Raw genomic sequence first — 227,395 nt, forward strand, 5'->3', positions numbered from 1 at the left:
TCACCTGTGTGTCACCCACCAATAACCCAGCCCCCAACTGCAAGGTGTCTGTGTCTTGCCACCACCAATAGTCGAGATCGTTGATCGTGTCTTGCCCATCTCCTTGGTTGAACACATAGGTGTCGTTGCCATACCCTCCATCCAGAGTGTCATTACCTGCACCGCCTATCAACGTGTCGTTGCCACTACCACCGCCTAGCGTGTCATCCCCTTCACCTCCGTCCAACACATCGTCTTGATTGCCTCCGTACAGTGCGTCGTTGCCGCCCAAGCCGTTGATGCGGTTGGCGTAGTCGCTCAAACCCACAAGAAAATCAGCCCCTTCGCTGCCGTTGCGCATCATCTTGCTGGCTATGTCTGTAATGCCCCAGGTCGTGCCATCTGCAAAGCTGATCTTCTCCACCAAGTTATAGGTACTGCTGAAGTAGTTGTGTAGGGTGACTGAATCTGTGCCCCAGCTCAGTTTGAGGTCGTCGCCCACCAGGCTGATCTGTGTGTCACCCGCCAGCAACCCGGCTCCTAGTTGCAAGGTGTCTACATTGCCTGCCGTGTAGTCGTAGTCATAGATCGTGTCCGCGCCATCGCCTTGGTTGAACACATAGGTGTCGTTACCCGCCGCCCCTTCTAAACGGTCATTGCCTGCACCGCCTTCCATCACGTCATCATGGGTACCACCGTACAAAGCATCGTTTCCTGCATAACCTTGCAAAAACGCAGCTGAGTTGAGTGCGCTAAGTCTGAGCACGTCATCGCCACTTGTTCCCAACATATGCACCTTGTCTGCATATGAAAGAAGTTGCGCAAACCCTTCTACTTCGTTGGCAGCAGCGACGTTCAAAGCCAACAGCACCTTGGCACCAAAGTCGCCCTCGGTATCTAGCACGCTTGCAAAGTTGTAAATTGTTGTAGCGGCTGTCGCTGGCGATGTGTCATAGCTTGCACGCAACAGATCGACTGTTTGCTCAACGTCCACATCAAACGAACTGGTGGCATCTACCCATTTCAACCCCAAGCTGCCCATCAACGGATTCAAGTCAGTTTCAATCAGCAGCTGGTTTTTGAAATAGCTTTGCAGTTCATCAAAGGCCGCCAGCAAGATGGGGGCGGCTTGACCGTGCGGGTTGGGGTCACGCTCGCCCCAGCACCATGTGCCCAAATAGCTCTCCCCTAAAAACGCCTCCAGCGTGGCAAGTTTTCTGGCGTCGCCAATCACGTTGCCATAAATTTTGCTGGCCGCCCGGCTGTTGGGGTCTACGTCTTGCACGCCTGCCCAGTGGTAAATCAAGTCTGTCAGCAGCGCCGGTCTATCGGCCTCGCTGGCCCCCACCCATTGCTCCACCAAGGTTTGCAATTCACCCGAGCTGTCTTGCGCCATAGCCTGCCGCAAACTCGCCACATTGCCCATGCCCCGCAGCTCCGGCAAGGCCGCAATTTCATCGCTCACCGCCACCGTGTTGAGGTTGACCGTGCGCGCTGTGTCCACGCTGAACCACACATCGTCCATCTGTTGTGTGCTGCCGTCTGCTTTGGTGTAGCTGCCCAACTGCTGGTGTTGGTTGCCTTGTGCGTCTTTGGTGGCACTTGTGCCTTGGTCGGTGTAGCGCACGTTGAGGCTTTGCACCCCGGCTTGCTCTAGCGTGATCAACTCGCCGTCTTCTGTCACACCATCGCTGTTGAGGTCTTTCCAGACACGCAGGCTGGCATAGGCGCTGTCGTTGGCGTCTACCTTGCCGTCGTTGTTGTCGTCCAGATCTTTGAGTGCTTCAAATCCGTTGGCCGCTTGGCTGCCGCTTTTAAGCACGGTGTGGTTGCCAAACAGTTCACCTCCGTGGGTGATCTTGCCGTCACCATTCAAGTCACGCACCAGCAAGCCATCGTCTTTGCCCACCCACCCCGCTTGCTCTGCAAAGCCGCTCTTGTCTAAATCAAAGTGCACGCCTGTCTTGCTGCTGAGGGTGGTTTCTACCCCGTCACCGTCGAGGTCGAGCACCAAGGGGGACTTCGTGGTTTCAGCATTTTTGAATTTGTCCCCTATGTCGTTCAATATGTCGTCGTAGTTTTGATCGGGCCAGGGCAGACCGGTAAAGGGGTCGCCGCTGTAAGGATCGTCAATTGGTAGCGGCTGATTAGCGATCAAGCGCGCTTTGTCGTAAATTATTTTGTTAACAAAGGCGGCTTTTGCTTCAATGGCTGCATTGAGCTCTCCGTCCGTTAACACCTGATTTCCATGCGGCCACGTGTCTTTCAGTAAATCGTTGATGCTTTGAAGCAAAGCTTCATCAGCTCTGAGGATAGCCAGCGCTTCTTGACCATAATCTGCCTGCGTTTTGTCAGATGCATTCAAAGTTTCTTGAGCACTGCCATAAGCTACGTCATGGACTCTAAAAATCTCATCTAGTGCATCTACCGGGTTAGGCGCGAAGTTCGCTTTTTTCCCGGTTGGAGTGAACTCACCACCGGTCCATCCAGGGCCGCCATAGTTTCCATAAGTCCAAGCAGAATTTTCTGTGTAAGGATTGGTTCGCCAAATCACGGATGTCATAACATTCTCCTTGGTTTAAAAGTTCAGGTGTTGAATAGAAATAGGCTCACATTGCCCCGGCTTGAAACGCATCACCACCACATGACGTGGCTGGTCATAAGCAGGCGCCAATGACATGACCGCAGCACGACCATCTGGCGTGACAGATCGCTCATCAAAATAACCACTCACCCCCTCAACTTGGCAAGTTTGGGGGCCGTTGAAGATCTCAACTGTGTATATGAATTGCCCGAAGTACGGACTGTCGATAGGGTGCTTTCCTGCTACAAAGATACGCAAGCAACGTTGAATCGCACGGTCACACTCCACGCTTTCTCCCCGTCCTAATCGGGTCACTTCAAAGCTAGGGGTATCTCCTCCAGGTAATGCATAAGCCAAGAGTTCTGGCGGCTGCGATTTAGGGGAAAAAGGAATACTTTGAATCCAAAAAAAACCTTTGTCTGTGACGTTGGGCTGGCCAAAAGCTAATAATTTCCCTTTAGGTGTTAATCGGATTAGATCTTTACCCGCTTTCAGCAAAACCCAAAAAACTCCTATACCGCGTCGGCAGCTCTCATGATCGTAGTTACCGCTGGACTCGCACGTTCGCACCAATATTTCCCCAAGCCTAGCCTCTATTGGAAATGCTAAATAAGGTCCCTGGTAGATAGTCTCAGACTCTTTGCTCAAGTCACTCACATCCCAGCGCGTGAGCTGACTCACAGTCAATTCGTTGGGCAAGCTATGCGTCATGAGCAAGCCGTAACCTTTAAGCCCAAACCGTATGCTATCGGTGAACATGGGAACGGGCAGTTCCTGCCAAGGTTCACTCTTATCGATCCACTTAATACGCAAGCGTGGTTTTTCTGTGCCGATGCGATCCAGTGTCGCTACCAACTTGCCATCGCTACTGATCGTTGTGTAAAGCGTAGGGGGCTCATGGGGTGGATATTTAGGTTTTTCACAAGCACTCAGCAACATGAGCCAACCACCAGCAAGGCACATCAGCAAGAGGCGAATGAAGGGGTTGATTGCTTTGCAGTTTTTCATCGGAGCTTTCTTGATCAATCACAACCACTGATTTATCGATTGGCATCTGCTGCGTGCAGCTGCTACTTTGGTGTAGATGTCGTTACCAGCCAAGCCTTCCATCACATCATCATGGGTACCACCGTACAAAGCATCGTTTCCTGCATAACCTTGCAAAAACGCAGTCGCACGCAACAGATCGACTGTTTGCTCAACGTCCACATCAAACGAACTGGTGGCATCTACCCATTTCAACCCCAAGCTGTCCATCAACGGATTCAAGTCAGTTTCAATCAGCAGCTGGTTTTTGAAATAGCTTTGCAGTTCATCAAAGGCCGCCAGCAAGATGGGGGCAGCTTGACCGTGCGGGTTGGGGTCACGCTCGCCCCAGCACCATGTGCCCAAATAGCTCTCCCCTAAAAACGCCTCCAGCGTGGCAAGTTTTCTGGCGTCGCCAATCACGTTGCCATAAATTTTGCTGGCCGCCCGGCTGTTGGGGTCTACGTCTTGCACGCCTGCCCAGTGGTAAATCAAGTCTGTCAGCAGCGCCGGTCTATCGGCCTCGCTGGCCCCCACCCATTGCTCCACCAAGGTTTGCAATTCACCCGAGCTGTCTTGCGCCATAGCCTGCCGCAAACTCGCCACATTGCCCATGCCCCGCAGCTCCGGCAAGGCCGCAATTTCATCGCTCACCGCCACCGTGTTGAGGTTGACCGTGCGCGCTGTGTCCACGCTGAACCACACATCGTCCATCTGTTGTGTGCTGCCGTCTGCTTTGGTGTAGCTGCCCAACTGCTGGTGTTGGTTGCCTTGTGCGTCTTTGGTGGCACCGGTGCCTTGGTCGGTGTAGCGCACGTTGAGGCTTTGCACCCCTGCTTGCTCTAGCGTGATCAACTCGCCGTCTTCGGTCACACCGTCGCTGTTGAGGTCTTTCCAGACACGCAAGCTGGCATAGGCGCTGTCGTTGGCATCTACCTTGCCGTCGTTGTTGTCGTCCAAATCTTTGAGTGCTTCAAATCCGTTGGCTGCTTGGCTGCCGCTTTGAAGCAGGGTGTGGTTGCCAAACAGCTCACCTCCGTGGGTGATCTTGCCGTCACCATTCAAGTCACGCACCAGCAAGCCATCGTCTTTGCCCACCCACCCTGCTTGCTCTGCAAAGCCGCTCTTGTCTAAATCAAAGTGCACGCCTGTCTTGCTGCTGATGGTGGTTTCTACCCCGTCGCCGTCGAGGTCGAGCACCAAAGGGCTGCGGGTGACTTCGGCTAGTTGGAAGCGGGTTTCTAAATTGGTTAAGAGGGTTTCGTAGCTTTGCCCTGCCCAGGGCAGACCTGTGAAGGGGTCGCCGCTGTAGGGGTCGTCGCTAATGCCATCAGGATTTTTTAAATTCTGGAGCGCCGCCAAGTTATTGAAATTCTTTAAAGCAAATGCACGCTCAGCTTGTAGTGCAGCATTGGCCATATTAAAGTCGGGAACATCACTACCAAGCGGTGTATCCCCCCAACCGTTATTCAATTTAAGTTCTTTAATACTCTCACGCATGGCATTGTCGGCTGCCATAGTGCTTTGCCAATACTGGGCAATATCTGCCGAGGTTTTGCCAGAAGTCTCCCACGCTTGTTGTATATCCCAGTAACTTTTATCATGAATTTTAAAAATGTTGTCTAAATCATTTTTCCCAAGAACGTTTTCAAAGTCGGGCCTTTCACCAGGCTTCAAAAACTTGCCACCCGACCAGCCTTGACCACCCCAATTGCCGTAAGTCCAAGTGCCGATCGTATTGTCGATGGCGCCGTCGCTGTAAGGGTTGTTTTGCCATTGCACGGTCACGAATTCGGTATTGCTCATTTGCTGCTCTCCTTGAATTGAATGTGCTGAATCGAGGTAGGCTCACATTGGCCAGGGGTAAAACGCAAAACAACCACATGACGTGGCTCTTCAGATACACGAGAAAGGGACATGACCGCTGCGCGACCATCTGGTGTGACTGAGAAATAGTCTTGGTAGCCTTTGATCTCTGACAACACACATGTATTGGCACCATTCAAAATCTTGAACCCATAAACATATGTCTGACCATTGATGCGTTCGTCAGTCAGGTAATTGATCAGGCAACGGTGTATTTTTTGGTCGCATTTCATACGACCTGTTTTTGAATCAAGCACTGATACATCCAACTGGGGTGCTTCTTTGCCAGGAAAACCGTATGAAATGATTTGTGTGGGATTAGGTTTTGCGGGAGTAGGTGCGCTGAGCACGCGGTCCAGACTCCAAAAAAAACCATCTGCAACCACGTTAGGCGTGCCCAAAGGCAACATGCCTAAAGTTTCTTTGATGGGGCTTGCTTGCTTGTCTTGAATCAATGCCCAAACCAAACCATGACCTCTGTCGCAAGCCTTCTCTCCCGGAGGTTGTGGACACATGCGAACCAGTACCTGTCCAGGTTTGACCTCCACGGGAAACTCAATATGGGTCCCCTCAAACAGAATCTCCGAGGGTTTGGTCGGGTTGCTCGCATCCCAGCGACTAAGTTGTGATGCGCCTTTTGGTCCTGGCCTGGCGTGGGTGAGCAGCAAGTTGTAACCCGTTAAACCAAAACGGATACCGCTAGCGTATTTGGGTGCAGCTACCTCTAACCAAGGCTCTTCGCGATCTAGCCACTTAATACGCAGGCGTGGCGTCTCTTGCCCCGTGCGATCAAGTACTACCAGTAACTTGCCATCGCTGCTGATGGTGGGTTCAACAGGCAACGCAGCATCTCTGCTTGGGTATTGAGGTTTTCCAACATCACATGCCCCCAGCAGCATGCTGATAGAGGCAAATAGAAAATATTTTTTTAAACGCATGCAAATTTCCTCCATCCACTTTCTTGCGCCATGGCCTGCCGCAAACTCGCCACATTGCCCATGCCCCGCAGCTCTGGCAAAGCCGCAATCTCATCGCTCACCGTCACCGTGTTGAGGTTGACCGTGCGCGCCGTGTCCACGCTGAACCACACATCGTCCATCTGTTGTGTGCTGCCGTCTGCTTTGGTATTAGCAATCAGACCTGAAATAACAGATAAGAAGGTCAACATCGCGTCCCCAAAGAAATTAACGGAACAAAAAACACATTCATCTCCCGTTACTTGGCAAAAGAATAATCGCATTGAGCGAGCGTTTTTAAGGCGGCACTTTGAATGTTCTCAACCGAAATAACAAAACCATCGAATACATAAAATCTATTTGGTTTTCTTCATCATCTAGGCCTCCCCTCATGACTCCCTCCCGCCCAGGCACACTCGGCATTGACTTCGGCACTTCCAATTCCGCCATGGCTTGGGCTTCCCCTGACGGCCACGCACGCTTGCTGCCGCTCGAAGGCAGCGCCACCGCCATGCCCACTGCGGTGTTCTACAACGCTGAGTCCGACAGCACACACTTTGGCCGCGAAGCCATCACCCATTACCTGGAAGGCACCGAGGGGCGCTTGATGCGCTCTCTCAAAAGCCTGCTGGGCAGCGCACTGTTGCAAGAGACCACCGTGGTCAACCACCGCGCAGTGAGCTTTCAAGACATCATTGCCACCTTCTTGGCGACGCTGCGCGAACGCGCCATACAGTCGCTGGGCGTCACGCCCCGCCACGTGGTGATGGGGCGCCCCGTGCATTTTGTGGACGACGACCCCGTGCGCGACGCACAAGCCCAAGCCTCGCTGCTGCAAGCGGCGCAGTCGGTGGGGTTTGACGAGGTGTCGTTTCAGTTAGAACCCATTGCAGCAGCCTTGGACTACGAACGTCGCCTGACCCGCGAGTGCGTGGTGCTGGTGGCCGACATTGGCGGGGGCACCTCCGACTTCACCGTGGTGCGTCTGGGGCCTGAGCGCATGACGCGCCCCGAGCGCACCGCCGATGTGTTGGCCACCCGTGGCGTGCACATTGGCGGCACCGACTTTGACCAACAACTCAGCCTCGAACACGTCATGCCCTTGCTGGGCTACCGGCACCTGGGCGCGCAACAGCGTGAGGTGCCCAGCCGCGTGTTCTTTGATTTGTCCACCTGGCACTTGATCCATTGGCTCTACCAACCCCGCGCCCTGGCACAGGCCCAAGCCCTGCGCACCAACTACAGCGACGAGGCCTTGCACCGCCGCTTGATGCGGGTGCTGACCGAACGCCACGGCCACCACCTGGCCCACGAGGTAGAGCAAGCCAAGATTCGTTGTTCACAGCACAACGGCGACACCACCATCGATGTGTCGTGCATCGAAGCTGGCTTGAGCACCTCCCTGCGCGTGAGCGATATGCATGACCACCTGGCCAGTCTGCTGGCACGTGTGGTGGCCTGTGCACGCGAATGTGTGCAAGAAGCCGGGCTGCGTGACGCATCGCTGGACGCTGTTTACCTGACGGGTGGCTCGTCGGCTTTGCGGCCTTTTCAGCAAGCGCTGCAAACCGAATTTGCAGGCGTTGCACTGGTCGAAGGCGACTTGTTTGGCGGCGTTGCCTCAGGCCTGGCCTACAGCCGTGCTTGACGCCGGCACGACCGTGGTCCAATGACCCCCTATCCAAATCCGCGCCTGCAAGCAGACGCGCCTCACCGACAAAGGAAGACCTGACATGGGTGCTCAGTGGAAAGCAAAACACAAAGACGTGGCGGCCAATGCCAAAGGCCGCATGTTTGGCAAATTGGCAAAAGACATCATGATTGCCGCGCGCAACGGTGCCGACCCGGCCGCCAATGCCCGCTTGCGCCTGGTGCTGGAACAAGCGCGCAAAGTCTCGATGCCCAAAGACACGCTGGACCGCGCCATCAAAAAGGGCGCTGGCCTCACAGGTGAAGTGGTGCATTTTGAACACGTCATGTACGAAGGCTTCGCACCCCATCGCGTGGCGGTGATGGTGGAGTGTTTGACCGACAACGTGAACCGGGCCGCGTCTGAAATGCGCGTGCTGTTTCGCAAAGGACAGCTCGGCACCTCAGGCTCAGTGGCCTGGGACTTTGACCACGTGGGCATGATCGAAGCCGAACCTGCCACCCCTGGTGCAGACGCTGAGATGGCTGCCATCGAAGCCGGTGCGCAAGACCTAGAACCCGGCAGCGAAGAAGGCACCACCTTGTTCTTGACCGACCCCACCGACCTTGACCTGGTCAGCCGCGCCCTGCCCGCACAAGGCTTCACCGTGTTGTCGGCCAAGCTGGGCTACAAACCCAAAAACCCAATCGACCCGGCCAGCTTGAGCGCGCAAGACCTGGAAGAAGTGGAAGCGTTTTTGGCCGCCATCGACGACAACGACGATGTGCAAAACGTGTACGTCGGCCTGGCTGGCTGAACGCGCGGTTATTACTCTTTGGGCGCGCCAGAGTCTTTGACGATGGCCTCGTAACGCTTGATCTCCGACAGCGTGAACTTGGCAAAGTCTGCCGACGAGCCGCCCAACACCTCGGCCCCCATCTCGGTCAAACGGTTGCGAATGTCGGGTGTCTTCAGCAACTTGTTGACCTCGGCATTCAGGCGCTCCACCACCTCAGCAGGTGCGTTGGCTGGCAGCATCAAGCCATACCAAGCCGAGGCAATCATGGGTGTGCCCGCTTCGGTGAACGTGGGCACTTGCGGCAAGGCAGGCAAGCGCTTGGCAGAGGCAACGGCCAAGGGCTTGAGCAAACCACCCCGAATGCTGCCCAGCGAGCCGGTGTCAATCATCATGTCGATGTGGCCAGCAATCAGGTCTTGCGCTGCGGGGCCACTGCCTTTGTAGGGCACATGGCGAATGTCAATGCCAGCCGCCGTTTTGAACTGCGCCCCCGCCAGGTGCTGCGAGCCACCGATGCCCGCCGAGCCATAGGTGTAGGCACCGGGCGATTGCTTGGCCGCCGTCACGATGTCTTTGAGCGAATGCCAAGGCGACTTGGTGGGCACCACCATCACGTTGGGAATGGCACACAAGGACAGCACAGGTGTGAAGTCATGCACCGGGTCAAAACCCAGCTTGTTGTAGAGGTGCGGTGCCGCTGCGTTGGTGGAGCTGGTGGCCAACAAAATGCTGTAGCCATCGGCTTTTTCTTTGACAAACGATTGGGTGCCAATCACACCGCCGGCACCGCCTTTGTTGTCCACCACCACGGGCACACCCATGGCTTGCGACAGCGGCTGGGCCAGCATGCGTGCAATTTGGTCGGTCGCACCACCGGCGGCCCAAGGCACCAAAATTTTGATGGGCTTGTCCGGGTAAGCGGCCCACGAAGCACCGACACAGAGGCTAAGTGCGGCAACCGCGATGGCTTGGCGACGGCCCCACACAGCGGCGCAAGTCAATGGGTGTGACGACATCTCAGACTCCTTTTTGTTTCAACGCGATGCCCACCCAAGCCGATGAGTAACGGCCGTGCAGGATGTCTTCGATGGTGGCTTTTTCGTCGGCCACTTTGTCATGGGCTTTCTTGGCCACTGCCAGCGCTTCGGCAGGCGTGATGGCCACCAGCCCATCGCCGTCCCCCACGATGATGTCACCCGGGTTGACCAGCATGCCGCCCACGGTCACCGGCACGTTGATGCTGCCGGGCCCCTCTTTGTAGGGACCACGCAGGTTGATGCCTCGCGCCCAGCACGGGAATTGGTGGGTCTCAAACGCATCCACATCACGCACGGCACCGTCTATCACAAAGGCCAGTGCGCCTTGCATGCGGGCCGAGGTCATCATGATCTCGCCCACCAAGGCGCGCGAGACATCGCCCTCACCGTCCACCACCAACACATCACCCGGCTTGAGCATGTCCAGCGCTTGGTGAATCAACAGGTTGTCACCCGCACGCACACGCACCGTGAAGGCATTGCCACACACCGACACCTGTGAGCGATTGACTGGGTGCAAGCCGGTGGTACCGACCAGGCGGCCCATCACGTCACTGATGACGGAAGACGGCAGCCCCTGCAAGGCTTGGACGCCTTCAGCAAACGCTTCTTGACGTGGGTGGATAAAAATTCCGTTGGCCATATGATTTCCTTTATTCGCTCAATTCTCTCAGTGCGTATTCTCAAACATTCAGAGCAGATTCAGTGCTTGACGCGTCTCACGCAGACCAATAAAGCTGCCGAGCATTAGCACTTAAGACCTGCTCACGGTGCGCTGCGCCCACCCAATCTTCTAAGGATGAAAACAATGTGCTGTATTGGGCCAAGGCCTCGTGGTTGGTGCACGGCCAATCACTGCCCCATAGCAAGGCGGCAACGCCCAACTCCCCCAACCACAGGCGCGCCAGTTGCACCGGGTCCACCCCAACCAAGCGGTAGGCACCACTGAGTTTGATGTAGGTGGGTGTGTGTTGTGCATGTCGCACCAAAGCGGCCACGGTGGGGTCTTGCATGTGTGCCCGCTCGGGCTTGGCCATGTGGTCCACCACCAGTGGCAACTGCGGGGGCAGCTGCGCCAACACACCCGGCAAGCTGCCCTTGTCGGTGTGCACTTCCAAGTGCCAACCCAAGGCCAGCATGGTCTCCCACAGCGCATCGGCGGCGGACCAATCTGTCAGCGCATGCGACACCCCAGCCAGATTGAGCCGCACCCCACGCACACCGGCTGCATGCAGCAGGTTCAAGGCGTCGCGCCCCGTGCTGGGCTCCACCACCGCCACACCGCGCAACACGCCAGGATGAGCCTGCAAGGTGTGAACCAGCCGCGTGTTGTCGGCCCCCAAGAAACTGGGTTGCACCAACACACCATGCGTCACGCCCAGCGGCTGCGCCTGTGCCATCCAGTCTTCCACACGGGCGCTGTAGGCGGGCACATAACGCGCACCCGCGATGGCCTGGCCCGCTGCAAAGACATGGAAATGGGTATCGACGAAAAAATTTGGCGCTGTCAGGTTCATGCGGTATATTTTAGTCATCTAGATGTCTAGCTTTCATCCATGACCGCCACCTTGCTGCCACACACCCCCGGACAAAGCCGCTACGGCACGCTGGCCAGCGCTTTGCGCGAACGCATCTTGCAAGGTGAGTGGGCCCCGGGCGAAGTCATTCCCGCCGAATCTGCACTGGCACAAGCCTATGGGGTGGCGCTTGGCACCATCCGACAAGCGCTGGCACTGCTGGTGGAAGACGGTGTTTTGCAACGCCGCCATGGCAAGGGCACCTTTGTCACCAAAGGGGTCGATGGCGCCTCGATGATGCGGTTTTTTCGGTTTCGCGGCGCAGAGGGCCAAAGCGAGCCACCACAGTCGCGCATTCTGTCGAGCCGCGTGCGCCGTGCCACGACTGCCGAGGCACAGGCTTTCGGGATCGACAAGGCGGCTGCACATGTCTTTCAATTCGAACGCCTGCGCAGTTTGAACAAGCAACCATGCTTGCTAGAGACGATCGTGTTGCCCCTGCCTCTCTTTGGCGCATTGGCTGAATCCGACACAGCACGCTGGGACCACTTGCTCTACCCCATGTACCAAAGCCGCTGCGGCGTGGTGATACAGCACACACAAGACCACCTGAGCTGCTCCCAGCTCAACACCACCCAAGCCAAACGGCTGCGACTCGATGCGGGCCACCCCTGCGTGCTGGTCGAACGCCAGGCCTTTGACATGGCGGGGCGTTGCGTCGAATTGCGCACCACGCGTGGCGACGCCTTTTCATTCAAGTACACCGCGCAACTGCGCTAACGCATTCCACCCTGAGGAGACTCCTATGACACACCACACCACAGCGGCCCAACGACTGGGGCGCAGCACATGGGCTCTGGCCGTGCTCGCGCTTTGCGCCAGCGCCTCCACGGCCATGGCACAAGCCAGCTTTCCCACCAAGCCTGTGACCTTGGTGGTCACCTATCCCCCAGGTGGAGGAGCCGACGCCATGGCCCGCTTGATTGCGCCCAAGATGGGCGAGGCCCTTGGACAAGCCGTCATCATCGAGAACAAGCCCGGTGCGGGCGGTCAGATTGGCGCCTCAGCCGTGGCCAAAGCCGCACCCGATGGCTACACGCTGATGCTGGATGCGTCGTCGTTCGCAGCCAACCCCGCGCTCTACCCCAAGCTGCCCTACGACAGTTTGAAAGCCTTCAAGCCCATCGGCGTGGTGGCGCTGTTTCCCAACGTGGTGTTGGTGAACGCCAATTTCCCGGCCAAGAACGTGTCTGAATTGATCGCCACAGCCCGCAAGGCCAAAGACGCGGTGTCGTATGCCTCGTCGGGCAACGGCTCGGCCCAGCATTTGGCAGGCGCCTTGTTTGAATCGGCCGCCAAAGTCGACATGGTGCATGTGCCCTACAAAGGCGGTGGCCCGGCCCTCAACGATGTGATGGGTGGTCAAGTGCCTTTGTTTTTTGGCAACTTGGCATCCACGCTGCAACATGTGCAATCGGGCAAGTTGAGGGCCTTGGCAGTGACCTCGGCCAAGCGCTCGGCCATCTTGCCCGACGTGCCCACACTGGCAGAGTCAGGGTTGACAGGCGCAGAGATCTACGAGTGGAATGCTGTCTTTGCCCCCGCCAACACCCCTGAGCCCATCGTGGCCAAATTGGTCAGCGCATTTCAAAAGTCACTGGAAGCGCCTGAGGTGCGCGCCCGGGTTGCCCAACTCGGCGGCGACATACAAAAGAGCTCGCCCGATCAAGCCAAGGCCTTCATCCAACAACAGGTCAACCTTTGGAGTCACGTGATCAAAGAACGTGGCATCACCACCGAATAAACCCAAGAAAGAAACCTATGCCATGGCATGACCCCCTCCCTCTGAATCGCCGCCAATGGTTGGCACACGGCACGGCCTCGGCATTGGCGCTGTCGCCCCTGCTGTCGCACGCAGACACCTGGCCCACCAAACCTCTACGCCTGGTGGTGCCCTTTGCGCCGGGCGGCAGCTCTGAAATCGTGGCACGCGCCTTGGCGGGCGAGCTAGCCAAGACCATTGGCCAAAACGTGTTTGTGGAAAACAAACCCGGTGGTGCAGGCAACATTGCCATGCAAGAAGTGGCCAACTCAACCGATGAACACACTCTGGTGTTGGGACACATTGGCACCCTGGCGGTCAACCAATACATCTTTGCCAAACTGCCCTACGACCCCAACAAAGACTTCACGCCCATCACCCTGATCTCCAAGGTGCCCAGCTTGTATGTGGTGCACCCCGACCTGCCGGTGAAAAACCTCAAAGAGTTTGTGGCGTACGCCAAGTCCAAACCCGGCCAGCTCAATTACGGCTCGGCGGGCAACGGCAGCGCGGGACACCTGGCGTTTGAATACCTCAAGATGGCCACCGACACCTTCATGCTGCACGTGCCCTACCGTGGCACGGGGCCCATGCTGACCGACTTGATGGCAGGCCGCCTACAAGCCGCTGCCGTGGGCGCGCCGGCACTGCTGCCATTCATCAAAGCAGGCAAATTGCGCTGCATCGCCACGGGCACCAGCACCCGACTGCCCCAGTTGCCCGATGTCGCCACCGTGGCCGAACAAGGCTACAAAGGCTTTGAGATGACGCAGTGGTACGGCTTGATGGCCCCCAGCAAGATGCACAAAGCCAACATCGACAAATTAGAAAAAGAAGCTGTGGCTGCCGCCCGCAGCAAGCTGGTGCATGACAAGCTCAGCCAAGACACCGCCCTGGCTGTGGGCAACACGGGGGCCGAGTTTGAGGCCTTCATCAAGCAAGAGCAAGCACGCTGGAAGCCGGTGATTGCCCGCGCTCAAATCAAACCCGAGGGGCTGTGAACCTGTGGCGCGTGAGCGCCGCGTTCACTCGGGTTTGAAGCCCGCACCTTTCAACAACTCGGCGTTGTCGGTGATGTAGGTGTTGGTGTATTTGCGAAACTCATCGGTCGATTCGGTGATCGGTTCAATCCCCAGTTGCTCGAAAGCCCCCGACTTGGTGAGTTGTCGCACGGCCTCGTTAGCCGCTTTGTTGAGAATTTGCACCCGATCGTCCGACGTGCCTTTCGGTGCCCAGATGCCGTACCACGACTCGGTGACAAACTTCGGAAAACCACTCTCCACCGCCGTGGGCACATTGGGCATCACCGAGCTGCGCTTGGTGGTGGTCACGATGATGGGTTTGACTTTGCCGCTCTTGGCCATGCCTTGCAGCGAAATGATCGAGTCCATCAAAATTTGTGTGTGCCCACCCGCCACATCGGTCAGCGCGGGAGCAGTTCCTTTGTAAACCACGGTCGCCAAATTCAGGTTGCCTTGCTTGGCAAACATCAAGGTACCCAGATGGCTGGCAGCCCCCAAAGCAGGCAAGCCCGCCGTCCACTTGTCGGGGTTTTGTCGGGCAGCGTCCATCACCTCTTTGAGTTTGGTCTGCGGCAAATTGGGCGAGATCACCATCAGCAACGGGGCTTCGCCCACGCGCGCCACATAGGCGAAGTCGGTCCATGGGTCATAAGGCGGGTTGGCCGTGACCAACTTGGCAAGTGCATGCGTTGAGGCCGAGAACAGCAGCGTCATGCCATCGGGCGCCGAGGTCTGCACAAACTTGCCACCGATGGCCCCGTTGGCACCGGGTCGGTTCTCCACAATGATGGAGACGTTCAAGCCGGTCTGCATCTGCTTGGCAATCAAACGCGCGGCGTTGTCTACCCCGCCACCAGGCGCAAATGGCACGATCATTTTGATCGTGCCATCTGGAAATTTTCCTTGCGCTGAAGCCAACCCGGCTGTTAAAGCAAAAGCCAAACACAGCAGTTTTTTCATTCTGGACATCATCTCTGTCTCCTCAAAAAATTGGTGTGGTGCCGTTCAGTCACGGTACCCCTTGCGCCAGGCGTTCGAGCCCCCCAGCAGCAGCGCCTCGGGCGCTGGCCCGTGGAGCTTGGCATACGACTCGATGGTTTTGGTCATGCGCGGCAGCAGCCATTGCGCCACCGTCTCGCTGGCGGCGTCAGTGCCCAAGCGCTCAAGAATGCCACGCACTGCGCGATCTTGCGCATTGATCGGGCCGGGTGCGAGCAAAAACGCCACCACCTCAGCCTCACCCAGACGCTCACTTTCAGCCCACAAGTAATCGGCAATGTCACGCTCGAAGTCTTCCAGCGTGACACTGATGCCCGTCATCGTGCAAGAGCACCCCAGCGCAATGTGCTGTGCCGACAACCGATGCCAAAGATCGGCCAGATAGGCAGCTTGGGCTTGGGCGGTGCTCACCTCGATCACCTCAGACAAGAACTTGGGCTCGCAGTTGTTCGGTTTGCGCCAGGTCCACTTGGTCCTGCGCATCGAGCACCACACCGTAGAGCTTCTTGGCCGCTTCGCGGCTCACGTAGCCTTCGCGCGTGTCGTGCGCCACTTTCTGCGGGTCACGCTTGAAGGGATGGCCAAAGCCACCACCACCGCCCGACAGCATCTTGTAGGCATCGCCGCGCTCCAAACGCACGTTGAAGATTTTGGCGTTTGGCAAGTCGTTGTTCCATTCGCCTTTGTGGCGAATGGCGATGCCGTTGCCAGCCGCTTCGCCACCGCCCTCCAAGCCCCAGGGCTTGCAGTGCATGCGGTCAATCCGGGTGGTGACCGTGAAGGGTGACAAGGCTTGCACCACCATCTCTGCGCCCAAGCCACCGCGGTGTTCGCCTGCGCCTGCGCTGTCTTCACGAATTTTGTAGCTCTCCACCAGCACGGGGTATTTGGCTTCGAGCTGTTCGGTGGGGCTGTTGTGTGTGTCACCGTCGTTGATACACACCGTCACCGACACACCGTCTTCTGACGACTTGGCACCCCAACCGCCGCCCAAGGGGCCAATGCCCACAATGAACAAGCGACCGTCTTCGGGCGAAATGCCGTGGATGTTGGGGAACACCAAGTCAGCATGGTGGCCCGCAATCGTGCGGTGCGGAATGGCCGGAGCGAGGGCTTTGAAGATGGTGTCGATCACCGTCATCGGGAAGGTCATCCACACACGCATGGGGTATGGCCGCTCGGCACTGATCACGGTGCCCATGGGCATGATCACCTTGAGGGGGCGGAAGCTGCCGTCGTTGACGGGATAGTCGGTGGGCGTGGTCAGGCATTTGTAGGCCACCTGCGCGCAGGCAATGCCGGTGGTGAACCCCGAGTTGTAAAAACCCTTGACCTGCTTGCTCACGTCCGACAAGTCCACCGTCATCTCGTCGCCTTGCACCGTCACCTTCACACGAATGGGAATGCGCTTGCCAATCTCCAGGCCGTCGTCGTCCATGAACGACTCGGCTTCGTACACGCCGTCCGGAATGGACAAGGTGTTTTGACGCGCCACGGCTTCAGACTGGTCCATGATCTGCTGGATCGAAGCCTGCACATCGGCATTGCCATAGCGTTGCACCAACTCCAAGAAACGACGCTCACCGGTGGTCACGGCCGTGATCTGGGCCCGCAAGTCGCCCATGGCCCGCTCAGGCAAGCGCACGTTCATGGCAATGATGTCCACCAAGTCTTGGTTGACCTTGCCTGCGCTTTGGTACTTGACGATCGGAATTTGAATGCCTTCCGAGAAGATGTCCGTGGTGATTTGTCCCAAGCTGCCTCCCACGTCCAACCAGTGTGCCATGCAGCAGGTGAAGCCAATCAACGCGCCTTCATGGAACACGGGCATGGTGAAGGTGAAGTGGTTCAAGTGGCTGCCGGTGGTGTAGGCATCGTTGGTCACCAAGATATCGCCTGGGTGGATGTTGTCGTACCCGAAGTGACGAATCTTTGACTTGACGGTTTCCGACATGCCCCGAATGAACATGGGCAATCCCAGACCAATCGACACGGTGTCACCCTCTTTGGTGAACAAACCCACGGTGAAGTCCAGCGCCTCATAAATGATGAGGTTGTAGGCCGTGCGCATCAAGTTGGTTTTCATTTCTTCCGTCACGGCAAACAAGCCATTGCGGATGATCTCGACGATCACAGGATCGACGGCATGGGTCGATGGAATAGCGTTGCTGGTCATGTGCGGTCACTCCCGATAGAAATTTGCAAATTGCCGTACAGGTCCACCTTCACGGTGTCGCCCGGCTGAACCACGGTGGTGGAGGCATGTTCTTCCACCAGCGCAGGGCCATGAAACACGTTGCCAAACTTGAGCAAGTCGCGCTTGTACACCGGTGTCGACACGTACGCGGCGGCACTGCGGAAATACACCGGCTTATGCGTGCGCAGGGCTTGGGCGTCAGGCTGTTCTTGGCCCGCCTCCACCGTGTTGCGTGGCGGCTTTTTCATGCGACCCATCACCGTGACGCGCAAGCTCACAATGTCGGCGGCCTCTTTGGGTGCCGAGGTGCCGTAGCGGATGGCATGCACTTCGTCGAAATGGTTTTTGATGGCGGCACGGTCTTTCTTTTCAAAGAACGCATGGGCCAGGTCCACCGTCACCGCGTGCTCTTGGCCAAAGTAGCGCATGTCGGCTGCGCGTTCAAACACCACCTCTTCGGGGCGAATCTCGGACGCACCGATGGCGGCGCGACCTTCGTCTTCCATGCCCTGGTAGATGGCTTCGATCTCGTCAAACGACATGCCGTCAAGGCGACGGAACACCGAACGCACATAGTCGTAGCGCAAATCGCTGAACAACATGCCGTAGGCAGAAAAATACCCAGGCGCATACGGAATGAGCACTTTGCGAATGCCAATTTCACGCGCAATGGCCGACGCATGCAAGGGACCGGCACCGCCATACACCACCATGGTGAAGCTGCCCGCATCCAAGCCACGCTCGGTGGTCACGGCCTTGACGGCATGCGACATCTGCGTCACCGCAATGCGCAAAATGCCGTCGGCCGCTTTGGTGGCATCCAGGCCCAAAGGCTTGGCAATTTTTTCTTCCATGGCCTGCTTGGCGCGGTCAAAGTACAAGGGCATTTCACCGCCCAAGAAGTTGTGCTCGTCCAAGCGACCCAAGATCAAGTTGGCATCGGTCACGGTGGGCTCGGTGCCATCACGGCCGTAACACACAGGCCCGGGCATGCTGCCTGCCGAGCGAGGGCCCACGCGCAGTGAGTTGCCCAACTCCACACGGGCAATGCTGCCACCACCTGTGCCCACTTCAAAAATATCCATCATCGGAATTTGAATTGGCAGCGCCTTTTCATAGCCACCAATCAGCGCACTGCCGGTGGTCAGGGGGCGGCCTTCGCTGATCACACCGGCCTTGGCCGTGGTGCCGCCCATGTCAAAGGCAATCGAATCCGGCATGCCCAGTTGGGCGCAAATGGCTTGGGCGCCAATCACCCCAGCAGCTGGGCCTGACTCGAGCATGCGCACGCAATCGCGGCGTGCGTGCTCCACCGGGAACAAACCGCCAGTGGACTGCACGGCATAAAAGTCGCCTTCAAAACCTTTGTCTTGCAGGTGCTGCTCCAACTCGCCCAGGTACGCCGACACACGGGGGCCCACATACGAGTTGGCCACCGCAGTGGAGACACGCTCAAACTCGCGGTACTCCTGCGACAGCTCGTGCGAGGCGGTGACAAATGCGCCGGGAATTTCTTCTTGCAAGATGGCCTTGACGCGGCGCTCGTGGTCTGGGTTGCGGTACGAGTGCAACAACAGCACGGCCACGGCTTCGATATGTTTAGCCTTGAGTTCACGGGCGAGTTCGCGCACAGCGGCCTCGTCCAGCGGTTTGTGCAGCGAGCCATCGGCACGCAAGCGCTCAGAGACTTCGTAGCGCAGCGAGCGCGGCACCAGCGGTTCGTGCTTGGAGAAAAACAGGTTGTAGGCGTCGGGGCGGTTGACGCGGCCAATTTCGTAAATGTCGCGGAAGCCTTCGGTGATCAACAAAGCCGTCTTGGCGCCGTTGCGCTCCAGCAAGGTGTTGATGGCGATGGTTGAGCCGTGCAGAAACAAATAGCCATTCGTCAAATCCACACCCGCGCTGTCGAGCGTGTTTTGAATGCCATCGACCAACTGGCCGTGGGTAGACAAGGCCTTGCCAAATGAAATTTGGCCGGTCGTCTCGTCAAAGCACGCCATGTCGGTGAACGTGCCACCAATGTCCACTGCAATGCGCAGCGAGCCGTTTTTACTGATCTGTGTCATCCGTTACTCCTGTGAGGCCGCTTGGACGATGCGGTTGCGCAAAGTACCCAAGCCTGTGATTTCAATTTCGACCACGTCACCCGCCGTCATGTAGACCGGGGGTTCACGGCGATCGCCAACGCCGCCCGGTGTGCCCGTGGCAATCACATCGCCGGGCGACAGCGGTGTAAAGCCCGAGATGTATTCGATGATCACGGGCAGCGTGAAGATCAAATCAGCCAGCGATGCGTGTTGCATCACTTCGCCGTTGAGTCGCGTCTCCAACATGAGTTGGTTCACATCGGGGATTTCTTGGGTGGTTGCCATGAACGGGCCCAGCGGTCCGGTCAAGGGAAAGTTTTTGCCAGGAATCCACTGGTGCGTGTGACGCTGCCAGTCGCGTGCGGTGCCGTCGTTGAAACAGGCGTAGCCAGCGATGTGCGCCATCGCATGGGCCTGCGTGATGTGGCGACCGCCCTTGCCAATGATCACGGCCAACTCACCTTCAAAGTCAAAGCGTTGGGTTTCGTTGGGGCGAGGCATGGGCGCGTTGTGGGCAGACAGGCTGTCTGCAAATCGCGTGAAGATGGATGGGTAGGCACTGTCTGCGCGCTTGGTCTCGGCCACATGCGACTTGTAATTCAGGCCGACACAAAAAATCTTGCCTGGGTTTGGCACCACGGGCAACAAGGTCGCCTGGCTGGCTTGCACAGACTGCCCCGCTTGACGCGTCAGGGCTGCCAGTTCGTCGAGCTTGTCGGCGGCGATGACCGCTTTGAGGTCGGGGTATTGCGCTTGAAACGCCTGTGGCACCTGCAACCAGGTGTCTTCGCTGACCCACACACCGTAGCTGGCGTGGCCGGCTTGCTCAAAACTCACGAAGCTCATTTTTTTCCTTTTTTCATGGCACCTTCATGGGTGCGATCACACGATGGGTAGGAGTCTAGGCAGCCACGACTCATCTTCATAGAGTCAATTCAAAGATTTCAGAAATGCCATAATTGGCATACCAGAAAGCACGTCATGCAGATCAACGATTTCCGACTTTTCTTAGAGGTGGCCGAGATGGGCAGCTTCACCAAAGTTGCCGCACAGCGGCACACGGTGCAGTCGCACATCAGCCGTCAAATCAGCGAACTCGAAAAGTCCTGTGGCGGCCATTTGTTTCGCCGCACAGGGCGTGGCGTGGTGCTCACCGAATTTGGACAACACGTGGAACAACGGGTGCGGACCTGGATCAAAGACAGCGAAGAGCTGTTTGCCGACATTCAGCAAACTTCCAAGGTGCCCATGGGCGAGGTCAAGATTGGCATGTTGCCCTCTGCGGCGCATCCGCTGATGACCCAGGTGTTTCAGCGCCTGCATGCGCAATACCCCAAGATTCGCTTGAATGTGCGTGAAGGCCAAGGGGGCGAGCTTGATGCCCTGCTAGACACCGGGAGTGTGGACATTGCCATCTTGTTTCGCTACCAAAAGCCCAGTGGGCCCGATGAAACGCTGCTGTCCACCGCCAACACCTACCTCGTCTCCAGTCCGGGCTTGCCTTTGACCCAGGCCGACAGCGTGGACTTCAAACGCCTGGAAGGTGTGCCCCTGGTGCTGCCACGCCCACCATCGCATTGGCGCTCGATCCTCGATGAAACAGCGCGCAGCAAGGGCTTCAATTTGTCAGCGGTGATCGAGGCCGATTCGCTGCGTGTGCAAAAAGAAATCATTGCCAGCAACCCGCATTTGTATGCCTTGCTGGGGCCGTTCTCGGTGGACGAAGAACTGCGCAGCGGCAGTCTGCAAGCCGCCAAAGTGGTCCATCCCGAATTGAAGCGCTATGTGACCTTGGCCCACCCGAAACACGGGCACTTCACGCAGGCCAGTCGCATCGTGTCAAAGCTGATCAAAGAAACCGTGCAGGGCTGGAATGGGCAGTTGAACATTCCCAAGCAGGTTTAAGCGCGGTGCCCCGCCGCCCTCGCCTGCTGCACTTGGTGCAAGGTGATGTGGCGCACCTCGGTCTGGCTCGATTGAATGTGGGCACGCAACAAACGCACGGCCTCGTCTTGGCGGCGGTCCAACACGGCTTGCAAGATCTGGCCATGTTCGGCGTAAGTGATGTCGATGCGGTTTTGGTAGGTGAAGTCGAGTCGGCGCACGATGCGGATGCGCTCGGTCACCTCACGGTGCACGCGCACCATCTCCACATTGCCCGTGGCCGCCACCAACTGGTGGTGAAACGCTTCGTCCCAATCGGCCACCTGATGCTGGTCTGTGCTGCGTGCCTCCTGCGGCACCAGCCAGATGTGCGCCAAGCTGTGCAACACCGTGCGGTCGGTGCGCACGTCGTCATGGCACAGGCGGTTCACCGCCTCGGCTTCGAGCACACGGCGCAGGTCGTAGAGCTGGTCGAACTTGTCAAAGTCAAACGGGCGCACCTGCCAGCCACTGCGAAACAGCACATCCACATAGCCCTCTTGGCGCAGCCTGAACAACGCTTGGCGCACCGGCGTGCGTGACACGCTCAAGCGTTCGCTGATTTCGGTTTCGGTGATGCGGTCGCCCGGCACCAGGCGAAAGTCCGCAATGTCACGCTTGAGCTGCTGATACACCTCATCGGCACGCGACGGGTGTACCACGCTCATGCCAGCAAGCTCACATGTGCAGCCACCACACGCCAGCCCTCAGGCGTGCGCATCCAGGTTTGGCTTTGTCGGCCTGTGCGTGGGTTGCCCTCGCGTGCGAACTCGGTGTTGGCGGTGGCAAAGTCGCGCCCGTAGGTGGTGATCACCGTGTTCATGCAGGTGCGTGCCAAGCCTTGCGAGGGCCGGTTGGCGCGGAAGTCTTGGATGGCTTGGTAGCCATACAGGTTTTCGGTGGCGCCATAGCGCAGGGTGTGCGGGCTGTTCCAAAACAACTCGTCGAGCACCGCCACGTCGTTGCTGACCAGGGCTTGTTCGTAACGTTCAAAGGCGGCTTGCATCTCGGCCAGCACCTCAGGCAAATTGATGTCCATTCACAGCTCCACAGGTTTCACATGGGCCACGCCCGCCGACTCCAGCGCCAGCGCCACCCGAAAGGCCAAGTCTTCGCGCCAGGGCGCGGCAATGATTTGCACGCCCAAGGGCAAACCCTCGGTGCCCGCAGGCCACAGCGGTGCAGCCACCACCGGGCAACCGGCAAACGAGATGGGTTGGGTCAACAGCCCCATGGCCGCGCGTGCAGGCAAGGTCTGGCCCTGAATGTCGAGCCACTCGGTGCCAATGGGTGTGGCACACACAGGCGTGGCGGGTGCCAGCAGCACGTCCCAGTGTTCAAACAAGGCATTCACCTGGTCACGGTAGAGGCGGCGAAAGCGCTGGGCTTTGACGTACCAGTCGGCGGGTTGCAGGGCACCGGCCCAAAAACGGTCCACCGACAAGGGCTCAAAGTCGTCGCTGCGGGTGCGCAACTCGTTCAAATGCAAGCTGCCGCCTTCGCTGGCGGTGATGATGAAAGCCGCCGCACGCGCCAGCGCCGCACTGGGCCAGCTCACCTGCGCCGTGGCCCCCAAGCACTGGGCCGCCAACTGCACCGCCTCGCGTGCCGGGGCACTGGCGTGGTCGTGAAAGTAACCGTCCAGCACACCCACGCGCAGGCCTTGCAGCCCATGGGTCAAGCTGCCCATGACGGGCTCCACGCGGCGGGCGTGGCAGCCGGGGTCGAGCGCATCGGGGGCTTGCAGCGCGTCGTACATCTGGGCCAAGCCGGTGAGCGAATTGGCAAAGCCGCCCAGGTGGTCAATGCTGTGCACAAACGGGTAACTGCCCCGGCGCGACAAGCGGCCAAACGTGGGCTTGATGCCCCACACGCCGCACAGCGATGAAGGCACGCGGATGGAGCCATTGGTGTCCGAGCCCAAGCTCAAGGGCACTTGCCCCGCAGCCACTGCCGCACCTGAACCACCTGACGACCCACCCGCAATGCGCGACAAGTCATGCGGGTTGTGGCACGGGCCGTAGTGGGTGTTCTCGGTGGTGAAGCCATAGGCAAACTCGTCCATGTTGAGCGAGCCCACCAGCACCGCACCGGCGGCGTTCATCTGTTGCACCAGCAGCGCATCGGCTTGCGCCGGGGCATGGCCCTGGTTGACGATGGAGCCCGCCAGCGTGACCTCGCCTTGCACATCGAACAAATTCTTCACGGCATAGGGCACACCGGCCAAGGCGGGCAACACCTCGCCTCGGGCGCGCTGCGCATCCACCGCTTGCGCCTGGGTGCGGGCGCGCGCGTGGCAGATGCCGGTGAACGCATTCACCCGCGTGTCGGTGGCGGCGATGCGACCGAGGTGCGCATCCAACACCTCGCAGGCGCTGAACTGGCCGCTGGCAATGCCACGCGCCAAGTCGGGGGCAGACAAGGTGGTGAGCGTCATGGCGTCACCTGCTTGGGGCAATAAATTTCAGCCAGCTCTAGCTCGGGCGGCATGTCCAGGCCGTCTAGCAGTTGCGCCATGGCGGCTGTGCGCTGCAAATGCGCGGCCACGCGCACCGCGCGGGCCTCGTCCACCGGCAGGCCCAACACGGTGGCGCTCACCTGCACGTACTGCACCATCTGTGCATCGGTCAATGTGGCATGGGTCATTGCGGCCTGAGTCATTTGCGCACCTCGCGTTGAAAAATTTCCAAGCTGAGTTTTTTGGCGCTCACAAAGCTGGGCTCAGTGAGGGTCTCCACCGTGCGGGGACGGGGGTCGTTGTAGTCCAAGATTTCGGCCACTTGGGTGGGGCGCTTGGTGAGCAACAAAATTTGATCGGCCAAGTACACCGCTTCTTCCAGGTCGTGCGAGACCAGCAACATGGTGGTGCCGGTTTTCATGAACACGTCTTGCAGCTTTTCGCGGATGAACAAGGTCATCTCAAAGTCAAGAGCCGAGAACGGTTCATCCAAAAACAGCACCTCGGGGTTGGGGGCCAGCGCCCGCATGATGGAGGCGGTTTGTTGTTGACCGCCCGACAGCTCGTAGGGGTAGCGGTTGAGGTCAAACTTCACATCGAACGAGGCCACCAGCTCTTGCACGCGCTGCTCCACCTCGCCCTTGGACTTGCCTTCGAGCTTCAAGGGGTAGGCAATGTTGTCGATGGTGCGCATCCACGGAAACATGGCTTCGCGGTAGTTTTGAAACACATAGCCAATCTTGGTGTCTTTCAAAGACTTGCCGTCAAACAAGATCTCGCCACTGTCGATGGGAATCAAGCCCGCGATCATGTTGATCAAGGTGCTTTTGCCGCAGCCGTTGGGGCCAAACACCGAGACGATTTTGTTCTTGGGAATGTCGAGGTTGAAGTTTTCGTACAGCGGCCAACCGGCAAAGTATTTGGTGAGGTTGCGAATGGTGATGTGCGTGCCGCTGGGGCCCGGCACAAACGGGGGGGCTGCCGGGTCAGGTGCCACCATGGGGTTGAGAACAACAGTCATGCTTACCTTCCGCTCCAATGGACGATGCGTTTTTCCAGCACCAAAAACACCACGTTCAAGGCATAGCCCAAGGCCCCTGCCGACAAGATGGAGGCGTACATGTCACGCACGTTCATCACCTGCTGCGAGTCGATGATGCGGTGGCCCAGGCCACGCTCAGAGCCAATGAACATTTCAGCCACGATGACGATGACCAGCGACATCGACACCGCGCTGCGCAAGCCCACAAACGTGGGTTGCAAGCTCTCCCACACCAGCACGTCTTTGAAAATCTGCCAGCGTGTGGCCCCCATCACCTTGGCGGCCATCACACGCTGCTTGCGCGCATTGATCACGCCATAGGCGCTGTTGAACAACACAATCAGCAAAGCACCAAACGCGGCAATGGCCACCTTGTTGATGTCGGACACACCAAAGATCATCAAGAACAAAGGGATCAGCGCCGACGAAGGTGTGGAACGAAAAAAATCAATCACAAACTCCACGCTGCGGTAGGCCCGCTCGTTGCTGCCCAGCAGCACGCCCAAGGGCACGCCGATGACGCCGGCAATAGCAAAGGCTTCGAGCGTGCGCGCCAAGGTGTAGGCAAAGTCTTTGAGCAACTCGCCACCCGCCATGCCGGTGAACAGCACCGTCAAGGTGGCTGAGGGTGAAGGCAGCAAGATGGGGCTGATGAGCTTGTAGCGCACCACCAAGTCCCAAATCACAAACAACACCACAGGCCCAATCAGCGGCATGAGCTGCGCCGGGCTCCAGCGCGCGGGGGCCACCGCCCCCGCTGCGGCGCGGTCGGCCAGGCCCTGTTTGGCCGCAGCCATCAACACGGGAGAGGAGGCTTCGTGCATGGCTTAACCCTTGTACAACATGGTGTCGACCATGAGGCGTGAGGGGAAGATGCCCTTGTCGGAGAACAAGTCAAAGAACTTCTGGAAGTGGCCAATGTCTTTGGCGGTGAACTCGTTGTAGAGGGTGTAAGCGGCCAGCGGCACCTCAGACGTCAACGCGCCTTCAATGGCGGTGTAGCCCTTGAGGTACTGACGTGCCTCAGCAGCGTTGGTACGCACCAGTGCAATGCCCTTGGCATAGGCGGTGACGAACTTCTTGGTTTCCACCGGATGGTTTTTGACAAACTCAGCAGTGAGCGAGGCCGAGCCACCAAACCAAGGGGCCATCGCGTCGCCCAAGATGTATTTGGAAATCACGCCCGCTTCCAGCACGCGGGTGGTGCCGTTCAAGCGGCCAATGGTGCCGGTGGGCTCTAGGGTGTAGACCGCATCCACTTGGCCCGCGGCCAAGGCGGCCACGTGTTGGCCAATGGGCAACTCGATCACCGTGGCACCGGTGGCGCCGCCCCGCTCAAGCACGGTTTTGGCCAAGGTGACGTTTTGAATGCCAGGGCCTGAGGCCACTTTTTTGCCCTTGAGATCGGACATGACTTTGGCCGTGCTGGCCACGGGCACCAAGAACTCGTCCAACACGTTTTTCACGTTGCTGGGGTTGGCACAAAAGATTTTGAACGTGCCCGGTGCAGCAATTTCACCAATCGCCAAGTTGGCCGAACCGGTGCCGTTGGCGCTGCCGTCGCAACGACCGGCCAACATGGCTTCCATGATTTGTTGGGCAGCGGCGAACTTGATGGGCTCTACATCGAGACCGGCTTCTTTGAAGTAGCCCTTTTCCACCGCAGCATAAAACGGCAGGCCCGCCGCAATGGGCCAGTAGCCAATGCGAATTTTGGGAGTGGACTGTGCACGCACGATGGCAGGTGCGCCCATGAGCCCTAAGGCAGCACTGGCGGCACCGGCTTGCAACAGTTGGCGACGTGAGGTGGATGGGTTCATGAGATCTCTCCTAGAGGTGGGTGAAACAAAAAAACAAAATCAAATCGTTCAGGCTTGCAGGCTGGCCACGTAAGCGCGCCAACCACCGAAGTGGCTGATGTCTTGCGCGCCGATCAAAGCCTGCGGCTCACACACAAAGCCCTGCACGCTGGTGCCATCGGCCAAGCGCAAAGTGCCAATGCCCAAGGGCTCAGGGATGAGGGCTACAAAAGAGCCGTAGTGGCGCGTGGGCATCTCCCACACCTCCAGGGCAATGGCATGGCCCTGCCCTGGTGCCACGCGCAGCAAGCCGGGCTTGGGCGGCGTGGTGTTGGGCAAAGCAAACAACTGGTAGTCGGCACTGGTGGTGGTGGTGTGCAGCAGGCGCGCACCACGCTCGGTGAGTTGCGTATTCAAGGGCATGCCCGACAAATGCGCACCCACCACGGCCACCTGCACCGTGGGCTCAGCCTGCAAACCCGCAATGGCTTGCATGGCAGGCAAAGGCTCGCCCGTAGCACCCAGCGTCAAACCCGTGGCGTGGTGGTAACGCTGGCCCAAGTCGGCCAATTGCCAGTCGCTGCAAGACGGGCCAATCAGCGTGATGCCAAAGGGCAAGCCATCGGCACGCAACACACTGGGCACCGACAGCGCCGCGTAGTCGAACAAGTTGACGAAGTTGGTGTAGTGGCCCAAGTTGCGGTTGAGCACCACCGGGTCGGCCTGCATTTGCGCAATGGTGTAGTGCGTGGGCGCGGTGGGCACCAGCAACACGTCGATGGCGTCCCACATGCGGTGTGCGACTTGCGCCAAGCCCAGCATTTGTATTTCGGCGGTGCAGTAATCGGCGGCGCTGTAGTGGCTGCCTTTGCCAATGATGCTGCGCACGGGCTCCATCACGTGCTCGGGGTGGGCGTCAAAGAAAGGTTGAATGGCCGCGTAACGCTGCGCCACCAATGCGCTTTCGTACAACATGGCGGCGGCTTGCAAATGCGGCGTCATGTCGATGGCCACCGGCTCGCCACCCAAGGCACACATCTGCGTGATGGACGCATCGAAGGCTTGCTTGGCTTGCATGTCGCCAAAGAATTCAAGCTGCTGTGGCACACCAAACTTGAACTGTGCTGGCAAGGCCTGGGTGTTGAGTGTGAGTTGGCGTGAAAACGGATCGCCCGCATCGGGCCCCAAGCAGGCTTGCAACACTTGCGCGGCAGTGGCCACGGTGCGCGCCAAGATGCTCACGCAGTCCACGTTTTGCGCCGCAGGCACAACTCCGCGTGCAGAGATCAACCCACGCGTGGGCTTGAGGCCCACGATGTTGTTCAAGCCCGCAGGCACGCGCCCAGAACCGGCGGTGTCGGTGCCCAAGGCAAAGTCAACCTGCCCCGTGGCCACCACATAGGCAGAGCCAGAACTTGAACCACCCGACACATACAACGGGTTGAACGCATTGGGCACCGCACCATAGGGCGAGCGTGTGCCGTTGAGGCCGCAGGCAAATTGGTCGAGGTTGGTTTTGCCATGCAGCGATGCACCAGCGGCGAGCAGCTTGCGCACCACTTCGGCGTGCTCTGACGGGGTGTAGGCGAACTCGGAGCACGCGGCCGTGGTGGGCACCTGCGCCGCGTCGATGTTGTCTTTGACGGCGAAGCTCAGGCCAGAGAGCGCCCCTGAATGGGCCGTGCTCAGAGGGGGCGTGAGGCGTGTGATCCAGGCTTCATCGGCCAGTGCGTTCGTCTGCGAATGAGGGCTTGAGCGTGACACCATTGTTGTGCATCCAGTCTTGTATCCAAGATGGAATGCAATAGGTGTGCCACGGTAGAAGACGATTCAAATTTGAGGCTTGCAGAAAAACTCGTTGCGTTTATTCACGGAGCGTTCGCTGTTGCATTGAATGCGAAGTCGTATGGGTTGATCCACGCAATGGGGGTTAGGGGTTGAGGGGCTTGGTGGGCGGGAAGGATGATTAGCGGTTTAGGCTGTGAGCAGCCGCACGGTCATGATTGGTGGCATGCAGAAATCGACCCAGACTAGAAATTGCCGCTAAGAAAAAGCTGGTCTTCAACTGGTGAAGCGTTTGCTGTAGTTTTATTCGCCTTTTGCAACATGCTTTCGACTGACCGTGCGTTCTAGCCGCCCTTCCTTCATCAGAAGTCCAATCACGCTATAGCTCAGGTAGTCTTTTGAGCCACCGCCATAGTCAGATTGGAGTCCCAGGTATTTTGCCGCGTCGGAATTTGAGATGCCTGTCGGATTAGCCTTTGCAAGCTCCATGACAGCTGATTTCATCAGACCCAAGGCCATCTGCGCTTTTTCGTAGCAACCATCGGGAATGTTGGCTCTGACGCGATGCTTGATATTTTCCGGATTAGGTCGAACCTTGTTGGTCAGCAAGCCACCCTGTGATCGGATACCAAATGCAGAAATCAATTCGGCTTCGATCTTGAGCGCCTGTTGCTCAGTCAAGTTATCAGCAACGATCGTATGGATGACGCTGTATCCCACCTCCTTGATTTGCTTAATAAGTTGGCCTTTCTCAGATTCATCGACATTCGCCTGATGCTCCCAAGCACGATTGCCGGTGCCTTTACCGATATAGAAGGGCTTGGCAGGTTTATCCCTAGGATCTTTCAGTGCATAAACGTAGAAAGGATTTTGGGCCATGTCGAAGTAGATCTGTCAAAAGATGTGATAAGGGGCGTTTATCCTTTGGCATCGTAGCACTGCGACCGGTATCGGACGGGTTGCTGCATGACTGCTTCTGGCCGAGGTATGCCGCCAGTATGCGCGAGCCGATGACGGCTCTCGATGCAAAACAGCAACACCCGTGTTGAACTCAAAGTCATCCCCACCGCACATCACACTCGCCATGCCTTGATGAAACGCGGCGACACCCGCCGCGCTCCCAACAACTCAAAAACTCAACAACTCAATAAGTTTTATAAGGCAAAAACTTGCCCGACAACACCACGTTCACACGGTCGCCTTTGGGATCAGCAGTGCGTTGGATGTCCATTGAGAAATCGATGGCGCTCATGATGCCGTCACCAAACTCTTCGTGGATCAACTCTTTGATGGTGGTGCCGTACACGCTGACGATTTCGTACCAGCGGTAAATCAGTGGGTCGGTGGGCACGGGTGTGGGCAGCGAGCCTTTGTAGGGCACCACTTGCAACCACTTTTGTTCTTCGGCGTTGAGGCCAAAGATCTTGCCAATGATTTTGGCTTGCTTGGCATCGAGCGTCATCTGGCCCAGGCAGGCAGCCGTGGTCCACTCTTTGGACAGGCCCACTTTTTGGGCCACGTCTTCCCATTTGATGCCTTTGGAGACCTTGACGGTCATGATTTTTTCGGTGATGTCGTTGCGGTTCATAAAAAGCTCCTCTTAGGTAAGTACAGAAAAAAAACAGATCAATGGGCGGGGCCCACATGGGCGCGTGCCACCAAAAAGTCGACGATGTGGTTGCGCAGCTCGTAATAGCCAGGCAAGTGGTGCAGGCCGGCACGGGTGCGGTCGCGTGGCAAGGGGTTGGTGACCGATTCAGAAATACCGCCCGGCACATAGCCGTTGGGAGTGTCGCTGCCGTTGTGCATGAGCAAGATGCGGTCGGCCAACAAACAGGCCTCGTCCACGTCGTGGGTGATCATGAACACGGTTTGCTGCGTCTCACGCACGATGGTCATGAGCTCGTCTTGGATGGTGCCGCGCGTGAGCGCGTCCAAGGCACCAAAGGGCTCGTCGAGCAGCAGCATGCGCGGCTGGATGGCAAAGGCACGTGCAATGCCCACGCGCTGCTTCATGCCGCCCGAGAGCTGAGAGGGCTTTTGGTCGATGGCGTGGCGCAAGCCCACGAGTTCGACAAACTTTTCCACATGCACATTGACCTTGGGGGCTTTCCATTCGGGCCAGCGCGATTTCACTGCAAAGGCAATGTTTTTGCGCACCGTCAGCCAGGGCATGAGGGCGTGGCTTTGAAACACCACGCCTCGGTCCAGGCTGGGGCCCACCACCTCGCGGTTGTTCATGTACACGTGGCCGCCGCTGGCTTGGTCCAAACCTGCCAACACGTTCAAGATGGTGGTCTTGCCACAGCCCGAGTGGCCGATGATGCAGACAAATTCACCTTGCGCGATGTTGAACGACACGTCGGCAAACACCGGTCGGTCGGCGACAAAGCGCTTTTCGAGTTGTTCAATTTTCAGAAAGTCTTGCACAGGGGTTTCTTTCGCTGGGGGTTATTCCACATAGGTGACGGCTTGCTGCAAGCGTGCAAAGGCCATGTCGAGCAACATGCCCACGATGCCGATGACACCAATGGCAAAGATGACGTTGGTGAGCGACAGGTTGTTCCACTCGTTCCAAACAAAGTAGCCAATGCCAGTGCCACCCACCAGCATCTCGGCGGCGACGATAACCAGCCACGCAATGCCCATGGAGATGCGCATGCCCGTCAATATGGTGGGCGCAGCGGCGGGCAAGATGACGCACCAAGCACGGCGCAAGGGCGACACCTCCAGCGTGGCCGACACGTTGAGCCACTCACGCTTGACCGAGGCCACACCAAAGGCGGTGTTGATGAGCATGGGCCAGACCGAGCAGATGAAGATCACAAAGATGCCGCTGATGGACGAGTCTTTGATGGTGTACAGCGCCAACGGCATCCACGCCAAAGGGCTGATGGGCTTGAGCACTTGGATGAATGGGTCAAAGGCCAAGCGCAACAGCGGCGACATGCCAATCACAAAACCCAGCGGCACCGCCACCAAGGCCGCCAGCACAAACCCCAGGCCCACACGGCCCAAAGAATGGGCCAGTTGGATGAGGATGCCTTTGTCGTTGGGGCCGTTGTCGTACACCGGGTCAGACACATGTTTCCAAATGGTCTCGCCCATTTGCGTGAGCGTGGGAAAGCCATTGGTCTTGGTGCTGCCCGGGTCTTTGCCCATCATCTTGAGGTACTCCGCCTGTTCGGCGGTCATGCCCGCAGGGTTTTGGCCGGGGCCCACTTTGCGTTCCATGGTGGCGAGTGACCACACGCCCAGACACAACAAGAAGATGAGCACCGAGATGAGTCGGGCTTTGAAGTTGAGCGAATTCATGCGCGGTCAACCCATCTTCGAGATGGCAAAGCTCTTGACGTAGTCATCGGGCTTGGCCGGGTCAAACTCTTTGCCCATGACCTTGAACTTTTTGTACGCGCCTTCGGGCGGCTTGAAGCCCACCAGTGCCATTTGCTTTTTGGCCTCGGTCAACAAGAACACCTTTTCGGCAATTTGCTTGTAGTTCACATCGCCTTTGATGTAGCCCCAGCGCTTCATTTGCGTGAGCATCCACACCGCCATGCTCTGCCAGGGGATGGGGTCGAAGTTGGCGCGGTCGGGCACGTTTTTGATGTTGCCCAGGCCATCGGCAAACTTGCCGGTCAACACCTGCATCAACACCGCCTCGGGTTGGTTGAGGTATTGGGTGGGTGCGATCACGCGGGCAATCAACTCGCGGTCTTTGGCTTGGCTGGCCATGAAGCTGGCGGTCAGCACCGAGCGGTAGAGCGCGGCAAAGGTGTTGGGGTTTTGTTGGATGAAGGCGTCGCTCACCCCAAAGGCGCAGCAAGGGTGACCGTCCCAAATTTCTTTGGACAAGATATGAATGAAGCCCACCTCGTCGTACACCGCGCGCTGGTTGAATGGGTCGGGGCCCAAGAAGCCGTCGATGTTGCCTGCGCGCAAGTTGGCCACCATCTCGGGTGGTGGGGTGACACGGATTTGCACATCGGTGTCGGGGTTCAAACCGTTTTCTGCCAGGTAGTAGCGCAGCAAGAAGTTGTGCATGCTGTACTCAAAGGGCACGGCAAATTTGAAGCCTTTCCAGCTCTTGGGGTCGCGTTTGTCTTTGTGCTTGACGTGCAAGGTGATGGCCTGGCCGTTGGTGTTTTGAATGCTGGCCACATTCATGGGCATTTGCGTGCTGCCCAGGCCCATGCTCATGGCCAAAGGCATGGGCGACAAAAAGTGGCTGGCATCGTGCTCTTTGTTGATCATCTTGTCGCGGATCAAGGCCCAACCCGCGGTTTTGTTGAGCTGCACATTGAGGCCTTCTTTTTTGTAAAAGCCCAAGGGCTCGGCCATGATCAAGGGGCTGGCACAGGTGATGGCAATGAAGCCCACCTTGAGGTCTTTCTTTTCGAGTGCGCCTTTGTCTTGGGCCATGGCCTGCAAAGCGCCCAGTGGTAATACCGAGGCAATGGCCGCGCGTGCGGTGTTGGCCCCCACCGCTTTCAAGAAGCCACGACGCACACCGTCCACCGGAAACAAGGCCTTGACCAAGGCCGCTTCCATGAATTGACGCCCGGCCTCTTCCACCGAACTGGCCACTTGAATGTGCTGGTTGGGCGCGTGGTCTTGGCCACAGGCACAACGCATGAGCAAGGGACGCTCTGCGTTGTAGGGCTCGTAAGCGCTGGAAGATGTGTCGTCAGGCAAATGGGACATGGGGCACCTCAAAGTTGATGTACCTCTGATATGCAAGCCCCGCGCCAGAAAAATGTAAGCTTCGCGCACTGCCATAGCGCATGAAAGCGCACTTCACGCACCATGTCACGCGTTTTGCGCACCAGACACAAGCGGGCGCGCCTCGTCGTGGTGAATGTCAGCCTTGTGCCGACTGAATCATGTTGCGCAACACCGGGTAGATTTGCGCGTCCCAGCGCTTGCCGCTGAACACCCCATAGTGGCCCACACCGGCTTGCAGATGGTGCGTCTTGCGGTAAGCCGGCAGCATGGCGCACAGGTCTTGTGCCGCCAAGGTTTGGCCTTGACCACAAATGTCGTCACGCTCGCCTTCGACGGTGAGCAGAAAAGTTTTACGAATGGCCCCCAGCTCCAGCGCACGTCCACGGTAGGTCAATTCGCCCTTGGGCAACAGGTGGTCTTGGAACACATGCTTGACCGTTTCTAAATAGAACGGACCCGAGAGATCCATGATGGCGAAGTACTCTTGGTAGAAGTCGCGGATGACATCGGCTTTTTCATGGTCGCCATTCAAGCGGTGCTCGTACAAGGTGGCAAACGATTGACGGTGGCGGCTGAGGTTCATGTTCAAAAACGCCATGAGCTGGATGAAGCCCGGGTACACACGCCGCCCCACCCCCTTGAACTGCAAGGGCACCATGCCAATCAGATTTTTTTCAAACCATTCAATGGGTTTTTCTTTGGCCAGGTCGTTGACCTTGGTGGGGTTGATGCGGGTGTCGATGGGCCCGGCCATCAGCGTCAGGCTGGCGGGCTGGCATTCGTGGCGATCTTGCGCCATCAAGGCGGTGGCGGCCAAGCACGCCACAGTGGGTTGGCACACGCCCATCAGGTGCGCGTTAGGCCCCAGGTGCTGCATGAACCAGATGATGTGTTCGATGTATTCGTCCAGACCGAACTCGCCCTCGCTCATGGGAATGTCGCGGATGTTGCGCCAGTCGGTCAGGTACACCTCGTGGTCTTGCACCAAGGTTTGCACAGTGCCGCGCAACAAGGTGGCAAAGTGGCCCGACATGGGTGCCACCAACAGCAGCTTGGGCAAGTCGTGTTGGTCTTCGCGCTTGAAGCGCATGAGGTCGCAAAACGGCGTGCCATACACCCGCTCTTCTTGAATGGCGTGTGTCTGCCCTTGCAGGTCTTGGACGGGCAAGATGTTGTAGTTGGGGCGGGCGTGGGTGAAGCCCATCAAGGCAATTTGTTCATAGTACGCGGTCATGCGCTGCAAGGGCGTGGCGGGCTTGCCATCGAACCACTTCATGCTGATCTCGCGTGCTTGCGCAGCGAACTGGCGCACGGGGTCGGCCAGGTTGGCCGCCATCTGGTAGTTGTGATAGATCATGTATCGCAGGCTGCTGCCTCTTGCTGTGTGTATGCATCAACCAAGTGCAAGAGCCGTGCCACTGGTGGCATATTTATTGCGAACGTGATGTCACTTTGGCAACTTTACCGATTGGCATTCATGGCTAAGACCACGCTCACCATCAGCAGCAAGAACTACTCGTCTTGGTCTTTGCGAGGCTGGCTGATGGTCAAGCTCGCAGGCATTCCCTTCTCGGAAGTGCCCGTGGCCACTGACAACGTGGACGCACGCGCCGAGTTGCTGTTGCTCTCGCCCTCGATCTTGGTTCCTTGCTTGAACCACGGCAACGCGAAGGTGTGGGACACCTTGGCGATTGGCGAATACCTCAACGAGATCGCACCAAAAGCAGGCCTGCTGCCAACCAACGCGGTGCACCGTGCACATTGCCGGTCCATTTGCGGCGAGATGCATTCGGGCTTTTCTGCACTGCGTGCCTCGCTGCCCATGAACATCAAAGCACACTTCAAAAACTTCAAGGTGTGGTCCAAAGCGCAGCTCGACATGGACCGCGTGTTCTTCATCTGGCGTGACTGTTTGAGCACCTACAAAGGCCCTTACCTGTTCGGCAAAAAACCCACACTGGCCGACGCCATGTTTGCGCCCGTGGTGATGCGCTTCAAGACCTATGGCATTGCACTCGACCCGGTGTGCCAACGTTATTGCGACCAAATTTTGTCAATGCCAGAGATCAAGGAGTGGATGGCAGCCGCAATTGCCGAGCCAGACGACATCGAAGAACTTGAAGTGGAGTTTTAACCATGAGCACGACCCTCGCCTACGACAGCCAGACCGATTTTTCGCACATCAAACCCAACGACACGCAGTTCTTGCCCGGGGGCCTGCGTGACTTTTTTGTGTACCGCGACCTCGGTGTGGCCAAAGCCACCCACGGTAAGGTCATTGCCCATATTGCCAAAGCCAATATGCCGCCCGAAAACGGCACCGGCTGGCACTACCACGTGGCAGAGTTTCAAATTGTCATCATGCTCAAAGGCTGGGCCCGCTTCATGTACGGTGACCAACCCACCTTGGTGTCAGCAGGCGACTGCGTGCACCAAAAGCCAGGCATCGTGCACTACCTGTTCGACTACTCGCCCGACATGGAGTACCTGGAAATTGTGGGTCCGGCAGACTTTGAGTCGGTGCCCGTTGAAGGGCCGTGTGAGGTGCCGGGTGTGACGCCTTGGAAATAAAAAATCATATTGTTTGTTGTGACCCAAGTAGGGCTGTTTCATGGTTTGCTGAGATGAACAGCCCACTAGCGCGCCATGCCAAAATGGATGAATGGTCATCCACGATTCCAAAAAAAATCATCATCATTGCGGGTCCTAATGGCGCGGGCAAGACCACATTTGCACGCAACTTTCTTCCTGCTGAAGCCCAAACACTGAGGTTTATAAATGCCGATCTGATTGCGGCAGGACTGGCTCCATTCAATCCTGAATCAGCAGCACTCAAGGCGGGTCGCTTGATGCTGGAAGAGATTGATGAGTGTGTGTTGGCAGGCAAAAGCTTTGCCTTTGAAACCACTCTCTCAGGCCTGACCTACCTCAACAAAGTTGCTATTTGGCGGCAACTGGGGTTTCAGGTGAAGCTTTGGTTTTTGTCTTTACCAACAGCGGAAATCGCTGTGTCCAGAGTGGCCAACCGTGTTGCTCAAGGGGGCCATCACATCCCCGAAGACGTGATTCGTCGGCGTTTCAAGTCTGGGCTTGACAACTTTCACAACAGATATAGTCGTGCTGTTGACTCATGGGCGTTTTACGACAACTCTGGCATTGAGCCTCAACTGATTGACTGGAGCCCCCAATGAACACCAAAGACATTCGTACCTCCACAGACCCAGATTTAGCTGGCTCCTACGCTGCCATGCAACGTGCTGCACGCGCTGCACAAGACGTGGCCATCAAGACCGACACCAGCATCGTTGTATCCATCAACGGCAAAGATGTGCGCATTACCGCTGCCGAGTTGATCAAAATGCGCGCGCAAGAGAAGCAGCGACATCCGCACTGAATCTGCCGATTGGTAGGATGGCCCCAACATGACACCTGTTGACATCCTCCCCCAAGCCTCTCCCCTGCCGCAATTGGCACAACAACTCAAGACCACGGGCTATGCTATTTTGAGCGCCGCCAGTGTGTGTGCCTGGGCACACTGCACCTTGGACGAGTTGAATGCGATCGCCCAAAGCTGGCACGGCATGCCAGCAGACCCGTATTTGAAAGATGGTGGGCGTTATCGCAAACGCCGGCACGCGTCTTTCACGTTTGCGCACGATGTGGTGTCGCCAGTCGCGCACCGTGCGCACTGGCAACCCCTGACCTACAACGCCTTGCATGGCGGTATGACGCGCTGGTTTGAACCCATGCCCGCCGAGGTGGCTACCTCAGCCCCCTGGCTGCGGTTGCTGCGTGCTTTTGCACAGACGGCGATTCAATTGCACGCCGACAACACGGCGGCCCACACGCCGCCCGTGCAATGCATTGAGGCACATCAGTTTCGCATCGACACCACCGATGGCATTGGCCGCCCCACCCCCGAAGGCGCACACCGCGACGGGGTGGATTTGGTGGGCGTGTTCATGCTGCACCGACAAGACATCAAGGGGGGTGAGACCCGCGTGTTTGACGCGCGTGGCACCACAGGCGAACGCTTCACCTTGCAAGAGCCCTGGTCGTTGCTGCTGCTCGACGACGCACGGGTGATTCACGAAACCACGCCGATTCAACCCACCCAGGCAGGCGGCTACCGCGACACGCTGGTGCTCACCGCCAAGCAAGACACGTTTCTGGAAGAAGCTAAGACTGCGGTCAACGCACCGTCGCAAAGTCAATGAAGCCTTGTTCCACGTTGGTGTGGGTCAGCTTCACGCGCAGGAACTCGCCCACATCGTGATCGTGGGTGTAAGAGGTGAGCATGCCCTCCACCGGCGGCGTGAACACGCGCACCCAGGTGCCGCTGGGGGTTTTGCCCGTGACCACGGCTTCAAACACCTGACCGATGTGTCCAGCCAGCATCAAGGCGGCTTCTGATTTGCGCATGCGCCGCTCCACCTTGCGTGCGGCGTCTTCTTGGCGCGTGCAATGCAAGGCCAAGGCTTCCAACTCGGCGGTGTTGTAAGGCGCAGGGGTGTGCATCAACAAGCTCTTGAGCATGCGTTGTGTCACCAAGTCTGGGTAGCGACGGTTGGGCGCGGTGGAGTGGGTGTAGTCGCGCACCGACAGGCCAAAGTGGCCAATGGCCTCGCTCTTGGGGTGCTCCACCACGTATTCGCCCGAGCCCATGAGTTTGACGATGACCAAAGACAAATCCGGAAAACGCACCGGATCAGCCCGGTGGCGTTTGGCCAAAAACTTTTCCAGCGCCGCCGAGTCAGGGTCGGCGGGCAAGTGTTCGTTGTAGGTGGCCGCCAAAGCCACGATGCGTTGCCAACGCTCTGGCGAGCGCACCACCCGACGCAGCGATGCATGGCCGTGCTCAGCCAAGAAGTGTGCCGTGCAGGTGTTGGCGGCAATCATGAATTCTTCAATCAATTGACGGGCGCGGTTTTGCACTTGCTGGCGAATGGCCACCACGCGCTCACCTTCAAACACGGCATGGGGTTGCAGGGTTTCAAATTCCAACGAGCCCTGCGCGTGTCTGCGTTCGCGCAGCAACTGGGCCACGCTGTCTTGCAAGTGCAATTGCGCATCCATACCCGCCACCAGTTGGGCAGCTTCGGGCAGATCGGCATCGCCTTCGATCCAGTCGGACACCGCGTCATAAGCCAGTTTGGCTTTGTTGTGCACCTTGGCGCGGTAGAGCTTGTGGTAGGTGATCTCAGCATCGCGGTTGATGCCCATCTCCACCACCACAGCCAAACGCTCCTCGTGGGGATTGAGCGACGTGAGGTCGGTGCACAAGCGCTCGGGCAGCATGGGAAACACACGCGTCGAGGTGTAGACCGAGGTGGTGTTGTGTTTGGCGTGGGCATCTAGAGCCGAGCCTTTGGGCACCAACACATCCACATCGGCCACCGCCACATAAATTTGGGTGTCGCCATTGGGCAGCGAATCGGCCACGGTGAGTTGATCGAGGTCACGCGAGTCGTCGTTGTCGATGGAGCACCAGGCCAGTGCCGTCATGTCGACAACGCGGGGGTCTGGGTCTTGCCCAGCATGTGTCAGCGTCTGCAACTCACGCAAGACAGAAGCAGAAAACTCAGGCTCCAAGCCACGCTCGACCATGGCTTGACCGGCGATGTAAGACAGCTGAGAACGACCCGGGAAATGTTTGGAATTCATGATGCGAATGTAGCGCCTGAGCACGGGCGTATCATGGTCTTTACCATGCAACTACTCCAAAACTTGCGCTCTTACCGATTTCAAATTGTTGTGGGACTGGCGCTGTTAGCTGTGGCCCTGTGGGGTGGCCAGCGCTGGCTCTTGGGACCTAAGACGCCCGTGGTAGTGGTGGTGCAGCGCGACTTTGTACAAACCGTGGTGGCCAGTGGCCGCATTGAGAGTCCACACCGCGTCGAGCTGGGTGTGCAAATCACCGGCACCGTCAAAGCCGTGCCGGTGAACGAAGGCCAAAGCGTGCAGGCAGCGCAAACTTTGATTGAGCTGGAAGACGCTGAGCTGGTTGCCAGCGTTCGACAAGCCGAGCTGGCGGTGACGCAAGCGCAAGCCAAGCTGCGCCAACTGCGCGAAGTGCAAGCGCCGTTGGCTGAACAGGCCATGCATCAGGCACAGGTGAACCAAGATGCCGCCACACGTGCCTTGCAACGCACACAAGATTTGTTTGACAAAGGTTTCATTGGCCAAGCCGCCTTGGACGAGTCTGCACGCGCCGAGCAGGTGATGCGCTCGCAGCTCAAAAGCACACAGCAACAACTCAACAGCGCACGCGCGGGCGGCAGTGACATGGCAGTGGCCGAGTCCGCCTTGTCACAAGCGCAAGCAGGCGCAGAGCTGGCACGGGCCCGTTTGCGTTACAGCAAGGTACTCGCACCCGTAGCCGGCAGCTTGATTGCGCGCAATGTCGAGCCTGGCGACGCGGTACAACCCGGCAAAGTGCTGATGGTGCTGTCACCCGCCGGCGAAACACAGCTGGTGGTGCAAATTGACGAGAAGCACTTGAATTTGTTGAAGATAGGGCAAACGGCCCAAGTTTCAGCCGATGCCTACCCAGACCAACGCTTCACGGCGGAGCTGGTGTACATCAACCCGGGCGTGGATGCACAACGCGGGTCGGTAGAGGTCAAACTGCACGTCACACAAGCCCCGGCTTATTTGCGACAGGACATGACGGTGTCGGTGGACATTGAAGTGGCCCAACGCAGCCAGGCGGTGTTGGTGCCCACAGAGGCCGTACACGACCTCGACACCAACGCCCCTTGGGTGCTGAAGGTGGTCAAAGGACAAGCGGTTCGCAGCCCCATCCTGCTGGGCTTGCGCAGCCAGGGCTTGAGTGAGGTGCGCGAAGGGCTGGCAGCCGGTGACCAAGTGTTGGCCACCGCCACCCTTGCGGTCAACGACAAAGCCCGGGTACGGCCCGTCTCAACCCTTGTGGCGAAATGAGTGCAGACACGCGCTCGCTAAACCCAGCCGTTGTGCTGCCCCGCTGGATGCCGTTTGAATGGTTGGTGGCCTTGCGCTTTTTGCGTGAAGGCCGGGTGCAAACCGCGTTCATCATTGGTGGTGTGGCCATTGGGGTGGGCGTGATTGTGTTCATGTCGGCTTTGCTCAGCGGCTTGCAAGCCAACTTCGTCAAGCGTGTGTTGACAGGTCAAGCCCACATCCAGTTGCTGCCGCCCAAAGAAGTGGCCCGTGCCCTGCGCGGTGCAGACCCACAGACCATTGAGGGCAGCATCGTGCAATCGCCTTTGCAGCGACTCAAAAGCATTGATCAATGGCAAAGTGTGTCGGCACAAATCAAGGCCCTGCCTGAAGTGAACGTGGTGTCGCCCGCGGTGAATGGCTCAGCCTTGGTGGTGCGCGGTGACGCCAGCCGCGCCATCAGCGTGATAGGCATGGAGCCAGAGCTGTACTTTCGGATCGTGCCCATGCCAGAAAAAATAGTCCGTGGCAGCGCACGCGTGACGGTCAACGACATCTTGATTGGCACCGAACTCGCCAGCGACTTGGGCGTGTCGGTGGGCGACAAGCTCAGAGTCACCGCCGCCAGTGGCAGCGCCAACACACTCACCATCACCGGCATTTTTGATTTGGGCAACAAAGGGGCCAACGCCCGCACCACCCTCATGGCGCTGCGCTCTGCCCAAAGCCTGCTGGGTTTGCCAGGCGGCGTGTCGGCGCTGGATGTGACCGTGCATGACGTGTACGCTGCCGAGGTGGTGGCACGCCACATCACGGCGCTCACGGGCGTGCAAGCCGACAGCTGGATCAAAACCAACGAACAGTTCTTCACCGCGGTGAGCGCACAAACCACGGCCAACACCGCCATTCGGGTGTTTGTGGGGCTGTCGGTGGCCTTTGGCATTGCCAGCGTGCTGGTGGTGTCGGTGGTGCAAAAGTCGCGCGAGATCGGCATCTTGCGTGCCATGGGCATCACACGCGGACAAATCTTGCGCATCTTTTTGCTGCAAGGCGGCTTGCTGGGCTTGGGCGGCGCGGTGGTGGGTTCGCTGCTGGGCTCGCTCGGCATGGTGGTGTGGCAGCAAGTCCAACGCAACCCCGATGGCACGGTGATGTTTGCCGTCAGCTTGGAGCCGCTGATGTTTGCCACCGCCTTGTTGCTGGCCACCGTGACGGGGCTGCTGGCCTCGTTCGCACCCGCCATGCGCGCCGCGCGCCTAGACCCGGTGGTGGCCATCCGTGGATAAGGCCAGCGCATCGCCCGCCCCTCAGGTTGTGCAGCTGCGCGACGTGTGCAAATCGTTCAACGTGGGGCAGCCCAACGAGATTGAAATCTTGCATCACATTGACTTGTCGCTGGAGCGCGGTGAGTTTTGTGCCGTCATGGGCCCTTCGGGCTCGGGCAAAAGCACCTTGCTCAACATCATTGGCTTGTTGGATCGCCCGACCCAAGGCCAGCTGTCCATTGGCGGTGAAGAAACCACAGGCCTGGACGACCATGCACTGACGCGTTTGCGTGGTCACGCCATTGGTTTTGTCTTTCAACACCACCACCTGCTCAATGCCTTCACGGCCCAAGAGAACGTGATGATGCCCTTGCTGGGCGAGGCCGGTTTTGCAAACAGCCAGATCGAAGCGCGGGCTGCGGAGCTGCTGGACAAAGTGGGCTTGAGCGCCTGGGCCCACCAGCCTGCGGGCAGCTTGTCGGGCGGACAGCAGCAGCGCGTGGCCGTGGCACGTGCGCTGGCCATGAACCCGGCCCTGCTGTTGGCCGACGAGCCCACGGGCAACTTGGACAGCAAAAGCGCCGACGCGGTGTTTGACCTGCTGCGCCGCGTGAGCCAAGAGCAAGGCACCACGGTGCTCTTTGTCACCCACAACCCCGAGCTGGCCGCACGCTGCGACAAGACCATTCAGGTGGTGGACGGTCGGGTGGTCTGAGTCGTCTTCTGTATACGAGCGGTCTGGGGCTGCGGTCAATAATTACCTATTGATCTTTTCTTCAGACACGCACCATGAAAAAAATCCTCCTCCTTGGCTCGGGTGAACTCGGCAAAGAGTTTGTCATCAGCGCCAAACGCCTCGGCTGCTACGTGGTGGCCTGCGACAGTTACGCGGGCGCACCCGCCATGCAAGTGGCCGACGAGAGTTGCGTGTTCAACATGCTCGAAGAAGCGCCCTTGCGCGCCGCCATTGCGCAGCACCAGCCCGACTTGATCGTGCCTGAGATCGAGGCCATTCGTACCGAGGTGCTGCTGGAGGTGGAGCAAGAAGGCTTTGAAGTCATCCCCAGCGCACGCGCCGCCAACCTGACCATGAACCGCGACCGCATCCGCGACGTGGCCGTGGGTCTGGGCGTGCGTACCGCCAAGTTCAGCTATGCCGAGTCGGCCCAAGAATTGTTGGCGCAGGCTGAGGCGATTGGGTTTCCAGTGGTGATCAAGCCGGTGATGAGCTCATCGGGCAAAGGCCAAAGCGTGGCCAAGACGGCAGCGGACGTTGCAGCCAGCTGGGACTACGCCTGCCAAGGCATGCGCGGGGACCGCAAAAAAGTGATCGTCGAAGAATTCATCGCGTTTGACTTTGAAATCACCTTGCTGACCATTCGCCAACGCAGCGGCCCCACGCTGTTTTGCGCGCCCATTGGCCACGTGCAAGAGCGCGGTGACTACCAGTACAGCTGGCAGCCCCAGCCCATGGCCCCCGCCTACCTGAAAGCTGCCCAAGACATGGCCGAGAAGGTGACCTCTGACTTGGGCGGTGCAGGTTTGTTTGGCGTGGAGTTTTTTGTGACGAACAACGAGGTGATCTTCAGCGAGCTCAGCCCGCGTCCGCACGACACCGGCATGGTGACCTTGATCAGCCAAAACCTGAGCGAGTTCGACTTGCATGCGCGTGCCATTTTGGGCTTGCCCATTCCACAGATCGACACCGTGGAAGGTGCCAGCGCCGTGGTGCTGGCCACGCAAAACGGCACCGCGCCCACCTTCACGGGTGTGGCCGAGGCTTTGAGCGAACCCGGCGTGGATGTGCGTTTGTTCGGCAAGCCCACCACCCGCCCCTACCGCCGCATGGCGGTGGCGCTGGCCAAAAACAGCGACGCCTTGGCGCGTGCGCGGGCGGCTGCGGCCAAGATCACGGTGCACTGCACGCCGCAGTGAAGCACCGAGGGCCTGCGCTCAGTCCGCCTTGACTTTGGCTGTTTTGATGATGTGGGCCCACTTGTCGATGTCGTTCTTGACCGTGACCCCAAACGCAGCCGGTGTGCTGCCTTGCACGCCCATGCCCTGGTCGGCGTAGAGCTTGCGCACTTCGGGGTTGGCCAACAGCTTGCCAATCTCGGCGCTGAAGCGGTCCACCGCCACTTGCGGCGTGCCCGCCGGGGCCATCATGCCCACCCACGCGTCTTCGTTGAAGCCCGGCACCGCATCGGCCACCGGTGGCACGTTGGGCAAATGCGGATGGCGGGTGGCCGCACCCACGCCCAGGGCACGCACGCGGCCCGACTCGATGAAGGGCTTCATGGTGGCCAAGCCATCGATCATCAAATCCACCTGTCCGCTGATCACGTCGGTGCGTGCCACCGCACTCGACTTGTAGGGCACGTGGGTCATCTGACTGCCGGTCATGTACTTGAACTGCTCGGTCACCAGGTGGTAAATAGTGCCGCTGCCTGATGAGGCGTAGTTGAGCTTGCCTGGGTGTTGCTTGTCGTAGGCCAGCAGCTCTTGCGTGGTCTTGACGGGCAAGTTCGGGTTGACCACCAGCACCAGCGGCAACGAGGCCATGTAGGTGACGGGCACAAAGTCTTTCAAGGTCACGTAGCCCAAATTGGGCTGCAAGGTCTCGATGATGGCGTGGGTGTTGGAGATCATCACAAAGGTGTGGCCATCGGTGGGCACCCGGATGGCGGCACGCATGCCCAAGGCGCCGCCCGCACCGGGAATGTTTTCGAGCACCACTTGCTGGCCCAGGGCCTCGGCGAGTTTTTGTGAGATGGGTCGCATCACCGTGTCACCACCGCCACCTGCGGCAAAGGGCAAGATGACTTTGATGGGCTTGGTCGGCCAGGTTTGCGCGAAAGCGCTGCACGCCAACACGCTACTGCCCAACAGGCACAGCAGGCGACGCGTCAAGCGCAATGAGGAAATGGCTTTCATCGAGGGTCTCCTAGGCGTATAGCACTCAGTGTTGTTTGAAAAATTGCAACATCGCTTCAAACGCATCAGGGCGTTCGCTCATGAAGCCGTGCCAGGTGTCTTCGTACACCCGCAATTCGGCGTTCGGTATGGCGGCAGCCAAAGCCCGGCTGTGCTCGACCGTGGTGATGATGTCGTTTTTGCCAATCAGAATTTGTGTGGGGCACGTGATCTCGCCGAGTCGGTCCATCACATCGTGCGTGAGCAAGGCGTGGCCGGTGTTCAGGTAACCGTGCAAGGGACGGTTGACTTGCAACATGGTGTCGATGGCTGCATGAATTTTTTCGTGGTGCTGCGCGTAGTACGCCTCGCTGTAAAAGTAGGTCAGCAAACCCGCCAAGAAGCAGCGGTTCACCCCCATGGCTTGGGCCGAGCCCAACCACCAGCCCACCATGTCTTGGCCGCGTGGGCCGAGCTTGCCAAAGGTGGAGGTCATGGCCAGGCTGCGCACGCGCTGGGGCTGCTGCAACACCATCTGCTGCGCAATGGCACCGCCCAAAGATTTGCCCAACACATGCGCGCGCTCGATGCCCAACTGGTCCATCAGCCCCAAGGCGTCGGCCCCGAGCATGTGGGTGGTGTAGGGCATGTCGGGTGCGTCGGTGCCGCCAATGCCTCGGTTGTCAAACGCCAGCACCTTGAAGTCTTGCGCCGCACGCTTGAGCTGCGGCCCCCAGGATGACCAGTTGCCACTGGCATAGCCACCGACCATGACCAACCACTCGCCCTCGCCTTGCACTGTGTAGTTCATCTGAATGTCACCGACCTGGACTTGCGGCATATCAGCCCTCCTGAAAATTAAAACGCTGCGGGTTTGGGATAGGCGCGTGCGCCATAGCCACCATCGATGGACACCACCGTGCCGCACACCGCACTGGCGCGCGGCGAGGCCAGCAGGCACACCATGTCGGCCACTTCACGCGGCTGAATCAGCCGACCACCGGGGTGTCCCACCAAGGCTTCGCGCCAACGCTCGGGGTCGCCACAGCCTTCCTGGCTGCGACGGCGCAACGAGGCAATGGCTTTGTCGGTTTCCACCCAGCCTGGGTTAACGCCCAAGACGCGCACCCCAAAGTCCAGGCTGATGCTGCCCACCGAGCGCGTGAAGGCCACCAAGGCGGCGTTGCCAGTAGAGCCTGCGGCGTAACTGTGGTCGAGCTTTTCAGCGCCCAGGCCAATGATGTTGAGGATCACCCCGTTGCCACGCGCACGCATGCGGCGGTAGTAAGCGCGGGTGGTGTTGATGTAGCCAAACACTTTGAGTTCCCAGCCCGCGCGCCAGGCCTCGTCGTCGAGTTCGACCACATCACCACGCGGGGTAGCCCCGGCGTTGTTGATGACCACGTCGACCTCGGGAAAGGCTTCCACCATGCGCTCCACGGAACCGGCTTGCGCCAAGTCGAGTGCCAAGGTTTGCACCTCAACACCAAAACGCGTGCTGAGGTCGTGTTGCAAGGCTTGCAAACCTTCGGCGCTGCGTGCCACCAAGCGCAAGGCACAGCCTTCTGCGGCAAAGGCTTCGGCCACCGCGCGGCCAATGCCCCGCGAGGCACCGGTGACCAAGACCGTGCGTCCAGCCAGTTGTAAATCCATGGAGAGCTTTCTGGTTCCACCCATCAAGCGCGCGTGGGGCGCAGCTCGATCAAGTCGGGGCAACAGTTGTCGGGCGTGCACACGGCGTAGACCACCGAGTCGGCCACGTCTTCGGGCGTCAGCGGCGCGTAGGTGCGCGAGGTGACGGCGGCAATGGCTTCGGGGTGGTCATTGCCATCGCGAATCGCGGTGTCGACCATGCCCGGGGCAATTTCTGTCACCTTGATGCCCTGCCCTTTGAGCTCGATGCGCAAGCCTTTGGCAATGCCTGACATGGCGTGCTTGGTGGCGCCGTACACCGCCGACAGACGGTTGATGTTGCGCGCCGACAGCGAGGTCATGACCACGATGTGCCCATGCCCACGTGCTGCCATGTTGGCGCCCACCAATTGGCTGATGCGGATGCTGGCCAGCACATTGACGTTGAACATGGCGTGCACTTGCGCGGGGGTGAGTTCCACCAACGGTGCATAGGTCAACACACCCGCGTTGTTGACAAACACATCGGCCTGCGCAGACGCGGCGGCCAAGGCTTGCACAAAAGCTTCGTCTTGCAAGTCGCCCGCCATGGCTTGCGCTTGCACGCCCGAAGCACGACAGGCGGCGCACAAGGCCAACAGCTCAGCTTCGCGCCGACCGGTGACGATCAGGTTTGCCCCCTCGCGTGCCAACGCCAAGGCTGTGGCATGACCAATACCGGCACTGGCGCCAGTGACCAAGGCCCAACGGCCGCTGAGTCGCCCCGCCATTTACTTGGACCCCGCGTGAGCGGGATGGCCCACCGGAATGTCTTCGACGTTGTAGGTGTCGTACGTGCCGGGGATGATGATTTCCAGCACTTCCAGGTCGTCCGAATATTCCAGCACGGTGTGCTTGATGCCAGCGGGTTGAATCCAGCAACTGCCCGCGACCATCATGTGCTCGCCATGGCCTTCAAACTCGGCACGGCTCCAGCCTTTCAAGACATAGACCATTTGGAATTTGACGTCGTGGATGTGGCGCTTGCTCACCGCCTCTTGGTCAAACGGGCGGCCACGTGCATTGACGTGCGCATCCACCAAACCACCGGTGGCCTCTTTGGCGCCCAGGTCGCGGTAGACCACGTAGGGGCGCAGGCCATCGCCCTTGAATTCGGCATCGGCCAGGTGTGAGACATGGAATTTTTGTACCGGCCATTCGCCCAAGGCGCGCATGGCGTTTTCAACGGTGACTTTTTGCATCGGTGGCTGTGTGGTGTCGGTCATGGAAAAACTCTGAAAGTGAATAGCAAAAAAAAAGTGTGTCAGTCGCTGGACTTGATGTTGGCGTTCTTGGCCACCTGTATCCAGCGCTCGCGGTCTTCGCGCATCATGGCGGCAAATTTTTGTGGGTTGCTGGCACCATCAATCTCCACCGCATACGGCGCCATGGCACTCACCACATCGGGCATGGCCAGCACTTTGTTGACGGCAGCCGACACTTTGTCAAGCACCGCACGCGGCGTGCCGCGTGGCGCAAAGAAACCTTCAAACTGGCTGGCCTGCATGTCTGGGAAACCCGCTTCGGCATTGGTGGGAATGTTGGGTGCCACGTTCAAGCGTTTGCTGGACGTGACAAACAAAGCCTGTACTTTTTGCCCGTTGATGTGGGGCAAGGCGGTGGCCGAGTTGACGAAGTGAAAGTCCACCCGACCCGCGATTTGGTCAATCATGGCTTGGGGCGATCCTTTGTAGGGCACATGCACGGCCTGTATGCCCGCTTTGTCGCGGAACATTTCCACCGTCAGGTGCGAGGGCGAGCCATTACCTGCCGAGGCGTAGCTCATCTTGCCGGGATTCGCGCGCGCATCGGCCACCAACTCTTGGGCCGACTTGTATTTGAGCGAGGGGGTGGCCACCATGATCATGGGTGCCCACGCCACGTTGGCAATGGGCAGCAGGTCACGCTCTAAGTCGTAGGGCAAGTTGCGGCCAATGGCGATGTTCATGTTCACAGCGGATGAGGTGAACAACAAGGTGTAGCCATCGGGTGCGGCCTTGGCCACCATGTCGTCGCCAATCACACCACCGGCACCGGGGCGGTTGTCGATCACCAACGACTGACCCAGCTCTTGGCGCAAACGTGGCTCGATCACGCGCAACACAATGTCGGCCACGCCGCCCACCGGCCAGGGCACGATCACGCGAATGGGTTTGTTGGGGTAGTCGCTCTGCGCCAAGGCGGGCGCGCTGACAAGCGCCGCGCACAAGCACGCGGCGAGAAAAGAAATGCGTTGTCTCATCCGTTGTCTCCGTTTTTTTCATGATAGGCGGCTACGCGTTACACCACCGTACAGAAAACCCTTGAAGTATTTTTTCTCACAGCCCTGGAGTTTTCTAGGCTGTTGCCATGGAAGGCGACGGGGGCATGATGTTGGCGACCCCAAACGAAAAAACCCGACTGGCTCACACCAGTCGGGTTCGACGGCTGTCACGAGAGGATCAGCTGTCTGGTTGCACCCAGGGTCAGAGTATGTTGTGACCCTTGTGCTGAAGCGCATAGATGCTCTTCACTTGATGCTTTGGAAGATTTCTCAACCGCAGCGATGTCATCGTAAAACTCGTCCTACCCTGTGTCAACAACTTTTTTAAGCCACGCACACACACATCAAACCGGCTCAAGTATTGGATTCAGCGGTCGATTCAACCCAGACGAGAGCTAACAAGCCTCGATTGAAAGGGTATGTGGTGACTTCTGTTTTGGGCAATCTTCAACTTCCTCCTGCCACCGTGCACACGGCGACAGGCGAAGCTACGGGCCGCCCGATGGACAGCCAAGCCACGATTCAGCCCAGGTCCAAGAGCACGGTACAAGCCCAAGAGGCTCACATAACCTCCGCTGAAAAACCCAAGCCTGTGGCCAGCGATGACACCCAATTGGCTTACTCGGTGGATGCAAAAAATCATGCCCTCGTGGTGAAGATCACCAACCACCACACGGGTGAATTGGTGCGAACACTGTCATTCAAAGACTTCTCAGCCGACACGCACACCACGAGCAAACTCGCCGGCCATTTGGTGGACGAAAAAACCTGATCACGCTCTAGAACACGTCGTTGTAGCCATCCACCAGCATCAGATGTCCGTGTGAGTTGTCTTGACGGCAATGCAGGATGGCTTGGTACTCCGGACTGTCGTACCAGGCTTGTGCAGCCTGTCGACTGGGAAACTCCAGAACGACCTGTCGCTCACCCAGTGGCGAGCCTTCGAGCACAGACGTTGTGCCACCGCGCACGATATAGCGCCCACCGTGGCGGTGAATGGTGTCGGGCACTTGGCGTGCGTACTCGGCATATCCTTCGGGGTTGGTGACAGTGATTTGTCCAATCAGATAGGCTTTGCTCATGAGGTCTCCTGCATGACTAGGTGGTGTTGGAAATGCTTGTAGATTCTGCTTGTTTTTACTTTTCACACAGGACATCAAGATGACAAAAGCCTATTGGGTCAGCGCCTACCGTTCCATAGACAACCCCGATGCATTGGCCGAATACGCCAAGCTGGCAGGCCCTGCATTGGCAGCGGCTGGTGCCAAATTTTTGGCGCGTGGCATGCCTGCCGCCGTCAAAGAATCGGGAGAGATGCAGCGTCTGGTGGTGGTGGAGTTTGACAGCTTGCAAGCAGCCTTGGCCGCCTACGACAGCGCAGGTTACAAAGCAGCGCTGAAGGCGTTGGGCGACAACGCCGTGGTGCGCGATATCCGCATCATCGAAGGCACCTGACGCAGCCCCTCAAGGCGTCAGCAGTGGCCACGCGCTGACGTCAAAGCTCTCAGGCACCACCACATGGAAAAACCCACGTGTGCCACGCAACGAGCGGGTGATGTGGCCCCGGCCCTGAGCATCTTCAGTGAACAACACATCACCCGGCTGACAAATGAAGCGCTTGCCTTGGCTGGTCTCTAACTCCAGGAGTCCCGAGGTGATGAAGATCAACTGTCGCCGCGGTGCGTTGTGAAAATCTTGCACGTGGCCCTGCGGCGTCTCTCGAAAGAAGATCGATTCGCTAGGGAAAATTGCTGACATGGGCCGATCGGCCTGACTCATGGGGACTTGACGAATTTCAATCTCGGAGTCACCCGCTGCGTTGGTGAAAATTCTGAACAGGTGCATGTTGGCGCTTTCTTAAATGATGGCGGTCAAGGCACCGTCGACCGTGAGCATGGCGCCACTGACATAACTGGCTTTGCCAGACGCTAAAAAGACCACCGCATTGGCAATCTCGCTGGGCTCGGCCACACGACCCAAAGGCATTTTGGCGCCCGCTCGGCGTGTGGCCTCTTCCAGACTGATGTGGTGTTGCGCCGCCTCGGCCTCTAACAAGCCCTGCATGCGACCGGTCAGTGTGCGCCCCGGATTGAGTGCGTTCACACGCACGCCTTTGGGACCATAGGCCGCCGCCAACCCCGCACTGGCCAGCAACAAGGCCGCATTCGCAGCGCCCCCAGCCACGTGCACGGCGCTGGCCACTTTGCCACCAATGCCTACGATGTTGACCACGCTGCCTTGACCACGTTGGCCCATGCGCTTGAGGGCAGGATTCAAGATGTTGATGTAGCTGAAAAATTTTGAATTCATCGCGTCTTGCCAATCTTCAGGCGTTAATTCAAACGCTGGAATGCGACTGGCTGCACCGGCTGAATTGACCAACACATCGATCTCACCCGCTGCGACACACGCTTGCTCCAGTGCACGCGCGGCCTCTGTGGGGTCGCGCAAATCTGCCGCACACACGTGGACACGCGTAGCCTGCACACCGCTTTGCAGCAACTGCGAACGCGCGGCATCCAAGTTGGCTTGGCTGCGAGAGATCAACGTCACCACCGCACCCTCCGCCAGAAAAGCCTGCGCGCATGCCAGGCCAATGCCTTTGCTGCCGCCCGTGATCAGCACATGTTTTTGATTCAGGTCGAGATCCATGTTTGTCCTATGGTTAGTCTTCTAAGCTAAGTGGTTTAATCGCAGGACGCATTGTGATGGCGGGTCTTGCGGTCCACCATTGGTAATGACCATGAAGACAGACATGCGACGGTGTTAATTTCTGATTCGAGGAACACTCTGACTATGACGAACAACCAAGGCTCTCCAACGCGGCGTTTGATGGTGTGGGCCTGCGCCCTGTCTGGGTTATGCGCAGCATGGCCTGGTGCCAACGCGCAAGACAACCCGCTGAGTGGCAAACAAATTCGTTTGGTCGCCCCCTTCTCGCCCGGTGGTGGCGTGGACACATTGGCGCGCGGACTCGCAGATGGTTTGCAGCGCAACACGGGGCTGTCTGTCACGGTCGAAAACAAGCCCGGCGCAGGCGGCAACATTGCGGCCAACTACGTGGCCAAGTCCAGCGGCAACACCTTGTATTTGTTGGTCAATAGCGTGAACCATTACGCCAACCCGATCATGGTGAAGAACTCGGGCTATGACCCCTACAAAGACTTCGCCCCGGTGGCTTACCTGTCTTCGTTTCCCTACATCTTTGTCACACCCGGTGACAGCAAGTTCACACAGCTCAAAGAAGTGACCGCGCAAATGCGCAACCAACCCGGCTCGGTGAGTTGGGCTTTTGGGGGCAACGGCACCTTGGGACATTTCTTGGGCGTTGCCATGGAACGCGCAGAAAAAATCAAGGGCACGCCCGTGTCCTACCGCGGTGGTCCCGATTTGCTGACCGCCCTGGGTGGCAAGCAAGTGGACATGGCCATCATGTCGGTGCAAAGCTCGCTGCCTTTGATTGCCCAAGGCCGGCTCAAAGCCCTGGCCGTGTCGGGCGACACACGCAACAAAACTTTGCCGCAAGTGCCCGCTGCCAACGAGGTGATTGCCAATTACCCCAGCATCGTGGGCTTTGTCGCCTTGTATGCGCCTGCCCATACGCCCGCGCGGCAACTGGAACAACTGATTCGCGAAGTCAACAAAGTGGTGACCTCAGAGGAATACACCAAGCGTTTGGACAAAGACGGCTCCACCGCCAAAACATTTGCCAATGCCAGTGAAGCGAAAGACTTCTTTGACAAAGAAGGACCCAAATGGGAAGCCCTGACGGTGGAGGCAGGGCTCAAAGTCGAATGAGGTCAGCCCCAGGTCAAGCCCTTGACCTGCGCTTTTTATTTTTGTTGTCGCTGCAGCAGCTCATCAGCTGGGGCAGTGTGTTCTACGGTTTTTCGTTGTTCATGCAACCGCTGGAAGTGTCTCTACAAATGACCCGTGCCGAGTCATCTCTGGGCTTTAGCCTGGCACTGTTGAGCGAAGGTCTGTTGGCTTTTTGGGTAGGGCGCTGGATTGACCAAGGCCATGAACAGCGGGTCATGACCGGTGGCTCGGTGCTGCTGGGCTTGGCATTTTGGGCGCACAGCCAAGTCAGCACTGCGGCGCAGTTTTATGCCGTCTGGATCACCATGGGGGTGGGCTTGTCGGCCACGCTTTACCCCCCGGCCTTCACCGTGATCACGCGACGCTTTCCCAACGATTTTCGACGCGCCATTATTTGGGTCACCTTCATGGGGGGCTTGGCCAGCACCGTGTTCATTCCTTTGATTGCCTGGATGATGGATGTCGTCGGTTGGCGCGACACCATGTGCTGGTTGGCTGCCATGCACTTGCTGGTGTGCGCACCGCTGCATTACCGTTTATTGAAAGATGCGCCCCAACCACAACACCTGCGCGTGCACGAAGGACAAGCCCCCAAAGAGCTGCATGTGCACCTGAAAGAGCCGGCTTTCTGGCTGCTGGGAGTGTTCATTGTGTTGATGATGATGACCACCAGCGCCCTGCCCGCACACATGGTGAGCTTGCTGCGCGAAGCAGGCATGCCACAGCACTGGGTGTTGGCCGTGCCAGCTCTGATTGGGGTCTTGCAAGTGGTAGGACGCCTGGGCCTATATGGACTAGAAAAAAATCTCGATGTGCATCAAACCAATCGCTGGATGCCGTGCCTGATTCCACTGGGATTTGTCGCTTTGCTCATGGGCAGCCAGCACCTGGTGTGGGCCTTGATGTTTGTGTTGCTGTATGGCCTGGGCAATGGCATGTTGACCATCATCAAAGGCACGGCCATTGCGCAATACATCAGCCATGAACACATGGGGAGTTTGAATGGTGCGCTGGGCATTCCTTTGGCACTGGCCCGCGCCAGCGCGCCTTGGATCATGGGCCTATTGTGGTCTGCCAGCACAGGCTACCAACAAGGCCTGCTGCTGATGACCGCACTCAGCGCGGTTGGAATTTCGGCGTTGTGGTGGGCGCAAAACCGCGTACTGGCGGGCCGCGAATAAGTTCCCAACCATCCTGGTCGTTCAGTATGATCCGCCAACTATTAACGCCAAGGTCACTTTATGCCTACTTTTGCCGAACAGCTTAAAAATGAAATAGCGCGCATTGCACGCAAAGAAACACGCGCAGATTCCAAGCAAGCCAAAAAAGCCTCGGCCCAATACCGCGCTGAAATCGCAGCGTTGAAACGGCGCATTGCGAGTTTGGAGTCGGCAGTCTCTCGCTTGCTCAAACAACAGCAACCCAAAGGTGCCACGGCCAAAGTCGAAGACAGCGGCCCGGCCTTGCGCTTCAGAGCCGGTGGGTTTGCCTCGCTGCGCAAAAAGCTCGGATTGACCGCCCATGAAATGGCCAAGCTTCTGGGGGTGTCTGCGCAATCGGTCTACCACTGGGAAACCGGCAAATCACGCCCACGCCCAAGTCAACTACCGGCCATCTCTGCGGTTCGTAAGCTCAGCAAAAAAGAAGCCTGGGATCGGCTTTCACAGTAACACCTAGCCCCGCTGTCAGGGCACGGCAGCTGCACTGGCCGTCTGCCAGTCCCCACCCAAAGCCTTGATCAAAAACACCGAGGTCAACAAGCGCTGCCCCAGCAATTGAGCAGCCAAGCGCTCGCTGTTGAGCTGGGACTGCTGGGCAATGATCACATCTTGTGAGTTGGCAATGCCGCCTTGGTAGCGGTCTTGTGCAATTTGCAACACGCGTCGGTTGCTTTCAATCGCTTTTTGCGCCTGATTGAACGCACGGTCAATCGCGCTCACGCTGCTGATGCCGTCTTCCACCTCTTGCATCGCAGTCAGCACCACGCGGCGGTAGTTGGCCACCGCCAGCTCAAAGCCTGCGCGGCTGAAGTCCACATTGGATTGAATGCGTCCCCCATCAAACAAAGTCTGCGTGGCCGACACGCCCACCGACCACAAAGCGCTGGGTCCGTTGAAGACGTCATTAAACACACGGCTGTCGAAACCGCCGTTGGCACCAAAGATCAGGCTCGGGTAGAAGGCTGCCGTGGCCACGCCAATTTGCGCGTTCGCAGCGGCCATGGCGCGTTCAGCAGCAGCCACATCGGGGCGACGTTGCAGCACATCCGAAGGAATGCCCACAGGAATGGCAGGCGGCGTCATCGGCGTGGCTTTGACAGGCAAGGCAAATTGCGGTGCAGGTGTTCCCACCAGTGTGGCAATGGCGTGCTCCAACAAGGCACGCTGGCGTTTGAGAATGTCCACCTGGGTCAAGGTGGTGTCGAGCAAGGCTTGTTGCTGTGCCACATCCAGCCCTGAAGCCACGCCCAGGTCGTGGCGGTGGTTGGCCAAGTCCAACGAAGACCGCTGCAAGCCAATGGAGCGTGTCAACACATCCAGTTCGGTGTCGAGGGCGCGCAAGCTGAAATAGTTCACCGCCAAATCGGCCACCAAGATCAAGCGGGTGTTTTCCAGGTCAGCACGGGCTTGCTGTGCCGAAGCCGTGGCCCCAGCCACCAAGCTTTTGACGCGTCCGGCCAAATCAATTTCATAGCTCACGGCCAGCGTGGGCGAGTAATCGTTTTGGAGTGTCTGGTAGTTCGGCGCGTTGTAATTGGTCAATGGTCGATTGGCAGAAATTTCCAAACGCTGTGCACGCACACCCATGCTCGCCTGGGGCATGGTGCTCGCAGCATTGATGCCCAAGGTGGCACGCGCCTGCGTCAGGCGTGCATACGCGCCCGCCAAGGTTTGGTTGCCCGCCATGGCTTGTTGTGCCAAGGCGTTGAGTTCGGCGTCGCCAAAGCGTTCCCACCAAGGGCCTTTGGCCTGGGTGTCAGCGGGTTGCGCCGCACGCCAAGGCCCTTCACCACTCCAGCTCGCGGGCATGGCCACCTCAGGCTTGACGTAAGCAGGCGCGGTGGCGCAACCAGCCAGCCAAGCGCTGGCCACCAGCAAGCACACGGCAGTGCATGAACGGCGCGCTGTCACGGCGTGCCTTTCTTGGCGCTGGCTTTGGCCGCGGCATCGGCAGCCGCCTTGTCGTCTTGCTCGGCATTGAAAGCCACCACATCTGACTCGCCCAAAGAATCTGGCGGGTTGAGCACCAAGCGTGCGCCCTGTTCCAAGCCCGACAGAATCTCAACCCGCTCGCCAAAGTTGCGCCCCAGCGTGACCGCTTGCATGCGCACGCGGCGCTCGGCGTCGATGACAGCCACCTTGATGCCATCACCGCGAATGATCAAGGCGTTGTTCGGAATCGCAATGCCGGGTTTGGCGGCCAGGGGCAAATCCACCTGTACGAACGCGCCTGGCAACAACACGCCCTCTTTGTTGGGCAGCGCGATTTCCACCTGCATGGAGCGCGACAGCGCGTCAATCGACGCTGCGGTGCGCGCCACCTTGCCTTCAAATTTTTGCCCTCGCAACTCAGCCTGCGTGACCGCCACGGTTTGCCCCGTCTTGACTTGTTGGGCATAGGTTTGCGGCACGTTCACATACAAGCGCAACGGGTCGGTTTGGGTCACCACAAACAAGGCCCGTGCCACGCCACCGGACGCACCGGCATCCACCAAGTCGCCCGTGTCCACGTTGCGCCGGGTGATCACGCCGTCGAAGGGTGCCACCAAACGCTTGAAGTTGAGCAACTGGTTGAGCCGCTGCACGTTGGCCTCGGTCGAGGCCAAGCGGGCTTGGGCTTGGGTGCTGGCACTGCGCCGCTCGTCCACCTCTTGTTGCGACACGGCGTCTTTGGCGCGCAAGGCCACCCAGCGCACCTCGGTGCTCTTGGCCACATCCAAGCTGGCGGCGGCTTGCTGACGGTCGGCCTGCGCTTGGGCATACAACTCGTCAATCTCTGGGGTTTCCAGCTCGGCCAAGACTTCGCCCTTGGTGACGCGGCTACCAATGTCTTTGTGCCAGCGTTTCACATAGCCCGCAGCGCGGGCGTAAATGGGCGACTGCACATAGCCCTGCAACGACCCAGGCAAGGCAATAGTTTGACCGGCTTGGCTGACTTGAACCAAGGTGGTTTTGACATAGTTCTGGTTGCGCTCTGTCACACCGGCTTGCAGTTCTTTGCCGTTGTAGAAACGACTGACCACGGTGCGCCCGGCACCCACAGCCAACACGACCAAGGCCACCACCGCCACCTGCTTGCTGCGGCGAATGATTTGTCGGCGTCGCAACAACTCAGCCGATTCCTCTTCAGGAATTGGGTGAATGGCCAACGGGGAATGACGTTCTTCTGACATGACTCAGCTCTCCTGCGGGGTGTGTGACAACCCCTGTTCTTGACGCGATGCGCGATGGATCAACCACTGGTGAATATGGGCATAGATCACCGGCACGAAATACAAGGTAGAAATCGTGGCAAACAACAAGCCACCAATCACCGAGCGGCCCAGTGGCGCGTTTTGTTCGGCCCCTTCGCCAATGCCCAAGGCCATCGGAATCATGCCGATGATCATGGCCAAAGCCGTCATCAGCACCGGGCGGATGCGGGTCGAACCCGCTTCAAGTGCAGCCGACAACGGTGGCACCCCCTCCTCGCGACGCTGGCGTGCAAACGCCACCACCAAAATACTGTTGGCCGTGGCCACGCCCATGGTCATGATGGCCCCGGTCAGGGCGGGCACGCTCAAGGTGGTGCCCGTGACAAACAACATCCACGCGATGCCAGCCAGCGCTGCGGGCAAGGCGGTGATGATGATGGCGGCATCGATCCACGACTGGAAGGTCACCACGATCAACAGGTAGACCAACACAATTGCCATGGCCAAGCCCACCCCCAAACCGATGAACGACGACTGCATGGTTTGCACCTGGCCCCGAATGGTGACTTGGTTGCCGCGCTTGAGCTTGGGTGTGATCTCGTCGACCAAGGCTTGCACCTGCGAGGCCACACTGGCCAAGTCGGTGCCTTGCACGCTCGCATACACATCAATGGCCGACTGGATGTTGTAGCGCGAGACCACCGGCAATTGGCGTCCCACGCCCACGTCCACCAAGTTGCCCAGCAATTGCGTGGGGGTGGTGGATGGCAAGGAGCCGTTGACACCGCTGTTGGCGTTGGGTGTGGTGCCCACGGTGATGCCCAGCAAGGCATCGATGGAGTCCACCTTGTACTGGGGCGACTGCACCACCACGTTGTAGACCACGCCGTTTTGCGGGTTGAGCCAAAAAGCAGGCGCGGTTTGTGAGCTGCCCGACAAAGCAATCAACACGTTTTGCCCCACGTTGGCCGCACCCATGCCAAATTGCTGCAAGCGGGTGCGGTCCATCTTCAGGTCCACCACCGGGCCGTCCAAGCGCTGGTGCACATGGGCGTCCACCGCGCCAGGGATGTTGCGAATGGCCTTGGTCAACTCGGCTGCCAAAGCGGCGTTGCCCTGCACATCGCTGCCGGTGAACTGCACGTCAATGGCTGCGGGCAAACCAAAATTCAAAATCTGGGTCGAAATGTCAGCCGCTTGAAAAAAGAATTCCACGTTCGGAAAACGCTTGGGCAACTCGTTGCGCAGCAAGGTGACAAATTCGTCGGTGGGTTGGTGCCCCTTTTTCAAGGACATCAAAATTTCGCCGTCCATCGTGCCGATGGTGCCTGCGTTGCTGTACGACAGGTTGATGCCGCTGTTGGGCAAACCGATGTTGTCCAGAATGGTTTCCAACTGATCGGGCGGCACCAACTCGCGAATGACCGTCTCCACCGCATCGGCAATGCGTGCCGTCTCTTCAATGCGGGTGCCTGTGGGCGCGCGCATGTGCAGGCGAATTTGTCCGGCATCCACGTTGGGGAAAAAGTCGCGTCCCAGCACCGGGTAGAGCAAGCACGACAACAGGCAAAAGCCCATGAAGAACCCCATGAACTGACCGCGGTGCGACAAGGCTGCCGACACCGACAAGGTGTAGGCCCGGCGCACCCGTTCAAACTGCGTGTCGAAACTTCGGTAGACGCGTTGCAGCAAGCTGGGCTTGTCGTTGGCCGCGGCCTCGTGCACGCCGCCCATGAGCATCATCACCAAGGTGGGCACCAAAGTACGCGACAAGAAGTACGACGCGATCATGGCAAACACCACCGCCTCGGCCAGTGGCACAAACAAAAAGCGCGCCACGCCCGACAAAAAGAACATGGGCACAAACACAATGCAAATACACAAGGTGGCGACAAACGCGGCGGGGCCAATTTCGCCCGCACCCACCTCGATGGCATGGTTCAAGTCTTTGCCCAAGTGAATGTGCCGCTCGATGTTTTCAATCGTCACAATCGCCTGGTCCACCAAGATACCCACCGACAAGGCCAAGCCGCCCAGCGTCATGAGGTTGAGGGTCTCGCCCAGCGCAAACAACACCAGGATCGACGTCAAGATGGACAGCGGAATGGTCAACGCAATGATCACTGTGCTGCGCCAGTTGCCCAGAAACACCAGCACCATCAAGGCGGTCAAGCCCGCCGCAATCAAGGCCTCCACCACCACACCTTCAATGGCGGCCAGCACAAACACCGACTGGTCAAACAAAGGCGTGACCTTCACATCTTCGGGCAGCACCTGCACGGCTCGTGGCAGCAAGGCCTTGACGTTAGACACGATGTCCAAGGTGGATGCGCCGCCGTTTTTCAGCACCGACAACAACACCCCGCGCACACCGTCTTGGCGTACCACGTTGGTCTGTGGTTGGAAGCCGTCGCGCACATAGGCCACGTCTTTCAAGTAGGTGGTGATGTTGCCGCTGGTGCGCACTGGCAAATCGTTGAGGCCCGACAAGACACCGGGTGAGCCATTCAATCGCACCGTGTACTCGGTGTCGCCCATCTTCACCGTGCCTGAGGGCAAGATCAAATTCTGTGTGTTGACCGCGTTGACCACGTCAGCCGGCGTGAGCCCGCGCGCTTGCAAGGCCTGGGTGTCCAAGTCCACCGAGATGGCGCGGATTTTTCCGCCATAGGGAAATGGCGAGGCCACCCCAGGAATGGTGATGAGCTGTGGGCGCAAGCCGTTGACTGCGGCGTCAAACAACACGTTCTCGGGCAGCGTGGGGCTGGAGAGCGCCAGTTGCATGACCGGAATGCTCGACGCCGAATATTTAATCACCAGCGGCGGCGTGATGCCCGGTGGCAACTGACGCACCTGGGTTTGCACAGAGGCCACCACTTGGGCGATCGCGGTTTGGATGTTCACGCCGGGCTGGAAAAATACCTTTACCACCGTCACGCCCGCCAGGGACGTGGATTCGATGTGCTCGATGTCGCTGACAACCGTGGTCAAGCCGCGTTCGGTTTGCGCGGCAATGCGTTGGCCCATTTCTTGGGCAGGCAAACCGTTGTAGTTCCAGATGACGCTGATGACCGGAATGTTGATTTCCGGAAAGATGTCCGTCGCCATGTTTTTGAGCGCGAACGGCGTGGCCAACACAATCAAGATGGCCATCACGAGGAACGTGTAAGGGCGCTTCAGCGCCAACTGAACCATGGACATCAGGGGGGTGCTCCGTCTGCTGCAAAGCTGCGAGTGTAGGAGCGACCCCTGCACCACACCTGGGCGCGTGATACAAGGGTGACAAGGGTTAACCCTTGGGTCGAGATGCCTCGGCGTTCAAGCCTTCACATCACCCCAGACGCGACGCGCCACCTCCACCACGCGTTCGAGTTTTCGCCATTGGTCATCGTGGGTAATGATGTTGCCGTCCACCGTGCTGGCAAAGCCGCACTGCGGACTCAGGCCCAAGTCCTCCAGGGGCACCAAGCGGCTGGCGTCGTCGATGCGACGCACCAAGTCGTCGGCATTTTCCAGGCGGCCAAACTTGGTGGTCACCAGGCCCAACACCACCTTCACGCCACGCGGCACATGACGCAGCGGCGCAAAGTCGCCCGAGCGCTCGTCGTCGTACTCCAACAAAAAGTGGTCCACCTTCAGCCCGCCCAACACGGTGTCGGCAATGCGTTCGTAGCCACCCTCTGAAATCCAGCCACTGCGCGAGTTGCCACGGCACACATGGATGCCAATGGTGGTGTCAGGACGGCGCTTGGCAATGCAGGCGTTGGTCAAGTCAACATAGCGCTGCAAGCGCGCTTGCGGGTCGTCCCCTGAAGCCACCACCTCGGCACGCATGCGGTCGCTGATGAAGTAGGTCATCAACGGATCGTCGATCTGGATGTAGCGACAGCCTGCGGCTTCGAGCGCGGCAATTTCGGCGCGGTAGACCTTGACCACATCGGCAAAAAACTCTTCCATGTCGGGGTACGCGGTGGACGACACCGCCCCACGTCCGCCATGGAAATGCAAACGCGTGGGCGACGGCAAGGTGATCTTGGCCGTGCGCCCCGTCACGCCCTGCAAGTAGCTGAAGTCGGGCGCGGTGATGGGCGCATTGGCCCCAAGACGCCCGGTGGTCACCACGTTTTTGGGCACGTACTTCCAGCCATGGTCGTGGTCGTGGTCGTGGTCGTGGTCGTGGTCGTGGTCGTGGTCGTGGTCATCGTGGTCCGTGTTCGAGGCCACGAAGGCCTGGGCCGGGTTGCCGTCTTGAATCTCCACCCCCGAGAGGCCTTGCACAAAGTCAATCCACCAGTTTTCACGGCGGTATTCACCATCGACCACCACGCTAAAGCCACAGGCCTCTTGGCGCTTGACCACCTCGGCAATGGCGGCGTCTTCGGCATGGCGCAATGCGGCTTTGTCGATCTGGCCGTGTTGAAACTGCTCGCGCGCAGCGATCAGTTCAGGTGGACGCAACAAACTGCCGACCTGGTCGGCGCGGAAAAAAGGTTTGCTCATGGTGATGTCCTGGTTCAACGGGCGCGCGGAGGATCACGCACGTCTTTTTGTTCTTGAAACTCCACGTTGTAGAGCTCGCCATTGACTTTTTCAACCTTGCGCACGTACACGCTTTGCACAATGTCACGGGTGTTGGCGTCGATGTAAATCTGGCCCCGTGGGCTTTCAAAGATCTGGCCCTTCATGGCTGCCAACAAGGCGTCGCCACCGCCCTTGCCTGCCGTCTTTTTGAGGGCTTCATAAATCAAGCGTGTGCCGTCGTAGCCAAACACGGCCACCGCGTTGGGGCGCATGTTTTGGTTGGCCTTCTTGAACTCAGCCACAAATTTCTTGTTCAGCGCCGAGGGGTGGTCGGTCGAATACGGGTAAGACGTGACGATGCCCAAGGTGGCGTCGCCCATGCTGTTGAGGATGTCGTCGTCCACCACATCGCCGGTGCCAATCAAGCGGATGCCGGCACGGGCCAAGCCGCGCTCGTTGAACTGTTTCATCACCTGGGTGCCAATGCCCGAGGGCACAAACACAAACACGGCGTCGGGCGAGAGGTCGCGCACTTTTTGCAAGAACGGCGAGAAATCGGGGCTGCGCATGGGCACGCGCAAAGACTCCAGCACCTGACCCCCGTTGAGCAAGAAGCGGTCGACAAAGGTGCGCTCGGCATCGATGCCTGGGCCGTAGTCGGACACCAAGGTCACCACCTTGCGGATGTTGTTTTTGGAGGCCCATTCAGCAACGCCCACGGTGATTTGGGGCAAGGTCATGGACACGCGCACCATGTAAGGCGAGGCATCGATCACCGACGAGGTGGCCGCCAACATGTTGACCATGGGAGTTTTGGACTGGGTGGCAATAGGGCCCGTGGCCAGCGCCAGCGGGGTCAAGCCAAAACCAGCCAGCACATCGACCTTGTCGTTGACCACCAGCTCTTGCGCCAGACGCTTGGTGACGTCGGGCATGCCGGTGTCGTCTTTCACAATCAGCTCGACCTGACGGCCTGCAATGTTCACACCCTGTTGGGCCATGTAGAGCTTCACACCGGCCAGCATTTGTTTGCCGGTGGAGGCAAAGGGGCCGGTCATGGGTGTGAGCAAACCAATTTTGAACGGCTTGTTTTGCGCGCTCGCGGGGTTGAGTCCCATCACGATGGGGGCGGCCACCATGGCCTTGATCAGACTGCGTTTGTCCATGCTTGTCTCCTTTTGTTGTCGGGCGTGTGAATTAAACCACTGGCCACGCATGGTGCCATGGCTTGCGCTGCGTCATGCCAGTCAACTCATAGGTTCAGGTGTTGCCTTCGCTTGCTCTTTGGCTTGCAGCGCCTGCTCTTTGAGCCAGCGCTTGAGTTCGCTGTCGTGCTGGACGCGTCGCAAGTCCGCCTGTAGGCGCTCCAGCGCGTAGCGCCGGTCGGCCTGGATGCGTTGCAAGGCCTGTGTCCAAGTGTCCTCGCCAGACTGCATATCCAGCACAACCCCAAGCTCCTGGCTGAGACGCGACTGCAACTGCCACACATCGTCTTGCAAGGCAGCCAACTGCTCTTTGAGCAGCAAGGACATGGCGACCAATTTGTCATGCGATAGGCGTGCCATGTGCTGCGGGTCCACCTGCGCCACTTGCAATTGCAGGTGCAGCAAGGTGGTGAGGTCTTGGCGTTCGTAGGCGGCATTGACCTCGCCCATCAAGCGGGTCTTGCGCTGTTGCGCTTGCGGGTCCATTTCACGATCGGGATGCAACAGGCTGGCGAGTTGTCGGTACACGGTACGAATCGCGCTTTTGGCATCGCTTTGCTGCGGCGCATGCTGTGGGTGTGGGGTGGGCCGACGCTGGGCTTTGCGTGCCGCACGCTTGGCCGCCTTGCGGGCCGCGTCGGCGTCGTGCTGTTGTTGCCACTGGCGCATGCCTGCGGCCAGCACCTCATCGGGGCTTTGGTAAAGGCTGGGGTTGTGCAGCGGCTGACCCATGGCGTCCTCGATCTTTTCGCGCAGACGCTGTGCTGCCAACATGCTGTCTTGTGCCGCGTCGTGTGCAGCGTCCTCTTCGTGGTAGAGCTCATGCAGTGCTTGAACTTGCGCGTCGCTGGATGGGCTCAATTGGGTGATCAAGCGCCGCATTTGCTGGCGCGCCATGCGTTGCTGCTGGGCCGTCAAGTCGGCCGTTTGCACACGTTCATGCAACAACAGCAACAGGCTTTTATGAAGATGAGCGGTTTGATTCGCCGCCTCATACAACACCTGCATGTGTGCATAGCGGTGACGGTCAGACCATGCTTGCAAGCGCGCCATCTGGACTGACGCCGCCTCGATGCGCGCCAGCAATTGGTTGAAGGCTTGCTGCGCGGGGGACAGGCTGTCGTTGTCAGGTGGCTGAACACGCAAGCCCAAGGTGGGTGCGGCGACGCTGGGGGTTTCTTCAGGCAAAGGGGACATCACAACCATCGGGCATTCAGTGCATGCCACGGCATGGGTGAATGCGATGTTAAGTGATCCTTGGGTGGGCCATGCACTGCAAGGCCTCAGCAGCGGCCCTGCTCACTCGTGGGTGCTTTTGCCCGTCTCGTCCATCAACCCCAAAAACACGCGCAGAAAGTACACCGCCATGACCAAAACGAACCCAATCACGGCCAAACTCATCAGCCCGTAGTCGGTAGAAAAAAGATCAGTCAGCATTTTCATCAAAGTGCTCCTTTCGAGTAACAACAGCCCAACTATGCGCGCGGCCCATGCGTTGCGCCCTGATCTACATCAAGGCATGGGGGGATCGGGTGCTGAGGCAAAATCGGGAAATGTCTGAACGCGTCATTCCGTTGGTTGACCAACGCCTCCAAGCCCTTTCTGCGGTGGTCCCGACGCAGCCTATTCTGGCCAGCGGTGGGCTCAGCGATGCACTGGGTCGTCCTTTGCATGATTTGCGCATCAGCGTGACCGACCGCTGCAACTTCCGCTGCAACTACTGCATGCCCAAAGAAGTGTTCAACAAAGACTATGCCTATCTGCCGCACAGCGACTTGCTGAGCTTTGAAGAGATCACCCGTCTGGCCCAGGTCTTTGTCAGCCACGGCGTGCGCAAAATTCGCCTCACTGGCGGTGAGCCTCTGCTGCGCAAAAACCTGGAGGTGCTGGTGGCCCAACTGGCCGCGCTGCGCACGCCCGATGGCTCGCCACTGGACCTGACGCTCACCACTAACGGTTCTCTGCTCGCACGCAAGGCGCAAGCCCTCAAAGAGGCGGGCTTGAACCGTGTCACCGTCAGCCTGGACGGCCTGGACGACGCGGTGTTTCGCGCCATGAACGACGTGGACTTTCCGGTCGCCGATGTGCTGAACGGCATTGCCGCCGCACAAGCAGCGGGCTTGGGCTTGGATGCGCAAGGGCGCAGCAGCGGCATCAAGGTCAACATGGTGGTCAAGCGCAGCACCAACGTGAACCAAATCGTACCCATGGCCCGCCACTTCCGAGGCAGCGGCATCACACTGCGCTTCATCGAATACATGGATGTGGGTGCCACCAACGGCTGGTGCATGGACGACGTGTTGCCTTCGGCTGAGGTGATTCGCTTGATCCAGCAAACCTATCCACTGGTGCCCCTGGAACCCAGCGCCCCTGGCGAAACCGCACAGCGCTGGGGCTACGCCGATGCGTCGGGTCGCTTTGACCCAAGCCTGGGCGAAGTGGGCGTGATCAGCAGCGTCACGCAGGCGTTTTGCCGCGACTGCAACCGCGCCCGCTTGTCCACCGAAGGCAAGCTCTACCTGTGTTTGTTTGCCAGCCAAGGCTACGACCTGCGCCAGTTGCTGCGCCAACCTCACGGCACCGACGCCGATGTGGCCTCGGCCATTGGCCACATCTGGCAAGGCCGCGATGACCGTTACTCCGAGCTGCGCGCCAGCATGCCCACTGACGCCAGCCCTGCGGTGCGCCGGGTTGAAATGAGCTACATCGGTGGATAAGCCATGACAGACCCCATCATTGCGCAAGACATCACCGGCATCATCTTGGCCGGAGGGCGCGGCAGCCGCATGGGCGGCGTGGACAAGGGCTTGCAAAACTTCAACGGCATGCCCCTCGCGTTGCACACCCTGATGCGCCTCGCCCCCCAAGTGGCCGAGGTCATGGTCAACGCCAACCGCAATTTGTCGGCTTACGAGTCTTTGGGGGTGTCGGTCTGGCCCGATGCTTCGGCTGACTTTGCGGGCCCCTTGTCGGGCTTTCTGGTGGGCCTGGAGCATTGCGAAACGCCTTACCTGCTGACCGTGCCCTGCGACAGCCCGCGCTTTCCGCTCGATCTGGCCGAACGCTTGGGCGACGCATTGGCGGCGAACAACGCCGACATTGCCATGGCTGCCGCCCCCGAAACCAACGCACAAGGCGAGGTGCAGGTGCGCACGCAACCGGTGTTTTGCCTGCTGCGCCGCGAGCTGCTGGAGAGCCTGGTGCGCTTCACCCACAGCGGTGGGCGCAAGATCGACGCCTGGACCGCCCAGCACCACACGGTGGTGGTGCCCTTTGATGCACCCACCGATGATCACTTGGCCTTTTGCAACGTCAACACCTTGCAGGAGTTGCAAGCGCTGGAAAACGCCGCTCCATGAAAAGCCTCGCCGACATTGCTGCCGCTTTGCAGGGCTACGACCCGCAAGCCCTGACCGTGACCCAGGTGGGCGAGTTTTTGGCCCAGTTGGCGCAGCCGCTTTCTGCGAATGAAGCGCAAGACATTGCGCTGTTTGACGCGCTGGGCCGGGTGCTGGCCCAAGATGTGATCTCGCCCATCCATGTGCCGCCTCACAACAACTCGGCCATGGACGGTTTTGCCTTAGATGGCAGCCAACTCTCTGCCACGCAAGCGTTGCACCTGCGTGTGGTCGGCACCGCCCTGGCGGGCAAAGCCTGGCAAGGCCGCGTGCAAACGGGCGAGTGCTTGAAGATCATGACCGGGGCCATCTTGCCCGAGGGCTTGGACACGGTGGCGCCGCTTGAGCTTTGCCAAGTTGACACCGCGCCAGACGCCACCACCGTCACCGTGCCTGCGGGCGTGTTTCAGCGGGGCGACAACCGTCGCTTGCAAGGCGAAGACCTGAAACAAGGCCACGCGGCTTTGCCCGCAGGCGCCCACCTGACGCCAGCAGCCTTGGGACTGATCGCGAGCTTGGGGCAGCCCACGGTGCGGGTACACCGCCGTTTGCGGGTGGCCTACTTCTCGACCGGCGATGAAATTTTGAGCTTGGGTGAAGCGCCTCGCGAAGGCGCGGTGTACGACAGCAACCGCTTCACGGTGTTTGGGCTGCTCACGCGCATGGGCTGCGAGGTGATCGACCTCGGCGTGGTGCGCGACGACCCACTGTTGCTGGAAGCAGCTTTCGCCAAGGCTGCCGCACAGGCTGACGCCATCATCACCAGTGGCGGCGTGAGCGTGGGCGAAGCCGACTTCACCAAAGCCATGATGAAAAAACTCGGCGACGTGGCGTTCTGGAAAATCGCCATGCGCCCAGGCCGCCCCATGGCCGTGGGGCGCTTGGGGAACTCGGTTTTGTTTGGTCTGCCTGGCAACCCGGTGGCCGTGATGGTGACCTTCTTGGCGTTTGTACGCCCGGCCCTGCTGCGCATGATGGGCAGCACCGCCCCCACACCCCCGCTGCTGCGCGCCAAGAGCCTGGAGGCTTTGCGCAAAAAACCCGGCCGCACCGAGTACCAGCGCGGCACGGTGAGCACCGCTGCGGACGGCAGCTTGCACGTGCGCACCACGGGCAATCAGGGCTCAGGCGTGCTGAGCTCGATGGTGCAAGGCAATGGCTTGATCGTGCTGCACCACACCCAAGGCAACGTCGCCGTGGGCGACGAAGTGGATGTGATGGTGTTTGAAGGGGTGGTCTGACCGATGCCTCAAGGCATCATCTCAGGCGCAATCTCCATCGGGCCCGTGCCGCTGTAGCGCTCCAAGTAGATGTAGATCACAGGCGTGATGTAGAGCGTGATCACCTGCGAGAACGCCAAGCCCCCCACCACCACAATGCCCAGCGGCATACGCAACTCGGCGCCTGCGCCCAGACCCAAAGCAATGGGCAAGGCGCCCATCATGGCGGCCAGGGTGGTCATCAGAATCGGGCGGAACCGGGTCAAGCACGCCGAGCGGATGGCCTCACGCGGTGTCAGCTTGTGATGGCGTTGTGCCTCCAGCGCGAAGTCGATCATCAAAATCGCGTTCTTCTTCACGATACCAATCAACAGCAAGATGCCGATGGTGGCAATGATGGTCAGCTCCATGTTGAAGAGGCGCAAGAACACCAAAGCACCAATCGCTGCTGACGGCAAGCCCGCCAGAATGGTCAAGGGGTGGATGTAGCTTTCGTACAAAACACCCAGCAACACATAGATCACAAACACCGCGCTGACCAGCAAGATGATTTGACCGGCCTGACCACTTTGGAACACCGCCGCATCGCCGCCATAGCTGGTGATGATGGTGGGGGGCAGGTGGATGTCTTTGACGAAGGTATCGATTTTTTTCGTCGCATCCCCCAAAGGCACATCAGGCGCCAGGTTGAACGAAATGGTGACCGAGGGAATTTGTCCTTGGTGGTTCACCGCCGTGGGCCCGATGAAGCGTTTGAAGGTGGCCAAACTTGAGAGGGGCACCAAGCGGTCGGTGGCGCGGCCGCGCAGGTAAATGTCGTTCAAGCCATTTTCAAATTGGCGGCTTTCCTCGACCGACTCCAGAATCACCTGGTAGGTGTTGACCGGGGTGTAGATGGTGGAGATTTGTTTCTCGCCGTAGGACGAGTACAAGGCGGTGCGGATGTCGGCCATCGTCACGCCGGCGCTGGCCGCTTTTTCACGGTCGATGTCGATCAGCACGTTCAAGCCCTTGAGCTGCGAGTCGCTGGTGACGTCGCGGAAGATGGGGTCTGCCCGCATCTCGCGCAGCATCTTCTCGGACCACTCGTTGACGCCGTCAAAACCCACGCTTTGCAAAATGAACTGGTAGCGGCTTTTGCTGACTTTGCCGCCCAACTGCAAGTTTTGGATCGGGCGCATGTACACGTTCATGCCGGGGATAGAGCGGAACTTGCCACGCAAGCCTTCCAACACTTTTTGCATCGGAGCGCGTTCGCTCTTGGGCTTGAGGTTGATGAACATGCGGCCGTTGTTGGGCAAGTTGCCGGTGTTGGCGCCGCCCCCGACAAACGACACCATGCTCAACACGTTGGGGTCGTTGCGCACCATGTCTGCAGCCTGGTCTTGCAACTTCAACATGGCCGAGAAAGAGATGTCTTCAGAAGCCTCGGTGGTGATCAGGATTTGGCCAATGTCTTCTTCCGGGAAGAAGCCCTTGGGCACCCAGATGTACATCGCAATGGTGACGGCGAACGTGCCAATGGCCACCGCCAACACCGAGCGCTGATGGGCCAAGCACCAGTCCAAACTGGACTCGTACCCCTTGAGCACCCAGTGGAACAACTGGTCGAACTTGACCGTGATCCAGTAGTCTTTGGGCTCTTCGCCGTGCTTGGGCAAGAAGCGGCTGCACAGCATGGGCACCAAGGTGAGAGACACCACGGCAGACACCAAGATCGAGAGCGACACAACCACCGCAAACTCGCGGAACAGCAAGCCAATGGGACCGGGCATGAAGAAGATCGGGATGAACACAGCGACCAGCGAAATCGAGATCGAGATGATGGTGAAGCCCACCTCTTTGCTGCCCTTGAGTGCGGCTTTGAGTGGGTGCATGCCCTCTTCCACATAACGCACGATGTTCTCTAGCACCACGATGGAGTCGTCCACCACCAGACCCACGGCCAGCGTGATGCCCAGCAGCGACACGTTGTCTAGGCTATAGCCCAACCAGTACAAGATAAAGAAAGCACCGATCAGCGACACCGGCAAGCTCAGCGCGGGAATCACGGTGGCAGCGGCATGCTTCAAGAACAAGAAAATCACCAACACCACCAGAGCCACGGTCAAGGCCAGGGTGTAGTTGACGTCATGGATGGACTCACGAATGGACGACGACCGGTCGTTGAGCAAGTTGATCTGCATCGACCCGGGCATTTGTTTTTCAAAATTCGGGATCATGCGGCGAATGCCGTCAACCACTTTGACGGTGTTGGCGCTGGGTTGACGCAATACGGCAATGATGACCGAGCGCTCGCCCATGTAGGAGCCACTGGTTTTGACCTGCTCATAGCTTTCGCTGACCACGGCCACATCGGACAGGCGAATCGGCAAGCCATTGCGCTGCGCAATCATCAAATTGGCAAAGTCTTTGGCATGGACCAACTGAGGGTTGGCGTAAATCGTCAACGCTTGACGTGGCCCGTCCAACACCCCCACAGGCGCGTTGGAGTTGGACTTGTTGATGGCTTGCGCCACATCGTCCATGGTCAAGTTGTTCATGGCCAACTTGGCGGGGTTGGCACGCACGCGCACGGCGTAACGCTTTTGGCCGTAGACCAACACCTGCGCCACCCCATCGATGGTGGACAGGTTGGGCGAAATCAGGTTCTCGGCGTAGTCACTGACTTCAAACAAGTCCATCGACGGCGAGCTCAAGGACATCAACAGCACCGGCGCATCGGCGGGGTTGACCTTGCGGTAAGACGGCGGGATCGTCATCTCAATGGGCAAGCGGCGCTGCGCACGCAGCAGGGCTGCTTGCACGTCCACGGCGGCTTTGTCGATGTCGCGCTCGTTGTTGAACTCCAGCGTGATGACGGTGGAGCTCAAAAAGTTGGTCGAGCTGATGACCGAAATGCCGTCGATGGTGGAGAACTCTTTCTCCAAGGGCAGCGCCACCGAAGAGGCCATGTTCTCTGGGCTGGCCCCCAGCAAGGTGGCCGAAACCTGAATCACCGGGCTATTGAAGCTGGGCAACGCGGCCACTGGAATTTTGGTGTACGCAATGACACCCGCCACCACTGTCGCAATCGACAGCAGGATCGTCATCACCGGACGACGAATACAGAGTTCTGAAATCGTCATTTTTGGGCTTCGGTTTTTGCGTCTGTTTTCACGTCGGCTTTGGCTTCGGGCTTGGCTTCGGTTTTGGCCGCAGCGGCATCGCGCACTTTGCCCTTGGGACGCAGGTTTTGTTTGCCTTCGACCACCACTTTGTCACCCGCATTGAGCCCGGTGATCACAGCAAAGCCTTGGCCTTGTGTGAGCACCTTGATGGGTTTGAGTTCGACGGTGTTTTCCGCGTCCACCACAAACACTTGCTCACCACGGGTGTTGGCCACCACGGCTTGCGACGGCACCACCAACGCATCTTTGATGTTGCCCGCATTGAGTTGCACGCGCACAAACTGCCCAGGGATCAAGGAATGGTCGGTATTGACAACTTCAGCTTTGACCTTGACCGCGCCGATGGCCGCATCCACTTGGTTGTCAATCACATACACCTTGCCTTGGCGCTTTTGACCGCCCGTGGCTTGCAACGACACCATGGGCGTTTGACCCGCTTGTTGCAACGCAAACAAAGGCCCCAAGGCACTCTCGGGTACCGTGAACTGCACATTGATGGGATCGAGTTGGGTGATGGTCACCATCGCACCTTGGGTGGTGGTGGCCGTGGCTGTGGTGGTGGTCGACACCGTGTTGCCCGGCTGCACCAAGGCGCCGGGGAAGACGTTGATGATGCCCGCACGCCCAGTGATGGGTGAGCGGATGGTGTCGTAACTCAGCGCAGCTTCAGCGGCCTTGGCAGCCGCCAAGGTGGCCTGCGCGTTGGCACGTGCCGTATCGACCGAGCCCTGGGAAATAAAGTTTTGGCGCAGCAATTCGAGTGCCCGGTCGTACTGACGCTGGGCATCGTCTGCGGCCGCCTTGGCCTTTTCGTAGTTGGCACGGTCGGCACGGTCATCAAGCGTGAACAAGATGTCACCGGCCTTGACTCGTTGCCCGTCTTTGATGTGCACCTTGGCCACCACATTGGTCACTTGAGGACGCACATCGACGACGTTGGCAGCCACCGTGCTGCCTGTGGATTCAACCACCACGGGAAAGTCGCGTTGTTCCACCACAAAGGTGGTCACTGTCTGCACCTGGGCTTTGACTTCAGCCTTTTCCACTGGCCAGAAAATTTTGGCGGCCCCTCCCGCGAGGATCAACACAAGAACTAGCCAAAGCAGACTTTTTTTGATGGATGTTTTGGAGCTGTAGGGCATGGCAGACAGGTAGAGGGGGTGACGAAAAAAGCAACAAATCGCAATGTAACAGTTAGCATGCAAAGAATATCTTGGGTTGCTCCCTACCCCCCTGTTTGAGCGGGAATATTTACCCGGACTTCACAATTTCTGTCACTTATTGGACAACACCATGTCCACCCCTCGATTGGCCAGTCCGTCGGCGCGCTCGTTGTCGACATGGCCCGCGTGGCCCTTCACCCAATGCCAAGTGATGTGGTGCACACCGTCGTGTGTGAGTCCATCCAATTGCTGCCACAGGTCGGCGTTTTTCACGGGCTGCTTGGCGGCGGTGCGCCAGCCACGGGCTTTCCAGCCATGGATCCACTCGGTGATGCCTTTGCGCACGTACTCACTGTCCAAGTACAAGGCCACTTGGCAGGGACGCTTGAGGGCACGCAAGGCTTCGATCACAGCGGTCAACTCCATGCGGTTGTTGGTGGTGTTGAGTTCGCCACCACATATTTCTTTTTCTTGGCCGGTGGGAGAGCGCAGCAAAGCCCCCCAACCACCCGGCCCCGGGTTGCCTTTGCAAGCGCCGTCGGTGTAAATCTCAATCTTGTTCATTCCATTCCTTTTGAAGCTGTCGTGATGGCACGGGCTTGGCGTGCCGATGGACGTGTCCAGGCCGGTTCCAGCAGGCGCATGCCACGCACGCGTTTGATGGCCACCATGCAGTAGACCGCGCCAAAAATGGGCCACCAACGGGGCCCGGCTTTGTCCATCCATGCCATGCGCTGCAGCCAGCGCTCGGAGCGCAAGGCGGGTCGGTAACAGCCCAAGCTGTTAGAGGCCACCTCAAAACTCAGCAGTTGCAACCAATCACGCAAGCGCCAGTGCCCGATGGGCTGCCCCACGTCACCTGCGCCTTTGCGCCAACTTTGTGGCACACCCCACAGGCTGGTGGGATTGAAGCCCAGCACCACCACCCGCCCCTCGGGCACCAGCACACGTTCCACCTCGCGCAAGGTGGCGTGCGGGTCTGGGCTGAGCTCCAGGGTGTGAGGCAACACCACCAAATCCAGGCTGCCATCCGCAAAAGGCAGCGCGTGCGATTCAGTCAGCAGCAGACCATCGCCCTGGGTGTATGACTCAGGCACGGTGTCACAACCTAACCAGCGGTAAGGGATGCGGTTGTTTTGCAAGGCATTCAACTCGGGCAAACCCAACTGCAAGGCATGAAAGCCAAACACATCGGCCACAGCCTGGTCACACTGCGCCTGCTCCCAGGTCAACGCGTATTGACCCGCTGGGGTGCGCAGCCAATCGTGCAAACTATCGGTTTTGAGAGGTTCTTGTGTCATGAAGCTGATTTCTCTGCCCGCTTTCGCCGACAACTACCTGTGGTTGTGGCAACAAGATTCACAGGCCGTGGTGGTCGACCCGGGTGACGCGCAACCCGTTTTGGAGGCACTGGCACGCGATGGACTGACGTTGGCGGCGATTCTAGTCACCCATCACCATGCAGACCATGTGGGTGGTGTGGATGTTTTGCGCCGTGCCACGGGTGCGCGGGTGTTTGGCCCCGCGCGTGAAGACATTCCCGGGCCGTTCACGGCAGTGATGGAGGGTGACCAATTCACGCTGCTGGGACAACAGGTGCGCGTGCTAGACGTCCCAGGCCACACGGCAGGCCATGTGGCTTACTTCGTTGCGGATGCACCCGAGAGTCCAGTTTTGTTTTGTGGCGACACCTTGTTTTCAGGCGGTTGTGGTCGGGTGTTTGAAGGTACGCCCGCGCAAATGCTGGCATCGCTGGATGCGCTCGCAGCTTTACCCAACAACACCCGTGTGTGTTGCGCCCACGAGTACACTCTGTCCAACCTGCGATTCGCAGCCGTGGTCGAACCTCGCAACAGCGCGTTGCAAACCTACACGGCGCATTGCCAAGCACTTCGTGCGCAGGGGCTGCCAACCCTGCCTGCGCTGCTTGGCACCGAGTTACAGATCAACCCGTTTTTACGGACCAGACATCCTGATGTACGACAAGCGGTCGCACATCATGCAGGGTTCGCACAAGCCACACCCACAGACGATGTGACCGTGTTTGCAACCCTGCGCCAATGGAAGAACGACTTCAAATGAAATTTGCATTTTCTGTTGTGAGCCTGGTGCTGGCCCTGCTCAGTGGCTGCGCCAATTTGCCCAACGACACCGCAGACAAAGCCGCTGACCCGATCGCAGAGGTGGCCAAAAAATCTGGTCTTAGCCCCGTGGGCAAAGGCTCTGTGCCACGCCAAGGCGTTGCCCATTTGGCCCTGCCCAACGATTTGTGGGAGCGCATTCGCAAGGGCTACAGCATGCCCGACCTGGACACCGAGCTGGTGCAAGACCGCACCCAGTGGTATGCCAACAAGCCTGACTACATCCAGCGCATGACCGAGCGCTCCAGCAAGTATTTGTTCCACATCGTTGAGGAGTTGGAGCGGCGTCAGATGCCCACCGAGCTGGCCCTGTTGCCATTCATCGAAAGCGCCTTCAATCCGCAGGCTGTCTCGAGTGCGCGGGCCAGCGGCATGTGGCAGTTCATGCCAGCCACCGGCAAAAGTTTTGACCTCAAGCAAAACGCCTTTCGCGACGACCGCCGCGATGTGCAAGCCTCCACCCGCGCCGCGCTGGACTACCTGCAACGTTTGTATGGCATGTTTGGCGATTGGCATTTGGCCTTGGCCGCGTACAACTGGGGCGAAGGCAATGTGGGCAAAGCGATTGCGCGCAACCAACGCGCAGGCCTGCCCACGGGCTATGCCGACTTGAACATGCCGATGGAAACACGCATGTATGTGCCCAAGTTGCAAGCCATGAAAAACATCGTGGGGAGCCCCACCGTATTCAACGTGGTGCTGCCCAACATTCCCAACCACCCTTATTTTCAAAGCGTGCCACTGCCACGCGACATGGATGTGAGCGTGGCAGCCAAGTTGGCCGAAATTTCTGTGGAAGACTTCAAGGCACTCAACCCCTCGGCGCACCGTCCTGTGTTGCTGGCAGCGGGCATTCCGTCGATCTTGCTGCCATGGGACAACGCAGAAGTGTTTCAGCGCAATTACGAATCTTCGGCCATGGGGCGCATGGCCACCTGGACGGCCTGGATCGCCCCCAGCACCATGAAAGTCGCAGATGCGGCGAAACGTGTGGGTATGAGTGAAGGTGACTTTCGGGCCCTCAACAACATCCCCCCACACATGATGATCAAGGCGGGCTCGGCGCTGTTGGTGCCACGCTCAGCGCAAATGGGCGAAGACGTGACTGCGGGTGTGGCAGACAACGGCCGCTTGGACCTGTCGCCCGAGCAAATGCTCAAGCGCATCACCGTGAAAGCAAGCAAACAAGACACCGTGGCTAGCTTGGCCAAGCGCCACAACGTCAAACCCGAGCAAGTGGCCGAATGGAACAAAGTGTCTGCCAGCGCCAGCTTCAAAGCAGGCCAGCAAGTGGTGCTGTTTGTGCCCCCGAAAGCGGGCGGCACCAAAGTGGCGGCCAAGTCCTACGACAAAGTCACGGTGGCGAACAAGAAGAAACCATCGAACGACACCCGCTTGGCCAAAAAATAAACCCGCCGTGCATGGGCGGGTTCGCGGTTGAGCTCAAGCGCTGCGCCGGTCCACCAAGGCATGGGCGATGGTGCCCAAGTCCACATATTCCAACTCACTGCCCACCGGCACACCACGTGCCAAGCGGGTCACCTGCACGCTTCGGCGCTTCAAGGCTTCGCCCAGCACGTGGGCTGTCGCCTCGCCTTCAGCCGTGAAGTTGGTGGCCAAAATCACCTCCGTCACCACACCATCACTGGCGCGCTCCATGAGTTTTTGCAAGCCAATGTCTTTGGGCCCAATGCCGTCGAGTGGGCTGATGCGCCCCATCAACACAAAGTACAAGCCCTTGTAAGCGGCCGTACGCTCCACCGCCGATTGGTCCGCCGGGGTTTCGACCACACACAAACGCGTGGTGTCACGCGACTCGTCCAAACAGGTCTCACACACCGGCTGGGTGGTGAAGGTGTAACAACGCTCGCAATGCTGAACCGCAGCCGCGGCTTGGTGCAGCGCTTGTGACAGCAGTTCGGCCCCTTCGCGGTCGTGCTGCAACAAGTGATAGGCCATGCGCGAGGCCGATTTGACGCCCACACCCGGCAAGCGTCGCAAGGCCTGTATCAGGCCCTCCAGCACAGACAGGTCGGCCATTAAAACGGCATCTTCAAACCGGGCGGCAAACCAGCGGTGAGTTTGCTCATCTTGGCATCACTGGTTTCAGCTGCCTTGCGCACGGCATCGTTGAAAGCCGCAGCCACCAAGTCTTCCAGCATGTCTTTGTCGTCAGCCAGCAAGCTGGGGTCAATCGTCACGCGTTTGATGTCGTGCTTGCAAGTCATCAGCACTTTGACCAAACCCGAGCCCGATTCACCGGTGACCTCAATGTGGGCTAATTCTTCTTGGGCCTTTTTGAGGTTGTCTTGCATGGCTTGGGCTTGCTTCATCAAACCAGAGAGTTGTCCTTTGTTGAACATGTTTTTCCTTCAAATAAAACAGAAATACTCACGCAGGTTGAATGCTGCCCGGAACGATTCGCGCGCCGTAGTCTCGCATCAAGCCTTGCACATAGGGGTCGTTGAGGATGGTGGCTTCAGCCGCCAACTGACGCTCAGCGGCAGCGGCTGCATTGCGTTTGGCCGGGCTGTCTTGCACACGGCCCACCTCTACCGTCAAGCGCACGGCATGACCGGCGGCGGCCAGCGCCTGCTGCAAACGTTCACGGCTGGTGGTGCTGTTGAGCGATTCGCGCTCCACGCGCAGCATCCAGGTATCGGTGTCGCGTGCCACCAATTGAGACTGCAAGGCCAGCTCACGCACCAAGGCGTTGATGGTCTCGGCGGCTGCCATTTGCGTCACCAAGGCATGCCAAAACTCGCCCTCGGGCGTGGGAATGACCTGAACTGCCTCCGTCTGTGGCGAGGCAGATCGGTCTAGGCCGAGGCTGGGTTCGGGTTGCTGACGCACGGGCACAGCCACCAAGCCCGTGTCGTGTGACTGGGTCATGGCAGGTGGCACGGCCGCAGAGGATGCAGGCACGTGGGCGGTGCGCTGCGGCAGCTCGCGCACGGGCAGTTGTTGGCCTGAAGGCTGGGTCGCCCCCGACCCGACAGATTCAGTCGGTTTAGCCAAGGTAACGAGGGCTGGCACAGGGACAGCAACAGGCGCCACGGCAACCGCAGCGACTCTTGCAGGCGGGGGTGTCAGTGCGACACGGGGCTCAATTGGAGTTTTTTTTTCAGCCAATGCGCTTGCGTGTGTGTCGGGAGCAGGCTTGAACGCCAGCAGCCGCAGCAACACCATGGTCATGGCGGCGTATTCGTCAGGGGCCAAGCCCAACTCTTGGCGACCATGCAGGCACAGGCTGTACAGCAGCTGGGTTTCGTCGGCAGGCATCAGCTGGGCCAGACGGGCTAAGTCTTGCGCCTCTGGATCTGGATCTGATTCGGCCATGCTGGGCACCGCTTGCAACACGGCCATGCGTTGCAACACTTGGGTCATGTCTTCCAGCGTGGCCGCAGCACTCAAGCCATGGACACGCAAAGCCTCCGAAGTCTCGACCACCGATTGGCCGTCGCCCAAGGCCAAGGCCTCGACCAAACGAAACACATGGGTACGGTCGGCACTGCCCAACATCTGGCGCACCGCCGCCTCTTGCAATTGGCCACCGCCATAGGCAATGGCCTGGTCGGTCAAGCTCAGTGCATCGCGCATCGAGCCGCGTGCGGCGCGCGCCAGCAAACGCAAGGCTTGGGGTTCTGAGGCAATGTGTTCTTGCGCTAGCACATGGCCCAAATGCTCCAGCACCGTCTCGGGTGCCATCGGCCGCAGGTTGAACTGCAAACAACGCGACAACACCGTGACTGGCACTTTTTGCGGATCGGTTGTGGCCAGCACAAACTTCAAATACTCGGGCGGCTCTTCGAGCGTTTTCAACATCGCGTTGAACGCGGTGTTGGTGAGCATGTGCACCTCGTCGATCATGAAGACCTTGAAGCGCCCTTGCACGGGCTTGTACACCGCCTGTTCGAGCAGTGACTGGACCTCGTCCACACCGCGGTTCGAGGCTGCATCCAGCTCGGTGTAGTCCACAAAGCGGCCCGCATCGATGTCGATACAGGCTTGGCACACGCCACACGGCTCAGCCGTGATGCCACCTGTGCCGTCCGCCCCTTGGCAATTGAGCGACTTGGCCAAAACCCGCGACACCGTGGTCTTGCCCACACCGCGCGTGCCTGTGAAGAGGTAAGCATGGTGCAGACGCTGAGTGGTCAGGGCATTGGTCAATGCTTGCACCACGTGCTCTTGCCCCACCATCTCGGTGAAGGTTCTGGGACGGTACTTGCGGGCGAGCACGAGATAAGACATAAGCGGGCGATTCTAAAGGGTCGCTCTGGTGGCTTATGACTACAATTGCGTCTGACGGGCCTTCCCACATGGGGAAGCGGCCAACCGGGTCAGGTGGGGAACCAAGCAGCCCTAACCGTGGAGCCAGTGCTGGGGTCAAGGTCCGTCACCCTCCCCTTTTTTTGATAGCGCCCCTTTGCGGGATTGTTGCGTTCAACCCTGCACGCAACAGGCGGCTTGCACGCCATATTTATGTTCGAGATCGCACATAAATATCTTCATACATCGTTGATTTATATGCAAGCCAAGCGCGTATATAACGTCAGTGAACCTACAAATGTCCCAGCATACGAGTCAACTACCTGGATGAACTACTATGAAAAAAACATCTAATTTCAATAAATTCCGTGTCTCACCCATTGCGACTTTCCATCATCTCAGGTACAGCGATCAGTTATTACTTGCTGTACCAACTGAACATTTTTTTGTTCGGTTCGCTGAACTTTTCTCATCGCGTTGATTGGGTATTTTTGCCTAGCGGATTGCGCTTGGCATTCGTTTTGTTATTTTTAGGCGATGGCGCCATCGGCATCGCCTTAGCGTCTACCTTGATCACGTATTTGATGTACTTCGACGGAAGTTATGTGTCGATGGTGTTATCGGGATCGCTGGCTGGGTTGGCGCCCTATATCGCAAGGCTGGTGGCTATCCACTGGTTCAACCTGGAAGAGAACCTGGTCAATATTAAAAATATTGGGCTCTTCAAAATTTCAGTTTTATTCGCCATCATCAGTGCTGTCATCCACCAGCTTTGGTATTTTTGGATCGGCAAAACCAGTGACTTCATTGACAGTGCCTTGGTGATGATGGTCGGAGATTGGCTAGGCACCGTGCTGGTTTTGGCGGCACTGCAAATTTGTATTGTGGTGAATCGAAAACTTCAGCAACGCTGACCCACGCATCTGCCGTGCCAAGTTGTCAGTTGATATGAAACTCGCAGAGCGACGGCTCAACGGTAAAACGCTTCGACACGACCTTTGAGTTTGATCAGCAGTGGCTTGCCCTTGCGGTCCAGTGTCTTGCCAGCAGGCACTTTGATCCAGCCTTCGCTGATGCAGTACTCCTCTACATCGGAACGGTCTTTGTCATTGAATCGAATGCCAATGTCATGATCAAACACAGCCGCAACGTGATGCGGGCTGCGCGGGTCAATCGACAAATGGTCTGGCAATGCGGGTGGGGTGGCTTGCGTCATGCTGGGGTACTTTCAAACGGGTGACATCAAACAACGATGTCCAAAAAACATGGCCTTGATTTTGGCATGCCAGTTCACACACGCCGCCTACACTTGCCGCTTTGCCCTCGCGACACCAACCTATGAACGCCCTGCCCGCTTGCCCCCAATGCTTGCTTGAAAACACCTATCCCGATGCAGACAACTATGTCTGTGCCGACTGCGGCCACGAGTGGCCGATGCTGGCGGCAACAGCCCATCAGGTCGATGAAGACGATGCCGTGGTCAAAGACGCCAACGGCAATGTATTGAACGACGGCGATGCGGTGGTGCTGATCAAAGACCTCAAAGTCAAAGGCTCTTCGACCACCTTGAAGATGGGCACCAAAGTCAAAAGCATTCGCCTGGTCGGAGGTGACCACGAAGTGGATTGCAAGATGGATGCAGGCAACTTCATGCTCAAAGCCTGCTTTTTGCGCAAAGCCTAAATCGTCACGCCACCGTCCACCACCAAACTCTGACCGGTCACATACGAGCCAGCTCGCGAGGCCAAAAACACAGCGGCACCGGCAATCTCATCGGGCTCTCCAATGCGGCGCAGCGGTGTGGTGGCCATGCGCTCTGTCAGCGCCGCAGGGTCTTCCCACAGGGCACGGGCAAAGTCGGTTTTGATCAAGCCAGGTGCAATGCAATTGACCCGTACGTTGTGCGGCCCATACTCCACAGCCAAGTTGCGTGCCAACTGCATGTCGGCCGCCTTGCTGATGCAATAGGCCCCAATCACGGGCGAGCCACGCAAGCCGCCAATCGACGACACGATGATGATGGAGCCCGAACGTTGCGCCACCATCTGCGGCGCCACCAAGGCGATCAACCAATGGTTGGAGACGATGTTGTTGTCCAAAATCTTGCGGAACTGTTCGTCGGCAATGCCCGCTTGCGGCCCGTAATAGGGGTTGCTCGCGGCATTGCACACCAACACATCAATGCGTCCGAACTGTCGGTTGGTTTCTGACACCAAGTGACTTAAATCATCTTTGGACGAGATGTTGGCGGGCACCGCCGTGGCACGCCCGACACCATATCGCGCGTTGATGGCATCGGCCACCTCGGCACACGCAGCAGCTTTGCGTGACGAAATCACCACCCGCGCACCATGCTGTGCCAAACGCTCAGCGATGGCGCGCCCAATGCCGCGTGACGACCCGGTGATGATGGCCACTTGACCTTCAAGATTGAACAAATTCACACCCACTCCCTTTATTCAGCCTTCACACCGGCGGCGGCAATCACTTTGGCCCACTTGGCAATTTCGTCGTCTAAAAATTTGGCTGCCTGTTCGGGCGTGGTGCCCCCTGGCTCGATGCCCAAGCTTTCAAACCGGGCCTTCATCTCGGGCGTGTTGATGGCCTTGGCAGTCTCTGCCGACATGCGGTTCACGATCTCGCGTGGCGTTGCTGCCGGGGCGAGAAACAGCACCCACGTGGAGCCTTCTATCGCGGGGCCACCAGCCTCGGCAATGGTGGGCACCTCGGTCACACCAGGCACGCGTTTGTTCGAGAACACGGCCAGCGCCTTGATCTTGCCGCTGCGCACATGGGGCATCAACGCGCTCGGGGTGTCGGTCAAGATTTGCAAGCTGCCACCCATCAAGTCATTCAACGCAGGCGCTGTACCTTTGTAGGGCACGTGCACCATGTCCGCACCCGAGACTTGCTTGAACAACTCTTGTGTCAAATGCGCCGCTGCTCCAACGCCCGAAGAGCCAAACGACACCTTGCCTGGATTGGCCTTGGTGTACGCGATCAGTTCTTTCACATCCTTGACCGGCAAATTGTTGTTCACCGTCATCAACAAAGGGGCCACCCCCACCAAGGACACTGGGGCAAAACTCTTCACCACGTCATAGGGCAAACGCCCAGCGTACAGCGTGGCGTTGGCGGCATGCGCCCCAATCACGGTGAGAAAGGTGTAGCCATCGGGCGCCGCGCGAGCAGCCAGTTCGGCGCCCAGGATCGAATTGGCACCGGGTTTGTTTTCCACCACGATGTTCCAACCTGTCTGCTCTTGCACTTTTTGCACCACCATGCGCGTGGCGCTGTCGGTGATGCCCCCAGGCGGGTAAGGAATGATCCATTTGATGGGTTTGCCAGGCCAGGCTTGGGCCCCCGCGAGCAGCGGAAAAACCATCACCAGCAACCAAGCTGCACGTCTGAAAAAACCGAATGCATGCATACGCTGTCTCCTGTTGTGATTCAGACCTGCGTGCACAACGGCTCTGAGGTCTAGGGCCCATTATGCGAACAGCACACCCCGCCACGGCGTCTGATTGGCGACAGGTTTTACCAGCCTGTTGGGAAATACTTGGTCATGAAAATTTACTTCTCCCCCACCTCCCCCTACGTGCGCAAATGCATGGTGACAGCCCACGAATTGGGCCTTGCCGACCTGATTGAACTGCTGCCCGCCAGTGCCCATCCGGTCACGCGCGATGCCAGCATCGTGGCCAACAATCCGCTGGGTAAAGTGCCCACCTTCATCACCGACGATGGCCAGGTGCTCTACGACAGTCGGGTCATTTGTGAATACCTCAATGCCCTGGGTCATGGGCGCTTATTGCCTGCCGAGGGGCCGGCGCGTTGGGAAGCCTTGACACTGCAATCGCTGGGTGACGGCATCTTGGACGCGGCCTTGCTGGCGCGCTACGAGAACAATGTGCGCCCCCAAGCCCTGCGTTGGCCCGACTGGGTCGCAGGCAAGATCGACGCCATCCACACCTCACTGGCCCATCTCAACCAACACCCTGAACTGTTCGCCAAAGACTTCCACCTCGGCCTGCTCACCATCGGCTGTGCGCTGTGGTACCTGGACCTGCGCTACCCTGAGCTCGCTTGGCGTGACAACTACCCCGCGTTGGCACAAGCCTCTGCGGCCACCTTGGCACGATCATCCATGGCCCAAAGCTGGTCGCTGTGATGGTCACACAGGCACCCGGGCGCGCAAAGCCTTGGTGCCTGAGGTTTTTTTCTTAGACTCCAAGCGGCGTTGCTTGGAGCCATAGGTGGGCTTGGTTGGTCGGCGTACCTTGGGTGGCACAGCCACACTGTTGACCAACTCAATCAAACGCGCCAAGGCTTCCACGCGGTTCATGTCTTGGCTGCGATGTTCCTGTGCTTTGATGACGACCACACCGTCACGTGTGATGCGGCTGTCACGCAAAGCCAGCAAGCGCGCTTTCACGCCGTCGGGCAAGGACGAGGCACCAATGTCAAAGCGCAGATGAATGGCACTCGACACCTTGTTGACGTTTTGACCGCCTGCCCCCTGGGCGCGCACAGCCGTGAGCTCAACCTCGGACTCTTCAATCGTTAAGCGGCGTGTCATGCAAAACCTGTGACATCTTCAGCCAGCACCCAAATACCAACCCGGCACCTGACTCATGCCCCACAGCAAAGCGCTGATGGTGAAGAACGAGGCCACTGTCGTCACCAACAAAGCGGCTGCGCAAAAGCTCTCTTTGCCATGGCGTTGCGCCAAGATGGGAAAAATGCCCATCATCGGCATGCTGGCTAGCAGCACCCCCGAGATTTGCAAGGTGGTATCCATCGGTCCGACCACCCACAACATGAGCCCCACCAACAAAGGGTGCAACAACAACTTGGAAGCTGCGATCCAGCTCACCGCCTTCATCTGCCCTTGGACCTGCATGCCCACCAACGAACCGCCGTTGACAAACAAGGCAATGCCTGCACACGCCACCGCAAACAAATTGACGGTCTTGAAGATCACGGCTGGCAAGTGCCAATCCATCATTGAAAACACAAAGCCTCCCACGATGGCCCACAGCATGGGGATTTTCAGCAAGCGCTTGAAACTCTCCAGCACTGTGTGCTGCCATGACGCGTGCTCAGACTCCCCGCTGTCGGCCAAGGCAAGCCCCAAGGGAATGATGACCAAGTTCTCGATTAACACCGTCAGGGCCATGCCCACGCCCGCCACCGGCCCCAAAATCTGCAACAAGATCGGGTAGCCCACATAGCCGCTGTTGGAACAACTCACGCCCATGCCCACCAGGGCACTCATCGTCAGGTCTTGGCGACGGCCATAGCGCCACGTGGCAAACCCGATGGCATAAGCCAGCAACGAACCCACGGTGTAGGCCAGCAAATAACTGGGGTGCAACACGTCTTGAAAGTCGCGCTGCGACAAGGCGTTGAACAGCATGGCTGGCAAGGCAAAGTTCAGCACAAAGCGACCAAACACATGCATGTCGGGTTTGCTGAAAAAGCCGCTGCGGGTAGCCACGTAACCGGTGCCAATGGAGAGATAAATCGGGGCCGTGATGGTCAAAATGTTCAGCATGCCCCAATTGTGCTGGATCAGCCCCAGCAACTCGTGCGCATCAAGCGGCTTTGTCCAGGCCCAACAGACGCACCGCGTTGTCTTTCAAGATGCCAGGCATCACCTCGGGCTTGAAACCGGCCACTTCAAAGTCTTTCATCCAGCGCTCGGGTGTGATCAACGGGTAATCGCTGCCGAACAACACACGGTCCTTGAGCAAGGTGTTGGCGTACTGCACCAGTTGCTTTGGAAAGTACTTGGGGCTCCAGCCCGACAAATCGATCCACACATTGGGCTTGTGGGTGGCCACGCTCAGTGCCTCGTCTTGCCACGGAAAGCTCGGGTGGGCCATGACGATTTGCATGTCGGGCCAATCGATGGCCACATCGTCCAAGTGCATCGGGTTGCTGTAGGCCAAGCGCAAGCCCCCACCGCAGCGCATGCCACTGCCAATGCCACTGTGGCCGGTGTGAAAAATTGCCGGTAGCTTGTAGTGGTTGATCACCTCGTAAATCGGCCATGCCATCTTGTCGTAGGGGTGGTAGCCCTGCACCGTGGGGTGGAACTTGAAGCCCTTGATGCCGTCCTCCTGGATCAAGCGCTCCGCTTCACGTGCGCCCATCTTGCCCTTGTGCGGGTCGATGCTGGCAAATGCAATCATCATGTCGCTGTTGGCCTTGGCGGCGTCGGCAATCTCTTCGTTCGGGATGCGGCGACGCCCCAGTTGCGACTCGCTGTCGACCGTGAACATCACCAAGCCGATCTTCTTTTCACGGTAGTAGGCCACCGTCTCATCAATGGTGGGACGGCGGTTGCTGCCAAAGAACTTGTCGGCAGCGCGGTCGTACTCCTCGCCATAGTTGTCAAACGGGTTGCGACAGCTCACCTCGGCATGGGTGTGGATGTCAATGGCGATGAGGTTTTTGTAGTCCATGCGAGGCAATCTCCTGTGAAAGTTAAGCGGTGATGGACTAGGGTAAGTCCGGATTATTTAGTTATTTTTCATAACCATAATTCAAACGCAGCTGAAATGCAACCCAACAAACCCGCCCCTGTCACGAAAGTCTTTCACCATGAACCTGAGCACGCCAGACATCCATTTCGAGATGCGCGACAACATCGCCGTGATCCGTCTCACGCGCCCCACCAAGCGCAATGCCCTGAGCGACAGCCTGGTGGCGTCGATCCGCAAAATCTTCGAAAACCTGCCCGAGCACGCGGGTGCCGCCGTGATCGACGGCGATGGCGAACACTTCTGCGCAGGGCTGGACTTGAGCGAAATCAAAGAACGTGACGCCGGGCAAGGCATGCACCACTCACGCTCGTGGCACGTGGCGCTGGAGCGCCTGCAATACGGCCCGGTGCCCGTGGTGGCTGCTTTGCACGGTGCCGTGGTGGGCGGCGGCTTGGAGCTGGCCAGTGCCTGCCACATCCGGGTGGCTGATGAGTCCACCTTCTATGCCCTGCCCGAAGGCTCGCGCGGTATTTTTGTGGGTGGCGGTGGCTCGGTGCGCATCCCGCGCCTGATTGGCGTGGCCCGCATGACCGACATGATGATGACGGGCCGTGTCTACAACGCCGTCGATGGTGAGCGCATTGGCCTCGCCCAATACCTGGTGCCCACCGGCAACGCGTTTGACAAAGCGTTGGAGTTGGCCCAGCGCATTGCCACCAACGCCCCGTTGACCAACTACGCCCTGATGCACGCCCTGCCCCGCATTGCCGAGCAGCCGGCCGACCAAGGCTTTTTGACCGAGGCCCTGATGGCCTCCATCGCCCAGTCCGCCCCTGAAGCCAAGCAACGTGTGCGCGACTTCCTGGAAGGCCGCGCGGGCAAGGTGCAAAAAAGCTAAGGCCCTGCACAAGAACGGCGCATAAGAACGGCGCGGCCTCAAGCAGCCCGCCCCCGGCACACACACTGGAGACACCGATGACAACAAAGTTTCGCGAGATGAAGTTTGGGGTGACGCGCGTCCAGATGCGCGAAGGCACAGCAGGCACGCGCTACATGCGGGCCGACCAAGACTTGACGCCTTACGCCATGCGGATGACCGACCGCTTGGTGCATTGGGCCGAGCACGCACCCGAACGCACCCTGTTTGCCCGCCGCCACAAAAATGCCGACGGCAGCACGGGCGACTGGCAGCACATCAGCTTTGCCCAAGCCCTGACCAGCGCCCGCCGCATTGCGCAAAGCCTGATCAACCGTGGGCTCAACGCGGAACGTCCGGTGGTCATCTTGTCGGAGAACGATTTACAGCACGCCCTGTTGGCGCTGGGCTGCATGTTGGCCGGTGTGCCGTATTGCCCGGCCTCGCCGGCTTACTCCACCATCAGCCAAGACTACGACAAGCTGCGCCACATCCTCACCACCCTCACGCCGGGCTTGGTGTTTGCATCAGACGCCAAGCGTTATGGCAAAGCCATCCAAACCGCCGTGGCAGCTGACGTGGAAGTGGTGCTGCACCAAGGCAGCTTGGACGGTCGCGCCAGCACCGCTTTTGCCGATTTGCTCAACACACCCGACACCCCTGCGGTGGACGCGGCCATGCAGGCCACCGGGCCCGACACCATCGTCAAGTTCTTGTTCACCTCGGGCTCCACCAAGCTGCCCAAAGCGGTCATCAACACACAGCGCATGTGGTGCGCCAACCAACAGCAAATGGGCCAATCCATGCCGGTGCTCGCGGCCTCGCCCCCGGTGCTGGTGGACTGGCTGCCGTGGAACCACACCTTTGGTGGCAACCACAACTTTGGCATGGTGATCTACAACGGCGGCACGCTCTACATCGACGACGGCAAGCCCACCCCGGCCCTGATGGCCGAGACCTTGCGCAACCTGCGCGAGATCGCGCCCACGGTCTACTTCAACGTGCCCACCGGCTTCGAGGCCATTGCCAACGCCATGAAAACCGACGACGCCTTGCGCAAAAACCTGCTGTCGCGCGTGCAGATGTTTTTCTACGCCGGTGCGGCGCTGGCGCAACCCATCTGGGACAGCCTGTTCGAGAGCCAGGAGCGTGAAATTGGCGAACGCATTGTGATGAGCACGGGCCTCGGCATGACCGAGTCCGGCCCCTTTGCCATCTTTGTCACCAGCCCGCGCGTCAAGTCGGGCGACTTGGGGGTTCCCACCCCGGGCCTGGAACTCAAGCTCGTGCCCAACAGCGACAAGGTGGAGGTGCGCTACAAAGGCCCCAACATCACGCCCGGCTACTGGCGCGCGCCTGAAGAAACCCGCGAACACTTTGACGAAGAAGGCTTCTTTTGCACCGGCGACGCCGTCACCTGGATCGACCCCAGCGACGTGCATCAAGGTCTGCGCTTTGACGGCCGCATCGCCGAAGACTTCAAGCTCTCGACAGGTACCTTTGTCAGCGTGGGCCCCTTGCGGGGCAAGATCATTGCGGCAGGTGCGCCTTACATCCAAGACGTGGTCATCACCGGGCTCAACCGCCGCGAAGTCGGTGCCATGATTTTCCCAACCGCGGCGGTGCGTACATTGAGTGGCCTGGACGCACACGCCTCGTTGGCCGAGGTGCTGGCCAGCGTCCCGGTGCTGGCGCATTTTCAAACCGTGCTCAACGAACTGTCCAGCCATGCCACCGGCAGCGCCTCGCGCGTGGCCCGTGCCGTGTTGCTGAGTGAGCCGCCGTCCATCGACAAAGGCGAAGTCACCGACAAAGGCTCCATCAACCAACGCGCCGTGCTCAAACACCGCGACGCCTTGGTGCAAGCCCTGCACGACGGCACGGCCCCACACACCTTGTTGCCCCAAGCGCAGGCCTGAGCGCTGGCACATCACACGCACTCAACGCACAGAAAGACCCCCATGCACATTCAAGGACAAACCGCCCTCGTCACCGGTGCCGCCTCAGGCCTGGGTGAAGCCACCGCCCGAGAGTTGGCCCGCCTGGGCGCCAAGGTGGCCGTGCTCGACGTCAACGCCGCGTTGGCGCAGCAAGTGGCCGAGCAACTCAACGCCCAGCATGGCGCGGGCACCGCCATCGCCTGCCATTGCGACATCACCCAAACCGAGAGCGTGCAAGCCGCACTCGACGCCGCCACGGCGGCCCTCGGGGCCGCCCGCATCTTGATGAACATCGCCGGCATCGGCACCGCCAAACGCGTGGTGGGCAAAGACGGCAACGCCGCCCCGCTGGAAGACTTTGCCCGCGTGGTCAACGTCAACCTGATTGGCGCTTACAACATCAGCCGCTTGTTTGCCGCCGCCTGCGCCAAGCTCTCGCCCGGTGAAGATGGTGAACGTGGCGTGATGATGTTCACCGCCTCGGTGGCCGCCTTCGACGGCCAAGTCGGTCAACAGGCCTACAGCGCCAGCAAAGGGGGGTTGGTGAGCATGACCTTGCCCATGGCACGCGACCTGGCACAACACGGCATCCGCGTGTGCACCGTGGCCCCGGGCTTGTTTGCCACACCGCTGATGAAGACCTTGCCCGAGGCTGTGCAGCAATCGCTGGCGGCCTCCATTCCCTTTCCATCCCGCTTGGGTAAACCCGAAGAGTTTGCCCAACTCGCGTGCCATATCGTGACCAACGGCCACCTCAACGGCGAAGTGATTCGCTTGGACGGCGCTTTGCGCATGTCACCGCGTTAATTTTTCACCTGCAATTTCATCCCACTAGGAGACAACCATGAAACTCAAAACCAGCCTCATCACCACCGCCATTGCCACGCTCATCAGCACGGCGGCATTGGCCGACATCAACATCGGCGTCAGCCTGTCGCTGACCGGCCCTGGCTCGGGTCTGGGCATTCCAATGCAAAACCAATTCAAGCTGTTCCCCAAAACCATTGCGGGTGAAAAAGTCAACCTCATCGTGCTCGATGACGCCACCGACCCCGGCAAAGGCGCGGCCAATGCCCGTCGCTTTGTGACCGAAGACAAGGTGGACCTCATCATCGGCTCGTGCATCACCGCCGTGGCCGCTGCCATGACCGACATCGCCAGCGAAGCAGGCACCGTGCAAATGGCTGGCTCGCCCGTGGGTGTGCCCGCAGGCAAAGACAAGTGGCTGTTCCGCTTGCCCCAGTCCAACACCGTGATGGGCCACGCCGTGGTCGAGCACATGAAAAAGCAAGGCGTCAAGACCATCGGTTTCTTGGGCTACACCGACGCTTATGGCGAACAGTGGCTCAAAGAAATCACCCCCCAGCTCGACAAAGCCGGCATCAAAATCGTCGCCACCGAGCGCTTTGCCCGCACCGACACCAGCGTGACCCCACAAGCCTTGAAGATCAACGCCGCCAACCCCGATGCCGTGCTGGTGGTGGCCTCTGGCAGCGGTGCCGCCATGCCCCAAATGGGTTTGGCTGAGCGTGGCTACAAAGGCAAGATTTACCAAACCCACGCCGCAGCCACCCAAGACCTGATGCGCGTCGGTGGCAAAACCGTGGAAGGCACGTTTGTGGTGTCAGGCCCCGCCGTGATCGCCGAGCAATTGCCTGAGAGCCACCCCTCCAAAAAGGTGTCCATCGCCTTCGTGCAGCAGTACGAAAAAGCCATGGGCCCCAACACCCGCAACCAGTTTGCCGGTCACTCGTATGACGCCCAAATCGCGCTGGAAAAAGCAGTGCCCCTGGCGCTGAAAAAAGCCAAGCCCGGCACGCCTGAGTTCCGCGCCGCTTTGCGTGACAGCCTGGAGACCATGGGTCGCACCATCTTTGCCCACGGCGTGATGAACTGGACACCCGCTGACCACTGGGGCTACACCATGGAAACCGGTGTGATGCTCAAGGTCGTGGACGGCCAATTCAAGGTCGAATAAGTCCGCCCCTGTGGCGCAGTGCCTCTTCACCAAGCGCTGCGCCACCCTGTTTCGTTTCTGATTGCACTGAGGCCTTTGCCCATGGATTTTTCAATTGCCAGCATCTTGCTGCTTGACGGCGTCACCAACGGCGCGGTGTATGGCCTGTTGGGCCTGGCCACCGTGCTGGTGTTCACCGTCACCCGCGTGATCTTTATTCCGCAAGGCGAGTTCGTCGCCTATGGTGCGTTGACGCTGGCCATTTTGCAAACCGGCAAAGTGCCCGGCACCGTGTGGTTGCTACTCATCTTGGCCGCTTGCGCCAGTGTGATGGAGCTGCTGGCCCGCTGGCGGCACGACGGCCGTTGGGGCAGCGCCGTGCGTGCGGCGCTCAAAACCTTGGTCGCGCCCGTGCTGATTTCTGGCCTCACCATCTGGGCCGCACCGCAACAACTCCCCCTCGCCGTGCAAGCAGTGTTGAGCGTGGCCATCGTCACCACCTTTGGCCCTCTGGTGTATCGCGTGGCCTACCAGTCGCTGGAAGACGCCACCCCTTTGGTGCTGCTGATCGTCTCAGTCGGCGTGCACTTTGCCATGACCGGTTTTGGTTTGCTGTTCTTTGGTGCCGAGGGTTACCGCAACCCAGCGTTCTGGGGTGACAACTTTGAGCTCGGCCCGGTGCGTGTGTCGGGCCAGACCTTGATCATCTTTGCCGTCGCGGCAGCCCTCATCACCTTGTTGTGGTTGTTCTTTGAACGCAGCCTGTTTGGCAAAGCCTTGCGCGCCACCGCAGTCAACCGCACCGGTGCGCGCTTGATGGGTATTTCCACCCACACCTCGGGCCAGCTCACCTTCATGATGGCGGCCTTGATTGGGGCCGTCTCGGGCCTCTTGATTGGCCCCACCACCACCGTGTTTTATGACTCGGGTTTTCTGATTGGCCTCAAAGGTTTTGTGGCCGCCGTGGTGGCCGGTTTATCCAGCTACCCCGGTGCCATGCTGGGGGCCTTGTTTGTGGGCGTCGTCGAGTCGTTTGGTTCGTTTTGGGCCAGCGCTTTCAAAGAGGTGATTGTGTTCACCCTGATTCTTCCTGTGCTGCTGTGGCGTTCGCTGCAAAGCGGCCACTCTGATGAGGACCATTGAGATGTCTCTGCTGCGTTTCAAATGGCCGGCTTTGTTTGCCTTGGTGCCTGTGGTGGCCGTGCTGCCCATGCCTGACTTCTGGATCTTCCAGCTCAACTACATCGGCCTGTATGCGCTGACCTGCCTGGGGCTGGTCTTGCTCACCGGCGTGGCGGGCTTGACCTCGTTTGGTCAGGCTGCGTTTGTCGGCATTGGGGCCTACACCACGGCGTGGCTGACCCTCAACCTGGACATCTCCCCCTGGCTGACCTTGTTCGTCGGCTTGGCGCTCACGGGCATCAGTGCGCTGGTGGTGGCCCTCATCACCTTGCGCATGTCGGGCCACTACCTGCCACTGGCCACCATCGCTTGGGGTCTGTCGCTGTACTACCTGATGGGCAACCTCGATGCACTGGGCAAGTACGACGGTTTGCTGGGCCTCAAGAGCCTGTCCATCGGCAGCTTTGACATTGGCCAGGGTCGCCCCTTCTTTGTGCTCACCTGGTTGCTGCTGATCGCCTCCGCCATGGGCTTTGACCGCTTGCTCGACTCGCGCGTGGGGCGCGTGATCCGCTCGCTCAAGACCGGCACCCAAATGGCCGAGGCCATGGGCATCAACACCTTTCGCTACAAAGTCATCACCTTCGTGATGGCGGCCTTGCTGGCCTCGGTGGCGGGTTGGCTGATGGCGCACTTTCAGCGCACCGTCAACCCCTCAGCCTTTGGCTTGAAGATGGGCATCGAGTACCTGTTCATGGCCGTGGTCGGTGGCGTGGGCCACATCTGGGGCGCAGTCGTGGGCGCAGGCCTGATCAAGCTGCTCGACGACCAACTCCAGGTGCTGTTGCCCAAGTTGATTGGCACCAGCGGCAGCTACGAAGTGATTGTGTTTGGCATTGCGTTGGTGATGGTGCTCAAGTACCTGCCCGACGGCCTGTGGTCACTGGTGGCGCGCTGGGTGCCACGCCGCGACCGCGAAGTCAACTGGAGCGCGGCCGCGCATTTGAGTGAACGCAGCAAACCCGCGCGCGGCGAATTGGTGCTGGAAGTGCAAGACATCCGCAAACAGTTTGGCGGCTTGGTGGCGGTCAACGACATCCGCTTTCAAATCAAGGCCGGGCAAATTGTGGGCTTGATTGGCCCCAATGGCGCGGGCAAGTCCACCACCTTCAACCTGATCACCGGCGTGTTGTCGCTCACCTCGGGCGTGGTGCGCTTTCGGGGCGAGACCATCAGCGGCCTGCCCTCACGCGAGATTGCGCGCCGTGGCATGGCGCGCACCTTCCAACACGTGAAGATGATTCCCGACATGACCGTGCTGGAAAACGTGGCACTGGGCGCCTACAGCCGTGGCCACCAGGGCGTGCTGGCAGGCATGCTGGGCACCAACGCACGCGAAGAACAACAGCTGTTCAAAGAAGCCCAACGCCAGCTCGAACGCATTGGCATTGGCCACTTGATGCACGAGTTGGCAGGCAACCTGGCCATGGGCCCACAACGCCTGATGGAAATTGCCCGTGCTCTGTGTGCCGACCCCGCCCTGCTGTTGCTGGACGAACCCGCGGCCGGTTTGCGCCACAAAGAAAAACAAGGGCTGGCCGATGTGCTGCGCCAACTGCGCGACGAAGGCGTGAGCATCTTGCTGGTGGAGCACGACATGGACTTGGTCATGCAAGTGTGTGACCACCTGGTGGTGATGGAGTTCGGCACCTTGCTGACCGAAGGCACCCCCGAAGAGATTCAACAAAGCCCGGTGGTGCGCGCTGCGTACCTGGGCACAGAACACTGAGCAGGCCCCGCCATGACACACCCCTTGCTTGAAGTGCGCGCCTTGCGCGCTGGCTACGGCAAAGCCGAAGTGCTGCACGGCATCGACCTGCATGCCGACAAAGGCCAGGTCATCACCGTGATCGGCCCCAACGGCGCTGGCAAATCGACCTTGCTCAACAGCTTGATGGGCTTGCTGCCCACGCGTGGCCAAGTGCTCTACAACGGCGAAGACATCAGCGCCTTGACGCTGGAAGAACGTGTCTTGCTGGGCCTGGCCCTGGTGCCCGAAAAGCGTGAGCTGTTTGGCAGCATGACGGTGCTGGACAACCTGGAGTTGGGCGGTTTTCGCCAGATGCGCCTGGGCAACCGCCAATGGCGCGAACGCATGGCCGATGTGTTTGACCTGTTCCCGCGCTTGAAAGAACGCAGCACCCAGCTCGCTGGCACGCTGTCGGGTGGCGAGCGCCAAATGCTGGCGGTGGGCCGCTCGCTCATGTCGCGCCCCGAAGTGCTGATGCTCGATGAGCCCAGCCTGGGGCTGGCACCGCTGATCGTCAAAGAAATCTTCGCCATCATCGAGACGCTGCGCCAGACCGGCGTGACGATTGTGTTGGTGGAACAAAACGCCCGCGCCGCGCTGGCCGTGGCCGACCATGGCTATGTGCTGGAGATGGGCGACGTGAGCCTGCATGGCAACGCCGCTGACTTGGCGCAAGACGCCCGCGTGATCGACACCTACCTGGGCGCTGCACGCGCCAAAGCCTGAGCCCTATGAGCGACTACCAACCCCGCCTCGACGACATCCAATTCATCTTGAACCAGGTGCTGCGCGCGCCTGAGCGCCTGGCCGAGTTGCCTGTGTTTCAAGAAGTCGATGCCGAGCTGATGGCCCAAGTGTTGGAAGAAGCAGGCAAGTTTGTGGCCGCTGAAATTGCGCCCTTGAACCGCTGTGGCGACGAAGTGGGCGCGCAGTGGCACCAAGGTGCCGTCACCCTACCGCCCGGCTTCAAAGACGCCTACCAAGCGTTTTGGCAAGCCGGCTGGGCCTCGCTGACCACAGCCACCGAAGACGGCGGCCAAGCCTTGCCTGCGGTGCTGGAGAGCGTGCTGTACGAATGGCTGTCTGCCGCCAACCATGGCTGGACCATGGCACCGGGTTTGTTGCACGGCGCCTATGAGTGCATCAAACACCACGCCAGCGAGGCCCTGCAAGCGCAATACGCCAGCAAGGTGGGCACGGGCGAGTGGCTGGCCACCATGTGCCTGACCGAACCCCATGCCGGCAGCGACTTGGGCCTGGCCACCACCCGTGCCGTGCCCCAAGCCGATGGCAGCTACCAAATTCGGGGCACCAAGATTTTCATTTCAGGCGGCGAGCACGACCTGACCGACAACATCGTGCACCTGGTGCTGGCGCGTCTGCCCGATGCGCCGCCCGGCCCCAAGGGCCTGTCGTTGTTTTTGGTGCCCAAGTTCTACGCCGACGGCAGCCGCAGCGCGGTGCACTGCGAACGCATTGAAGAAAAAATGGGCATCCACGGCAGCCCCACCTGCGTGATGCGCTTTGACGAGGCCACCGGTTGGCTGGTCGGTGAGCTTGGGCGTGGCCTCAACGCCATGTTCGTGATGATGAACGCCGCCCGTCTGCACGTGGCCTTGCAAGGCGTGGGCCTGCTCGACGCCGCTTGGCAAAAAGCCGATGCCTACGCCCACGAGCGCCGCCAGATGCGCGCGCCCAAACCGGTTGGGGTCAAGGGCGAGGTCACCGATTTGATCATTGAGCACCCCGCCGTGCGCCGCATCTTGGACACACAACGCGCCTGGGTCGATGGCGCGCGCGTGCTGGCCTACAAAACCGGCTTGGCGCTGGACATCGCCAAACACCACCCCGACGCCGCGCAGCGCGAATCGGCGCAACGCTGGTGCGCACTGACCACCCCGATTTTGAAAGCCGCCTGCACCGAGCAAGGTTTTCATGGCGCCAGTGACTGCCTACAGGTGTTTGGCGGCCACGGTTATGTGAGCGAATGGGGCATTGAGCAAAACCTGCGCGACGCCCGCATTGCCATGATTTACGAGGGCACCAACGAAATTCAAGCCATCGACCTGCTGATGCGCAAGGTCGTGGCCGACGGCGGTGCCGCCTTGCACACCACCCTGGACGAGTTGGCCCTTGGCCTGTCTGCCAGTCACGTGCATGAGGCCCAAGTGCTGGACTTGTTTGCCCAGCTGCGTGCGCTCACCGCCCAAGCCCTGGCCACGGCACAAGCGCCCGACGGCGCGGTGCGCCTGAGCTGGGTGGCAGGCGACTACCTGCGCCTGGCCACCCTGGCCTTGCTGGCTTGGAGCTGGACGCAAATTGACGTCGCCGTACAAGCCCTCCCGGCAACAAACGACACCGCCACCCGCTGGCACGCACCCGCCGCCGCCTTGCGCGCCTGGGTGCTGCCCGAATTTGACATGCGCGCGCAGATGGTGCGCACGCAGTGCATCCGTGCGTGACATGAGCGCATGAGCGACGAACTCGACACCCGCTACCTGGAAACCCTGCTGGGCTACAACACCCGGCGGGCCGCGCTGACCATCATCAGCCGCTTCATGGAGCGCATGGCGGCCTATGACCTGCGTCCGGTGGATTTTTCGGTGCTGTCCTTGATTGGGCACAACCCCGGCATCACCTCACGCCAGTTGTGCAGCGCGCTCAACATCTTGCCGCCCAATTTGGTGGGGCTGCTCAAAGACATTGAAAAGCGCCAGCTCATCAGCCGCAGCCCCCACCCGACCGATGGGCGGGCCATGGGCTTGTCGCTCACCGCCAAAGGCGCGGCCCTGATGCAAGAGGCCGAAGCCACGGCGCTGGACTCAGACCTGAGTGCGGCAGCAGCTTTGACAGCGAGCGAAATCAAAACCCTGACCCGACTGCTGCAAAAGATCTACCTCGCCCCCACCTGAGGGCGCGCACCCAGGGCAAGCCGGGGCTGAACACGGGGCCGCTACACTCTAAGGCTTCGATTTCTGACCCTCAAGGATTTGCCATGAACACCACCCCTTCCGGCCTGCAATACACCGACCACGTGGTGGGTGAAGGCGACACCGCAGCCGCTGGCCAGCACGTGACCGTGCATTACACCGGCTGGCTGTATGAAAACGGCGAGCAAGGTGCCAAGTTCGACTCCAGCCGTGACCGCAACGACCCATTTGACTTTCCGCTGGGCGCGGGCATGGTCATCAAAGGCTGGGACGAAGGCGTGCAAGGTATGAAGATCGGTGGCCAACGCACCTTGATCATTCCTCCTGGCTTGGGCTACGGTGCACGTGGCGCGGGCGGTGTGATTCCCCCCAACGCCACGCTGAAATTCGATGTGGAGTTGCTGGGCTTGGCATAAACCCACGCAGCCCGAGTTCTCACGCAACCTGGCGGGGCTCACAGCCCCGCTTTGTTTTGTTCGGTATTTTTTTCAAAACCCCTCTTGAAATAGGGTTGGCTGCCCTCAGCTTTGCTGGATCTCACACAAACAAGCCTCACTCAACGCACAAGAAGCATGTCTGACCCCACACAAAACCCCCATCCAGCGGCCCCTGACGCCGAGCAGCCTGCGACGCCAGGCACCGAAACCACCACCGCTGACAATGCTGCCCCCCTGGACCCTTTGACAGCAGCCCAGGCTGAAATTGCCATCCTGCAAGCTAAAACCGCTGAACTGCAAGACCAGTACGTGCGTGGTCAGGCCGAGGTGCAAAACGCCCGCCGCCGTGCCGACGACGAAGTTTCTAAAGCCCGCAAGTTCGCGTTAGAAAGTTTTGCCGACAGCCTGCTGCCAGTGGTCGACAGCTTGGAAGCTGGCCTGGCCGTGCAAACCGCCACGCCTGAGCAAATTCGCGAGGGTGCCGAAGCCACGCTGCGTCAACTCACCAGTGCGCTGGAGCGCAACAAGGTGATCGCCATCAACCCCGCAACAGGCGCCAAGTTTGACCCGGCACAGCACCAAGCCATCAGCGTGGTGCCCGCCGAACAAGAGGCCAACACCATCGTGGCTGTGCTGCAAAAGGGTTACCTGATTGCCGAGCGCGTGCTGCGCCCAGCCTTGGTCACGGTGACGGCACCGAAATAAACACTTGAAAACGGCAGGGTGATCCACATCTACCGTTCATCTGAATTTTAAAAATCACTGGAGTAAGAACATGGGAAGAATCATCGGTATTGACTTGGGCACCACCAACTCGTGCGTGGCCATCATGGAAGGCAACACCACCAAGGTGATTGAAAACGCCGAGGGTGCACGCACCACGCCGTCGATCATTGCGTATCAAGAAGACGGCGAGATCTTGGTGGGCGCATCCGCCAAGCGCCAAGCCGTGACCAACCCACGCAACACGCTGTACGCCGTCAAGCGTTTGATCGGCCGCAAGTTCGCTGAAAAAGAAGTTCAAAAAGACATCGACTTGATGCCCTACACCATCAGCAAAGCCGACAACGGCGACGCTTGGGTGGAAGTGCGTGGCAACAAGTTGGCACCTCCGCAAATCAGCGCTGAAATTTTGCGCAAGATGAAGAAAACCGCCGAAGACTACCTCGGCGAAGAAGTGACCGAGGCCGTCATCACGGTGCCCGCTTACTTCAACGACGCACAGCGCCAAGCCACCAAAGACGCAGGCCGCATCGCAGGCTTGGATGTCAAGCGCATCATCAACGAACCCACGGCTGCGGCCTTGGCTTTTGGTTTGGACAAAACCGAAAAGGGCGACCGCAAGATTGCCGTGTATGACTTGGGTGGCGGCACGTTTGACGTGTCGATCATTGAGATCGCTGACGTCGATGGCGAGAAGCAATTCGAAGTGCTCTCCACCAACGGCGACACGTTCTTGGGTGGCGAAGACTTTGACCAACGCATCATCGACTTCATCATCACCGAGTTCAAAAAGGAATCCGGTGTCGACCTGTCCAAAGACGTGTTGGCCTTGCAGCGCCTCAAAGAAGCCGCTGAAAAGGCCAAGATCGAGTTGTCCAGCTCGGCCTCGACCGACATCAACCTGCCCTACATCACCGCCGATGCTTCAGGCCCCAAGCACCTGAACATCAAGCTCAACCGCGCCAAGCTGGAACAGCTGGTGGACGAGTTGATCGAGCGCACCATTGCCCCTTGCCGCATGGCCATCAAGGACGCGGGTGTGTCGGTGAGCGACATTGACGACGTGATCTTGGTCGGCGGTATGAGCCGCATGCCCAAGGTGCAAGACAAGGTCAAAGAGTTCTTCGGCAAAGAGCCACGCCGTGACGTCAACCCTGACGAAGCCGTGGCTGTGGGCGCCGCCATCCAAGGCCAGGTGTTGTCGGGTGACCGCACCGATGTGTTGTTGTTGGACGTGACACCTTTGTCTTTGGGCATCGAAACCCTGGGCGGTGTGATGACCAAGATGATCACCAAGAACACCACCATTCCCACCAAGTTTGCGCAGACCTTCTCGACCGCCGACGACAACCAGCCAGCGGTGACCATCAAGGTCTACCAAGGCGAGCGTGAGATGGCTACGGGCAACAAGTTGCTGGGTGAGTTCAACCTCGAAGGCATTGCCCCCGCCGCACGTGGCACGCCACAAATTGAAGTGTCGTTTGACATCGACGCCAACGGCATCCTGCACGTGGGCGCCAAAGACAAAGCTACGGGCAAAGAAAACAAGATCACCATCAAGGCCAACTCTGGTTTGTCGGAAGCCGAGATTCAGCAGATGGTGAAAGACGCCGAGTTGAACGCTGCCGAAGACAAGAAGAAACTTGAAATCGTGCAGTCGCGCAACCAGGCCGATGCCGCGGTGCACAGTGTCAAAAAGAGCTTGGGTGAGCACGGTGACAAGCTCGACGCCGGTGAGAAAGAGAAAATCGAAGCCGCGATCAAAGAAGTTGAAGAAGCCTTGAAGGGCGAAGACAAAACCGAGATCGATGCCAAGACCGAAGCCCTGATGACTGCGGCTCAAAAGCTGGGTGAAAAAGTCTATGCCGACATGCAAGCCAACCAAGCCGCTGCCGGCGGTGCCACAGGTGCGCCCGAGCAAGCCAAACCAGCCGACGACAACGTGGTCGACGCTGAAGTGAAAGAAGTCAAAAAGGGTTAAGCCCTCGCTCTTTCTTTGAGACGAATTTCGCCGCGTTTCACCTGCTTCAGGTGGACACGCGGCGAAGTCGTTAGATACAGCCCCTCACCACACAGCGCTGCACCATGTCCAAACGCGATTTTTATGAAGTTCTCGGCGTCCCCAAAAACGCCAGCGAAGAAGAGATCAAAAAGGCCTATCGTAAACTAGCGATGAAGTACCACCCTGACCGCAACCAGGGGGACAAAGCCAAAGAAGCAGAAGCCCAATTCAAAGAGGTCAAAGAGGCCTACGAGATGATGTCGGACCCGCAAAAGCGTGCCGCCTATGACCAGTACGGCCACGCTGGGGTGGACCCCAACATGCGCGGCGGCCCCGGTGGCGCTGACTTTGGTGGCGGCTTCGGGGAAGCCTTTGGTGACATCTTTGGCGACATCTTTGGTCAAGCCCGTCGCGGCGCTGGAGGCCGTCAGGTCTACCGTGGCAACGACCTGAGCTATGCCCTCGAAATCACGTTGGAAGAAGCTGCTCACGGCAAAGACGCGCAACTGCGCATTCCGAGCTGGGACGAGTGCGACACCTGCCACGGCACGGGCGCCAAACCTGGCACCTCGCCCAAGACCTGTAGCACCTGCCATGGCAGCGGCCAGGTGCAAATGCGCCAAGGGTTTTTCAGCGTGCAACAAACCTGTCCGCATTGCCGCGGCACCGGCAAGATCATTCCTGACCCCTGCACCAGCTGCCATGGGCAAGGCAAGATCAAGCGCCAGAAAACACTCGAAGTCAAAATCCCAGCCGGCATCGACGACGGCATGCGCATCCGCAGCACCGGCAACGGCGAGCCAGGCACCAACGGTGGCCCGGCAGGCGACTTGTTCATCGAGATTCGCATCAAGAAGCACGACATCTTCGAGCGCGATGGCGATGACCTGCACTGCTCGGTGCCCATCAGTTTCACCACGGCAGCGCTGGGTGGCGAAATCACCGTGCCCACACTGGCAGGTGAAGCCGCGATTGACATTCCTGAAGGCACGCAAAACGACAAGCAGTTCCGCCTGCGTGGCAAAGGCCTCAAGGGTTTGCGCTCCAGCTTCCCCGGCGACTTGTACTGCCACATCACAGTGGAGACGCCCGTCAAGCTGACAGAGCACCAGCGCAAGCTGCTCAAAGAGCTGGATGAGTCCCTGAAAAAAGGGGGCTCCAAACACTCGCCCGCCGAAGGCGGCTGGGCTGACAAACTCAAACGCTTTTTCAGCTGAGTTCAAGGCCTCGCAGCGCGCTCATACTGCGTGAGGTATCGCCACACATTCAGGAGATACTTCACGCATGAGTGTCAACATCACCTTCCTGGGCGGAACCGGCACGGTTACCGGCTCCAAGTATTTGGTTGAACATGCAGGTCAGCGCCTGCTGGTCGATTGCGGTTTGTTCCAAGGCTACAAGCAGCTGCGTTTGCGCAACTGGTCTCCCCTGCCGGTGGCGCCCCTGGACATACAGGCGGTCATCCTGACGCATGCCCATTTGGACCACAGTGGTTATTTACCCTTGCTGGCACGTCAAGGCTTTCGGGGGCGCGTGCATGCCACGGCCGCCACCTGCGATTTGTGCGCGATCTTGTTGCCCGACAGTGGCCACCTGCAAGAAGAAGACGCGGCGTTTTTAAACCGCCATGGCATGTCCAAGCACAGCCCGGCCTTGCCGCTCTACAGCAAGCGCGATGCGCTGATGAGTTTGGACTTGTTGCATGCCGAGACCCTAGGCCACACCTTCTCGCCCATCCCGGGCTGGAAGGCCACGTTCTCATCGGCAGGGCATATCTTGGGGGCGGCCAGTGTGCTGCTTGAAGTGGCTGGACGGCGCATTCTCTTCAGTGGTGATTTGGGTCGTCCCGACGACTTGCTGATGAACCCGCCCGATGCACCGCCCAATGCGGACACGGTGTTGATCGAGTCGACCTACGGCAACCGCGAACACCCGCACGAAAACGTCTTGGCGGAGTTGGGCCCGGCGCTCAAGAAAGTGTCAGCGCGCGGCGGCGTGGCCGTGGTGCCGGTGTTTGCGGTAGGACGCGCCCAGGCTTTGCTACACGCCATCGCCTTGCTCAAACAGCGCGGCGATATCCCGCACAGCCTGCCCGTCTTTTTGGACAGCCCGATGGCTGTGCACACCACCGAGTTGATGCAACGCCACCCCGGCGCCCACCGGCTCGATGCACAAGCCCTCAAAGCCATGAAGCATGTGGCCACCATGGTGGAGACGCCCGAGCAATCGAAAGCCTTGTCCAAACGCCATGGACCTATGGTGATTTTGTCGGCCAGTTGCATGGCCACGGGAGGACGGGTGCTGCACCACTTGGCGCACTACCTGCCGGATCACCGCAACATGGTGGTGCTCACGGGTTACCAAGCCCCAGGCACGCGTGGTGCAACCTTGGCCAATGGCGGCGCCACACTGCGCATCCACGGCCAAGAAGTGAGCGTTCAGGCCGAGGTGGTGCAACTTGAATCGTCCTCGGCCCATGCCGATGCCAGCCAGTTGATGGGCTGGTTGCGTCGCATGAAAAAAAAGCCCGATCAGGTCTACGTGGTGCACGGCGAGCCCGAAGCCGCAGATGCCTTGCGCCAACAGATCGACCATGGCCTGGGATGGCGGGCCATGGTTCCCGAGCACAACAGCACTTGGCCCACCTGACCCATGCGCATGATGTTTTTAAATCCTCCTGAGCGTGCACCACGTTCAGCCTTGAGTCTGGTATTGCTGAGCAGCCTGTGGCTGGCTGTGGTGGGCAACATCGCCTTGTGGCAAACCTTGTGGGCCTTGCCAGACCTGACAGGCTGGCGGGGAGTCGCTTTTGGGGGGGCGTTCGCGTTGATCATTGCCAGCGCGTTGACCGCCTTGCTGTCACTCCTGGCATGGCGCTGGACCTTGAAGCCGGCCATCAGCTTCTTGCTGTTGTGTGCCGGGTTTGCCACCCACTACATGCTGAGCTATGGCATTGTGGTGGACACGCCCATGCTGATCAATGTGTTGCAAACCGACAGCCGTGAAGCGCGCGACCAGCTGAGTGTGGGCTTGGGTCTGACCGTGGCCTGGGTGGCAGGCCTGCCCCTGTGGTGGCTGTGGCGTCAAACCTGGGCCCCCGTGCGCTGGGGCCAACAACTGCTGCGCAATGCGGGACTGTGTGTGGCTGCGCTATTGGTCATGCTGGGTGCCACCCAGTTGGTGTTTCAAGACTTTGCCTCGCTGATGCGCAACCACACCCAGTTGCGCTACCAAATCAACCCGCTCAACAGTGTGTATGCCATTCTTGATTTGACGGTGATTCCGTCCGAACAACGCAGCGGCCCCATGCAAGCCTTGGGCGAAGATGCGCGCATCGCGGCACACACAGCCAAAAGTGCGGACACTGCACATCCGCCGCTGTTGGTGCTGGTTCTGGGCGAAACGGCACGCAGCAAAAACTTCTCGCTCAACGGTTATGAACGCCTGACCAACCCCCTGCTGGCCAAAGAGAACGTGGTGAGCTTTCGCCAGGTCACCTCCTGTGGCACCAGCACCGCCGAGTCGGTGCCGTGCATGTTCTCGCATCTTGGGCGAGAAGGGTTTGCCAAACGCAAAAACGAATCGGAAAACCTGCTCGATGTGTTGCAACGCGCGGGCTATGCGGTGCTGTGGATGGACAACCAATCGGGGTGCAAAGACCAGTGTGACCGTGTGCCCAACGTCAACACCTCTTCGCTCAACATCGCTGGCGAGTGTGAAGACGGCGAATGCCGTGACACCGTGATGCTCAAGCGCATTGACGCCGAGTTAGCCAAACTTCCGGCTGAAAAACGCGCACGCGGCACGGTGGTGGTGATGCACCAGATGGGCAGCCACGGACCCGCATACTACAAACGCACGCCGGTTGAATTTAAAAAATTCCAGCCTGAGTGCAAAGAAAATTCGCTGTCGCAATGTGACCGCCAGCAAGTGGTCAATGCGTATGACAACACCATCGTGTTCACCGATTACTTTTTGTCGCGACTCATTGGGTGGCTGAAGACCCAAGAAACAAGCAGCTCGCCCGCCATGCTGTACGTGTCAGACCACGGTGAGTCGTTGGGCGAGAACAACCTCTACTTGCATGGACTGCCCTATGGCATGGCACCTGATGTGCAAAAACATGTGGCCATGATCAGTTGGCTGTCACCCGGCTTTGAGCGCTGGAGCGGTGTGAGCACCGCGTGTCTGAAGAACCAGCGTGACCGTGCGCTGTCGCACGACCATTTGTTTCACTCTGTCTTAGGTGCCATGGCCGTGCAAACCAGCGTGTACCAGGCCGAGCGGGACCTCTTTGTGGCCTGTCAGGGCCGCTGAGGCTTTACAAGAACCGGTCCAGCAGCTTGCGGGTGTGGCGGTCGAGCGAGGGCAAGTCGCGGATCAAGAACTGCACGCCGTGCGCGTCGGCCACGATCAAAGTGGTGGGGCTCAGGCGGCGAATGTCTTCTTCACCTTTGAGCACCAACTCTGTGGCACCTCGGTTGGTTTGCACCCGCCAAATGCTGGGCGTGGAAAAACTGTTCACACCATCCAGGCGCGTGATCTCGGGCATGAACTCACGCCCTTGCAAGGCCTGTTCGACCAAGCTGCGTTCATGTTCGGGCACTTGGGCCAAGTCATCGATCCAAACCAACTCTTTGCCCTCAGGGCTCAAGATGGAAATGCTGCGCTGAGGCTCCGCAATTGGAAATGCCCGCACCACCACCGCACCCACATGCTGCGTGCCATCAGCCAGACGCACGATGAGTTTGCCAAAGGGGTCCAGGTTGAGTTGAAACGGGGCACTCATGCCATCTCCTCGTCACGTGAACTGTCCAGCTTGACTTGCACCGCTTCGGCATTTTTGGCTTGGGCCTCGTACAAGCGCCAGTAGGCACCTTGGCGGGCCATGAGGGTGTCGTGGTCGCCCTCTTCCACCATCACGCCCTGCTCCATCACCACCAGACGGTCGGCTTTGTGCAAGGTCGACAAACGGTGGGCAATGGCAATGGTGGTGCGGCCTTGCACCAAGTTGTCCAGGGCCTTTTGAATTTCTTGCTCCGTCTCGGTGTCGACCGAGGCGGTGGCTTCGTCCAAGATCAAGATGCGCGGATTGATCAGCAAGGCACGTGCAATCGAAATGCGTTGGCGTTCGCCGCCGGACAAGCCCTGACCCCGTTCACCCACCAGCGAGTCGTAGCCCTGGGGCAAGCGCAAGATGAACTCGTGCGCATGGGCGGCACGGGCTGCGGCCACGATGTCCTCACGCGTGGCTTCAGGCACACCGTAGGCAATGTTGTCGGCGATGGTGCCAAAGAACAAGAACGGCTCTTGCAGCACCAGGCCAATGTGGCTGCGGTAGTCCGACAAGGCAATGTTGCGGATGTCGATGCCGTCCACCTTGATGGCACCTTCGCTCAAATCGTAGAAGCGGCAAATCAGGTTCACCAAGGTGCTCTTGCCTGAGCCGCTTTGGCCCACCAAACCAATCATCTCGCCGGGGCGAATGCTGAGGTTCAGGTTGCGAATGACCGCACGGTTGCCATAGCGAAAACCTGCGTCTTGGATGTCGATGCGCCCTTGCAGCGGCGTTGGCAACTTTTGCGGTTGCGTGGCTTCGGGCACGCTGGAGACGTGGTCCAAAATTTCAAAAATACGTTTGGCACCCGCTGCCGCTTTTTGGGTGTGCGAGACGATGCGACTCATTGAATCGAGCCGTGTGTAAAAGCGCCCGATGTAGGCCAAGAAGGCAGTCAACACGCCGACGGTGATTTGGTGTTGCGACACCAACCAAATACCAAAACCCCACACCACCAGCAAGCCCACCTCGGTCATCAGCGTGACGGTGGGCGAGAACAGCGACCACACAAAGTTGATGCGGTCGTTCACTGCCAGGTTGTGTTTGTTAGCGTCCCGAAAACGGTTGGCTTCGCGCTTTTCTTGCGCAAAGGCCTTGACCACGCGAATGCCGGGAATGGTGTCGGCCAACACGTTGGTCAACTCCGACCACACACGATCGATTTTTTCAAAGCCAGTGCGCAGCTTGTCGCGCACGGTGTGAATCAACCACACGATGAACGGCAGGGGTAGCAAAGTGGCAGCGGCCAAGTGCGCATCGATGCTGATCAGAATGGCAGAGGTCATCACAATCATCAGCACATCGGTCGCGAAGTCGAGCAGGTGCAGTGACAGGAACACGCAGATGCGGTCGGTCTCGGCGCCAATGCGGTTCATCAAGTCGCCGGTGCGGCGCCCGCCAAAGTATTCGAGCGACAAGCGCATGAGGTGCTCATACGCTGTGGTGCGCAGGTCCGCGCCGATGCGTTCGGACACCAAGGCCAAGATGTAGGTCTTGGCCCAGCCCAGGCACCACGCCAGCATGGCAGCACCCAACAAACCCCCCAGGTACATCGTGACCAAGGCGGTGTCGATGGGTTGGCCGTTTTGGAAAGGAATCAACACCTCGTCCATCAAAGGCATGGTCATGTAGGGCGGCACCAAGGTGGCTGCCGTGGAGGCTAAGGTCAACAAAAAACCAGCCAACAAACGCCATTGGTAAGGACGGGCAAACCGCCACAATCGAAACAAGCCCCAAGTGGAAAGCGGTGCATGCTGCTCGCGGTGACACACAGGACATTCATCGCCCGCGTGTTCGAGGATCAATTTGCATTGCGGGCAACGCGCCTCGGTTTGCGTTTGCAAGCTGGCGCCGTGGGTCAACACCTCGACACGCGCTGCGAATGTTTCTTGCAGACGCATCGCCGTCACGTTGTGGGTCAAGGTGAAGCGCCAGCTCGCCATGCGTTGCGCGCTGTTGAGCAAACTCAAGGTGCCCACACCGGCATGGTCGGTGTGTGTCATCACCAAGCCCGCCACGATGGGCCAGGACGACCATTGCAGCTCGGAACCAGCCGAGGAATTGGCTGAAAGCACCCGCTGGTCTGTCACAATCAGCAGCCCGCGCGCGAAATGCAAGTGGCTGTCTAAGTCAACCTCTAACCACGCTAAAACGTTTTCTTGAGGAGTCAGCTGCGCCAAGGCTGGAGTTTTCCAACCTTCCGGCAAGACGACGTTGGCGAAAGCCGATAGAAAAGAATTCATTCTGGATAGTTTCCGTACCGATTCGATGAATGTTCACCGACGTACGGTAAAAAATAGAAGCAGGAGCCAAGACTTTGTTGCACCCGAGCACGATTGCAAATCATTGTATCGCCGCCTCTTTGGCGAACGCTGCCTGTCTTGTCCCCCACACCTTGCGCTGACACCATGGCCTTCAAAGACATCCAAATTTTGCGCATGAACTATTTGCGCGGGCCCAACATCTGGACCTACCGTCCCATCATTGAAGCCCTGATCGACCTGGGCGAGATGGAAGACCACCCTTCCAACAAAATCGAGGGTTTCAACGACCGCCTCAACGCTTGGCTGCCTGGACTGGTGGAGCACCACTGCGGTGTGGGTCATCGTGGCGGCTTTTTGACCCGCTTGGTGGGTGGCACCTGGATGGGCCACATCATGGAGCACGTCTCCATCGAATTGCAGTTGTTGGCCGGCGCACGCGCCGAGTTTGGCAAAGCCCGCGAGATCAGCAAGCGCGGTGTTTACAAAGTGGTGTTTCGTACCGAGCATGAAGAGCTGGGCCGTCAAAGCTTTTTGGCTGCTCGTGAAATTGTCATGGCGGCAGCCAACAACCTGCCACACGACATGGCGGCCACCATCAACCGCTTGAAGCAAATTGCCGACAAACATTGCTTGGGCCCCAGCACCGCCTGCATCGTCGACGCCGCCGTGGAGCGCAAAACCCCGTTCATTCGTTTGACCGAAGGTAACTTGGTGCAACTGGGCTATGGCGCACGCCAACGCCGCATCTGGACAGCGGAAACCGACCGCACCAGCGCGATTGCCGAAAGTATTTCCAGCGACAAAGACTTGACCAAACGCTTGTTGACGCAATGCGGCATTCCGGTGCCCGAAGGCCAACAGGTGGAGAGTGCCGACGAGGCCTGGGCAGCAGCCCAAGACATTGGTCTGCCCGTGGTGGTCAAGCCCTTGGACGGTAACCGTGGCTGGGGCGTGTCGCTGGACGTGAACACCGAAGTCGGCGTGCGCGCCGCCTGGACCGCTGCCGAGAAAGAAGGCAGTAGCGTGTTGGTAGAGCGCTATGTGCGTGGCGACGAACACCGCGTGTTGGTGGTGGGTGACCGCGTGGTGGCCGCCACCCGTGGCGAAACCGCCTGCGTGATTGGCGACGGCATCTCCACCGTTGAGCAACTGATTGAATTGCAGGTCAACATTGACCCGCGCCGTGGAGAGTCAGAGGGTTACCCACTGGACACCATTCGCTTGCGCAGTCCACGTGGCGAGATGTCGCTGCTGGAAATCCAGCGTCAAGGCTTCGAGCCCGAGAGCGTGCCGGACAAAGGCAAAAGCGTGGTGGTGCAACGCAACGGCAACTTGAACATTGACGTGACCGACCAGGTGCACCCCGACGTGGCCGCTGTGGCCACTTTGGCTGCGCGTGTGATTGGGCTCGACATTGCCGGCATCGACATCGTCACACAAGACATCACGCGCCCTCTGGAGCAAACCGGTGGTGCCATCATCGAGGTCAACGCAGGCCCCGGCTTGCTGATGCACATCAAACCCGCCAGCGGTCAACCTCGACCGGTGGGCAAAGCCATCGTGGAGCATTTGTTTGGTCCCAACGAATCGGGCCGCATTCCTGTGGTGGGGATTGTGGGGACACACCAAACCACCCAACTCTCGCAGCTGGTGGCCTGGTTGTTGCACCTCTCAGGCAAACGCACCGGCTTGGCCTGTCAAGACGGTTTGTACATGGACCAACACCATGTGGGCACCCAAGACGGGCGCAGCTTTGACGTGGCCGAGCGCTTGTTGATCAACCGTGCGCTGGACGCTGCGGTGTTTGAAAGCTCGCCCCTGCACATCCTCAACGAAGGCCTGGCCTACGACCGCTGCCAAGTGGGCGTGGTCACCGACATGCCCGCCACCGATGACGTGCTGATTCAATTGCACGACATCCAAACGCCGGAGCAAATGCGCACCGTCGTTCGCACGCAGGTCGACCTGGTGCTGCCCACCGGTGCAGCCGTGCTCAATGCCGACGATGCAGCGGTGGCTGGCTTGGCCGAGCTGAGCGACGGCGAAGTGATTTTTTACAGCAAGGACAGCGACAACCCGATCTTGGTGGCGCATCGCCAGCAAGGTGGACGCGCCGTGTACTGCAAAGAAGGCCATGTGGCCTTGGCGCGCGGCGACCAAGAAACCTTGTTGTTCCACCTCGACTTGGAGTTGATCGCACGCTTGCTCAAAGATGGCTTGCACATCACCACGCTGCTGGCCGCCGTGGCGACCGCTTGGTCGCTGGACATTGCCCCGCTGCTGATTCGTGCGGGATTGAAAAATTTTGGGCAAGCTGCCCACCAAGTCGCCAAAGACGTTGCAAGGATGAATGGCTGATGGAAGTTTCTCGTATCCGCGCCCTGCGCGGTCCCAACCTCTGGACCCGTCACACGGCGGTGGAAGCCATGGTGCGCTGCGACGGCGACCAAGCCGATCTGAGCCAGCACCCTGACTTTGAAAACCAATTGCGCCATCTGTTTCCGGGCGTTGGCAGCCTGCGTCCCACCGACCGCAAAGTCAAGCTCACCATGGCGCACGCGCTCGAAGCCGCCACGCTCCATTTGCAAATCGAAGCCGGTTGCCCTGTCACCTTCAGCCGTACCACCTCCACTCCCGAAGCAGGCTTGTTCCAGGTGGTGGTGGAGTACACGCAAGAAGAGGTGGGTTGTCTGGCCATGAAGCTGGCTCGCGACCTCTGCATGGCGGCCTTGAACAACACACCGTTTGATGTGGAAGCCGCCATAGACCAACTGCATGGCTTGGACGAGGACATCCGCCTTGGCCCTTCGACGGGATCCATCGTGGACGCGGCCTTGGCGCGCGGTATTCCGTTTCGCCGCTTGACCGAAGGCAGCTTGGTGCAACTGGGCTGGGGCAGCAAACAGCGCCGCATTCAGGCCGCAGAAATTGACGCCACCAGCGCCATTGCCGAATCGATCGCGCAAGACAAAGAACTGACCAAAAAACTGTTGCACGCCGCAGGTGTGCCCGTGCCTCTTGGGCGTCCCGTCAAAAACGCTGAAGATGCCTGGGCAGCAGCCCAGGAAATTGGCCTGCCCGTGGTGGTGAAACCGCGCGATGGCAACCAAGGCAAAGGCGTGGCTGTCAACATCACCACCCGCGAAGGTGTGATGGAGGCCTACAACACCGCTGCCTCGTTCCGCGAAGAGGTGCTGGTGGAGCGCTTCTTGCCCGGCAGTGACTACCGCTTGCTGGTGGTCGGCAACAAACTGGTCGCTGCCGCGCGCCGCGAACCGCCGCTGGTGGTGGGCAATGGCAAAAACACCGTGCGCGAGTTGGTGGAGTTGGTCAATGCCGACCCCCGCCGTGGTGAAGGCCACGCCACTTCGCTGACCAAAATTCGCTTTGACGACATCGCCTTGGCGCGCATGAAAGAGCAAGGCTACGACGCCGACTCGGTACCGGCCAAAGGCGCGCGCGTGATCTTGCGCAACAACGCCAACCTGTCCACCGGCGGCACCGCCACCGATGTGACCGACGATGTGCACCCCGAAGTTGCCCTGCGCGCTGTGGCCGCAGCCCAAATGGTGGGGCTGGACATTTGTGGTGTGGACGTGGTGTGCGAATCGGTGTTGCGTCCCCTCGAAGAACAAAGCGGTGGCGTGGTCGAAGTCAACGCTGCCCCCGGTTTGCGCATGCACCTCAACCCCTCATTTGGCAAAGGCCGTGACGTGGGCGAAGCCGTCATCTCCACCATGTTTCCCGATGGCGACGATGGCCGCATTCCGGTCATTGCCGTCACCGGTACCAACGGCAAAACCACCACTGTGCGCCTGACCGCACACCTGCTGCGTGCGCACGGTTTGCGCGTGGGCATGACCAACACCGACGGCGTGTATGTGAACGGCCGTCAAACCGACAGCGGCGACTGCAGTGGTCCGCGCAGCGCACGCAATGTGCTGATGCACCCCGATGTCGACGCTGCGGTGCTGGAAACCGCGCGTGGCGGCATGCTGCGCGAAGGCTTGGCCTTTGACCGCTGCCAAGTGGCCGTGGTGACCAACATTGGCATGGGCGACCACTTGGGGCTGAACTACATCTCCACCGTGGAAGACCTGGCGGTCTTGAAGCGCGTGATCGTGCAAAACGTGGCCACCTCTGGCGTGGCCGTGCTCAACGCCACCGATCCCATCGTGGCAGCCATGGCGGGCAACTGCCCAGGCCAGGTGACCTTCTTTGGCTTGGACTCGCACCACCCTGTCATCGCCACCCACCGCGCCCAAGGCAAGCGTGTGTTGTTTGTGGAAGACGACCAGATTGTGTGCATGCAAGGCAACCACTCGGTGCGCATTCCGCTGTCAGAAATTCCCGTCACGCGCAGCGGTGCGATTGGCTTTCAGATTGAAAACGCCATGGCCTCTATCGCTGCGGCGTGGGCCGTGGGCGTGCCGTGGCAAACCATCTGCAAAGGCCTGGCCACCTTTGTGAGCGACAGCCACGCCGTGCCTGGACGCTTCAACGTGTTCGATTACAAAGGCGCCACCGTGATTGCCGACTACGGCCATAACCCAGACGCCATCAAGGCGCTGGTGCAAGCTGTGACCAACCTGCCCGCCCAGCGCCGCAGCGTGGTGATCAGCGGCGCGGGTGACCGCCGCGACGATGACATCCGCGAGCAGACCCGCATCATTGGCGAGGTGTTTGACGACGTGGTGCTGTACCAAGACGCGTGTCAGCGTGGCCGTGTCGATGGCGAGGTGTTGGGCTTGCTGCGTCAGGGCTTGGAAGGTGCCAAGCGCACCACCCACATTGACGAGATTCACGGCGAGTTCTTGGCGATTGACCGGGCCATGGAGCGTTTGAACAAAGGCGATTTGTGCTTGATCTTGATTGACCAAGTGGAAGAGGCCTTGGCGCACATCACGCAACGGGTGAACGCGGCTTCGATTTAGTTTTTTTCTGGCGAACCGAGTTGTGGTGGGCCTCCCACTGCTGCTCGCTTTTTTACTTCCTGTGGGGAGCGAGTGGCAGAGGGCTTCACATGGCTCCTCGCTTCGCTCTTAATGTCGCCATGTGAAGCCCTCTGCCACTCGCTCTTCGCACGCCACCACAGCACGCCAACCTACCCTCGAAGCCAAGGCGAGCAGTCAGTGCCCGATGTGGCGACATCAAGAGCGCAGCGAGGAGCCGCAGCGGGTACTGGCTGATCGCCTTGGCGAAGCGCCACAACAGAAGTCAACCAGCAGCACGCCAAAAATTAAAACAACGCCTTGTACTGATCCCGCAACAAATTCTTCTGCACCTTGCCCATGGTGTTGCGCGGCAGCGCATCCACCACAAAACACTTCTTCGGAATTTTGAAATTCGCCAACTGCGACTTCAAACCCGCAATCACCGCCTCGGCAGACACCTTCGCGCCAGGCTTGGCAATCACCACCGCCACACCCACCTCACCAAAATCGGGGTGTGGCACACCCACCAACGCGCTCTCGGCCACGCCCGGCATCTCGTTGATGTAGCCCTCAATCTCGGCCGGGTACACGTTGTAGCCGCCACTGATGATCAAGTCTTTGCTGCGGCCCACGATCACCACATAACCACGCTCGTCCACCTTGCCCACGTCACCGGTCTTGAAGTAACCGTCGGCGGTGAACTCTTCTTTGGTTTTTTCAGGCATGCGCCAATAACCGGCAAACACATTGGGGCCGTTAACCTGGATGCCACCAATCTCGCCCACGGGCAAGTTGTGACCTTGGTCGTCTTGCACCCGCAAGCTCACGCCCGGCAAGGGGAAGCCCACCGTGCCACCACGACGCTCGGTTTGACCGGGGTAGCGCGCATCGGCTTGGTAAGGGTTGGAGGTGAGCATGGCGGTTTCGCTCATGCCATAGCGCTCCAAAATCGTGTGACCCGTGCGTTGCTGCCACTCGTGGAAGGTTTCGATCAACAAAGGCGCGGAACCAGCGATGAACAAGCGCATGTGCGAAGCCTGGGCTTTCGTGAGCGTGGGCTCGGCCAGCATGCGCACATACAACGTGGGCACGCCCATGAACACCGTGGCTTCAGGCATTTTGGCGATCACCAGCTTGGGGTCGAACTTGGACATCCAGAACATCTTGCTGCCATTCAGCAACGCACCGTGGATGGCCACGAACAAACCGTGCACGTGGAAGATGGGCAAGGCGTGAATCAACACATCGCCTTTTTTCCAACCCCAATAGGTTTTGAGGGTTTGTGCATTGCTGAGCAAGTTGTGGTGCGACAGCATGGCGCCTTTGCTGCGCCCGGTGGTGCCGCTGGTGTACAAAATGGCGGCCAAATCATCGGCCTTGTTTTGCACCACGGCGTGTTGGTCTGAGCAATGCGCCGCACGCTCCAGCAAGGTGCCGGTGCGGTCGTCGTTCAAGGTGAACACATGGGCCGTGCCCGCTTTGAAGGCAATTTTGCTGACCCAGCCAAAGTTGGCGCCACTGCACACCACCACCGAGGGTTCGGCGTTGCCCACGAAGTACTCGATCTCGGCACTTTGGTAGGCCGTGTTGAGCGGCAAGAAGACCAGCCCTGCGCGCAAGGTGGCGAGGTAGAGCATCATGGCTTCGACCGACTTTTCGACCTGTACAGCCACACGCGCGCCACGCGGCAGTTTGAGTGAAGTCAGCAAATTGGCCATCATGGCGCTGGCGCGGTCCAGGTCGCGCCAGCTGTAAAACAGGCCATCTTCGGTTTCGACCGCGGTGGCATTCAAGTCAGAAGGAAATGCGGCGCGCAGGGCCGCGAACAGGTTGTGGTTCATCGGGTGTTCCGGAGTGTCAAAGGTTCAGTCAGGGTCAGTCGAGCTTGGCGCCAGAGGCTTTCACCACAGCAGCCCAGCGTTTGATTTCGTTGTTCACAAAGGTGCCAAATTGCGGGCCCGTGATGTTGGGAAATTCAGCGCCGTTCTGAGCCCATGCCACTTTGATGTCCTCAGCCGTTGAGGCCTTGCGCACTTCTTCAATCGCGCGGGCTTGTACTTCGGCGGGTGTGCCTTTGGGTGCCCACAGGCCGTACCAAGTGGTCACGGTGTAGTCGGGCAAGCCCAGCTCAGCGGCGCATGGCACATCGGGAAAGGCCCCGTTGCGTTTGTTGCCCGACACCATGAGGGCTTTGATGCGCCCACCTTTGATGTGTTGAGCCGAAGAGCCCAAGCCGTCAAACATCATGTCCACATTGCCAGCAATCAGGTCTTGCAAGGCAGGGCCCGCACCCCGGTAAGGAATGTGGGTGATGAAGGTTTTGGTTTGCAGCTTGAAGAGCTCACCGGCCAAGTGGTGCGAGGTGCCGCCACCTGCCGAACCAAAGTTCAAGCGCCCAGGGTTGCTGCGCAGCTGCGCCATGAAGGCTTTGAAGTCGCCGGGCACTTTTTTCGGGTTGACCACCAGCACCTGGGGCACCACGGCCATCAAGGCCAGGGGCACAAAGTCGCGCTCCAAGTCGTATTCGAGTTTGGGGTACATGGCGGGTGCAATGGAATGGTGTACCGCGCCCATGAACAAGGTGTAGCCATCAGGCGCAGCTTTGGCAGCAATGCCTGCGCCCAAGTTGCCGCCCGCGCCACCCCGGTTGTCGATCACCAAGGTCTTGCCTGACTGCTTGGCAAACTGGGCCGAGAAGGGACGCGCAAAGGCGTCAGTGCCCCCACCCGCTGGGAACGGCACCACCATGGTCACGGGCTTGCTGGGCCAGTTGGGGTCGGCTTGAACGCCAAAGCTGTAAGCGGCGAGGCCTGCACTGCCCCAACGCAGCACATCACGGCGAGAAGCCAAGAGGTGTTGGTCATCGTTCATTTGTCGTTCTTTCATGGATGTCTCCTGTGTTGTGATGTCTGCGTCATGAAAAGTAAAAGCCCTCGACCTCACTGGACGCTGGGGCTTGCCCTTTGGCCAAGAGTTGGCGGTGTTTGTCGATGCGTTTGAGATCGTAAAGGTAGTTGACCATCAACCCGTGTGACTGCTTGATGCCTTTGGATGACGGGTCGGCAAACCAATTGATGCGCTCAATACGCGCACCATTGCCCAGATGAAAACGGGCCACCGGGTCGAGCATTTGGTCGCCCTGTTTTCCACGCCCGAGGTAATGGGCGGCACATCGGGTGAGAAACAAACGCAAGGGTGATTTGGCCGACAGGGCTGCCAACACCACAGGCTGCTCTATGGCAGCGAGCACGTGGGTAGCCGTGGGGGGCTCGAAGCTGATCTCTCGGCCCAAGGCAGACAACTCTTTGTCGTTGAGTTGGGTCAATATGTCTTCGAGGTTCTTGGTCAACCAAGAGCGCAAACCAGGAATGGGCGACAAGGTCGCAAATGTTTTGAGTTTGGGAAATTCAGCGCGCAAGGTTTCCACCACACGCTTGATCAATGAGTCGCCAAAGCTCACACCGCGCAAGCCGCCTTGTGTGTTGCTGATGGAGTAAAAAATGGCCACGCTAGACTTTTGTAAATCCTCGGGGGCTGCGCCCTCGTCGAGCAAGGGCATGATGTTGTCGGCCATCTCGTTGAGCAAAGCGACTTCCACAAAGATCAGGGGCTCATTGGGCAAGCTAGGGTGGAAAAAACCATAGCAACGGCGGTCGCTGTCCAACCGGTTTTTCAGGTCGGCCCAGCTGCGAATGTCGTGTACCGCTTCGTACTTGATGAGCTTTTCAATCAACGAGGCAGGCGAATCCCAGCTGATGGTGCGCAGCTCTAGAAATGCCACATCAAACCAGGTGGAAAACAGGTTTTCTAACTCGGCGTCCAAGGCCAACAACCGCTTGTTGCTTTTAAGGTTGGGCAGCAGTTCCGCACGCAAATCGACCAAGAAGCGCATGCCACCTGGGTAAGCCGCAAAGCGTTGCAGCAAGCGCGTACGCGGCGACACCAAGGCGCGGCGTAGGCGGATTTCTGCCGTGCCTTCGTCGGCGGTGCCCAAGGCTGCGTCGTAGTCGTCACGGGCAGCGCGCACCTTGGTGGCATCTGGACCAAACTGTTCGCTGATCAGCAGCCACAGGTCATGGCGCTCGTTTTCAGCCGCGCCGGCGTACCACTCGGCCAACGCTTTGGCACGTCGGCCGCCTTCGACTTCGCTCACGCGTGGGTCAACCACCGCTTGCAGCAAGGTCAAGGTGCGACGCAATGAACGTGGGGACAACGCCTCTTTGTTGTGGCGCAAGGTGGCATCCAAACGTTCGCGGGTCGAGCGATCTTGCACTTGCGGTGCTTCACTCGCGGGTGCGGCGTTGCGCAGCAGGTTCAATTTGCTGTTCAACCAAGTCGTTGCACTCATAGCGGTCCTTTGCTGTGTCGATTCATGCCGTCAATACCCGCCGCTGACTGCGCGCCAAGTCACGCAGGGCTTCGCGTTGCTGTAGCAAATGGTTGCGCATGGCGCGCTCTGCCGCCTCGGGGTCTCGCGCCTGGATGGCAGCGAAGACCGCCTGGTGTTCTGACAGGCTTTGCGCCAAACGGCCCGGCGCGTGCAACTGTTGCAAGCGGGCCAGTTTCAAAATTTTGCGCAAATCGGCAATGGCTTGTGCCAACCACTTGTTGTCAGCCAGTTGAATGATGGCTTCATGGATGGCGAAATTCGCTTCGTAGTAAGCATTGATATGGCCCGCTTGTGCATGCGTTTGCAAGCGTTGGTGCCAAACTTCTAGCGCTTGCAAATCGGCGTCACTGGCATGTCGCGCTGCGTCAAACGCGCAACGCCCTTCGAGCAAAGCAATCACGGGAAAGATATCGTCCAGGTCTTGTTCGGTGACTTCGTTCACAAAGCAACCACGTCGTGGCTCATGACGAATCAAACCCTCGGCTGTCAGTACTTTCAGCGCCTCACGCAAAGGGGTGCGGGAAATAGACATCTGGGCACACAAAGCCACCTCATCCAAAAAGCTGCCAGGGGGCAATTGGCCATCAAAAATGCGCGCGCGCAGCTGGGAAGCCACATCGTTGTGCAAAGAGTGATGTACCACGCGCATGAGAAATAGCCCCCCAAACAACCTTGTAATTACGCGTAATTATGAAGTCAAAGACCGTACCGAAAATACCTAAAAGGCAGGGACTTTCCCTTAAACCTTGGACACTTTTAGTGCATGCGCCCACAGCCATGCGCCCACCACCACCATGGGCACGCACAGCCATTGGCCCATGCTCATGTTGAGCGCCAAGAGGCCGAGGTGGGCATCGGGCTCACGGAAGTACTCGGCCATGAACCGAAAGCTGCCATAGCCAACCAAGAACGCGCCAGACACAGCCCCCACCGGGCGTGGCTTGCGGGCGTAGAGCCACATGAGTGCAAACAGCAGCAAGCCTTCGCCTAAAAATTGGTACACCTGCGAGGGATGGCGCGGCATCCAACTGCCACTTTGTGGAAACACCATGGCCCAAGGCAGCGCAGGGTCTGCGGCCCTGCCCCACAGCTCGCCGTTGATGAAATTGCCCACGCGTCCGGCCGCCAGTCCCGTTGGCACGCAAGGTGCGATGAAGTCAGTCACCAGTAGCCAAGGACGCTGGCGCTGCCAGGCAAACACGGCCATGGCCGAGATAACACCCAACATGCCGCCATGAAAGCTCATGCCGCCTTGCCACAAGGCCAATACCTCCAGCGGGTGTTCGGCGTAGTAGCCCGGTTTGTAGAACAGGCAGTACCCGATGCGCCCCCCCAAGATCACGCCGACTACGCCGTAAAACAACAAGTCTTCAATGTCTTGCTGGGACCAGACGCCTTGCGCCACCAACTGCGCATAAGGTGCGTGTTGGAGTCGCAAACGTGCCAGCCACATGAACAAGCCAAATGCGGCCAAGTAAGTCAGTCCATACCAGTGAATGGCCATGGGGCCGAGTTGCAAAGCAACAGGATCGATCGAAGGGTGCATCAGCATGGCGTGATTGTGCCTGCCCCGAGTGCCCTTCTGGTGGCGGGTAAACTTGCTGTCTCACGACCTACACAGAGCCACCATGGACACCAAAACCATCAAAATCAACCGTCGCTCGGCCAACATCACCGAGGGTAAATCGCGCGCTCCCAACCGCTCCATGTACTACGGCATGGGCTACCAAGAGAGCGACTTTGGCAAACCCATGATTGGCGTGGCCAACGGTCACAGCACCATCACGCCCTGCAACAGCGGTTTGCAAAAGCTGGCCGATGCAGCCGTGGCTGCGATCGAAGCCGCTGGTGGCAATGCGCAAATTTTTGGTACCCCCACCATCTCGGATGGCATGGCCATGGGCACCGAAGGCATGAAGTACTCGCTGGTGAGCCGCGAAGTGATTTCGGACTGCATCGAAACCTGCGTGCAGGGCCAGTGGATGGACGGCGTGCTGGTGGTGGGTGGTTGCGACAAGAACATGCCCGGCGGCATGATGGGCATGTTGCGCGCCAACGTGCCCGCCATCTATGTGTACGGCGGCACTATCTTGCCAGGACGCTACAAAGGCCAAGACCTCAACATCGTGAGCGTGTTTGAAGCCGTGGGCGAAAACGCCGCAGGCAAGTTGAGCGACGAAGACCTGCACCAAATCGAAATGCGCGCCATTCCCGGCACCGGTTCATGCGGTGGCATGTACACCGCCAACACCATGTCTTCCGCCTTCGAAGCGCTGGGCATGTCCCTGCCCTACTCGTCGACCATGGCCAACCCCCATGACGAAAAGATGAACTCGGCCCAAGAATCGGCCAAGGTGCTGATCGAAGCCGTCAAAAAAGACCTCAAGCCTCGTGACATCGTCACCAAGAAGTCCTTGGAAAACGCCGTCGCTGTGATCATGGCCACCGGTGGCTCCACCAACGCCGTGCTGCACTTCTTGGCCATCGCACACGCCGCTGGCGTGGATTGGACCATCGACGACTTTGAGCGCGTGCGCCGCAAAGTGCCCGTCATCTGCGACTTGAAGCCCAGCGGTAAGTACCTGGCCGTTGACCTGCACAACGCCGGTGGCATTCCCCAGGTCATGAAGACCTTGTTGGCTGCAGGTCTGCTGCACGGCGACTGCATCACCATCACCGGCAAAACCATTGCAGAAACCCTGCAAGACATTCCCGATGTGCCGCGCGCTGACCAAGACGTGATCCGCCCCATCACCCACCCCATGTACGCCGAAGGCCACTTGGCGGTGCTCAAGGGCAACTTGTCGCCCGAAGGCGCGGTGGCCAAGATCACCGGCCTGAAGAACCCCGTCATCACCGGCCCCGCCCGCGTGTTTGACGACGAACAGTCAGCGCTGAAAGCCATCTTGGACGGCAAGATCAAAGCTGGTGACGTGATGGTCTTGCGCTACCTCGGCCCCAAAGGCGGCCCAGGCATGCCTGAAATGCTGGCCCCTACAGGCGCCTTGATTGGTGCTGGCTTGGGCGAAAGCGTTGGCCTGATCACCGATGGCCGCTTCTCGGGCGGTACTTGGGGCATGGTGGTGGGCCACGTAGCGCCTGAGGCCGCTGCGGGCGGCAACATTGCATTTGTGCACGAGGGTGACTCCATCACCATCGACGCACGTCAGTTGCTGCTGCAGCTCAACATCGACGACGCCACCCTGGCCCAGCGCAAAGTCGGCTGGAAAGCCCCCGCACCGCGCTACACCCGTGGCGTGCAAGCCAAGTTTGCCTTCAACGCCTCCAGCGCCAGCAAAGGCGCGGTGTTGGACGACTACTGAATCGACCTCCCTTGACCTCAAAGGACACTTTATGAAACGCGTTTTGTTTGGCCTTCTCTGTGCCACCACCTTGTCAGCACCGGTGCTGGCAGACCAGGCCCTGGCCACCTCTAAAAATTGCATGGCCTGCCATGCACTCGACCGCAAACTGGTAGGTCCGTCCTACAAAGACGTGGCCGCGAAATATGCCGGCGATAAATCAGCTGTCGACAAACTGGCCAGCAAAATTCAAAAAGGCGGTGCAGGCACGTGGGGCCCCGTGCCCATGCCTGCGAACACGCAAGTCAACGATGCCGAAGCCCACAAGTTGGCCGCTTGGGTCTTGACCGTCAAATAAGAAGCCTTGAGGATTTTTTAAACCATGACCACGATTCGCCAAGAAGACCTGATTGAGTCGGTTGCTGCGGCACTGCAATACATCAGCTACTACCACCCCGCTGATTACATTGCGCACTTGGCCCGCGCCTACGAGCGCGAACAAAGCCCGGCAGCCAAGGACGCAATCGCCCAAATCTTGACCAACAGCAAGATGAGCGCCACCGGTCATCGCCCGATTTGCCAAGACACTGGCATCGTCAACGTGTTCTTGAAGATCGGCATGGATGTGCGCTGGGAAGGTTTCAGCGGCAGCGTGGACGACGCCATCAACGAAGGCGTGCGTCGTGGCTACAACCACCCCGACAACATGCTGCGTGCGTCGGTCGTGGCCGACCCTCAGTTCGCCCGCAAGAACACCAAAGACAACACACCGGCCGTGATCTTCACCGAGCTGGTCCCCGGCAACAAGGTCGACGTGACCGTGGCGGCCAAGGGTGGCGGCAGCGAAAACAAATCCAAGATGTACATGCTCAATCCCAGCGACAGCGTGGTCGACTGGGTGCTCAAAACCGTGCCGACCATGGGCGCGGGTTGGTGCCCACCCGGCATGCTGGGCATTGGCATTGGCGGCACCGCTGAAAAAGCGGTGCTGATGGCCAAAGAAAGCCTGATGGACGACCTGGACATGTACCAGTTGTTGGAGAGGTCCAGCAAAGGCGACAAGCTCAGCCAAGTCGACGAATTGCGCTTGGAGCTCTACCACAAGGTCAACGCACTGGGCATTGGTGCGCAAGGCTTGGGTGGCTTGACCACCGTGCTGGATGTGAAGATCAAGATGTATCCCACCCACGCGGCCAGCAAGCCGATTGCCATGATTCCCAACTGTGCCGCCACGCGCCACGCACACTTTGTGATGGATGGATCGGGCCCGGTGTACCTCACCCCGCCCTCGCTGGATCTGTGGCCCAACGTGAACTGGACACCCGACACACAAAAGAGCAAGCGTGTGGACCTCAACACCTTGACCAAAGACGAAGTTGCCAGCTGGAAACCCGGCCAGACCTTGCTGCTCAACGGCAAGATGTTGACCGGTCGCGACGCGGCTCACAAGCGTATTCAAGACATGTTGGCCAAAGGCGAGAAGCTGCCTGTGGACTTCACCAACCGCGTGATCTATTACGTGGGCCCGGTGGATCCAGTCGGCGATGAAGCGGTGGGCCCCGCAGGCCCCACCACAGCCACCCGCATGGACAAGTTCACCGAGATGATGCTGGCGCAAACCGGCCTGATCTCGATGGTGGGCAAGGCTGAGCGTGGCCCCACTGCGATTGAAGCCATCAAGAAGCACAAGTCGGCTTACTTGATGGCCGTAGGCGGCGCTGCCTACTTGGTATCCAAGGCCATCAAACACGCTGAAGTGGTGGGCTTTGCCGACCTCGGCATGGAAGCGATTTACGAGTTTGATGTAGTGGATATGCCTGTCACTGTGGCGGTGGATGCAGGGGGCACCAGCGCGCACATCACGGGTCCTGCTGAATGGGAAAAACGCATTGCCACCGGCGAGTTCAAAGGCATTGGCGTGACGGCTGGGTAAAGAATTCTTCGCCCAAATCAAAACGGCCTCTGATCAGAGGCCGTTTTTTTGTGTGGGTGCTTGTGTTTCAGTGAAGATGACGCGGCTTACGTCCACCATGGCCTGAGCCACCATGCCCGCCGCCATTGCCGCGGGGCGGTTTGCCCAGATCCAGCGAGTTGACCAAGTTGTCAAAGCGCTCGGAGAACAACTTGTCGATCTCCTGCACCACACCGCCCAATTCAGAGCCATCAAAGTGACGCTCCATCAGGTGAATCACATCGTTGACCAACATGTCACGCTGGGCTTGCATGATGTCAGCCGGGGTGGGCCCAACAAACAGCATGACGAAGTCATCTTTGGCGTCTTCTCCTGAAGGGCCTTCGTCGTCGTCAAACTGGTTGTCGTAGAAGGTCACTTCAATGGCGGCTCCTGCAGACGTGAGCTCGTTCAAGCTCATGCACATTTCGTCCAAACTTTGACGAAAGTCGTCATCACCAGGCACGGTCCAACACATCTGTAGCCAATGCTCATGTGCGTCAAAGCGAATGCCTGGCTCTTCAGGGTAGGCACTGACAGCGCCGTCTTCGAGTGACAAAGCCCCAGCGTATTGCCATAGCGGGCGCAACGCGTCTTGCAACTGATCAAACCCAACATCGGCACGCAAAGGTACCTGACCGTGCACATGAATTTCATACGCGGCGTTGTAACGTGCCATGACGAAACTCCTTCTTTGGTGCCTATTGAATGGTGCCCGAGACCGGAATCGAACCGGTACGCCCCTTGCGGAAAGCGAGAGATTTTAAGTCTCTTGTGTCTACCTATTTCACCACTCGGGCGGTGTCTTGGTTGGCTTGTCAAGCTAAGCTTTGATTTTACCTCTGACAGGCAACAGCACCTCTTGGTGTTTTAGAAAAGAATGCTTAACTACCAATCGTTAGCAATGATAGAAGACCTACACAGAGCTCGGTAAAGTAAGCACCCATCACTACTGCTTAAGCACAAAAAGGAAATCCTCATGAATCACCAAATTTCTCGACTGTTTGCCGCATTGCTGCTGGGCACATGCATGGCAACGACCTACGCGGCCGACAAAAAAGAAGCGGCCCCAACTGAAGCTGCTGTGAAAAAATCAGACGCCGGAATTTGTCATGACAAATCCAGTCCGTCATATGGCAACACCAAAAAGTTCACAGCCTTCGCATCGATGGACGAGTGCATGAAGAGTGGAGGCAAAGCACCTGCCGGTGCACCAAGCGCTGCTGCCGATCCCGTGAAGAAGTCTGAATCAGGGCTCTGTCACGACAAGAGCAGCCCACATTACGAACGCACAAAGAAATTCACAGAGTTCAAAACCATGGATGAATGCATGAAGAGCGGCGGCAAACTGCCCAAGTAAAAAAGCCATGAAAAAAGCCCCTGAAACTTCAAGTTTCAGGGGCTTTTGTATTGGAGCGGGAAACGAGGCTCGAACTCGCGACCTCAACCTTGGCAAGGTTGCGCTCTACCAACTGAGCTATTCCCGCGTGCAGTATGAAATGCAAGACAGCATTGTATGAGAAAAATCAGACTGATTTCGACACAGATGAAAAATTTTGAAGTGCATCAGCAAGGTCGCACTGGTTAAGCTCAAGCCATGACACACGCCAGAAATGCTCGACACACACAGCAGGCATCAGACCCATGGTGGTCTGCCATCCAGAGCACGGCTGAAACAGACACACCCGCACAAGGACTGACGAATGCACAAAGCGCAGCGCAGTTGGCGAAGTTTGGTCCCAATGTTTTTCATCCCGATGATCACCACACCTTGCTGCGTCAGTTCTTGTCTCGATTTAAAAATCCGTTGGTTGTGGTGCTGTTGTTGGCGAGTTCGGTATCGGCCATGACCGGAGAGGTCACGAACTTTGCCATCATCAGTGTGATTGTGATGTTGAGTGTGACCTTGGATTTTGTGCAGGAGTTTCGTGCCAATGCTGCGGCTGACAAATTGCGGCAATCGGTGTCTGTGCGTGCCAAGGTATGGCGTGATGGACAAGAAGTCGACATACCTGTGCGAGAAGTGGTGCCAGGAGACGTGTGTACCTTGCATGCGGGAGATCTGATTCCAGCGGATGCGTTGGTATTGGAAGCCCGTGATTTTTTTGTCAACCAATCGCTGCTCACGGGTGAGGCATTTCCAGTTGAGAAACATGCTGGCTTGCTGAGCACCCCGGCGGGTGATCTGCAAGAGGCCACCCATGCGGTGTTCATGGGGACCTCGGTCGTCGGTGGAAGCGCCAAAGTCAGGGTGATGAGAACTGGGGCCGCAACGGCCATGGGGGAAATTTCAGACAGTATCCAAAAACCTGCGCAAGCCTCTTCGTTTGAACATGGCACGCGACGCTTTGGCATGCTGATCATGTGGCTGACGGTGGTGATGGTGTTGTTTGTTTTGCTCGTCAATGCTTGGTTTCACAAACCGTGGCTGGAGTCTTTTTTGTTCGCAGTGGCATTGGCTGTCGGGTTGACGCCAGAGTTATTGCCGATGGTCGTGTCGGTCACTTTGTCGCGTGGTGCCATCCGTCTGGCCAAGCTGCAAATGATTGTGAAGCGACAAACTGCTATACAGGACTTGGGCTCGATGGATGTGCTGTGTACAGACAAAACTGGTACGTTGACCGAAGCCAAAATTCGTCTGGAACGCCACATCAACGTGCAAGGCGATGACAGCCAGCATGTCTTGACCTTGGCCTACTTGAACAGCTTTTTTGAAACAGGTCTCAAGAGCCCCTTAGATGAAGCGATCCTGGCGTGTGATCACATAGATGTCACGCCTTGGCACAAGGTGGATGAAATTCCTTTCGACTTTGAGCGTCGCTGTGTATCTGTGTTGATTGACGATGGCAGCAAACGCTGGTTGGTGGTCAAAGGCGCGGCAGAAGACATGGTGCGCGTGTGCACCCAGTTTGAGGACCCTGTCACACAAACACGTCAACCCATGCGTGATGCAGCCATGCAAGAAATTAAAGCTCGCTATCACGCGCTGGAAGCAGAGGGGCTGCGTGTGCTGGGGATTGCTTGGCGTGAAGTCCCTCGCGATCACGCCCATGCGGTGGTGAACGACGAATCAGACTTGGTGCTGGCAGGGTTTGCCGCATTCCTTGACCCACCCAAAGCGAGCGCAGCCCATGCTTTGGCGGAGCTGCAGCGTGTGGGCGTTGCCATCAAGGTGGTCACCGGCGATAGCGACTTGGTGACACGACATGTGTGCGCGCAATTGGGTCTGCCAGTCATCGGCGTGCTGACAGGCAAAGAAATTGAACAGCTCGACAATCCCACGCTACAGCGTCGGGTGCTAACAGCCAATTTATTTTGTCGCGTGAATCCGGGGCAAAAGCAACGGGTGATTTTGGCGCTGAAAGCCAGTGGACACGTGGTGGGTTACATGGGCGACGGTATCAACGACGCTCCCTCACTGCATGCGGCGGATGTGGGCTTGTCTGTGGATTCGGCGGTTGATGTGGCCAAGGCCGCAGCGGACATGATCTTGCTCAAGCAAGACCTGAATGTGTTGCACGCCGGCGTGCTAGAGGGACGACGCACATTTGGCAACATCATGAAATACATCATGATGGGCACCAGCTCGAATTTCGGCAACATGTTCAGCATGGCAGGCGCCGCTCTGTTTTTGCCGTTTTTGCCGATGTTGCCAACGCAGATTCTGTTGAACAACATTTTGTACGACGTGTCAGAAATTCCAATCCCCCTGGATCAGGTCGACGCACAAGAAACAGCCCGCCCCCGTGTGTTGAACTTGGATTTCATCCGCAACTTCATGCTGGTAATTGGCCCCATCAGTTCAGCCTTTGACTTTCTGACGTTTTATGTGCTGTTAGAAGTGTTGCACGCGGAGGAAGCGTTGTTTCAAACGGGTTGGTTTGTGGAGTCGCTGTGCACGCAAGTGCTGGTCATTTTTGTGATCCGAACCCGAGGTAACCCTTTCAAAAGCAGGGCACACCCGCTGCTGACGCTGACATCGTTGGCGGTAGTTCTGATCGCCGTTGCTTTGCCATTCACAACGCTGGGCACACATTTGGGATTTGTGGCGCCGCCCGCATTTTTCTATGGCATCTTGGCAGCGATGGTGCTGATGTATCTGTGCGTTGTAGAAGTGGCGAAAAGAGCTTTTTACCGCTGGTGTGCGCGGCACTTAACATCAGGCGCGTGTGGGGATGAAACGACGCCACACATGCGCCAACATCAGCAAAGGCAACGCAACACCCACCCACCAGTGGGCCGCTGACACAGTGTCGTGAAGACTTGGGCTGCCATAGAGCAATAACACCCCGGCTCCGGCCACAAAGCTCAGTCCCACAAAACTGAGCACACCCCATATCCAGTGCGCACGTTGCTCACGGCGCTGCCACATTACGCGTAAATGAGGCCACAAGCCTCGACCACACAACACACACAGCAACCACGTTAAAACACCATGCAACACCACCGAAGCATGACGCAGATGCACTTGCCAATCACGCATCTCCATCACGGACTCTGCAGGCCATAGGTACAAAAGCACACCACTTGCCCACATCAACAGAACCGCCGCCACCATCCAACGCCACGTGGCACGGCTCCAGCCAGACATATGTTTCGAACGCTTCATAGGCTTCTCCACATGCGCGCACCGTGTTTGCGCAAATTGGTTGTCAAGGATGGGCACACACGGGAAGATTGCAAGGCCCACTTGGTCAACACATCTGCCGTCAAACAGTCGTGTGCCTGCACGGTGGCACTCTGCCAGGCTGTCGATCTGCGCATCGACGCAATGGATGCCACAAACTCTGGGTTATTCACACCCGCCACAGAGGTTGCCACTGCCGCGTGACACAACCCGCGTAAACCACACATCTGGCGATCACGCACAGACCGATCGGCATGGCGCACGTCTAAGCGCCATACGTGGGGGCCTATGGCACGCATGTCCCCACCTGCATTGACCAGCGCCGAGGTGATGCCATGTTGCGTGAGAACAGCCACCGCCTGATCGACGGCATAGCCTTTGGCAATTCCCCCCAGATCCAGACAGAGCGCATGGTCAACACGCACGGAGGTGGCAGACAACACACGCAATGCTTGCAACCCAACGCCTGAAGAAGGCGTGGTCATGGACAAGCCAGGACGCCAACCCTTCTGCAACAAACGCACAGCAGCCGTTGACGGATCGAATGCACCGCCTGAGACACGTTGCCAATGTTGTGCACAGGTCAGCACGGCCACTGTATGCGGATCCAATGTCAGATTCGACGCCGGCGTGGCTCGGCTCAAGCGCGCCAAGTCAGACTCTGGGTGGTGCGCGCTCATCACTCGCCCAATGTGCGCTATGACGTCAAAGGCGGCCTCCATGGCCACACGGACATCGGCATCCACGAGCGATGTCACTTCGGGTGTGCGGACGTAGATGGACACCAAGGTACCCAACAGTGGACGCGCACGTTGCCACAGCACATCAAGCCCCGGTTTTCGTCGCTGTCAACAAAGCGGCCAATGCGCTCAAGCGCTGCACGCCCTCGGTCACATGCTGGCACGACAGTGTGGCTCCTGAGATGTTGCGAATATCGTCACCAAAACGCAATTGAGCTGGCCCTTTACGACCTGAAAACTGCTGTCGCCATGCCGCATTGCGGATCTCGGCGCCATGTGACTCACGGTAGGCAGTGACTTCCATGCCGCTAACTGCCCCCACAAGGTTGAACCCGACAACGTAGTCGATGATGTCGTATTTGCCGATCACTCGGTCTGCCATGACCCATCCACACACGGCATCAGAAGCCACACCTTGCCAACACTGCGGATTGAAACCGCGCGGTATTCGGGTCTGGCTGGCTTGAGCAATGGCACTGAGCGTCGCATCGTTGAATGCAATCGGTCGCAATGAGAACACGTGAGCTTGCGGCAAGACCAACAAACGAGCCTGCTCCAAGGTCATGAATTCGGCCGCAAATGAAGAGGCTGCCGACAAGCCCAAACTTCCTAGGCTTGCCTTGGCAACGTGTTGCAACACTTGGCGTCGAGAAATCTGAGAACGAAGCATGGTCAGAAGTGGAAACCCACGCCCATATTGAGTTTGTCCAGCGCGCTGTTGTTAAGGTAGCGCTGGGTGTCAATCTTGAGCACTACCTGAGGGTGCAAGTAATAGCTGGCACCCAAGGTCCAGACGCGGGTATCAGGGTCAATGCTGGGCGCTAAACCAGTGGGTACGCCCGCATAACCAAGTGCTGTGTTGAGTTTTTCGTAACGCACAAAAGGTACAAGGCTGTAGTCACCCTGCTTCCAGAGCCGGTAGGCAGCTTGTCCATACCAGCCTCTGAACTGACTGGGCACAGGGTTGCTGATGCCTGTGGCCGTGGCGTTGAAAGCCTCCACATCATGAAAGCGCCCTGAAGCAGCCAGGGTGGACACGTCCCATTTGCCTGGTTGCCAGCGCGCATGGACTTCTGCCAAGGTCACACTGGCGCTGGGTGAGGCGAAGTCTGCTTGCTTCTGCCCAGCACCTCCGTTGTACAAACTACCCCCGAAGTTGACGCCTGGAATACCGTCGTAGTTGAGCGCACCATAAGTGGCCAAGGTAGCAGCTTTGGCCTGCTGACCTTCTTGGTGAATGGCCCCCAAAGGCGAAGCTTTGGTTTCGCTGCTGTCGCTAGACCACTTGGTCAGGTCAAAGCCGGTGACCACACCGGCATCCCAACGGATCCCCGAGGCATGGGTACCACGCAAGCCAACGCCCAACTCACGCCACGTGCTGGGGATGATGGCTGTCTCCACCAAGTTGCGGTGGACGCCGTAATAACGTGTGGGCTCATGCGTTTCGTTCATGTAGCCAACAGGCAAGAGAAAGAGGCCAACCTTGGCACTCAAACGTTCGTCGATGTCGTGCTCAATGTAGAGCTGCTCAAACGCAACTTCACCTTGGTCACTGGCAGATACCACCGCATTTTCAATTTCCAATTCGGCCGCCATGCGGGTGCGATCGTTGAAGCGATAAGCAAAGCCCAACACACCGCGTCTTGCCGTGGCGACCGCACCAGCAGCATTGCCACGGGGGCGACTCATGCTGAGTTCGCCGTAGCCAAACAAGCTGACCCCGCTGGGCGATGCATCGCCAGCCACCATCGTGGTTGATGTCATTGGTTGGGTGGTTGCACTAGAGATCGGCACAACTTGTGCGCCAGGGGCTTGCACGACAACAGCTGCTGTTTGCACAGAAGCGGAGTTTTGTTGTCGCTTGACTACATCCAATTCAGCGCGAACGGCACGCAACTCGTCACGCAATTGACGCAGCTCTTGCACCAGTTCTGAGGTGGTCTGAGCCTGAGCTGGACCGCACAGTGCCAAGGCGGCAGCGGCGATGCAAGAAATCGGGAAAATTCGCGAGGTCAGGGAGTACATGGATAAGCCTTTAAGCGTCTCAAGGAGAGAAAAAACCATCGGTCAAAGTGGACAAGAAGACCAACAAATCGTCAATTTCTTGGGTGTTCAATGCGGCAGTTTGGCCGCGCGTGCGGTTGTAGGGCGCCTCTGTCACATTGACATTGCCACGCAGCAAGCTCGGCAAATCGTTGTAAACGACAAGGTTGCCTTGAGGGTCTTGGGGATACCAAAGTTGTGGCTGGGTATCACGCGTCACGTAAAACTCAATCGCTTCACGCAAGTTGTCGAACTTACCGTTGTGAAAGAAATGCTTTCGCAAAGCCACATTACGCAAGCTGGGCACTTTGAAGGCACCACACAAGTCAGTGCGTGTGCTCAGATTGGTACGCACGGGTCCGCACAGGCCCTTGTCAAAGAACGCTACATCGTTGTTGCTCACAATCGCACTGTTGCGCGGAACGCCCAAACTGTCGTAACTGAAATCTGTGAACAAAGCAGCTGGTGCGTTGTCGGGTTTAGTGCTCGGATGGCAGGCGGCGCAATTGCCTTTGTCTGAACGGATAAACCAGGCCAGACCGCGCAACTCTTGGTCGGTGAAAGATGCGCGACCCGCATTGACCGCATCAAACTTGCTAGAAAAAGGCGCGAAATCTGTGTCTTCTTGCTGATAACGCGCCAGCGCTTGCACCACACGATCAAATGCGGCATCGGGGTTGCTGAAGATATCCGCACCGAATACTGCCCTGAACTTGGGAGCATAGGACGCTGCTTCAATTTTCCGTACCACATCACTCACGCTGGCGTTGGCCATTTCATGGTCATTCAAGAATGGGCCGCGTGCCTGCTCGGCCAGAGAGTTGGCCCGTCCATCCCAAAAAAAACCACCCGTTGGTGTGCCATCAGACGCGATGTAGAAAGCGGTGTTGAAACGCAAGTAACGAATGGCAGGAGGCAATCTCAAGCCAGACATGTCCAAGTTGACACCACCGAACGCCACAGACGTGGTGAAAGGCGACGCGTGACCCAAATCAGGATCGTGGCAAGTGGCACACGACATCTGCCCCGAGCCCGACAAGGAAACATCTTTAAAAATTTCTTGCCCTATCAAAGCGACAGAACTCATCGACGCATTGGAACTCTGGCCACCACCGCAAGCGGACAAGCTGAGACAAACCATGCACGTCACAAATAAAAGGGCGAGCTTCATCCTGCACCGTGAAACACGGCCTATTCAAAAAAAGAAAATGGAGTTAAAAAAACCTAGCTCAAACCATCGAACGATGCTTGAGCATGCGTTGATCAGCTAAATGAGCGCCGATCAACCAAGTCGTGGGAATCACAACCAAGGCAATGGAGAGAATTTGCGCAATCCAACCTTCTGCAATGTCTTCGGTCATGGCGTGCCAAAGTGGATTGTCAATACCGGGCACCATGCCTGCCTCCGTGAATTCATGCAGGGCATACACCACCAACTGAATCGCAAAGACCATCATGAACCATGAGGTCACGCGAAAAAACCGGCCCAAATTCACCTTGTGACCAAACTTGACCCACATCAAGCTAACGACCCCTGCAAGCAACACACCAATCACGGACCCAACTGTCATGTCCGCTGCATCGGCATTCGCCGCCAAAGAAGCAATCATGGTGGCGGTTTCAATGCCCTCACGGCTGACCATAAAGATCGTAAAGCCGAAAAGTGACCACCAGGCTGTGGGGCCTTGCAAATCAGACACTTCGTTCAATCGATGGGTGATTTGCTGGCCCATGCCTTTGCCTGCCTGGGTCATGTGGACCACGCACCAAGTCACAGCAACGGCAGCGATCAACGCCATCACACCAGCCCATGCAGATGACATAGCCCCGATGCGGGACAGCACAACGCCAAGCCCCGCACAACCGATGACGGCAATGGCCATACCCCAACGCACAGCCCCCAGCAGGGCCAAATTGTTGGCTTTACGCAAGTACAACGTGACGATGGCAATCACTAAGAAGGCTTCTAAACCTTCACGAAAACAAATGAGCAGTGCTTGAAACATAGGGTGTTGTGTCCATCGTTGGTGAATCCGACACCCAAATGATAACCACTTTCATTTAGATTGGCAAGAAATTGCCAATTTTTTATCAAGACCACAGATAGCGAGGCATCGCGGGTGCTCTGCGCGCGTTCATCGCATTCATCAACAAACAAAAAATAGCGCCCAAGCGCAACGCAATCAATCCCGCAATCCACTGCGTCGGGTTCTCGCTCAAATAAACGTAGGCATTGAAATAGTCCATCGCCAGCGCCGTTGCGCCAACGCCAACAAAGACGAGTGACACTTTTTCAAAAAACCAATTTCTGAGATAGCTGTAAAGATAGAACACGGTGATGGCAATCACAAAGAGCGCTCGATACTGGAAGTACCGAACGAATGTCTCATCGCTCATGTGAGACTGATAGTTTGAGACTGCAACGTGTGAGAAGAAAAGCAACTTGATGCAGTATGAGAAAACCACAGATAAGAGAAACAAGTTTCGAAACTTGAACCACGTGTCGACGGCCAAGGGCAAATGGCTGGCTGCACGCGCAGACATCAGCTCTACATCAGATGCAGTTTCTTCTTCGCTAAAGAGGGCATCCAACTCCGCGCGTGTGACCAATCCTTCATCCGTGTGTGATATCTCCATCGCATGCTCCCATTGCACACAAGGCTTGCGTGCAATGGCGATTTTAAGTCAAGGTGTAAATTTATGGATGCAAAAAAACTGTTGATGGAGCGTGAAAGAATTCAATCGAACTCAAAACACCATCCCCCCATCGATGTGAATAGACTGCCCCGTCATGCCGCTGGATTCAGACGATCCCAAATAAACCGCCATGCCAGCAATCTCTTGCGTCGTCATCATTCGCCCCAAAGGCACACGCGCCAGTGCGGCTTTGACAAACTCTTCAGCGGAAGCTCCCGCACTTTGCGCGGCTTGCGCCTTGAGTTCCTCCAACATATCTGTCTGGACAAAACCAGGACAGATGGCGTTGACAGTGACGTTGTAAGAGCTGGCCTCCAGCGCAACACACCGCGTCAAACCCACCACAGCGTGTTTGCTGATGTTGTACGCGCTTTGATTGCGCGACCCCCATTTGCCAGCGGTTGAAGCCATGTTGATGATGCGCCCGTGCTGGCGTGCCTGCATGCCCGGCAAGCAAGCTTGGGTGAAGTGAATCACACCAAACAAATTGACATCCAACATGTCTTGAAAGTCGTCGGGGGTGTAGTTCAGAAAAGATTTGGATTTGTAAACACCGGCGTTGTTGACCAAGATATCAACATGGCCGAATCTGGCCTCCACCTGATGCACCGCGTTGAACGATGCAGCTCGGTCAGTGACGTCCAAGGCCAGGGTCATGATGCGGTTTGCAGGCAACGCCAACTCGTCTGCCAATTGCTCAAGGGAAAGTTTGTCTCTTGCCACCAAACAAAGCAATGCCCCCTCCCTAGCGTAGGCTTGCGCAATTGAACGACCAATGCCTCGGCTTGCACCTGTGACGATGGCTACAGAATTCTTCAAACGTTGAGACAAAAGAACCTCCTTGAGATGCGTTTTAGTTCAGCCGCGTATGTACGACTCAAGCTGATCAATCAGATATTTTTGATGCGCCATCATTTCACGGACCACATCACCGATTGAGATCACACCGATCAGTTGACCATCTTTAAGAACTGGCAAATGGCGAATGTGACGGTCTGTCATGATTTGCATGCATTTGTCTATTTTTTGTGATGCATCGATCGTGATCACATCAGCTGTCATGACATCTCGCACCTGTGTTGTATCGCTTGATTTACCAAACAAGGTTACTTTTCGCGCGTAGTCCCGCTCAGAAAAAATGCCCACCAGCGCCCCTTGAGAAAGCACCAAAACCGCACCTATGTTTTTTCAGCCATTAAAACAAGGGCCTGTTTAACGGTTTGATCTGGTGATACATGCCAAGTAGAACGTGCTTGATGCACAAGAAACTGTCCGGTAGTCAGCATTTCCTTCTCCTTTTGAAATTATTGCTAGACGTGTCAAATATGTATTTCAGAATGAACATTTTTAACCGATCCATCAAGCCTCAAAAGCAACAAAATTAAAATATCATATTTATGATATTGTTGACAAATATACTATATTTATAGCTACAATTATTTTAATACTTACTCCAAGTACGAGGCAAAAAACGCCCATGATAGACCCGAGTTTTGAATCAAGTTCAAACATACAACGAACCTCGCGTTTGGTTGTAACTGCGGGCGTTGCATTGGCAATTATTTTCTTGATCAATGCATTTTTGACGACTTATCTGTTGCGCGAGAACACCATCAAAGACAAATCAGATGAGTTGGCGAATCTGACTTTCATCTTGTCTGAACATGCTTCCCAAACCATATTTTCAGCAAACGCGGCGCTAGAAAGCGTACTCGACATTGTTGAGCTTTCCAAGATTGAATCCGAGAAAGCATTCGTTGAGTTTGCAAGTAAAAAAGAACAATTTGAACTATTACTCGCCAAAACCAAATCTAACGCCATCATCGATGTCTCAACATTTGTAGACAGCCATGGAAAAGTCATCAATTTTTCACGCGCTTACCCGCCCCCAAATATTGATTTGTCGGACAGGGATTACTTTATATTTCTAAGCAAAAACAATTACGAGAAAACTTATTTCAGTGCCCCCGTCCAAAACAAAGGCAATGGGAAATGGGTGTTCTATCTGGCCCGCAGAGTCAATAACAGCCATGGACAATTTTTAGGGCTTGTTCTTGTTGGCGTGTCAGTCGAAATTTTCTCATCGCTCTATGAGCAAGTAGGCATCAACCTGGGCGAAGGCTCATCGATTTCGCTGTTCAGAGATGACAATATGCTGCTGACACGTTGGCCGTTCGTGAACCATGCAATTGGCACGATCAACACAAACCAATTGATACAGTCATCGTTAAATTCAACCAAACGGGGCGGTGTGATTCTGACTGACGCACCGTCGGTTTATTCGAGAAATCAACCCGCAGAGCGCATGGTATCTTTTCGTGCCGTCTCGGGTTATCCATTTGTCGTTGGCAGCATCATGTCCAAAGACCTGTATTTGGCCAACTGGTATAAAAGTTTGAGTGGCGTCTTAATCACTACGGGTTTCACACTGGTAACCTTGATTGTTGGCATTTTGTTGTTTTTGCATATTTATCGAAAAAATGCGCGGGTCAGTTTCATGGCACATCATGATGTTCTGACAGAACTCCCTAATCGCATTTTGATTGCGGATCGACTGGTTGTTTCTTTAGAAAATGCCAAGCAACAAAAAACAAAGTTCGCTGTGATGTTCATTGATCTGGATAATTTGAAAACGATCAATGACTCACACAGCCATAACGCAGGAGACTTTGCTCTGAAAGAAGTTGCATCCAGAATGCGTTCGTGCATTCGTAAGTCAGATACGCTGGGTCGAATCGGTGGAGATGAATTTGTAGTGATCCTGCCAAACATCGAATCAGAAGCAGATGTGCTCCAAGTGGCAGAGAAAATTCGACATGCCATCAGTAGCCCTATCCTTTTCGAAGGGGCCCGTCTCTCAACAAGTGCCAGCATTGGCATTGCCTTGTTTCCAGACCACGGTGACAACGAAGCTGACCTGATGAGCAATGCCGACATGGCCATGTATGAAGCAAAAAATAGCGGAAAAAACAACATCAGCATTGCGCACAAAGTAATTACATCAACTTAGGTGATGTCCACGACTTTCACCACAGGTTGTTCCTATGCTGTCTCAACTCATTTACCGCAGTCATGCACTCACCGATCTCAGCGACGTTGAGTTAGAGAAAATCGTTTCAACCTCCCAACTCAATAACAAGAGCTTAAACATCACAGGCATTTTGTTGTACGCGGACAAATACTTTATGCAGGTGCTAGAAGGACCAACCCGTGAGGTTGAACGATTATTCGCCCGCATTCAAAGTGATGACAGACACACAGAGGTGGTGCTCGTCTCTGTTCACCCCATCCATCTGAGACGGTTCGACCAATGGTCCATGCAATGGGTACCGGCTTCAAAATATTCGGGAAATGGACTGCCAGTCAAAGCCGTGCCTTCGGATCTGATCGCCGCGTATTTAAACTTTGATGACCGCACGAGTCGAATTCTTGATGCATTTATTCAAGGCCGTTGGAGGTCAACGCCAACGCATACCCCGCCTCCTTGGCGTACACATGATTTCTCGCCCCCCATCACTCAAAGTCAGAGTACGACATCCACAACACCCATACCCATATCGTTTGCTTTTCAGCCCATCGTAGAGACGAGCTCTGGAGAGGTGGTTGCTTTTGAGGCTCTGATCAGAGGACCCACAGGAGAGCTGGCAATGGACTTTCTCAATGGTGTATCAACCGCAGATGTTCACCGCTTTGATCTTGAGTCAAAAGCAGATGCCATCCAGCGTGCGGCACAACTGGGGATCCGCTGCCGACTCGCCGTTAACCTCTTACCTAAATCGCTGACGAATGCGCCTGAAGCGGTAAGTTTCTTGATCAAACAAATACGGACCTGCGGCATCAAACCCGAGCAGTTGATCGTGGAACTGACTGAGGAAGAGGCCATCGCCAATCCCCTGCTGTTTCAAAATATGGTGCGCCAACTGCGCGCATCAGGCATCCAAATCGCTATTGATGATTTCGGTGCAGGCTATGCGGGGCTATCTTTGTTGGCGGAATTTCAGCCAGACATATTGAAAATAGACAAAAAAATTATTCAAGGCGTCGCAGCAAACGGCCCGCGCCAAGCTATCGTGCGCGCCATCGTCGAGTTTTGTATCTGCCTTGGTATACGGGTAATCGCCGAAGGTATCGAAAACCAGGAAGACTGGCAATGGCTGGAGTCAGCGGGCGTTCATTGGTTTCAAGGTAATCTGTACGCAGAACCTGGACTCAACCAGATTCCCACAATCAATTGGCCGCTACCGCACAAAGAATTCTCTACCCCTCGATAACGGCCTACGTCAAGATGCGTTCGATTTTCGTTGCACGAACAAGGGAATGATCTGCGGCATCAGCGATTGCGGATCGCCTTGTGTGCAAGCTATCTCCAACGTGCGCTTGACGGCGTCAGCCACCGTGTGATCGGCTTGCGTGTCCTGCGCCATGGCGTTGTAGTAACTCAAATCCTTGAGTGCATTCGCCAAAGTAAAACGCAAACCCGAGGGATCTCCTGAAACTAAAAATGGTTTCAAGCGCTCCAAGGCGGCGCCCCAACCTCCCCCCATCGCCAACACATCCACAAATGTTTGTGCGTTGACACCCGCAAGCTCAGCACATGCGGCAGCTTCAGCCAGCAAGGTCACGGAGCCCAGCGAGACATAGTTGTGCAACAGTTTCATACGGTGACCTGCCCCGATGGCCCCCACATGCACAATATTCTCTGCAAAACACGACAAGATGTGCTTGCACTCTTCAAACAAGGCCACATCCCCACCCACCAGTAAGTTCAACCGCCCCTCTGCCGCTTCCTTGGGGGTTCGAGTCATGGGTGCGTCTAGAAATCTCCCCCCACTGGCCATCACCAACTCAGCGACTTTTTCAGTAGAAGACGGTACTGCCGTAGAGCAATCAATGACGATGGTTCCAGGCTGCATCCCTTTCAACACACCGTCTTCACCCATCAACACCGCCTCGACTTGAGGCGTGCCCGTGACACACAAGATCACCAGATCGGAATGTACAGCCAACTCTTTCGGCGTTTTGAATGTTTGAGCTCCATGAGCTCGTAACGTATCAAGGGGCTGATTACCCGGATGCTCCAGCACAGACAAGCTTTGACCATGCTTGAGCAGGTTGGAGGCAATGCCATGGCCCATCATGCCGATACCGATCATTCCGATTTTTTTCATCTCTGCTCCGATTGCCAATTGCGCGAATTGGCACAGTAGGTGATGTAAAGAAAAAAGCACCGAGAGTTTCCTCTAGGTGCTTTGTTTCATGGGTGTTTTGGTGGGCAGTACAAGTTTCGAACTTGTGACCCCTGCAGTGTGAATGCAGTGCTCTACCCCTGAGCTAACCGCCCTATTCCATCTCTGGAAAGATCAATATTATGCCACAAGATTTTCGAATTTTCGCCAAACAGTTTGTCCACCGCTCGACTTATCCAATTGAACGAGCACCTCGCTATGTTGTAAGCGCTCTTGTTCAGACGCTGTGATCACGGGCAGCTCAAAGCCACTCAGGTCCACATATTCGGTGGTACGGCTTTGGTCATCGGTGCTCTCCGCCTCCATCAACAAGGCATCTTGCCCACGCGTCATGTTGATGTAGACGTCGGCCAACAGTTCGGCATCGAGCAAGGCTCCGTGCAAAGTACGTCCAGAGTTGTCCACTTCCAAGCGATCGCACAATGAATCCAGTGAGTTACGTTTACCTGGGAACATTTCCTTGGCCATCACCAACGTGTCGGTGATGCTGCTCACATAGCTTGTGAACGGTTTGTGTCCCACTTGCCCCAGCTCTTTGTTGAGGAAGCTCACATCAAATGGTGCGTTGTGAATCAGCACTTCGGCGTCTTGCAGGTAATCGACCAACTGCTGAGCCACTTCAACAAATTTGGGTTTGTCGCGCAAGAACTCATTGCTGATGCCGTGCACCTTCAGTGCGTCTTCGTGGCTGTCTCGCTCTGGGTTCAAATAAAAATGCAAGTTGTTGCCTGTAAGCTTGCGATTGACGAGCTCGACACAACCAATTTCAATGATTCGATCACCAGCCTCTGCCGACAGGCCGGTGGTTTCGGTGTCTAGAAAAATTTGACGCATGGTCAGTGGTTTTCTTTGGCGTGGTTGATGGTGTATTTTGGAATTTCAATCACCAGATTTTTTTGCGCCACGATGGCTTGACAACTCAAGCGCGAATTAGGCTCCAAGCCCCAGGCGCGATCAAGCAAGTCTTCTTCGGTCTCTTCCAAGTCGTTGAGCGAGTTGAACCCCTCGCGCACCACCACATGGCAGGTGGTGCAGGCACAGCTCATGTCGCAGGCATGTTCGATGTTGATGTGGTTCTCCAACAAGGCTTCGCAAATGGTGCTGCCCGAAGCCACCTGGATCTCGGTACCCTGTGGGCAAAGTTCGGCATGGGGCAAAATTTTGATAACAGGCATTACAAAGTCTCGATGTTTTGACCAGCCAAGGCATGCTGGATTCCACGGTTCATACGTTGGGCGGCAAAGGCCTCGGTACCCTTGGCCAGTGCTTCAGTGGCAGCTTCAATGGCGGCAGCGTCCGGCAACTGTTTAGCCGCCAGGGTCGCTGCCATCAACGCTTCAATGTTCGCGCGTGACTCTGCTGACAGCAAGTCACCATCGGCTTGCAACGCACTTTGGGTGGCCAGCCACATGCGATCGGCATCGACCCGAGCTTCCACCAAGGCACGTGCTTGGATGTCTTGTTCAGCCGTTTTGAAACTATCTTGCAGCATGTGGGCAATTTGATCGTCCGACAAGCCATAGCTTGGCTTGACGGTGATACTCGCCTCCAGGCCACTCATTTGTTCGCGGGCTGCCACGCTGAGCAAACCGTCAGCATCGACCGTGAAGGTCACACGGATGCGTGCAGCGCCAGCGGCCATGGGTGGGATTCCGCGCAACTCAAAACGGGCCAAACTGCGGCAATCGGTCACCAGATCGCGCTCACCTTGCACCACATGCAAGGCCAGCGCAGTTTGACCATCTTGGTACGTGGTGAAGTCTTGCGCCATGGCGGTAGGAATGGTTTGGTTGCGCGGCACGATGCGCTCGACCAAACCACCCATGGTCTCGATTCCCAGGGACAAGGGAATCACATCCAGCAACAACAGCTCTCCGTCCGGGTTGTTCCCAGCCAATTGGTTCGCCTGAATGGCAGCACCCAAGGCAACAACTTCATCTGGGTTCAGGTTGTTCAAGGGCACACGCCCCAGCAAGGCCTCGACCGCCGACTGAATTTGTGGCATCCGGGTTGAACCACCCACCATGACCACGCCTTGCACATCGTCTTTGCTGAGCTTGGCATCGCGCAAAGCTTTGCGCACCGCCGCCAGGGTACGTTGTGTGAGCGCAGCCGTGGCTCCTTCGAATTCAGCACGCGACACCGTGTGCGTCACATCACCGCCAGACAGTGACACGGCAAACGTGACGGACATGCTGGACGACAAGGCCTCTTTGCAAGCGCGTGCAGCCACCATCACACGCGCTTTGTCGGCGGGTGTGTCAATACGACAGCCTGTGGCTGTTTGCACATGGTCAGCCAAGGCGCGGTCATAGTCATCCCCGCCCAAAGCGGAATCACCGCCCGTCGCGAGCACCTCAAACACCCCACGGGTGAGACGCAGAATCGAAATATCAAACGTGCCGCCGCCCAAGTCGTACACGGCATACACACCTTCGCTGGCTTGGTCCAAGCCATAAGCAATGGCGGCCGCTGTGGGCTCATTGATCAAACGCAGCACATTCAAGCCTGCCAATTGCGCTGCGTCTTTGGTGGCTTGGCGCTGCGCATCGTCAAAGTACGCAGGCACGGTGATCACGGCACCATACAGGTCGTCGTTGAAAGTGTCTTCAGCACGGAAACGCAAGGTGGCCAGAATTTCAGCACTCACCTCGACAGGGGATTTATCACCGGCACGGGTATGAATAGCCAGCATGCCTGGCTTGTCGACAAATTGGTAAGGCAGTTTGTCGCGGTTGGCAATATCGGCCACACCCCGACCCATGAATCGTTTGACCGACACCAAGGTGTTTTGTGGGTCATCGGCTTGCGCGAGCAAGGCCACACGGCCAATTTGACGGCCATCGCCCTCTAGGTAACGCACCGCGGAGGGCAAGATCACCTCGCCCTCGCTGTCGGGCAGGCACTCGGCCACGCCATGGCGCACGCTGGCAACCAACGAGTGAGTGGTGCCCAGGTCAATGCCCACCGCAATTCGCCGCTGGTGTGGATCGGGGGCCTGACCGGGTTCTGAAATTTGTAACAAAGCCATGGTGTGTATTGTCGCTTTTAGGCTTGGTTTGTCTTATCGGGCATCGAGTGCATCGAGCCGCTGTTCAATGTCTTTGGCAAAGCGCTCAATGAACATCAGCGCCCTCACCTCTTGTGCAGCCTGAGGTAAATCATGGATCACATCAATGCAGTGTTCACAACGGCTCAGGCCCTCTTGGTGGGCAAGCTTGACTTCGTCGTGCAGGGTCTCCAAAGTCGCCAGGTCAGTGGCCTCATCCAAAGCTTCACGCCAGCTCATTTGCTGCATCAAAAAAGCGGTGGGCATGGCGGTATTGTTTTCCGCTTGGATAGGCGCACCGCCTAACTCACACAAGTAGGCAGCACGGCGCAGTGGATCTTTCAGGCGCTGGTACGCCTCATTGATGCGCACCGACCATTGCATGGCCACGCGTTGCGCCGCTGTGCCTTGGTTTGAAAATTTGTCGGGGTGGGCTTCGCGCTGCAAGTCTTTCCAACGGGCATCAAGCTCTGCCCGGTTTTGGGCAAAGCGTTGCGGAAGATCAAACAGCACAAAGTCGTTGACGGCCAGCTGCACAGACAGCGGCAAGTCTGAGGCGCTCACGTCAGATCCGGAACGACTCACCGCAGCCGCAGCGGTCGCGTTCATTCGGATTGATGAACTTGAAACCTTCGTTCAAGCCTTCGCGCACAAAGTCCAACTGCGTGCCATCGATGTAGGCCAAGCTTTTGGGATCGACCAACACCTTGACGCCGTGGTCTTCAAAAATCACGTCCTCCGGCGAGGATTCGTCCACGTACTCCAGCTTGTAGGCCAAGCCAGAGCAACCGGTGGTTTTGACGCCTAAACGGACGCCCACGCCTTTGCCACGTTTGGCCAAGTAACGAGTGACGTGCCGTGCAGCGGCTTCTGTCAAAGTGACGGACATCTTGGTTCTCAGTGAATCAGTGGGCGTGTTTCTTTTTGTAGTCATCCACGGCGGCCTTGATGGCGTCTTCAGCCAAGATGGAGCAGTGAATTTTCACGGGCGGCAGTGCGAGCTCTTCAGCGATCTCGCTGTTTTTCAAAGCAGCCGCTTGGTCCAGGGTTTTGCCCTTGACCCATTCAGTCACCAACGAGCTAGACGCAATGGCTGAGCCACAGCCATAAGTTTTGAAACGTGCATCTTCGATCACACCGGTAACCGGGTTGACCTTGATTTGTAACTTCATCACGTCGCCGCAAGCTGGTGCACCGACCATGCCGGTGCCCACAGATTCGTCGCCCTTGTCAAACGAGCCCACGTTGCGGGGGTTTTCATAGTGGTCAATGACCTTTTCGCTGTATGCCATGGTGTAACTCCCGTCTATTGTTTAATGCGCAGCCCATTGGATGGTGCTGATGTCAATGCCGTCTTTGTACATGTCCCACAAGGGGCTCAAGTCGCGCAACTTACCCACGTTCTCACGGATGGTGGCAATGGCGTAATCGATTTCTTCTTCGGTGGAGAAGCGGCCAATCGTCATGCGCAAACTGCTGTGGGCCAACTCGTCGCTGCGGCCCAAGGCACGCAGCACATAGCTGGGTTCCAAGCTGGCCGAGGTGCAGGCAGAGCCTGATGAGACCGCCAAACCTTTGATGCCCATGATGAGTGACTCACCTTCCACATAGTTGAAGCTGATGTTGAGGTTGTGGGGCACGCGGTGTTCGAGGTTGCCGTTGACAAACACTTGCTCCATGTCAGTCAAACCGTCGAGCAAGCGTTTTTGCAAGGCACGGGCCTTGGCCACGTCTTGCGCCATTTCAAGTTTAGCCAAACGGAAGGCTTCTCCCATACCCACACACTGGTGCGTGGGCAAGGTGCCGCTGCGCATGCCGCGCTCATGCCCCCCCCCGTGCATCTGGGCTTCCAAACGCACACGTGGTTTACGACGCACGTACAAGGCACCAATGCCTTTGGGGCCATAAGTTTTGTGTGAAGCCAAGCTCATCAAATCGACCGGCAAGGTCTGCATGTCGATCTCTACCTTGCCCGTGGATTGCGCCGCATCAACGTGGAAGATGATGCCTTTTTCGCGACACAACTGGCCAATCGCCGTGATGTCTTGGATCACACCGATTTCGTTGTTGACGTGCATGACACTGATCAAAATGGTGTCTGGGCGAATGGCCGCCTTGAGCACGTCCATGTTCAACATGCCGTCTTCTTGCACGTCGAGGTAGCTCACCTCAAAGCCTTGCCGCTCGAGCTCACGCATGGTGTCCAGCACCGCCTTGTGCTCGGTCTTGACGGTGATCAAGTGCTTGCCCTTGGACTTGTAAAAGTGTGCAGCACCTTTCAAGGCCAGGTTGTTGGACTCGGTGGCACCCGACGTCCACACAATTTCGCGTGGGTCAGCACCAATCAAGGCAGCCACATCAGCGCGGGCTTTTTCAACAGCTTCTTCGGCCGCCCAGCCCCAAGCGTGGCTGCGGGATGCGGGGTTGCCAAAGCTCTCACGCAACCATGGAATCATTGCGTCGACCACGCGTGGGTCAACGGGGTTGGTTGAAGCGTAGTCGAGATAAATCGGGAAATGAGGCGTCATGTGGATACGAGCTCTGAAAAAAAGGGGTTAGCTTTTGGCGAAGGCGTTGCCCAAGGCAAACACCGAATTGGGGGCGTTCACACGGATAGGCTTCACGACAGGCATGCTGGAGATGGCACGGCGGATCGCAGGTTTGTTTTCAATTTCCACGCCCTTGGCCAATTGTTCGTCGACCAGTTTTTGCAAGGTGACGGAGTCTAAAAACTCGACCATGCGCTGGTTCAACGATGCCCACAACTCGTGGGTCATGCAGCGGCCTGTTTCGCCCAAGCAGTTTTCTTTGCCGCCGCAGTGGGTGGCATCGATCGGCTCGTCCACCGACACGATGATGTCGGCCACGGTGATGTCCGCCGCCTTGCGACCTAGCGAATAACCACCGCCAGGGCCGCGGGTGGACTCGACCAGATCATGGCGACGCAGCTTGCCAAACAGCTGCTCCAGGTAAGACAGCGAAATTTGTTGGCGCTGGCTGATGGCCGCCAAGGTGACGGGCCCGTTGTTTTGGCGCAAGGCCAAATCAATCATGGCGGTCACAGCAAAACGACCTTTGGTGGTGAGACGCATGGCAAGCTCCTTTCAGGGGTGAGGCCTTTGTCGACTAATTGAGTCAACTATACCATAAACCCCATTGATTTGCTCAGGTACTCTGCTCCCCTGCCGATCTGTCGACGACAAAAGTCAGGCGTAAACCCTAGCATCGCGGCCATCAGGCCTTTTGCGCCAACACCACCACATTGTCGTGACCTGCACCACCAAAAGCCTGCTCGCGCAACGAGGCCAACTGGTCGCGCACACGAGCCGCATTTTCGAACTCCAAGTTGCGTGCGTGCTCCATCATGAGCTTTTCCAATCGCTTGATCTCTTTGGCCACATCGCGCTCGCTCATGTCCTCGACCTTCGCCTTTTGAATCTCTCGGGCCTGCGCCTCTTTGCCCGCTTTTTCGCTGTAAACGCCATCGATCAAATCGCGTACTTGCTTGAACACCCCGCGTGGCGTGATGCCATGGGCTTCGTTGTGCGCAATCTGCTTGACTCGGCGACGCTCGGTTTCGCCAATCGCTTTTTTCATCGACTCAGTCATGCGGTCAGCGTACAAAATGGCTTTGCCACTCAGGTTACGAGCCGCCCGGCCAATGGTCTGAATCAAGCTACGCTCTGAGCGCAAAAAGCCCTCCTTGTCGGCGTCCAAAATCGCCACCAAAGACACCTCGGGCAAGTCAATGCCTTCACGCAACAAGTTGATGCCCACCAGCACATCAAAAGTGCCCAGACGCAGATCTCGCAGAATTTCCACGCGTTCCACCGTGTCAATGTCGCTGTGCAAGTAGCGCACTTTGACGCCGTTGTCGGTCAAGTAATCGGTGAGCTGCTCGGCCATTCGCTTGGTCAGCGTGGTGATCAGGACACGCTCTTTCAAGTCGACGCGGATGCGAATTTCTTGCAGCACATCGTCCACTTGGTGCGTGGCGGGTCGCACTTCGACCAAGGGGTCGACCAAACCCGTCGGACGTACCAGTTGCTCCACCACACGGCCTGCGTGGGTCTTCTCGTAATCAGCAGGTGTGGCCGACACAAACACCACTTGGCGCATGCGTTTTTCAAACTCTTCCAGCTTCAGGGGACGGTTGTCCAAGGCGCTGGGCAAGCGAAACCCGTACTCCACCAAGGTGGTTTTGCGTGCCCGGTCGCCGTTGTACATGCCCCCGAGTTGGCCAATCATCACGTGGCTTTCGTCCAAAAACATCAGCGCGTCTTTGGGCATGTAATCGGTCAAGGTGCTGGGTGGCGCACCGGGGGCTGCGCCCGATAAATGACGGGTGTAGTTCTCAATGCCTTTGCAGTGGCCTACCTCAGACAGCATTTCCAAGTCAAACCGGGTGCGTTGCTCCAGGCGTTGCGCCTCCACCAACTTGTTCATGCCGACCAGTTCTTTCAGGCGCTGCGCCAACTCCACCTTGATGGTCTCGACCGCTGCCAGCACCCGGTCACGCGGGGTCACGTAATGGCTCGATGGGTAAATCGTGAAACGCGGGATTTTTTGCCGAATGCGTCCGGTCAGCGGATCAAACAACTGCAAGCTCTCGATCTCGTCGTCAAACAACTCAATGCGAATCGCCAACTCCGAGTGTTCAGCGGGGAACACATCGATCGTGTCGCCCCGCACACGGAACTTGCCACGCGCGAAGTCGTGGTCGTTGCGCTCGTACTGCATGCGCACCAACTGAGCAATCGCATCGCGTTGGCCCACCTTGTCACCAGCACGCAGGGTCATGATCATCTGGTGGTAGCTCTCGGGTTCGCCAATACCGTAGATGGCCGACACCGTGGCCACCACAATCACATCACGGCGCTCCAAGATGCTCTTGGTGCAACTCAAACGCATTTGTTCGATGTGCTCGTTGATGGCACTGTCTTTCTCAATGAACAAATCACGCTGTGGCACATAGGCCTCGGGCTGGTAGTAGTCGTAGTAGCTGACGAAATATTCCACCGCGTTGTTAGGAAAAAACTCACGAAACTCGCTGTAGAGCTGCGCTGCCAAGGTTTTGTTGGGCGCAAAAATAATGGCCGGTCGTCCCAATTGGGCGATCACGTTGGCCATGGTGTAGGTCTTGCCCGAGCCCGTCACCCCGAGCAAGGTTTGAAACACCTCGCCGTCGTTGATGCCATCGATCAACTCGGTGATCGCCGTCGGTTGATCGCCCGCAGGCGGGTACGGCTGGTACAGCTCAAACGGTGAGCCGGGGTAGCGCACCATCTGCCCCGTGGCGGGTAAAACAGTGGCATCAGAGACAACTTCAAAGGGTGTGGGCATAACTTGGCAAAAAAACAATCAAGCTGGCCCTTAAAATTCAGGCCAAGCGCACTAGCCTACCGCAGACTGCGCGTTCTGCCCCAAACCCCTTCTGTTTATCTGTGATCAAGGACTGACGATGTCAATGTTTACCGCTGTCGAAATGGCACCCCGCGACCCTATCTTGGGTTTGAACGAGCAATTTGCCGCCGACACCAACCCCAACAAAGTCAACCTCGGCGTGGGCGTGTACTTTGACGACAACGGCAAACTGCCACTGCTGGAATGCGTGCAACAAGCTGAAAAAACCATGATGGCCAAGCCCACCGCGCGCGGCTATTTGCCCATCGACGGCATTGCCGCCTACGACAGCGCCGTCAAAGGCCTGGTGTTTGGCGCCGACTCCGAGCCTGTCACCTCTGGTCGTGTGGCCACGGTGCAAGGCATTGGCGGCACCGGTGGCTTGAAAATTGGCGCTGACTTTTTGAAGCACCTCAGCCCCAACGCCACCGTGTTGATTTCGGACCCCAGCTGGGAAAACCACCGCGCCTTGTTCACCAATGCCGGTTTCAAGGTTGAGACCTATGCCTACTACGACGCCGCCAAGCGCGGCGTGAACTTTGAGGGCATGCTGGCGTCGCTCAACGCCGCCGCGCCTGGCACCATCGTGGTGTTGCACGCTTGCTGCCACAACCCGACAGGCTACGACATCACCCCCGCCCAGTGGGACCAAGTGGTGAACGTGGTCAAGGCTAAGAACTTGACGGCCTTTCTCGACATGGCCTACCAAGGCTTTGGCCACGGCATCGCCGAAGACGGCGCAGTGATTCAAAAATTTGTCGCTGCAGGTCTGTGCTTTTTTGTCTCCACCTCATTCTCCAAAAGCTTCAGCTTGTACGGCGAACGCGTGGGCGCTTTGAGCGTTCTGTGCGCCGACAAAGAAGAAGCAGGCCGCGTGTTGAGCCAACTCAAAATCGTCATTCGCACCAACTACTCCAACCCACCCATCCACGGCGGTGCCGTGGTAGCGGCCGTGTTGGGCAACCCAGAGTTGCGAGCCTTGTGGGAAAAAGAACTGAGTGAGATGCGCGTGCGCATCAAAGCCATGCGCCAAAAGCTGGTCGACGGTTTGAAAGCTGCTGGTGTGAAGCAAGACATGAGCTTCATCACCACCCAAATCGGCATGTTCAGCTACTCAGGCCTGTCCAAAGACCAAATGGTGCGTCTGCGCAACGAGTTCGGTGTCTACGGCACCGACACCGGCCGCATGTGCGTGGCAGCGCTCAATAGCAAGAACATCGACTACGTTTGCGCCTGCATCGCCAAGGTGATGTAAGCCAAAGCGCTCAGTCCCAAATGACTGAGCGCATCGCGATCGATGCCAGCTGGTAACCCTCGTTGAAAAACTCTACGCTGTCCCCTGGCTCTGCCGCGCCTGCGGCATACAGCAAAGGCAAGTAGTGGTCGTAGCTGGGGTGAGACATCTGCGCGATGTTCCCCTGCGCTTGAAAATCCACCAAGGCCTCGTTGTGGCCGGCCCTGATTTGATCCGCCACCCATTGGTCAAACCCAATCGCCCAATCGTAGGCTTGGTTGTCGGCGGCTGAGCGCTGCATGGTGCGCAGGTTGTGCACCGTGTTGCCACTGGCCATCACCAACACACCCTGATGCCTGAGGCTGCGCAATTGTTGGCCCAACGCATAGTGCTCAGCCATGGGGCGGTGGTAGTCGATGCTCAGTTGAACCACAGGAATATCTGCCTCAGGAAACATGGGCTTCAAAACACCCCAACAACCATGGTCCAAACCCCATTGGTCCAAATCCAGACCCACAGCTTCACCGCTGGCCGGTTGACGCAGCAATTGCGCAGTGTGCGCCGCCCACTCTGGCGCGCCAGGTGCGGGGTATTGCTGGTCAAACAACTCTTGTGGAAACCCACCGAAGTCATGGATGGTTTTGGGGTGTGCCATGCCTGTGAGCCACCAGCCCTGGGTGATCCAGTGGGCTGAAATACAAAGTATCAGTTTGGGCTTGGGCCAACGGCTGCCAAACAGAGGCCCAATGCGCTGCCACTCACGGCGAAACGGGCTGTCTTCGATCACATTCATGGGACTTCCGTGACCGATAAAAAGAACGGGCATCCGTGGTGTGGCGTGAGGTGTTGTCATGGCTTGTTTAAGACAAAAATAAAGGCTTTGTCGATTGGAGGACAGACTCCATTTTCACCCTATCTTCAGCTGTTATATTGCACTGCAACATATTTGAGATTCCCCCATGCTTTACCAAATCTTCGAAACCCAGCGCACCTTGATGGAGCCATTCGCAGACTTTGCGCAGGCTGCCTCCAAGCTCTACAGCAACCCACTCTCTCCATTGGGTCAGAACCAACTGGGTCAACGCATTTCTGCGGGTTACGACTTGCTCTACCGCTTGGGCAAAGACTACGAAAAGCCCCAGTTCGGCATCCAGTCGGTCAAGGTGGACGGTGTGGACGTGGCCATCCACGAACGCATTGAAGTGGACAAGCCGTTTTGTGAACTACGCCGCTTCAAACGCTACACCGACGATGCACACACCCTGACCAGCCTTAAAGGCCAACCTGTGGTGCTGATCGTTGCGCCCTTGTCGGGTCACTACGCCACTTTGCTGCGCGACACCGTCAAGACCATGCTCAAAGACCACAAGGTCTACATCACCGATTGGAAGAATGCCCGTTTGGTGCCGCTGAGCGACGGCGAGTTCCACCTCGACGATTACGTCAATTACGTTCAAGAGTTCATCCGCTACTTGCAAGGCCATTACGGCAACTGTCACATCATGAGTGTGTGTCAACCTACCGTGCCGGTGTTGGCAGCTGTGTCATTGATGGCCAGCCGTGGCGAAAAAACACCGCTGACCATGACCATGATGGGCGGCCCCATTGACGCTACAAAATCCCCCACGGCGGTCAACAACCTGGCCATGAACAAGAGCTTCAGCTGGTTTGAAAACAATGTGATCTACCGCGTGCCTGATAACTTTCCAGGTGCTGGCCGTCGCGTCTACCCAGGCTTTTTGCAGCACACCGGCTTTGTAGCCATGAACCCGGATCGCCATTTGAAGAGCCATTACGACTACTTCAAAGACCTGATCAAGGGCGACAACTCCAGCGCCGAGTCACACCGCAAGTTTTACGACGAGTACAACGCTGTGCTCGACATGGACGCCGATTACTACTTGGAAACCATCAACACCGTGTTCCAAGAGTTCAAGCTGGTGCGTGGCACTTGGCAAGTGAAATCTGAAAAGGGACAGCTAGAGCTGGTTCGTCCACAAGACATCCGAGGCACCGCGCTGCTCACGGTGGAAGGTGAGTTGGATGACATCTCGGGTTCGGGTCAAACCGTGGCCGCGCACGACTTGTGCACGGGCATCGTGCGCCAAGAGCACCACCACTTGGAGGTGCCAGGTGCTGGTCATTACGGCATCTTCAGCGGACGCCGCTGGCGCGAGGTGGTGTACCCACACGTCAAGAGCTTCATCTTGGAACATCAAAAAGCGTCCGTGGCTCAAAAAGCCGTCAAAGCCAGCACAGCCGCAAAGCCAAAAGTCACGCGCCCTGCGGCCAAAAAAGCAGTCGCTGCGGCTGCCCAAGCTACCCCAGTGGCTGTGAAAAAAGTGTCTGCCCGCTCGGCGCCAACCTCTGTTGCAGCCAAGCCTGCGGCCAAGAAAGCTGTGCGCGCGAAAAAGTGAGTCTGATTCAACGTCTCAACGACGCCCTGCCACAGACACAGTGCACGCGCTGCGGCTACCCCGACTGCAAAAGCTACGCCCAAGCAATCGCCGAGGGTGAGGCCCGCATGAACCAGTGCCCTCCTGGGGGCCAGGAAGGTGTGCAGCGCTTGGCCGCCATCCTGGGCCAAGCCGAGCTTCCATTGAACGCTGAACACGGCGTGGAAGGCCCACGCCAAATGGCCGTCATCGACGAGGACTGGTGCATTGGTTGCACGCTTTGCATCGCCGCCTGCCCGACAGACGCCATCTTGGGCGCCAACAAACGCATGCACACCGTGATTGAGGCCTATTGCACGGGCTGCGAGTTGTGCATCCCCGTGTGCCCTGTGGACTGCATCCAACTCGAACCCGTTGATCCGCAACGCACCGGATGGGCCGCTTGGTCACCCGAACAAGCCACTCAGGCACGCGAGCGCTACGACTGGCACCAGCAACGCAGTGCCCGCGAGACACAAGAAAACGCGCAACGGCTGCAAGCCAAAGCGCTCAAAAAATTAGCCGACTTACCCGCCCATACCCATGGCGCAGAAGGCGCTGGCAGTTCGCCTGAAGTGGACCGCAAACGCGCCATCATCGAAGCCGCCTTGGCCAAGGCCAAAGCGCGGGCGCAAAGTTGAACGGCCCCTCTCGGGGCCGTTTCACGGGTTGATACAGGCGCTTGTGTCGCCCAACCTCACTCGATGCGTGCGCCCGAGGCCTTCACGATTTGCCCTGCTGTGTCCCAGTCCGCACGCAGCACACGCTGGAACTCGTCCGACGACATGGCTCCCGGCTCAACCCCCAACTTGGTGAAGCGCTCTTGCACCACAGGGTCGGCCAGCACCTTGGCCATGGCCGCGTTGATGCGGTCCACCTCGGCTTTGGGTGTGGCTGCTGGGGCCAACAAGCCAAACCAGGAATCGAATTTGAATCCTGGCAAACCCGCCTCGGCCACCGTAGGCAACTCAGGCATGAACTTGGAGCGCTGGCTACCGGTGTAGGCCAGTAGCTTGATACGCGGGTCTTGACGGAAACCCGCCACACCGATGGTGGCCGACGTCACACCTTGCACGCGCCCTGCTAACACCTCGTTGACCGCATCCCCGGTGGACTTCATCGGAATGTGCTGCATGCTGGCACCGGCTTTGGCCAGGAACGAGGCCATGCCCAAATGCGTGGCGCTGCCGTTGCCCGCTGACGCGTAGTTGAACTGACCCGGCTTGGCCTTCAAGGCGCGCACATACTCGGCCATGTTGTTCACGCCCATGTTGGCAGGCGCAGCCACCACGTAGCCCGAATAGCCCAACAAGGCCACGCCCACAAAGTCTTTCACCGGGTCGTAGGGCAGCTTGGCATACAAATGCCCAGCCAGGTTGTGGCTGGCTGCGGCCAGCACCAAGGTGTTGCCATCCGCTGCGGCATGGGCCACTTGCGCCGTGCCCACCGTGCCGCCTGCACCCGCGCGGTTTTCCACCAGCACGGTAGCACCCAGGGCTTGGCCCAATTCGTTGTTGAAAGTTCGCGCCAGCGTGTCTTGCACCGCACCGGGTCCGAACGGCACCACCAAGTGCACCACGCGCTGCGCCCAAGCGGAACCCAGGGAGCAAGCGCCCAATGCCAGCGCCAGAGTCAGGCGACGAAGTGTGTGTGGAGAAGACATAAACATCCTTGTTGAATCAAATAAAAAGACGAATCTCAGCTGTGTCGGATGCACGCACAGGCCGTGCCACACCCCACATCAAACCGTTCAGGGGCGTGCCAACCAACGCTCCACCAAGCGCACAAAATAGCTTGCACCCACCGGAATGATGGCGTCGTTGAAGTCAAACGAGGTGTTGTGGATCACGCAGGCACCGGGCCCATGGTCGGGCATGCGGTGGCCGCCATCGCCGTTGCCAATGAAGGCATAGCAACCGGGCTTGGCGCGCAGCATATGGGCAAAGTCTTCGGCGGTCAGCACGGGCTCGAAGGCGTCGTTCACGTCCTGCACACCCACGATCTCGCGCATCACCTCGGCGGCAAACTGGGCTTCAAACGCATGGTTCACCACGGGGGGCGAGGCCCGCACAAAGCTCACCTCGGCTTGGCAACCATGGGCCAATGCTGTGTGTTCTGCGGTGCGGCGCAATGCGGCCTCCAGCACATCCAAGGCTTCAACGGAGAACGTGCGCACCGTGCCGCCCACCCAGGCCGCATCGGGAATCACATTGGGCGCGTCCGAGCCTTGAATTTGCGTGACGGCCAGCAGCACCCGCTCGCGCGAGTCAATCACGCGCGGCACCAAGGTTTGCAACTGCTGCGCCAGGTTGATGGTGGCCGCCACCGGGTCGGTGCCGGTGTGCGGCATGGACGCATGGGTGCCACGCCCGCGCAGCGTGACGCGCCAGGTGTTGCTCGACGCCATCAAGGCACCGTGGTTGAGCGCAAACGAACCTGCCTTTGCGCCGAGCGAAAAGTTGTGCAACGCAAACACCGCCTCGCAAGGAAAGCGCTCAAACAAACCTTCGTCGATCATCTTCTTGGCGCCCGCCTTGCCCATCTCTTCGGCCGGCTGAAAAATGAAATTCACCGTGCCGGCAAAGTCACGGCGTTGCGACAACTGCCAAGCGGCGGCCAGCAGCATGGTGGTGTGGCCGTCATGTCCGCAAGCGTGCATGCGTCCGTCATGCTGTGAACGGTGGGGGAAATGGTTGTCTTCTTGCAGCGGCAGCGCGTCCAAGTCGGCGCGCAAGCCAAGAGTGTGCGGCCCTTCGCGCCCCCGCAACACGCCCACCACACCGGTGTGGGCGATGCCGGTGTGCACTTCAAGGCCCCAGCTGCGCAAACGCTCAGCCACGATGGCGCTGGTGCGGTGTTCGTCGTACCCCAGCTCGGGGTGGGCGTGGATGTCACGCCGGAGTTTTACAAAATCTGAATACTCGTCAAAACACGTCAACACCGCCATGCAGGCCCCTTCGGTTTAAGAAGCGGCCAGTTTACTGAAGGCGCTCACCACCTCAGGGGGCGCTTGCACCAATTCAATCAACACGCCCTCACCACCAATGGGGAACTCGTCGTTGGCCTTGGGGTGAAGGAAGGTGATGTCAAACCCCGCCGCACCTTGGCGGATACCGCCCGGCGCAAAACGCACGCCTTGGGCGCTGAGCCAGGCCACGGCCTCGGGCAGTTTGTCGATCCACAAGCCCACATGGTTCAAGGGTGTGGTGTGCACCGCTGGCTTTTTGTCTGGGTCCAAAGGCTGCATCAAATCGACTTCGACCTTGAAAGGCCCCACGCCCATGGCGCAAATGTCTTCGTCCACGTTTTCGCGTTCGCTTTTGAAAGTGCCCGTCACCTCCAAGCCAAACATGTCAACCCAGAGTTTTTGCAAGCGGCCTTTGTCGGGGCCACCGATGGCGATTTGCTGGATACCCAGCACTTTGAAGGGGCGTGTTGTTTCAGACATCACTCAAACTCCACAATCATCTGATCCACCGTGAGTGACTCGCCTTTGTTGGCCACCACGCTCTTGACCACACCATCTTGGGTGGCGAACAACACGTTCTCCATCTTCATGGCTTCGATCACGGCCACGCGTTCACCGGCTTGCACTTTTTGGCCGGGCTTGACAGCCACATCCACCAGCAAGCCGGGCATGGGCGACAACACATAGCGGCTCAAATCGGGCGGTGCTTTGTACGGCATGAGTTGGTGCAACTCGGCCATGCGCGGCGACATCACCAAGGCATCGATGCGGGTCCCGTTGTGCTGCACTTGCAGCACCAGTGGGTTTTTCAAGGTGCCGCGCTCCACCTGCGCGGTGAAGGGTTTGCCGTTGACCGAGCCCTCAATGCGCACATCGTTCAAACGCGAGTGACTTTCGATGGCATATGACTTGGTGCCCACCTGGATGGTGGCCACACCGCTTTGGCCACGGAACTCGTCCACATGCACAGCCTTGTAGCTGTTGTGGCCTTGCGCCCCCAGCACCACCACGGTGTAGTCCTGGCCAATTTTGACGTCATAGCCCGGCAACTGACCGCTCAGGTTGGCGGCACGTTCGCGTGACTTGCGGCGTACAAAGGCGGCCAGCGCCACCAAAAAGTCGGGGTCGTCGTGTGGCACGTCTTCGGCGCGGAAACCGTGGGCGTACTGTTCGGCAATGAAGCCCGTGTTGAAGTCACCCGACACAAACTTGGGGTGCGCCAGCAAAGCCGCTTGGAACGGAATGTTGGAGCTGATGCCACGAATGACAAAACCGTTCAAGGCTTCGCGCATCTTGGCAATCGCTTCGTTACGGTCTTTGCCGTGCACGATGAGCTTGGCGATCATCGAGTCGTAGAACATCGGAATCTCACCACCGTCTTGCACCCCAGTGTCCACCCGCACGCCAAACAAGTTGGCCGTGTTGCCCTGGAACATGGTTTGTGCCGGTGTTTGAAAGCGCACCAAGCGCCCGGTCGAGGGCAAGAAGTTGCGGAACGGGTCTTCGGCGTTGATGCGGCACTCGATGGCCCAGCCATTGCGCTTCACATCGGCTTGCGTGAGCGGCAGCTTCTCGCCTGCGGCCACGCGAATCATCAGTTCCACCAAGTCCAAGCCCGTGATGGCTTCGGTCACCGGGTGCTCCACTTGCAGGCGGGTGTTCATTTCAAGAAAGTAAAAGTCTTGATCTTTGCCGACCACAAACTCCACCGTGCCTGCCGATTGGTACTTCACCGCCTTGGCCAACGCCACCGCTTGTTCGCCCATGGCTTTGCGGGTGGCGTCGCTGATGAAAGGCGACGGCGCTTCTTCGATCACCTTTTGGTGGCGACGCTGGATGGAGCACTCACGCTCGTTCAAATAAATCACGTTGCCGTGGCTGTCGCCCAGCACCTGAATTTCGATGTGGCGGGGTTCGAGCACGTACTTCTCAATGAACACGCGGTCATCGCCAAAACTGTTGCGCGCTTCGTTGCGACACGAGGTGAAACCTTCGAAGGCTTCTTTGTCGTTGAAGGCCACGCGCAGGCCTTTGCCGCCGCCGCCTGCCGAGGCTTTGATCATCACGGGGTAGCCAATGCCTTTGGCAATCTCCACCGCTTGCTCAGCGGTGTCGATGGCGTCGTTGTAGCCGGGAATGGTGTTGACCTTGGCTTCGAGCGCCAGCTTTTTGGAAGCGATCTTGTCGCCCATGGCGGCAATGGAATGCGCCTTGGGACCGATGAAGGCAATGCCCTCTTCTTCGCATCGTTTGGCGAAATCGGTGTTCTCGCTCAAGAAACCGTAGCCAGGGTGAATGGCCTGCGCGCCAGTGGCTTTGGCCGCTGCAATGATTTTCTCAGCCACAAGGTAAGACTCACGCGAAGGTGCGGGGCCCAGCAACACCGACTCATCGGCCAGTTGCACATGGCGCGCTTCTTTGTCGGCTTCGGAGTAAACGGCGACTGTTTTGATGCCCATCTTGTGGGCGGTGGCAATGACACGGCAGGCGATTTCGCCGCGGTTGGCAATGAGAATTTTGGTAAACATGTGTATTTCCTTATTCGGGTATCTGTTCAATGCTTTGCGGTGCTCGCTTTGGCCATGCGGTTAGTTGCTGTGCTCGCCATGGGCGCGGCGTATCCGCCTCCGCTCATGTCCCCCGCCCTTCGGGCTCCTCCTTCACTTCGCTGCGGCGGAAACACCGCACCCATGGCTGCGAATTGCGTCACAGAGTGCGGGCTACCCCCTTGCGCGTCTACAAAGTGCGACATAACGAGCGGGCTGTTCGCTTCCCCTGCCGCAAACAAAAGCGTCGCCCCAAGCGGGTTGCCTGAGCGCTTTGCGTAGGTAAAGGAGGAGGCCGAAGGCCGGGGGACACGGGGCAAAGCGCTCAGGCAACCCGCTTGCGCGTCTGCGAAGTGCGTCACAGCGCTCGAGCTGCCCGCTTGCCCGCCAGCAAAGTCCGTCACAGACAAGGGGCTACCCGTCTCCCCTGCCGCAACAAAAAGCGTCGCCCCAAGCGGGTAGCCTGGGCGCTTTGCGTAGGTAAAGGGGGAGGCCGAAGGCCGGAGGACACGGAGCAAAGCGCTCGGGCTACCCGCTCTTCCCACATAGCGATCAATTGACAAGCAGTTCATACAGACGCTCAAAGCGGAATGTTGCCGTGCTTGCGCCACGGGTTGTCAATCTGCTTGTCTTTGAGCATCACCAACGAACGGCAAATCCGCTTGCGCGTTTCATGCGGCTGAATCACGTCGTCAATGAAGCCACGTGCACCCGCCACAAACGGGTTGGCAAAACGGGCCTTGTACTCGGCTTCTTTGGCAGCCAGCTTTTCCGGGTCGCCCTTGTCTTCGCGGAAGATGATCTCCACCGCCCCCTTGGCCCCCATCACCGCAATCTCGGCATTGGGCCAGGCAAAGTTCACGTCACCACGCAGGTGCTTGGACGCCATCACGTCATAGGCACCGCCATAGGCCTTGCGGGTGATCACGGTGATCTTGGGCACGGTGCACTCGGCATAGGCGTAGAGCAACTTGGCACCGTGTTTGATGATGCCGCCAAACTCCTGGCTGGTGCCAGGCATGAAGCCGGGTACATCCACAAAGGTGATCACGGGGATGTTGAAGGCATCGCAAAAGCGCACAAAGCGCGCGGCTTTGATCGAGCTCTTGATGTCCAAGCAGCCTGCCAACACCAGAGGTTGGTTGGCCACAATGCCCACGGTTTGACCGGCCATGCGGGCAAAGCCGATCAAGATGTTTTTCGCATAGTCGGGTTGCAGCTCAAAGAAGTCACCATCGTCCACGGTTTTGACGATCAGCTCTTTCATGTCGTAAGGCTTGTTGGGGTTCTCGGGCACCAAGGTGTCCAAGCTCACGTCCATGCGGTCGGTCGGATCCCCGTTGTGGCGCACCGGCGCTTTTTCTTTGTTGTTGAGCGGCAGGTAGTTGTAGAGACGGCGCAGCATCAGCAAAGCTTCGACGTCGTTTTCAAACGCCATGTCAGCCACACCGCTCTTGGTGGTGTGGGTCAATGCACCGCCCAACTCTTCGGCGGTCACTTCTTCATGGGTCACGGTCTTGACCACTTCGGGGCCGGTGACAAACATGTACGAGGTGTCTTTGACCATGAAGATGAAGTCGGTCAGTGCGGGCGAATACACCGCCCCACCGGCAGAGGGTCCCATGATCATGCTGATTTGCGGCACCACGCCGCTGGCCATCACGTTGCGCTGAAACACGTCGGCATAACCGCCCAAGCTGGCCACACCTTCTTGGATGCGGGCGCCACCTGAATCGTTCAAGCCAATCACGGGTGCGCCCACTTTCATGGCTTGGTCCATGATCTTGCAAATCTTTTCTGCGTGGGTTTCCGACAAAGCGCCGCCATACACGGTGAAGTCTTGGCTGAACACAAACACCAAGCGGCCGTTGATCATGCCGTAGCCTGTGACCACCCCATCGCCCGGAATTTTGTTGCCTTCCATGCCAAAGTCGGTGCAGCGGTGCTCAACAAACATGTCCCACTCTTCGAAGGTGCCTTCGTCAAGCAACACCTCAATGCGCTCACGTGCGGTCAGTTTGCCTTTGGCGTGTTGCGCATCGATGCGCTTTTGGCCGCCGCCCAAACGCGCCGCAGCACGCTTTTGTTCCAGTTGTTCAAGGATGTCTTGCATGGTTGCACTCGCTTTCAAGGAAGATGGGTTTCAGCTCTGCGCTTGGTAGGCGCTGAGCAGTTGTCTGGCAGCGGTCGAAGCAGCCAACTGCCCCGCCGCCACTTGTTGGCTGAGTTCGGGCAGCAGCGCTTGCACGCGCGGCTGCGACCGAAAAGTTTGTTTCAAACCCGCGTCGATGCGCTCCCACATCCACGACAGCGCTTGACTCTGGCGGCGCGTCTCAAAGCGGCCATTGTGGGTTTGCAAGCCTTTGAATTCACTGACAGCAGCCCAGAACGCGTCCACGCCCTGGTTGAGCAAGGCGCTGATTTGCAGCACCTTGGGATGCCACACGCTGTCGTCGCCGTGTAGGTGGCCCGACGAGGCATGCATGCCCAGCAATTGCAAAGCACTGGTGATTTGCAATTGCGCACGGGTGGCGGCGATGGCGTCTATGTCAGCCTTGTTGATGACCACCAAATCCGCGATCTCCATCACGCCTTTTTTGATGGCTTGCAAATCGTCGCCTGCATTGGGCAGTTGCAGCAAACAAAACATGTCGGTCATGTTGGCCACGGCGGTTTCGCTTTGGCCCACACCCACGGTCTCAACAATCACCACGTCATAGCCTGCGGCTTCGCACACCAACATAGACTCGCGGGTTTTCTCAGCCACGCCGCCCAAGGTGCCGCTCGATGGGCTGGGGCGGATGTAGGCCTGCGGGTGCACGCTCAAGTGCTCCATGCGGGTTTTGTCACCCAAGATAGAGCCCCCCGACACGCTGGACGATGGGTCCACCGCCAGCACGGCCACACGGTGGCCCTGGGCAATCAAATACAAACCCAAGGCTTCGATGAAGGTGGACTTGCCCACGCCCGGCACCCCACTGATGCCCAGCCTGAACGACTGGCCAGTGTGCGGCAGCAGGGCGGTCAGCAAAGCGTCGGCCAACACGCGGTGGTCGGTGCGGGTGGATTCGAGCAGCGTGATGGCCTTGGCCATGGCGCGGCGCTGCACCGCAGCGTTGCCGTGCAGCAGCCCGTCGAGCAATTGCTCAGGTGTCATACCTTGCCTTGGTGTCCGTTGGCGCAGCGTTAGCCCAAGGCCTTTTTGATTTGCTCCAACACGTCTTTGGCACTAACCGGAATGGGCGTACCCGGGCCGTAAATGCCTTTGACGCCTTGTTCGTACAAGAGTTCGTAGTCTTGGCGTGGAATCACACCACCGACGAAGACGATGATGTCGTCGGCGCCTTGTTTTTTGAGCTCGGCAATGATGGCGGGCACCAGCGTCTTGTGGCCCGCCGCCAGGGTGGACACGCCCACGGCATGCACATCGTTTTCAATCGCTTGGCGGGCGCACTCTTCAGGGGTTTGAAACAGCGGGCCCATGTCCACATCAAAGCCCAAATCGGCATAAGCGGTGGCCACCACTTTGGCGCCACGGTCGTGACCGTCTTGGCCCAGCTTGGCAATCATCACGCGCGGACGGCGGCCCTGTTGGTCAGCGAACGCGGCAATCTCAGCCTTGAGCGCATTCCAATAGGCCATGGTGTCTCCTTCGGTAGAGGCCGAGTCATAGGCCGCAGCGTACACACCCGTCACCTTTTGCGTGTCGGCGCGGTGGCGGCCAAACACTTTTTCCAGCGCATCGCTCACCTCGCCCACCGTGGCACGCAAGCGCATGGCTTGGATGGTCAGGTCCAGCAAGTTGCCTTGGCCCGATTCAGCCGCAGCCGTGAGCGCGTCAAGCGCGGCTTGCACCCCGGCACTGTCACGCGTGGCTTTGATGTGCTTCAAGCGTTCAATCTGGCCATCGCGCACGCGCACGTTGTCGATGTCCAAGGTGTCGATCGGGTCTTCTTTGGCCAGCTTGTATTTGTTGACACCCACGATCACGTCTTTGCCCGAGTCGATGCGGGCTTGTTTTTCGGCCGCTGCTGCTTCGATCTTGAGCTTGGCCCAGCCGCTGTCGACCGCCTTGGTCATGCCGCCCATGGTTTCGACTTCTTCGATGATGGCCCAGGCTTTGTCGGCCATCTCTTGGGTCAACGATTCCATCATGTAGCTGCCAGCCCAGGGGTCGATCACGTTCGTGATGTGGGTCTCTTCTTGAATGATCAACTGGGTGTTGCGGGCAATGCGCGACGAAAACTCGGTGGGCAAGGCAATGGCTTCGTCAAAACTGTTGGTGTGCAAGCTTTGCGTGCCACCAAACACGGCGGCCATGGCCTCGATGGTGGTGCGCACCACGTTGTTGTAGGGGTCTTGCTCGGTCAGCGACCAGCCCGAGGTTTGGCTATGGGTGCGCAGCATCAAGCTCTTGGGGTTTTGCGCGTCAAAGCCCTTCATGATGCGGCACCACAGCAAGCGGGCGGCGCGCATTTTGGCAATCTCCAGATAGAAGTTCATGCCCACCGCCCAGAAGAACGACAGGCGCGGCGCAAACGCATCCACGTCCAGGCCCGAAGCCATCGCCGTCTTCACATACTCTTTGCCGTCGGCCAGGGTAAAGGCCAACTCCAGTGCCTGGTTGGCCCCCGCCTCTTGCATGTGGTAACCCGAGATCGAGATCGAGTTGAACTTGGGCATGTGCTGCGCGGTGTAGCCAATGATGTCGCCAATGATCTTCATCGACGGCTCGGGCGGGTAGATGTAGGTGTTGCGCACCATGAACTCTTTGAGGATGTCGTTCTGAATCGTCCCACTGAGTTTGTCTTGGCTCACGCCCTGCTCTTCGGCAGCCACCACATAGCCGGCCAACACGGGCAGCACGGCACCGTTCATGGTCATCGAGACCGACACTTTGTCGAGGGGGATCTCGTTGAACAAGATCTTCATGTCCTCGACCGAGTCAATCGCCACCCCGGCTTTGCCCACGTCACCGGTCACACGGGGGTGGTCGGAGTCGTAGCCACGGTGGGTCGCCAAGTCAAACGCCACCGACACACCCTGCCCGCCTGCGGCCAACGCTTTGCGGTAGAACGCATTGGACTCTTCGGCGGTCGAAAAACCTGCATATTGGCGAATCGTCCAGGGTCGTACGGCATACATGGTGGCTTGGGGGCCACGCAAAAACGGCTCAAACCCGGGCAAGGTGTTGGCATACGGCAGGTGCTGGGTGTCTTCGGCGGTGTACAGCGGCTTGACGCTGATGCCGTCTGGGGTCTTCCAATTCAAGGCATTGAGATCACCGCCTGGGGCCGATTTGGCGGCCGATTTGGCCCAGGCTTGGAGGTTGGAGGCGTTGAATTCGGTCGGCTTTTGGCTCATGGCAAGTCACTCGTGAAGGGAGGGTTGACCCCCGGTTTTTCGAATCCGGGGCATCATATCATTCATAATTATTGATGCAAAATATTATCTGAGCTTACAATTTCACCCCATGTCTGCCGTCACCCTCACCCCACGCGCCCTGTACGAAGAAGTGGCTGAACTCTTGCGTCAGCGCATTTTTTCAAGCGAACTCGCGCCCGGCAGCTGGATTGACGAGATGCGCCTGGCCGAGGAATACGGCATCAGCCGCACCCCCATGCGCGAAGCCCTGAAGGTGTTGGCCGCTGAGGGCTTGGTGACGATGAAGGTACGCCGCGGCGCTTATGTGACCGAGGTGAACGACAAAGACCAGCGCGACGTCTACCACCTGCTGGCCTTGCTGGAATCAGATGCCGCTGGCGTAGTGGCCCAAAACGCCAGTGACGCACAACTACAGGACTTGAAGTCCTTGCACCAAGAGTTGGTGGCTTGCGTGCATGACACCGAACGTTTTTTTGAAGTCAATGAGCGTTTTCACATGCGCTTGTTAGAGATCGCCGACAACCGCTGGCGCGACCAAATGGTGGCCGACTTGCGCAAGGTGATGAAGCTCAACCGCCACAACTCGCTGCTCAAAAGTGGGCGCATTGAAGAGTCATTGAGCGAACACCAAGCCTTGTTGGACGCGCTGCTGGCGCGCGACGCGACAGCCAGCGTGCAGCACATGAAAGCCCATTTCGAAAATGGTCTGGAAGCCGCCAGTTAAAGCGGCACAGACCACGCCGTTAACGCAGCGCGGAGGAATGGTTATTTTCTGATGACTTGGTGACCATGACCAGGCCCACACCGGACAAGATCAACAGCCCGCCTGCCAAGTGGTACCAGCCCAAGGATTCACCCAACACGCCCCAGGCCACCACAGCGGCATACAAGGGACCGGCATAAAGCATGACAGCCACCCGACTGGCCCCCAAGACCTTGAGGGTCCAGCCATAAATCCAATAGGCGGCCACGCCAGGTATCAAGGCTGTAGCCAGCATCTGCATCAAGGCCTGCTGGCCCAAGGCAGGGGCATCGGTGGCAAACAGTTCATACACCGCAAACGGCAAGATCACCACCACGCCACCTGCGCACATGGTGGCCAGACGAGCCATCGACCCCAGCGGGCTGTGCCACTTTTTTTGCAGCAACGAAAACGCGGCCCAAGCGAACGCCGAACACACGACCCACAGATCCCCCACCACAAAATGCAGTTGGGCCAAGTGGGTCCACTCGCCGCGCACCACCACATGCACCACGCCTGACAAAGACAGCGCCACCCCGAGCGCCTGCCACACAGAGAACCGCTCGCCCAACCACAACACCGAGCCGACGGCAATCAACACCGGCGAGGCGGCATAAATCAGTGAAATGTTCATCGCGCCCGTGCTCTGTGCCGCGATGTAAACCCAGGCACCGCAAATCCACATGCCACACGCCCCCAGCACCAAGCTTTGCGGCCAGGCTTTGATCACTTCACGCCGCATGCGCCACAGCTCTTGACGCGACCACCAGGCCAAGATCACACCGGCCAAGGTCCACCGTCCCAGCGCCAACACATGGGGGGTCACCACCCCAGGGGCCTGGCGCGCCACCACCAAGTTGACCGTCCACAGCAAGGGCATGAGCCACACCAACACCAGGGCGATACGCATGCGTGTCTGTTTGCGCAGCAGCTCAGCTGACATGGGCAGGCTTTTCTGTGCCGCGCGCCAGCGCTTCGCGGGCCAACTGCATGACCTCATGGGGCGGCAAAGGCTTGAGTTTGTGATTGCTCCAGACCTGACGCCACAAGCGCCCTCCTCGCTCGCCGTGGTAGAGCCCCAGCATGTGACGGGCAATGGCATACCAGGGGCATCCATCCTCCGCGTGCGCGCGCGCCATGTAGCGCACCATGGTTTCTTCCACCGCTTCGCGGCTCGGTGGTGTCGCAGGCGCACCAAAAAACTCAGCGTCCCAGCTGCTGAGCAGCCAAGGGTTGTAGTAGGCCTCGCGACCCACCATCACGCCATCGGCATGTTGCAGGTGGTCGGCAATTTGCGCATTGGTGGTGATGCCGCCATTGACAGCAATCGTCAGCTCAGGAAAGTCTTGTTTGAGTTGATACGCCAGCTCGTAGCGCAGGGGCGGAATTTCACGGTTCTCTTTGGGGCTCAAGCCTTGCAGCCATGCGTTGCGCGCGTGAACAATGAACACGCGACAGCCTGCCTCGCTGACTTGGCCGACAAAGTCGCGCACAAAGTCATAGCGTTCAATCTTGTCAATGCCGATGCGATGCTTGACCGTCACCGGCACATTGACCACATCCAGCATGGCTTTCACGCCATCGGCCACCAAGGCCGGTTCGTTCATCAGACACGCACCAAAGGCACCGCGCTGCACCCGGTCGCTGGGGCAGCCACAGTTGAGGTTGATTTCGTCATAGCCCCACTGTTCGCCCAATTTGGCGGCATGGGCCAAATCAACCGGATCACTGCCACCGAGTTGCAGCGCCACCGCATGCTCTTCGGCGTTGAAGCGCAAATGACGCTGCACATCGCCGTGGCGCAGCGCGCCCGTGGTCACCATTTCGGTGTACAGCAAGGTGTGTTGGGTCAGCAAACGGTGGAAGTAGCGGCAATGCCGATCGGTCCAATCCATCATGGGCGCCACGCTGAGGCGGTGACGACTCAGCATTGTTTTGGGTTCTACTGGCAAAAAATACTCAAGGATTGATGGTTCAAGTGGGCAAGCCACGCAGCGTGTCAACAAAAGAAAACACCACCGATGGCACAGATGCCTATTATCGCAATGCTGATTGCCAGGCCATCAACTTGACGCGTATGCGAGAGGCACGTACTTGAGCCTCTGAACTTCTGGGCAGCGCTGCAATCAGTTGCTCAGAATTACCACGCAAGATGGCCAGCGGCGTTCTCAGCTCGTGCGAACACACACATCCACCACATTGGTTTCGGGATCAAAGTTGATTTTCCAAACATGCTTCAAAGTTTGTACCCCGTTGAGCGCATCAGATAGGCCAACAAACTGAATTCACGCTGACCGAGAACAGCCGAGAGCTGATGACAGTACGCTTTGCGATTGACCACATGATGTGCTTGATGCACCCAGCTTGTCGTCGGCTGTGTGACAGAGGCTACTCACACCATAAGGAATACTGCATGCTTGCACACACCTCAGATCACTCACATGCACTGTTTTATTCGTCACTCTGGTTGGGTGGGTTTGCTTGCGCTGTTGATGCTGCCAGCCCTCCATGCGCAAAGCTATCCCTCGCGCGCCATCACCTTGGTGGTCCCCTTTGCCCCTGGCGGGGGCACCGACAGCATTGCACGTGACATGGCCAAGTCCTTGTCCGAAAAATTAGGTCAGCCTGTGGTGGTGGACAACAAAGGCGGTGGCGGTGGCGCGCTTGGTGCCAATGCCGTGGCCAAGAGCGCCGCCGATGGCTACACCTTGCTGTTTGCTACCTCGACTTTTGTCACGAATGCCGCGTCTGAGGCTTCGGGCAATTACCAGATCGAGAAAGACTTTGCGCCGATCGCCATGATCGGACGCGGCCCTTTGCTGGTGGTGACCAGCAAGTCGCTGGGGGTCAAAACTATGGCGCAGTTGAAAACCACTGTGGCCACCATGCCCCAAGGCGTGGACTTTTGCTCGGCGGGCAATGGCAGCATCAACCATTTGTCCGGTGAGTTGTTTCGCCAGCACAGTGGCTTGAACTTGACGCATATTCCCTACAAAGGCAGTGGGCCAGCCACCATCGACTTGCTGGCCGGTCGCGTGCAGTTGTTCTTTGCCACGGTGCCCACCATCCTGCCCTATGTGCGTGACCAACGGGTGGAGTTGCTGGCGGTGACCAGTGCCAAGCGCTCACCCTTGTTTCCCAACACACCGACCATGGTCGAGTCTGGCTACAAAGACTTTGACATTTCGACCTGGTGGGGGGTGCTGGCACCTGCCAAAACACCCAAAGCGGTGTTGGACAAGCTCAACCAAACCATCCACGAAGTGGCCGCACATGAGCCTGTGCGCACGCGTTTGATGCATGAAGGGGCAGAGGCCATCAGCGGTTCCCCCGAAGAGTTTGGCCGCACGCTGTCGCACGAGTTGGTGCAGTGGCGTGCGGTGGCCAAAGCCGCGGGCTTGCGCACTGACAAGCCTTGAGACAACGCAGCATCACAGGAGGCTCAAGCCCCCCGTGACATCAAGCCTTTGACAAACCCGCTTTGACCCGGTCTGGTGTGAGCGGCAAGCGCCGAAAGCGCACGCCTGTGGCATCGAACACGGCATTGGCCAAGGCTGCGCCTGTAGGGCCTTGCGAGGCCTCACCCGTGCCCAAAAACGGCGCACCTGGGCGGTCGATCAACACCACCTCGACTGGCGGCACTTCCGAGAAGGTCAGGATGGGGTAGCTGGCCCAGTCGCTGGAGAGCACCTTGGTGTCATCGAACTTGACTTCTTCTTTGAGCGACCAGCTCAGCGACTGGATCAAACCGCCTTCGATTTGGTTGCTCACGCCATCGGGGTTGACGATGTGGCCCACATCCGCCGACGCCACCGCACGCAGCACACGGATGCGCCCGTTGCGACGGTTGACTTCGACCTCCAGCGCCACGGCGCAGTAGCCCGCGATGTTTTTGTAGCGGGCAAAGGCGATGCCGCGTCCACGGCCTTCGGTCTTTTTCCAATCGGTCCAGCCAAAGGCTTTGGCCGCTTTGACCAAGGCATCACGCGCACGCTCATCTTTCAAAAAGCGCAAACGGTATTCCACCGGATCAACTTTGCCGGCTGCGGCCAATTCGTCGATGAACGACTCGATGGCAAACACGTTGGCATACGCCCCCAGACCTCGGGTGGACGAGGCTCGCAGCGGCATGTCGGTGATGAAGTGGGTCAACACCTTGTGGCCGGGGAAGTCATACAGTGCAATGGCGTTGCGGTCGGCCGCGTAATTGGGCGGACCACCGTTGACGGGCACGGGCAGGGTGAAAGGCTTTTCCAGATAACGCGCCGACAACAAGTTGCCGGGCTCGCCACTGGGGCGCGTGCCATGCGGGGTGGACCAGACCTGCAAGTCCCAATCCAGCACATTGCCTTGGGCATCGAGGCCCGCTTGAACCTGAATTTCCATGGCTGAGCCATAGGGCTCCCAGGTGTGCTCTTGCTCGCGGGTGTATTGCAAGCGCACAGGGTTGCCGGGTACGACAGCCGCCAACAGCGCAGCATCAGCCGCAGCGTCGTCGGCCAAGTTGTGACCGTAGCAACCGGCACCTTGCATGTGTTGGCAGCGCACCTTGGCGGGCTCCATGCCGAGCATCTTGGCAATCGCCACGCTGGTTTCAAACACCGACTGGCTGTGGGTTTGAATCAACATCACACCATCCGCCCCCAAGGTGGCAATGGCGGCCGAGGTACCGATGGACGCATGCATGTGGTACGGGCGCTGGTAGGTGGCCTGCATGGTTTTCGCCACGGGCTCGCCACCGGCACGCACTTGTGTTTTGGTATCGATGAGTTTGTTGGGCTTGGTTTTGCGCAGCCATTCAAAGATGCCGTCATGCCCAGGCAACACTTTGTCGACCTGCCACTTGGCCGAAGCGGCCATGGCTTTGGCGGCGGCCAGTGCCTGTTCTTCACGCTTGGCCACCACACCCAAGAAGCTGCCATTGCGCACGGCCTTGACCACGCCCGGCATTTTTTGCACCGCTGCCAGATTGACCGACATCAGTTTGGCTTGGTAAGTAGGCGGGCGCACGATGTGGCCAAACAACATGCCCGCAGGACGCTGTTCTTGCACAAACATGGCTTGGCCCAACATCTTGGGTGTCAAGTCCACCCGGTGCACGGGGTGACCGATGTAACGGTGCCGGTGCGCAGGCTTGGGTTTGACTTGGCCCGTGGCCTCGCGGTTGAGGGCCTCGCCCGAGACCAAGTCCCAATAGGCCACTTGCTCACCACTGATGGCGCTGACCATGCCGTCGTGCACGTTTAAGGTGTCGAGGGGTTGTTTGAGTTTTTCAGCCGCCAAGTCGAGCAGGATGGCGCGCACTTCGGCAGAGGCGTACTGCACGGCCGTGGCGCAATACGGCATTGAGAACGAGCCTGCGGTCACGCCCTCGTTGGGCACCAAGGCGGTGTCGCCCGAGATGACCTGCACACGCGACAAGTCGATGTCGAGTTCGTCGGCACAAATTTGCGTGACGGCGGTCAAGATGCCCTGCCCCAGCTCCACCTTGCCGACCAGCAAAGTGACGGTCTGGTTGGCGTTGACACGCAGCCACGCATTGAGTTTGCGGTGGGTGTTCAAGTCGCCGGGCAAACGGGGTTTGGCAGTGACCGCAGCGGTTTGAGACAAAGCCGCATCCAAAGGAATGGCAAATGCCAGCGAGACATAGCCCGTGGTTTTCAAAAAACCGCGACGACTGGAAGTGAGTGTGTGGTTCATGATCAAGCCTCCTTCGCCGCACGCAGCACGGCGCGCACGATGCGGTTGTGGGCGCCACAACGGCATAAATTGCCATCCAAGGCTGAGCGCACTTCGGCGTCGGTGGGCTTGGGGTTGCGGTCCAGCAAGGCCTGGGCTTGAATGATCATGCCCGAGGTGCAGTAACCGCACTGGGCGGCCTGTTCGTCAATAAAGGCTTGCTGCAAGCGACTGGGCTGCTTGCCATCTTTCAAGCCTTCCAAGGTAGTCACCGCGCGACCCGCTACAGAAGACAGTGGCGCTACACAACTGCGGACCGGGTTGCCGTCCACCATGACGGCGCAAGCGCCGCATTGGGCTTTGCCACAACCGAACTTGCTGCCGTTGATTTGAAAATCGTTGGCCAGCACGGTGAGCAAAGGCGTGGCCTCTGCCGCCGGGCTGCGCACCGATTGGCCATTGAGTTTGAAGCTGATCACGGGTGTCTCCTTGAATTTTTTATTGCTCGTCGATGATGGGGTTGGACAAGATGCCAATGCCCTCAATCTCGATCTCGCACACATCGCCAGGCGCCATCCACACGGGTGGGTTGCGGGCATAGCCCACACCCGCAGGGGTGCCGGTGATGATGACGTCGCCAGGCTCAAGCGTCATGCACTCGGTGATGATGCGCAAAGACTCGACCACGTCCCACAAAAAGTCTTTGGTATTGGCGTCTTGCATGACTTTGCCGTTCAGGCGCGACTGGATGCGCAGACCTGCACCGCCAGGAGGCAACTCGTCCGGCGTGACCAACCAGGGGCCGAAGGGGCCGCTGTCGTCGAAGTTTTTGCCAATCGTCCACTGGGCCGATTTGCGCTGGTAGTCACGCAAACTGCCGTCGTTGAAACACGAGTACCCCGCGATGTGCTCCAAGGCGTTGGCAGCCGTGAGGTGACGTGCGCGCTTGCCGATGATGACGGCCAACTCCGCTTCGTAGTCGAGCTTGGTGGAGGCTTTGGGACGCACCAGCGGTGCCAGGTGACCCACCATGGAGCTCGGACCACGCAAGAAAAAGCTGGGGTATTCAGGCCTGGCGTTGCCACCTTCGGCCGCGTGGTCGGCATAGTTCAAGCCCATGCACACGATCTTGCTGGGGTTGGGCACGACGGGCAAAAAGCTCACGCTCGCCAAAGGTTTGATGGCAGAGGCCGGTGCTTTTTGTGCGGCGGCATGGGCGGCAGCCAGGGCACCCGGCGTGGACAACAAGGTCAGCATGTCACGGGGCAGATTGGCACCGGTCAACGCCAGATCGACAAACTCGGTGGCTTGTGCGTTGGCAACCCAGCCGACGCCCGATTGGCCGTGTTCTTGAAAACTCAACAAACGCATTTTTAATCCTTCAAGGGAAAAATAGATGGTCGGATAATATCGATAATTCAAGCTTAGATAAATTTTTATCGATGAATCATGTCGCCTTATGAACACTGCCACCGCGCCTGAAACCACCGCATCACTGACCGCTAGCACTTATGAGCGCTTGCGCGCTGATGTGCTCAACGGTCATTGGACGCCTGGCAGCAAGCTGGGCATTGAGGCCTTGCGTGCCCACTACGGCACAGGCGCCACACCTGTGCGCGAAGCCCTCAACCGCTTGGCGGCCGAAGGCTGGGTGCAGCACTTGGAGCAGCGCGGGTTTGCCGTGGCCTCGGTCAGCGAAGACGCACTGCGTGAGTTGGCCAAGACTCGGGTATGGGTGGAAACCTTGGCCCTGACCCAAGGCCTGCAAGCGCGCACCCCTGAGTGGGAAGAACGCTTGGTATTGGCCTTGCACCGCTTGTCCAAAACACCGCGCTCTTTGTATGCCGACCGCTACGTCGAAAACCCCGCCTGGGAAAAACTACACCGAGAGTTTCATCAGGTGTTGGTCTCTCAATGCGGCTCGCGCTGGCTGATTGGTTTTTGCGAACAGCTCTACGACCAGGCCCACCGCTACCGCCAGTTGGCGGTGAAAAAGTCGTACAAGCGCCGCCACGAACTCGACGAACACAAAGCCATGGTGGATGCCGTGCTGGCCGGTGACGCCAACGCCGCTTGCCAAGCCCTGGCGGGCCACTATGAAAAAACCGCTGGCATCATTTTGAACAGCACGCTCTGAAACACCCCCACCGATTCAACGTCACCCGAAGCCCTACCCCATGAACCACACACCTCACATCACCCGACTGTCCGACGACTTCCGCTGGCCTGGTGGCCGCCGCGTAGCCGTGATTTTCAACATTGCCTACGAAGCTTGGTCGGATGGACAAGCCCCGGGCATTGGGCCCATGGGCAATGTGCTCAAGCCCGGCTTCTTTGACACCAACGCCCATTCATGGGCCAGCTTTGGCATGGTGCGCGGCATCCACCGCTTGCTCGACTACGCCGACAAACGGGGCGTGAAAACCAGCATCATGGTCAACGGCGTGCTGGCCGAACGCGACCCCGACACCGTCAAGTCGCTGCACACGCGGGGCCACGAAATCGTCAATCACTCATGGGGCATGGATGTGATTCCTGTCTACTTTGACGAGGCCCAAGAGCGCGAGAACATCCGAAAGAACGACGAGATCTTGACCCGCGTGGCAGGCATCAAGCCCTCGGGCTGGATCAGCCCACGCGGCACGGGCAGCCCCATCTCATCGCGCCTCTTGGCCGAAGCCGGCTACCTGCACCACGGCGACTGCAACGACGACGATCGCCCGTATGTGATGAACTTCGACGGCCAACGCATCGTCGGCATCCCATTGACGATGGATGTGAACGACTTGCCCACTTGCATCCGCTATGGCCAAGGTCCGCGCCACATGCTCGACACCTTTGTCGACACCTTCACCGCCATGCGCGAGCGTGAACACGTGCCGCTGATGCTGGACGTCACCGCCCACACCCATGTGATGGGTCGCGCCTCAGGTGCTTGGGTGTATGACGAAATCATGGCCATCGTGGCTCAGCACTCGGATGTCTGGGTCACCACCCGCGAAGAAATGGCCAAGTACGTGTTGAGCCAAACCGCTGCTTGAGTCTCTGCACCCAAGCTCACCCCTCACCATGACAGGAAACCCCATGTTGCACCGTCGCACCCTCGTTTGTTTGAGCACTGCCCTGTTGTTAGGTATCAGCGCAGGTGCGCATGCCCAAAACAGCTACCCCACCAAGCCTGTGAAGTTTGTGGTGGCCTTCGCGCCCGGCGGACCCGCAGACATCATTGCACGCCTGTTGGGCCAACGCCTGAGCGAGTCATTGGGGCAGCCTGTGGTGGTGGAAAACCGAGCCGGTGCGGGTGGCAACGTGGCCAGCGGCATCGTGGCCAAAGCGGCGCCCGATGGCTACACGTTGATGATCAACACCAGCTCGTTGGCGGTGAACGTGAGCTTGTCCAAGAACCCAGGCTTCGATGCCGAAAAAGACTTCACCTTGGCCAGCGTGGTGGCGTCTAGCCCCAACCTGTTGGTGGCCTACCCTGGGCTCAAAGCCAAGAATCTGCAAGAGATCGTGACCGAAGCCAAGTCGGGCAAGCTCAACTACGGCACCGCAGGCGCAGGCACCACGCCACACCTGACCGCCGAATACCTGTTCAAGGTGCTGGCCAAAGTAGATGTGACGCACATCCCCTTCCAAGGCGCAGGCCCAGCACTCAACGCCACCATGGGCGGACAAGTGGAAATGGCCAGCGTGGCTCTGCCGGCTGCGGTGGAAATGGTCAAAGGCGGCAAGGTGCGTGGTTTGGCCGTGACCAGTAACAAACGTGTGGCAGCTTTACCTGATGTGCCCACCGTGGCCGAATCAGGCTTTCCGGGGTTTGAGGACTACACCTGGGTGGGCGTGTTCGCACCCAGCAAAACACCGCCGGATGTGGTGCAGCACCTCAACAGCGAGATCAACAAAATTTTGCGCAGTGCCGACTTTCAAGGCAAGCTCGCAGGCGTGGGCTTTGAGCCTGTAGGGGGTAGCACCAAAGAAGCTGCTGACTATTTGAAAGCTGAATTGGCCAAATGGGCGAAGGTGGTGAAAGAAACCGGCACCAAGGTGGAATGACCTGCATCGAGTTGCGAATCTCCATGCCCCATGAAAAAACCCGCCGCGGCGGGTTTTTTCATGCCAAGTACGTGACCGCATCAGCCCATGTGCAAACCACCGTTGCACGAGAAGTCTGCGCCAGTAGTGAAGCCCGAGTCCTCACCAGCCAACCAGCCCACGATGGAGCCAATTTCTTCAGGGGTGCCCAAGCGCTTGACAGGAATGGTGGCGACGATTTTGTCGAGCACATCTTGACGGATGGCGCGGACCATGTCGGTACCGATATAGCCTGGGGACACGGTGTTGACCGTCACGCCCTTGCTAGCCAACTCTTGGGCCAAGGCCATGGTGAAACCGTGCATGCCGGCTTTGGCAGCCGAGTAGTTAGTTTGACCCGATTGGCCTTTTTCACCATTGACGGATGAGATTTGCACAATGCGACCAAAGCCGCGCTCCACCATGTCTGCCACCACTTGCTTGGTGACGTTGAACATGGAGTTGAGGTTGGTGTCGATCACCGCGTCCCAGTCGTCACGGGTCATCTTCAAGAACATGCGGTCGCGGGTGATACCGGCGTTGTTGACCAACACATCAATCGGGCCGTGCTCCGCTTTGGCCTTGGCGAATGCATCGACGGTCGATTCCCATGAGCTCACATTGCCCACCGAGGCGTAAAAGGTGTAGCCCAATGCTTTTTGTTCGGCCAGCCATTTGTCAAAGTCACGCGTGGGGCCGCAACCGGCAATCACGGTGAAACCGTCTTTGTGCAGACGTTGGCAAATCGCGGTACCAATGCCACCCATACCACCTGTTACATACGCTACTTTCTTGCTCATCACTTGTCTCCTGTTGTATGAGTTATTTACTGACTGAAAAATTTAACGCAAGGCCTCAACGCTCCAAGGCCAAAGAAACCCCCATGCCGCCACCGATGCACAGTGCCGCCAAACCTTTTTTGGCGTCACGGCGCTGCATCTCGTGCAGCAAGGTCACCAAAATGCGGCAGCCGGATGCACCAATGGGATGGCCAATGGCGATGGCGCCACCATTGACGTTGACCTTCGCAGGATCGATGCCCAACTCTTGGTTCACCGCGCAAGCTTGCGCTGCAAAGGCTTCGTTGAGTTCAAACAAGTCGACATCGGCGGCATTCCAGCCGGCGCGTTGCAAAGCCTTGCGCGATGCGGACACGGGGCCCATGCCCATGAGGGCTGGGTCCAAACCACTGGTGCCAAACGCGGCAATGCGCGCCAGAGGTTTCAGGCCCAAAGCGGCGGCTTTTTTGGCTGTCATCACCACCACAGCGGCAGCGCCATCATTGATGCCCGACGCATTGCCTGCGGTCACAGACCCTGCTTTGTCGAAGGCTGGACGCAAGCCAGCCAGCGCTTCGGCACTGGTTTTCTTGTTGATGTATTCGTCGCTGTTGAAAATCAGTGGGTCGCCCTTGCGCTGTGGAATCGACACCGAGACGATTTCGTCATTGAACTTGCCAGCATCTTGTGCAGCAGAGGCTTTTTGCTGGCTGGCCAAGGCCAGCGCGTCTTGCATATCACGGGTGATGCCATGGGCTTTGGCCACGTTCTCTGCCGTGATGCCCATGTGGTACTGGTTGTACACATCCCACAGGCCATCCACGATCATGGAGTCGACCATGTTCCAGTTGCCCATGCGCTGGCCATCGCGTGAGCCCAGTAGCACGTGGGGCGAGGCACTCATATTTTCTTGGCCACCAGCAACGACGATTTCGCTGTCGCCATAAGCCACCGCTTGGGCGGCCAACATCACGGCCTTCAGACCAGAGCCACACACGGCGTTGATGGTCAAAGCGGGCACTTCTTTGGGCACACCGGATTTCATCAAGGCTTGGCGGGCTGGGTTTTGCCCGGCACCTGCCGCCAAGACCTGGCCCATGATGACTTCACCCACCAGCGCAGGGTCGAGCTTGGCGCGCGCCAAAGCCTCACGAATCACGATTGAGCCCAACTCAGTCGCTGCGATTTTGGCCAATGAGCCGCCGAACCTGCCCACACCGGTGCGAGCTGCTGAAACGATGACGATGTCTTCCATGAGATCTCCAGAAAAGTTTTAGTTATAGAAAAATTTACTTGCCAGCGCGTTCTTTGACATAGCGCCCTGGTGCATTTTCAATGGCTTTGTAGCGACCTTTGCCGTAGGTTTTTGGCGCGGCAATTTGCTTGCCCGCATGCGCCTTGAGCCAATCGGCCCAATCGGGCCACCAACTGCCTGCATGCTCTTTGGCTTTGCCAATCCATTGGTTGACGTCTTTGGGGAATGTGGTTTCGCTGCCCGTCCAATAGCAACGCTTCTTAGCGGCTGGTGGATTGATAACGCCTGCGATATGCCCTGAAGCACCCATGACAAAACGCTTTTTGCCCGGCAAGACCTGGGTCGAAGCATAAGCACCACCGATAGGCACGATGTGGTCTTCACGAGAACCGTAAATGTAGACGGGGATATCCACTTTGCTCAGGTCGAGTTTTTGCCCGCAAACCTTGATCTTTCCGGGCTTCACCAGATTGTTTTCAAGGTAGGTGTTGCGCAAGTACCAGGCGTACATGGGCCCCGGCAAATTCGTGGAGTCACTGTTCCAGTAGAGCAAATCAAACGGAGGAGGGGTTTCGCCTTTGAGGTAGTTGCCCACCACGTAGTTCCACACCAAATCGTTGGGGCGCAAAAAACTGAAGGTCGACGCCATGTCTTTGCCCTTCATCAACCCGCCGTTGGCAAACTGTCCTTCGCGGTATTTGACAAAGTTCTCGTCAATGAACACATCCAACACCCCCGTATCTTGAAAGTCAATCAAGGTGGTGAGAAAGGTGGCGCTGACCACAGGCTTTTCACCACGTGCGGCCAACACAGCCAAGGCGTTGGACAAGATGGTTCCACCCACACAAAAGCCCAGCGCGTTGATTTGCTTGGTACCGCCAATTTCTTGCACCACCGAGATAGCTTTGATGGCGACATCTTCTACATAGTCATCCCATGTGGTGTTTTTCAGTGACTCATCGGGGTTGCGCCAGCTCACCACAAACGTGCGATGCCCTTGACTCACGGCATAACGGATGAGAGAGTTTTCTGGCTGCAAGTCCAAGATATAAAACTTGTTGATGCACGGCGGGATCAACAAAAACGGACGCTCGTACACCTTGGCAGTCAAAGGCTTGTATTCGAGCAACTGGAAAAATTCGTTTTCAAACACCACGCGACCTTCGCTGGTCGCGACGTTCTTGCCCACTTCAAACAAACTCTCATCGGTCATGGACACATGGCCTTGTTGTATGTCGTGGAGCAAATTTTGAATGCCCTTTGAAATACTCTCCCCATGGGTGTCGATGGCTTTTTGCTGCGCATCGGCATTGAAAGCTAAGAAATTGCTGGGCGCCGTGGCAGCCGCCCATTGTTCAATCGCAAACTGAATGCGCGCTTTGGTTTTCGGATCGGTATCAGCCGCATCCGTCAAACCCATCAAGGTGCGAGTGTTGAGCAAATACACCGCAGCCGCAAAAGCGGACATCGGGTTGTGGCGCCAGGCCTCACCTGCGAATCGACGGTCCTTGACTTCTGGAATCGCTTGAAGACTTTGATTCCACAAAGCCGTCGCTTCCGTCAAGTACTGCTTTTGCAATTCTTCAAGTCTTTCCGGTGAAAAACTCAGCTTGGGAGCCCCGCTGGATGCACCCCCCAAAGTTTGAAAGGAGGCCAAGGCCTTGCTCCAGTTGTCCGCAAAACTCTTTTGAAACTCTTGTGCAGCGCCCGTCAAAAACTGGGCAGAATCCTGGCTCATGTTGTCTCCGATGGCTTGAAATTTGTGCTTCTTCGCTGTCGCGAGTATGACAGCGATTAGCCTTCGATTTTCTGACAAACATCAAAAAAAATAAGGTTCTTGATATATGTATTTGGTCTTGATCGCTTGGTTCTATGTGGCATTGATGATGGCCGTGGCAGAAGCCACCAGCCAAGTGGGTAGCCTCTTGGGGGCGGTCATCACTTTTCTGCTCTACGGCGCATTGCCGATGGCTGTGCTGGGCTACATCATGGGCACACCCGCCCGCAAACGTCGACGCCAAGCCCAAGAAGCGGCAGAACAAGAACAAGCTGCCACCTCGTCAGCCCGTGCGCCAGATGCAGGCAGCGAAGCGGCCAGTCACGCCATCACGCCGGTAAGAAAAGAACCTTGAGCGCTCATGCACCGTACACCACGCCAAACTGCCATCGTTACCAGCAATGGCCTGGACGCCCAAACCCGTTAAGCGTTGACGGGCCAAACCACTCAAATGAGCCAGCCACTTGCCCGCATGGTGTGGATGAGGCGCAAAGTACGCCATCGATTGCGCGTCATGCGCCATAAATGCTGCTCGAACTTCCTGCCCCACTTCAAACGCAGAAGGACCAATGCAAGGCCCAAGCCAAACTTGCAACTGAGACGGCTGGACGGCCGCCTGATCACACAGGGCTTGGACCGTGTTCTCAATCACACCGGACATCAAGCCACGCCACCCAGCGTGTGCAGCAGCGACCGCACGACCATGTGTATCGGTCAACAAAACGGGCAAGCAATCAGCCACCATGATGGTGCACGCCAGATTCGGTTGCGTGGTCACACAAGCATCGGCAACCGTGCCGTCGGAGGTATCGGCATTCAATGTGACCACATCCACGCCGTGTACTTGTTTCAAAAAAATAGGCCGTGCTGAACCCAGTTGTGCAGTCAGTCGCTGTCGATTGGCCATGACAGCCATTGGATCGTCGCCGACATGGTCTCCTAAATTCAAGCTGTCGAACGGGGGCAATGAGACTCCCCCCTGGCGTGTCGAGCACCAAGCGTGTACGCCCAAGGGAAATGAGCAGTTCAAAAAATCTGACGATGCCATGGGCATGAGGATACCCGGCGTTAGACTTGGCGCTTCTGTTTCAATTTGTTCTCACACACCATGATTCTTGAACTGGCCGACATTCGTATTCACGCAGGACAACAAGCTGCTTTTGACGAAGCCATCCAACGCGGCATCAACACCGTGATCGCCAAAGCCAAGGGTTTTGAAGGTTTCAAAGTCAACCGTGGTGTGGAGTCTCCGGAGCGATATGTGCTGCAAATCTTTTGGACCACACTGGAAGATCACACCATCGGATTTCGCGAGTCAGCGGCATTCGCAGAGTGGCGCGCTATTGTCGGACCGTTCTTTGCGCAAGCACCTATCGTTGAGCACTTTGAGTTGGTCGCTAAATCATCCTAAGCCAAGAGACATACATGAGCTATTTATTCACACCACCCGCCGTTGTGTCCGTGCCCGTCGTGGGGCAAACGCAAGCGTTTCCTGTGCACCGCATTTACTGTGTGGGCCGCAACTATGAAGAGCACGCCAAAGAAATGGGCTTCACAGGCCGTGAACCCCCATTCTTCTTTCTGAAGCCTGCCGACGCGTTGGTGTTCGTCAAAGACGGTGAAACAGGCACCATCCCCTATCCCAGTCAAACCAAGAACTTGCACCATGAAATTGAGCTGGTGGTGGCGATTGGCACCGGTGGCAAAAACATTGCAGCAGCCGATGCCATGCAGCACATCTACGGCTACGCCGTGGGCTTGGACATGACGCGTCGCGATTTGCAAAACGACATGAAGAAGCAAGGTCGGCCTTGGTGCATTGGCAAAGCGTTTGACCACAGTGCGCCCATCGGCCCCATCACGCCAGTGGCTCAAGCTGGTGATGTGGAAAACGCAGAAATTTACGTGCAAGTCAATGGCCAAGACCGCCAACGCAGCAACGTGAACAAGCTGATTTGGAACATTGCCGAGACCATTGAACATTTGTCTGCTGCGTGGGAACTACAACCTGGTGACTTGATCTATACCGGTACGCCTGAAGGTGTGGCCGCTGTCGTGTCAGGCGACACGATGGTGGGTGAAGTGGCAGGCTTGGGTCAACTCAAAGTACACGTGGCCTGAGCGCACGCATGTTGCACCGCACACCTATTGCACACTGCAAAGCTTGCGGCACAGCGGTTCAATACCGCTTGCCTGATGACGGCGATACCCGCGAACGTGCCGTGTGCACGGCCTGTCACACCATCCATTACGAAAACCCTCTCAATGTGGTGGGCACCGTGCCTGTATGGGGCGACAAAGTGCTGCTGTGCAAACGCAACATCGAGCCTCGTTTGGGCAAGTGGACTTTGCCTGCGGGTTTTATGGAGCTGGGGGAGACCGTGGCCCAAGGCGCTGCACGCGAAACCGAAGAAGAAGCAGGCGCTCAATTTGAAATCCAAGAATTGTTCAGCTTGATGAACGTGGTCCGTGTAGGACAAGTGCATTTTTTCTACCGCGCCAAATTACTCAGCGACCAATTTGACCCGGGGCATGAAACCATGGAAGCGCGCCTCTTTGCTGAAGACGAAATTCCCTGGGATGACATTGCTTTTCGAACCGTCAAAGAAACGCTTGAGCATTACTTTGCAGATGCGAAGACACAGCAATTTCGCCTCCATCAGGTCGATATCGTCTAGAACGCACTCAGCACGCAGGGGAATTCCCTTAATTAACCGACCGATTGGTCGGATTAATATGTGGCAGAACTTTTTCACGGAGACGATCAGATGAAACAACATTTCAAGCGTGCAGTGATTGCCGCAGCCATTTTGAGTGCCTCGGTGGCCACTCAAGCACAGACCATCACCTTGAAGGTGCACCACTTTTTGAATGCACAAACCATTCAACACACCGCCATGTTACGCGGCTGGTGCGACAACATTGCCAAGGACTCCAACAACCGCTTGCAGTGCCAAATTTATCCATCCATGCAACTCGGCGGCACACCGCCACAGCTGTATGACCAAGCCCGTGACGGCGTGGCCGATGTGGTCTGGACATTGCCTGGGTACACAGCTGGGCGATTCCCCAAAATGGAAGTCTTTGAATTGCCATTCATGATGACCAATGCCGAGGCAACCAGCCGTGCGGCTTGGGACTATTACGAGAAGAACGCGCAAGACGAATTCAAAGACGTCAAAGTGCTGGCCATGCATGTGCACGGGCCAGGCAACATCTTCACCTCGAAGAAACAAATCAAAACCATGGCGGACATCAAAGGCCTCAAGCTACGTGCCCCCACCCGCTTGACCACCAAATTGTTGGCGAGCATGGGCGCAACCCCAGTGGGCATGCCAGTGCCTGCCGTGCCCGATGCTTTGTCCAAAGGCGTGATTGATGGCGCAGTGATTCCTTACGAAGTCGGTCCATCGATCAAGATTGATGAATTGGCTCGTTTCACGGCAGAGCCAGATCGTAGTGCCCCCGCGCTCTACACCACGGTATTCGTAGTGCCCATGAACCGCGCCAAGTACGACTCACTGCCGCCCGATCTGCAAAAAGTGATCGACAAAAACTCGGGCCGTGAACTGTCTGCGTTCTTGGGCAAGACACAAGCTGGCAACGATGCACCAGGCAAGGAAAAGATGATCGCGGCGGGCCACACCATCACCGTGATTTCCAAAGCTGAACTTGAAAACTGGAAAAAAGCCTCCGACAGCGTGGACGATGAGTGGATCTCGGACATGAACAAGCGAGGCTTGGATGGCAAAGCTTTGCTGCAAGACGCACAAGCTTTGATTAAGAAATACACCAAGTAACAGCACATCTTGCACCTGACAGACACAAAGGGAGGTTCAACCTCCCTTTGTTGTATACAGTGCCACACGAATTAGAAAATACTCTGGAGCATCAAGTGCGAATACTTCAACCACTGTCTAACCTTTGCGCCATCCTTGCAGGGATGTTGCTGACCATCATTACGTTGATCACCTGCGGCAATTTGATCTTGCGCAACACCACCGGTGACTCCATGGCCGGCGCTTTTGAAATGACGGCGATGGCCACGGGCGCAGCCATCGCCTTGTTCATGCCTTTGGCACAAGTCAGGCAAGGCCACATCATCGTGGACTTTTTCACCTCCAATGTGAGCGATGCCACCAATGCCAAGCTAGACCGCTTGGGCGCTTTGGTTTTGTCTTTGGTCTTCATGCTGCTGGCATGGCGCACCACGCTGGGTGGCATGAGCGCCTACAAAGCCAACTCGCAAACCATGCTGCTGGGATTTCCTGAGTGGATTGTGTATGCCTGCATGGTGCCGCCCTTTGCGCTCAGTGCGCTGGTCGGGCTGCATCAATCTATCTTTGGCTTTGACAACGCAACGGGGCAATCGGCATGACACCACTTGAACTCACCGCAACAATTTTTGGCAGCATGCTGTTCTTCATGGCGGTTCGCTTCCCCATCGCTATCAGCATGTTTCTCGCCGGTGCGATTGGCTACATCTCTCAGGCAGGCTGGCTGCCTTTTTCAAACTTCGTCAACGCACAAACCTTTGCTCGATTCGCGGGTTATGACTTGTCGGTGATTCCCTTGTTCATCTTGATGGGCAACTTCGCCACTAAAGGCGGCATCAGCAAATCGTTGTTTGCGTTTGCCGCCAGCGTGATGGGAGGCTTCAAAGGCGGCTTAGCGATGGCGTCTTTGCTCGCTTGCGCTGCTTTTGGCGCCATCAGTGGCTCATCTGTCGCAACAGCGGCAACGATCACGGGTGTGGCATTGCCCGAGATGCGCCGTCACGGCTATTCAGGACGTCTTGCGACTGGAACACTGGCAGCAGGCGGCACACTGGGCATTCAATTGCCACCGTCGGTGGTGTTGGTGATCTATGCCATCTTGACCGAACAAAACATCTCTAAGTTGTTTGCCGCTGCGGTCGTGCCGGGCATCATCGCCATGTTGGGCTACATGGTTGCCGTCGCTGTATATGTGCGCATGGTGCCCGGGCAAGCGCCTGAAGTGGATGTGGATCGTGAGCCTTTGACACTTGCAAAAGTCGTAGGTGTTTTGCCGATCATGATCATCTTTACCTTGGTGTTTGGTGGAATTTATGGGGGTTTGTTCACGCCGACCGAAGGTGCGGCTGTCGGTGCGGCCTCCACCCTGATCACCGCAATGGCCAAGAGAGAAATGACCCTTGAAAAGTTCAAAGAATGTTTCTTGGGAACGGCCACCAGCGCTGCCATGATTTTTCTGATCTTCGTAGGTGCCGATTTGATGAACGCCGCACTGGCCATGACACAAGTGCCCAACCAACTGGCCGCAGTGGTGGGCAGCTGGGGCTTGCCACCGCTGGCTGTGATTGGCGCCATCTTGCTGTTCTACGTGCTGTTGGGTGCTGTGATGGACGAAATGTCCATGCTGCTGCTAACCGTGCCGATTTTCTTCCCCATGGTCATGGGACTGGATTTCGGCATGCCCAAAGACATGGTGGCGATTTGGTTCGGCATCATGGTCTTGATGACCGTCGGTTTTGGACTGATTGCGCCGCCCGTGGGACTCAACGTCTACGTGGTCAACAGCATGGCCAAAGAAGTCCCCATGGCCGAGAGTTACAAAGGGGTAATGCCCTTCTTGGTCAGCGACGTGTTGCGCACCTTGCTGTTCTTGTTCTTCCCCATCGTGCCCCTGTGGTTGGTTGGATTTATCGGTTAAAACTCAGAGATATCAAAAAAGGGTTGGCAAAATAAATTTGCCAACCCTTTTTATTGGGTCACCCATACCTTGCCCAAACACTCAAGGCGCAGGCATCATGCCCTTGGAACGAATCACCTCTGCCGTTTCCTTCTGTGTGAGCATGGCCATGAATGCTTTGGCTGCGGGTGACTGCTGACTGCGAGCACTCAATGCCACCGCGTAATAGGTGTAGTTTTGAATTGCCTCTGGCAAAGGCCCCACCAAGTCAGCACCTTGGACCGGCAAAATTTCACTGATCTGATGGATCGCCAAGTCCGCTTGACCCGAGACCAAGCGTTCCGCCACCAAACCGCCGGGCACAAGAACAGCCTTGGGGCGCACCACATCACTCAAGCCCATGCGTTGAAACAACTGGTCCAAATAGATACCACTGGACCCACCTGACTTCGGATCGATAAAGGCCACGTGCTTGGCGTGGATCAAGGCTTGTTTGAATTCATCGACCGTGGCAATAGCAGGCTTTGAAGTACCCGCTTTTACGGCGACACCAATGGCAACCTTCGCCAATGGCGTGATGCTGCCTGCATCGACCACGCCACGAGTTGCGAGGGCCTGAAGACCTGCGGGTGTCAACACCAACACATCGAAAGTCTCACCCTCCGTAATCCGCTTGGACAAGGCCCCCGCAGTGTCGTTTTGGATGTCGAGCTGATGCCCTGTCTTGGCTTCATAGCCTGGCGCCAAGGCCACAACAACCTGCTTGAAGGCCCCCGTGGTGAGCACTTTGATGGTGTCGGCTTGTGTGGTACCGCAAGCCGCTATCAGGCAGGCGCATAAAAAACGAGATAAAAGGAAACGATGATTCATTGTTCGGTGCTCCTTCGTCTGATCAACCCACATAGACCGGCTTGGGTTGTTCAAAGAACCCTTCCAGCACACGCATGACGATAGCCAGATTTTTCTCATGCAAACTTGAATGCGCAATGCCGGGCATCACAACGAATCGCTTATCGGGGTTGGGTAACTTAGCAAAGTAATTCAACAAATCTTGAATATTGGCAATGCCATCAAACTGGCCACGCATGATCATGACTGGCGCCAGCAGTTTTTCGGGTTGGCACACGGGCAAGTTGATCGACATGTCCACATAAGATCCCGTAGGCACCTCTGAATCCAATTTCAAAATGGCATCGGCAAATGCATTCACCACATCCATGTCCGCAGTCCCCGGATGGTCACGTGTGAAGATGCTCTGAATCATGGCACGGTCAATCGCACGTTTGTTACCAGCCGTCCAATCGGCGATGCGTTTACGTCGATTTTGCAAAGTGGGACTACCCTCACCTGTCCAGACAAAGGCATCTAGCGCGATGCGACTGACCCGATCTGGGAAACGCTCTGCAAACAAAGCAGCTTTGAGCGCACCAGAGGACAGCCCATACAGCATCAGTTGTTTTTGCCCCGTTGTTTTCAGAATGTACTCACTCACGGCAGCCAAATCATCAGCGCCATTGGAGATGTTGAAGTTGATCGCACGAGACTTGCTGGAGCGGCCATACCCCTCATTGTCTAAACACCAGGTGTCAAACCCGAGTTTGGCAAAGTGGTCCATCGTGGAGTACTGCGGCTTGCCCGGCACCTGCAAGTCAAAGACAGGGGTACCTGCCATCGAAGAACCGTGCACAAAAAGAATCACGCCCTTGTTGGCAGACTTAGCTGTTGTCAGCGGCGGCTTACGCCACATAAACAGCTTGATGGACTCACCATCTGCTTGTCGAGTCGCCCAATGTTCCTGACCAACCAGCGCGGCTGCGTTTGAATTGGTGCGTAGCTGAGCAGACACGGCGGTGTCGGTCATGAGCAGACCACTTGTCAAAGTGGCTGAAGCAGAGAGTAAATGGCGACGTTTCATTGATTTAGCAATCCGTGTGATTTCAAGAATTTAAAAGGTGGCGCATAGGACCACACCGTCTCCACTCAAACCATAGGAATAACCCTTGGTAATCATGCTAGCGAACCCAGTCATGTTGAGTTTATGCAACGCAACCGATCGTTGATGCAATTCAGAACACCACTTTGCTAAGATATTTATCAGAGTTCAAACAGCTGCTCATGCAGCAAGACACTGGTACATGGCGATGATTTTTTGTGGACAACTGATCGCGGATTCATGGCTATGAGTATTCATTCCATCTTGCTAGCTGAACCGCGCGGTTTTTGCGCAGGTGTTGACCGGGCCATCGAGATCGTCGAAAAAGCGCTGACCAAATTTGGGCCGCCTATTTATGTGCGACATGAAATCGTGCACAACACCTTTGTTGTCGACTCATTGAAAATGAAAGGTGCTGTTTTCATTGAGAACCTGAACGAAGTACCAGCAGGCGCGACATTGATATTCAGCGCGCACGGAGTCAGCATCTCTGTACAGAAAGAGGCTCAATCACGAGGTTTTTCCATCTTTGATGCAACTTGCCCACTTGTAACCAAAGTCCATGTCGAAGTGGCGAAACTCTACAAAGAAGGGTACGAGTTCATCATGATCGGGCACAAAGGACACCCGGAAGTCGAAGGGACCTTGGGTCAAATCAACAGTGGCATCCATTTGGTTGAAACCGTGGCCGATGTCGCAAGCATCAACCCTACCCAGACCGAACGCTTGGCTGTGGTCACCCAAACCACATTGAGCATGGACGATACGGCCGAGATATTGGCCTTGGTGAGAGAAAAGTTCCCCAATGTCAGGCAACCCAAACAACAAGACATTTGCTACGCCACCCAAAATCGCCAAGACGCGGTAAAGCTACTCAGTGGTCAAGTCGATGTTGTGATTGTGGTTGGTAGCCCTGCCAGTTCCAACAGCAATCGTCTTCGTGAACTGGCCCATCGCATGGGCGCTGACAGTTACATGGTCGACAGCGCGCTCGAACTTCAAGCGCATTGGTTTGAAGGAAAGCCCAGAGTTGGATTGACGGCAGGCGCTTCAGCCCCTGAAGTCTTGGTGCAAGCAGTCATCTCGCGACTTCGTGACATGGGTGCTGTCAGCGTGCGCCATATGAAAGGCTTGCAAGAAAACACGAAGTACCCTCTGCCTAAAGGCTTGCGCATGCCTTTGTGAATGTACTTCGTGGGTCAGGCGCAGCCGCCCCCATCAAGGGGCGTCAATGCTCGGCAATAAATGGACGCTCAAGAATGCATCCACTTGCGCCAACCCAATCTCAGGGTGCTCCTCCTGAATCACATGCCCTAACTTGGGTAACACCACGGTAGACGACTGGCGCAACACCGAGGCGTAACTTGCTGCATTGCTGCTGGGAATCATGTGGTCGTTTTCTCCCCATATCAGCAAGGTTGGCGCTGTGATTTTTGTCAATCGAGGGATAGGGTTGGTAGATATCGTTTGATCGGCTCTGTCCAAGATAGCCGCCCTCACACCAGGCGCTCGCAGCATGTCGTGGTAACGGTTGACCATCTGCTCTGTCAACACTTGCGGGTCTGAAAATGCGGTGTCGATCAAGCTACGCACAAAGTATTTGGGCAAGCAATATTTCATCAACCCCATGATGGCGGGCACTTCGTAGGGTTTGGTTCCCCATTGCGCCTCAGGTGCAAAACCATCGGGTGCCATCAACACCAAGGCCTTGACGCGCTCTGGTTGTTCTGCGGCCAAGGCCCAAGCCATTTTTCCACCCAAGGAATGACCCACAATTGAATAGGTGGTCAGCTCTAACTTGTTCACAAAATGAATCAGCGTGGTGAGGTCTTGACTGTCCGAGTAATTCTTGGAGGGACTCTCTCCCGTCAAACCAAAACCAGGCAAATCGAGTCGGATCACGCGAAACTTCAACGCCAATTGTGGACTCCAAGTATCCCAAGTTTGCAGACTCGACCCAAAACCGTGCAAGAGCAACAACGCGGGGGCATCAGGCGGACCTGAGTCCTGATAGTTGACACGAAGACCATCGACCTCCAGCACGCGCTGTGAGGCAGCCCCATAGCGATGCAGCAACTCTGCACGATCCAAATCTGGCGTCCACACACCATACAGACCGGCGGCAATCACAAAAGCACTGATCGGCAACACCTTCCCCCAACGTCGCGTGGTCATGATGCAAACTGGCTCACACGCTGGTCATGCATGGCATAGCGCCACTGCATCACCACTCGGTTCTGGCACAGCCGCATCGTTCAATCGTTTAAAAAAATATGTCGGACCGCCTCAAGGGCTTTTTCTCTTTGAACGCCATCCGGGTGATTGAGTTCGCGCAAGGGACCGTTGAGCATTTTCTTCATCAACGCCATCGACAGAGACTCTAAAACACTGTCCACCGACTGCCCCTTTTCTATTCGTTTGCGGGCACGGGCCAATTCTGTTTGACGCCAAGCGTCTGCCTGGAGATTGAGTTCTTGAATCAATGGCACATGGTTTCTGCGTTCCAACCAAGCCATGAATTTCTGAACACCTCCATCAATGATGGCTTCAGCCTCAGCAACAGCTTCTTGCCGATGAGATTGACCACTGTTGATCACATGGGTCAGGTCATCGATGGTGTACAGGTAAACGCCCGACAAGTCTTTGACTTCCGGTTCGATATCGCGTGGTACGGCCAGATCCACCATGAAAATGGGTCGGTTTTTTCGTGCGCGAAGAGCCCGTTGAACTGCCCCCAGGCCAATCAGGGGCAAGGTGCTGGCTGTGCAACTGATGACCACATCAAACTCATGCAAGCGTGCAGGCAGATCGGCCAGTGAAATGCTCTGCCCACCGTGCATCGCCGCCAACATATCTGCCCTTGTCGCAGAACGATTGGCAATGGTGATGGACCGGGGAGATTTGGCGGCAAAGTGCGCGACGCACAGCTCAATCATTTCTCCGGCGCCCACAAATAACACGTTTGTATCTTTGATGTTTTCAAAAATTCGACTCGCCAGGCGAACACTCGCTGCCGCCATGCTGATGGAGTGCACACCGATGTCCGTGGATGTTCGTACCTCTTTGGCAACGGCAAATGACCTTTGAAACAATTGATTCAAGGTGGTGCCAAGCGCACCAGAGTCCGCAGCCAGTCGCACCGCATCTTTGAATTGGCCCAGTATTTGAGATTCACCAAGGACCATCGAATCGAGACCACTGGCCACACGAAATGCATGACGCGCCGAAGCGTCACCTTCGAGTCTGTAGATGTGCGATTGCAAAACATCCACATGTGCCTTGCCAGTATCGGCCAACCACTTGAGAGTTTGTCGCCATTGAACCTCGTCGCCTGCACAATAAACTTCGGTTCTGTTGCAAGTGGACAAGATAGCCACCTCTTTATGCGTCTCAAACGTACGACGCAAACCTTGCAACGACAACACCAGTTGGTCTGACGCGAAGGCAAACCGCTCGCGCAAATCGATGGGGGCAGTTCGATGGTTAAGCCCTAAGGTCCAGACTGCCATTCAGACCACCCGTCTCAGCATGGGTGTGGCGTACAAATCTGGCCAAGCCTGGGCCACACGCTGGAGAATGCCTGTCGCGGTCAATCCATAGTGCTGCATCAACACTTGGGGATCCCCATGCTCTGTGAACGTATCCTCAAAGCCCATCACCAGAACGGGCTTGCAGATAGCCATGTCTTGCATAGCCTCTAAAACAGCAGCGCCTGCGCCACCCATACGGGCGCCATCTTCAATGGTGATGAAACGCTCATGTGTGAGCGCTGCTTGGCGCAGAGTCTCCATATCCAGCGGCTTGGCCCAACGCATGTTGATGACCGTGGCGTTCAACGACTCGGCGGCTTTGAGTGCTTCATAAAGTAACGGGCCAAAAGCCAAAATTGCCGTGCCTTCACCCGCGCGGCGGATCTCTGCCTGTCCAAACGGCAGTGCGCTTAAATTTGCTTGCACCTCGACGCCCACACCCGAACCTCGGGGGTAGCGCACCGTGACAGGACGGTCATGTGCATACGCTGTGCTCAGCAATTGCCGACATTCGTTTTCATCGGCTGGGCACGCCACACTCATATTGGGAATGCAGCGCGTGTAGGCAATGTCAAACACACCTGCGTGGGTCGGGCCATCGGGTCCGACGATGCCCGCCCGATCCAAAGCAAACACGACGGGCAGTTTTTGTAGCGCGACATCGTGAATCAACTGGTCATAGGCTCTTTGCAAGAAAGTCGAGTAAATGGCCACGACAGGCTTGAGACCTTCACAGGCCAAACCTGCGGCAAACGTCACGGCGTGCTGCTCTGCAATCCCCACATCGTGGTAGCGACGAGGAAAACGTTGACTGAACGCCACCATGCCTGAACCTTCTCGCATGGCCGGGGTGATGCCCACCAAGCGGGGGTCCTTGGCAGCCATGTCGCACAGCCATTGCCCGAACACTTGGGTGAATGTCATTTTTCCTTGTGCAGCAGGCATCAAGCCAACCGCTGGGTCAAATTTACCGGGGCCGTGGTAGCTGATGGGGTCCGCTTCCGCTTTCGCGTAGCCCTGCCCTTTGCGGGTGACAACATGTAAAAACTGCGGGCCTTTTTCTTTTGAGATTTTTTCCAAGGCTTCCACCAAGCCGAGGACATCGTGTCCGTCGATGGGGCCGGTGTAGGTGAATCCGAGCTTTTCAAAAATGGTGGCGGGCTGAATCAATTGCTGGGTTTGTTGTTCCAGATGACGCGCCAGCGCAAACAAGGGCGGTGCATTGCGCAACAGCTGCTGGCTGAGTTTTTTGGCTTGGGCATAAAAGCGACCCGACATCAATTCAGACAGGTATTGATTCAAGGCCCCCACGGGCGGACTGATGGACATGTCGTTGTCGTTGAGCACCACCAACAGATCGCATTCACTGGTGCCTGCGTTGTTCATGGCTTCATACGCCATGCCAGCCGTGAGTGCTCCGTCCCCAATGATGGCCACTGCTTTTCTGTGGCTGCCGGTGAGCTTGGCGGCCATGGCCATGCCCAATGCAGCCGAAATACTGGTGGAAGAATGTGCGGTGCCAAAAGCGTCGTACACACTTTCTTCGCGATGCGGAAAACCGCTCAAACCACCCCGCTGACGCAAAGAGCCCATTCGATCCATCCGCCCCGTCAACATTTTGTGGGCATAGGTTTGATGGCCGACATCCCAAATCAAGCGATCCTCTGGGGTATTGAACACGTAGTGAAGGGCAATGGTCAACTCAATCGTGCCCAAGTTAGAGCTGAAATGCCCGCCTGTTTGAGATACCGAATCGATCAGACGCTGGCGGAACTCCCCCGCCAGTGCAGGCAAACGCTCAGCGGGCAGCTGTCTCAGTTGAGATGGCGATTCAATCCACTCCTGCGCAGCGTCCATGGTCGGCCTCAAAGTTTTCTTGATTGACCTTGAATTTACAGCCATTTGACAAGATGTCAAGTTAAATTGACACTTTGCACATCTTCTTTAGTTGACATTCAAAAATAAACCCTCCCACATCCCGGACGAATTGACATGCACCCTCAACTTCAAAATGACCAATTCCTGCGCGCTTGCTTGCGGCAAGCCACGACCCACACCCCCATGTGGTTGATGCGCCAAGCAGGGCGCTACTTACCCGAATACAGAGACACGCGAGCCAAAGCCGGCAGCTTCATGGGCTTGGCCACCAACACCGACTTTGCCACTGAGGTCACCCTGCAGCCCCTGGACAGATACCCTTTGGATGCAGCCATTTTGTTCAGTGATATCTTGACCGTGCCCGATGCCATGGGTCTGGGCTTACGGTTTACCCAGGGCGAAGGGCCTAAATTTGACAAAGTGGTGCGCGACGAAGCGGCTGTGGCCGCCCTGCAGGTACCCGACATGAACCGCTTGCGTTATGTGTTTGACGCCGTGACGTCCATCCGCAAAGCCTTGAATGGCCGCGTGCCTTTGATTGGCTTTTCAGGCAGCCCCTGGACCTTGGCTTGCTACATGGTCGAAGGCGGGGGCTCTGACGACTACCGTTTGGTCAAGAGCTTGATGTACAGCCGACCCGACCTGATGCACCGCATTTTGGAGGTCAACGCGCTGTCCGTTGCAGCCTATTTGAATGAACAAATCAAAGCTGGCGCGCAGGCTGTGATGATCTTTGACAGCTGGGGCGGCGTCTTGGCCGACGGTGCATTTCAAGAGTTCAGCTTGGCCTACACCGCCAAGGTGTTGGCCCATGTGCACACCCACCATGAAGGACAACAAATTCCACGCATTGTGTTCACGAAGGGGGGCGGCCTTTGGCTCGAAGAAATGAACCAATTGGACTGCGACGTGCTGGGCCTGGACTGGACCGTTAACTTGGGCAAAGCACGCGCTTTGGTCGGGGGCAAGGTGGGTGGCCCGGGCAAAGCCCTGCAAGGCAACATCGACCCCAATGTGCTGTTTGCACCGCCTGAGCAGATCGCCACCGAGGTGCGCCGTGTGCTCGACAGCTTTGGTCAACCCCATACTGACCCCAGCACGACCGGCCCAACCCACATTTTCAACTTGGGGCACGGCATCAGCCAATACACGCCGCCAGAGCATGTGGCTGCCTTGGTGGAGGCGGTACACAGCCACTCGCGCCAAATGCGCGCGCCTTGATCGCATGGCGCCTTCATCCCTTGCCCACGATACAGCCCCCAGCCGGAGGCTCTGCACAGACTGCGGCTTGTCGCGCACCGACGACCCCAAGCGCTGCGGCCAAGCCTGCCAATTCATTCAGCCCAACTACCCTGGCTTGGAGACACAGGTCCACGGTCGCCAGCGCCAGCAAACCACCGCCGAACACACAGCGCAGTCTGACGAGCTGTTCTTTGGCCCCTACCAGCAGATCCTGAGTGCCCGCATGAAGTCACCCTCAGAGGGTGCGCAATGGACGGGCATCACCACCCGGCTGGCCGAGGTGCTGCTTGAGCAGGGATTGGTGGACGCGGTGATCGCCATGGCAGCCGACCCCAACGACCGCTGGCGTCCGCGCCCGGTGCTGGTCACACGCGCCCAAGACATGCAGCAATGCCGGGGCATGCGGATGGGCTATGCGCCCTTGCTGAGTTTGGTCGAACCGGCCCTGGCCCAAGGCCACAAACGCTTGGCGGTGATTGGCATTCCCTGCCAAATTTACGCACTGCGGGCCATCCAAGCGCAACTCGAGCGTGAGCAGGGTTTGAAAGAGCTGTTCGTCATTGGCACACCTTGCTCAGACAACACCACCACGGAGAACTTCCACCAGTTTCTTGGCTTGATCTCGGACCGACCGCAAGACATCAGCTATGTCGAGTTCCGCGCCGATTACAAGGTGGAAGTGCGCACCGACCAAGGCGACAAGCGCCTGATTCCGTTTTTGAACCTGCCCTTGTCCACCCTCCCGCCAGACTTCTTTCCCCTCACCTGCCGCACTTGCGTGGACTACACCAATGTGCTGTCGGACATCACGGTGGGCTACATGGGCGGACATGGCCAGCAATGGGTGTTGGTGCGCAACGCCCGCGGTCAGGCCATGCTCGATGGCCTCAGCACGCAACTCATCACCAGCGTGCCCATCAGCAAAGGCCGTCGCGAGGGGCCGGTGCGCGGCTTCATGGCCAACACCGAACGCGCTGCCGGGGGACTGCCACTGCGTCGCATGCCTGCTTGGATCAAGCCGCTGGTCAACTGGCTCATGCCCCGGGTGGGGCCGCGCGGTTTGGAGTTTGCACGCGCGCGCATCGAGATGAAGGCGATCGAATCGATCTTGCATCTGCGTCGCGAAGCCCCGGCGCGAATCAAAAACATGCTGCCGGCTCATGTCTGGGCACTGGCAGCTCGCTATGGGCTAAAACCCGAACATGATGCTCAAAAATCCGACAAAACCAACTCTGACACTTCAACAAGTGTAAATTTAACTTGACACTTGAGACTCTCTTTTGGATGATGACTTGAAAACAGCTTTGCGGAACGCCCCATGGCATTGACCTTTCCTTTTGCGGCCATCGTCGGTCAAGACGAAATGACACTCGCCATCCAAGTGGTGGCGGTCGACCCTTCCATCGGTGGCGTGCTGGTGCTGGGTGACCGTGGCACCGGCAAATCCACCGCGGTGCGCGCGCTGGCCGACTTGCTGCCACCTATCCAGGTGGTCAAAGGCTGCCCCTACCGCTGCGATCCGGGCCAACCCGCCCAAGCTTGCCCCGTGTGCCAGGCCAAAGACCCGAAAGTCAAAACCGTGGTGGAGCGCCAAGCGGTGGCCGTGGTAGACCTGCCTTTGGGTGCCACCGAAGACCGCGTGGTCGGCGCGCTGGACCTGGAAAAAGCCTTGTCCCAAGGCATCAAGCAGTTCTCGCCGGGCTTGCTGGCACAAGCTCACCGGGGCTTTTTGTACATCGACGAAGTCAATCTGTTGGACGACCACTTGGTCGACCTGCTGATTGATGTGGCCGCCTCGGGCGAAAACCTAGTCGAGCGCGAAGGCCTGAGCGTGCGTCACCCCGCGCGCTTTGTGTTGGTCGGCAGCGGCAACCCCGAAGAAGGCGAACTGCGCCCCCAGTTGCTCGACCGCTTTGGCCTGTCGGTGCAGGTGCGCACGCCACAAGACTTGGCGCTGCGGGTCGAGATCATCAAACGCCGTGACGAATTTGAAAGAGACCCCAGCGCATTCAAAGCGCACTGGCACAAAGACAACCAAAAGCTGCAAAAACGCATTGTCAAAGCGCGTGAACGTTTGGCCCAAGTCACCGTGAGCGACGACATGTTGATGCTGTGTGCACGGCTGTGCCAACAACTGGGCACCGATGGCCTACGCGCCGAGCTCACCTTGCTCAGAGCCACGCGGGCCTTTGCCGCGCTGCAAGGTCAGTCCAGCGTTCAAGCCCAACACCTGCAAAGCATGGCGCCTTTGGCCCTGCGCCATCGGCTACGACGCAACCCGCTGGACGACACCGACTCTGGCACCCGCGTGCAGCGCAGTTTGCAAGAAGTGCTGGCGGCCTGAGTCTGCGGGCTGGCCATGAAGCGCGACCACCTCCCCCCTGCCGAGCCCCTGAACGCTTGGCACGATGCCTTGCTCAGTTTGCAAATTTTGCAACTCGACCCGCAGGGCTTTGGCGGAGTGTGTCTGCGTGCGCCACATGGCCCGGTGCGTGACCGATGGCTCAGCGCGCTGGCAAGTCTGGGACTGCCGCTGGTCAAAGTTCCAGGCTCCGCCGATGCCGAACGGCTGCTGGGTGGCATTGACTTGGCCCACACCCTGCAAACCGGTCAGTTGCGCATGCAAGCCGGTTTGCTCCAGCAAGCAGACCAAGGTCTGGTCTGCCTGCCCATGGCCGAGCGCCTGCCCCCGTCCCTGTTGGCACCCTTGGTCCAGGCACTCGACACCCACCAAGTGCCGGCCACACACCACCACACCCAAGCCAGCACCAGCCGCTTTGGCGTGGTGGCACTCGACGAGTCGTTGCCCGATGAACCCGGCTTGGGGGCTGCGCTGATGGAGCGTCTGGGCCTTTGGCTCGACTTGCAAGCGCTCTCGCTCTCAGACATCGACCTAGGACTGTCCGATAGCGTCAACGGTGAGCCAGGTGACCTTGAAGATGCGCTGCACATCCGGCTCAGCCCCCTGGCCCTGACGCAAGCACGCGAGCGCCTGCTTCACATTCAAGCCAGCGACGCACAACTGCAAGCGCTGTGTGCTTCGGCCATGGCCTTAGGGATAGGCTCCCTGCGTGCACCGAGTCTGGCTTTGCGCGTGGCCTGTGCCCATGCGGCCGTGAACGGCCGCAGCACCCTCGACGACGAAGACCTCGGCTTTGCCGCCCGTTGTGTGTTGGCCCCACGCGCCACCCAGTGGCCCAGCGAGCCTTCAGACGATGCGCTGTCTGACCCGCCGCCACCCGAAGAAAACACCGAGGCAGAGCCACCGCCTCCGAAGGCCCAAGAGCCCGACCCAGCCCCCGAATTGCCGCAAGACTCGCCCCCTGAATCGGCCCAAGAGTCGCCCCCAGATTCACCGCCGGATTCGCCGCCCGAGTCTGAGGCGACGCCCCCCGAACCCAGCGCCGAAGACCTGCAAGAGATGATGGTGGCGGCGGCTCTGGCCAGCTTGCCACCGCACATGCTGGATGCCTTGGCCGCACAAAACCGTGCGCGTCAAAGCAACACCTCGGGCCGCAGCGGCCAAACGCGGGCCGGCAAACAGCGCGGCAGGCCCCTGCCGCCTCGCCCGGGACGACCGGGTGGGCATGCGCGCTTGCATGTGCTCGCCACCTTGAGGGCCGCCGCGCCGCGCCAACGTTTGCGCCAGACGGGCAGCGTCGCCTCGCACCAGGCTGACCTGCCAGCCCCCCATCGAAGCCGCGTGCTCATCCGGGCCGAGGACTTTCACATTCAGCGCTACCAGCAGCGCGCATCAAGTTGCGTGATCTTGGCGCTGGACGCCTCGGGCTCTGCTGCGCTACAGCGCTTGGCCGAAGCCAAAGGCGCGGTCGAGCTGCTGTTGCAACAGTCGTACGCGCGCCGCGACAGCGTGTGCATCGTGGCTTTTCGGGGCGCCCAAGCGCAACTGCTGCTGCCAGCCACGCGCTCCTTGGTGCGCGCCAAGAGGGCCATGACGGGCTTGCCTGGGGGCGGCGGCACACCGCTGGCACTGGCGCTCAAGATGGCCCATGAGCAGGCTTTGCAATTGCAGCGTCAAGGTGTCACGCCGATACTGGTGGTGCTCAGCGATGGCCGCGCCAACGTCACCTTGCAAGGCCTGGGTGGTCGCGCCCAGGCTCAGGCCGATGCCCAGCTCTGGGCTCAGCAATGGCAACGCAGCGGTCACCGCGCCTTGTGGATCGACACCAGCATGCAGCCCGACGCGCAAGCGCAACAGCTGGCCGCCACGCTGGGTGCAGGCTACCTGCCCATGCCGCACGTGCAGGCGCAGCGGATGGCCAACGCGATGGACAGTCTTCGCACGGGGGCAAGTTGAGCTTGCGACGGCGCACACGCTTGCTTCAAACGACCTGAACGATCATGTACGAAAGCTTCTACCCCGGCATGGCATGGGCTGCGCACCGGGGCACTTGGCCACATGCCCAGCACAGCCGCTTTGTGCAAGCGGGTGCCATCCACTGGCATGTGCAAATGCTGGGACAGGGCCCCTGCATGCTGCTGTTGCACGGCACAGGATCGGGCAACTTCAGTTGGCGAGGCCTGCTGCCCTTGTTGGCTGAGCACTTCACGGTGATTGCGCCCGACCTGCCCGGCCACGCTTTTTCGAGTCGTGGACCTGAAGGCTCCCTGTCTCTGCCTGGCATGAGCGAAGGCCTGCGTGCCTTGATGCGGCAACTCAACCTCACACCTCAGGTGATCGTCGGCCATTCAGCGGGTGCCGCGATTGGGGCACACATGGTGCTCAGCCACGCCAGCTTGGCGCACAGCACCCTGATCGGGCTCAACCCGGCGTGGTTGCCATTGCCCGGCATGTCCTCATGGCTGTTTGGACCTGCCGCCAAACTGGCCCAACTCAACCCGCTGTCGGCCTGGGCCACCGCCAAAATGGCTGCCCAAGAAGGTGCCGTGGCGCGTTGGATTGAGCGCACCGGCTCCACATTGGATGTGCAAGGCATTGAGCTCTACCGCAGCGTGCTCAGGAACTCTGGCCATGTTCACGGTGTGTTGTCGATGATGGCAGCTTGGCAGCTCAAGCCGCTGGCCGCACGCTTGCACAACATCCGCAACCCCGTGTTCATGGCGATAGGAAGCCAAGACCAGACGGTTCCCCCCACCATGGCCCATGAAGCCAGCCTGCGCTTGCCGCAAGCAAAGTTGGTGATGCAAACTGCACTGGGGCATCTGGCACACGAGCAGGACCCCGTCGGCACGGCGCAACTCGTCATGACATGGAGCACCTCCACATGAACACCTGGATGTCAGCAAGCTGCCAACTGTTAACCCAGGGATTTATGCGCCACGAACCAAACGCCTGACAGCCCCCACGGCTTCTCGTGCATCGGTGAAGATGGCATCGGCACCCAAAGTTTGGGGGCTGAATTCTTTGAGCAAAAAAATGGGGCCGCCGAGCACCACACGAACTTTGGGATTCCCCGAGCTTTCCCTGATGTGTTGAATCAATGCGGGCAAGGCCTGCAATTGCACCTCCAGGGCGACCGAAATGCCAACCACATCAAACCACTCGTTGGCAACCGCGCGCAGCAACTCCGATTCTGTGGATGAGATTTCCAGCACCACCTCGGCCCCGGACTTACGGAAAAAGTCAGCCACGATGGTCAGCCCCAAAAAATGCTGGGACCCAGGCGCGCAAGCCAGCATGATCCGTTCGGTATCACCGTCTTCGCGAGGTCTTGCTGGCGACTCGTAGCCCAGCCGGTAAATCGTCTGGTGCATGATCGCTAGGCCGCAAGTCACTTGCGTGAAGTCACACAGGTCTTGCTCCCACAAAACACCCAATTGCCGGGCGGCGGGTGTGATCAGTTCCAGAAAAATTTGCTCTTGTGACAAACCTTTCGCCATCAGCGTATCAACGATGCCATTGGCGGTGGGTGAATCACCTTTCAAGCAAGACTGCGTGAAGGCTTCGTATTCAGGCTGCGCAGCAATAAAGCCCGAGTCATCCAATGCTTTGGATTTGCCTGTGAAGAATTGCTGAACATTGAGCAGGCGCGGAATGATCTGCTTTTCGATCACCGCCAGAAGAGATTCTTTGCAATCCTCCTCCAGACTTCGGGTCGGTTTGTAACCATTCGAGTGACCACCCAAGCCGTTGAACTCAGACATACGCGTTCCTAGCAGCATGTGCGCGTTACCCTGGGGAAGGTAAAAACCGGGGCGTTAATCCGCCAGCAACATAGCATTCCGGTCCGCAGCTGTAGATGGGTTTGTAATTTTTTTAGCCCTGTCGATCAAGCCTGACAAACCCTAGAGAGGCCAAACCATCAAGGGTTTACCCTTTTAACCGCCCTGTTAAATCAGGAAAAAGTGCCGAATGGGCCATTGAGGTAGATGGTTTGCAGGTTCAGCACTGACGCAACCGAGACCCACACCCAGTAGGGGATCAACAACCCACTGGCCAAGCGCGACAAGCGCCACAAACCCACGATCAGGGCCCCGATCGAGAGCCATAAAAACACCACCTCAACCATTGCCCAATCCGGGCGCTGGAGTTTGAAATAGAGCGCACTCCACACCATGTTGAGCACCGCGTTGATGCCAAACAAGATGACCACACGAAGGCGAAGCGCACGGGTGTTGGCCGCTTGCCACGCCAGCCAACCGCTGATGGCACACAAGGTGAAGATCGTGGTCCAAATCACGCCAAAGGCAGCGTCTGGCGGCTTCCAGTCGGGTTGACGCAAGCTGTAGTACCAAGGCCCTAAATCCGTCAGGGCCCCACCAATGCCTGCGGTGGTGTAGCTCAACACCACGGCCAGAAAGAGACGAAAGAAGGCTTGTCGATTCATCTCTGCATTGTCGCCAGAAACAGGTAAGCACCGGGGCCCCCTAACCGAGCCGACCCCGACGCGCCACTAAGTGCGTGCCAAGCCCAGCAAGTGGGCCATGTCCTTGATGAAGATGCGCACATGCGCCATCGGGTCTTTACGGGCAAGTTCTTTGTTCATGTAAGACTCGAAGGTCAAGCGCTGTACATCACGGTCCTCACAGATTTTGACGAACTTCTCGCGACGGCGGTCGTTTTGGTACCAAAAGTACTGCATCACCCCCAAGATCCAGAACACGCGGCCATGCTGCTTCATGAAGCTCTTTCGGCCTTCTTTGAGGCAGGCGCTGTTGCCTGTTTTCAAGGCCTCGTGTGCTGCTTTGGCGACGCGCCTGGCGCAGTCCATCGCGTAATAAATACCCTCGCCCGAAGACGGTGCCACCACACCCGCGGCATCACCCACCACCACCACATCGCGTCCGTTGTCCCATTGCGGCAAAGGCTTGAGTGGGATGGGTGCGCCCTCACGACGCAAGGTGGGTGCTTGGGTCAGTCCTGCCATCTCACGAAGGCGCGCCGTGGCACTGCGCAGCGAATAACCTTTGTCGGCACTGCCCATGCCCACACTCATGGTCTTGCCATGTGGAAACACCCAGCCGTAAAAATCGGGCGAGACCTCGCCTTGGTAATACACGTCACAGCGCGCTGCGTCATAACCAGGTTGCCCCACAGGCGACTCGATGATCTCGTGGTACGCGAACACGTATTTGGTTTTATGCGCATTGGGAATGGCTTGGCGCGCCACTTCTGAGCGGGCACCATCAGCCCCCACCACCATGCGCGTGCTGACTCTGACCGACCTGGCGTGTTCGCTGGCTGCATGTTCTTTAGAGGTGACCGGGGTGTAGTGCACCCACAATTGGCCGCTGTCGTCGTGCTCGATCTTGTCAAAGATGGCCCGGCAACGCTCTGCGCCCGCTTGAGCGGCGCGCACGCGCAAAAACTCATCAAATTCGTCGCGGTCCACCATGCCAACAAAGCCGTTGTCGATCGGAATGTCCACTTTGTTGTTGGCTGGCGAGATCATGCGCGCACAACGCACCTTGGCCACCAGCAGGTGGTCCGGAATGTCGAAGTCCTTGATCAACCGAGGTGGAATCGCACCGCCGCAGGGTTTGGTACGTCCCTGACGGTCAATCAGCAAGACGCGCCAGCCTTGACGTACTAAATCGTGTGCAGCCGTGGCACCCGATGGGCCGCCGCCCACCACAACAAAATCGTAGTTGGTATGCTTCATGAGCGAGACCTGCCTTTCAGCAAAAAAACCGGACCAAATCGCAAAGGCTCGCGTTTTGCAGCACCGTTGCGCAGGCCCCAAGCCAGTGCAGCCGACAGAGCAAACATCAGCGCTTGCATGCCAAATACGGCCGCATAGGCCGTTCGTTGTTCTCCGAGCAAGGCGTGGGCCAAGTCACTTGCCGCTGTACCCAGCAAACCACCCAAGCCAAAGGCTGCGGCCTGCGCCGCCCCCCACAAGCCCATGCGCGTCCCCTCGCGCCCGGGCCCGCCCTCACCGGCTAGACGCATCATGGTGGCAATGGCGGCGATTGAAAACGCACCGTTGGCCACTCCCAAAAACACCACATTCGCCCGCAGCGGCCAGCCCACTGCCAGGGACGAGCTGCACAAGCCCACAGTGGCCAATGCCGACAGCAGGCACCCTCCCACCATCCAATCCTGTACAGAGCCGAGTCGTCCAGCCACCCGACGTGACCCAGCGCCCGCCACAGCCAACATGCCAATCAATACGCCCATGTGATGCCAGCCAGACAACTGCGTAGTTTGGCCCGGAGAGAACCCATGAACGGCCCCCGCAAAGGGCTCAAGAATCAGATCTTGCGCGCTGTATGCCAGCATGGACATGAACACAAACACGGTGAACCTACGCGCGGCAGGCTCACGCCACACTTCCTGCAAAGCTTGGTTGAAGTTCTGTTTTTCCACAGGCTCGCTCGCTCCATGGGGGGAGGCAGGCTGAACCGGCTCAACAGTCTTCTCCAGCCCCCACAAACAAATAGCCGTGATCAAGGCGGTCAAGACACTCAATCCCGCCGAGACTTGCAACAACACCTGTGGGCTGTAAGGATCAATCAGCTTGCCCACCACACCCGCAGTGATGGCAAAGCCCAGAATCATCATCATCCAGACCGTGGTGGCGGCGGGTGCGCGCTGGTCTTCGGGCACTTGCTTGGCCATCAAAGCCAGTAACGACGTGCCGCAAGCGCTCACCCCTAGTCCAATCAGGCTGAAGGACAGCATGGCCAGCAAAGCGCCATACAACGGTTGCATAGCCATCCACACGGTGGCCGATGCAGCCATCACACCGCCCACGCCCAGCACCAACATCCCGCCCATCATCCACGGTGTGCAACGGCGCCCCTTGTCGGCACCAAAGCCCATGCGCGGGCGCACGATTTGCACAGCGTAATGCCAAGCCACCAAAAAACCAGGCAACAAAGCAGGCAGCGCCAGCTCGACCACCATGATGCGGTTGAGCGTGGAGGTGGTGACCACCACCACAGCCCCCAAACACGCCTGAATCAGACCCAGGCGGACGATCTGAAACCAACCGAAATACGGCGTGCTCATGCAACCTCCAGAAGTTGTTGCAAGGGTTGGAGTTGGCGCAGACCCCAAGCGCTGACCATCATGCCACTGACAAACATAGGCACCCCCAAAGCACTGACTTGCAAGGCACGCTCAACCGGTTGTTGCATAAATTTGGCCATCAGTGGCCACTGGGCCAACGCCAGTGCCAGCACCGCAACACCATGCCAAGGCAGTTGCCAAAACCACAAAAACAGTGCTACCGCGACCTGCGCCAGCCCCATGAACACACAAGCCACACGCGCTGCGCCTACCGCGCCTAACTGCACCGGCAGTGATGCAATGCCCATGCGGCGATCACCTTCAATGGCCTTGAAATCGTTGAGCGTCATGATGCCGTGCGCACCAATGCTGTAGAGAAGAGCCAGCGCCAAAGCATGCGGCCCCGGCCAAGCCCCCCCCAGCATCACCGCTGTTCCGGTCAACCAGGCCAGCCCTTCGTAGCTCAGCGCACAAGCCGCGTTACCCCACCAACCGTTGTTTTTCAGGCGAACAGGGGGCGCGCTGTAGGCCCACGACAAAGCAATTGCCAACCCGCAGGCGGCAAAACCCCAAGGCCCCATGAGCGTGGCCCAGAGCAAAGACAGCAGCGTCCAGCCCACGGCAATCCCCAATCCCCAGCGCCCAGGCATGCGGCCCGAAGGGATGGGCCGGTGAGGTTCGTTGATGGCGTCGACATGGCGGTCAAACCAGTCGTTGACAGCTTGGCTACTGGCACATACCAAAGGGCCTGTGAGTACAAGGCCTAACAGCAGCAAGCCCCAATGAGCACTCAGGCTCTGACCGGATGCCACCACGCCACAAGCAAAAGCCCACATGGGCGGGAACCAGGTGATGGGCTTGAGAAGTTCGGCTACCGTGCCCAGCGTAGGGCGGGTGCGAGCTGCATCAAAAGCAAGAGGCGGGGTGTCCATATCTGCATTTTGATAGGACATTTAGAAATGTCAACTAGAGTTGACACCTACGATCAAGATCAGAGAGTTCTCGCTAGGAGTTGTCAACTTCGACTTCGGCAACCATGCCAAATCGACGCAGCTTGACATAGAGGCTTTGGCGGGACAGACCCAACATTTCCGCCGCCGAAGCACGGTTGTTGTGGGTCAGCTCTAGGGCAGCTTCAATGCACATGCGCTCAATGGTGTCCACCGTCTCACCCACAATGTCCTTGATCGGACGGCGCCCCACCAGTTGGGACAATTCGGCAAATGGGTTGACCAGGTTTTTCGCCATCGATGGACCTGCGGGCAGCCTACGGTCCATGTCACGCACAAAGAACGCGTACATGGGCTCGGGGTGGGCCAAATAAACGGCCGAGACCTCAACTGGCAAGGTCATTCCCGAGAGGGTTCGCACCTCGGTGGCGAAATTGCGCACAGGCAACTGCTGACGCAAACTGGTATTGAGCACCCCCCAATCCACCGCCCCCCTTATCAACCAACGCTCTAAGCTCTGCCCCACCACCTGAGAAGAAGCGGTCAGACCTAACAAGGCCATGCCTTCGTCGTTGACGCTTTTGATCGCGCCTGAGGTGTCGGTAAGCAACCAACCGTCGGGAAAATGCGCCATGGCCTCACTGAGCACCGCAGAAGAATGCGAGTCGTGGCGTAGTTCAGGGGCGGCCTCTCGGGTCACCAAGCGCACCAGAAACTGCGCCCCTCCCTCTTGGCGAAACACCGTGGCAGACACAGTCCAAGGGGCTGTCAGCCCCGCCACACGGGCGGCGCACATTTCGATGCGTCCTGTGGCCAGAGCCATGCGCAACAAAGACTGCACTTCACCCTGGCTGTCTGCTTCAAAGCATTCGCGCACGTCGCGACCGACGAGGCGCTTCCCCGCATCTTTGAGCAGCGATTGGGCGCCCAAATTGGCCTCCAACACCCTCTGGGTGTTCGCGTCGACCACCAACACAGCCTCAGGCGAGGTGTCAAACAAGACGCGATAACGCGCCTCGATATGGCGCAAGCGCAAATAGTCACGCTCCATGGATTGCTGGGTTTCTACCAAGCGACGCTGGAGTTCGGCCAGACTTTCCAAGTCACGGCCGATGGCCAACAATTGACCCGCACCCAAGGGCACCACCACGTACTGCAAGGCGATTTCATTGCCCAAAGGGGAAATGTGATTCACATGCCGCCAGCGCATCACATTGGAGGCGTCCTGAGATTGCAGCATCTCTTGAATTTTGATGCGGCTTTCGCTGGTGACGGTGTCCATCCAGCGTCGGCCGATCCAAGCTTGGCACCCCAAGGAGGCAAGCTTGTCGCGTCCCGTCGACACGTCTTCAATCACACCTTGTGCATCCATGACCAAGGTGATGTCCGACACAACACCCAGCAATTGGGAAAAGGTTGACGGGTCCAACGAACCAAGCTTCATACTGTAAACCATGGGTGTTCAGGTATCAGAAAGTTGACACTTGAATTTGTCATGTAAGTATAGGCTTATAAAGTGCCTTATGGTCAACCGCGTTGGATTTGAAATACAAATAAATACAAGTTGCACTTCATCACACCTTGAAAGAGGCTAAATGCATGCATTGCGTGATCCATTTCACGGCTGTAGGTGCATCTTCGGCCACCACGTCTGCGGCAATTGACTTCAAGCGGGCAGGTTCGCGCATGGCCATGGGGCCGCCCAAAAACATACGCATACTCGGGTTCAACGAACAGTCCTTGAGTTGCGGCAACAAAGCGGCCAAGGTGCCCAAATGTCGATCGGTGCTGACGGACACCCCCACCGCATCAAACCAATCGGACTGAAACAGACGCTTGAATTCAGCCACATCCTGGGGTACACCCAAAGTCACCGCCCAACCCTCAAGCTTGAAAAATTCGCTCAGCATGAACAAGCCCATGCTGTGCTGGGCCCCAGGCTCGGTCAACAAAAGCACGCTCCAGCCATGACGCTGAGGCGATGCCTCTTGCAAAAACTCGGCGCTGAAGTCATGCAACAGCTGTTGCAAATGCGTTGAAACGATGGTCGTCATCGCAAAATCCAATCGGTCCGCTGTCCACCATTCACCGATCAAACGGGCGCACGGGGTAATGCCCCGCACATAGATATCAGCCAGCGATTGCCCCTGCCTTTGCCAGCCAAACACCACCTGTCGTGCCGCATCCAAGCCCTGCAAACAGGCTTGCGCCAAGAGATGAACCTGCGCCCCATCCAGCGCCAATTTGCCGTTGAAAGATGTGCCTCCTACCAAGCGCGGACCTATCGGCACGTCTCTTCGTAACGCTTCAGGCAAGTGAGCGGTCAACCCAGGCTCCAAGACTGTGGGCTGTGCGCTGTCGAAATTGAATTGCTGAGCCATGACAAACACCAATCATGAAAGGGATACACCAGCGGCAGGCTCCAACCGATCAGAGTACGCGTCGCAAGAGTCATATCCAGCAAGGCAAGCAATGCCTTAACCAAATACATGCTGAAGTTTGATTTGATTCTTCTCATTTCTATTTGGTGTAAACCCTAAAACACTAAATTAATGTCAATTTATGTTGACACACTGCATATCGAGGCATACATTCTTTCCAAAGATAGCCATCAGACAAGGTATTGCATGTCCGTTTCAGCCGCCTCGCTTTTGTACACGCCAGCGCAACGCGCCCGGCGTGACGCGACCGCTTGGACGCTGGTGCAAGGCGTGTTGGCACCCGTTCAATTTTTGGTATTTCTGATCAGCCTCTACCTCGTGCTGCACAGCCTGCAAACGGGCCAACACACCGATTGGGCTTTGGGTTCGGTGGTGGTCAAGACCTTGGTGCTCTACGTCATCATGATCACCGGCGCTATTTGGGAAAAAGTGGTCTTTGGTCAATACCTGTTTGCGCCCGCCTTCTTCTGGGAAGACGTGGTCAGCATGGGTGTACTGGCCCTGCACACGGCTTACCTGTGGGTCTGGTGGCAAGGGCTGTGGACCCCCGCTGACCAATTGCTGCTGGCTCTGGCCGCCTACGTGAGCTACGGCATCAACGCCGCGCAATACATCCGCAAGCTGCGCATGGCGCGGCTGCAAAAAAATCATTCCAATTCGCCCTTGTCGGGTGCACAGGCCAGCACATGAGCAGCGTCATTCCAATCCGTGCCCAAACTCTCGGTTGCACCGACGTCACCCCCTTGGTAGAGCGCGGACAACGTGAGGTCTTTTGCGGCCTCACCGGCATCATTTGGCTCCATCGAAAAATACAAGACGCCTTCTTTTTGGTGGTCGGCTCACGCACCTGCGCGCACCTGATTCAGTCGGCTGCGGGGGTGATGATCTTTGCCGAGCCTCGGTTTGGCACGGCCATCATCGACGAGCGCGACTTGGCAGGCCTGGCCGATGTGCACGAAGAACTCGACCGCGTGGTCAACCAACTGTTGGCGCGCCGCCCTGACATCCGCTTGTTGTTTCTGGTCGGTTCTTGCCCGTCCGAGGTGATCAAGCTCGACCTGTCACGTGCCGCTGAACGGCAAAACCAAATCCATCACCCGAAAGTGCGCGTGCTGAACTATTCTGGCAGCGGCATCGAAACCACCTTCACCCAAGGCGAAGACGCTTGTCTGGCCGCCATGGTGCCAGGCCTGCGCAATGACACGTCGACAGCCCCCGCGCTGATGGTGGTCGGGACCTTGGCCGATGTGGTCGAAGACCAGCTGCGCAGCCTGCTCGAGCGCATGGGCTTGCACGTCAACTTCTTCCCACCACGCAACAGCCAAGCCATGCCCGCAGTGGGCCCCAATACCCGCTTCTTGCTGGCTCAACCCTTTTTGGCAGACACCGCACGGGCCTTGCAATCGCGCGGCGCACAGCACCTGGCCGCGCCCTTCCCACTGGGCGTCGAGGGCACCACCGCTTGGCTGCAAGCCGCAGCCACTGCGTTTGGCGTGTCGCCTGAGGTGTTTGACAGCGCCATCGCCGCGCCACGCCAGCGCGCCGAAAAAGCCCTGGCCGTGCAACGCCAAATGCTGCAAGGCCAGCGCATCTTTTTCTTTCCCGACTCACAGCTCGAAATCCCGCTGGCGCGCTTCGTGCACCGTGAACTGGGCATGGACTTGGTGGAAGTGGGCACCCCTTACCTGCACCGCCAACACATGGCACCTGAGTTGGCTTGGCTCCCCCAAGGCACCCGCATCAGCGAAGGCCAAGACGTCGACCAGCAGCTAGAGCGATGCATCGCCGATGCCCCCGATCTGGTGGTCTGTGGCCTCGGCCTCGCCAACCCCCTCGAAGCCCAAGGCATCACCACCAAGTGGGCCATCGAGTTGGTCTTCACGCCCATCCAAGGTTATGAACAAGCCGCCGATCTGGCAGGTCTGTTCAGCCGCCCACTCAAACGCCGCACCAAGCTGGCGGCCTGAAAGCGCAGGAACACACCATGCAACTGACGCTCTGGACATATGAAGGCCCACCCCACGTGGGCGCGATGCGCGTGGCCACCGCCATGCGCGATGTGCACTACGTGCTGCACGCGCCGCAAGGCGACACCTACGCCGACTTGCTGTTCACCATGATTGAGCGGCTGCCACGCCGCCCGCCCGTGACCTACACCACATTTCAGGCGCGTGACCTCGGGGGAGACACCGCCGAACTCTTCAAAGACGCCGCCCGAAAGGCCGTGGCACGCTTCAAGCCTGCGGCCATGCTGGTGGGCTCGTCTTGCACCGCCGAGCTGATCCAAGACGACCCGGGTGGCTTGGCCCAGGCACTGCAACTGCCCATTCCCGTGGTGGCGCTGGAGCTGCCTTCTTACCAGCGCAAAGAAAACTGGGGTGCGAGCGAAACCTTCTACCAACTCTGCCGGCACCTGGTGCACAAGCCCACCGAGCGTCAGCCCAAGGCCCGGCCCAGCTGCAACATCTTGGGCCCCAGCGCTCTGGGGTTTCGCCACCGTGACGATGTCAAAGAAATCACCCAGCTGCTCAACCAGCTCGGTGTCGATGTGTCTGTGGTGGCACCGCTCAACGCCAGCGTGGCCGACATCCAGCAATTGGCCAATGCCGATTTCAACGTGGTGCTCTACCCTGAGATCGGCCTCAGCGCCGCGCAGTGGTTGCAGCGTCAGTTTGACCAGTCCTTCACCAAAACCGTGCCCTTGGGCAGCCGCGCCACCCGCGACTTCATCGCCGAGGTCTGCGCCCTCACAGGCTTGGCCCAGCCCACCCACGACCCCGACAACGCACACGCCACGTGGTACGCCAAGTCTGTGGACTCCACCTACCTCACCGGCAAGCGCGTGTACATCTTTGGCGACGCCACGCATGCCGTTGCGGCGGCGCGCATTGCCAGCCAAGAAATGGGCTTTGAGGTGGTGGGCTTGGGCACCTACAGCCGCGAATTCGCACGCGAGGTGCGCGACTGCGCCAAGGCACTGGGCATCGAGGCGCTGATCACCGACGACTACCTCGAAGTCGAAGACCAAATTCAAGCGCTGCAACCCGAGCTGATTTTGGGCACACAAATGGAGCGCCACATCGCCAAGCGCCAAGGCATTCCATGTGCGGTGATTTCGGCCCCCGTGCACGTGCAAGACTTCCCGGCACGCTACGCACCGCAAATGGGTTTTGAAGGTGCCAATGTGTTGTTTGACACCTGGGTCCACCCCCTGATGATGGGCCTGGAAGAACACCTGATCGGCATGTTCCGCGAAGACTTTGAGTTCCACGCCGGCGCTGCCCCCTCGCACCTGGGCAGCACCCGCCCCGCAGCAGACATCAGCGCTGCCCAACCCGCTTCACCCCAAACACCCGCAGCGCTGACGCCCAGCGAACCCAGCACGCCCAAGCCACCCAGCTCGCCAACCAGCTCACCTGCCAGTGCCCTGCCCACCCAAGCAGCTTCTAACCAAGCCACCTGGAGCATCGAGGCCGAGAAGGAGCTGGGAAAAATTCCGTTCTTTGTGCGCGGCAAAGCGCGTCGCAACACCGAACGATTCGCCCAGGACCTGGGTGTTGCCACCATCACCGTGGAGACGCTCTACGATGCCAAAGCCCATTTCAGCCGCTAAGCAGGCCCAGGCAAACACACCACGCATGAACGTGGTGTTGCTGACCATGGATAGCCACTTGGCCAGCGCCGCCCACCATGCCGCAGAGCGGCTGGCCACAGACGTACCGGGCCTGCACTTGCAAATGCACAGCGCATCGGCCTGGCGAGACAGTGACAGCGCCTTGGCCACGTGCCTGAGCGCCATTGCGCAAGCCGACATCGTGGTCGTCACCATGCTGTTCATGGAAGACCATTTCCTGCCCGTGCTCGACGCCTTGCAGGCGCGCCGCGCCGCTTGCGATGCCATGGTCTGCATCATGTCGGCGCCACAGGTGACGCAACTCACACGCATGGGCAAGTTGGTCATGGGCCGCGAGTCCAGCGGTCTCATGGCCTTGCTCAAAAAACTGCGCCCCACTGCCAAGAACTCAGACACAGGTGAAGCCACAGGCGCACCCTCGAACGCAGGGGCCAAGCAAATGGCCATGCTGCGCCGCCTGCCCAAGCTGCTGCGCTTCATCCCCGGCACGGCACAAGATTTGCGCCTGTTCTTTTTGACCATGCGCTATTGGCTGGCGGGCTCTGAACACAACATTGAAAACTTGGTCAAAACCCTGGTGCACCGTTATGCCCAAGGACCACGCGAGCCTTTGCGTGCTCTGGCCCAACCCGAAGACCCGATCGAATACCCCGAGGTGGGCCTGTACCACCCTCAGATGAAACCTCGCATCAGCGAACACCTGAGCGACTTGCCCGGCCATGGTCGCAAAGATCAGCCTGCGGTGGGCCTGCTGTTGCTGCGCTCTTACCTGCTGGCGGGCAACACCGCGCATTACGACGCCGTCATCACCTCGCTGCAAGCGCGTGGTCTGCGCGTGATTCCGGCCTTTGCCAGTGGCTTGGATGCGCGCCCCGCCATGGACCGCTTTTTCAAACAAGGCGGCGAGGCGAACATCCAGTCCCTCGTCTCACTCACGGGCTTCTCACTGGTCGGAGGACCTGCCTACAACGACGCCAGCGCCGCCGAAGTGGCCTTGAGCGAACTCGATGTGCCCTACATCGCCGCACACCCGCTGGAGTTCCAGTCCATCGAACAATGGGGCGGCTCCACACGCGGCCTGCTGCCCGTGGAAAACACCATCATGGTGGCCATTCCTGAACTCGACGGCTCCATCTTGCCCATGGTCTACGGCGGACGCCCGGGCCCTGCTGGGCAAACCTGCACCGGCTGCGACAAACACTGCACCTTCCCCAGCGGCCCACGCAGCCAAGACATGTTCACCTGCACCGAACGCACCGAGATGCTCAGCGCACGCGTAGAGCGCTTGGTGGGCCTGCGCAACAAACCGCGTGCAGAGCGCAAATTGGCCATCGTGTTGTTCAACTTCCCGCCCAATGCGGGCAGCGTGGGCACAGCCGCATATTTGTCGGTGTTCCAGTCGCTCTTTAACACCTTGCAGCGCCTGTCTGTCGAAGGCTACAAGGTCGACTTGCCCGACAGCGTGGACGACTTGCGCGAGCGCTTGCTGCAAGGCAATGCCAGCCAATACGGCACCCAAGCCAATGTGCTGCATGCCATGGACACCAACCACCATGTGCGCCACGAACGCTGGCTGTCTGAGATCGAAGCCCAGTGGGGCCCGGCGCCCGGCAAGCACCTGACCAACGGGCAGTCGCTGTTCATCTTGGGCGCGGCCTTTGGTCAGGTGGTAGTCACCGTGCAACCGGGCTTTGGCTATGAAGGTGACCCGATGCGCTTGTTGTTTGAAACCGGCTGCGCCCCGACCCACGCCTTCAGCGCGTTTTACCGCTACCTGCGCGACGACTATGCCGCCGATGCGGTGCTGCACTTTGGCACCCACGGTGCCCTCGAATTCATGCCTGGCAAACAAACCGGTTTGTCGGCCCAATGCTGGCCTGACCGCCTGATTGGCGCGCTGCCCAATGTCTACCTGTATGCCGCCAACAACCCGTCTGAGGGCGCACTGGCCAAACGCCGGGGCGCCGCCACCTTGGTGAGCTACCTCACCCCCTCGCTGACCCATTCAGGGCTGTACAAAGAACTCGTCAGCCTGCAACAGTCCATGGAGCGCTGGCAACAAATGGGCCCCGATCAGGCCCAAGACCGCAGCAGCCTCGTCGAGCTGATCCACGCGCAAGCCAAGGGCATCGACCTGGCTGTGCCCGCCGCCTTCAACCCTGCATCAGACACCGACAACGCCCACTGGATCGAGTCGCTGCAACACCAATTGCTGGAGCTTGAATACGCCCTCATCCCCGAGGGTCTGCACGTCATGGGCCAAGCGCCCACCCGCACCCAGCGGCTGCAAACCCTCAAGGTCATGGCCGACGCCATGGGCTTGACACAACACGACAGCCACAGCGACTTGATGGAGGCTTTGGTCGATGGGGCCAGCGAAGCCGAGCTCAGCGCCAGCCTGTCCACCCATGACACCGTGCAAGCCGAATCACTGCGCCAACTGGTGCGCAGCAACCGACTGCTGGGCGAAGACCACGAAATGCAAGGCCTCATGCGCGCATTGGATGGCCGCTACTTGCAGCCCGCACCCGGCGGCGACTTGATTCGCAACCCCGACGTGTTGCCCACAGGACGCAACCTGCATGGCCTGGACCCGTTTCGCATGCCCTCGGCCTTTGCTGTGCTCGACGGCCAGCGTCAGGCCGACAAGCTGCTGGCCCGCTATGCACAAGACCACCAAGCCTTGCCAGAAACCGTGGCCATGGTGCTGTGGGGCACCGACAACCTCAAGACCGAAGGCGGCCCATTGGCCCAAGCCCTGGCCTTGATGGGGGCCGCACCGCGCTTTGACAGCTACGGTCGTTTGGCCGGGGCCAGCCTGGTGCCGTTGGCCCAGCTTGGACGCCCACGCATTGACGTGGTCATCACCCTGTCGGGCATCTTCCGCGACTTGCTGCCCATGCAAATCCGCCTGCTGGCTGAAGCCTCTTTCCTGGCCGCCAGTGCTGACGAGCCCGCTGAACAAAACTTCATCCGCAAGCACGCGCTGACCTTCATGGCTGAGCACGAAGGCAGCACGCTGGAATGTGCCTCGCTGCGCGTCTTTGGCAACACCGAAGGTGCCTATGGCACCAACATCAACCACCTGATCGACAGCAGCTGCTGGGACAACGAAAACGAACTGGGCGACGCCTTCACCCAACGCAAAGGTTTTGCGTATGGCCGCGAAGGCCGCCCCGTGCGCAACACCGCGGTGCTGCAAAGCGCCTTGGCCAGCGTGTCGCTCACCTACCAAAACCTGGACTCGGTGGAGCTGGGCGTGACCAGCATCGACACCTACTTTGACACCTTGGGCGGCATCAGCCGCGCTGTGTTGCAAGCCAAACATTCGCGTGATGGCAACGCGGCCAAAGCCCCACCGGTCTTCATTGGCGACCAAACCCAAGGCGAGGGCGTGGTGCGCAGCCTGACCGAACAAGTGGCCTTGGAAACGCGCAGCCGCATGCTCAACCCCAAGTGGCACGAAAGCATGTTGCAACACGGCTACGAAGGCGTGCGCCAAATCGAAGCCCACCTGACCAACACCATGGGTTGGTCAGCCACCACCGGACAGGTTCAGCCCTGGGTCTACCAGCAACTGGCCCAAACCTTTGTGCTCGACCCGGCCATGCGCGAACGCATGGCCCAGCTCAACCCCACTGCCTCGGCCAAATTGGCCAACCGCTTGGTGGAAGCCACCCGCCGCCAGTACTGGCAACCCGACGCCGAAACCCTATCCGCCCTGCTGCGGGCGGGTGAAGAACTTGAAGACCGCCTTGAAGGCATACACGAAGGACTCCCAGCATGATCGAAACCACCAGCATCCCGGTGCAAAGCATCCCGCGCAGCCGAGGAGCCGACGGCGAGGGCAGCGTGCAGGTTCAGATGGACCCCTCCGTCAAGATCGGCAACGCCAAGGTGTTTGCCATTTATGGCAAGGGCGGCATTGGCAAAAGCACCACCTCGTCCAACCTGTCGGTGGCCTTCAGCAAACTGGGCAAACGGGTGCTGCAAATCGGCTGCGACCCCAAGCACGACTCCACCTTCACCCTGACCAAAAAACTCATGCCCACGGTGATCGATGCGCTCGAAACTGTGGACTTCCATGCTGAAGAGTTGCGCCTCGATGACTTTGTCTTCAAGGGCTACAACGGCGTGATGTGCGTTGAAGCCGGGGGCCCGCCCGCAGGCACGGGATGTGGCGGCTATGTGGTGGGCCAGACCGTCAAGCTGCTCAAAGAACACCACCTGCTCGAAGACACCGATGTGGTGATCTTTGACGTGTTGGGTGATGTGGTCTGCGGCGGCTTTGCCGCACCGCTGCAACACGCCGACCGCGCCCTCATCGTGACCGCCAACGACTTTGACTCAATCTTCGCGATGAACCGCATCGTCCAAGCCATCGGTGCCAAAGCCAAAAACTACAACGTGCGTTTGGGCGGCGTGATCGCCAACCGCAGCGATGCGACCGACCAAATCGACAAATACAACGCGGTGGTGGGCCTCAAGACCATGGCGCATTTCCCCATGCTCGACGAAATCCGCAAGAGCCGTCTCAAAAAGTGCACGCTGTTCGAGCTTGACCCCAGCCCCGCCGTGCAAGCCGTGCAAGACGAGTACATGCGCTTGGCCGCCTCGCTGTGGCTGGGTTCAGACCCCCTGCCCTCGGTGCCCATGAAAGACCGCGACATTTTTGACCTGCTGGGTTTTGACTGAAATTCGTCCATGAGAAACACACCATGAACACCACCGCCTACGAACAACGTCGCAGCCAAATCGAACACTACTTCGACCGCACAGCCGCCGACGCCTGGGCCCGCCTGACGTCGAACGAGCCTGTGGGGCGCATCCGTGCCACCGTGCGCGCCGGGCGCGACACCATGCGCGAAACACTGCTGTCGTGGCTGCCGCAAGACATGCACGGCCTGCGTGTGCTCGATGCCGGTTGCGGCACTGGCGCGCTGGCCCTGCAAGCTGCGCTGCGCGGTGCTGAGGTGGTGGCCATCGACCTGTCGCCCACGCTGGTCAAGCTGGCCGCCGAGCGCATGGCCGCCGAGCACCCGCACCTGCCCGGCTCGGTGCAGTTTTTGTCGGGCGACATGCTCAGCCCTGAGCTGGGCGAGTTTGACCACGTGGTGTGCATGGACTCGCTCATCCATTACGACAGCGACCAAATTGCCCAAGCCCTGGCGGGCTTGGCGCAACGCACACGCACCTCCATGGCCTTCACCTTCGCGCCACGCACGCCGCTGTTGGCCTTGATGCACCGCGCAGGCCGACTGTTTCCGCGCAGCGACCGCTCGCCGTCGCTGTCGCCAGTGGCGCATGCCGACTTACTGCATCGCATGCAAGGTCACACCCATTTGCACCACTGGCAAGGCGCACGCATGCAGCGCGTGGCCCGTGGTTTTTACACCTCACAAGCGTGGGAGTGGACACGTTCATGAAACTGCACATCCCGGTCCCCCGCTGGCTCAGCGCCTACGGCACACGCTTCATGCCGTTTGCCGATGCCGCCTCGCCTGAACTGCCCATGGCGCGCTTGCTGCGCCTGTCGTTGTTCCAAGTGGCGATTGGTATGGTCACCGCGCTGCTGGTGGGCACGCTCAACCGGGTGATGATTGTGGAATTGCAAGTGCCCGCCTGGTGGGTGGCACTGGCAGTGGCCATCCCCATGGTGTTTGCCCCGCTGCGCACACTGATTGGCTACGGCAGCGACACACACCCCTCGGCGCTGGGCTTGCGCCGCATTCCCTACCTGTGGACGGGCACGCTGCTGCTGTTTGGTGGCCTGTCCATCATGCCGTTTGCCTTGCTGCTGCTGTCTGAGCCCGAGAGCGCCAACCTGTGGGTGGGGCAAATTGGCGCATGCCTGGCCTTTGTGCTGGTGGGTGCGGGCATCCAGGTCACCCAAACCGCGGGCATGGCGCTGGCGCACGACCTGGCCAGCGACGACAAACGCCCCCGCGTGGTGGCCTTGCTCTACAGCATGCTGCTGGTGGGCATGATCGTCAGCAGCACCGTGTTTGGTTGGGTGCTCCATGACTTCAGCCCGCAAAAACTGATCCAGCTGGTACAGGGCTGCGCGGTGATGGTGGCGGTGATGAACCTCGCTTCGCTTTGGAAGCAAGAGGCCCGCAGTGCCAAGCGTGGACAACGCGAAGCCGGTGGCTTTGCCAACAGCTGGCGCGATCTGATGGCCCAGCCACAGATGCGCCGCTTCTTGTGGACCCTGGCCTTGGGCACCTTCGCTTTCAACATGCAAGACATCGTGCTCGAGCCCTATGCGGCCGAAATTCTGAAGCTCGATGTGGGCATGACCAGCGCCTTGACGGCGCTGAGCGCGGGCGGGGCCTTGTTGGCTTTTCTCTTGTCGGCGCGTTGGCTTGTCGGTGGCTTGCATGCCTGCCGCTTGGCAAGCTTAGGCATTGTGTTGGGCTTGCCCGCGTTTGCCATGGTGATTTTTTCGGGTCCGCTGCAGGCGGCTTGGATGTTCCGCATCGGCGTGGGCCTGATTGGTTTCAGCGGCGGTCTGTTTTCGGTGGGCATGCTGGTCACCGCGATGGGCATGGCGCAAGACGGCAGCCCGCTCGGTCACTTGGCCGGTTTGGTCATGGGCACTTGGGGTGCCGTGCAAGCCACCAGCGCCGGTGCGGCCATGGCGTTCGGTGGCGCGCTGCGTGACGGGGTCTCGGTACTGGCCATGTCGGGCGCGTTGGGTGAGGTGCTGGTCACCCCCATCACCGCCTACAGCTTCGTCTACCACTTTGAAATGTATTTGTTGTTTGTCGTGCTGGTGGCGCTGGGCCCCATGTTGCGCGCCAGCCGTTTGGCCGCCCGCGATCAAGCCCAAAACCCCGGTCAACCCGTCACCCCTTTTGGTTTGGCACAACTGCCGGGCTGATGCAATGATTTTTTGAAGGAGACAGCCATGGAAACAGGCGCAATCACACAGTACATCGATGTGGCCCAAATCGTTTTGTACATGTTTTGGGCATTTTTTGCGGGGCTGATTTACTACCTCTTGCGTGAGAACCACCGCGAGGGCTACCCCATGGATTCGGGCCGCGAGAACGGCCCCAAGATCGAAGGCTGGCCACCCGTGCCCTCACCCAAGGTCTTTAAAACGCAAGACGGTCACACCTACTTGGCTCCCGATTTGGCCCGCCCCGACGGCGAGTACAGCGCCCAGACCATGCACGGCTGGAACGGCGCACCGCTAGAGCCGCTGGGTGACCCACTGCTGGCCGGCGTGGGCCCTGGCGCCTGGGCCATGCGCGCCGACATCCCGGACATGGACCCGCATGGTCACGCCAAAATCGTCCCCCTGCGCGTGGCCGCTGATCACTCGGTAGCCAAACAGGACGTGGACCCCCGTGGCTTGCCCGTTTGGGGCGCTGACAAGGTCGTGGCAGGCACCGTGGTCGAACTCTGGGTCGACCGCATGGAGATGCTGTTTCGCTACGCCGAAGTGCAGTTGGTGAACTCGGAAAAGCGTGTCTTGTTGCCCATGACCTTTGCGCGCATCAAGAAAGACGGCACGCATGTGCAGGCGATCTTGGGCCACCAGTTTGTGAACGTGCCGCAGACAAAATCACCCGAACAAATCACCTTGCTCGAAGAAGAAAAGATCACCGCCTATTACGGCGCGGGCACCTTGTACGCCACCCCAGAGCGTCAGGAGCCCATCCTGTGAAAGCCACCCACGAACACGAGTGGGAAGCGGCCCCTGGGTTGCCCAGTGCCCTGCCCCCTGGCGAACACGTGGTCTGGCAAGGCGCGCCCGATTGGCGCAGCCTGGCCGTGCATGCGTTTCATGTGCGCAAGATCGCTGTGTATTTTGTGTTCATGCTGGCCCTGCAAGCCATCAACCTGACGGCACCCGACAGTGGCGCAGGCTGGAAGCCGCTGACCGAGGTGGCATGGAAACCTTTGCTGGTCGCAGCCAGTCTTTATGCCTTTGCCTTAGGTTTGCTGCTGGGCACCGCTTGGCTGTCGGCCAGCAGCACGCTCTACACCCTGACCAACAAGCGGGTGGTCATGCGCATTGGCATCGTGCTGACGCTGACCTTCAACCTGCCCTACAAGCGCATCGCGGGTGCATCGCTCAAGTCTTACGCCAAAGGCGTGGGCGACATGGCCTTGGCGCTTCACCCCGAGGACCGCATTGGCTGGGCCCACTTGTGGCCGCACCAGCGCGCTTGGCACATCAGCCAGCCACAGCCCACCTTGCGTTGCTTGGCCGGGTGTGAGGCAGTCGGCCAACAGCTGCTGGCTTTGTGGCGTGCCGAACGCGCCAACGACAGCCTGCGCTTGGGACAACCATCTGCCGACTCGGCCCCACCTGCGCATCGCTCCCACGGGGTACTGGCATGAGCACCTTGCACAACGACCACTGGTCACAGCACAACCACGGCCTGAGCCGCCCCATGGCCTGGATTGGTGTGGTGCTGCTGGCCGTGTTGGTGGCGTTGGGCTTGGCGCGTTGGTCGGGTCTGGACCCACGCACACCCGACGCCGCCGTGCAATGGCAACGTGCGCTGCAATTCAGCGACCTGCCCAATGGCGACATCGCGGTGCTCGACGCCGACACCCAAAAGCGCGTGGCCCGTTTTTCTGGTGAACAAGGTTTTTTACGCAGCACTCTGCGCGCGCTCGCACGTGAACGGCACCGCGAAAAAATTGGGCCCGAAGCACCGCTGTTGCTGATGGGCCGCACCGATGGTCGCCTGACCTTGCTTGACCCCACCACCCAACAACGCATCGACCTGGAGTCCTTTGGACCCAGCAACGCTGCCGTGTTTGCTGGCCTGCGTTTGGCAGGCCACGACACCCCAATCCGTTAAGCCCAACACCCATCACACACCACGGAGACTGCCATGAACGCCACTGCTGTCCACCCCATCGAAACGGCGGAAGACGCCAACAAAAAAGCCGTGCACAGCGACATGATCAGCCCGCGCTTTTACACCACCGACTTTGCCGCCATGGACCGCATCAGCGTCGAGCCCGTGCGTGCCGAGTGGGACAAGATGATGGCCGAGTACGAAGGCGACAACAACCACGACCACTTCCAGCGCGATGCGGCGTTTGCCGACGAAGTGGCAGCGGGCATGGCCACGCTCTCGCCCGAGATGCGCCAAGAATTCATGGACTTTTTGGTCAGCTCTCTGACCTCGGAGTTTTCGGGCTGCGTGCTCTACAACGAGATCCGCAAGAACGTCGACAACCCAGACATCAAACGACTGATGACTTACTTGGCGCGCGACGAATCGCGCCACGCGGGCTTCATCAACCTATCGCTGCGCGACTTCAATTTAGGGATCGACCTGGGCAACCTCAAGCGGACCAAGAAAGTCACCTTCTTCAAGCCCAAATACATTTACTACGCGACCTACTTGTCCGAAAAAATTGGTTATGCGCGCTACATCACCATCTTCCGCCAGCTCGAAAAGCACCCCGAAAAACGCTTCCACCCGATCTTTCGCTGGTTCGATCTGTGGTGCAACGACGAGTTTCGCCACGGCGAATCCTTTGCCCTGATCATGCGGGCCAACCCGCATTTGCTGCGCGGTGGTAACAAGCTGTGGATTCGCTTTTTCTTGCTGGCCGTCTACGCCACCATGTACGTGCGCGACCACACCCGCCCCATGCTGCACGAGGCCATGGGCCTCGATTCGAGCGACTACGACTACCAGGTGTTTCGTATCACCACCGCTATCACGCAGCAGGTCTTCCCGCTGGCGCTCGACACCGACAACCCGGCTTTCCGACGCGGCCTGGAACGCCTGTTCACCATTTCGCAAGCCATGGAAAAAGCCAAGGCACGAGGCGGCGTGTTGGGCAAACTTCAGCAAGGGGTGTGCGCCCTGCAAGCCGCTGCCACCTTTGCCCGTCTGTACTTCATGCCGGTGATTCAACAAGACCTGTCACCTCAGGTGCGCATGGAACCCGCATGGTGAATGAAGTGGTTTGGGCCTGCGTGTTCACGGCCCTGTGCTGGTGGCTCGGCACGGGTGTGATCCTGTGGCTCGACCGCTTGCCTGCGCGCAGCTTCCGGTTCAGTCTGGCGGGCTGGACGGTGTTGCTGGCTTTGAGTTTCTGGGGTGTCGCGCACAGCATGCGCGAGGTCAGCGTGGTCAACGCTTACTTGGCCTTTGGCAGCGTGATCGTCATGTGGGGGTGGCACGAGTTGACCTTTCTCACCGGCTGGATCACCGGCCCACGCAAAACGCCGCTGGATGCGGGCGCCCAAGGCTGGCCGCGTTTTGTGCAATCGGTGCAGGTCATGCTCTACCACGAGCTGGCCTTGCTGGCTAACTTCGCCGTGCTGTGGTGGATGCAAGAAGGCGAGCACAACCACGTGGCCATTTGCACCTACGCGCTGCTGTGGTGCATGCGCCTGTCGGCCAAATTGAATTTGTTTTTTGGTGTGCCGCAAAACGGGGCGCAATACCTGCCCGCGCACCTCAAGTACCTGGCCAGTTATTTCCGCACCCGCGACATGACCGTCTGGTTTGTGCTGTCCATGGGCGTGGCCATGGGCACCTGGTTCTGGTTGGTCTGGCTGGCCCAACAAGGTGCAGTGGCCATCACCACCGGTTGGGTCATGCTGGCCACGCTGCTGGGGCTGGCGATCGTTGAACACGTCATCATGATTTTTCCTTGGCCACTGGAGCGGCTGTGGGGTTGGGCCATGGGCCAGACCACCAAACCGGCTTTGACCTCACCCCCTTGAAGGCCCCCATGAATACCTTGACCCTCACCCCCGCCCTGCGCGCCGATGGCTTTGACACACCAGGCATCCCACCACGCGCCAATGCCGGTGAAGTGAGCCGCAAACACCAGCGCCCTGTGGCGGTGGTCATTGGCAGCGGCTTTGGCGGGCTGGCCGCAGCCATTCGCCTGAGCGTCAAAGGCTACGAAGTCAAAGTCTTTGAAAAACTCGACGCCCCTGGGGGCCGCGCCTATGTGCACCACCAAGACGGCTTCACCTTCGACGCAGGCCCCACCATCATCACCGCACCGTTTTTGCTCGAAGAGCTGTGGGCGCTGTGTGGCAAACGCTTTGCAGACGACGTGAAGCTGGTGGCCATGGACCCGTTTTACCGCGTGCGTTTTGCCGACGGCACTTGGTTCGATTACAACGGCGACCCCGAACACATGCGCGCTGAAGTGGCGCGCTTTGAGCCCTCAGACCTGGCGGGTTACGAACGCTTTTTAGAAGAAGCCGAGCGCTGCAAGACGCTGGGTTTTGAAGGCATGGGTGACATGGCTTTTGACAAGATCAGCGACCTGATGGCGGCCATCCCCGACTTCTTGCGCATGGGCGCCTGGCGCAGCCTCTACAGCCTGGTGGCCAAACACATGCGCAACGACAAGCTGCGCATCGTGATGAGCTTTCACCCGCTGCTGATCGGCGGCAACCCCTTTGCCGTGACCTGTGCTTATGCGCTGATCAATTCACTGGAGCGCACTTGGGGTGTGCACTCGGCCATGGGCGGCACTGGGGCCATCGTGCGCGGCCTGGTGGGCCTGCTGGAAGATCGTGGTGTACAGCTGCGCTGCAACGCACCCGTCACGCAAATCCGCATCGAGGGCGGTCGTGCCTGTGGCGTGGCGTTGGACACGGGCGAGTTCATCGCCGCCGACATCGTGGTCAGCAATGCCGACACGGCCTGGACCTACAAGCACTTGGTGGCCCCCCAACACCGCCGCGTGTGGAGCGACCGCAAGATCGACAAGGGCCATTACTCCATGGGCCTGTTTGTCTGGTACTTCGGCACCTCGCGCCAATACGCCGATGTGCCGCATCACATGATGGTGCTGGGCCCGCGATACGAGGGCCTGCTGCAAGACATCTTCAAAAAGCACAAACTGGCCAAAGACTTCAGCCTCTATTTGCACCGCCCCACCGCCACCGACCCCTCGCTGGCGCCCGAGGGCTGCGACACCTTTTATGTGCTCTCGCCCGTGCCGCACCTCGACAGTGGCACCGACTGGCCCGCCTTTGCTGAAACCTACCGCGCGGCCATTGCCGAGAGCCTGCAAGCCAGCGTGTTGCCGGGCCTGCGCAACTGCATCGTGACCAGCAAGGTCACCACACCGCAGGACTTTCACGACAACTTGTGGTCTTACAAAGGCGCGGGCTTTGGCTTGGAGCCTTTGCTGCTGCAAAGCGCCTGGTTTCGTCCGCACAATCGCAGTGAAGATGTGCCGGGTCTGTTTGTGGTGGGGGCCAGCACGCACCCAGGTGCAGGTGTACCGGGTGTACTGATGTCAGCCAAAGCTTTGGAAACGGTGGTGCCCCATGTCCAGGCCTGAACGCACGCAACCACTCGCACACACGCCAAGCGCAGCACCGCACCTGTATGCCGTGGCAACGGCCGCTGAACCTGCGGTGTTCAAAGAACTCGACTTTGGCTCGCAGGACCTGCAAGCCTGCGTGGCGATGATGCAAGGCGGCTCCAAAACGTTCTTTGCGGCCAGCCGCTTGTTGCCACCCCGTGTGCGCACCGCCGCCATCGCGCTGTATGCCTTTTGCCGCGTGGCCGATGACCTGGTGGACGAAGCTGCGCCCGGCGATACGCCGTTGGTGGTGTTGCAAGCGCGGCTGGACGCCATCTATGTCGGCACCCCACACGACCACGTCGAAGACCACGCCTTGAGCTTGTTGGTGCAGCAGTACAAACTGCCTCGCCATTTGTTGGACGCGCTGATCGAGGGCTTTGCCTGGGATGCAGCTGGGCGCACTTACGAGAGCATGGAAGACCTGCATGCCTACGGTGCCCGCGTGGCGGGCAGTGTGGGCGCGATGATGGCTTGGATCATGGGCACACACAACATGGACACCTTGGCACGCGCCTGCGAGCTGGGCGTGGCCATGCAGCTGACCAACATTGCCCGCGACGTGGGGCACGACGCCAGCATTGGCCGCTTGTACCTGCCGCGTCAATGGTTGGTCGAAGCGGGCATCAACCCCGACGAATGGTTGGCCAAGCCAAGCTTCACGCTTGGCATTGCACAAGTGGTGACGCGCTTGCTCGATGAGGCAGACCGCCTGTACAAGCAAGCGCACTCGGGCATCGCCGCTTTGCCGCCCGACTGCCGCGCGGCCATTTGTGCAGCGAGCATGATCTACGCCGAGATCGGCCATCAGCTGCGCCGCGAAGGCTTGGATTCGGTCAACAAACGCACGGTGGTCAGCACCACGCGCAAGCTCATGCTGCTGGCCAGCGCTTGGACCCAAGTGCACTGGATCCGCGTGAGCGAGCACACGCCTGAGCCGTTGGGCGCCATCGTCGCCATGGTGCAAGGCTGCCGCAACGCCACGCCGTTCACAGGCCACAAAGCTTTTTTCCCAAACCGCGCCATGCCCCAGCGCGTGGCTTGGATGTTCGAGTTGCTTGAGCGCCGGGAAGCCGAGCGCCTGGGCCTCAACAACCCGCAACAAACGACCTAACGCCTGAGGCCACAACGATGAGAGACGACCGCCACAGCATTCGGGTGCGTTTGCTGTATGTCAGCCAGGCGGTGGGTCCGCAAACCACCACCGTCACCACCAGCATCTTGCTACAGGCGCAAACACACAATGCGGTGCTGGGCATCACGGGCGTGCTGTGTCAAGGTCAGGGCTTCTTTTTTCAAGTGCTAGAGGGCGAACGCAGCCGTGTGAATGCGTTATACCGACGCATTTGTATCGACAAACGGCACCACGCAGTGGACCTGCTGCATTACGAAGAAATCAAGGAACGTTTGTTTGACCAGTGGTCCATGGCACTGATACGGCTGCCCGTGGACGACCCGATGCTCAACAGGCAGCATGCTGACTTTGACCCCTACGCCACTTCTGGCACAGAAGTGATGGCGCAGCTGCTGAATTGGGTGGCGACGGGTCAGCCGATTGAGATGACGGCCCCCTGAGCGTCACCCGTCGCTGGTGCGCACAGCAAAGCTTCTGCGCGGGTCAGCTGTTGCTTGAGATCAACTTGGCGATCACCGCAATCACGACGAAAAATGAAGAAAACAGCGCAATGCCAACGGCGTAGTAGGTGCCCGACTTTTGGCGGATTTGAGAAATTGTCAATTTGTTCATGGTTTCAACCTTGTTTTAAAAAACGATCTATCAAGAAGCAGCTGACGCCATCACTCGCTTGGGTGATCCGACGTTTTATGGAATGGGCGTTTGGGGCGATTCAACCAATTGGCCACCATAAACGCGCAAAAAACGACAAACATGATGATGAGGATGTGTTTGATTTCCATGGTGTTTTCCTTGTGTTGAGGGAGGATAAAAAGAGTCGCAAAAAATGAGGGGATAGATCAACTATACGGATGGCGTTTGTGCTGAATCAAGTGCACGCCAAGGTCGTATCAATGGGGACATGGCCCACAACGTCAGCGCCAGCAACCCAATTTCAAGACCGTACACGGCCGAGTAACCCACCACCGAACTGCTGCCCAGCGCCACGCCGTCGCGCACCAAACCGCCCACAGCCATGCCGACACCCGCGGCTGTGGCCTGCACCGCGCCCCAAGCGCCCATGGCCAAACCGACATGCTCGGGTGGCGCCATTTGCATGGTGGCCGTGAGTGTGCCGTGGGCAAACAAACCGCCACCCAAGCCAATCAAGAAAATGCCCATGGCAAACAAAACGGGCGAATCAAAAGGGGCTGAGGCGATCACCGCCACAAACGCTGGCACGCCCACCCAAGCACCCCAACTGGCCATGCGGTAAGCATCTGCACCACGACTGAGCACCCGCGAGGCCCAAGCAAACCCAATCAAACCACCCAGCGCCAGCGTGGCGGTGAGCATGGTGGTGGTGGAGACACTGAGGTTCAAAATCTCGCCGCCATAGGGCTCGAGCAACACATCTTCCATGGTGAAGGCCATGGTGCCCAAGCCCACGGCCAGCAAGCGCCGCAGCGTATTCGGGCCTTGACAAAACAGTTGCCAGGCTTGGGCGAAGGTGTGCTCAATCGGCGTGCCGGGTTTGCGTGTGCGGCTGCGCGGCTCTTGTTTCCACAGGGCCACCACGTTGAGCACCAGCGTCATCACAGCCACGGCTTGCACCACGCGAATCAGCTGACCGGGGCTGTAATCGCGCAGCAAATGGCCCAGCATCAAGGCGCTGCCGATCATGCCGACCAGTTGCATCACATACATGAGGCCCACCACCTTGGGTTGGCTCTCGGGCGGGGCCAAGTCAGTGGCCAGCGCCAGACCTGCGGTTTGTACCGTGTGCATGCCTATGCCCACCAACACAAAAGCACCCCCAGCCCCGACCAAACCCACCCAGCTGGGGGCCTGACTCGACTGGCCTGCACCGGCCAACACCAGCAGCGCAAAGGGCATGATGGAGAAACCACCGAACTGCAGCAAACTGCCCATCCAGATGTAGGGCACACGCCGCCAGCCCAGTTGTGAGCGGTGGTTGTCTGAGCGAAATCCAATGAGCGCCCGAAACGGCGCCACGAGCAAAGGCAGGGCCACCATCAACGACACCAGCGTGACGGGCACTTTGAGCTCGACGATCATCACGCGGTTGAGGGTGCCCACCAGCATGACCATGGCCATGCCGACAGAGATTTGAAACAGCGACAAGCGCAACAGACGAGACAGCGGCAAGTCATCGCTGGCAGCGTCTGCAAAGGGCATGAATCTCGGGCCCATCGAGGCCAGCGAATTCGCCCATGAAGCATGTGTTTTGGTTTTGGTCATAGATTGAAAAGACCAAGCGCTTGCGCGCTTGGCCGTTCGACGGGTAGCACCCGCTACTTCTTCACCGTGGCATCGGCCGCCGCAGGCGCAACAGCGACCACTTTGGCACCACCGTTGAGGTAGTTTTTCACCCAGCTGGTGTTCATGGTCAGCGCCAAGTGCACGCTGAAGGACGAGATCGCCACAGCAGCAATGAACACAGGGATCCCAACCGATGGTTTCACCACGCACCACATTTTCGAATAGATCATGAGGTTCTCCTTTACTTGAGCCAGGGTGAATAGATGTAGGCCAGCAGATGGGCAAATGCGGCAATCATGCCGAATATCTGCGTGCCCTGGATGAGATTGCGGTGAATCTCTTCCGATTCGGCCTCGGTCAGTCCCGTTGGCCAGACTTTGTCTGAGTTAGACATAGTTTTCTCCTTGCAGAAGACGTGCACGGCCCGCACGAGGGCTATTCAAGGCCACCATGGCCAGGAATGGGGTTGCCTTGAAAGCGAGTTCAAGCGTGTTCATCTCAAGCCCGCCTCGGCATGCGCCAAGGCAGCATGGCTTGAACCACCGGTGACACCAAACGCGGCACCGACAAGGTTTCGTGGAAGGCGAGCAAGGGCTCACCTGCGTGATCAAATTGCAGCAAGGCGCGCTGGTAAAAGGGCGTGTCTTCGAGTTGCTCTTGCACCTGAACAGCTTGCTCACTGCGCATACGCCGATCAATGCGCCAACCCGTTTTGGGCAAGCGTTGAACCGGCGGCGTGTCGGTGGTTTCCACCTTGCCTTTGGGCGTGAAGCGCAGCGAGAGCACGCGATCTTGTGTGTTTGGGGCTTGCATGTCGTAGAACACCAAGGTGCTGCCATCACGCATGCGGGCACGCGACCAGTCCCAGGTGTGAAAGCCTTGGTCGATGGGTTCGTCGCCCTCGTTCGAATCCAAGTAAGCATGGCCCTGCCACTTCAGATCGGGCGAGCTCAACTCGACCTCAATCCGCGACGCTGGCGCCAAAGGTCCCCAGCGGTGTCGGCCAAACACATCGAGACGCGTCGAGAAGGCGCACAGGTGTTGAGGCCACAGCTTGATACGGCCTCGGATGCGCCGAGGCAGCGGGACGCACACCTCGTTGATGTCGATGGTCAAACAGTCGCCGTCCCACTGCAACTGACTCGGACCAATGACGAACGCTTGGGCACTGCGCGCCGACTGTCTGTGACCTCGCTCGGTCATCGCCCAACGTCCATGGCCTTTGCTGTAGAGGGCCACGTTCAATGCGCAATGGTTGTCTGGGTCTGCACGGCCACGTTGGCGAGCCCAGGCGTAATAAGGCGAGAACACGCTGCCCACAAACGCGATGAGGGTGATGCCGTGTTGGCCGTCGTCACTCATGGCGTCGACGTACCACCAAAGGTAGCCCCCATCTGGAACATGCTGGTCGAAGCGAGGCTCGCCATCAGGGCCTCGGCCGCCCGCTGCCCGGACAAGGCCGCCATCGGCACGCCCGGCCCCGGATGCACGCTGCCCCCAGCCAGAAAGAGGCCCGGCAGGGGCGTGTTGGAGCCAGGTCGGCTGAAGATGCTGGTCCAGCCGTGCGTCGCCTGCCCGTACAGGGCTCCCCCACTGGCTGGAAAACGCCGATGGAAATCCTGCGGCGTGGCGCGCAGGCTGTGAGTCGCCGTGGGTTGCAATTGCAAGCCCAGCTGACGCAGGTGTTGAAAGGTGTGTGTTTGGCATTGTTCTAAAGCCTCCTCAGTGATCGCATTGCCATCACCGCTGGCAGGGGCGTTGACCAAACAAAAAATGCGCTCGGCTTGGCCGAGTGCGAGTGGCGCAGGCCGATCTTGTGCGCAGACATAGACGGTGGGTTGTTGCGGCAGGCGCTGGCGCTCGAAGATGTCCTCGAACTCACTGGCGTAAGTGTTTTGAAAAAACACGTTGTGGCGGTCAAGTGCCACCCCTTCTGTCGCGGTGTGCATGGACCACGTCAAGGCCGACAAAGACCTCGGCGGCGATGCTTTAGGTACAGCTTGGCGCGCTTCGTCACCCAACAAACCTTGTCGCAAAGCAGCGGCATCGCCATTGAAAATCACACGGTCTGCGGGCAAAAACTCGCCCGACTGCAAGCGCACGCCACACACCCTGCCCTGACGCTTTTCGATGCGCTGACACGTGCTGTGATAACGAAACACCGCGCCACGGCGGCGGGCCACGCGGACCAGCGCCTCAGCCATGCCGACCATGCCGCCTTGTACCGACCAGACACCATCCATCTCAACCTGAGCGATCAGCATGAGGGTGGCAGGCGACTGCCAAGGCGATGAGCCGCAGTAGGTGGCGTAGCGGGCAAACAATTGGCGCAAGCGTGGGTCGGTGAATTGGTGGCCCAGCTGCTGCCACAGGCTGCGCATGGGGCCAAGTTGGGCCAGCACGCCCAAGCCTTTGAAACCTAAGTCCCCCATGAAGCCGCCCATGCTGGGGCGCTGAGCACGGATCATCGGCCCTTCCAGCGCGGCATACAGCGCGCGCGTGGTTTGGCAAAATTTTTGAAAACGCCGCGCCTCGTCACCACCCGACCAAGCGGCAATGGCTGCTTCGCTGAGGCGCGCATCGGCAGACAAATCCAACTGGCTGCCATCGGGCCAGAAGTGGCGTGCCAACACCTGCAAAGGCGTGATCTGCATCTCTGCTTCGACACTGGTGCCCACGCTGTGCAGCAAGGCGTCAAACACCCAACGCATGGTGAACACCGTGGGCCCGCTGTCGATGGCCACACCGTCGACCTCACGGCTGTGCACTTTGCCACCGGGCTCGCCCGCGGCTTCGACCACCGTGACATCCAGGCCCTGATGCGCCAGCAACAAGGCGCTGCTCAAGCCGCCCATACCCGCCCCAACAATGACCACCTTGTGCTCAGACATGGCTGGGCTCCAAGTCATGCAAACCCAAAGCGGGCTCCGTTGGCAAGGGCAATGCATCGGCGCGTGCGGGTGCGCTTGGCATCTCCAAAGCCCGGCCTTGCCAAACGCCGGACATGTGAAGAACCTGCATGCGCACAAACATCGATTCCGAAAAAAACTGGTGCTTGTAGGCTGCGGCGCTGGCCACTTGATGCGCGCCCTGATGGGCGTACTGCAACATGGACGCCGTGTCTTGCCACAGGCTGAAAGTGCATTGACGCACCAACGGTGCCTCGCCCAACCCCATGGACAACAAGCAGCCTTTGGACTGGCTGAGTCCGGCTTGTGCCGCGGGTGCATAACGCCAAAAAGCCATGGCTTTGGTGGGCACAATGCTGGCCCGTGTCAACACCGCCAACGGACCCTGTGGGTCGACTTGTCCATCCAGTGCGTCGGGCGCAGTGGCGAGCCAGGCTTGTTTGTCCCATTGGCCTCTGGCCGATTGCACGCTCAGCACACCGCTCCAAAGTTCACGGGCACGGTCACGGTAGGCCTGCACCCAAGCACTGCCGAGAAATTTCATGGCCAAGTCAAAGTGCGTGAACGTACAGATGAGTCCTTGGTGGGTGGCACTGGGCCGCAAGCTAAAGCCGCCACCGTGGCCACTGCCCATGACCTTGGCAGCCGTCAAGCCCGGCACTTCTTTGTAGGGGGATGCGCCTGCCACCAAGCGTAACCAACCCCACCCCTGATGCTGTCGCAAAAAATCAGCAAGCAACACGACCACCACGCCTGACAAGGGGTCGTGAAGAGGTGCAAGGGTGTCCATGACGGGGCGTCCGGCAAGTTGGCTGAGGACGGCTATTTGGTTGCAACTTTGGTGGTTACCAAAGCCGGTTTGAGTAACTCAGGAAAGTCCTTGGCCATCGGTGCCCCGTTGAGCGGCTTGTAGGCCCCTTGGTGGCACGTGGCGCAGTTGAGCTTGGGCACATCACCCGTGGGGCCTTTGCGATGGTCTGGGAACACGTCGGTCAAAGATTCCATGTAGCTCGTATTGAGATCACGCGCCATGCGTATGCCATGCCAAGCCGTCGTGCGCTGAGGCGGACTTTTCTCCCAGCTTTGGAACGACTGGGTGTTGTGGCAATAGGTGCAATTCACGCCCAAAGACGTTGACATGTGGGTCATCAACCCATAGGTCCACTCGGCTTGCTTGATCGACTGGCGGTTACCAGACGGCAGCGCGGTCGGCCCATTGACGCGGATTTTTTCCTCACCCAACAAAAATGGTGTGAACGGATCGTTGGGCAACGAGGACAAATTCACCACGGCCGAAGGCGTGTTTTGCCCCGCCTTGTCGCCGATGAAGTTGGCGCCTTTGGGCTGAGGATCGGACTTGAACCAGATGGCACTGGGCACAGGCTGGCCGCGGTGGCAGGTGTAGCACGTCACACCCGTCTCTGCGACGTGGGGTTTCCAGTCGGCGTTGATGTGTTGCGTCATCTGAATCATCTTGCGCGCCACCACTTTGGTGTACTTGCTGTCCTCTTGAAAGTTGGGCAGCTGGTGGCAATAGGCACAACCTTCTTCAGGTGCCACCCAACTGCTCATAGAGACCATCAGGCGGTTGAATTCGCCCACACTCAAGTTGCCCAGCACCTTCACATTTTTGTAGACCTGTGATGCCTTCGGGCCGTCAGAGCCGGGCGAAGGAATGGCCATGGGCGGTTGGTTCTTCTCGGTTTTCGCGTCCAGCAAGCGGACGTTGTAGACCTGCACCATGCCAGTACCGCGGTAGCCGCTTTGCACCGATTCGGGACTGGGCCGCTCACACCCGCTCAACAACAAAGCGGCCAGCGCAAGGCCGATGGTTTGCAACAGACGCGCCGCCCATGGGGTGCGCAAGCGTGGGCTGCAAGAGGTCATGGTGTGTGTGCTCATGGCTTCACTCCAGTAGCCAGCGCGGGGTCAACCATCGCTGGAAAAATTTCGGGATAAGGTGGTGCCACGCCATGCTTGATAGCCCACAAGTACCAGTTGTCCACCACGGTGCCTGTCAGCAAAATGCCGATGCCACCGGTGATGGGACACAGCACCGCAAACCACCACGCCCAGCGGTGGATCGACTCCATGGTGGCGTTGAAGCCCATGGTCCAGCGCCAAAACAAGGCAGCTCGCTCGGAGGCTGTGCCACGGTCGGTGATTTGTTCAATCTCGCGCTCACCACCAAAGCGGGTCACCGCCAAAATGGTGGCGCCGTGCATGGCAAACAGCAAGGCGGAGCCATACAAGAACACGATCGACAGGGCATGGAAGGGGTTGTAGAACAAGTTGCCGTAGCGCAGTGAGAAAGCCGCCGTCCAGTCCAAGTGGGGGAAGATGCCGTAAGGCACGGCCTCGCCCCAAGAGCCCATCAGGATCGGACGGAACAAGCCCAACACCAGGAACAACCAGATGGCCGCAGCAAAAGCCCACGCGATGTGCGTGCCCATGCCCAGCTCCACCGCACGGCGGTAGGTGCGCGCCCACCACAGCATCACCGAGGCTGTGAAGAACAAGCCCACGATCAAGAACCAGCCGCCTTGGTTGAGCGGTGGAATGCTCAGCCCGTAGCTCGGAGGCGGTGGCTCGAGGGAAAGCCAAAACAGCTGACGCACAAACTGGATCGGGTCGTAGTTGACCGAGGCCAGCATGTTCATGCCAATCAAGGTGAACGCGATCAGACCGCAAAACAGAGAAGCCAAGCCAAGGCCCCCCAAATAGATCGGCCCAAGCTGGGCATTGCCCAACTTGCCAATCCAATAGCTCAGCAGGGGTTGTCCAGTGCGTGGGCTGTTGCCATGCCCAAGGGCTACCCCTTGGTGTACAGGTCCCACGGCTTGCACCGTGGTGAATAGGTTTTGATAGTCGGCCATGGGCTGTCTCCTCAATTCTTTGGATTCGGTCTGTGTGTGCAGTCCAACTCAGACGGGCCACTGGGACCAGATCGGCATGTTCAGCCACCAGCTCCACCACTCAGGCCAGCCACGGCTCCAGAAGGGGCCGCTGAGCACGATGCACAAGGCGCTGAACAGCACGGCGGCCAAGGCCAGGAACAGCCCCAAGCGGTGGATACCCAAAGTGCCGATCGAGTAACCGATGATGTCGCGGAAGAACGTGTCTTCGTGTTCGGGGGTCTTGACCACGGTGCCCGGTGTGGGGTTGGTAGACGAGAGGATCAGGCCACCGTGCAGCGACAAGGCAAACACACTGGCGAAGAAGAAACTCACGGCAATCATGTGCGCCGGGTTGTAATGAAAGTGCAGGTACTGGTAGCCCACGTTGGACACCCAGTCGAGGTGGCTGTAGATGCCATACGGAAAACCGTGACCCCAAGCGCCCATGAGCACAGGGCGAATCACCACCAACGTGAAGTACGCTGAAATCGCGACACCGAAAGCCACAGGGACGTGATAGCCCATGCCCAGCTTGCGACAGATTTCGACCTCACGCATCATCCAAGAGCCGAAGGCCCCCAACGCACAAACGGTGATGAATTGCCAAAGCCCGCCCTCCATCAGAGGCGCAAGGCGAAGGCCGTAAGACAAATCAGGCGGTGCGATGCTGATCTGCCAAAGGTTCCAGGTCGGGCCTTGTGAGGCTCCCCACAAAATGAGCGCCGTGCCCAGGAACGAAAAGAACAAGGTTGTCACGCCGAAGAAGCCGACGTAAAACGGTCCGACCCAAAAGTCAAACAAATCACCACCCAGCAGGGTACCTCCGCGGACACGGTACTTTTTCTCAAAACTTAGCATGGCCATGGTTGGGTCCTCCTGCTTCAGTGGATCAACAGATGCCGCATTGACACGGGTTCAATGACGGCATCTGAACGGCAAGTCCTGGATCAGGACTTGGGCAAGGTGAGCGAAGCCACCGAAGTCGGCAACGGCGAGTTTTGCGCCGATGCTGCTACGGGTTTTTTCGCGCCGTCTAGCCAATTGAATTTGTTCGTGCTGAGCAAGATGAGGTGAATCATCGCGGCCAAACCAAACAAGAAAATGCCTTGCAATACCATGGCACGCAAAGGATCGAAAAGTCGCCAAATTCTCCACATGGTGAATCTCCTAAGTGATGTTGGACATGAAGGTGTACACCGCAGCTTTCACGCCATGGCTCATGCTCTTGGCATCCTCTGCACCAGGCAACAGATCACGCCACTGAACGCCGACCAGTTTGGCCAGTACGACGAGCGCGAAGAGAAATCCGAAACTGATGAAAAAAATAGTCCAATACGCTTGAGATTCATCCTCGCGCGGATGGTCCTCATTGAGATGGCTTGTGTTTTGCATGACAGTGTCTCCGTCAATCTAGGGTTTAAAAATCAGGCTCTGAATCAGAACCAGGGACGCCACGCCCAGACCAAGATGTGCGCCAATACAGCGACCGCTGTAAAGCCTACGGCACCTTGCATCCAGTAATGGTGGAACTCCTGGGCTTCCTCATCGGTGAGTCCGGAAATAGATGTCTTTGTGGACATTTTTTGCTCCTGTTAACGAGGCCTTGCGGCCCGGGATGCGCACAGCCCGCGCAGATAGGCATCCGCAGCCAAAGGCCACGACATCTTGAACAAGGGGCCGCGCTTTGCGCCACCCGTTGGCGTGTAAAAACGTGTGTCGACCTTCATGCCGCCACTCCCAAACCGAGTTCGCGGCTGGCCGCGTTGACGTGGTCTTCGGTCACTTCGCTCAGGCCTTGTGCTTGCGACAGTTGCTCTGACTGATCGCGCAAACGCTTAGCCGCAGAAATTTGCACCAGCACCGGCTGGCTTTGCACCACATCGCGCAAACGCTGCTGGGCCTTGTCTTGCCAGTTGGCATTGGGGGGTGCCACGCCACGCGCTTGCGTGGCCTCGACTTTGTCCATCTCGGTGGCCAAGGGCAGGATGTGAAACAGGGCATCGAACAGCGCGTTACAGACTTCTTGCACCACGTAGGTGGCGCCGCTGTACCCCATGAAGGGCGTGCCGGTGTGGCGGCGGATGATGGCGCCCGGAAACGACGCCGGAATGAACGCTGCGCGCATGGGACTGCCCCCCGAGATCTCGCTCAGGTACATGCGCTCGTTGTAGCTGCCAAACATGATCAGCGGCGTTTGGGTTTTGACCAACTCGCGCACGGTGGCGTTGTCGGTCTTGGTGCCTGCGGTGCGCGAAACGCTGAAACGGCAAGGCAGGCCCATCTCAAATTCAAGGAAATTTTTCAGACCGCGTGCATAGGTCTCTCCAGCCACCACCGCAAAGCTGGCGGTGGCAAAGAAGTCTTGCGTGACCGAACGCCACAAGTCCCACAGTGGCTTCAAGGTGGTGTGTTTTTCACGCTCGATGAAAGGCTCTGGATCGAGGTTGAGCAACTGTCCGAGCTTGCGTAAAAACTGCGTGGTGCTGTGCATGCCAATGGGGGCTTGCAGGTAGGGGCGCTCCAACGCCTCGCACAACATGCGGCCAAATTCGCGGTACATGCAGATGTTCACATCGGCCTCAACGAGGCGCGAGACGTCGGCCAAGTGGCTGCCCAGGGGGAACACCATGTTGACCTCGGCCCCAATGCCCTGAACGAGGCGGCGAATTTCGGCCAAGTCGCTGGCACTGTTGAAGGTGCCGTATGAGGGGCCAATGATGTTGACGCGGGGTTTTTCACCTGCGGGTCGCTCGGCGAATGGTTTGCGGGCAGGCACTTTGCGCAAGCCGTACTCGCTCCACAACCAATACATGGCGCGGTTGGCACACTGCCATTGGTCTTCGTCAATGGTGCG

At 58.4% G+C, this 227,395-nt stretch carries 215 protein-coding genes, 3 tRNA genes and 1 other RNA gene (1 of these 219 cut by a window edge); 89 read left to right on the forward strand and 130 right to left on the reverse strand.

From position 1 onward, the window contains the following. The 5 genes from B9Z41_RS05070 to B9Z41_RS05090 form a co-directional block, all read right to left on the reverse strand. The coding region (locus B9Z41_RS05070; protein WP_304441792.1) for a calcium-binding protein at positions 1-2,218 on the reverse strand (2,218 nt) is incomplete at its 3' end. A 339-nt stretch (positions 2,219-2,557) separates the two neighbouring features. Beyond that, entirely contained in the window at positions 2,558-3,571 is a 1,014-nt protein-coding gene (locus tag B9Z41_RS05075) for a hypothetical protein (RefSeq protein WP_100145830.1), read from the reverse strand. A gap of 18 nt (positions 3,572-3,589) precedes the next feature. Then, a complete protein-coding gene (locus tag B9Z41_RS05080; protein WP_100145831.1) occupies positions 3,590-5,395 on the reverse strand; it encodes a hypothetical protein in 1,806 nt (601 codons plus the stop codon). Next, positions 5,392-6,393, reverse strand: a complete 1,002-nt coding sequence (locus B9Z41_RS16905; protein WP_143474157.1) for a hypothetical protein — start codon at positions 6,391-6,393, stop codon at positions 5,392-5,394. The genes B9Z41_RS05080 and B9Z41_RS16905 overlap by 4 nt, the downstream gene beginning before the upstream one ends. Then, the gene (locus B9Z41_RS05090; protein ID WP_100145835.1) at positions 6,384-6,623 is read right to left on the reverse strand and encodes a hypothetical protein; all 240 of its coding nucleotides are present in this window, start codon (positions 6,621-6,623) and stop codon (positions 6,384-6,386) included. Before B9Z41_RS05090 ends, B9Z41_RS16905 begins: the two co-directional genes overlap by 10 nt. Positions 6,624-6,802: 179 nt before the next feature. Between B9Z41_RS05090 and B9Z41_RS05095 the strand changes: the two genes are divergently transcribed. After that, positions 6,803-8,059: an Hsp70 family protein gene (locus B9Z41_RS05095; protein ID WP_100145837.1), complete on the forward strand. Its 1,257-nt coding sequence runs from the start codon at positions 6,803-6,805 to the stop codon at positions 8,057-8,059. A gap of 85 nt (positions 8,060-8,144) precedes the next feature. After that, positions 8,145-8,858 (forward strand): YebC/PmpR family DNA-binding transcriptional regulator, encoded by a 714-nt coding sequence (locus B9Z41_RS05100; protein ID WP_100145840.1) that lies wholly within the window; start codon positions 8,145-8,147, stop codon positions 8,856-8,858. A gap of 11 nt (positions 8,859-8,869) precedes the next feature. Here the strand turns inward: B9Z41_RS05100 and B9Z41_RS05105 are convergent, their stop codons facing one another. The 3 genes from B9Z41_RS05105 to B9Z41_RS05115 form a co-directional block, all read right to left on the reverse strand. Further along, on the reverse strand, positions 8,870-9,856 hold the full coding sequence (locus tag B9Z41_RS05105; RefSeq protein ID WP_100145842.1) for a tripartite tricarboxylate transporter substrate binding protein: 987 nt from the start codon (positions 9,854-9,856) through the stop codon (positions 8,870-8,872). Between the two features lies 1 nt (position 9,857). After that, complete coding sequence (locus B9Z41_RS05110; RefSeq protein WP_100145844.1) at positions 9,858-10,520, reverse strand: RraA family protein; 663 nt, start codon at positions 10,518-10,520, stop codon at positions 9,858-9,860. A 76-nt stretch (positions 10,521-10,596) separates the two neighbouring features. Next, positions 10,597-11,412 carry an amidohydrolase gene (locus B9Z41_RS05115; protein ID WP_233202531.1) on the reverse strand — a complete coding sequence of 272 codons (816 nt, stop codon included), beginning with the start codon at positions 11,410-11,412 and terminating at the stop codon, positions 10,597-10,599. Between the two features lie 21 nt (positions 11,413-11,433). Between B9Z41_RS05115 and B9Z41_RS05120 the strand changes: the two genes are divergently transcribed. From B9Z41_RS05120 to B9Z41_RS05130, 3 genes are read left to right on the forward strand one after another with little or no spacing between them, the layout of a single operon-like run. Continuing rightward, positions 11,434-12,174: a GntR family transcriptional regulator gene (locus tag B9Z41_RS05120; protein ID WP_100145848.1), complete on the forward strand. Its 741-nt coding sequence runs from the start codon at positions 11,434-11,436 to the stop codon at positions 12,172-12,174. Positions 12,175-12,199: 25 nt separating this feature from the next. Then, positions 12,200-13,198 carry a tripartite tricarboxylate transporter substrate binding protein gene (locus B9Z41_RS05125; RefSeq protein ID WP_100145850.1) on the forward strand — a complete coding sequence of 333 codons (999 nt, stop codon included), beginning with the start codon at positions 12,200-12,202 and terminating at the stop codon, positions 13,196-13,198. 17 nt (positions 13,199-13,215) lie between these two features. Beyond that, a complete protein-coding gene (locus B9Z41_RS05130) occupies positions 13,216-14,217 on the forward strand; it encodes a tripartite tricarboxylate transporter substrate binding protein (protein WP_100145852.1) in 1,002 nt (333 codons plus the stop codon). Positions 14,218-14,241: 24 nt separating this feature from the next. Here B9Z41_RS05130 and B9Z41_RS05135 read toward each other — a convergent pair whose 3' ends face one another. From B9Z41_RS05135 to B9Z41_RS05155, 5 genes are read right to left on the reverse strand one after another with little or no spacing between them, the layout of a single operon-like run. Beyond that, on the reverse strand, positions 14,242-15,210 hold the full coding sequence (locus B9Z41_RS05135) for a tripartite tricarboxylate transporter substrate binding protein (protein ID WP_100145854.1): 969 nt from the start codon (positions 15,208-15,210) through the stop codon (positions 14,242-14,244). 33 nt (positions 15,211-15,243) lie between these two features. Further along, the gene (locus B9Z41_RS05140) at positions 15,244-15,666 is read right to left on the reverse strand and encodes a hypothetical protein (RefSeq protein WP_233202532.1); all 423 of its coding nucleotides are present in this window, start codon (positions 15,664-15,666) and stop codon (positions 15,244-15,246) included. Further along, on the reverse strand, positions 15,659-17,413 hold the full coding sequence (locus B9Z41_RS05145) for a hydantoinase B/oxoprolinase family protein (RefSeq protein ID WP_100145858.1): 1,755 nt from the start codon (positions 17,411-17,413) through the stop codon (positions 15,659-15,661). Before B9Z41_RS05145 ends, B9Z41_RS05140 begins: the two co-directional genes overlap by 8 nt. Beyond that, positions 17,410-19,500, reverse strand: a complete 2,091-nt coding sequence (locus B9Z41_RS05150) for a hydantoinase/oxoprolinase family protein (RefSeq protein ID WP_100145861.1) — start codon at positions 19,498-19,500, stop codon at positions 17,410-17,412. The genes B9Z41_RS05145 and B9Z41_RS05150 overlap by 4 nt, the downstream gene beginning before the upstream one ends. 3 nt (positions 19,501-19,503) lie before the next feature. Continuing rightward, positions 19,504-20,367, reverse strand: a complete 864-nt coding sequence (locus tag B9Z41_RS05155; protein ID WP_100145863.1) for a fumarylacetoacetate hydrolase family protein — start codon at positions 20,365-20,367, stop codon at positions 19,504-19,506. A gap of 135 nt (positions 20,368-20,502) precedes the next feature. On the opposite strand from B9Z41_RS05155, the gene B9Z41_RS05160 reads away from it, so the two are divergent. Further along, on the forward strand, positions 20,503-21,426 hold the full coding sequence (locus B9Z41_RS05160; RefSeq protein ID WP_100145865.1) for a LysR family transcriptional regulator: 924 nt from the start codon (positions 20,503-20,505) through the stop codon (positions 21,424-21,426). Here B9Z41_RS05160 and B9Z41_RS05165 read toward each other — a convergent pair. From B9Z41_RS05165 to B9Z41_RS05230, 14 genes are all read right to left on the reverse strand, one after another. Continuing rightward, positions 21,423-22,112 (reverse strand): GntR family transcriptional regulator, encoded by a 690-nt coding sequence (locus B9Z41_RS05165; protein WP_100145867.1) that lies wholly within the window; start codon positions 22,110-22,112, stop codon positions 21,423-21,425. The two genes, B9Z41_RS05160 and B9Z41_RS05165, sit on opposite strands and share 4 nt — an antisense overlap. Next, positions 22,109-22,483, reverse strand: coding sequence for an oxalurate catabolism protein HpxZ (hpxZ, locus tag B9Z41_RS05170; RefSeq protein ID WP_100145869.1), 375 nt, complete (start codon positions 22,481-22,483; stop codon positions 22,109-22,111). The genes B9Z41_RS05165 and hpxZ overlap by 4 nt, the downstream gene beginning before the upstream one ends. Beyond that, complete coding sequence (locus tag B9Z41_RS05175; RefSeq protein WP_100145871.1) at positions 22,484-23,881, reverse strand: AtzE family amidohydrolase; 1,398 nt, start codon at positions 23,879-23,881, stop codon at positions 22,484-22,486. Beyond that, entirely contained in the window at positions 23,878-24,105 is a 228-nt protein-coding gene (locus B9Z41_RS05180) for a DUF4089 domain-containing protein (protein WP_233202533.1), read from the reverse strand. Before B9Z41_RS05180 ends, B9Z41_RS05175 begins: the two co-directional genes overlap by 4 nt. Beyond that, complete coding sequence (locus tag B9Z41_RS05185) at positions 24,102-24,923, reverse strand: ABC transporter ATP-binding protein (RefSeq protein ID WP_100145873.1); 822 nt, start codon at positions 24,921-24,923, stop codon at positions 24,102-24,104. Before B9Z41_RS05185 ends, B9Z41_RS05180 begins: the two co-directional genes overlap by 4 nt. 2 nt (positions 24,924-24,925) lie before the next feature. Then, positions 24,926-25,768: an ABC transporter permease gene (locus B9Z41_RS05190; RefSeq protein WP_233202535.1), complete on the reverse strand. Its 843-nt coding sequence runs from the start codon at positions 25,766-25,768 to the stop codon at positions 24,926-24,928. Between the two features lie 3 nt (positions 25,769-25,771). After that, positions 25,772-26,764 carry an ABC transporter substrate-binding protein gene (locus B9Z41_RS05195; protein WP_100145875.1) on the reverse strand — a complete coding sequence of 331 codons (993 nt, stop codon included), beginning with the start codon at positions 26,762-26,764 and terminating at the stop codon, positions 25,772-25,774. A 48-nt stretch (positions 26,765-26,812) separates the two neighbouring features. Further along, positions 26,813-28,510 (reverse strand): allophanate hydrolase, encoded by a 1,698-nt coding sequence (gene atzF, locus B9Z41_RS05200; RefSeq protein ID WP_100145877.1) that lies wholly within the window; start codon positions 28,508-28,510, stop codon positions 26,813-26,815. 321 nt (positions 28,511-28,831) lie between these two features. Then, positions 28,832-29,407, reverse strand: a complete 576-nt coding sequence (locus tag B9Z41_RS05205) for a GIY-YIG nuclease family protein (protein ID WP_100145879.1) — start codon at positions 29,405-29,407, stop codon at positions 28,832-28,834. A gap of 265 nt (positions 29,408-29,672) precedes the next feature. Then, a complete protein-coding gene (gene cynS, locus B9Z41_RS05210) occupies positions 29,673-30,116 on the reverse strand; it encodes a cyanase (RefSeq protein ID WP_100145881.1) in 444 nt (147 codons plus the stop codon). A gap of 38 nt (positions 30,117-30,154) precedes the next feature. Beyond that, positions 30,155-30,958 (reverse strand): ABC transporter ATP-binding protein, encoded by an 804-nt coding sequence (locus tag B9Z41_RS05215; protein ID WP_100145883.1) that lies wholly within the window; start codon positions 30,956-30,958, stop codon positions 30,155-30,157. Between the two features lie 21 nt (positions 30,959-30,979). After that, a complete protein-coding gene (locus tag B9Z41_RS05220) occupies positions 30,980-31,843 on the reverse strand; it encodes an ABC transporter permease (RefSeq protein ID WP_100145885.1) in 864 nt (287 codons plus the stop codon). Positions 31,844-31,849: 6 nt separating this feature from the next. Beyond that, entirely contained in the window at positions 31,850-33,232 is a 1,383-nt protein-coding gene (locus tag B9Z41_RS05225; RefSeq protein ID WP_100145887.1) for a CmpA/NrtA family ABC transporter substrate-binding protein, read from the reverse strand. 157 nt (positions 33,233-33,389) lie between these two features. Then, positions 33,390-34,610: a polyhydroxyalkanoate depolymerase gene (locus B9Z41_RS05230; RefSeq protein ID WP_100145889.1), complete on the reverse strand. Its 1,221-nt coding sequence runs from the start codon at positions 34,608-34,610 to the stop codon at positions 33,390-33,392. Between the two features lie 120 nt (positions 34,611-34,730). On the opposite strand from B9Z41_RS05230, the gene B9Z41_RS05235 reads away from it, so the two are divergent. The 5 genes from B9Z41_RS05235 (at position 34,731) to B9Z41_RS05255 (ending at position 37,470) form a co-directional block, all read left to right on the forward strand. After that, positions 34,731-35,387, forward strand: a complete 657-nt coding sequence (locus B9Z41_RS05235; protein ID WP_100145891.1) for a glutathione S-transferase family protein — start codon at positions 34,731-34,733, stop codon at positions 35,385-35,387. Positions 35,388-35,389: 2 nt separating this feature from the next. After that, complete coding sequence (locus B9Z41_RS05240) at positions 35,390-35,824, forward strand: cupin domain-containing protein (protein WP_100145893.1); 435 nt, start codon at positions 35,390-35,392, stop codon at positions 35,822-35,824. Positions 35,825-35,907: 83 nt separating this feature from the next. Next, positions 35,908-36,444, forward strand: a complete 537-nt coding sequence (locus B9Z41_RS05245; protein WP_100146229.1) for an AAA family ATPase — start codon at positions 35,908-35,910, stop codon at positions 36,442-36,444. Beyond that, positions 36,441-36,647: a hypothetical protein gene (locus B9Z41_RS05250; protein WP_100145895.1), complete on the forward strand. Its 207-nt coding sequence runs from the start codon at positions 36,441-36,443 to the stop codon at positions 36,645-36,647. Before B9Z41_RS05245 ends, B9Z41_RS05250 begins: the two co-directional genes overlap by 4 nt. 28 nt (positions 36,648-36,675) lie before the next feature. After that, entirely contained in the window at positions 36,676-37,470 is a 795-nt protein-coding gene (locus B9Z41_RS05255) for a 2OG-Fe dioxygenase family protein (protein ID WP_100145897.1), read from the forward strand. Here the strand turns inward: B9Z41_RS05255 and B9Z41_RS05260 are convergent. Further along, positions 37,445-38,917, reverse strand: coding sequence for an RNB domain-containing ribonuclease (locus tag B9Z41_RS05260; protein ID WP_100146230.1), 1,473 nt, complete (start codon positions 38,915-38,917; stop codon positions 37,445-37,447). The two genes, B9Z41_RS05255 and B9Z41_RS05260, sit on opposite strands and share 26 nt — an antisense overlap. Positions 38,918-38,962: 45 nt before the next feature. Between B9Z41_RS05260 and B9Z41_RS05265 the strand changes: the two genes are divergently transcribed. From B9Z41_RS05265 to purT, 4 genes are all read left to right on the forward strand, one after another. Continuing rightward, positions 38,963-40,195 (forward strand): efflux RND transporter periplasmic adaptor subunit, encoded by a 1,233-nt coding sequence (locus B9Z41_RS05265; protein ID WP_100145899.1) that lies wholly within the window; start codon positions 38,963-38,965, stop codon positions 40,193-40,195. Then, a complete protein-coding gene (locus B9Z41_RS05270; protein WP_233202537.1) occupies positions 40,192-41,460 on the forward strand; it encodes an FtsX-like permease family protein in 1,269 nt (422 codons plus the stop codon). The genes B9Z41_RS05265 and B9Z41_RS05270 overlap by 4 nt, the downstream gene beginning before the upstream one ends. Continuing rightward, the gene (locus B9Z41_RS05275) at positions 41,453-42,154 is read left to right on the forward strand and encodes an ABC transporter ATP-binding protein (RefSeq protein ID WP_100145901.1); all 702 of its coding nucleotides are present in this window, start codon (positions 41,453-41,455) and stop codon (positions 42,152-42,154) included. Before B9Z41_RS05270 ends, B9Z41_RS05275 begins: the two co-directional genes overlap by 8 nt. A gap of 74 nt (positions 42,155-42,228) precedes the next feature. Continuing rightward, positions 42,229-43,374 (forward strand): formate-dependent phosphoribosylglycinamide formyltransferase, encoded by a 1,146-nt coding sequence (gene purT, locus B9Z41_RS05280; RefSeq protein ID WP_100145903.1) that lies wholly within the window; start codon positions 42,229-42,231, stop codon positions 43,372-43,374. Positions 43,375-43,392: 18 nt separating this feature from the next. On the opposite strand, the gene B9Z41_RS05285 is transcribed toward purT, so the two are convergent. The 6 genes from B9Z41_RS05285 to B9Z41_RS05310 are packed head-to-tail and all read right to left on the reverse strand — an operon-like array spanning position 43,393 to position 48,265. Next, on the reverse strand, positions 43,393-44,373 hold the full coding sequence (locus B9Z41_RS05285) for a tripartite tricarboxylate transporter substrate binding protein (protein ID WP_158236141.1): 981 nt from the start codon (positions 44,371-44,373) through the stop codon (positions 43,393-43,395). Between the two features lie 25 nt (positions 44,374-44,398). Then, complete coding sequence (locus tag B9Z41_RS05290; protein WP_100145907.1) at positions 44,399-45,193, reverse strand: alpha/beta fold hydrolase; 795 nt, start codon at positions 45,191-45,193, stop codon at positions 44,399-44,401. A 17-nt stretch (positions 45,194-45,210) separates the two neighbouring features. Further along, positions 45,211-46,005 (reverse strand): short-chain dehydrogenase/reductase, encoded by a 795-nt coding sequence (locus B9Z41_RS05295; RefSeq protein WP_100145909.1) that lies wholly within the window; start codon positions 46,003-46,005, stop codon positions 45,211-45,213. Positions 46,006-46,028: 23 nt separating this feature from the next. Further along, the gene (locus B9Z41_RS05300; protein WP_100145911.1) at positions 46,029-46,754 is read right to left on the reverse strand and encodes an SDR family oxidoreductase; all 726 of its coding nucleotides are present in this window, start codon (positions 46,752-46,754) and stop codon (positions 46,029-46,031) included. Then, positions 46,755-47,249: a cupin domain-containing protein gene (locus tag B9Z41_RS05305; protein WP_233202539.1), complete on the reverse strand. Its 495-nt coding sequence runs from the start codon at positions 47,247-47,249 to the stop codon at positions 46,755-46,757. A 38-nt stretch (positions 47,250-47,287) separates the two neighbouring features. Further along, positions 47,288-48,265, reverse strand: a complete 978-nt coding sequence (locus B9Z41_RS05310; protein ID WP_100145913.1) for a tripartite tricarboxylate transporter substrate binding protein — start codon at positions 48,263-48,265, stop codon at positions 47,288-47,290. 445 nt (positions 48,266-48,710) lie between these two features. Between B9Z41_RS05310 and B9Z41_RS05315 the strand changes: the two genes are divergently transcribed. Beyond that, a complete protein-coding gene (locus tag B9Z41_RS05315; protein ID WP_143474159.1) occupies positions 48,711-49,058 on the forward strand; it encodes a flagellar protein FlaG in 348 nt (115 codons plus the stop codon). 7 nt (positions 49,059-49,065) lie between these two features. Here the strand turns inward: B9Z41_RS05315 and B9Z41_RS05320 are convergent, their stop codons facing one another. Further along, positions 49,066-49,368 (reverse strand): DUF1330 domain-containing protein, encoded by a 303-nt coding sequence (locus B9Z41_RS05320; RefSeq protein ID WP_100145917.1) that lies wholly within the window; start codon positions 49,366-49,368, stop codon positions 49,066-49,068. Positions 49,369-49,447: 79 nt separating this feature from the next. Between B9Z41_RS05320 and B9Z41_RS05325 the strand changes: the two genes are divergently transcribed. Then, a complete protein-coding gene (locus B9Z41_RS05325; RefSeq protein ID WP_100145919.1) occupies positions 49,448-49,741 on the forward strand; it encodes a DUF1330 domain-containing protein in 294 nt (97 codons plus the stop codon). A gap of 9 nt (positions 49,742-49,750) precedes the next feature. Here the strand turns inward: B9Z41_RS05325 and B9Z41_RS05330 are convergent, their stop codons facing one another. Then, positions 49,751-50,131: a hypothetical protein gene (locus B9Z41_RS05330; protein WP_100145921.1), complete on the reverse strand. Its 381-nt coding sequence runs from the start codon at positions 50,129-50,131 to the stop codon at positions 49,751-49,753. A gap of 12 nt (positions 50,132-50,143) precedes the next feature. Further along, positions 50,144-50,938, reverse strand: a complete 795-nt coding sequence (locus B9Z41_RS05335) for an SDR family oxidoreductase (RefSeq protein ID WP_100145923.1) — start codon at positions 50,936-50,938, stop codon at positions 50,144-50,146. Between the two features lie 144 nt (positions 50,939-51,082). Between B9Z41_RS05335 and B9Z41_RS05340 the strand changes: the two genes are divergently transcribed. Genes B9Z41_RS05340 through B9Z41_RS05350 form a run of 3 tightly spaced genes read left to right on the forward strand, consistent with a single transcriptional unit; the run spans position 51,083 to position 53,775 of the window. Beyond that, on the forward strand, positions 51,083-52,084 hold the full coding sequence (locus B9Z41_RS05340; protein ID WP_100145924.1) for a tripartite tricarboxylate transporter substrate binding protein: 1,002 nt from the start codon (positions 51,083-51,085) through the stop codon (positions 52,082-52,084). Next, entirely contained in the window at positions 52,081-53,286 is a 1,206-nt protein-coding gene (locus B9Z41_RS05345) for an MFS transporter (RefSeq protein WP_100145926.1), read from the forward strand. Before B9Z41_RS05340 ends, B9Z41_RS05345 begins: the two co-directional genes overlap by 4 nt. 60 nt (positions 53,287-53,346) lie before the next feature. Then, entirely contained in the window at positions 53,347-53,775 is a 429-nt protein-coding gene (locus B9Z41_RS05350) for a helix-turn-helix domain-containing protein (RefSeq protein ID WP_100145928.1), read from the forward strand. A 15-nt stretch (positions 53,776-53,790) separates the two neighbouring features. Here the strand turns inward: B9Z41_RS05350 and B9Z41_RS05355 are convergent, their stop codons facing one another. The 7 genes from B9Z41_RS05355 to B9Z41_RS05385 form a co-directional block, all read right to left on the reverse strand. Then, on the reverse strand, positions 53,791-55,236 hold the full coding sequence (locus tag B9Z41_RS05355; protein WP_199172941.1) for an efflux transporter outer membrane subunit: 1,446 nt from the start codon (positions 55,234-55,236) through the stop codon (positions 53,791-53,793). Continuing rightward, positions 55,233-56,498 carry an efflux RND transporter periplasmic adaptor subunit gene (locus B9Z41_RS05360; protein ID WP_100145932.1) on the reverse strand — a complete coding sequence of 422 codons (1,266 nt, stop codon included), beginning with the start codon at positions 56,496-56,498 and terminating at the stop codon, positions 55,233-55,235. The genes B9Z41_RS05355 and B9Z41_RS05360 overlap by 4 nt, the downstream gene beginning before the upstream one ends. A 3-nt stretch (positions 56,499-56,501) precedes the next feature. Then, positions 56,502-59,720, reverse strand: a complete 3,219-nt coding sequence (locus B9Z41_RS05365) for an efflux RND transporter permease subunit (RefSeq protein ID WP_100145934.1) — start codon at positions 59,718-59,720, stop codon at positions 56,502-56,504. A gap of 117 nt (positions 59,721-59,837) precedes the next feature. After that, positions 59,838-61,019, reverse strand: a complete 1,182-nt coding sequence (locus B9Z41_RS05370) for a 5-methyltetrahydropteroyltriglutamate--homocysteine S-methyltransferase (RefSeq protein WP_100145936.1) — start codon at positions 61,017-61,019, stop codon at positions 59,838-59,840. Positions 61,020-61,033: 14 nt separating this feature from the next. Then, entirely contained in the window at positions 61,034-62,206 is a 1,173-nt protein-coding gene (locus tag B9Z41_RS05375) for an ABC transporter substrate-binding protein (protein WP_100145938.1), read from the reverse strand. A gap of 81 nt (positions 62,207-62,287) precedes the next feature. Continuing rightward, complete coding sequence (locus tag B9Z41_RS05380) at positions 62,288-63,442, reverse strand: J domain-containing protein (protein ID WP_100146233.1); 1,155 nt, start codon at positions 63,440-63,442, stop codon at positions 62,288-62,290. A gap of 102 nt (positions 63,443-63,544) precedes the next feature. Continuing rightward, positions 63,545-63,688 carry a DUF3149 domain-containing protein gene (locus tag B9Z41_RS05385; RefSeq protein WP_199172942.1) on the reverse strand — a complete coding sequence of 48 codons (144 nt, stop codon included), beginning with the start codon at positions 63,686-63,688 and terminating at the stop codon, positions 63,545-63,547. A gap of 110 nt (positions 63,689-63,798) precedes the next feature. On the opposite strand from B9Z41_RS05385, the gene moaA reads away from it, so the two are divergent. Genes moaA through glp form a run of 3 tightly spaced genes read left to right on the forward strand, consistent with a single transcriptional unit; the run spans position 63,799 to position 66,884 of the window. Then, entirely contained in the window at positions 63,799-64,962 is a 1,164-nt protein-coding gene (moaA, locus tag B9Z41_RS05390) for a GTP 3',8-cyclase MoaA (RefSeq protein WP_100145940.1), read from the forward strand. A 3-nt stretch (positions 64,963-64,965) separates the two neighbouring features. Then, positions 64,966-65,604 carry a molybdenum cofactor guanylyltransferase MobA gene (gene mobA / locus B9Z41_RS05395; protein WP_100145942.1) on the forward strand — a complete coding sequence of 213 codons (639 nt, stop codon included), beginning with the start codon at positions 64,966-64,968 and terminating at the stop codon, positions 65,602-65,604. Then, complete coding sequence (gene glp / locus B9Z41_RS05400; RefSeq protein ID WP_100145944.1) at positions 65,601-66,884, forward strand: gephyrin-like molybdotransferase Glp; 1,284 nt, start codon at positions 65,601-65,603, stop codon at positions 66,882-66,884. The genes mobA and glp overlap by 4 nt, the downstream gene beginning before the upstream one ends. Positions 66,885-66,892: 8 nt before the next feature. Here the strand turns inward: glp and B9Z41_RS05405 are convergent, their stop codons facing one another. The 4 genes from B9Z41_RS05405 to B9Z41_RS05420 form a co-directional block, all read right to left on the reverse strand. Next, positions 66,893-69,991, reverse strand: a complete 3,099-nt coding sequence (locus tag B9Z41_RS05405) for an efflux RND transporter permease subunit (RefSeq protein ID WP_100145946.1) — start codon at positions 69,989-69,991, stop codon at positions 66,893-66,895. Continuing rightward, on the reverse strand, positions 69,988-71,175 hold the full coding sequence (locus tag B9Z41_RS05410; protein ID WP_100145948.1) for an efflux RND transporter periplasmic adaptor subunit: 1,188 nt from the start codon (positions 71,173-71,175) through the stop codon (positions 69,988-69,990). The genes B9Z41_RS05405 and B9Z41_RS05410 overlap by 4 nt, the downstream gene beginning before the upstream one ends. A gap of 132 nt (positions 71,176-71,307) precedes the next feature. Continuing rightward, a complete protein-coding gene (gene rnhA / locus B9Z41_RS05415) occupies positions 71,308-71,760 on the reverse strand; it encodes a ribonuclease HI (RefSeq protein WP_100145950.1) in 453 nt (150 codons plus the stop codon). After that, complete coding sequence (locus B9Z41_RS05420; protein WP_233202540.1) at positions 71,757-72,497, reverse strand: class I SAM-dependent methyltransferase; 741 nt, start codon at positions 72,495-72,497, stop codon at positions 71,757-71,759. The genes rnhA and B9Z41_RS05420 overlap by 4 nt, the downstream gene beginning before the upstream one ends. Here B9Z41_RS05420 and gloB point away from each other — a divergent pair. Continuing rightward, the gene (gene gloB, locus B9Z41_RS05425; protein ID WP_100145952.1) at positions 72,496-73,278 is read left to right on the forward strand and encodes a hydroxyacylglutathione hydrolase; all 783 of its coding nucleotides are present in this window, start codon (positions 72,496-72,498) and stop codon (positions 73,276-73,278) included. The two genes, B9Z41_RS05420 and gloB, sit on opposite strands and share 2 nt — an antisense overlap. Further along, entirely contained in the window at positions 73,275-74,747 is a 1,473-nt protein-coding gene (locus B9Z41_RS05430; RefSeq protein ID WP_100145954.1) for a transglycosylase SLT domain-containing protein, read from the forward strand. Before gloB ends, B9Z41_RS05430 begins: the two co-directional genes overlap by 4 nt. A gap of 33 nt (positions 74,748-74,780) precedes the next feature. Here B9Z41_RS05430 and recR read toward each other — a convergent pair whose 3' ends face one another. The 3 genes from recR to dnaX are packed head-to-tail and all read right to left on the reverse strand — an operon-like array spanning position 74,781 to position 77,591. Next, positions 74,781-75,377 (reverse strand): recombination mediator RecR, encoded by a 597-nt coding sequence (recR, locus tag B9Z41_RS05435; protein ID WP_100145956.1) that lies wholly within the window; start codon positions 75,375-75,377, stop codon positions 74,781-74,783. Continuing rightward, the gene (locus tag B9Z41_RS05440) at positions 75,377-75,700 is read right to left on the reverse strand and encodes a YbaB/EbfC family nucleoid-associated protein (protein WP_100145958.1); all 324 of its coding nucleotides are present in this window, start codon (positions 75,698-75,700) and stop codon (positions 75,377-75,379) included. Before B9Z41_RS05440 ends, recR begins: the two co-directional genes overlap by 1 nt. 28 nt (positions 75,701-75,728) lie before the next feature. After that, positions 75,729-77,591 carry a DNA polymerase III subunit gamma/tau gene (dnaX, locus tag B9Z41_RS05445; RefSeq protein WP_100145960.1) on the reverse strand — a complete coding sequence of 621 codons (1,863 nt, stop codon included), beginning with the start codon at positions 77,589-77,591 and terminating at the stop codon, positions 75,729-75,731. Between the two features lie 53 nt (positions 77,592-77,644). Here dnaX and ffs point away from each other — a divergent pair. Next, positions 77,645-77,741: signal recognition particle sRNA small type (ffs, locus tag B9Z41_RS05450), an RNA gene on the forward strand. A gap of 236 nt (positions 77,742-77,977) precedes the next feature. Continuing rightward, positions 77,978-78,523, forward strand: a complete 546-nt coding sequence (locus tag B9Z41_RS05455; RefSeq protein WP_143474160.1) for a hypothetical protein — start codon at positions 77,978-77,980, stop codon at positions 78,521-78,523. A gap of 56 nt (positions 78,524-78,579) precedes the next feature. Here the strand turns inward: B9Z41_RS05455 and B9Z41_RS05460 are convergent, their stop codons facing one another. Next, positions 78,580-78,825, reverse strand: coding sequence for a DUF3297 family protein (locus B9Z41_RS05460; protein WP_100145964.1), 246 nt, complete (start codon positions 78,823-78,825; stop codon positions 78,580-78,582). A 122-nt stretch (positions 78,826-78,947) separates the two neighbouring features. Here B9Z41_RS05460 and B9Z41_RS05465 point away from each other — a divergent pair, with 122 nt between their 5' ends. After that, positions 78,948-79,292, forward strand: coding sequence for a zinc ribbon domain-containing protein YjdM (locus B9Z41_RS05465; protein ID WP_100145966.1), 345 nt, complete (start codon positions 78,948-78,950; stop codon positions 79,290-79,292). On the opposite strand, the gene B9Z41_RS05470 is transcribed toward B9Z41_RS05465, so the two are convergent. Next, a complete protein-coding gene (locus tag B9Z41_RS05470; protein WP_100146236.1) occupies positions 79,289-80,053 on the reverse strand; it encodes an SDR family oxidoreductase in 765 nt (254 codons plus the stop codon). The two genes, B9Z41_RS05465 and B9Z41_RS05470, sit on opposite strands and share 4 nt — an antisense overlap. Before the next feature lie 11 nt (positions 80,054-80,064). Further along, entirely contained in the window at positions 80,065-81,039 is a 975-nt protein-coding gene (locus tag B9Z41_RS05475) for a tripartite tricarboxylate transporter substrate binding protein (RefSeq protein WP_233202541.1), read from the reverse strand. Positions 81,040-81,174: 135 nt separating this feature from the next. Here B9Z41_RS05475 and B9Z41_RS05480 point away from each other — a divergent pair, with 135 nt between their 5' ends. Next, positions 81,175-81,780 carry a glutathione S-transferase gene (locus B9Z41_RS05480; RefSeq protein WP_100145968.1) on the forward strand — a complete coding sequence of 202 codons (606 nt, stop codon included), beginning with the start codon at positions 81,175-81,177 and terminating at the stop codon, positions 81,778-81,780. A 3-nt stretch (positions 81,781-81,783) separates the two neighbouring features. Here the strand turns inward: B9Z41_RS05480 and arfB are convergent, their stop codons facing one another. The 3 genes from arfB to B9Z41_RS05495 are packed head-to-tail and all read right to left on the reverse strand — an operon-like array spanning position 81,784 to position 84,079. Then, entirely contained in the window at positions 81,784-82,188 is a 405-nt protein-coding gene (arfB, locus tag B9Z41_RS05485; RefSeq protein WP_100145970.1) for an alternative ribosome rescue aminoacyl-tRNA hydrolase ArfB, read from the reverse strand. An 18-nt stretch (positions 82,189-82,206) separates the two neighbouring features. Beyond that, positions 82,207-83,166 (reverse strand): AEC family transporter, encoded by a 960-nt coding sequence (locus tag B9Z41_RS05490; protein ID WP_100146238.1) that lies wholly within the window; start codon positions 83,164-83,166, stop codon positions 82,207-82,209. Between the two features lie 40 nt (positions 83,167-83,206). Continuing rightward, the gene (locus tag B9Z41_RS05495; RefSeq protein ID WP_100145972.1) at positions 83,207-84,079 is read right to left on the reverse strand and encodes an amidohydrolase family protein; all 873 of its coding nucleotides are present in this window, start codon (positions 84,077-84,079) and stop codon (positions 83,207-83,209) included. A gap of 139 nt (positions 84,080-84,218) precedes the next feature. Here B9Z41_RS05495 and B9Z41_RS05500 point away from each other — a divergent pair, with 139 nt between their 5' ends. From B9Z41_RS05500 to B9Z41_RS05570, 15 genes are all read left to right on the forward strand, one after another. Continuing rightward, positions 84,219-84,998, forward strand: coding sequence for a crotonase/enoyl-CoA hydratase family protein (locus B9Z41_RS05500; protein WP_199172943.1), 780 nt, complete (start codon positions 84,219-84,221; stop codon positions 84,996-84,998). Between the two features lie 77 nt (positions 84,999-85,075). Then, on the forward strand, positions 85,076-86,935 hold the full coding sequence (locus B9Z41_RS05505) for a feruloyl-CoA synthase (RefSeq protein WP_100145974.1): 1,860 nt from the start codon (positions 85,076-85,078) through the stop codon (positions 86,933-86,935). Positions 86,936-86,977: 42 nt separating this feature from the next. After that, the gene (locus B9Z41_RS05510; RefSeq protein ID WP_100145976.1) at positions 86,978-87,763 is read left to right on the forward strand and encodes an SDR family NAD(P)-dependent oxidoreductase; all 786 of its coding nucleotides are present in this window, start codon (positions 86,978-86,980) and stop codon (positions 87,761-87,763) included. A 37-nt stretch (positions 87,764-87,800) separates the two neighbouring features. Beyond that, positions 87,801-88,934, forward strand: a complete 1,134-nt coding sequence (locus B9Z41_RS05515; RefSeq protein WP_100145978.1) for an ABC transporter substrate-binding protein — start codon at positions 87,801-87,803, stop codon at positions 88,932-88,934. 81 nt (positions 88,935-89,015) lie between these two features. Then, positions 89,016-90,056, forward strand: a complete 1,041-nt coding sequence (locus B9Z41_RS05520; RefSeq protein WP_100145980.1) for a branched-chain amino acid ABC transporter permease — start codon at positions 89,016-89,018, stop codon at positions 90,054-90,056. 1 nt (position 90,057) lies between these two features. Then, the gene (locus tag B9Z41_RS05525; protein WP_100145982.1) at positions 90,058-91,824 is read left to right on the forward strand and encodes an ATP-binding cassette domain-containing protein; all 1,767 of its coding nucleotides are present in this window, start codon (positions 90,058-90,060) and stop codon (positions 91,822-91,824) included. 12 nt (positions 91,825-91,836) lie between these two features. After that, positions 91,837-92,571: an ABC transporter ATP-binding protein gene (locus B9Z41_RS05530; protein ID WP_100145984.1), complete on the forward strand. Its 735-nt coding sequence runs from the start codon at positions 91,837-91,839 to the stop codon at positions 92,569-92,571. A gap of 5 nt (positions 92,572-92,576) precedes the next feature. Further along, positions 92,577-94,307, forward strand: a complete 1,731-nt coding sequence (locus B9Z41_RS05535; RefSeq protein WP_100145986.1) for an acyl-CoA dehydrogenase family protein — start codon at positions 92,577-92,579, stop codon at positions 94,305-94,307. Positions 94,308-94,316: 9 nt separating this feature from the next. Beyond that, the gene (locus tag B9Z41_RS05540; RefSeq protein ID WP_100145988.1) at positions 94,317-94,757 is read left to right on the forward strand and encodes a MarR family winged helix-turn-helix transcriptional regulator; all 441 of its coding nucleotides are present in this window, start codon (positions 94,317-94,319) and stop codon (positions 94,755-94,757) included. An 83-nt stretch (positions 94,758-94,840) separates the two neighbouring features. Then, complete coding sequence (locus B9Z41_RS05545) at positions 94,841-95,191, forward strand: FKBP-type peptidyl-prolyl cis-trans isomerase (RefSeq protein ID WP_100145990.1); 351 nt, start codon at positions 94,841-94,843, stop codon at positions 95,189-95,191. A 156-nt stretch (positions 95,192-95,347) separates the two neighbouring features. Beyond that, the gene (gene grpE, locus B9Z41_RS05550) at positions 95,348-95,917 is read left to right on the forward strand and encodes a nucleotide exchange factor GrpE (RefSeq protein WP_100145992.1); all 570 of its coding nucleotides are present in this window, start codon (positions 95,348-95,350) and stop codon (positions 95,915-95,917) included. A 70-nt stretch (positions 95,918-95,987) separates the two neighbouring features. Continuing rightward, positions 95,988-97,916, forward strand: a complete 1,929-nt coding sequence (gene dnaK / locus B9Z41_RS05555; protein ID WP_100145994.1) for a molecular chaperone DnaK — start codon at positions 95,988-95,990, stop codon at positions 97,914-97,916. Between the two features lie 104 nt (positions 97,917-98,020). Continuing rightward, on the forward strand, positions 98,021-99,154 hold the full coding sequence (gene dnaJ, locus B9Z41_RS05560; RefSeq protein ID WP_100145996.1) for a molecular chaperone DnaJ: 1,134 nt from the start codon (positions 98,021-98,023) through the stop codon (positions 99,152-99,154). Positions 99,155-99,221: 67 nt separating this feature from the next. Beyond that, complete coding sequence (locus B9Z41_RS05565; RefSeq protein ID WP_100145998.1) at positions 99,222-100,586, forward strand: MBL fold metallo-hydrolase RNA specificity domain-containing protein; 1,365 nt, start codon at positions 99,222-99,224, stop codon at positions 100,584-100,586. Positions 100,587-100,589: 3 nt separating this feature from the next. Beyond that, positions 100,590-102,254 (forward strand): phosphoethanolamine transferase, encoded by a 1,665-nt coding sequence (locus B9Z41_RS05570; protein ID WP_100146000.1) that lies wholly within the window; start codon positions 100,590-100,592, stop codon positions 102,252-102,254. Between the two features lie 4 nt (positions 102,255-102,258). On the opposite strand, the gene B9Z41_RS05575 is transcribed toward B9Z41_RS05570, so the two are convergent. Next, positions 102,259-102,726 carry a DUF1854 domain-containing protein gene (locus B9Z41_RS05575; RefSeq protein WP_100146002.1) on the reverse strand — a complete coding sequence of 156 codons (468 nt, stop codon included), beginning with the start codon at positions 102,724-102,726 and terminating at the stop codon, positions 102,259-102,261. Continuing rightward, positions 102,723-105,017, reverse strand: coding sequence for an ABC transporter ATP-binding protein (locus B9Z41_RS05580; RefSeq protein ID WP_100146004.1), 2,295 nt, complete (start codon positions 105,015-105,017; stop codon positions 102,723-102,725). The genes B9Z41_RS05575 and B9Z41_RS05580 overlap by 4 nt, the downstream gene beginning before the upstream one ends. A gap of 138 nt (positions 105,018-105,155) precedes the next feature. On the opposite strand from B9Z41_RS05580, the gene cphA (B9Z41_RS05585) reads away from it, so the two are divergent. After that, a complete protein-coding gene (gene cphA, locus B9Z41_RS05585) occupies positions 105,156-107,396 on the forward strand; it encodes a cyanophycin synthetase (protein ID WP_233202542.1) in 2,241 nt (746 codons plus the stop codon). Beyond that, positions 107,396-109,972 (forward strand): cyanophycin synthetase, encoded by a 2,577-nt coding sequence (cphA, locus tag B9Z41_RS05590; RefSeq protein WP_100146008.1) that lies wholly within the window; start codon positions 107,396-107,398, stop codon positions 109,970-109,972. The genes cphA (B9Z41_RS05585) and cphA (B9Z41_RS05590) overlap by 1 nt, the downstream gene beginning before the upstream one ends. Before the next feature lie 305 nt (positions 109,973-110,277). On the opposite strand, the gene B9Z41_RS05595 is transcribed toward cphA (B9Z41_RS05590), so the two are convergent. The 5 genes from B9Z41_RS05595 to lgt all read right to left on the reverse strand — a co-directional run bounded on the left by B9Z41_RS05595 (position 110,278) and on the right by lgt (position 115,914). Further along, a complete protein-coding gene (locus tag B9Z41_RS05595) occupies positions 110,278-111,813 on the reverse strand; it encodes a malonyl-CoA synthase (RefSeq protein WP_100146010.1) in 1,536 nt (511 codons plus the stop codon). 34 nt (positions 111,814-111,847) lie between these two features. Continuing rightward, complete coding sequence (locus B9Z41_RS05600) at positions 111,848-112,858, reverse strand: tripartite tricarboxylate transporter substrate binding protein (protein ID WP_100146012.1); 1,011 nt, start codon at positions 112,856-112,858, stop codon at positions 111,848-111,850. A 28-nt stretch (positions 112,859-112,886) separates the two neighbouring features. Further along, positions 112,887-114,320: a malonyl-CoA decarboxylase gene (locus B9Z41_RS05605; RefSeq protein ID WP_100146014.1), complete on the reverse strand. Its 1,434-nt coding sequence runs from the start codon at positions 114,318-114,320 to the stop codon at positions 112,887-112,889. A gap of 22 nt (positions 114,321-114,342) precedes the next feature. After that, complete coding sequence (locus tag B9Z41_RS05610) at positions 114,343-115,011, reverse strand: GntR family transcriptional regulator (RefSeq protein WP_100146016.1); 669 nt, start codon at positions 115,009-115,011, stop codon at positions 114,343-114,345. Positions 115,012-115,101: 90 nt separating this feature from the next. Then, a complete protein-coding gene (lgt, locus tag B9Z41_RS05615; protein ID WP_100146018.1) occupies positions 115,102-115,914 on the reverse strand; it encodes a prolipoprotein diacylglyceryl transferase in 813 nt (270 codons plus the stop codon). A gap of 76 nt (positions 115,915-115,990) precedes the next feature. Between lgt and ilvD the strand changes: the two genes are divergently transcribed. The 3 genes from ilvD to B9Z41_RS05630 are packed head-to-tail and all read left to right on the forward strand — an operon-like array spanning position 115,991 to position 119,597. Beyond that, on the forward strand, positions 115,991-117,685 hold the full coding sequence (gene ilvD / locus B9Z41_RS05620; RefSeq protein WP_100146020.1) for a dihydroxy-acid dehydratase: 1,695 nt from the start codon (positions 115,991-115,993) through the stop codon (positions 117,683-117,685). A 31-nt stretch (positions 117,686-117,716) separates the two neighbouring features. Further along, a complete protein-coding gene (locus B9Z41_RS05625; protein ID WP_100146022.1) occupies positions 117,717-118,022 on the forward strand; it encodes a c-type cytochrome in 306 nt (101 codons plus the stop codon). A 24-nt stretch (positions 118,023-118,046) separates the two neighbouring features. Further along, complete coding sequence (locus B9Z41_RS05630) at positions 118,047-119,597, forward strand: fumarate hydratase (RefSeq protein WP_100146024.1); 1,551 nt, start codon at positions 118,047-118,049, stop codon at positions 119,595-119,597. A gap of 67 nt (positions 119,598-119,664) precedes the next feature. On the opposite strand, the gene B9Z41_RS05635 is transcribed toward B9Z41_RS05630, so the two are convergent. After that, a complete protein-coding gene (locus B9Z41_RS05635; protein WP_100146026.1) occupies positions 119,665-120,294 on the reverse strand; it encodes a DUF6806 family protein in 630 nt (209 codons plus the stop codon). A gap of 30 nt (positions 120,295-120,324) precedes the next feature. After that, positions 120,325-120,415, reverse strand: a tRNA-Leu gene (locus tag B9Z41_RS05640). Positions 120,416-120,594: 179 nt separating this feature from the next. On the opposite strand from B9Z41_RS05640, the gene B9Z41_RS17125 reads away from it, so the two are divergent. Further along, positions 120,595-120,975, forward strand: a complete 381-nt coding sequence (locus B9Z41_RS17125) for a hypothetical protein (protein WP_199172944.1) — start codon at positions 120,595-120,597, stop codon at positions 120,973-120,975. Between the two features lie 51 nt (positions 120,976-121,026). Here B9Z41_RS17125 and B9Z41_RS05650 read toward each other — a convergent pair. Next, positions 121,027-121,102 (reverse strand) — tRNA-Gly (locus B9Z41_RS05650). Positions 121,103-121,212: 110 nt separating this feature from the next. On the opposite strand from B9Z41_RS05650, the gene mgtA reads away from it, so the two are divergent. Continuing rightward, positions 121,213-123,861, forward strand: coding sequence for a magnesium-translocating P-type ATPase (mgtA, locus tag B9Z41_RS05655; protein WP_100146028.1), 2,649 nt, complete (start codon positions 121,213-121,215; stop codon positions 123,859-123,861). Here the strand turns inward: mgtA and B9Z41_RS16910 are convergent. From B9Z41_RS16910 to B9Z41_RS05695, 9 genes are all read right to left on the reverse strand, one after another. Next, positions 123,775-124,224 carry a hypothetical protein gene (locus B9Z41_RS16910; RefSeq protein WP_143474161.1) on the reverse strand — a complete coding sequence of 150 codons (450 nt, stop codon included), beginning with the start codon at positions 124,222-124,224 and terminating at the stop codon, positions 123,775-123,777. The genes mgtA and B9Z41_RS16910 overlap by 87 nt on opposite strands. Then, complete coding sequence (locus tag B9Z41_RS05660; protein ID WP_100146030.1) at positions 124,221-125,066, reverse strand: FAD:protein FMN transferase; 846 nt, start codon at positions 125,064-125,066, stop codon at positions 124,221-124,223. The genes B9Z41_RS16910 and B9Z41_RS05660 overlap by 4 nt, the downstream gene beginning before the upstream one ends. Position 125,067: 1 nt before the next feature. Beyond that, on the reverse strand, positions 125,068-125,652 hold the full coding sequence (locus tag B9Z41_RS05665) for an FMN-binding protein (protein ID WP_100146032.1): 585 nt from the start codon (positions 125,650-125,652) through the stop codon (positions 125,068-125,070). 2 nt (positions 125,653-125,654) lie between these two features. Continuing rightward, on the reverse strand, positions 125,655-127,007 hold the full coding sequence (locus tag B9Z41_RS05670; protein WP_100146034.1) for a hypothetical protein: 1,353 nt from the start codon (positions 127,005-127,007) through the stop codon (positions 125,655-125,657). A 19-nt stretch (positions 127,008-127,026) separates the two neighbouring features. After that, positions 127,027-128,112: a cytochrome-c peroxidase gene (locus B9Z41_RS05675; RefSeq protein ID WP_233202543.1), complete on the reverse strand. Its 1,086-nt coding sequence runs from the start codon at positions 128,110-128,112 to the stop codon at positions 127,027-127,029. Between the two features lie 142 nt (positions 128,113-128,254). Continuing rightward, positions 128,255-129,031: an FTR1 family protein gene (locus tag B9Z41_RS05680; protein WP_100146038.1), complete on the reverse strand. Its 777-nt coding sequence runs from the start codon at positions 129,029-129,031 to the stop codon at positions 128,255-128,257. 85 nt (positions 129,032-129,116) lie between these two features. Continuing rightward, on the reverse strand, positions 129,117-129,662 hold the full coding sequence (locus tag B9Z41_RS05685) for a hypothetical protein (RefSeq protein ID WP_100146040.1): 546 nt from the start codon (positions 129,660-129,662) through the stop codon (positions 129,117-129,119). A 111-nt stretch (positions 129,663-129,773) separates the two neighbouring features. After that, on the reverse strand, positions 129,774-130,553 hold the full coding sequence (locus tag B9Z41_RS05690) for an SDR family NAD(P)-dependent oxidoreductase (RefSeq protein WP_100146042.1): 780 nt from the start codon (positions 130,551-130,553) through the stop codon (positions 129,774-129,776). 27 nt (positions 130,554-130,580) lie between these two features. Continuing rightward, positions 130,581-130,889, reverse strand: coding sequence for a CBS domain-containing protein (locus B9Z41_RS05695; RefSeq protein ID WP_369823296.1), 309 nt, complete (start codon positions 130,887-130,889; stop codon positions 130,581-130,583). A gap of 310 nt (positions 130,890-131,199) precedes the next feature. Between B9Z41_RS05695 and B9Z41_RS05700 the strand changes: the two genes are divergently transcribed. Beyond that, a complete protein-coding gene (locus tag B9Z41_RS05700; protein WP_233202544.1) occupies positions 131,200-132,732 on the forward strand; it encodes a sensor domain-containing diguanylate cyclase in 1,533 nt (510 codons plus the stop codon). 34 nt (positions 132,733-132,766) lie between these two features. After that, positions 132,767-133,993 carry a diguanylate phosphodiesterase gene (locus tag B9Z41_RS05705; RefSeq protein ID WP_100146044.1) on the forward strand — a complete coding sequence of 409 codons (1,227 nt, stop codon included), beginning with the start codon at positions 132,767-132,769 and terminating at the stop codon, positions 133,991-133,993. Between the two features lie 9 nt (positions 133,994-134,002). On the opposite strand, the gene B9Z41_RS05710 is transcribed toward B9Z41_RS05705, so the two are convergent. The 11 genes from B9Z41_RS05710 to uvrB all read right to left on the reverse strand — a co-directional run bounded on the left by B9Z41_RS05710 (position 134,003) and on the right by uvrB (position 143,360). Next, positions 134,003-134,890, reverse strand: coding sequence for an NAD(P)-dependent oxidoreductase (locus tag B9Z41_RS05710; RefSeq protein WP_100146046.1), 888 nt, complete (start codon positions 134,888-134,890; stop codon positions 134,003-134,005). 98 nt (positions 134,891-134,988) lie between these two features. Next, positions 134,989-135,063: transfer RNA gene (locus B9Z41_RS05715), tRNA-Val, on the reverse strand. A gap of 25 nt (positions 135,064-135,088) precedes the next feature. Further along, positions 135,089-135,802: a DNA polymerase III subunit epsilon gene (dnaQ, locus tag B9Z41_RS05720; protein ID WP_100146048.1), complete on the reverse strand. Its 714-nt coding sequence runs from the start codon at positions 135,800-135,802 to the stop codon at positions 135,089-135,091. A 2-nt stretch (positions 135,803-135,804) separates the two neighbouring features. Then, complete coding sequence (gene fdx / locus B9Z41_RS05725; RefSeq protein ID WP_100146050.1) at positions 135,805-136,143, reverse strand: ISC system 2Fe-2S type ferredoxin; 339 nt, start codon at positions 136,141-136,143, stop codon at positions 135,805-135,807. Further along, entirely contained in the window at positions 136,143-137,999 is a 1,857-nt protein-coding gene (gene hscA, locus B9Z41_RS05730; protein ID WP_100146052.1) for a Fe-S protein assembly chaperone HscA, read from the reverse strand. Before hscA ends, fdx begins: the two co-directional genes overlap by 1 nt. Positions 138,000-138,032: 33 nt before the next feature. Then, complete coding sequence (gene hscB / locus B9Z41_RS05735) at positions 138,033-138,554, reverse strand: Fe-S protein assembly co-chaperone HscB (RefSeq protein WP_100146242.1); 522 nt, start codon at positions 138,552-138,554, stop codon at positions 138,033-138,035. Positions 138,555-138,582: 28 nt separating this feature from the next. Continuing rightward, complete coding sequence (gene iscA / locus B9Z41_RS05740) at positions 138,583-138,906, reverse strand: iron-sulfur cluster assembly protein IscA (RefSeq protein ID WP_100146054.1); 324 nt, start codon at positions 138,904-138,906, stop codon at positions 138,583-138,585. A 16-nt stretch (positions 138,907-138,922) separates the two neighbouring features. After that, entirely contained in the window at positions 138,923-139,309 is a 387-nt protein-coding gene (gene iscU / locus B9Z41_RS05745) for a Fe-S cluster assembly scaffold IscU (RefSeq protein WP_100146056.1), read from the reverse strand. Between the two features lie 21 nt (positions 139,310-139,330). Continuing rightward, positions 139,331-140,551 (reverse strand): IscS subfamily cysteine desulfurase, encoded by a 1,221-nt coding sequence (locus tag B9Z41_RS05750; protein ID WP_100146058.1) that lies wholly within the window; start codon positions 140,549-140,551, stop codon positions 139,331-139,333. Positions 140,552-140,572: 21 nt separating this feature from the next. After that, positions 140,573-141,109, reverse strand: a complete 537-nt coding sequence (gene iscR / locus B9Z41_RS05755; RefSeq protein ID WP_100146060.1) for a Fe-S cluster assembly transcriptional regulator IscR — start codon at positions 141,107-141,109, stop codon at positions 140,573-140,575. A 142-nt stretch (positions 141,110-141,251) separates the two neighbouring features. Further along, positions 141,252-143,360, reverse strand: a complete 2,109-nt coding sequence (gene uvrB / locus B9Z41_RS05760; protein ID WP_100146062.1) for an excinuclease ABC subunit UvrB — start codon at positions 143,358-143,360, stop codon at positions 141,252-141,254. 118 nt (positions 143,361-143,478) lie between these two features. Here uvrB and B9Z41_RS05765 point away from each other — a divergent pair, with 118 nt between their 5' ends. Continuing rightward, the gene (locus B9Z41_RS05765; RefSeq protein ID WP_100146064.1) at positions 143,479-144,675 is read left to right on the forward strand and encodes an amino acid aminotransferase; all 1,197 of its coding nucleotides are present in this window, start codon (positions 143,479-143,481) and stop codon (positions 144,673-144,675) included. A 10-nt stretch (positions 144,676-144,685) separates the two neighbouring features. Here the strand turns inward: B9Z41_RS05765 and ygiD are convergent, their stop codons facing one another. After that, a complete protein-coding gene (gene ygiD, locus B9Z41_RS05770; protein ID WP_100146066.1) occupies positions 144,686-145,507 on the reverse strand; it encodes a 4,5-DOPA dioxygenase extradiol in 822 nt (273 codons plus the stop codon). 106 nt (positions 145,508-145,613) lie between these two features. On the opposite strand from ygiD, the gene B9Z41_RS05775 reads away from it, so the two are divergent. After that, a complete protein-coding gene (locus B9Z41_RS05775; protein WP_100146068.1) occupies positions 145,614-147,071 on the forward strand; it encodes a polyhydroxyalkanoate depolymerase in 1,458 nt (485 codons plus the stop codon). Beyond that, positions 147,068-147,730 (forward strand): electron transport complex subunit RsxB, encoded by a 663-nt coding sequence (gene rsxB, locus B9Z41_RS05780; RefSeq protein ID WP_100146070.1) that lies wholly within the window; start codon positions 147,068-147,070, stop codon positions 147,728-147,730. Before B9Z41_RS05775 ends, rsxB begins: the two co-directional genes overlap by 4 nt. A 56-nt stretch (positions 147,731-147,786) precedes the next feature. On the opposite strand, the gene B9Z41_RS05785 is transcribed toward rsxB, so the two are convergent. From B9Z41_RS05785 to scpA, 7 genes are all read right to left on the reverse strand, one after another. Then, positions 147,787-148,752 (reverse strand): tripartite tricarboxylate transporter substrate binding protein, encoded by a 966-nt coding sequence (locus B9Z41_RS05785; RefSeq protein WP_233202545.1) that lies wholly within the window; start codon positions 148,750-148,752, stop codon positions 147,787-147,789. 87 nt (positions 148,753-148,839) lie between these two features. Continuing rightward, positions 148,840-150,036, reverse strand: coding sequence for a M20 aminoacylase family protein (locus tag B9Z41_RS05790; protein WP_100146074.1), 1,197 nt, complete (start codon positions 150,034-150,036; stop codon positions 148,840-148,842). 15 nt (positions 150,037-150,051) lie between these two features. Then, positions 150,052-150,537 (reverse strand): VOC family protein, encoded by a 486-nt coding sequence (locus tag B9Z41_RS05795; RefSeq protein WP_100146076.1) that lies wholly within the window; start codon positions 150,535-150,537, stop codon positions 150,052-150,054. Next, positions 150,537-152,585, reverse strand: coding sequence for an acetyl/propionyl/methylcrotonyl-CoA carboxylase subunit alpha (locus tag B9Z41_RS05800; protein WP_100146078.1), 2,049 nt, complete (start codon positions 152,583-152,585; stop codon positions 150,537-150,539). Before B9Z41_RS05800 ends, B9Z41_RS05795 begins: the two co-directional genes overlap by 1 nt. 598 nt (positions 152,586-153,183) lie before the next feature. Continuing rightward, on the reverse strand, positions 153,184-154,716 hold the full coding sequence (locus B9Z41_RS05810; protein ID WP_100146082.1) for an acyl-CoA carboxylase subunit beta: 1,533 nt from the start codon (positions 154,714-154,716) through the stop codon (positions 153,184-153,186). 30 nt (positions 154,717-154,746) lie between these two features. Further along, entirely contained in the window at positions 154,747-155,760 is a 1,014-nt protein-coding gene (gene meaB / locus B9Z41_RS05815; protein WP_100146084.1) for a methylmalonyl Co-A mutase-associated GTPase MeaB, read from the reverse strand. Between the two features lie 29 nt (positions 155,761-155,789). Then, positions 155,790-157,967: a methylmalonyl-CoA mutase gene (scpA, locus tag B9Z41_RS05820; RefSeq protein ID WP_100146086.1), complete on the reverse strand. Its 2,178-nt coding sequence runs from the start codon at positions 157,965-157,967 to the stop codon at positions 155,790-155,792. 109 nt (positions 157,968-158,076) lie between these two features. Here scpA and B9Z41_RS05825 point away from each other — a divergent pair, with 109 nt between their 5' ends. Beyond that, complete coding sequence (locus B9Z41_RS05825; RefSeq protein ID WP_100146088.1) at positions 158,077-158,712, forward strand: GntR family transcriptional regulator; 636 nt, start codon at positions 158,077-158,079, stop codon at positions 158,710-158,712. A 19-nt stretch (positions 158,713-158,731) separates the two neighbouring features. Here B9Z41_RS05825 and B9Z41_RS05830 read toward each other — a convergent pair whose 3' ends face one another. Next, complete coding sequence (locus B9Z41_RS05830) at positions 158,732-159,673, reverse strand: DMT family transporter (protein ID WP_100146090.1); 942 nt, start codon at positions 159,671-159,673, stop codon at positions 158,732-158,734. Beyond that, positions 159,663-160,661 (reverse strand): tRNA dihydrouridine(20/20a) synthase DusA, encoded by a 999-nt coding sequence (gene dusA / locus B9Z41_RS05835; RefSeq protein WP_100146092.1) that lies wholly within the window; start codon positions 160,659-160,661, stop codon positions 159,663-159,665. The genes B9Z41_RS05830 and dusA overlap by 11 nt, the downstream gene beginning before the upstream one ends. 510 nt (positions 160,662-161,171) lie before the next feature. Here dusA and B9Z41_RS05845 point away from each other — a divergent pair. Continuing rightward, complete coding sequence (locus B9Z41_RS05845; protein WP_100146094.1) at positions 161,172-162,149, forward strand: tripartite tricarboxylate transporter substrate binding protein; 978 nt, start codon at positions 161,172-161,174, stop codon at positions 162,147-162,149. Between the two features lie 40 nt (positions 162,150-162,189). Here B9Z41_RS05845 and B9Z41_RS05850 read toward each other — a convergent pair whose 3' ends face one another. The 3 genes from B9Z41_RS05850 to B9Z41_RS05860 are packed head-to-tail and all read right to left on the reverse strand — an operon-like array spanning position 162,190 to position 165,780. Beyond that, positions 162,190-164,430 carry a molybdopterin cofactor-binding domain-containing protein gene (locus tag B9Z41_RS05850; protein WP_100146095.1) on the reverse strand — a complete coding sequence of 747 codons (2,241 nt, stop codon included), beginning with the start codon at positions 164,428-164,430 and terminating at the stop codon, positions 162,190-162,192. 2 nt (positions 164,431-164,432) lie between these two features. Next, a complete protein-coding gene (locus B9Z41_RS05855; RefSeq protein ID WP_233202547.1) occupies positions 164,433-164,888 on the reverse strand; it encodes a (2Fe-2S)-binding protein in 456 nt (151 codons plus the stop codon). 19 nt (positions 164,889-164,907) lie between these two features. Continuing rightward, a complete protein-coding gene (locus B9Z41_RS05860) occupies positions 164,908-165,780 on the reverse strand; it encodes a fumarylacetoacetate hydrolase family protein (protein ID WP_100146099.1) in 873 nt (290 codons plus the stop codon). Positions 165,781-165,868: 88 nt separating this feature from the next. On the opposite strand from B9Z41_RS05860, the gene B9Z41_RS05865 reads away from it, so the two are divergent. The 3 genes from B9Z41_RS05865 to B9Z41_RS05875 are packed head-to-tail and all read left to right on the forward strand — an operon-like array spanning position 165,869 to position 168,465. Further along, positions 165,869-166,546, forward strand: coding sequence for a GntR family transcriptional regulator (locus tag B9Z41_RS05865; protein WP_100146101.1), 678 nt, complete (start codon positions 165,869-165,871; stop codon positions 166,544-166,546). A 40-nt stretch (positions 166,547-166,586) separates the two neighbouring features. Next, positions 166,587-167,450 (forward strand): polysaccharide deacetylase family protein, encoded by an 864-nt coding sequence (locus B9Z41_RS05870; protein ID WP_100146103.1) that lies wholly within the window; start codon positions 166,587-166,589, stop codon positions 167,448-167,450. 43 nt (positions 167,451-167,493) lie between these two features. Then, positions 167,494-168,465 (forward strand): tripartite tricarboxylate transporter substrate binding protein, encoded by a 972-nt coding sequence (locus tag B9Z41_RS05875; protein WP_158236142.1) that lies wholly within the window; start codon positions 167,494-167,496, stop codon positions 168,463-168,465. Between the two features lie 80 nt (positions 168,466-168,545). Here B9Z41_RS05875 and phbB read toward each other — a convergent pair whose 3' ends face one another. Genes phbB through B9Z41_RS05890 form a run of 3 tightly spaced genes read right to left on the reverse strand, consistent with a single transcriptional unit; the run spans position 168,546 to position 172,255 of the window. Further along, positions 168,546-169,283: an acetoacetyl-CoA reductase gene (phbB, locus tag B9Z41_RS05880; RefSeq protein ID WP_100146107.1), complete on the reverse strand. Its 738-nt coding sequence runs from the start codon at positions 169,281-169,283 to the stop codon at positions 168,546-168,548. A gap of 55 nt (positions 169,284-169,338) precedes the next feature. After that, positions 169,339-170,517 carry an acetyl-CoA C-acetyltransferase gene (locus B9Z41_RS05885; RefSeq protein ID WP_100146109.1) on the reverse strand — a complete coding sequence of 393 codons (1,179 nt, stop codon included), beginning with the start codon at positions 170,515-170,517 and terminating at the stop codon, positions 169,339-169,341. 34 nt (positions 170,518-170,551) lie between these two features. After that, a complete protein-coding gene (locus B9Z41_RS05890; RefSeq protein ID WP_100146111.1) occupies positions 170,552-172,255 on the reverse strand; it encodes an alpha/beta hydrolase in 1,704 nt (567 codons plus the stop codon). A 106-nt stretch (positions 172,256-172,361) separates the two neighbouring features. Here B9Z41_RS05890 and B9Z41_RS05895 point away from each other — a divergent pair, with 106 nt between their 5' ends. Continuing rightward, complete coding sequence (locus tag B9Z41_RS05895) at positions 172,362-172,649, forward strand: hypothetical protein (protein WP_100146113.1); 288 nt, start codon at positions 172,362-172,364, stop codon at positions 172,647-172,649. Here the strand turns inward: B9Z41_RS05895 and pgeF are convergent. After that, positions 172,578-173,342 carry a peptidoglycan editing factor PgeF gene (gene pgeF / locus B9Z41_RS05900; protein WP_199172946.1) on the reverse strand — a complete coding sequence of 255 codons (765 nt, stop codon included), beginning with the start codon at positions 173,340-173,342 and terminating at the stop codon, positions 172,578-172,580. The genes B9Z41_RS05895 and pgeF overlap by 72 nt on opposite strands. A gap of 60 nt (positions 173,343-173,402) precedes the next feature. On the opposite strand from pgeF, the gene B9Z41_RS05905 reads away from it, so the two are divergent. From B9Z41_RS05905 to B9Z41_RS05930, 6 genes are all read left to right on the forward strand, one after another. After that, positions 173,403-173,705 carry an antibiotic biosynthesis monooxygenase gene (locus B9Z41_RS05905; protein ID WP_100146117.1) on the forward strand — a complete coding sequence of 101 codons (303 nt, stop codon included), beginning with the start codon at positions 173,403-173,405 and terminating at the stop codon, positions 173,703-173,705. Between the two features lie 14 nt (positions 173,706-173,719). Then, a complete protein-coding gene (locus tag B9Z41_RS05910) occupies positions 173,720-174,415 on the forward strand; it encodes a fumarylacetoacetate hydrolase family protein (RefSeq protein WP_100146119.1) in 696 nt (231 codons plus the stop codon). Positions 174,416-174,423: 8 nt separating this feature from the next. Continuing rightward, the gene (locus B9Z41_RS05915) at positions 174,424-174,972 is read left to right on the forward strand and encodes an NUDIX hydrolase (RefSeq protein ID WP_100146121.1); all 549 of its coding nucleotides are present in this window, start codon (positions 174,424-174,426) and stop codon (positions 174,970-174,972) included. A 90-nt stretch (positions 174,973-175,062) separates the two neighbouring features. After that, the gene (locus B9Z41_RS05920) at positions 175,063-176,094 is read left to right on the forward strand and encodes a TRAP transporter substrate-binding protein (RefSeq protein ID WP_100146123.1); all 1,032 of its coding nucleotides are present in this window, start codon (positions 175,063-175,065) and stop codon (positions 176,092-176,094) included. A 143-nt stretch (positions 176,095-176,237) separates the two neighbouring features. After that, a complete protein-coding gene (locus B9Z41_RS05925) occupies positions 176,238-176,672 on the forward strand; it encodes a TRAP transporter small permease (protein ID WP_233202548.1) in 435 nt (144 codons plus the stop codon). Further along, complete coding sequence (locus tag B9Z41_RS05930; RefSeq protein ID WP_100146125.1) at positions 176,669-177,988, forward strand: TRAP transporter large permease; 1,320 nt, start codon at positions 176,669-176,671, stop codon at positions 177,986-177,988. Before B9Z41_RS05925 ends, B9Z41_RS05930 begins: the two co-directional genes overlap by 4 nt. Positions 177,989-178,069: 81 nt before the next feature. Here the strand turns inward: B9Z41_RS05930 and B9Z41_RS05935 are convergent, their stop codons facing one another. Together B9Z41_RS05935 and B9Z41_RS05940 are read right to left on the reverse strand one after the other, a co-directional pair. Further along, positions 178,070-178,837, reverse strand: a complete 768-nt coding sequence (locus B9Z41_RS05935; RefSeq protein WP_158236143.1) for a substrate-binding domain-containing protein — start codon at positions 178,835-178,837, stop codon at positions 178,070-178,072. A 22-nt stretch (positions 178,838-178,859) separates the two neighbouring features. Beyond that, positions 178,860-179,828 carry an alpha/beta fold hydrolase gene (locus B9Z41_RS05940; RefSeq protein ID WP_100146128.1) on the reverse strand — a complete coding sequence of 323 codons (969 nt, stop codon included), beginning with the start codon at positions 179,826-179,828 and terminating at the stop codon, positions 178,860-178,862. Positions 179,829-180,146: 318 nt separating this feature from the next. On the opposite strand from B9Z41_RS05940, the gene ispH reads away from it, so the two are divergent. Then, complete coding sequence (gene ispH / locus B9Z41_RS05945) at positions 180,147-181,085, forward strand: 4-hydroxy-3-methylbut-2-enyl diphosphate reductase (RefSeq protein ID WP_100146129.1); 939 nt, start codon at positions 180,147-180,149, stop codon at positions 181,083-181,085. A 33-nt stretch (positions 181,086-181,118) separates the two neighbouring features. On the opposite strand, the gene B9Z41_RS05950 is transcribed toward ispH, so the two are convergent. From B9Z41_RS05950 to dxs, 3 genes are all read right to left on the reverse strand, one after another. Beyond that, positions 181,119-182,075 (reverse strand): alpha/beta fold hydrolase, encoded by a 957-nt coding sequence (locus B9Z41_RS05950; protein ID WP_100146130.1) that lies wholly within the window; start codon positions 182,073-182,075, stop codon positions 181,119-181,121. 80 nt (positions 182,076-182,155) lie between these two features. Continuing rightward, positions 182,156-183,409 (reverse strand): glutamyl-tRNA reductase, encoded by a 1,254-nt coding sequence (gene hemA, locus B9Z41_RS05955; RefSeq protein ID WP_100146131.1) that lies wholly within the window; start codon positions 183,407-183,409, stop codon positions 182,156-182,158. Next, the gene (gene dxs / locus B9Z41_RS05960; protein WP_100146132.1) at positions 183,410-185,287 is read right to left on the reverse strand and encodes a 1-deoxy-D-xylulose-5-phosphate synthase; all 1,878 of its coding nucleotides are present in this window, start codon (positions 185,285-185,287) and stop codon (positions 183,410-183,412) included. 135 nt (positions 185,288-185,422) lie between these two features. On the opposite strand from dxs, the gene hemE reads away from it, so the two are divergent. From hemE to bchO, 5 genes are all read left to right on the forward strand, one after another. After that, positions 185,423-186,529, forward strand: coding sequence for a uroporphyrinogen decarboxylase (gene hemE, locus B9Z41_RS05965; protein WP_100146133.1), 1,107 nt, complete (start codon positions 185,423-185,425; stop codon positions 186,527-186,529). 67 nt (positions 186,530-186,596) lie between these two features. Next, positions 186,597-187,814, forward strand: a complete 1,218-nt coding sequence (locus tag B9Z41_RS05970) for a Coenzyme F420 hydrogenase/dehydrogenase, beta subunit C-terminal domain (protein ID WP_233202550.1) — start codon at positions 186,597-186,599, stop codon at positions 187,812-187,814. Between the two features lie 54 nt (positions 187,815-187,868). After that, a complete protein-coding gene (gene bchI, locus B9Z41_RS05975) occupies positions 187,869-188,894 on the forward strand; it encodes a magnesium chelatase ATPase subunit I (RefSeq protein ID WP_100146135.1) in 1,026 nt (341 codons plus the stop codon). Between the two features lie 15 nt (positions 188,895-188,909). Then, positions 188,910-190,868: a VWA domain-containing protein gene (locus B9Z41_RS05980; protein WP_100146136.1), complete on the forward strand. Its 1,959-nt coding sequence runs from the start codon at positions 188,910-188,912 to the stop codon at positions 190,866-190,868. 44 nt (positions 190,869-190,912) lie between these two features. Continuing rightward, the gene (gene bchO, locus B9Z41_RS05985) at positions 190,913-191,800 is read left to right on the forward strand and encodes an alpha/beta fold hydrolase BchO (protein ID WP_100146137.1); all 888 of its coding nucleotides are present in this window, start codon (positions 190,913-190,915) and stop codon (positions 191,798-191,800) included. Between the two features lie 42 nt (positions 191,801-191,842). On the opposite strand, the gene B9Z41_RS05990 is transcribed toward bchO, so the two are convergent. From B9Z41_RS05990 to B9Z41_RS06020, 7 genes are all read right to left on the reverse strand, one after another. Further along, on the reverse strand, positions 191,843-192,676 hold the full coding sequence (locus B9Z41_RS05990) for a B12-binding domain-containing protein (protein WP_233202552.1): 834 nt from the start codon (positions 192,674-192,676) through the stop codon (positions 191,843-191,845). 191 nt (positions 192,677-192,867) lie between these two features. Further along, positions 192,868-193,359, reverse strand: coding sequence for a TspO/MBR family protein (locus B9Z41_RS05995; protein WP_100146139.1), 492 nt, complete (start codon positions 193,357-193,359; stop codon positions 192,868-192,870). Between the two features lie 66 nt (positions 193,360-193,425). Then, the gene (locus B9Z41_RS06000; RefSeq protein ID WP_100146140.1) at positions 193,426-194,634 is read right to left on the reverse strand and encodes a geranylgeranyl diphosphate reductase; all 1,209 of its coding nucleotides are present in this window, start codon (positions 194,632-194,634) and stop codon (positions 193,426-193,428) included. Next, the gene (locus B9Z41_RS06005; protein WP_100146141.1) at positions 194,631-195,986 is read right to left on the reverse strand and encodes a BCD family MFS transporter; all 1,356 of its coding nucleotides are present in this window, start codon (positions 195,984-195,986) and stop codon (positions 194,631-194,633) included. Before B9Z41_RS06005 ends, B9Z41_RS06000 begins: the two co-directional genes overlap by 4 nt. After that, positions 195,983-196,918: a chlorophyll synthase ChlG gene (chlG, locus tag B9Z41_RS06010; RefSeq protein ID WP_100146142.1), complete on the reverse strand. Its 936-nt coding sequence runs from the start codon at positions 196,916-196,918 to the stop codon at positions 195,983-195,985. The genes B9Z41_RS06005 and chlG overlap by 4 nt, the downstream gene beginning before the upstream one ends. A gap of 73 nt (positions 196,919-196,991) precedes the next feature. Further along, positions 196,992-198,392, reverse strand: coding sequence for a transcriptional regulator PpsR (gene ppsR / locus B9Z41_RS06015; RefSeq protein ID WP_233202554.1), 1,401 nt, complete (start codon positions 198,390-198,392; stop codon positions 196,992-196,994). Between the two features lie 118 nt (positions 198,393-198,510). Then, on the reverse strand, positions 198,511-199,317 hold the full coding sequence (locus B9Z41_RS06020; RefSeq protein ID WP_233202556.1) for a B12-binding domain-containing protein: 807 nt from the start codon (positions 199,315-199,317) through the stop codon (positions 198,511-198,513). Positions 199,318-199,563: 246 nt separating this feature from the next. Between B9Z41_RS06020 and bchF the strand changes: the two genes are divergently transcribed. The 15 genes from bchF to B9Z41_RS06095 are packed head-to-tail and all read left to right on the forward strand — an operon-like array spanning position 199,564 to position 216,913. Beyond that, the gene (gene bchF, locus B9Z41_RS06025) at positions 199,564-200,067 is read left to right on the forward strand and encodes a 2-vinyl bacteriochlorophyllide hydratase (RefSeq protein WP_100146144.1); all 504 of its coding nucleotides are present in this window, start codon (positions 199,564-199,566) and stop codon (positions 200,065-200,067) included. Then, positions 200,064-201,344, forward strand: a complete 1,281-nt coding sequence (locus B9Z41_RS06030) for a ferredoxin:protochlorophyllide reductase (ATP-dependent) subunit N (protein ID WP_100146145.1) — start codon at positions 200,064-200,066, stop codon at positions 201,342-201,344. The genes bchF and B9Z41_RS06030 overlap by 4 nt, the downstream gene beginning before the upstream one ends. 17 nt (positions 201,345-201,361) lie before the next feature. Further along, positions 201,362-202,990 carry a ferredoxin:protochlorophyllide reductase (ATP-dependent) subunit B gene (gene bchB / locus B9Z41_RS06035; protein WP_100146146.1) on the forward strand — a complete coding sequence of 543 codons (1,629 nt, stop codon included), beginning with the start codon at positions 201,362-201,364 and terminating at the stop codon, positions 202,988-202,990. Next, entirely contained in the window at positions 202,965-206,798 is a 3,834-nt protein-coding gene (locus tag B9Z41_RS06040; protein ID WP_100146147.1) for a magnesium chelatase subunit H, read from the forward strand. Before bchB ends, B9Z41_RS06040 begins: the two co-directional genes overlap by 26 nt. Then, positions 206,795-207,706 carry a ferredoxin:protochlorophyllide reductase (ATP-dependent) iron-sulfur ATP-binding protein gene (gene bchL / locus B9Z41_RS06045; RefSeq protein WP_100146148.1) on the forward strand — a complete coding sequence of 304 codons (912 nt, stop codon included), beginning with the start codon at positions 206,795-206,797 and terminating at the stop codon, positions 207,704-207,706. Before B9Z41_RS06040 ends, bchL begins: the two co-directional genes overlap by 4 nt. A 23-nt stretch (positions 207,707-207,729) precedes the next feature. Beyond that, complete coding sequence (gene bchM / locus B9Z41_RS06050) at positions 207,730-208,437, forward strand: magnesium protoporphyrin IX methyltransferase (RefSeq protein WP_100146149.1); 708 nt, start codon at positions 207,730-207,732, stop codon at positions 208,435-208,437. Continuing rightward, a complete protein-coding gene (locus B9Z41_RS06055) occupies positions 208,434-209,894 on the forward strand; it encodes a BCD family MFS transporter (RefSeq protein ID WP_100146150.1) in 1,461 nt (486 codons plus the stop codon). Before bchM ends, B9Z41_RS06055 begins: the two co-directional genes overlap by 4 nt. Positions 209,895-209,921: 27 nt before the next feature. Further along, positions 209,922-210,686, forward strand: a complete 765-nt coding sequence (puhA, locus tag B9Z41_RS06060) for a photosynthetic reaction center subunit H (protein ID WP_100146151.1) — start codon at positions 209,922-209,924, stop codon at positions 210,684-210,686. Continuing rightward, the gene (gene puhB, locus B9Z41_RS06065) at positions 210,683-211,366 is read left to right on the forward strand and encodes a photosynthetic complex putative assembly protein PuhB (protein ID WP_100146152.1); all 684 of its coding nucleotides are present in this window, start codon (positions 210,683-210,685) and stop codon (positions 211,364-211,366) included. Before puhA ends, puhB begins: the two co-directional genes overlap by 4 nt. Continuing rightward, the gene (gene puhC, locus B9Z41_RS06070; RefSeq protein ID WP_100146153.1) at positions 211,363-211,836 is read left to right on the forward strand and encodes a photosynthetic complex assembly protein PuhC; all 474 of its coding nucleotides are present in this window, start codon (positions 211,363-211,365) and stop codon (positions 211,834-211,836) included. The genes puhB and puhC overlap by 4 nt, the downstream gene beginning before the upstream one ends. Before the next feature lie 33 nt (positions 211,837-211,869). Then, a complete protein-coding gene (gene acsF, locus B9Z41_RS06075; RefSeq protein WP_100146154.1) occupies positions 211,870-212,952 on the forward strand; it encodes a magnesium-protoporphyrin IX monomethyl ester (oxidative) cyclase in 1,083 nt (360 codons plus the stop codon). Next, a complete protein-coding gene (gene puhE / locus B9Z41_RS06080; RefSeq protein WP_100146155.1) occupies positions 212,946-213,728 on the forward strand; it encodes a putative photosynthetic complex assembly protein PuhE in 783 nt (260 codons plus the stop codon). The genes acsF and puhE overlap by 7 nt, the downstream gene beginning before the upstream one ends. An 8-nt stretch (positions 213,729-213,736) precedes the next feature. Beyond that, a complete protein-coding gene (locus B9Z41_RS06085) occupies positions 213,737-215,314 on the forward strand; it encodes a phytoene desaturase (RefSeq protein WP_100146245.1) in 1,578 nt (525 codons plus the stop codon). After that, positions 215,301-216,452, forward strand: coding sequence for a phytoene/squalene synthase family protein (locus tag B9Z41_RS06090; RefSeq protein ID WP_100146156.1), 1,152 nt, complete (start codon positions 215,301-215,303; stop codon positions 216,450-216,452). The genes B9Z41_RS06085 and B9Z41_RS06090 overlap by 14 nt, the downstream gene beginning before the upstream one ends. Before the next feature lie 17 nt (positions 216,453-216,469). Next, positions 216,470-216,913 carry a BLUF domain-containing protein gene (locus B9Z41_RS06095; protein WP_100146157.1) on the forward strand — a complete coding sequence of 148 codons (444 nt, stop codon included), beginning with the start codon at positions 216,470-216,472 and terminating at the stop codon, positions 216,911-216,913. Positions 216,914-216,956: 43 nt separating this feature from the next. On the opposite strand, the gene B9Z41_RS17285 is transcribed toward B9Z41_RS06095, so the two are convergent. The 14 genes from B9Z41_RS17285 to bchZ all read right to left on the reverse strand — a co-directional run. Next, a complete protein-coding gene (locus tag B9Z41_RS17285; RefSeq protein WP_255408407.1) occupies positions 216,957-217,085 on the reverse strand; it encodes a hypothetical protein in 129 nt (42 codons plus the stop codon). A 231-nt stretch (positions 217,086-217,316) separates the two neighbouring features. Then, positions 217,317-218,714, reverse strand: coding sequence for a PucC family protein (locus B9Z41_RS06100; RefSeq protein ID WP_100146158.1), 1,398 nt, complete (start codon positions 218,712-218,714; stop codon positions 217,317-217,319). A 53-nt stretch (positions 218,715-218,767) separates the two neighbouring features. Continuing rightward, positions 218,768-218,965 (reverse strand): light-harvesting protein, encoded by a 198-nt coding sequence (locus tag B9Z41_RS06105; RefSeq protein ID WP_100146159.1) that lies wholly within the window; start codon positions 218,963-218,965, stop codon positions 218,768-218,770. An 11-nt stretch (positions 218,966-218,976) separates the two neighbouring features. After that, entirely contained in the window at positions 218,977-219,129 is a 153-nt protein-coding gene (gene pufB, locus B9Z41_RS06110; protein ID WP_019429105.1) for a light-harvesting antenna LH1, beta subunit, read from the reverse strand. Between the two features lie 104 nt (positions 219,130-219,233). Continuing rightward, entirely contained in the window at positions 219,234-220,097 is an 864-nt protein-coding gene (locus B9Z41_RS06115; RefSeq protein ID WP_100146160.1) for a carotenoid 1,2-hydratase, read from the reverse strand. Next, complete coding sequence (crtD, locus tag B9Z41_RS06120) at positions 220,094-221,626, reverse strand: 1-hydroxycarotenoid 3,4-desaturase CrtD (protein ID WP_100146161.1); 1,533 nt, start codon at positions 221,624-221,626, stop codon at positions 220,094-220,096. Before crtD ends, B9Z41_RS06115 begins: the two co-directional genes overlap by 4 nt. After that, positions 221,619-222,434, reverse strand: coding sequence for a hypothetical protein (locus B9Z41_RS06125; RefSeq protein WP_233202558.1), 816 nt, complete (start codon positions 222,432-222,434; stop codon positions 221,619-221,621). Before B9Z41_RS06125 ends, crtD begins: the two co-directional genes overlap by 8 nt. A gap of 32 nt (positions 222,435-222,466) precedes the next feature. Next, complete coding sequence (pufC, locus tag B9Z41_RS06130; protein ID WP_233202560.1) at positions 222,467-223,546, reverse strand: photosynthetic reaction center cytochrome PufC; 1,080 nt, start codon at positions 223,544-223,546, stop codon at positions 222,467-222,469. Beyond that, positions 223,543-224,520, reverse strand: a complete 978-nt coding sequence (gene pufM, locus B9Z41_RS06135) for a photosynthetic reaction center subunit M (protein ID WP_100146162.1) — start codon at positions 224,518-224,520, stop codon at positions 223,543-223,545. The genes pufC and pufM overlap by 4 nt, the downstream gene beginning before the upstream one ends. A gap of 48 nt (positions 224,521-224,568) precedes the next feature. Further along, a complete protein-coding gene (pufL, locus tag B9Z41_RS06140) occupies positions 224,569-225,405 on the reverse strand; it encodes a photosynthetic reaction center subunit L (protein WP_100146163.1) in 837 nt (278 codons plus the stop codon). A gap of 83 nt (positions 225,406-225,488) precedes the next feature. Further along, positions 225,489-225,698, reverse strand: coding sequence for a light-harvesting antenna LH1, alpha subunit (pufA, locus tag B9Z41_RS06145; RefSeq protein ID WP_100146164.1), 210 nt, complete (start codon positions 225,696-225,698; stop codon positions 225,489-225,491). A gap of 10 nt (positions 225,699-225,708) precedes the next feature. Continuing rightward, positions 225,709-225,933 carry a hypothetical protein gene (locus B9Z41_RS06150; RefSeq protein ID WP_100146165.1) on the reverse strand — a complete coding sequence of 75 codons (225 nt, stop codon included), beginning with the start codon at positions 225,931-225,933 and terminating at the stop codon, positions 225,709-225,711. A 44-nt stretch (positions 225,934-225,977) separates the two neighbouring features. Beyond that, a complete protein-coding gene (gene pufB / locus B9Z41_RS06155) occupies positions 225,978-226,121 on the reverse strand; it encodes a light-harvesting antenna LH1, beta subunit (RefSeq protein WP_081499349.1) in 144 nt (47 codons plus the stop codon). Between the two features lie 143 nt (positions 226,122-226,264). After that, positions 226,265-227,395 carry the 3' portion of a chlorophyllide a reductase subunit Z gene (bchZ, locus tag B9Z41_RS06160; RefSeq protein WP_100146166.1) on the reverse strand. 375 nt of this gene lie beyond the right edge of the window, so the window shows 1,131 of its 1,506 coding nt (coding positions 376-1,506); its start codon lies beyond the right edge, outside the window; the stop codon is at positions 226,265-226,267.

The organism is Limnohabitans sp. JirII-31, assembly GCF_002778315.1.
Taxonomy (GTDB): domain Bacteria; phylum Pseudomonadota; class Gammaproteobacteria; order Burkholderiales; family Burkholderiaceae_C; genus Limnohabitans.

Excerpts from the sequence above, each read along its gene's own strand:
- B9Z41_RS05075 (WP_100145830.1), bottom strand. The coding sequence starts at position 3,571 with ATGAAAAACTGCAAAGCAATCAACCCCTTCATTCGCCTCTTGCTGATG.
- B9Z41_RS05080 (WP_100145831.1), bottom strand. The coding sequence starts at position 5,395 with ATGAGCAATACCGAATTCGTGACCGTGCAATGGCAAAACAACCCTTAC.
- B9Z41_RS16905 (WP_143474157.1), bottom strand. The coding sequence starts at position 6,393 with ATGCGTTTAAAAAAATATTTTCTATTTGCCTCTATCAGCATGCTGCTG.
- B9Z41_RS05090 (WP_100145835.1), bottom strand. The coding sequence starts at position 6,623 with ATGTTGACCTTCTTATCTGTTATTTCAGGTCTGATTGCTAATACCAAA.
- B9Z41_RS05095 (WP_100145837.1), top strand. The coding sequence starts at position 6,803 with ATGACTCCCTCCCGCCCAGGCACACTCGGCATTGACTTCGGCACTTCC.
- B9Z41_RS05100 (WP_100145840.1), top strand. The coding sequence starts at position 8,145 with ATGGGTGCTCAGTGGAAAGCAAAACACAAAGACGTGGCGGCCAATGCC.
- B9Z41_RS05105 (WP_100145842.1), bottom strand. The coding sequence starts at position 9,856 with ATGTCGTCACACCCATTGACTTGCGCCGCTGTGTGGGGCCGTCGCCAA.
- B9Z41_RS05110 (WP_100145844.1), bottom strand. The coding sequence starts at position 10,520 with ATGGCCAACGGAATTTTTATCCACCCACGTCAAGAAGCGTTTGCTGAA.
- B9Z41_RS05115 (WP_233202531.1), bottom strand. The coding sequence starts at position 11,412 with ATGACTAAAATATACCGCATGAACCTGACAGCGCCAAATTTTTTCGTC.
- B9Z41_RS05120 (WP_100145848.1), top strand. The coding sequence starts at position 11,434 with ATGACCGCCACCTTGCTGCCACACACCCCCGGACAAAGCCGCTACGGC.
- B9Z41_RS05125 (WP_100145850.1), top strand. The coding sequence starts at position 12,200 with ATGACACACCACACCACAGCGGCCCAACGACTGGGGCGCAGCACATGG.
- B9Z41_RS05130 (WP_100145852.1), top strand. The coding sequence starts at position 13,216 with ATGCCATGGCATGACCCCCTCCCTCTGAATCGCCGCCAATGGTTGGCA.
- B9Z41_RS05135 (WP_100145854.1), bottom strand. The coding sequence starts at position 15,210 with ATGATGTCCAGAATGAAAAAACTGCTGTGTTTGGCTTTTGCTTTAACA.
- B9Z41_RS05145 (WP_100145858.1), bottom strand. The coding sequence starts at position 17,413 with ATGACCAGCAACGCTATTCCATCGACCCATGCCGTCGATCCTGTGATC.
- B9Z41_RS05150 (WP_100145861.1), bottom strand. The coding sequence starts at position 19,500 with ATGACACAGATCAGTAAAAACGGCTCGCTGCGCATTGCAGTGGACATT.
- B9Z41_RS05155 (WP_100145863.1), bottom strand. The coding sequence starts at position 20,367 with ATGAGCTTCGTGAGTTTTGAGCAAGCCGGCCACGCCAGCTACGGTGTG.
- B9Z41_RS05160 (WP_100145865.1), top strand. The coding sequence starts at position 20,503 with ATGCAGATCAACGATTTCCGACTTTTCTTAGAGGTGGCCGAGATGGGC.
- B9Z41_RS05165 (WP_100145867.1), bottom strand. The coding sequence starts at position 22,112 with ATGAGCGTGGTACACCCGTCGCGTGCCGATGAGGTGTATCAGCAGCTC.
- hpxZ (WP_100145869.1), bottom strand. The coding sequence starts at position 22,483 with ATGGACATCAATTTGCCTGAGGTGCTGGCCGAGATGCAAGCCGCCTTT.
- B9Z41_RS05175 (WP_100145871.1), bottom strand. The coding sequence starts at position 23,881 with ATGACGCTCACCACCTTGTCTGCCCCCGACTTGGCGCGTGGCATTGCC.
- B9Z41_RS05180 (WP_233202533.1), bottom strand. The coding sequence starts at position 24,105 with ATGACTCAGGCCGCAATGACCCATGCCACATTGACCGATGCACAGATG.
- B9Z41_RS05185 (WP_100145873.1), bottom strand. The coding sequence starts at position 24,923 with ATGACTGTTGTTCTCAACCCCATGGTGGCACCTGACCCGGCAGCCCCC.
- B9Z41_RS05190 (WP_233202535.1), bottom strand. The coding sequence starts at position 25,768 with ATGCACGAAGCCTCCTCTCCCGTGTTGATGGCTGCGGCCAAACAGGGC.
- B9Z41_RS05195 (WP_100145875.1), bottom strand. The coding sequence starts at position 26,764 with ATGAACCCATCCACCTCACGTCGCCAACTGTTGCAAGCCGGTGCCGCC.
- atzF (WP_100145877.1), bottom strand. The coding sequence starts at position 28,510 with ATGGTGTCACGCTCAAGCCCTCATTCGCAGACGAACGCACTGGCCGAT.
- B9Z41_RS05205 (WP_100145879.1), bottom strand. The coding sequence starts at position 29,407 with ATGGCCCAAAATCCTTTCTACGTTTATGCACTGAAAGATCCTAGGGAT.
- cynS (WP_100145881.1), bottom strand. The coding sequence starts at position 30,116 with ATGAACCGCAACGACATCACCGAAAAAATCATGACCGTCAAGGTCTCC.
- B9Z41_RS05220 (WP_100145885.1), bottom strand. The coding sequence starts at position 31,843 with ATGAATTCGCTCAACTTCAAAGCCCGACTCATCTCGGTGCTCATCTTC.
- B9Z41_RS05225 (WP_100145887.1), bottom strand. The coding sequence starts at position 33,232 with ATGTCCCATTTGCCTGACGACACATCTTCCAGCGCTTACGAGCCCTAC.
- B9Z41_RS05230 (WP_100145889.1), bottom strand. The coding sequence starts at position 34,610 with ATGATCTATCACAACTACCAGATGGCGGCCAACCTGGCCGACCCCGTG.
- B9Z41_RS05235 (WP_100145891.1), top strand. The coding sequence starts at position 34,731 with ATGGCTAAGACCACGCTCACCATCAGCAGCAAGAACTACTCGTCTTGG.
- B9Z41_RS05240 (WP_100145893.1), top strand. The coding sequence starts at position 35,390 with ATGAGCACGACCCTCGCCTACGACAGCCAGACCGATTTTTCGCACATC.
- B9Z41_RS05245 (WP_100146229.1), top strand. The coding sequence starts at position 35,908 with ATGGATGAATGGTCATCCACGATTCCAAAAAAAATCATCATCATTGCG.
- B9Z41_RS05250 (WP_100145895.1), top strand. The coding sequence starts at position 36,441 with ATGAACACCAAAGACATTCGTACCTCCACAGACCCAGATTTAGCTGGC.
- B9Z41_RS05255 (WP_100145897.1), top strand. The coding sequence starts at position 36,676 with ATGACACCTGTTGACATCCTCCCCCAAGCCTCTCCCCTGCCGCAATTG.
- B9Z41_RS05260 (WP_100146230.1), bottom strand. The coding sequence starts at position 38,917 with ATGAATTCCAAACATTTCCCGGGTCGTTCTCAGCTGTCTTACATCGCC.
- B9Z41_RS05265 (WP_100145899.1), top strand. The coding sequence starts at position 38,963 with ATGCAACTACTCCAAAACTTGCGCTCTTACCGATTTCAAATTGTTGTG.
- B9Z41_RS05270 (WP_233202537.1), top strand. The coding sequence starts at position 40,192 with ATGAGTGCAGACACGCGCTCGCTAAACCCAGCCGTTGTGCTGCCCCGC.
- purT (WP_100145903.1), top strand. The coding sequence starts at position 42,229 with ATGAAAAAAATCCTCCTCCTTGGCTCGGGTGAACTCGGCAAAGAGTTT.
- B9Z41_RS05285 (WP_158236141.1), bottom strand. The coding sequence starts at position 44,373 with ATGAAAGCCATTTCCTCATTGCGCTTGACGCGTCGCCTGCTGTGCCTG.
- B9Z41_RS05290 (WP_100145907.1), bottom strand. The coding sequence starts at position 45,193 with ATGCCGCAAGTCCAGGTCGGTGACATTCAGATGAACTACACAGTGCAA.
- B9Z41_RS05295 (WP_100145909.1), bottom strand. The coding sequence starts at position 46,005 with ATGGATTTACAACTGGCTGGACGCACGGTCTTGGTCACCGGTGCCTCG.
- B9Z41_RS05300 (WP_100145911.1), bottom strand. The coding sequence starts at position 46,754 with ATGGCGGGGCGACTCAGCGGCCGTTGGGCCTTGGTCACTGGCGCCAGT.
- B9Z41_RS05305 (WP_233202539.1), bottom strand. The coding sequence starts at position 47,249 with ATGACCGACACCACACAGCCACCGATGCAAAAAGTCACCGTTGAAAAC.
- B9Z41_RS05310 (WP_100145913.1), bottom strand. The coding sequence starts at position 48,265 with ATGAGACAACGCATTTCTTTTCTCGCCGCGTGCTTGTGCGCGGCGCTT.
- B9Z41_RS05320 (WP_100145917.1), bottom strand. The coding sequence starts at position 49,368 with ATGAGCAAAGCCTATCTGATTGGACAAATCACTGTCACCAACCCCGAA.
- B9Z41_RS05325 (WP_100145919.1), top strand. The coding sequence starts at position 49,448 with ATGACAAAAGCCTATTGGGTCAGCGCCTACCGTTCCATAGACAACCCC.
- B9Z41_RS05330 (WP_100145921.1), bottom strand. The coding sequence starts at position 50,131 with ATGCACCTGTTCAGAATTTTCACCAACGCAGCGGGTGACTCCGAGATT.
- B9Z41_RS05335 (WP_100145923.1), bottom strand. The coding sequence starts at position 50,938 with ATGGATCTCGACCTGAATCAAAAACATGTGCTGATCACGGGCGGCAGC.
- B9Z41_RS05340 (WP_100145924.1), top strand. The coding sequence starts at position 51,083 with ATGACGAACAACCAAGGCTCTCCAACGCGGCGTTTGATGGTGTGGGCC.
- B9Z41_RS05345 (WP_100145926.1), top strand. The coding sequence starts at position 52,081 with ATGAGGTCAGCCCCAGGTCAAGCCCTTGACCTGCGCTTTTTATTTTTG.
- B9Z41_RS05350 (WP_100145928.1), top strand. The coding sequence starts at position 53,347 with ATGCCTACTTTTGCCGAACAGCTTAAAAATGAAATAGCGCGCATTGCA.
- B9Z41_RS05360 (WP_100145932.1), bottom strand. The coding sequence starts at position 56,498 with ATGTCAGAAGAACGTCATTCCCCGTTGGCCATTCACCCAATTCCTGAA.
- B9Z41_RS05365 (WP_100145934.1), bottom strand. The coding sequence starts at position 59,720 with ATGTCCATGGTTCAGTTGGCGCTGAAGCGCCCTTACACGTTCCTCGTG.
- B9Z41_RS05370 (WP_100145936.1), bottom strand. The coding sequence starts at position 61,019 with ATGAGCAAACCTTTTTTCCGCGCCGACCAGGTCGGCAGTTTGTTGCGT.
- B9Z41_RS05375 (WP_100145938.1), bottom strand. The coding sequence starts at position 62,206 with ATGGACAAACGCAGTCTGATCAAGGCCATGGTGGCCGCCCCCATCGTG.
- B9Z41_RS05380 (WP_100146233.1), bottom strand. The coding sequence starts at position 63,442 with ATGTCCCCTTTGCCTGAAGAAACCCCCAGCGTCGCCGCACCCACCTTG.
- B9Z41_RS05385 (WP_199172942.1), bottom strand. The coding sequence starts at position 63,688 with ATGAAAATGCTGACTGATCTTTTTTCTACCGACTACGGGCTGATGAGT.
- moaA (WP_100145940.1), top strand. The coding sequence starts at position 63,799 with ATGTCTGAACGCGTCATTCCGTTGGTTGACCAACGCCTCCAAGCCCTT.
- mobA (WP_100145942.1), top strand. The coding sequence starts at position 64,966 with ATGACAGACCCCATCATTGCGCAAGACATCACCGGCATCATCTTGGCC.
- glp (WP_100145944.1), top strand. The coding sequence starts at position 65,601 with ATGAAAAGCCTCGCCGACATTGCTGCCGCTTTGCAGGGCTACGACCCG.
- B9Z41_RS05405 (WP_100145946.1), bottom strand. The coding sequence starts at position 69,991 with ATGACGATTTCAGAACTCTGTATTCGTCGTCCGGTGATGACGATCCTG.
- B9Z41_RS05410 (WP_100145948.1), bottom strand. The coding sequence starts at position 71,175 with ATGCCCTACAGCTCCAAAACATCCATCAAAAAAAGTCTGCTTTGGCTA.
- rnhA (WP_100145950.1), bottom strand. The coding sequence starts at position 71,760 with ATGAACAAGATTGAGATTTACACCGACGGCGCTTGCAAAGGCAACCCG.
- gloB (WP_100145952.1), top strand. The coding sequence starts at position 72,496 with ATGAAGCTGATTTCTCTGCCCGCTTTCGCCGACAACTACCTGTGGTTG.
- B9Z41_RS05420 (WP_233202540.1), bottom strand. The coding sequence starts at position 72,497 with ATGACACAAGAACCTCTCAAAACCGATAGTTTGCACGATTGGCTGCGC.
- B9Z41_RS05430 (WP_100145954.1), top strand. The coding sequence starts at position 73,275 with ATGAAATTTGCATTTTCTGTTGTGAGCCTGGTGCTGGCCCTGCTCAGT.
- recR (WP_100145956.1), bottom strand. The coding sequence starts at position 75,377 with ATGGCCGACCTGTCTGTGCTGGAGGGCCTGATACAGGCCTTGCGACGC.
- B9Z41_RS05440 (WP_100145958.1), bottom strand. The coding sequence starts at position 75,700 with ATGTTCAACAAAGGACAACTCTCTGGTTTGATGAAGCAAGCCCAAGCC.
- dnaX (WP_100145960.1), bottom strand. The coding sequence starts at position 77,591 with ATGTCTTATCTCGTGCTCGCCCGCAAGTACCGTCCCAGAACCTTCACC.
- B9Z41_RS05460 (WP_100145964.1), bottom strand. The coding sequence starts at position 78,825 with ATGACGCAAGCCACCCCACCCGCATTGCCAGACCATTTGTCGATTGAC.
- B9Z41_RS05465 (WP_100145966.1), top strand. The coding sequence starts at position 78,948 with ATGAACGCCCTGCCCGCTTGCCCCCAATGCTTGCTTGAAAACACCTAT.
- B9Z41_RS05475 (WP_233202541.1), bottom strand. The coding sequence starts at position 81,039 with ATGCATGCATTCGGTTTTTTCAGACGTGCAGCTTGGTTGCTGGTGATG.
- B9Z41_RS05480 (WP_100145968.1), top strand. The coding sequence starts at position 81,175 with ATGAAAATTTACTTCTCCCCCACCTCCCCCTACGTGCGCAAATGCATG.
- arfB (WP_100145970.1), bottom strand. The coding sequence starts at position 82,188 with ATGACACGCCGCTTAACGATTGAAGAGTCCGAGGTTGAGCTCACGGCT.
- B9Z41_RS05490 (WP_100146238.1), bottom strand. The coding sequence starts at position 83,166 with ATGCTGAACATTTTGACCATCACGGCCCCGATTTATCTCTCCATTGGC.
- B9Z41_RS05495 (WP_100145972.1), bottom strand. The coding sequence starts at position 84,079 with ATGGACTACAAAAACCTCATCGCCATTGACATCCACACCCATGCCGAG.
- B9Z41_RS05500 (WP_199172943.1), top strand. The coding sequence starts at position 84,219 with ATGAACCTGAGCACGCCAGACATCCATTTCGAGATGCGCGACAACATC.
- B9Z41_RS05505 (WP_100145974.1), top strand. The coding sequence starts at position 85,076 with ATGACAACAAAGTTTCGCGAGATGAAGTTTGGGGTGACGCGCGTCCAG.
- B9Z41_RS05510 (WP_100145976.1), top strand. The coding sequence starts at position 86,978 with ATGCACATTCAAGGACAAACCGCCCTCGTCACCGGTGCCGCCTCAGGC.
- B9Z41_RS05515 (WP_100145978.1), top strand. The coding sequence starts at position 87,801 with ATGAAACTCAAAACCAGCCTCATCACCACCGCCATTGCCACGCTCATC.
- B9Z41_RS05520 (WP_100145980.1), top strand. The coding sequence starts at position 89,016 with ATGGATTTTTCAATTGCCAGCATCTTGCTGCTTGACGGCGTCACCAAC.
- B9Z41_RS05525 (WP_100145982.1), top strand. The coding sequence starts at position 90,058 with ATGTCTCTGCTGCGTTTCAAATGGCCGGCTTTGTTTGCCTTGGTGCCT.
- B9Z41_RS05530 (WP_100145984.1), top strand. The coding sequence starts at position 91,837 with ATGACACACCCCTTGCTTGAAGTGCGCGCCTTGCGCGCTGGCTACGGC.
- B9Z41_RS05535 (WP_100145986.1), top strand. The coding sequence starts at position 92,577 with ATGAGCGACTACCAACCCCGCCTCGACGACATCCAATTCATCTTGAAC.
- B9Z41_RS05540 (WP_100145988.1), top strand. The coding sequence starts at position 94,317 with ATGAGCGACGAACTCGACACCCGCTACCTGGAAACCCTGCTGGGCTAC.
- B9Z41_RS05545 (WP_100145990.1), top strand. The coding sequence starts at position 94,841 with ATGAACACCACCCCTTCCGGCCTGCAATACACCGACCACGTGGTGGGT.
- grpE (WP_100145992.1), top strand. The coding sequence starts at position 95,348 with ATGTCTGACCCCACACAAAACCCCCATCCAGCGGCCCCTGACGCCGAG.
- dnaK (WP_100145994.1), top strand. The coding sequence starts at position 95,988 with ATGGGAAGAATCATCGGTATTGACTTGGGCACCACCAACTCGTGCGTG.
- dnaJ (WP_100145996.1), top strand. The coding sequence starts at position 98,021 with ATGTCCAAACGCGATTTTTATGAAGTTCTCGGCGTCCCCAAAAACGCC.
- B9Z41_RS05565 (WP_100145998.1), top strand. The coding sequence starts at position 99,222 with ATGAGTGTCAACATCACCTTCCTGGGCGGAACCGGCACGGTTACCGGC.
- B9Z41_RS05570 (WP_100146000.1), top strand. The coding sequence starts at position 100,590 with ATGCGCATGATGTTTTTAAATCCTCCTGAGCGTGCACCACGTTCAGCC.
- B9Z41_RS05575 (WP_100146002.1), bottom strand. The coding sequence starts at position 102,726 with ATGAGTGCCCCGTTTCAACTCAACCTGGACCCCTTTGGCAAACTCATC.
- B9Z41_RS05580 (WP_100146004.1), bottom strand. The coding sequence starts at position 105,017 with ATGAATTCTTTTCTATCGGCTTTCGCCAACGTCGTCTTGCCGGAAGGT.
- cphA (WP_100146008.1), top strand. The coding sequence starts at position 107,396 with ATGGAAGTTTCTCGTATCCGCGCCCTGCGCGGTCCCAACCTCTGGACC.
- B9Z41_RS05595 (WP_100146010.1), bottom strand. The coding sequence starts at position 111,813 with ATGAACCACAACCTGTTCGCGGCCCTGCGCGCCGCATTTCCTTCTGAC.
- B9Z41_RS05600 (WP_100146012.1), bottom strand. The coding sequence starts at position 112,858 with ATGAAAGAACGACAAATGAACGATGACCAACACCTCTTGGCTTCTCGC.
- B9Z41_RS05605 (WP_100146014.1), bottom strand. The coding sequence starts at position 114,320 with ATGAGTGCAACGACTTGGTTGAACAGCAAATTGAACCTGCTGCGCAAC.
- B9Z41_RS05610 (WP_100146016.1), bottom strand. The coding sequence starts at position 115,011 with ATGCGCGTGGTACATCACTCTTTGCACAACGATGTGGCTTCCCAGCTG.
- lgt (WP_100146018.1), bottom strand. The coding sequence starts at position 115,914 with ATGCTGATGCACCCTTCGATCGATCCTGTTGCTTTGCAACTCGGCCCC.
- ilvD (WP_100146020.1), top strand. The coding sequence starts at position 115,991 with ATGGACACCAAAACCATCAAAATCAACCGTCGCTCGGCCAACATCACC.
- B9Z41_RS05625 (WP_100146022.1), top strand. The coding sequence starts at position 117,717 with ATGAAACGCGTTTTGTTTGGCCTTCTCTGTGCCACCACCTTGTCAGCA.
- B9Z41_RS05630 (WP_100146024.1), top strand. The coding sequence starts at position 118,047 with ATGACCACGATTCGCCAAGAAGACCTGATTGAGTCGGTTGCTGCGGCA.
- B9Z41_RS05635 (WP_100146026.1), bottom strand. The coding sequence starts at position 120,294 with ATGGCACGTTACAACGCCGCGTATGAAATTCATGTGCACGGTCAGGTA.
- B9Z41_RS17125 (WP_199172944.1), top strand. The coding sequence starts at position 120,595 with ATGAATCACCAAATTTCTCGACTGTTTGCCGCATTGCTGCTGGGCACA.
- mgtA (WP_100146028.1), top strand. The coding sequence starts at position 121,213 with ATGACACACGCCAGAAATGCTCGACACACACAGCAGGCATCAGACCCA.
- B9Z41_RS16910 (WP_143474161.1), bottom strand. The coding sequence starts at position 124,224 with ATGAAGCGTTCGAAACATATGTCTGGCTGGAGCCGTGCCACGTGGCGT.
- B9Z41_RS05665 (WP_100146032.1), bottom strand. The coding sequence starts at position 125,652 with ATGCTTCGTTCTCAGATTTCTCGACGCCAAGTGTTGCAACACGTTGCC.
- B9Z41_RS05670 (WP_100146034.1), bottom strand. The coding sequence starts at position 127,007 with ATGTACTCCCTGACCTCGCGAATTTTCCCGATTTCTTGCATCGCCGCT.
- B9Z41_RS05675 (WP_233202543.1), bottom strand. The coding sequence starts at position 128,112 with ATGAGTTCTGTCGCTTTGATAGGGCAAGAAATTTTTAAAGATGTTTCC.
- B9Z41_RS05680 (WP_100146038.1), bottom strand. The coding sequence starts at position 129,031 with ATGTTTCAAGCACTGCTCATTTGTTTTCGTGAAGGTTTAGAAGCCTTC.
- B9Z41_RS05685 (WP_100146040.1), bottom strand. The coding sequence starts at position 129,662 with ATGGAGATATCACACACGGATGAAGGATTGGTCACACGCGCGGAGTTG.
- B9Z41_RS05700 (WP_233202544.1), top strand. The coding sequence starts at position 131,200 with ATGATAGACCCGAGTTTTGAATCAAGTTCAAACATACAACGAACCTCG.
- B9Z41_RS05705 (WP_100146044.1), top strand. The coding sequence starts at position 132,767 with ATGCTGTCTCAACTCATTTACCGCAGTCATGCACTCACCGATCTCAGC.
- B9Z41_RS05710 (WP_100146046.1), bottom strand. The coding sequence starts at position 134,890 with ATGAAAAAAATCGGAATGATCGGTATCGGCATGATGGGCCATGGCATT.
- dnaQ (WP_100146048.1), bottom strand. The coding sequence starts at position 135,802 with ATGCGTCAAATTTTTCTAGACACCGAAACCACCGGCCTGTCGGCAGAG.
- fdx (WP_100146050.1), bottom strand. The coding sequence starts at position 136,143 with ATGCCTGTTATCAAAATTTTGCCCCATGCCGAACTTTGCCCACAGGGT.
- hscA (WP_100146052.1), bottom strand. The coding sequence starts at position 137,999 with ATGGCTTTGTTACAAATTTCAGAACCCGGTCAGGCCCCCGATCCACAC.
- iscA (WP_100146054.1), bottom strand. The coding sequence starts at position 138,906 with ATGTCCGTCACTTTGACAGAAGCCGCTGCACGGCACGTCACTCGTTAC.
- iscU (WP_100146056.1), bottom strand. The coding sequence starts at position 139,309 with ATGGCATACAGCGAAAAGGTCATTGACCACTATGAAAACCCCCGCAAC.
- iscR (WP_100146060.1), bottom strand. The coding sequence starts at position 141,109 with ATGCGTCTCACCACCAAAGGTCGTTTTGCTGTGACCGCCATGATTGAT.
- uvrB (WP_100146062.1), bottom strand. The coding sequence starts at position 143,360 with ATGCCCACACCCTTTGAAGTTGTCTCTGATGCCACTGTTTTACCCGCC.
- B9Z41_RS05765 (WP_100146064.1), top strand. The coding sequence starts at position 143,479 with ATGTCAATGTTTACCGCTGTCGAAATGGCACCCCGCGACCCTATCTTG.
- ygiD (WP_100146066.1), bottom strand. The coding sequence starts at position 145,507 with ATGACAACACCTCACGCCACACCACGGATGCCCGTTCTTTTTATCGGT.
- B9Z41_RS05775 (WP_100146068.1), top strand. The coding sequence starts at position 145,614 with ATGCTTTACCAAATCTTCGAAACCCAGCGCACCTTGATGGAGCCATTC.
- B9Z41_RS05785 (WP_233202545.1), bottom strand. The coding sequence starts at position 148,752 with ATGTCTTCTCCACACACACTTCGTCGCCTGACTCTGGCGCTGGCATTG.
- B9Z41_RS05790 (WP_100146074.1), bottom strand. The coding sequence starts at position 150,036 with ATGGCGGTGTTGACGTGTTTTGACGAGTATTCAGATTTTGTAAAACTC.
- B9Z41_RS05795 (WP_100146076.1), bottom strand. The coding sequence starts at position 150,537 with ATGTCTGAAACAACACGCCCCTTCAAAGTGCTGGGTATCCAGCAAATC.
- B9Z41_RS05800 (WP_100146078.1), bottom strand. The coding sequence starts at position 152,585 with ATGTTTACCAAAATTCTCATTGCCAACCGCGGCGAAATCGCCTGCCGT.
- B9Z41_RS05810 (WP_100146082.1), bottom strand. The coding sequence starts at position 154,716 with ATGCAAGACATCCTTGAACAACTGGAACAAAAGCGTGCTGCGGCGCGT.
- meaB (WP_100146084.1), bottom strand. The coding sequence starts at position 155,760 with ATGACACCTGAGCAATTGCTCGACGGGCTGCTGCACGGCAACGCTGCG.
- scpA (WP_100146086.1), bottom strand. The coding sequence starts at position 157,967 with ATGAGCCAAAAGCCGACCGAATTCAACGCCTCCAACCTCCAAGCCTGG.
- B9Z41_RS05825 (WP_100146088.1), top strand. The coding sequence starts at position 158,077 with ATGTCTGCCGTCACCCTCACCCCACGCGCCCTGTACGAAGAAGTGGCT.
- B9Z41_RS05830 (WP_100146090.1), bottom strand. The coding sequence starts at position 159,673 with ATGTCAGCTGAGCTGCTGCGCAAACAGACACGCATGCGTATCGCCCTG.
- dusA (WP_100146092.1), bottom strand. The coding sequence starts at position 160,661 with ATGCTGAGTCGTCACCGCCTCAGCGTGGCGCCCATGATGGATTGGACC.
- B9Z41_RS05845 (WP_100146094.1), top strand. The coding sequence starts at position 161,172 with ATGCACTGTTTTATTCGTCACTCTGGTTGGGTGGGTTTGCTTGCGCTG.
- B9Z41_RS05850 (WP_100146095.1), bottom strand. The coding sequence starts at position 164,430 with ATGAACCACACACTCACTTCCAGTCGTCGCGGTTTTTTGAAAACCACG.
- B9Z41_RS05860 (WP_100146099.1), bottom strand. The coding sequence starts at position 165,780 with ATGCGTTTGTTGAGTTTTCAAGAACACGGCCAATCGGGCGTCGGCTGG.
- B9Z41_RS05865 (WP_100146101.1), top strand. The coding sequence starts at position 165,869 with ATGAACACTGCCACCGCGCCTGAAACCACCGCATCACTGACCGCTAGC.
- B9Z41_RS05870 (WP_100146103.1), top strand. The coding sequence starts at position 166,587 with ATGAACCACACACCTCACATCACCCGACTGTCCGACGACTTCCGCTGG.
- B9Z41_RS05875 (WP_158236142.1), top strand. The coding sequence starts at position 167,494 with ATGTTGCACCGTCGCACCCTCGTTTGTTTGAGCACTGCCCTGTTGTTA.
- phbB (WP_100146107.1), bottom strand. The coding sequence starts at position 169,283 with ATGAGCAAGAAAGTAGCGTATGTAACAGGTGGTATGGGTGGCATTGGT.
- B9Z41_RS05885 (WP_100146109.1), bottom strand. The coding sequence starts at position 170,517 with ATGGAAGACATCGTCATCGTTTCAGCAGCTCGCACCGGTGTGGGCAGG.
- B9Z41_RS05890 (WP_100146111.1), bottom strand. The coding sequence starts at position 172,255 with ATGAGCCAGGATTCTGCCCAGTTTTTGACGGGCGCTGCACAAGAGTTT.
- B9Z41_RS05895 (WP_100146113.1), top strand. The coding sequence starts at position 172,362 with ATGTATTTGGTCTTGATCGCTTGGTTCTATGTGGCATTGATGATGGCC.
- pgeF (WP_199172946.1), bottom strand. The coding sequence starts at position 173,342 with ATGGCATCGTCAGATTTTTTGAACTGCTCATTTCCCTTGGGCGTACAC.
- B9Z41_RS05905 (WP_100146117.1), top strand. The coding sequence starts at position 173,403 with ATGATTCTTGAACTGGCCGACATTCGTATTCACGCAGGACAACAAGCT.
- B9Z41_RS05910 (WP_100146119.1), top strand. The coding sequence starts at position 173,720 with ATGAGCTATTTATTCACACCACCCGCCGTTGTGTCCGTGCCCGTCGTG.
- B9Z41_RS05915 (WP_100146121.1), top strand. The coding sequence starts at position 174,424 with ATGTTGCACCGCACACCTATTGCACACTGCAAAGCTTGCGGCACAGCG.
- B9Z41_RS05920 (WP_100146123.1), top strand. The coding sequence starts at position 175,063 with ATGAAACAACATTTCAAGCGTGCAGTGATTGCCGCAGCCATTTTGAGT.
- B9Z41_RS05925 (WP_233202548.1), top strand. The coding sequence starts at position 176,238 with ATGTTGCTGACCATCATTACGTTGATCACCTGCGGCAATTTGATCTTG.
- B9Z41_RS05930 (WP_100146125.1), top strand. The coding sequence starts at position 176,669 with ATGACACCACTTGAACTCACCGCAACAATTTTTGGCAGCATGCTGTTC.
- B9Z41_RS05935 (WP_158236143.1), bottom strand. The coding sequence starts at position 178,837 with ATGAATCATCGTTTCCTTTTATCTCGTTTTTTATGCGCCTGCCTGATA.
- B9Z41_RS05940 (WP_100146128.1), bottom strand. The coding sequence starts at position 179,828 with ATGACCGACACCGCCGTGTCTGCTCAGCTACGCACCAATTCAAACGCA.
- ispH (WP_100146129.1), top strand. The coding sequence starts at position 180,147 with ATGAGTATTCATTCCATCTTGCTAGCTGAACCGCGCGGTTTTTGCGCA.
- B9Z41_RS05950 (WP_100146130.1), bottom strand. The coding sequence starts at position 182,075 with ATGACCACGCGACGTTGGGGGAAGGTGTTGCCGATCAGTGCTTTTGTG.
- hemA (WP_100146131.1), bottom strand. The coding sequence starts at position 183,409 with ATGGCAGTCTGGACCTTAGGGCTTAACCATCGAACTGCCCCCATCGAT.
- dxs (WP_100146132.1), bottom strand. The coding sequence starts at position 185,287 with ATGGACGCTGCGCAGGAGTGGATTGAATCGCCATCTCAACTGAGACAG.
- hemE (WP_100146133.1), top strand. The coding sequence starts at position 185,423 with ATGCACCCTCAACTTCAAAATGACCAATTCCTGCGCGCTTGCTTGCGG.
- bchI (WP_100146135.1), top strand. The coding sequence starts at position 187,869 with ATGGCATTGACCTTTCCTTTTGCGGCCATCGTCGGTCAAGACGAAATG.
- B9Z41_RS05980 (WP_100146136.1), top strand. The coding sequence starts at position 188,910 with ATGAAGCGCGACCACCTCCCCCCTGCCGAGCCCCTGAACGCTTGGCAC.
- bchO (WP_100146137.1), top strand. The coding sequence starts at position 190,913 with ATGTACGAAAGCTTCTACCCCGGCATGGCATGGGCTGCGCACCGGGGC.
- B9Z41_RS05990 (WP_233202552.1), bottom strand. The coding sequence starts at position 192,676 with ATGTCTGAGTTCAACGGCTTGGGTGGTCACTCGAATGGTTACAAACCG.
- B9Z41_RS05995 (WP_100146139.1), bottom strand. The coding sequence starts at position 193,359 with ATGAATCGACAAGCCTTCTTTCGTCTCTTTCTGGCCGTGGTGTTGAGC.
- B9Z41_RS06000 (WP_100146140.1), bottom strand. The coding sequence starts at position 194,634 with ATGAAGCATACCAACTACGATTTTGTTGTGGTGGGCGGCGGCCCATCG.
- B9Z41_RS06005 (WP_100146141.1), bottom strand. The coding sequence starts at position 195,986 with ATGAGCACGCCGTATTTCGGTTGGTTTCAGATCGTCCGCCTGGGTCTG.
- chlG (WP_100146142.1), bottom strand. The coding sequence starts at position 196,918 with ATGGACACCCCGCCTCTTGCTTTTGATGCAGCTCGCACCCGCCCTACG.
- ppsR (WP_233202554.1), bottom strand. The coding sequence starts at position 198,392 with ATGGTTTACAGTATGAAGCTTGGTTCGTTGGACCCGTCAACCTTTTCC.
- B9Z41_RS06020 (WP_233202556.1), bottom strand. The coding sequence starts at position 199,317 with ATGGCTCAGCAATTCAATTTCGACAGCGCACAGCCCACAGTCTTGGAG.
- bchF (WP_100146144.1), top strand. The coding sequence starts at position 199,564 with ATGTCCGTTTCAGCCGCCTCGCTTTTGTACACGCCAGCGCAACGCGCC.
- B9Z41_RS06030 (WP_100146145.1), top strand. The coding sequence starts at position 200,064 with ATGAGCAGCGTCATTCCAATCCGTGCCCAAACTCTCGGTTGCACCGAC.
- bchB (WP_100146146.1), top strand. The coding sequence starts at position 201,362 with ATGCAACTGACGCTCTGGACATATGAAGGCCCACCCCACGTGGGCGCG.
- B9Z41_RS06040 (WP_100146147.1), top strand. The coding sequence starts at position 202,965 with ATGCCAAAGCCCATTTCAGCCGCTAAGCAGGCCCAGGCAAACACACCA.
- bchL (WP_100146148.1), top strand. The coding sequence starts at position 206,795 with ATGATCGAAACCACCAGCATCCCGGTGCAAAGCATCCCGCGCAGCCGA.
- bchM (WP_100146149.1), top strand. The coding sequence starts at position 207,730 with ATGAACACCACCGCCTACGAACAACGTCGCAGCCAAATCGAACACTAC.
- B9Z41_RS06055 (WP_100146150.1), top strand. The coding sequence starts at position 208,434 with ATGAAACTGCACATCCCGGTCCCCCGCTGGCTCAGCGCCTACGGCACA.
- puhA (WP_100146151.1), top strand. The coding sequence starts at position 209,922 with ATGGAAACAGGCGCAATCACACAGTACATCGATGTGGCCCAAATCGTT.
- puhC (WP_100146153.1), top strand. The coding sequence starts at position 211,363 with ATGAGCACCTTGCACAACGACCACTGGTCACAGCACAACCACGGCCTG.
- acsF (WP_100146154.1), top strand. The coding sequence starts at position 211,870 with ATGAACGCCACTGCTGTCCACCCCATCGAAACGGCGGAAGACGCCAAC.
- puhE (WP_100146155.1), top strand. The coding sequence starts at position 212,946 with ATGGTGAATGAAGTGGTTTGGGCCTGCGTGTTCACGGCCCTGTGCTGG.
- B9Z41_RS06085 (WP_100146245.1), top strand. The coding sequence starts at position 213,737 with ATGAATACCTTGACCCTCACCCCCGCCCTGCGCGCCGATGGCTTTGAC.
- B9Z41_RS06090 (WP_100146156.1), top strand. The coding sequence starts at position 215,301 with ATGTCCAGGCCTGAACGCACGCAACCACTCGCACACACGCCAAGCGCA.
- B9Z41_RS06095 (WP_100146157.1), top strand. The coding sequence starts at position 216,470 with ATGAGAGACGACCGCCACAGCATTCGGGTGCGTTTGCTGTATGTCAGC.
- B9Z41_RS17285 (WP_255408407.1), bottom strand. The coding sequence starts at position 217,085 with ATGAACAAATTGACAATTTCTCAAATCCGCCAAAAGTCGGGCACCTAC.
- B9Z41_RS06100 (WP_100146158.1), bottom strand. The coding sequence starts at position 218,714 with ATGACCAAAACCAAAACACATGCTTCATGGGCGAATTCGCTGGCCTCG.
- B9Z41_RS06105 (WP_100146159.1), bottom strand. The coding sequence starts at position 218,965 with ATGATCTATTCGAAAATGTGGTGCGTGGTGAAACCATCGGTTGGGATC.
- pufB (WP_019429105.1), bottom strand. The coding sequence starts at position 219,129 with ATGTCTAACTCAGACAAAGTCTGGCCAACGGGACTGACCGAGGCCGAA.
- B9Z41_RS06115 (WP_100146160.1), bottom strand. The coding sequence starts at position 220,097 with ATGAGTGACGACGGCCAACACGGCATCACCCTCATCGCGTTTGTGGGC.
- crtD (WP_100146161.1), bottom strand. The coding sequence starts at position 221,626 with ATGTCTGAGCACAAGGTGGTCATTGTTGGGGCGGGTATGGGCGGCTTG.
- B9Z41_RS06125 (WP_233202558.1), bottom strand. The coding sequence starts at position 222,434 with ATGGACACCCTTGCACCTCTTCACGACCCCTTGTCAGGCGTGGTGGTC.
- pufC (WP_233202560.1), bottom strand. The coding sequence starts at position 223,546 with ATGAGCACACACACCATGACCTCTTGCAGCCCACGCTTGCGCACCCCA.
- pufM (WP_100146162.1), bottom strand. The coding sequence starts at position 224,520 with ATGGCCGACTATCAAAACCTATTCACCACGGTGCAAGCCGTGGGACCT.
- pufL (WP_100146163.1), bottom strand. The coding sequence starts at position 225,405 with ATGGCCATGCTAAGTTTTGAGAAAAAGTACCGTGTCCGCGGAGGTACC.
- pufA (WP_100146164.1), bottom strand. The coding sequence starts at position 225,698 with ATGTGGAGAATTTGGCGACTTTTCGATCCTTTGCGTGCCATGGTATTG.
- B9Z41_RS06150 (WP_100146165.1), bottom strand. The coding sequence starts at position 225,933 with ATGCAAAACACAAGCCATCTCAATGAGGACCATCCGCGCGAGGATGAA.
- pufB (WP_081499349.1), bottom strand. The coding sequence starts at position 226,121 with ATGTCCACAAAGACATCTATTTCCGGACTCACCGATGAGGAAGCCCAG.